Annotated in this window: 169 protein-coding genes and 6 tRNA genes; 107 read left to right on the top strand and 68 right to left on the bottom strand. The window is 59.8% G+C overall.

Annotated elements, in window-relative coordinates:
- Window positions 1-148: 148 nt before the first annotated feature.
- The 4 genes from DOM27_RS12900 to leuS all read right to left on the bottom strand — a co-directional run bounded on the left by DOM27_RS12900 (window position 149) and on the right by leuS (window position 5,686).
- Entirely contained in the window at window positions 149-1,234 is a 1,086-nt protein-coding gene (locus DOM27_RS12900; RefSeq protein ID WP_245392703.1) for a multidrug effflux MFS transporter, read from the bottom strand.
- Between the two features lie 221 nt (window positions 1,235-1,455).
- A complete protein-coding gene (gene holA, locus DOM27_RS12895; protein WP_110656351.1) occupies window positions 1,456-2,514 on the bottom strand; it encodes a DNA polymerase III subunit delta in 1,059 nt (352 codons plus the stop codon).
- Window positions 2,511-2,999, bottom strand: coding sequence for an LPS-assembly lipoprotein LptE (locus DOM27_RS12890; protein WP_110656350.1), 489 nt, complete (start codon window positions 2,997-2,999; stop codon window positions 2,511-2,513). Before DOM27_RS12890 ends, holA begins: the two co-directional genes overlap by 4 nt.
- Before the next feature lie 101 nt (window positions 3,000-3,100).
- Complete coding sequence (gene leuS, locus DOM27_RS12885; RefSeq protein WP_110656349.1) at window positions 3,101-5,686, bottom strand: leucine--tRNA ligase; 2,586 nt, start codon at window positions 5,684-5,686, stop codon at window positions 3,101-3,103.
- 226 nt (window positions 5,687-5,912) lie between these two features.
- On the opposite strand from leuS, the gene DOM27_RS12880 reads away from it, so the two are divergent.
- On the top strand, window positions 5,913-6,455 hold the full coding sequence (locus tag DOM27_RS12880; protein ID WP_110656348.1) for a zinc ribbon-containing protein: 543 nt from the start codon (window positions 5,913-5,915) through the stop codon (window positions 6,453-6,455).
- A 105-nt stretch (window positions 6,456-6,560) separates the two neighbouring features.
- On the opposite strand, the gene DOM27_RS12875 is transcribed toward DOM27_RS12880, so the two are convergent.
- The 7 genes from DOM27_RS12875 to miaB form a co-directional block, all read right to left on the bottom strand.
- Window positions 6,561-7,931 carry an MFS transporter gene (locus DOM27_RS12875; protein WP_110656347.1) on the bottom strand — a complete coding sequence of 457 codons (1,371 nt, stop codon included), beginning with the start codon at window positions 7,929-7,931 and terminating at the stop codon, window positions 6,561-6,563.
- A 128-nt stretch (window positions 7,932-8,059) separates the two neighbouring features.
- On the bottom strand, window positions 8,060-9,445 hold the full coding sequence (hglS, locus tag DOM27_RS12870; protein WP_110656346.1) for a 2-oxoadipate dioxygenase/decarboxylase HglS: 1,386 nt from the start codon (window positions 9,443-9,445) through the stop codon (window positions 8,060-8,062).
- Between the two features lie 186 nt (window positions 9,446-9,631).
- Entirely contained in the window at window positions 9,632-11,119 is a 1,488-nt protein-coding gene (lnt, locus tag DOM27_RS12865; protein ID WP_245392702.1) for an apolipoprotein N-acyltransferase, read from the bottom strand.
- Window positions 11,120-11,232: 113 nt separating this feature from the next.
- The gene (locus DOM27_RS12860) at window positions 11,233-12,126 is read right to left on the bottom strand and encodes a CorC family transporter (protein ID WP_110656345.1); all 894 of its coding nucleotides are present in this window, start codon (window positions 12,124-12,126) and stop codon (window positions 11,233-11,235) included.
- A 300-nt stretch (window positions 12,127-12,426) separates the two neighbouring features.
- Window positions 12,427-12,900, bottom strand: coding sequence for an rRNA maturation RNase YbeY (ybeY, locus tag DOM27_RS12855; RefSeq protein ID WP_110656344.1), 474 nt, complete (start codon window positions 12,898-12,900; stop codon window positions 12,427-12,429).
- Window positions 12,897-13,979: a PhoH family protein gene (locus tag DOM27_RS12850; protein ID WP_110656343.1), complete on the bottom strand. Its 1,083-nt coding sequence runs from the start codon at window positions 13,977-13,979 to the stop codon at window positions 12,897-12,899. The genes ybeY and DOM27_RS12850 overlap by 4 nt, the downstream gene beginning before the upstream one ends.
- Before the next feature lie 211 nt (window positions 13,980-14,190).
- Window positions 14,191-15,540, bottom strand: coding sequence for a tRNA (N6-isopentenyl adenosine(37)-C2)-methylthiotransferase MiaB (gene miaB / locus DOM27_RS12845; protein ID WP_110656342.1), 1,350 nt, complete (start codon window positions 15,538-15,540; stop codon window positions 14,191-14,193).
- Window positions 15,541-15,852: 312 nt separating this feature from the next.
- On the opposite strand from miaB, the gene DOM27_RS12840 reads away from it, so the two are divergent.
- The 3 genes from DOM27_RS12840 to DOM27_RS12830 all read left to right on the top strand — a co-directional run bounded on the left by DOM27_RS12840 (window position 15,853) and on the right by DOM27_RS12830 (window position 17,713).
- On the top strand, window positions 15,853-16,182 hold the full coding sequence (locus DOM27_RS12840) for a DUF1820 family protein (RefSeq protein WP_110656341.1): 330 nt from the start codon (window positions 15,853-15,855) through the stop codon (window positions 16,180-16,182).
- A 246-nt stretch (window positions 16,183-16,428) separates the two neighbouring features.
- Window positions 16,429-17,046, top strand: coding sequence for a TIGR04211 family SH3 domain-containing protein (locus DOM27_RS12835; protein ID WP_110656340.1), 618 nt, complete (start codon window positions 16,429-16,431; stop codon window positions 17,044-17,046).
- 19 nt (window positions 17,047-17,065) lie between these two features.
- On the top strand, window positions 17,066-17,713 hold the full coding sequence (locus DOM27_RS12830; protein WP_110656339.1) for a class I SAM-dependent methyltransferase: 648 nt from the start codon (window positions 17,066-17,068) through the stop codon (window positions 17,711-17,713).
- Window positions 17,714-17,827: 114 nt separating this feature from the next.
- Here the strand turns inward: DOM27_RS12830 and DOM27_RS12825 are convergent, their stop codons facing one another.
- The 7 genes from DOM27_RS12825 to ggt all read right to left on the bottom strand — a co-directional run bounded on the left by DOM27_RS12825 (window position 17,828) and on the right by ggt (window position 25,510).
- Window positions 17,828-18,421: a YajG family lipoprotein gene (locus DOM27_RS12825; protein WP_110656338.1), complete on the bottom strand. Its 594-nt coding sequence runs from the start codon at window positions 18,419-18,421 to the stop codon at window positions 17,828-17,830.
- 120 nt (window positions 18,422-18,541) lie between these two features.
- Window positions 18,542-19,657 carry a sulfate/molybdate ABC transporter ATP-binding protein gene (locus DOM27_RS12820; protein WP_110656337.1) on the bottom strand — a complete coding sequence of 372 codons (1,116 nt, stop codon included), beginning with the start codon at window positions 19,655-19,657 and terminating at the stop codon, window positions 18,542-18,544.
- Entirely contained in the window at window positions 19,654-20,481 is an 828-nt protein-coding gene (gene cysW / locus DOM27_RS12815; RefSeq protein ID WP_110656336.1) for a sulfate ABC transporter permease subunit CysW, read from the bottom strand. Before cysW ends, DOM27_RS12820 begins: the two co-directional genes overlap by 4 nt.
- Window positions 20,481-21,335, bottom strand: coding sequence for a sulfate/thiosulfate ABC transporter permease CysT (gene cysT, locus DOM27_RS12810; protein WP_110656335.1), 855 nt, complete (start codon window positions 21,333-21,335; stop codon window positions 20,481-20,483). The genes cysW and cysT overlap by 1 nt, the downstream gene beginning before the upstream one ends.
- On the bottom strand, window positions 21,332-22,360 hold the full coding sequence (gene cysP / locus DOM27_RS12805; RefSeq protein WP_110656334.1) for a thiosulfate ABC transporter substrate-binding protein CysP: 1,029 nt from the start codon (window positions 22,358-22,360) through the stop codon (window positions 21,332-21,334). The genes cysT and cysP overlap by 4 nt, the downstream gene beginning before the upstream one ends.
- 138 nt (window positions 22,361-22,498) lie before the next feature.
- Complete coding sequence (locus DOM27_RS12800) at window positions 22,499-23,692, bottom strand: MFS transporter (RefSeq protein ID WP_245392701.1); 1,194 nt, start codon at window positions 23,690-23,692, stop codon at window positions 22,499-22,501.
- 57 nt (window positions 23,693-23,749) lie between these two features.
- Window positions 23,750-25,510 carry a gamma-glutamyltransferase gene (gene ggt / locus DOM27_RS12795; RefSeq protein WP_110656333.1) on the bottom strand — a complete coding sequence of 587 codons (1,761 nt, stop codon included), beginning with the start codon at window positions 25,508-25,510 and terminating at the stop codon, window positions 23,750-23,752.
- Between the two features lie 150 nt (window positions 25,511-25,660).
- On the opposite strand from ggt, the gene rpe reads away from it, so the two are divergent.
- The 5 genes from rpe (at window position 25,661) to DOM27_RS12770 (ending at window position 31,610) form a co-directional block, all read left to right on the top strand.
- On the top strand, window positions 25,661-26,347 hold the full coding sequence (rpe, locus tag DOM27_RS12790; RefSeq protein WP_110656332.1) for a ribulose-phosphate 3-epimerase: 687 nt from the start codon (window positions 25,661-25,663) through the stop codon (window positions 26,345-26,347).
- A 4-nt stretch (window positions 26,348-26,351) separates the two neighbouring features.
- Window positions 26,352-26,696, top strand: coding sequence for a GIY-YIG nuclease family protein (locus tag DOM27_RS12785; protein ID WP_425353296.1), 345 nt, complete (start codon window positions 26,352-26,354; stop codon window positions 26,694-26,696).
- 45 nt (window positions 26,697-26,741) lie between these two features.
- Window positions 26,742-27,488: a ParA family protein gene (locus DOM27_RS12780; RefSeq protein ID WP_110656331.1), complete on the top strand. Its 747-nt coding sequence runs from the start codon at window positions 26,742-26,744 to the stop codon at window positions 27,486-27,488.
- Between the two features lie 76 nt (window positions 27,489-27,564).
- Window positions 27,565-29,295 carry a VRR-NUC domain-containing protein gene (locus tag DOM27_RS12775; protein WP_110656330.1) on the top strand — a complete coding sequence of 577 codons (1,731 nt, stop codon included), beginning with the start codon at window positions 27,565-27,567 and terminating at the stop codon, window positions 29,293-29,295.
- On the top strand, window positions 29,292-31,610 hold the full coding sequence (locus tag DOM27_RS12770) for an ATP-dependent DNA helicase (RefSeq protein ID WP_110656329.1): 2,319 nt from the start codon (window positions 29,292-29,294) through the stop codon (window positions 31,608-31,610). The genes DOM27_RS12775 and DOM27_RS12770 overlap by 4 nt, the downstream gene beginning before the upstream one ends.
- 328 nt (window positions 31,611-31,938) lie before the next feature.
- Here DOM27_RS12770 and DOM27_RS12765 read toward each other — a convergent pair whose 3' ends face one another.
- Both DOM27_RS12765 and DOM27_RS12760 read right to left on the bottom strand, forming a co-directional pair.
- On the bottom strand, window positions 31,939-33,591 hold the full coding sequence (locus tag DOM27_RS12765) for a dihydroxyacetone kinase subunit DhaK (RefSeq protein WP_110656328.1): 1,653 nt from the start codon (window positions 33,589-33,591) through the stop codon (window positions 31,939-31,941).
- 83 nt (window positions 33,592-33,674) lie between these two features.
- Window positions 33,675-34,973 (bottom strand): NAD(P)/FAD-dependent oxidoreductase, encoded by a 1,299-nt coding sequence (locus DOM27_RS12760; protein WP_110656327.1) that lies wholly within the window; start codon window positions 34,971-34,973, stop codon window positions 33,675-33,677.
- Window positions 34,974-35,325: 352 nt separating this feature from the next.
- Between DOM27_RS12760 and DOM27_RS12755 the strand changes: the two genes are divergently transcribed.
- The 3 genes from DOM27_RS12755 to DOM27_RS12745 all read left to right on the top strand — a co-directional run bounded on the left by DOM27_RS12755 (window position 35,326) and on the right by DOM27_RS12745 (window position 38,499).
- Complete coding sequence (locus DOM27_RS12755) at window positions 35,326-35,991, top strand: phosphoglycolate phosphatase (RefSeq protein WP_110656326.1); 666 nt, start codon at window positions 35,326-35,328, stop codon at window positions 35,989-35,991.
- Window positions 35,992-36,210: 219 nt separating this feature from the next.
- Entirely contained in the window at window positions 36,211-37,707 is a 1,497-nt protein-coding gene (trpE, locus tag DOM27_RS12750; protein ID WP_110656476.1) for an anthranilate synthase component I, read from the top strand.
- 78 nt (window positions 37,708-37,785) lie between these two features.
- Entirely contained in the window at window positions 37,786-38,499 is a 714-nt protein-coding gene (locus DOM27_RS12745; protein ID WP_110656325.1) for a TVP38/TMEM64 family protein, read from the top strand.
- 89 nt (window positions 38,500-38,588) lie between these two features.
- Here the strand turns inward: DOM27_RS12745 and argF are convergent, their stop codons facing one another.
- On the bottom strand, window positions 38,589-39,506 hold the full coding sequence (argF, locus tag DOM27_RS12740; protein WP_110656324.1) for an ornithine carbamoyltransferase: 918 nt from the start codon (window positions 39,504-39,506) through the stop codon (window positions 38,589-38,591).
- 410 nt (window positions 39,507-39,916) lie between these two features.
- Here argF and grxD point away from each other — a divergent pair, with 410 nt between their 5' ends.
- On the top strand, window positions 39,917-40,264 hold the full coding sequence (gene grxD / locus DOM27_RS12735; RefSeq protein ID WP_075561978.1) for a Grx4 family monothiol glutaredoxin: 348 nt from the start codon (window positions 39,917-39,919) through the stop codon (window positions 40,262-40,264).
- 114 nt (window positions 40,265-40,378) lie between these two features.
- Here the strand turns inward: grxD and rnt are convergent, their stop codons facing one another.
- Window positions 40,379-41,044, bottom strand: coding sequence for a ribonuclease T (gene rnt, locus DOM27_RS12730; protein ID WP_075561979.1), 666 nt, complete (start codon window positions 41,042-41,044; stop codon window positions 40,379-40,381).
- A 211-nt stretch (window positions 41,045-41,255) separates the two neighbouring features.
- Between rnt and DOM27_RS12725 the strand changes: the two genes are divergently transcribed.
- The 4 genes from DOM27_RS12725 (at window position 41,256) to DOM27_RS12710 (ending at window position 44,352) form a co-directional block, all read left to right on the top strand.
- Window positions 41,256-42,476, top strand: a complete 1,221-nt coding sequence (locus tag DOM27_RS12725) for an argininosuccinate synthase (RefSeq protein ID WP_075561980.1) — start codon at window positions 41,256-41,258, stop codon at window positions 42,474-42,476.
- A 69-nt stretch (window positions 42,477-42,545) separates the two neighbouring features.
- On the top strand, window positions 42,546-42,851 hold the full coding sequence (locus tag DOM27_RS12720; protein ID WP_110656323.1) for an HlyU family transcriptional regulator: 306 nt from the start codon (window positions 42,546-42,548) through the stop codon (window positions 42,849-42,851).
- A gap of 207 nt (window positions 42,852-43,058) precedes the next feature.
- A complete protein-coding gene (locus tag DOM27_RS12715; protein ID WP_110656322.1) occupies window positions 43,059-43,721 on the top strand; it encodes a glutathione S-transferase in 663 nt (220 codons plus the stop codon).
- Window positions 43,722-43,836: 115 nt separating this feature from the next.
- Window positions 43,837-44,352: a DUF1161 domain-containing protein gene (locus tag DOM27_RS12710; protein ID WP_110656321.1), complete on the top strand. Its 516-nt coding sequence runs from the start codon at window positions 43,837-43,839 to the stop codon at window positions 44,350-44,352.
- Between the two features lie 55 nt (window positions 44,353-44,407).
- On the opposite strand, the gene nth is transcribed toward DOM27_RS12710, so the two are convergent.
- Genes nth through DOM27_RS12695 form a run of 3 tightly spaced genes read right to left on the bottom strand, consistent with a single transcriptional unit; the run spans window position 44,408 to window position 47,502 of the window.
- Window positions 44,408-45,046, bottom strand: a complete 639-nt coding sequence (nth, locus tag DOM27_RS12705; RefSeq protein WP_110656320.1) for an endonuclease III — start codon at window positions 45,044-45,046, stop codon at window positions 44,408-44,410.
- Window positions 45,043-46,026, bottom strand: coding sequence for an RnfABCDGE type electron transport complex subunit B (locus DOM27_RS12700; protein ID WP_110656319.1), 984 nt, complete (start codon window positions 46,024-46,026; stop codon window positions 45,043-45,045). Before DOM27_RS12700 ends, nth begins: the two co-directional genes overlap by 4 nt.
- A 54-nt stretch (window positions 46,027-46,080) precedes the next feature.
- A complete protein-coding gene (locus tag DOM27_RS12695) occupies window positions 46,081-47,502 on the bottom strand; it encodes a sensor domain-containing diguanylate cyclase (RefSeq protein WP_188113717.1) in 1,422 nt (473 codons plus the stop codon).
- Here DOM27_RS12695 and DOM27_RS17975 point away from each other — a divergent pair.
- Window positions 47,497-47,664 (top strand): hypothetical protein, encoded by a 168-nt coding sequence (locus tag DOM27_RS17975; protein ID WP_188113716.1) that lies wholly within the window; start codon window positions 47,497-47,499, stop codon window positions 47,662-47,664. The genes DOM27_RS12695 and DOM27_RS17975 overlap by 6 nt on opposite strands.
- A gap of 266 nt (window positions 47,665-47,930) precedes the next feature.
- On the opposite strand, the gene metG is transcribed toward DOM27_RS17975, so the two are convergent.
- The gene (gene metG, locus DOM27_RS12690) at window positions 47,931-50,000 is read right to left on the bottom strand and encodes a methionine--tRNA ligase (RefSeq protein ID WP_110656317.1); all 2,070 of its coding nucleotides are present in this window, start codon (window positions 49,998-50,000) and stop codon (window positions 47,931-47,933) included.
- 256 nt (window positions 50,001-50,256) lie between these two features.
- Here metG and DOM27_RS12685 point away from each other — a divergent pair, with 256 nt between their 5' ends.
- From DOM27_RS12685 to DOM27_RS12675, 3 genes are all read left to right on the top strand, one after another.
- Complete coding sequence (locus DOM27_RS12685) at window positions 50,257-50,676, top strand: DoxX family protein (RefSeq protein WP_223162328.1); 420 nt, start codon at window positions 50,257-50,259, stop codon at window positions 50,674-50,676.
- A gap of 82 nt (window positions 50,677-50,758) precedes the next feature.
- Entirely contained in the window at window positions 50,759-51,688 is a 930-nt protein-coding gene (locus tag DOM27_RS12680; RefSeq protein ID WP_110656315.1) for an AEC family transporter, read from the top strand.
- Window positions 51,689-51,729: 41 nt separating this feature from the next.
- Window positions 51,730-54,129 carry a DNA polymerase II gene (locus DOM27_RS12675; RefSeq protein ID WP_223162327.1) on the top strand — a complete coding sequence of 800 codons (2,400 nt, stop codon included), beginning with the start codon at window positions 51,730-51,732 and terminating at the stop codon, window positions 54,127-54,129.
- A 47-nt stretch (window positions 54,130-54,176) separates the two neighbouring features.
- Here the strand turns inward: DOM27_RS12675 and thiI are convergent, their stop codons facing one another.
- Window positions 54,177-55,706 carry a tRNA uracil 4-sulfurtransferase ThiI gene (gene thiI, locus DOM27_RS12670; protein ID WP_245392700.1) on the bottom strand — a complete coding sequence of 510 codons (1,530 nt, stop codon included), beginning with the start codon at window positions 55,704-55,706 and terminating at the stop codon, window positions 54,177-54,179.
- 130 nt (window positions 55,707-55,836) lie between these two features.
- Here thiI and DOM27_RS12665 point away from each other — a divergent pair, with 130 nt between their 5' ends.
- The 6 genes from DOM27_RS12665 to dcd all read left to right on the top strand — a co-directional run bounded on the left by DOM27_RS12665 (window position 55,837) and on the right by dcd (window position 60,026).
- Window positions 55,837-56,106, top strand: a complete 270-nt coding sequence (locus DOM27_RS12665; RefSeq protein WP_110656312.1) for a hypothetical protein — start codon at window positions 55,837-55,839, stop codon at window positions 56,104-56,106.
- A gap of 241 nt (window positions 56,107-56,347) precedes the next feature.
- Window positions 56,348-57,076: a glutathione S-transferase gene (locus DOM27_RS12660; protein WP_110656311.1), complete on the top strand. Its 729-nt coding sequence runs from the start codon at window positions 56,348-56,350 to the stop codon at window positions 57,074-57,076.
- A gap of 125 nt (window positions 57,077-57,201) precedes the next feature.
- Entirely contained in the window at window positions 57,202-57,717 is a 516-nt protein-coding gene (gene luxS / locus DOM27_RS12655; protein ID WP_110656310.1) for an S-ribosylhomocysteine lyase, read from the top strand.
- Between the two features lie 149 nt (window positions 57,718-57,866).
- Window positions 57,867-58,328, top strand: a complete 462-nt coding sequence (locus tag DOM27_RS12650; RefSeq protein WP_110656309.1) for a tellurite resistance TerB family protein — start codon at window positions 57,867-57,869, stop codon at window positions 58,326-58,328.
- A gap of 107 nt (window positions 58,329-58,435) precedes the next feature.
- Window positions 58,436-59,236, top strand: coding sequence for an iron-sulfur cluster carrier protein ApbC (gene apbC / locus DOM27_RS12645; RefSeq protein WP_188113725.1), 801 nt, complete (start codon window positions 58,436-58,438; stop codon window positions 59,234-59,236).
- 223 nt (window positions 59,237-59,459) lie between these two features.
- Window positions 59,460-60,026: a dCTP deaminase gene (gene dcd, locus DOM27_RS12640; RefSeq protein ID WP_110656307.1), complete on the top strand. Its 567-nt coding sequence runs from the start codon at window positions 59,460-59,462 to the stop codon at window positions 60,024-60,026.
- Between the two features lie 137 nt (window positions 60,027-60,163).
- Here dcd and DOM27_RS12635 read toward each other — a convergent pair whose 3' ends face one another.
- From DOM27_RS12635 to purM, 3 genes are all read right to left on the bottom strand, one after another.
- Complete coding sequence (locus DOM27_RS12635) at window positions 60,164-61,252, bottom strand: aldo/keto reductase (RefSeq protein ID WP_110656306.1); 1,089 nt, start codon at window positions 61,250-61,252, stop codon at window positions 60,164-60,166.
- A 184-nt stretch (window positions 61,253-61,436) separates the two neighbouring features.
- Complete coding sequence (gene purN, locus DOM27_RS12630) at window positions 61,437-62,189, bottom strand: phosphoribosylglycinamide formyltransferase (protein ID WP_110656305.1); 753 nt, start codon at window positions 62,187-62,189, stop codon at window positions 61,437-61,439.
- Window positions 62,186-63,280, bottom strand: a complete 1,095-nt coding sequence (gene purM, locus DOM27_RS12625; protein WP_110656304.1) for a phosphoribosylformylglycinamidine cyclo-ligase — start codon at window positions 63,278-63,280, stop codon at window positions 62,186-62,188. Before purM ends, purN begins: the two co-directional genes overlap by 4 nt.
- 105 nt (window positions 63,281-63,385) lie before the next feature.
- On the opposite strand from purM, the gene DOM27_RS12620 reads away from it, so the two are divergent.
- Complete coding sequence (locus DOM27_RS12620) at window positions 63,386-64,483, top strand: AI-2E family transporter (protein ID WP_110656303.1); 1,098 nt, start codon at window positions 63,386-63,388, stop codon at window positions 64,481-64,483.
- A complete protein-coding gene (gene hda, locus DOM27_RS12615) occupies window positions 64,480-65,181 on the top strand; it encodes a DnaA regulatory inactivator Hda (protein ID WP_110656302.1) in 702 nt (233 codons plus the stop codon). The genes DOM27_RS12620 and hda overlap by 4 nt, the downstream gene beginning before the upstream one ends.
- Window positions 65,182-65,266: 85 nt before the next feature.
- On the opposite strand, the gene DOM27_RS12610 is transcribed toward hda, so the two are convergent.
- Entirely contained in the window at window positions 65,267-66,280 is a 1,014-nt protein-coding gene (locus tag DOM27_RS12610; RefSeq protein WP_110656301.1) for a LysR substrate-binding domain-containing protein, read from the bottom strand.
- A 187-nt stretch (window positions 66,281-66,467) separates the two neighbouring features.
- On the opposite strand from DOM27_RS12610, the gene DOM27_RS12605 reads away from it, so the two are divergent.
- The 6 genes from DOM27_RS12605 (at window position 66,468) to DOM27_RS12580 (ending at window position 75,172) form a co-directional block, all read left to right on the top strand.
- Entirely contained in the window at window positions 66,468-67,736 is a 1,269-nt protein-coding gene (locus tag DOM27_RS12605; RefSeq protein WP_245392699.1) for an aldose epimerase family protein, read from the top strand.
- Between the two features lie 279 nt (window positions 67,737-68,015).
- A complete protein-coding gene (locus DOM27_RS12600) occupies window positions 68,016-69,035 on the top strand; it encodes an arabinose ABC transporter substrate-binding protein (protein ID WP_110656300.1) in 1,020 nt (339 codons plus the stop codon).
- Window positions 69,036-69,083: 48 nt separating this feature from the next.
- A complete protein-coding gene (gene araG, locus DOM27_RS12595) occupies window positions 69,084-70,577 on the top strand; it encodes an L-arabinose ABC transporter ATP-binding protein AraG (RefSeq protein WP_110656299.1) in 1,494 nt (497 codons plus the stop codon).
- Window positions 70,578-70,658: 81 nt separating this feature from the next.
- Window positions 70,659-71,660 carry an L-arabinose ABC transporter permease AraH gene (gene araH / locus DOM27_RS12590; protein WP_110656298.1) on the top strand — a complete coding sequence of 334 codons (1,002 nt, stop codon included), beginning with the start codon at window positions 70,659-70,661 and terminating at the stop codon, window positions 71,658-71,660.
- Between the two features lie 222 nt (window positions 71,661-71,882).
- Window positions 71,883-73,283: a GntP family permease gene (locus DOM27_RS12585; protein ID WP_110656297.1), complete on the top strand. Its 1,401-nt coding sequence runs from the start codon at window positions 71,883-71,885 to the stop codon at window positions 73,281-73,283.
- 80 nt (window positions 73,284-73,363) lie between these two features.
- Window positions 73,364-75,172: an IlvD/Edd family dehydratase gene (locus DOM27_RS12580; protein ID WP_110656296.1), complete on the top strand. Its 1,809-nt coding sequence runs from the start codon at window positions 73,364-73,366 to the stop codon at window positions 75,170-75,172.
- A gap of 35 nt (window positions 75,173-75,207) precedes the next feature.
- Here DOM27_RS12580 and DOM27_RS12575 read toward each other — a convergent pair whose 3' ends face one another.
- Window positions 75,208-75,627, bottom strand: coding sequence for a secondary thiamine-phosphate synthase enzyme YjbQ (locus DOM27_RS12575; RefSeq protein ID WP_110656295.1), 420 nt, complete (start codon window positions 75,625-75,627; stop codon window positions 75,208-75,210).
- Window positions 75,628-75,815: 188 nt separating this feature from the next.
- Between DOM27_RS12575 and DOM27_RS12570 the strand changes: the two genes are divergently transcribed.
- Window positions 75,816-76,943, top strand: a complete 1,128-nt coding sequence (locus DOM27_RS12570) for a zinc-dependent alcohol dehydrogenase family protein (RefSeq protein WP_110656294.1) — start codon at window positions 75,816-75,818, stop codon at window positions 76,941-76,943.
- A gap of 114 nt (window positions 76,944-77,057) precedes the next feature.
- Window positions 77,058-78,437, top strand: coding sequence for a class II fumarate hydratase (locus tag DOM27_RS12565; RefSeq protein WP_110656293.1), 1,380 nt, complete (start codon window positions 77,058-77,060; stop codon window positions 78,435-78,437).
- A 105-nt stretch (window positions 78,438-78,542) separates the two neighbouring features.
- Here the strand turns inward: DOM27_RS12565 and DOM27_RS12560 are convergent, their stop codons facing one another.
- The 3 genes from DOM27_RS12560 to DOM27_RS12550 all read right to left on the bottom strand — a co-directional run bounded on the left by DOM27_RS12560 (window position 78,543) and on the right by DOM27_RS12550 (window position 82,270).
- On the bottom strand, window positions 78,543-79,619 hold the full coding sequence (locus tag DOM27_RS12560) for an endonuclease/exonuclease/phosphatase family protein (protein WP_110656292.1): 1,077 nt from the start codon (window positions 79,617-79,619) through the stop codon (window positions 78,543-78,545).
- A 135-nt stretch (window positions 79,620-79,754) separates the two neighbouring features.
- Entirely contained in the window at window positions 79,755-81,281 is a 1,527-nt protein-coding gene (gene glpD, locus DOM27_RS12555; RefSeq protein WP_110656291.1) for a glycerol-3-phosphate dehydrogenase, read from the bottom strand.
- A gap of 182 nt (window positions 81,282-81,463) precedes the next feature.
- The gene (locus DOM27_RS12550; RefSeq protein WP_110656290.1) at window positions 81,464-82,270 is read right to left on the bottom strand and encodes a DeoR/GlpR family transcriptional regulator; all 807 of its coding nucleotides are present in this window, start codon (window positions 82,268-82,270) and stop codon (window positions 81,464-81,466) included.
- 512 nt (window positions 82,271-82,782) lie between these two features.
- On the opposite strand from DOM27_RS12550, the gene DOM27_RS12545 reads away from it, so the two are divergent.
- The 9 genes from DOM27_RS12545 to DOM27_RS12505 all read left to right on the top strand — a co-directional run bounded on the left by DOM27_RS12545 (window position 82,783) and on the right by DOM27_RS12505 (window position 90,369).
- A tRNA-Val gene (locus tag DOM27_RS12545) sits at window positions 82,783-82,859 on the top strand.
- 27 nt (window positions 82,860-82,886) lie between these two features.
- Window positions 82,887-82,963: transfer RNA gene (locus tag DOM27_RS12540), tRNA-Val, on the top strand.
- Window positions 82,964-83,350: 387 nt separating this feature from the next.
- The gene (locus DOM27_RS12535) at window positions 83,351-84,448 is read left to right on the top strand and encodes an ABC transporter ATP-binding protein (RefSeq protein WP_110656289.1); all 1,098 of its coding nucleotides are present in this window, start codon (window positions 83,351-83,353) and stop codon (window positions 84,446-84,448) included.
- Window positions 84,449-84,459: 11 nt separating this feature from the next.
- On the top strand, window positions 84,460-85,572 hold the full coding sequence (locus DOM27_RS12530) for an ABC transporter ATP-binding protein (RefSeq protein ID WP_110656288.1): 1,113 nt from the start codon (window positions 84,460-84,462) through the stop codon (window positions 85,570-85,572).
- Window positions 85,559-86,422, top strand: a complete 864-nt coding sequence (locus DOM27_RS12525; RefSeq protein ID WP_110656287.1) for a carbohydrate ABC transporter permease — start codon at window positions 85,559-85,561, stop codon at window positions 86,420-86,422. Before DOM27_RS12530 ends, DOM27_RS12525 begins: the two co-directional genes overlap by 14 nt.
- Window positions 86,423-86,429: 7 nt before the next feature.
- A complete protein-coding gene (locus tag DOM27_RS12520; protein WP_110656286.1) occupies window positions 86,430-87,230 on the top strand; it encodes a carbohydrate ABC transporter permease in 801 nt (266 codons plus the stop codon).
- Window positions 87,231-87,258: 28 nt separating this feature from the next.
- Window positions 87,259-87,531, top strand: coding sequence for a DUF2160 domain-containing protein (locus DOM27_RS12515; RefSeq protein ID WP_110656285.1), 273 nt, complete (start codon window positions 87,259-87,261; stop codon window positions 87,529-87,531).
- A 147-nt stretch (window positions 87,532-87,678) separates the two neighbouring features.
- Window positions 87,679-89,355 (top strand): ABC transporter substrate-binding protein, encoded by a 1,677-nt coding sequence (locus DOM27_RS12510; RefSeq protein WP_223162343.1) that lies wholly within the window; start codon window positions 87,679-87,681, stop codon window positions 89,353-89,355.
- Window positions 89,356-89,535: 180 nt separating this feature from the next.
- Entirely contained in the window at window positions 89,536-90,369 is an 834-nt protein-coding gene (locus DOM27_RS12505) for an HDOD domain-containing protein (protein WP_157956766.1), read from the top strand.
- A 2-nt stretch (window positions 90,370-90,371) separates the two neighbouring features.
- Here the strand turns inward: DOM27_RS12505 and DOM27_RS12500 are convergent, their stop codons facing one another.
- The 5 genes from DOM27_RS12500 to rutR all read right to left on the bottom strand — a co-directional run bounded on the left by DOM27_RS12500 (window position 90,372) and on the right by rutR (window position 94,642).
- Window positions 90,372-90,839, bottom strand: coding sequence for a GAF domain-containing protein (locus tag DOM27_RS12500; protein ID WP_110656282.1), 468 nt, complete (start codon window positions 90,837-90,839; stop codon window positions 90,372-90,374).
- A gap of 156 nt (window positions 90,840-90,995) precedes the next feature.
- Entirely contained in the window at window positions 90,996-91,796 is an 801-nt protein-coding gene (locus DOM27_RS12495; protein ID WP_110656281.1) for a MetQ/NlpA family ABC transporter substrate-binding protein, read from the bottom strand.
- Between the two features lie 147 nt (window positions 91,797-91,943).
- Entirely contained in the window at window positions 91,944-92,597 is a 654-nt protein-coding gene (locus DOM27_RS12490; protein WP_110656280.1) for a methionine ABC transporter permease, read from the bottom strand.
- The gene (locus DOM27_RS12485; RefSeq protein ID WP_110656279.1) at window positions 92,578-93,621 is read right to left on the bottom strand and encodes a methionine ABC transporter ATP-binding protein; all 1,044 of its coding nucleotides are present in this window, start codon (window positions 93,619-93,621) and stop codon (window positions 92,578-92,580) included. The genes DOM27_RS12490 and DOM27_RS12485 overlap by 20 nt, the downstream gene beginning before the upstream one ends.
- 367 nt (window positions 93,622-93,988) lie before the next feature.
- Window positions 93,989-94,642 carry an HTH-type transcriptional regulator RutR gene (gene rutR / locus DOM27_RS12480; RefSeq protein WP_110656278.1) on the bottom strand — a complete coding sequence of 218 codons (654 nt, stop codon included), beginning with the start codon at window positions 94,640-94,642 and terminating at the stop codon, window positions 93,989-93,991.
- A gap of 383 nt (window positions 94,643-95,025) precedes the next feature.
- Between rutR and DOM27_RS12475 the strand changes: the two genes are divergently transcribed.
- The 11 genes from DOM27_RS12475 (at window position 95,026) to DOM27_RS12425 (ending at window position 102,398) form a co-directional block, all read left to right on the top strand.
- Complete coding sequence (locus DOM27_RS12475; protein ID WP_110656277.1) at window positions 95,026-95,634, top strand: riboflavin synthase subunit alpha; 609 nt, start codon at window positions 95,026-95,028, stop codon at window positions 95,632-95,634.
- A gap of 158 nt (window positions 95,635-95,792) precedes the next feature.
- Window positions 95,793-96,344: an adenine phosphoribosyltransferase gene (locus tag DOM27_RS12470; protein WP_110656276.1), complete on the top strand. Its 552-nt coding sequence runs from the start codon at window positions 95,793-95,795 to the stop codon at window positions 96,342-96,344.
- A gap of 85 nt (window positions 96,345-96,429) precedes the next feature.
- Window positions 96,430-96,918 (top strand): xanthine phosphoribosyltransferase, encoded by a 489-nt coding sequence (gene gpt / locus DOM27_RS12465; protein ID WP_110656275.1) that lies wholly within the window; start codon window positions 96,430-96,432, stop codon window positions 96,916-96,918.
- Window positions 96,919-96,936: 18 nt separating this feature from the next.
- A complete protein-coding gene (gene ung / locus DOM27_RS12460) occupies window positions 96,937-97,626 on the top strand; it encodes a uracil-DNA glycosylase (RefSeq protein WP_110656274.1) in 690 nt (229 codons plus the stop codon).
- Between the two features lie 57 nt (window positions 97,627-97,683).
- Window positions 97,684-98,313 carry a uracil phosphoribosyltransferase gene (upp, locus tag DOM27_RS12455; protein WP_110656273.1) on the top strand — a complete coding sequence of 210 codons (630 nt, stop codon included), beginning with the start codon at window positions 97,684-97,686 and terminating at the stop codon, window positions 98,311-98,313.
- Entirely contained in the window at window positions 98,310-98,939 is a 630-nt protein-coding gene (mobA, locus tag DOM27_RS12450) for a molybdenum cofactor guanylyltransferase MobA (protein WP_245392698.1), read from the top strand. The genes upp and mobA overlap by 4 nt, the downstream gene beginning before the upstream one ends.
- The gene (gene mobB, locus DOM27_RS12445; protein ID WP_110656272.1) at window positions 98,936-99,565 is read left to right on the top strand and encodes a molybdopterin-guanine dinucleotide biosynthesis protein B; all 630 of its coding nucleotides are present in this window, start codon (window positions 98,936-98,938) and stop codon (window positions 99,563-99,565) included. The genes mobA and mobB overlap by 4 nt, the downstream gene beginning before the upstream one ends.
- Window positions 99,566-99,704: 139 nt before the next feature.
- Complete coding sequence (gene moaC, locus DOM27_RS12440; RefSeq protein WP_110656271.1) at window positions 99,705-100,487, top strand: cyclic pyranopterin monophosphate synthase MoaC; 783 nt, start codon at window positions 99,705-99,707, stop codon at window positions 100,485-100,487.
- Window positions 100,488-100,502: 15 nt separating this feature from the next.
- A complete protein-coding gene (moaE, locus tag DOM27_RS12435) occupies window positions 100,503-100,961 on the top strand; it encodes a molybdopterin synthase catalytic subunit MoaE (protein ID WP_110656473.1) in 459 nt (152 codons plus the stop codon).
- Entirely contained in the window at window positions 100,958-101,947 is a 990-nt protein-coding gene (gene moaA / locus DOM27_RS12430) for a GTP 3',8-cyclase MoaA (RefSeq protein WP_110656270.1), read from the top strand. Before moaE ends, moaA begins: the two co-directional genes overlap by 4 nt.
- Window positions 101,948-102,107: 160 nt before the next feature.
- Window positions 102,108-102,398: an H-NS family histone-like protein gene (locus DOM27_RS12425; protein ID WP_110656269.1), complete on the top strand. Its 291-nt coding sequence runs from the start codon at window positions 102,108-102,110 to the stop codon at window positions 102,396-102,398.
- Window positions 102,399-102,535: 137 nt separating this feature from the next.
- On the opposite strand, the gene DOM27_RS12420 is transcribed toward DOM27_RS12425, so the two are convergent.
- On the bottom strand, window positions 102,536-104,224 hold the full coding sequence (locus tag DOM27_RS12420; protein ID WP_342588618.1) for a ribonuclease J: 1,689 nt from the start codon (window positions 104,222-104,224) through the stop codon (window positions 102,536-102,538).
- 373 nt (window positions 104,225-104,597) lie between these two features.
- Here DOM27_RS12420 and purU point away from each other — a divergent pair, with 373 nt between their 5' ends.
- On the top strand, window positions 104,598-105,446 hold the full coding sequence (purU, locus tag DOM27_RS12415) for a formyltetrahydrofolate deformylase (RefSeq protein WP_110656268.1): 849 nt from the start codon (window positions 104,598-104,600) through the stop codon (window positions 105,444-105,446).
- A 107-nt stretch (window positions 105,447-105,553) separates the two neighbouring features.
- On the opposite strand, the gene dinB is transcribed toward purU, so the two are convergent.
- Both dinB and lexA read right to left on the bottom strand, forming a co-directional pair.
- Window positions 105,554-106,624, bottom strand: coding sequence for a DNA polymerase IV (dinB, locus tag DOM27_RS12410; RefSeq protein ID WP_110656267.1), 1,071 nt, complete (start codon window positions 106,622-106,624; stop codon window positions 105,554-105,556).
- 15 nt (window positions 106,625-106,639) lie between these two features.
- Entirely contained in the window at window positions 106,640-107,287 is a 648-nt protein-coding gene (gene lexA / locus DOM27_RS12405; RefSeq protein WP_110656266.1) for a transcriptional repressor LexA, read from the bottom strand.
- Between the two features lie 322 nt (window positions 107,288-107,609).
- Here lexA and DOM27_RS12400 point away from each other — a divergent pair, with 322 nt between their 5' ends.
- From DOM27_RS12400 to DOM27_RS12390, 3 genes are all read left to right on the top strand, one after another.
- On the top strand, window positions 107,610-108,278 hold the full coding sequence (locus DOM27_RS12400) for a TetR/AcrR family transcriptional regulator (protein WP_110656265.1): 669 nt from the start codon (window positions 107,610-107,612) through the stop codon (window positions 108,276-108,278).
- 134 nt (window positions 108,279-108,412) lie between these two features.
- Complete coding sequence (nagZ, locus tag DOM27_RS12395; RefSeq protein WP_110656264.1) at window positions 108,413-109,429, top strand: beta-N-acetylhexosaminidase; 1,017 nt, start codon at window positions 108,413-108,415, stop codon at window positions 109,427-109,429.
- Window positions 109,430-109,506: 77 nt separating this feature from the next.
- Window positions 109,507-110,079 (top strand): hypoxanthine-guanine phosphoribosyltransferase, encoded by a 573-nt coding sequence (locus tag DOM27_RS12390; protein WP_110656263.1) that lies wholly within the window; start codon window positions 109,507-109,509, stop codon window positions 110,077-110,079.
- Window positions 110,080-110,164: 85 nt separating this feature from the next.
- Here DOM27_RS12390 and ppsR read toward each other — a convergent pair whose 3' ends face one another.
- The gene (ppsR, locus tag DOM27_RS12385; RefSeq protein WP_110656262.1) at window positions 110,165-110,998 is read right to left on the bottom strand and encodes a posphoenolpyruvate synthetase regulatory kinase/phosphorylase PpsR; all 834 of its coding nucleotides are present in this window, start codon (window positions 110,996-110,998) and stop codon (window positions 110,165-110,167) included.
- A 276-nt stretch (window positions 110,999-111,274) separates the two neighbouring features.
- Between ppsR and ppsA the strand changes: the two genes are divergently transcribed.
- Window positions 111,275-113,647 (top strand): phosphoenolpyruvate synthase, encoded by a 2,373-nt coding sequence (ppsA, locus tag DOM27_RS12380; RefSeq protein WP_110656261.1) that lies wholly within the window; start codon window positions 111,275-111,277, stop codon window positions 113,645-113,647.
- Window positions 113,648-113,739: 92 nt separating this feature from the next.
- Here ppsA and DOM27_RS12375 read toward each other — a convergent pair whose 3' ends face one another.
- The 3 genes from DOM27_RS12375 to acnB all read right to left on the bottom strand — a co-directional run bounded on the left by DOM27_RS12375 (window position 113,740) and on the right by acnB (window position 119,226).
- Window positions 113,740-115,554, bottom strand: coding sequence for a glycerophosphodiester phosphodiesterase (locus tag DOM27_RS12375; protein ID WP_110656260.1), 1,815 nt, complete (start codon window positions 115,552-115,554; stop codon window positions 113,740-113,742).
- A 201-nt stretch (window positions 115,555-115,755) separates the two neighbouring features.
- Window positions 115,756-116,349 carry an outer membrane beta-barrel protein gene (locus DOM27_RS12370; RefSeq protein ID WP_110656259.1) on the bottom strand — a complete coding sequence of 198 codons (594 nt, stop codon included), beginning with the start codon at window positions 116,347-116,349 and terminating at the stop codon, window positions 115,756-115,758.
- A 273-nt stretch (window positions 116,350-116,622) separates the two neighbouring features.
- The gene (gene acnB / locus DOM27_RS12365) at window positions 116,623-119,226 is read right to left on the bottom strand and encodes a bifunctional aconitate hydratase 2/2-methylisocitrate dehydratase (RefSeq protein WP_110656258.1); all 2,604 of its coding nucleotides are present in this window, start codon (window positions 119,224-119,226) and stop codon (window positions 116,623-116,625) included.
- A 487-nt stretch (window positions 119,227-119,713) separates the two neighbouring features.
- On the opposite strand from acnB, the gene DOM27_RS12360 reads away from it, so the two are divergent.
- A complete protein-coding gene (locus tag DOM27_RS12360; RefSeq protein ID WP_110656257.1) occupies window positions 119,714-120,358 on the top strand; it encodes a MiaE family protein in 645 nt (214 codons plus the stop codon).
- 209 nt (window positions 120,359-120,567) lie between these two features.
- Window positions 120,568-124,416, top strand: coding sequence for an ATP-binding protein (locus tag DOM27_RS12355; protein WP_342588617.1), 3,849 nt, complete (start codon window positions 120,568-120,570; stop codon window positions 124,414-124,416).
- 146 nt (window positions 124,417-124,562) lie between these two features.
- Here DOM27_RS12355 and DOM27_RS12350 read toward each other — a convergent pair whose 3' ends face one another.
- Window positions 124,563-125,285: a UDP-2,3-diacylglucosamine diphosphatase gene (locus tag DOM27_RS12350; RefSeq protein ID WP_110656255.1), complete on the bottom strand. Its 723-nt coding sequence runs from the start codon at window positions 125,283-125,285 to the stop codon at window positions 124,563-124,565.
- Between the two features lie 50 nt (window positions 125,286-125,335).
- Window positions 125,336-125,830 carry a peptidylprolyl isomerase gene (locus DOM27_RS12345; RefSeq protein WP_110656254.1) on the bottom strand — a complete coding sequence of 165 codons (495 nt, stop codon included), beginning with the start codon at window positions 125,828-125,830 and terminating at the stop codon, window positions 125,336-125,338.
- 196 nt (window positions 125,831-126,026) lie between these two features.
- On the opposite strand from DOM27_RS12345, the gene DOM27_RS12340 reads away from it, so the two are divergent.
- Window positions 126,027-127,769, top strand: coding sequence for a glutamine--tRNA ligase/YqeY domain fusion protein (locus DOM27_RS12340; protein WP_110656253.1), 1,743 nt, complete (start codon window positions 126,027-126,029; stop codon window positions 127,767-127,769).
- 21 nt (window positions 127,770-127,790) lie between these two features.
- Window positions 127,791-129,182 carry a cysteine--tRNA ligase gene (gene cysS, locus DOM27_RS12335; RefSeq protein ID WP_110656471.1) on the top strand — a complete coding sequence of 464 codons (1,392 nt, stop codon included), beginning with the start codon at window positions 127,791-127,793 and terminating at the stop codon, window positions 129,180-129,182.
- Between the two features lie 79 nt (window positions 129,183-129,261).
- Here the strand turns inward: cysS and mtnN are convergent, their stop codons facing one another.
- The gene (gene mtnN / locus DOM27_RS12330) at window positions 129,262-129,966 is read right to left on the bottom strand and encodes a 5'-methylthioadenosine/S-adenosylhomocysteine nucleosidase (protein ID WP_110656252.1); all 705 of its coding nucleotides are present in this window, start codon (window positions 129,964-129,966) and stop codon (window positions 129,262-129,264) included.
- 154 nt (window positions 129,967-130,120) lie between these two features.
- Entirely contained in the window at window positions 130,121-130,978 is an 858-nt protein-coding gene (gene folD, locus DOM27_RS12325) for a bifunctional methylenetetrahydrofolate dehydrogenase/methenyltetrahydrofolate cyclohydrolase FolD (protein ID WP_110656251.1), read from the bottom strand.
- A 246-nt stretch (window positions 130,979-131,224) separates the two neighbouring features.
- Here folD and DOM27_RS12320 point away from each other — a divergent pair.
- The 10 genes from DOM27_RS12320 to DOM27_RS12275 all read left to right on the top strand — a co-directional run bounded on the left by DOM27_RS12320 (window position 131,225) and on the right by DOM27_RS12275 (window position 140,530).
- Window positions 131,225-131,301 (top strand) — tRNA-Pro (locus DOM27_RS12320).
- A gap of 47 nt (window positions 131,302-131,348) precedes the next feature.
- Window positions 131,349-131,425, top strand: a tRNA-Arg gene (locus DOM27_RS12315).
- A gap of 46 nt (window positions 131,426-131,471) precedes the next feature.
- Window positions 131,472-131,546: transfer RNA gene (locus DOM27_RS12310), tRNA-His, on the top strand.
- Window positions 131,547-131,577: 31 nt separating this feature from the next.
- Window positions 131,578-131,652, top strand: a tRNA-His gene (locus DOM27_RS12305).
- A 318-nt stretch (window positions 131,653-131,970) separates the two neighbouring features.
- Window positions 131,971-133,326: a trigger factor gene (gene tig / locus DOM27_RS12300; RefSeq protein WP_110656250.1), complete on the top strand. Its 1,356-nt coding sequence runs from the start codon at window positions 131,971-131,973 to the stop codon at window positions 133,324-133,326.
- A gap of 85 nt (window positions 133,327-133,411) precedes the next feature.
- Window positions 133,412-134,032, top strand: a complete 621-nt coding sequence (gene clpP, locus DOM27_RS12295) for an ATP-dependent Clp endopeptidase proteolytic subunit ClpP (RefSeq protein ID WP_110656249.1) — start codon at window positions 133,412-133,414, stop codon at window positions 134,030-134,032.
- Between the two features lie 63 nt (window positions 134,033-134,095).
- The gene (clpX, locus tag DOM27_RS12290) at window positions 134,096-135,391 is read left to right on the top strand and encodes an ATP-dependent Clp protease ATP-binding subunit ClpX (RefSeq protein WP_110656248.1); all 1,296 of its coding nucleotides are present in this window, start codon (window positions 134,096-134,098) and stop codon (window positions 135,389-135,391) included.
- A gap of 214 nt (window positions 135,392-135,605) precedes the next feature.
- Window positions 135,606-138,008, top strand: a complete 2,403-nt coding sequence (gene lon / locus DOM27_RS12285) for an endopeptidase La (RefSeq protein WP_110656247.1) — start codon at window positions 135,606-135,608, stop codon at window positions 138,006-138,008.
- Between the two features lie 188 nt (window positions 138,009-138,196).
- A complete protein-coding gene (gene hupB, locus DOM27_RS12280; RefSeq protein ID WP_075562051.1) occupies window positions 138,197-138,469 on the top strand; it encodes a nucleoid-associated protein HU-beta in 273 nt (90 codons plus the stop codon).
- 237 nt (window positions 138,470-138,706) lie between these two features.
- Window positions 138,707-140,530, top strand: a complete 1,824-nt coding sequence (locus DOM27_RS12275; RefSeq protein ID WP_110656246.1) for a SurA N-terminal domain-containing protein — start codon at window positions 138,707-138,709, stop codon at window positions 140,528-140,530.
- Window positions 140,531-140,964: 434 nt separating this feature from the next.
- Here DOM27_RS12275 and DOM27_RS12270 read toward each other — a convergent pair whose 3' ends face one another.
- The 7 genes from DOM27_RS12270 to DOM27_RS12240 form a co-directional block, all read right to left on the bottom strand.
- Window positions 140,965-141,216: a YkgJ family cysteine cluster protein gene (locus tag DOM27_RS12270; protein WP_110656245.1), complete on the bottom strand. Its 252-nt coding sequence runs from the start codon at window positions 141,214-141,216 to the stop codon at window positions 140,965-140,967.
- Between the two features lie 102 nt (window positions 141,217-141,318).
- Window positions 141,319-142,173, bottom strand: a complete 855-nt coding sequence (locus DOM27_RS12265) for a 6-carboxytetrahydropterin synthase (RefSeq protein ID WP_110656244.1) — start codon at window positions 142,171-142,173, stop codon at window positions 141,319-141,321.
- Window positions 142,173-142,826, bottom strand: coding sequence for a 7-carboxy-7-deazaguanine synthase (queE, locus tag DOM27_RS12260; RefSeq protein WP_110656243.1), 654 nt, complete (start codon window positions 142,824-142,826; stop codon window positions 142,173-142,175). The genes DOM27_RS12265 and queE overlap by 1 nt, the downstream gene beginning before the upstream one ends.
- Window positions 142,827-142,996: 170 nt before the next feature.
- Window positions 142,997-143,686, bottom strand: coding sequence for a 7-cyano-7-deazaguanine synthase QueC (gene queC / locus DOM27_RS12255; protein WP_110656242.1), 690 nt, complete (start codon window positions 143,684-143,686; stop codon window positions 142,997-142,999).
- Window positions 143,687-143,761: 75 nt separating this feature from the next.
- Window positions 143,762-144,817, bottom strand: coding sequence for an asparaginase (locus DOM27_RS12250; protein WP_110656241.1), 1,056 nt, complete (start codon window positions 144,815-144,817; stop codon window positions 143,762-143,764).
- Window positions 144,818-144,824: 7 nt separating this feature from the next.
- Window positions 144,825-145,448, bottom strand: coding sequence for a CBS domain-containing protein (locus DOM27_RS12245; RefSeq protein ID WP_110656240.1), 624 nt, complete (start codon window positions 145,446-145,448; stop codon window positions 144,825-144,827).
- Window positions 145,449-145,526: 78 nt separating this feature from the next.
- The gene (locus DOM27_RS12240; protein WP_110656239.1) at window positions 145,527-146,027 is read right to left on the bottom strand and encodes a hypothetical protein; all 501 of its coding nucleotides are present in this window, start codon (window positions 146,025-146,027) and stop codon (window positions 145,527-145,529) included.
- 235 nt (window positions 146,028-146,262) lie between these two features.
- Here DOM27_RS12240 and fliD point away from each other — a divergent pair, with 235 nt between their 5' ends.
- The 19 genes from fliD (at window position 146,263) to flhA (ending at window position 166,644) form a co-directional block, all read left to right on the top strand.
- Complete coding sequence (fliD, locus tag DOM27_RS12235) at window positions 146,263-147,597, top strand: flagellar filament capping protein FliD (RefSeq protein WP_110656238.1); 1,335 nt, start codon at window positions 146,263-146,265, stop codon at window positions 147,595-147,597.
- 15 nt (window positions 147,598-147,612) lie between these two features.
- On the top strand, window positions 147,613-148,023 hold the full coding sequence (fliS, locus tag DOM27_RS12230; protein WP_110656237.1) for a flagellar export chaperone FliS: 411 nt from the start codon (window positions 147,613-147,615) through the stop codon (window positions 148,021-148,023).
- Window positions 148,024-148,027: 4 nt separating this feature from the next.
- Window positions 148,028-148,408 carry a flagellar protein FliT gene (fliT, locus tag DOM27_RS12225; protein WP_110656236.1) on the top strand — a complete coding sequence of 127 codons (381 nt, stop codon included), beginning with the start codon at window positions 148,028-148,030 and terminating at the stop codon, window positions 148,406-148,408.
- On the top strand, window positions 148,405-149,682 hold the full coding sequence (gene fliK / locus DOM27_RS12220; RefSeq protein WP_110656235.1) for a flagellar hook-length control protein FliK: 1,278 nt from the start codon (window positions 148,405-148,407) through the stop codon (window positions 149,680-149,682). Before fliT ends, fliK begins: the two co-directional genes overlap by 4 nt.
- A gap of 37 nt (window positions 149,683-149,719) precedes the next feature.
- Complete coding sequence (locus DOM27_RS12215; RefSeq protein ID WP_110656470.1) at window positions 149,720-149,971, top strand: EscU/YscU/HrcU family type III secretion system export apparatus switch protein; 252 nt, start codon at window positions 149,720-149,722, stop codon at window positions 149,969-149,971.
- Between the two features lie 323 nt (window positions 149,972-150,294).
- On the top strand, window positions 150,295-150,627 hold the full coding sequence (flhD, locus tag DOM27_RS12210; protein ID WP_110656234.1) for a flagellar transcriptional regulator FlhD: 333 nt from the start codon (window positions 150,295-150,297) through the stop codon (window positions 150,625-150,627).
- A 3-nt stretch (window positions 150,628-150,630) separates the two neighbouring features.
- The gene (gene flhC / locus DOM27_RS12205) at window positions 150,631-151,224 is read left to right on the top strand and encodes a flagellar transcriptional regulator FlhC (protein ID WP_110656233.1); all 594 of its coding nucleotides are present in this window, start codon (window positions 150,631-150,633) and stop codon (window positions 151,222-151,224) included.
- A 187-nt stretch (window positions 151,225-151,411) separates the two neighbouring features.
- Complete coding sequence (gene motA, locus DOM27_RS12200; protein WP_110656232.1) at window positions 151,412-152,299, top strand: flagellar motor stator protein MotA; 888 nt, start codon at window positions 151,412-151,414, stop codon at window positions 152,297-152,299.
- A complete protein-coding gene (motB, locus tag DOM27_RS12195; RefSeq protein ID WP_110656231.1) occupies window positions 152,296-153,216 on the top strand; it encodes a flagellar motor protein MotB in 921 nt (306 codons plus the stop codon). The genes motA and motB overlap by 4 nt, the downstream gene beginning before the upstream one ends.
- A 105-nt stretch (window positions 153,217-153,321) precedes the next feature.
- Complete coding sequence (gene cheA / locus DOM27_RS12190; protein ID WP_110656230.1) at window positions 153,322-155,430, top strand: chemotaxis protein CheA; 2,109 nt, start codon at window positions 153,322-153,324, stop codon at window positions 155,428-155,430.
- A 14-nt stretch (window positions 155,431-155,444) separates the two neighbouring features.
- Window positions 155,445-155,927, top strand: a complete 483-nt coding sequence (locus DOM27_RS12185; protein ID WP_245392697.1) for a chemotaxis protein CheW — start codon at window positions 155,445-155,447, stop codon at window positions 155,925-155,927.
- A gap of 223 nt (window positions 155,928-156,150) precedes the next feature.
- Window positions 156,151-157,782 carry a methyl-accepting chemotaxis protein gene (locus DOM27_RS12180; protein WP_245392696.1) on the top strand — a complete coding sequence of 544 codons (1,632 nt, stop codon included), beginning with the start codon at window positions 156,151-156,153 and terminating at the stop codon, window positions 157,780-157,782.
- Window positions 157,783-157,927: 145 nt separating this feature from the next.
- Window positions 157,928-160,078 carry a methyl-accepting chemotaxis protein gene (locus DOM27_RS18225; protein ID WP_280952142.1) on the top strand — a complete coding sequence of 717 codons (2,151 nt, stop codon included), beginning with the start codon at window positions 157,928-157,930 and terminating at the stop codon, window positions 160,076-160,078.
- A 14-nt stretch (window positions 160,079-160,092) separates the two neighbouring features.
- Window positions 160,093-160,989 (top strand): CheR family methyltransferase, encoded by an 897-nt coding sequence (locus DOM27_RS12170; RefSeq protein ID WP_110656227.1) that lies wholly within the window; start codon window positions 160,093-160,095, stop codon window positions 160,987-160,989.
- A 10-nt stretch (window positions 160,990-160,999) separates the two neighbouring features.
- A complete protein-coding gene (locus tag DOM27_RS12165) occupies window positions 161,000-162,070 on the top strand; it encodes a protein-glutamate methylesterase/protein-glutamine glutaminase (protein ID WP_110656226.1) in 1,071 nt (356 codons plus the stop codon).
- A gap of 76 nt (window positions 162,071-162,146) precedes the next feature.
- The gene (gene cheY, locus DOM27_RS12160; RefSeq protein ID WP_071230202.1) at window positions 162,147-162,536 is read left to right on the top strand and encodes a chemotaxis response regulator CheY; all 390 of its coding nucleotides are present in this window, start codon (window positions 162,147-162,149) and stop codon (window positions 162,534-162,536) included.
- Window positions 162,537-162,555: 19 nt separating this feature from the next.
- The gene (cheZ, locus tag DOM27_RS12155) at window positions 162,556-163,224 is read left to right on the top strand and encodes a protein phosphatase CheZ (RefSeq protein ID WP_110656225.1); all 669 of its coding nucleotides are present in this window, start codon (window positions 162,556-162,558) and stop codon (window positions 163,222-163,224) included.
- A 175-nt stretch (window positions 163,225-163,399) separates the two neighbouring features.
- Window positions 163,400-164,563, top strand: coding sequence for a flagellar biosynthesis protein FlhB (gene flhB / locus DOM27_RS12150; protein ID WP_110656224.1), 1,164 nt, complete (start codon window positions 163,400-163,402; stop codon window positions 164,561-164,563).
- Complete coding sequence (gene flhA, locus DOM27_RS12145) at window positions 164,560-166,644, top strand: flagellar biosynthesis protein FlhA (RefSeq protein ID WP_110656223.1); 2,085 nt, start codon at window positions 164,560-164,562, stop codon at window positions 166,642-166,644. The genes flhB and flhA overlap by 4 nt, the downstream gene beginning before the upstream one ends.
- 34 nt (window positions 166,645-166,678) lie before the next feature.
- Here the strand turns inward: flhA and DOM27_RS17970 are convergent, their stop codons facing one another.
- Window positions 166,679-166,825, bottom strand: a complete 147-nt coding sequence (locus DOM27_RS17970) for a hypothetical protein (RefSeq protein WP_188113715.1) — start codon at window positions 166,823-166,825, stop codon at window positions 166,679-166,681.
- Between the two features lie 70 nt (window positions 166,826-166,895).
- Here DOM27_RS17970 and DOM27_RS18290 point away from each other — a divergent pair, with 70 nt between their 5' ends.
- Window positions 166,896-167,225, top strand: coding sequence for a flagellar protein FlhE (locus DOM27_RS18290; RefSeq protein ID WP_425353295.1), 330 nt, complete (start codon window positions 166,896-166,898; stop codon window positions 167,223-167,225).
- 226 nt (window positions 167,226-167,451) lie between these two features.
- A complete protein-coding gene (locus tag DOM27_RS12135) occupies window positions 167,452-168,150 on the top strand; it encodes an RNA polymerase sigma factor FliA (RefSeq protein WP_110656221.1) in 699 nt (232 codons plus the stop codon).
- 37 nt (window positions 168,151-168,187) lie between these two features.
- On the opposite strand, the gene DOM27_RS12130 is transcribed toward DOM27_RS12135, so the two are convergent.
- The 3 genes from DOM27_RS12130 to DOM27_RS12120 are packed head-to-tail and all read right to left on the bottom strand — an operon-like array spanning window position 168,188 to window position 171,826.
- A complete protein-coding gene (locus DOM27_RS12130; RefSeq protein WP_110656220.1) occupies window positions 168,188-168,829 on the bottom strand; it encodes a PqiC family protein in 642 nt (213 codons plus the stop codon).
- Window positions 168,826-170,478, bottom strand: coding sequence for an intermembrane transport protein PqiB (gene pqiB / locus DOM27_RS12125; RefSeq protein ID WP_110656219.1), 1,653 nt, complete (start codon window positions 170,476-170,478; stop codon window positions 168,826-168,828). The genes DOM27_RS12130 and pqiB overlap by 4 nt, the downstream gene beginning before the upstream one ends.
- Window positions 170,471-171,826 (bottom strand): paraquat-inducible protein A, encoded by a 1,356-nt coding sequence (locus DOM27_RS12120; RefSeq protein WP_110656218.1) that lies wholly within the window; start codon window positions 171,824-171,826, stop codon window positions 170,471-170,473. The genes pqiB and DOM27_RS12120 overlap by 8 nt, the downstream gene beginning before the upstream one ends.
- 389 nt (window positions 171,827-172,215) lie before the next feature.
- Between DOM27_RS12120 and DOM27_RS12115 the strand changes: the two genes are divergently transcribed.
- A complete protein-coding gene (locus DOM27_RS12115; RefSeq protein ID WP_223162326.1) occupies window positions 172,216-173,184 on the top strand; it encodes a calcium/sodium antiporter in 969 nt (322 codons plus the stop codon).
- Window positions 173,185-173,187: 3 nt separating this feature from the next.
- Here DOM27_RS12115 and DOM27_RS12110 read toward each other — a convergent pair whose 3' ends face one another.
- Window positions 173,188-174,459 carry a multidrug effflux MFS transporter gene (locus DOM27_RS12110; protein WP_223162325.1) on the bottom strand — a complete coding sequence of 424 codons (1,272 nt, stop codon included), beginning with the start codon at window positions 174,457-174,459 and terminating at the stop codon, window positions 173,188-173,190.
- Between the two features lie 464 nt (window positions 174,460-174,923).
- Between DOM27_RS12110 and DOM27_RS12105 the strand changes: the two genes are divergently transcribed.
- The 7 genes from DOM27_RS12105 to DOM27_RS12075 all read left to right on the top strand — a co-directional run bounded on the left by DOM27_RS12105 (window position 174,924) and on the right by DOM27_RS12075 (window position 185,203).
- A complete protein-coding gene (locus DOM27_RS12105; RefSeq protein ID WP_110656216.1) occupies window positions 174,924-176,336 on the top strand; it encodes a cytochrome ubiquinol oxidase subunit I in 1,413 nt (470 codons plus the stop codon).
- A gap of 4 nt (window positions 176,337-176,340) precedes the next feature.
- The gene (gene cydB / locus DOM27_RS12100) at window positions 176,341-177,342 is read left to right on the top strand and encodes a cytochrome d ubiquinol oxidase subunit II (protein WP_110656215.1); all 1,002 of its coding nucleotides are present in this window, start codon (window positions 176,341-176,343) and stop codon (window positions 177,340-177,342) included.
- A gap of 143 nt (window positions 177,343-177,485) precedes the next feature.
- The gene (gene cydD / locus DOM27_RS12095; protein WP_110656214.1) at window positions 177,486-179,204 is read left to right on the top strand and encodes a thiol reductant ABC exporter subunit CydD; all 1,719 of its coding nucleotides are present in this window, start codon (window positions 177,486-177,488) and stop codon (window positions 179,202-179,204) included.
- Window positions 179,201-180,889 carry a thiol reductant ABC exporter subunit CydC gene (cydC, locus tag DOM27_RS12090; protein ID WP_110656213.1) on the top strand — a complete coding sequence of 563 codons (1,689 nt, stop codon included), beginning with the start codon at window positions 179,201-179,203 and terminating at the stop codon, window positions 180,887-180,889. The genes cydD and cydC overlap by 4 nt, the downstream gene beginning before the upstream one ends.
- A gap of 112 nt (window positions 180,890-181,001) precedes the next feature.
- Complete coding sequence (gene treF, locus DOM27_RS12085; RefSeq protein WP_110656212.1) at window positions 181,002-182,678, top strand: alpha,alpha-trehalase TreF; 1,677 nt, start codon at window positions 181,002-181,004, stop codon at window positions 182,676-182,678.
- Between the two features lie 93 nt (window positions 182,679-182,771).
- Window positions 182,772-183,950: an acyl-CoA dehydrogenase gene (locus DOM27_RS12080; RefSeq protein ID WP_110656211.1), complete on the top strand. Its 1,179-nt coding sequence runs from the start codon at window positions 182,772-182,774 to the stop codon at window positions 183,948-183,950.
- Window positions 183,947-185,203: a CaiB/BaiF CoA transferase family protein gene (locus tag DOM27_RS12075; RefSeq protein WP_110656210.1), complete on the top strand. Its 1,257-nt coding sequence runs from the start codon at window positions 183,947-183,949 to the stop codon at window positions 185,201-185,203. Before DOM27_RS12080 ends, DOM27_RS12075 begins: the two co-directional genes overlap by 4 nt.
- Before the next feature lie 40 nt (window positions 185,204-185,243).
- Here the strand turns inward: DOM27_RS12075 and csiR are convergent, their stop codons facing one another.
- A complete protein-coding gene (csiR, locus tag DOM27_RS12070; RefSeq protein WP_245392695.1) occupies window positions 185,244-185,915 on the bottom strand; it encodes a DNA-binding transcriptional regulator CsiR in 672 nt (223 codons plus the stop codon).
- 259 nt (window positions 185,916-186,174) lie between these two features.
- Between csiR and DOM27_RS12065 the strand changes: the two genes are divergently transcribed.
- Entirely contained in the window at window positions 186,175-186,738 is a 564-nt protein-coding gene (locus tag DOM27_RS12065; protein WP_110656208.1) for a fasciclin domain-containing protein, read from the top strand.
- A 179-nt stretch (window positions 186,739-186,917) separates the two neighbouring features.
- Window positions 186,918-188,126: an AGE family epimerase/isomerase gene (locus DOM27_RS12060; protein ID WP_110656207.1), complete on the top strand. Its 1,209-nt coding sequence runs from the start codon at window positions 186,918-186,920 to the stop codon at window positions 188,124-188,126.
- Here the strand turns inward: DOM27_RS12060 and DOM27_RS12055 are convergent.
- The 4 genes from DOM27_RS12055 to DOM27_RS12035 form a co-directional block, all read right to left on the bottom strand.
- A complete protein-coding gene (locus tag DOM27_RS12055) occupies window positions 188,115-190,115 on the bottom strand; it encodes a SulP family inorganic anion transporter (protein ID WP_110656206.1) in 2,001 nt (666 codons plus the stop codon). The two genes, DOM27_RS12060 and DOM27_RS12055, sit on opposite strands and share 12 nt — an antisense overlap.
- Before the next feature lie 190 nt (window positions 190,116-190,305).
- Window positions 190,306-191,259: an alpha/beta hydrolase gene (locus DOM27_RS12045; protein ID WP_245392694.1), complete on the bottom strand. Its 954-nt coding sequence runs from the start codon at window positions 191,257-191,259 to the stop codon at window positions 190,306-190,308.
- Window positions 191,260-191,384: 125 nt separating this feature from the next.
- Window positions 191,385-191,603, bottom strand: a complete 219-nt coding sequence (locus DOM27_RS12040) for a hypothetical protein (protein ID WP_157956764.1) — start codon at window positions 191,601-191,603, stop codon at window positions 191,385-191,387.
- Window positions 191,604-191,770: 167 nt separating this feature from the next.
- Window positions 191,771-192,841, bottom strand: coding sequence for a FliC/FljB family flagellin (locus DOM27_RS12035; protein ID WP_110656203.1), 1,071 nt, complete (start codon window positions 192,839-192,841; stop codon window positions 191,771-191,773).
- Window positions 192,842-192,910 lie beyond the last annotated feature (69 nt).

Genomic DNA, 192,910 nt, shown 5'->3' with positions numbered 1-192,910 from the left:
TCGCCTAGAGTTTTCACTCCCACTAGCTGGTCAACGAGCCGGGCGGCCCCAAGGGGCGCCCGGTTTTTTTGTGCCTTGACCAAGAGAGAATCGAAGCAGCAGCCGGCTAGCAAGATGGACGTAGAAAGAATGGCTCGATGAAAAGAGCTCAGTGGAAAAAAGGACGTGGCCTTAGCGCGCTCAGGATGACGCCCATGCAGACCAGCGAGTAAAGGAACATCGATGCAATGACCCAACCCAGGGTTTCCGGCAGCAGAGTCGATAGTGCACTCAGCGTACCGGCAATGCCGAACTGGCAGGCGCCCAGCAGAGACGCGGCGGTGCCGCCATGACGCTCGAAATACTCCATGAAGCATGCTTGATTATTGGGAACGACGGCACCCTGGGCGCCGATGGTCAGCATCATGGCCGGCAGAAATAGCCAGACCGATACATCCAGCCATGCCGCCAGCGACAGCATTAGGACACCGGTGAACTGCACGCATAGGCAGGTGATCAGAATTTGCCGCGAGGTGAACCGGTTGAGGACGGCGCGATTGGTCAGGTTGACCAGCAGCATGACCAGAATATTGGCGCCGAACATCAGTGAAAAGGCTCGCTCGGATTGATCGAAGTGGGCCTGATAAATGAATGAGGCATGGGTGATGAACAGCATCATGACCGAGAAGGCGAATGCCTGCAGGGCAATGAACGGCAGCGCGGCCCGAGTCGCCAGAACGAAACGGTAGCGGGTCAACAGCGAGGCTTCGTGAGGGTCAGTGGCCACCGGCTTGGCGTATCGCAGAACCGTGCGAGCCTGCATTGGAATCACGCCCAACGCATAGATGGCGAGAAACCAGAAGATGGCGTGCCAGTCGCCCAGCGCCAGCAGGGCGCTGCCGATACTGGGCGCGATGCCGGGAGCCACCACCATGATCAGCCCGATCATGCTGAAGAGCTTGGCGGCCTCGCGCCCCCTGACCTGGTCCCGGACCAGGGCCGGCACCAGCACCATGATCCAGCCGCCACCGAAAGCTTGTAGGGCGCGCAGCATCAGCAGCATATTCAGATCGTCGGTCTGCGTGATCGCGAGACAGGCCACGATGAAGATTCCCAGTCCGAAATACATGACGCGAGGCCGCCCGATCCGGTCCGATAGCGGTCCACCCACCAACTGTCCGATGGCGAGGCCGAAGATATAGACCGAAAGACTTCTCGATACCTCGCCGATGCCGACTCCCAGGTCATCGGCCATGGCCGGAAAGGTCGATCGACAACGGACCGAGGGCCATGGTGATGGCTAGCACCAGAGGCAGCGCAAAAGGGTATGAGCGAGACATGGAGACCTGCGAAGTAGGGTGTCAGTTGGTTGATGTAGTCAACCATATCGACGCGCTACGACAAGTTCAAATCCAGTCGTTCTGTTCGAGTTGACCGGCGCCTGCGATAGATGCGTCAGGAGACACGAATAGAGCGTCAGGCGGTGCGATAGGTGTAAGGCATTTCGGCCAGCATGCCGCGTCCCCCGGAAAGGGTCAGGGCAAGATCCTGCAGGCAGTCCCAGACGGGCAGTGCGACGGCGCCCTTGATGGCCAGATCAATGCGCTGAGAGAACATCAGCAGCTTGTGCAAGCGTCGCTGGGGTAGCCTCTTGAGCGCCTGTTGGTAGCCTGGGCGACGTTTTTCCGGAATCATCGGGCGCTGCGCCTTGCAGGCGTGTTCAAGGCTCTGACCCTGATCGAGATGCTGAAAGATCGAGAGGAGTATCCGCAGTTCGCGGGTCAGGGCCCACAGTATCACAGGCGCCTCGACGCCTTCCTGACGCAAGCCGCGAACGATACGGACGACTCGGTCGCGATCGCCTTTCAGGCAGGCATCCGAGAGTGTGAAGACATCATAACGGGCGCTGCTTTCCACCCCGTTGGCGATCGCTTCGACATCGAGACGGGCATTGGGTGGTAGCAGCAACGCCAGTTTCTGGAGTTCCTGATCGGCTGCCAGCAGATTGCCTTCGGTGCGCTCGCCAAGTAGGCGTGCCGCCTCCATGTCCATGCTGAAGCCATAGCGGTTGGCACGATCGCGCATCCAGAATCCCAGGCGCTGATGATCGACCGGCCAGACCGGAACGAACAATCCCAGTTTGTCGAGCGTCTTGAACCATTTGCTCGACTGCGACTTGCGGTCGAGACGTTGGCTCGACAGCAACAGTACATTGTCGCTGTCGCCAGCCTGCTCCGCATAGGCTTCGAGCGCCTTGCTCCCCTCCTGACCGGGTGACTGGCCGCCGAGTCGTACCTCGATCAACTTGCTCGAGGCGAACAGCGACAGGCTTGCAGCCGACTCCAGCAGCTGAGTCCACTGAAAGCCGGATTCGATGTGCATCACCTCGCGCTCTTCGATGCCGCGCTCGCGAGCCACGCGGCGCACGGCATCGCAGGCTTCCAGATGGATCAACGGTTCATCGCCGGCGACCAGCACCACCGGCGGTAGACGTTTCTTGAGAGATTCTTCCAGCTTGTCGGGGAAAACCTTCATGGCGTCTCGAGCGCGTCCAGTCGGTCGATCAGTTGTTCGGCGGCATCACGGCGCAGCTGCCTGACGGCATCGGTGCGAAGCTCTTCGCCAGAGTAGATGTCGTCGGTGGACAGCAGTACCGTCGTCGACACCTCCAGCTGCTGCTGGTTGAGCAGGTAGGCACTGTCCGATGCACGCTGAACGGAGAACGGCGCCGTCAGCGTGATTTCGGTCTCGCGGCTGCCGGAGTCGGAACGGGTCAGACGGGTCTCGCTGATCCGCTCGTCGCCAAGGTTGAGGCGCAAATCCGCCGAGTCGACGACGCGCGTGCCGGCACTTTCCAGCGAACGTCTGACTTCTTCGCTGAACGGCGAGATGTTGGCGCTCAGGCCGAGCTCGGAGAGACCCAGCGTGGGTTGATTTAGCCCCCGGAGCTGAAAGCCACAGCCGGCCAACGCGGTCAGTGACACCGCGAGTAGTCCGGTCAAAACGGTGCGACGAATCATGAAAAACTCCTTGTCACGAACGACACTGCCTCTGCAGTGCCGTGTGGGCCGAACGGTCGGCTAGCAACGGATGAGTTAGCGGCGGCTAAACTGGCAACGACTCAGTTGGCGACGATATTGACCAATTTTCCGGGAACGACGATCACCTTGCGCACGGTCTTGCCTTCGACATGGCGCTGCACGTTTTCTTCCGATAGCGCCATCGACTCCACCGTGGACTTGTCAGCTTCCGCCGGCACGTCGAGTCGAGCCCGCAGCTTGCCGTTGACCTGCACCACCAGTTCGACACTAGCCTTGATCAACGCCTCGGTATCCACTGACGGCCAAGTGGCATCGATGACCGGCGTCCGATGTCCCAGCACTTGCCACAATGCATGGCAGACGTGCGGCGTGATCGGCGAGAGCAGCAGCACGCATGCTTCGATGGCCTCGCGGCTGACGGCAAGCCCCTGGGGAGAGGTGTCGTCGAAACGCCCCAGCGCATTGGTCAGCTCCATTACCGCCGCGATCGCGGTATTGAACGTGGTACGACGACCAATATCGTCACCGGCCTTGGCGATGGTTTCGTGCGTCTTGCGCCGCAGGTCCTTCTGGGCATCGTTCAATGTATCAGGCGCGAAGGCGTTCGTATTGAGCGATGCGGGGGCGCCCGCGGCGAGATGATCCGAGACCAGCTTCCACAACCGCTTAAGAAAACGATGCGAGCCCTCGACGCCGGAATCCGACCACTCCAGGGACTGCTCCGGCGGGGCGGCAAACATCACGAACAGCCGCACCGTGTCGGCGCCAAAGCGATCGATCATCGCCTGGGGGTCGACACCGTTGTTTTTCGACTTCGACATCTTCTCGATGCCGCCCATCTTCACCGTCTGTCCATCCTCGATCAGCTTGGCGCTGGTCGGACGACCCTTGTCGTCGCGTTCGACCTCGACATCGGCCGGATTGAACCACTCCTTGCCACCGTTGGCTTGTTCGCGATAGAAGGTTTCGGCGATCACCATGCCTTGTGTCAGCAGCCGCTGAAACGGCTCGTCGCTCTGCACAAGACCTTCGTCACGCATCAGCTTGTGAAAGAAGCGGGCATAGAGCAGATGCAGGATCGCGTGTTCGATCCCGCCGATGTAGAGGTCCACCGGGAGCCAGTAGTTGGCGCGGTCGTCGAGCATCGCCTCCGGATTATCGGCGCAGCAGAAGCGGGCGTAATACCAGGAAGACTCCATGAAGGTGTCGAAGGTATCGGTTTCCCGCGTCCAACCGTCACCGAGATCGTAGAAGGACGGCATTTTCTTCAGCGGTGAGCCCGACGCATCGACTTCGACTTCCATTGGCAGCGCCACCGGCAGTTCGTCGTCGGTGAGTGGGACTGTCTGACCTGCCGGGCCGTACTTGACCGGAATCGGCGCGCCCCAGTAGCGCTGGCGGGCGACGCCCCAGTCGCGTAGCCGGTAATTGGTCTTGGTCTTGCCACGGCCCTCGGACTCGAGCTTGGCGGCGATCGCATCGAAAGCAGCTTCGAATTCGAGGCCGTCGAACTCATTGGAGTGAATCAGCTTGCCATGGTCGACGAAGGCGCCGGCGGACAGATCCGGTGCGTGGCCGTCAGTGGTGGCGATCACGGCTTGAATCGGCAACGCGTATTTCGTGGCGAACTCCCAGTCGCGCTGGTCATGCGCAGGCACGGCCATGACGGCGCCGGTGCCATACTCCATCAGCACGAAGTTGGCGACGAAGACCGGCACTTCGTCGCCCGTCAGCGGGTGAATGGCACGATAACCCGTATCGCGACCGCGCTTTTCCATGGTTGCCAGTTCGGCTTCGGAGTTGCCCCCTTGCTGACACTCGATGAGAAATTCGGCCATTGCCGGATCCCGTTCCGCTGCCTGCTTGGCCAAGGGGTGACCGGCGGCGACGGCAACGTAGGTGACGCCGAAAAGAGTATCGGGGCGGGTCGTATAGACGTCGAGACGATCAGCATGGTCTTTGACATCGAAGCTCAGCTCTACACCGCGAGACTTGCCGATCCAGTTGCGCTGCATGGTCTTGACCTGCTCGGGCCACTCGACCTTGTCGAGATCGGCCAGCAGTTCATCGGCGTAGTCGGTGATCTTGAGGAACCAAAGCGGAATTTCCTTGCGCTCGACGCGTGCGCCGGAACGCCAGCCGCGTCCATCGATGACCTGCTCGTTGGCAAGCACTGTCTGATCGACCGGGTCCCAGTTGACCGTCGACATCTTCTTGTAGACCACGCCTTTCTCGACCAACTTGGCGAAGAACCACTGCTCCCAGCGATAATAATCGACGTCGCAGGTCGCGAATTCACGGTTCCAGTCGTAGGCGAAACCCAGCGCCTGGAGCTGACCGCGCATATAGTCGATGTTCTGATAGGTCCACTTGCCAGGTGCCACGTTGTTCTTGATCGCAGCGTTCTCGGCGGGCATTCCGAAGGCGTCCCATCCCATCGGCTGCAGCACATTCTTGCCCTGCATCCGCTGGAAACGTGTTACCACGTCACCGATGGTGTAGTTGCGCACATGACCCATATGCAGCTTGCCGCTGGGATAGGGGAACATCGACAGGCAGTAAAACTTCTCGCGCGTCGTATCCTCGACGGCCTTGAAGCTCTGGTTCTGGTTCCAGTATTGCTGTGCGGCGTTTTCGATCGCTTGCGGGTTGTACTGTGCGTCCATCGGTTTGGTCAGGCACCTTGCGTTCAGCGTATGGGAGCGCCAGAGTCCCCGCAAAAAGCTATACTCATCACAGACGAAAAGAGCGGGGCCGGCTTGATTTTTCAGGGTAACAAGCATACCCCAGACCCGTTCCTGCAGGTAGGGTCTGGTAGTGGGGCGTATGCAATGAGCACCGTGGAATTCGCTCGGTAACGGAATTCCGTCAACGTTAGAAAAGGGGATAGCCATGGAAGAGCAACAGTCAAAACCCGAAGCGCGGTCTCGCCTAAGCGAGGCTTACGAGCGCATTCTGACTCGACTCAAGGACGGCGGCGGTGAACTCTCCTGGGAGAGCTTTCAGCATGAGCTCGACGAGGCGGTGGCCTTCGAGTCCGAGTTCGAGGAGTTCACCAAGGACGAGGCGGCGCTACTGCGCGCCTGGGTCGAGCGCGACATGCGCGATTTTCGGCAGTTCCTGGCCAAGGGCGGCGAGGGCATCGCGACCTGGCTGGGGATCGACCTCGATGTGCTCTCTCGGCGGGTCAGCGAGGCGCTGTTCTCGATTGCCGATCGCACCACCATCGACCGCGAACGCTTCGATGATGATCTGGAGGCGGCCCGTGCCGATTACACGGCCGGTGAAGTAGCCCTGCCGGGCCGTATGAGCTGCGTTCATTGTGGCGCCGGCCTGCTGCTCGATCAGGTGTCCCGGCTCGACGCCTGCCATGCCTGCGGGCACCGCTATTTCCAACGCGATTCCGGGATACCGCAGCCCGATTCCCAAGCCTGAGGCAGTCTCAGAAAGGCTTCCGACTGGCGGGCCTGCGCTCGCCAGTCGTGACGGCGTGGATCATATCTCGGCGACCCGCCTCGTGGTTGGTGAGCTCTTTACAGGTCAGGTCGCTGGCGGTACGACGGCGCTCGGGGCACCTTGCCATTCGGTTTCATCGGCATCCAGTGCACGATGGGACGACTCCGGCAGGCGTAGACCGCCCCACATGGCCAGGAGCGTGATCGCGATGAGGTAAATCGCCGGCGACAGATTGTTGCCGGTGCGCTCGATCAACCAGGTTGCAACCAACGGTGCTGTCCCGCCAAAGATCGTGTAAGAGACGTTGTAGCAGAGTGCCGAGGCGGTATAGCGCACCCGCGTCGGAAACTGCTCCGACAGCAGTACCGCCGTGACCACGCCGCAGATTACCGCGCCCACCGCCATCAGCATCGCGCCGATCAGTGATGCCCACCATTCGCCGCTCCCGGCCAGCGTATAGGCGGGAAAGACCGCCACGATCAGACACGTTCCCGCCGTCAGGATCGTCTTGCGACGTCCGACACGGTCGGCATATCGCCCGACGAACGGACATAGCGCCGCCGCGAAAATCAATGCGCCTAGGCTGGCCAGCAGCGCGGTGGTTCGCGACGCGTGACCCACGACCTGCATGTAGGTCGTGAAGTAGGTCGTGAACATGTAGAACGATAGCGCCGTGACCGAAATGAAAGCGCTCAGACTGACAATGGTCGCGCCGTGCGCTCGGACGGTTTCTTTCAATGGTGCCTGCGGCACGGCATGTTGTGCTTTCATGGCCTGGAAAGCGGGGGATTCGTCCAGTCGCAGACGCATGTAGAGCCCGATCAGCCCCAGCGGTGCGGCGACCAGAAACGGAATACGCCAGCCCCAGGCGTTCAGAGCCTCTTCGGACAGGATGGTGCTGATGACGAAAGTCAGCGCCGCCGCGGTGGCAAAAGCCAGAAAGGTGGAAACCGGCACGAAGCTGCCGTAGCGGGCCTTGCGGTGGGGCGGCGCGTGTTCCATCACGAAGGCACAGGCGCCGGCATACTCGCCGCCAGCGGAGAACCCCTGAATGCAACGGGCCAACGCCAGCGCCAGCGGGGCGAACAGGCCAACGCTGGCGTAGGTCGGCAGCACGCCGATCAGCGTCGTGGCCCCGGCCATCAGCAGCACGGTCACGGCAAGGATGCGCTTGCGCCCGATCCTGTCGCCCAGCATGCCGAAGAAAACGCCACCTAGCGGGCGTAACGCGAACGATACCGCGAACACCGCGAACGTCTGCAGCAACGCCAGCGAATCGTCGCCAGGCGGGAAGAAATGCTGCGAGATGATCACGGCCAGAAAGCCGTAGACGGCGAAGTCGAACCATTCGACGAAATTGCCGATTGCGGAGGCCGCGATCACCTTGTGCAGGGTGGTAAGGTCGACATCGGTCGAAATCGAAGCGGTCGCATTATTGTTGTTGACCGTGGCCATTGCCTGTCTCCATCGGGTCTCGAGAGGGAAGCTCTCAGCCTAGGGTGACAGGCGATGTTCTATCGGCATTCAGGCGACGAGAAGTGTTCTGGCTGCGACGGGCTTCGCGGGTCGGCGACGAAAAAGCGTCAATCCTCGATGCCGAGCTGCTGTTGCACTCGTTCCAGCGAGTCCTGCTGCAGACGTCCGTAGAGTTTGAATTCGTCGTGAACCGGCCGACCCAGCGCCAGCTCGAAGGCGCTCTGGTTGGATTCGCTGCGAGGCTCGCTGGCATGCGCCTGCTGCTGGGTGTCGCCGAGGTTCGACTGGAAGATGCCGGCGGCGCTCACCGGCAGAAAATCCTCGTAGGTGATCGGGGTGGCATCGACCCATCCCGTCCCCACCGCGTCGTCGAGGGAAGCCGGGGCCGACTCGCCGCTGGCCAGGCGCTCGCGCCCGCTCGCGCTGATCTGATAGCGAAAGTACGCCAGCGCTTCACGCCGCAGCGTTGCCGCGTCATCGGGGAAGGCAGCGAAGACTTCGCCCAGCTGGCGCTGATGGGCGAGATTGTCGGCGGCGGCTGGCGCGTGGCGGGACTGGGCCAGCAGCTCGTCATATCGCGCGCGTCCCTTGGGTGTCAGTGCGACACCGCGCTGTTCGATCTCGCCGAAACGCGCGGTGTGAGTGCCGCCTTCGGCATCGGGAAACCTCACCGGTTCTTCCAGGGCCTTGAAGCTGGTCTGGCGCAGCAAGATGGGCCACTGGCGCCGGGGCGGCCCCTCGATCACGGCCTTGGGCGTGATGCCATAGTCCGGCATCGCGGCCTGGGCGGCGTCGATATCCAGCGTTCGCGGGGTCAGATGGTTGATATGCGGACCGCGGAAGCAGACCACGTCCGCCACCAGTCGGTGGGCTGCGTGCAACGCATGATACGTGTCATGGTCGACCGTCGCGTCGCGGTGCCAGCGAAAGGTTTCCAGAATCTCGGTCACGAAACGCTCGGCCTGGTCACGATCGAAGCCGCCTTGACGCTCACCCAGTTCGATCAGTTCGCGTGCGCCCGGCGTGAAGATATCGCGCTCGGCAAGAATCGAGGCGGCCTGACGGCGCAAGGCGGCATCCTCGATCAATTCCAGGCGCAGCAGCGACGTGAAGACCCGAAAAGGGTTGCGCTGAAGCGAGCTTTCGTCGATGGGGCGGAAAGCCGTGGAGTGAACCGGTACGCCGGCCTCGGAAAGGTCGTAATAGCTTACGGGATACATCCCCATCAGCGCGAACACGCGTCTCAGCGTCGACAGCTCATCGGCGGTGCCGACGCGAATCGCCCCGTGACGCTCGACGCCCAGGCGCGAGGTCTCGTTCTGCGCGTCGAGCCGAGCGGCCAGCGCCGGATCCGAGTCGAGCGTCGTCTGATTGATATTGGCGACCAGTTCGAGCAGATCGCCGTACTGCGGCACTTCCTGGCGATACATGTCGGACATGGCTTGGGAAAAGGCGCTGCGGATATCGTCGGGGGAGACCTGAGACAGTGTCATGACACACTCGATGACCGGAAATGAAGAGTTCCATCCAACGCTATCGTTACGCGGGAGGCAAGCCTCGAATGCCGGCTCGGAACCAATCGATAAACGGGCGTCGCATATCCGGAAATGTGAAACATCGGTAGCTGCCGCCAGGCCCGACACTCGATGGTCGAAGGCGTGGCGGCGTACGGTAGGGCGTTACCTTGGCTGGCGGACTTTCCAAATCAGCGCTGGCGCCAGCAGCAGCAATGATAGCAACCACGCCGGCCAGCTACCGGTCCGGGTGAACGGTGTCACACCGGTCATCGGGACGATGTCGCCGACGACGCTGGCGGTTTCGAACTGTGGCGCTCGCTCTCGCAGGCGGCCCTGATCGTCGATGATGGCGGTCACGCCGTTGCTGGTGGCGCGAATGACATAGCGACCGTTCTCCAGGGCGCGGAGTCGTGCCATCTGCAGATGCTGTAATGGCCCGATCGAGCGACCGAACCAGGTATCGTTGGAAACCGTCAGCAGGACGTTGGCATCGCGTGCGCGCTCGGCTACCAAATCGGGGTAGACGATCTCGTAGCAGATGGCACTGCCGATGGCGATGCCATGGGTCAGGATCGGCAACTGGGAGTCGGCGCCGGCGGCGAAGTCGGACATCGGAAGGTCGAAGAAGTTGATGATGCCGCGCAGCAGAAAGTCCAGCGGCAGGAATTCGCCGAACGGCACCAGGTGGCTCTTGCGGTATTCGCCGCGGGTATCGCCGACGCCGGTGATGGCGTTGTAGTAACGCCCTTCGGCGTCACGCTGGACGACGCCGGTCAGCAGCGAGGTGTCGCTGGGAAGCGTCGACTGCAAGCGCGCCATGAACGGACGCGCCTGCTGTTCGAGCATGGGCAGTGCCGTCTCCGGCCATACGATGATGTCGACGTCGTCGGGTACCTGACGCGTCAGGCGAGTGTAGGTATTGACCGCGTCACGTTGGCCATCGGCGCTCCATTTGGCGAGCTGCGGCAGGTTACCCTGAAGCAACGCCACCCGAAGCGGGGCTGCGGCCGGTGTCGTCCAATGGGTAGGCAGCGCGAGGGGCACTAGCCAGAGCAGCGCGATAGGGGCAATGGCCCACCAGCGACGGCGGCAAAATTCGACCAGCAGCGTGCCGGTAAGCGCGACGATCAACGACAGCAGATAGACGCCGCCGATGGGCGCCCACGGGGATAGCGGTGAATCGACCTGGGCGCTGCCCAGCAGCAGCCAGGGAAAACCGGTGAAAGCCCAACTGCGGAAGGCTTCGCCTAGCACCCAGATTCCGGCGAAGCTGAGAAAGGCTAGTCGCGGCGAGGTAAAGCGACGGTAGAGACCGAAGACGAGCGCCGGGAACAGCGCCAGGGTGCCGACGAACAGCGCTGTCAGGAAGAGGGCTAGCGGTACTCCTGTGTAGCCATAGTCGTGAATCGAGACGTAGACCCAAGACGTGCCGCTGCCGAACAAAGCGATGCCGAATACCCAGCCACGCAGTGCGCTCTGGCCGACGCTCAGGCGGTGCTGACCTAGATACATGAGCGCGACCGCAACCGGCCCCAGCCACCAGAGATGGAAGGGCGCAAACGACAGCGTGGAGAACCCGCCGGCAATCAGCGCAGCGAGATAGCCCGGCCAGGGTCGGCGGGCGGACATCAACGGCTTGGCTTGCGGCATTTCAGGAGCACTCCTTGCGAAAAGTGCCCCTTATACCAAAGTTGCTTAGCGAATGCGTTAAGGGCTTTACCCGGAGCGGGTCAGGCACTTTCGGTCCATGGGCCTGGCGTCGCTCAGCTTTCGATACGCCGCGTCGGTTCGCTCTCGACCTCTGCCGGTACGGGTTTGGCCTGGAGCAGACGAATGCGACGGTTGTCGGCATTGAGGATGGTGAAGCGCCATTCGCCGAGATCGGTATGCTCGTTGCGGCCCGGAAGGTGGCCGAACCGCTGCATGATCAGTCCGCCGACGGTATCGAATTCCTCATCGGAAAACGCGGTATCGAAGTGCTCGTTGAAGTCCTCGATCGGCGTCAATGCGCGCACGGCATAGGTGCCGTCCCCCATGTCGCGGATGTCCTCTTCTTCGTCGGTATCATGTTCGTCTTCGATATCGCCGACGATTTGCTCGAGAATATCCTCGATCGTGACGATGCCAGCCGTACCGCCATATTCATCGACCACGATCGCCATATGATTATGCGTATCGCGGAACTCCTTGAGCAGGCTGTTGAGACGCTTTGACTCCGGAACGAACATGGCCGGGCGCAGCACATCGCGCAACTCGAATGCCTCGCGTTCCTGGGTATTACCCTTGAGCAGCGGCAGCAGATCCTTGACCAGCAGGATGCCGAGCACGTCATCCAGATTGTCATCGATGACCGGATAGCGCGAGTGCGCGGTTTCCAGAATGATCGGCAGGCAATCTTCTGGGCGCTGTGTCACGCTGATGGCGGTCACCTGGGAACGCGGGATCATCACCTCGCGTACCTGCTGATCGCTGATCTGGAAGGCGCCTTCGATGATCGTCAGGGCATCCTGATCGAGATTCAGCCGGGGGCCGGCCTCGCGCAGGAAGGTGAGCAGCTCTTCACGCGAGCTGGGCTCATCAAAATCGCTAGAGAAGGTACTGATCAGTTTTTCAAGCCAGGATCGACTGCTCTGGCTACTCGATCGGTCTTCGCTCATGACTGTGGTCTCTTGTCCTCGAATGACGCACGGAAGGGGAAAGGACTATCGATCCGTCGTATTGCCCGCGGGCGAGACGATGCCTTCGCGGCGCACTCGGAGGCGAGGCGCGGCGAATCGATGATCGATATCCAAAGGGGGCCAACCGCGATTCGGGGGCGGCTTGGCGGAGGCTCGTCAGGCGGTTCGGCCATCGGGCTTGGGGTCTCGCTTGATTCTTCCCAATGACCGCAGGAAGATCTCGTCGGTGTAGGCATGATACTGGATGTTGGCTTTCTAAGTCGGCGTCTAGGCATCGGGTTACGAATCGACGACGCGATACGGATCCGAGATGCCAAACTGGGTAAGTAGAGCTCTCTCGAGAGCTTCCATCTGCTCGGCTTCTTCGTCATCTATATGGTCATAGCCGAGCAAATGCAAGCAACCGTGTATTACCAGATGGGCGTAGTGATCACGGATTGCCTTGTGCTGTTCCTGCGCTTCATCCGCCACGATATCGTGGCAGATCACCAGGTCGCCGAGTAGGGGCAGCTCGAGTCCGGGAGGCGTCTCGAACGGAAATGACAGGACGTTGGTCGGCTTGTCCTTGCCGCGGTAATCACGGTTGAGCTGTTGGCTCTCGTCGCGTTCGACGATGCGAATCGTCAATTCGTGTCGAGGATCAGCTTCGTGCGTGAGTACCGTCTCGACCCAGGCTTCGAGATCTGCCTGCGTGGGAAGAGCGGCTTCGGCTTCGTCACCGATGGCGATCTGGCGATCGATCTCGGGGGTCATGAGTCGTCATGACCGCGTTGGCTCTCGGTATCGAGTCTTGCCAGGCGGCGATCTTCCCGGCGCTGACGCTGGGCGGCTTCTTCGGTTGCCTCGTGAATGTCGTAGGCCTCGATGATGCGCTGTACCAACGGGTGGCGGACGACATCCTTGGGGGCAAACTGGGTGATCCCGATCCCGGCCGTGTCCCGTAGTACTTCGAGCACGTGGATCAGGCCCGAACTCGACCCCCGCGGCAGGTCGACCTGGGTCGCGTCGCCGGTGATGACCGCTGTCGAGCCGAACCCGATTCGGGTCAGGAACATCTTCATCTGCTCGCGGGTGGTGTTCTGGCTCTCGTCGAGAATGATGAAGGCATTGTTGAGCGTGCGCCCGCGCATGTAAGCCAGCGGCGCGATCTCGATAATCTGGCGTTCGATCAGCTTGTTGACCTGTTCGAAGCCCAGCATCTCATAGAGGGCGTCGTAAAGCGGGCGCAGATAGGGATCGATCTTTTGCGCCAGGTCGCCGGGCAGGAAGCCGAGCTTCTCGCCGGCCTCGACCGCCGGACGTACCAGAAGAATGCGTCTGACTTCCTGACGATTGAGCGCCTCCACCGCTGCCGCCACTGCCAGATAAGTCTTGCCGGTACCGGCCGGGCCGATACCAAAGTTGATGTCGTGGCGGCGAATACTGGCGACGTAACCCTGCTGGTTGAAACCGCGCGGCTTGACCAATGTCCGCGGCGTACGAATGAGCAGGCCACCGCCTTCGATGTCGCCGACTTCTTCTTCCAGTGCTTCGACACCCGACTCCTGGAGATAGAGGTGCACCGTATCCGGCGTCAGCTCGTCGGCTTCGGTCTCGCGGTAGAGGTGCTCGAGAACATTCGCTGCCGCCTTGACCCCGGCATCGGGCCCGGCCATCTGGAAGACGTTACCGCGATTACGCAGCGTCACGCCCAGGCGCGCCTCGACCAGTTTCAGGTGTGCGTCACGCTGACCGCAGAGATTGGCCAGACGCATGGGGTCGTTGGGTTCGAGCGTCAAGGAGATAACGCGATTGTCGGACTGCTGGTCTTGAGTCAACGCGAAGAGGTCCATTGGTTTGGAATAAAGAGGTGATCGGGAACAATTGCTGCCAGCTTACTGCGGGGGTTCCTGCCGGGGCAATGCTCGAGGTTAACCTGCTGGAGTCATCGACGTTACGTCATTGAGCTGCGTCGAGGCAGAACAATGCGGAATCGGCCAACGGCATACCCGGTGCGGCTCGTGTCACCACACCTGGCATCCGCCTGTGAAGATCGAGACAGGATCAATGGCGCTCGCCGGAAACCAGCTCACCGCGCAGCGAATTGGGCAGCGCTTCGGTAATGCTGACATCGACGAAATAGCCGATCAGCGACGTCGGATCGTCGGCACGGAAATTGACCACACGGTTATTCTCGGTTCGGCCCGATAGCTGACCCGGATCTCTGGGCGAGAATCCGGTAACCAGAATCCGTTCCACGTTGCCGACCATGCGGCGGCTGATCTGGGCAGTCTGCTGGTTGAGCCGATCTTGCAGGATCGATAGCCGCTGCTTCTTCGTCTCCACCGTGGTTTCGTCCGGCAGGCTGGAAGCGGGCGTACCCGGACGCTTCGAATAGATGAAGCTGAAAGACGCATCGAAGCCGATGCGATGAATCAGATCCATGGTGTCTTCGAAATCGGCATCGGTCTCGCCAGGGAAACCGATGATGAAGTCCGAGGAAAAGCTGATGTCCGGGCGCAGGGCGCGGATGCGCTCCAGCTTTTCGATATACATGTCTCGACCATGGCCGCGCTTCATGGCTGCGAGAATACGATCCGAGCCCGACTGGACCGGCAGATGCAGGTGGCTGACCAGCTCCGGTATCTCGCCATAGGCTTCGATCAGGCTGTCGGAGAATTCGACCGGATGCGAGGTCGTAAAGCGGATACGGTCGATGCCATCTACCGCCGCTACGCAGGCGATCAACTCCGCCAGATCGATCTCGTCACCGGCGGCGTCAGGCCCGCGGTAGGCGTTGACGTTCTGGCCCAGCAGGTTGATCTCGCGAACGCCCTGGTCGGCCAGGTGCACGATTTCTTCCATCACCGATTCGAAGGGGCGCGACACTTCCTCGCCGCGAGTGTAGGGCACGACGCAGAAAGTGCAGTACTTGGAGCAGCCTTCCATCACCGACACGAACGCCGTGGCGCCGTCAGATTTCGGCTTCGGCAGATGATCGAATTTCTCGATCTCGGGAAACGTCACGTCCACCGTCTGGATTGGTGATGCACCTTTGTTCCGAGCGTCCAGCATGGTCGGCAGCCGATGCAGCGTCTGCGGGCCGAACACCATATCTACGTGAGGTGCACGCTTGCGAATGTTCTCGCCTTCCTGGCTGGCAACGCAGCCGCCGACGCCGATGATCAGATCCGGATTCGCGGCTTTCAGCTTCTTCCAGCGTCCGAGCTGGTGAAATACTTTTTCCTGCGCCTTCTCGCGAATCGAGCAGGTGTTGAGCAGAATGACGTCGGCATCACCCTCATTGTCGGTCATTTCCAGACGATGAGACTCACCGAGCAGATCCGCGATGCGGGCGGAGTCGTACTCGTTCATCTGACAGCCGTGAGTCTTGATGAAGAGCTTCTTCGTCATAGGTTGCGTTGCTGCGGCCATGCGCGCGTCACCGGTGCCCTGTCGTGGAGGAGAGTAGGAGAAACAAGACAGAAGCCGTGTTCGGAAAGAGAGCGTAAAAAGAGCATCTACCGACCAGGCATTCTCGAAAACGCGACATTATACGGCCGATAGCCCGATACAGCCAACCCGCGTCGCTCGCTTGGCGCCATGGCTGTGGTACCCTTGCGCCTATTTGCGACGCCACGCTGCTGATAGTCAAGGAACGAGAATGATAGTCTCGATCCGGTAACCGAAGTAGCGTGGCGACGATATCGAGAGAGCCGTTCATCTATGCCCAGCAAGCCGATCTATCGGGTAGTGTTTCACAATCAGGGTGAGGTGTGGGAACTCTACGCCAGAGAGATCTTTCAAAGCGATCTGTGGGGCTTCATTGAAGTCGAAGCGTTCGTGTTCGAGGATCAGTCCAAAGTGGTCGTCGATCCTGGCGCCGAGAAACTTAGACGTACCTTCGATGGGGTCAATCGCAGCTACATTCCCTACAGCGCTATCGTCCGCATCGACGAGGTGGATCGTGGGGGAGCGGCCAAGGCCGTCAAATTCGAAGGTAACGTAGCCGAGTTTCCACGCCCCATGGCTTGGCCGCCCCGGGATGATGGTTGAGACCACCGGGTTTGAAGTTTCAGAAAGGTTTTGAAAATAAGGGGTTGGTTAGATTTTCACCAATTTGTAGCAATGCCGAGACAGCCGGTGGATAGGCTCATCGCTGCGCAGGTTGTCCAAATGGTTATCCACAGAAAGTGTGGATGACTGATTCACCGTCTTGCAGGAAGCGGGGCGTGGTCTCATCGTCGCGTGAACCAGTCAATGTCCAACCGTTATCGATTAGCCACTTAAGATCACGACGATATGTTGAAAATTCGAAATGTAGTTCTGGGTTGTGCCTTGAGCGCGACCCTGTTTTCCGCTCCCGCCATCGCGCAGAACGGCCATTGGATCAGCGATTCATTGACCACGTTCGTGCGTAGCGGGCCAACCGACGGCTATCGCATCGTGGGTACGCTGACCAGCGGCGATCCGGTCACCGTGCTGCAGGCGCAGGGCGATTACACCCAGGTCCGAGGCCCCGACGGTGACGAAGTGTGGGTTCAGTCACAGTTCGTTCAGGATGAGCCCAGTGCCCAGCAGCAGCTACCAGCGTTGCAGAAGAAAGTCGATCAGTTGACCACGCGACTCGATGGTATCGATGACGAGTGGAACCGACGGGTGGCCGATATGCGCAACGAGCTGGAAAGCCGTGAGGCGCAGGCCGATGATCTACAGGCCACCAATAACCAGCTCAACGAGTCCTACTCTCAGGCCGAGAGCAAGATGCGCGAGATGCAGGCTCGCCTGGATACCCAGGAGGAAGATCTGCTGATGCGTTACTTCATGTATGGCGGCGGCGTCGCTGCCGCAGGTCTGATCGTCGGGCTGATCGTGCCGCATCTGCCGCGTCGTCGGCGCAAGCGCGATCGTTGGTTCTGAACTTCGTTGGCGACGTTTGATGACCGCAGCGGATTGGCTTGAACGCTGGCAGCAGGGGCGAATTGGCTTCCATCGCCAGGCGCCGCATTCAGCCCTCGAAGCGTATTGGGGGCGGCTCGAACTGGCATCCGATGCCAAAATTCTGGTGCCGTTGTGCGGCAAGAGTCGCGACATGCGGTGGCTGGTCGAGCGTGGCCATCCTGTGTTGGGGATCGAACTCTCGCCGTTGGCCGTCGAACAGTTCGTTGCGGAGAGCGATCAACCGGTGCTGCGTTATCGTCAGCCAGGGCCCGGGAAGTCAGAGTTCGACTGCACCCGCCAGGGCAGTGTCGAGCTGTGGTGTGGAGATTTCTTCCGCTTTCAGGTCGATCATGCCGCCGAGTTGGCAGGCTTTTACGATCGAGCCGCTCTCATTGCGTTACCGCTAGCGGCGAGGCAGCGCTACGCCCATCAGCTGGCACAGCTGTTGCTGCCCGATAGGCGAGGACTTTTGATTACCCTGATCCACGATGATCCTGAGCGAGGTCCGCCGTTCAGCGTGACGCACGAAGAAGTTGAATCGCTGATGTCTCCCAACTTCGAGCTGACGCTGGTTGATGTCTCAGAGGTGGACGACGGTCTGACCGAAAGCGTGTGGAAAATGGTGAGGCGAGGCCCGACGAGTTAGCGTTTCACCGTCACGCCAATCGGCGGCATGGATGTCGCACGGACCTCATAACAAAGAACCGCCTGCTNNTAGCAGGCGGTTCTTCATTGATGGCGAGGCGTTTCCGCCGAAAGATCAGCGTGCCAACAGATTGGCCAGCTGCTGATCGCGGAACGTCCGGTCGAGTGCGTTGCTCAACAGTTCGCTCACCATGCGGTTGTTGGTGTCCCAATCTGGCTTCATGGCGTAGCTCTGCGAGCGCTTGGCCGTGTAGCGGCCAGTATAGGTGTTGCCACCGTTGACGACGTCGGCCTGCATGATCGCCTGCAACTGAGAGGCGCCCAGCAGTGGTTGCTCGGCGGTGCCTCGAGCGTAATCCAGTTCGGTCAGCGTCAGTGTCAGCGAGGGGCCTTCACCGTTCTGGCTGGTCGGGTTGAACCCCATGCTGCGTAGGGCGTTTTCCGCTTGCGTGCGGATTTTGGGGATCACGTCGTTGGCTTCGACGGTGATCGTCGAGGTCGCCGATGCCGTGCCGGATCGTGTGCCGATGACGCTATTGTCGCGACCATCGACCACCTCGAGAGAGACGGACTGGCCATTGCCGGCGTGCGGGAACCCGCCGCTGACCTTGGGACTCACGGACAGAATCTGCGGGCTCTGCGCGCACGCCGTCAGCAGGCCGAGCAACAGCATTGTCGCCGTGCACTTGAGTGCAAACCATTGACGCATAACAGTGAACCTCTCGAATCATGGGAACGGACAGCGCCCATTATAGACACTGCCCGCAACTTTCCGTAACGCGAACGAGAGTCGAGCGGAAATTCGGGCAAGGAATCAAGCTGTCCGTGGTCACGAAACCGACAGTGGCGCCAGTGTCTGCGGACGCGTCGTGTCGAAGCGATGCAAGCGGCTAGGCTGCGCGTAAAGCCGTTTGCCGCGGGTGATCGCCAGACGCTCGAAGTCGGCGTGACTGATCGTCGCCAGCCAGGGTTCGCCCAGCCAATCGGCCTCCAGTTCGATGCGTACCTCGGCGCCTACCGGCACCACCGCAGTGACGCTGACCGGTAAGTGCGCACGCGGGCTAGGCTGCTCGTCCAGACGAATCTCGTGGGGGCGCAACAGCAGTTCCTGGCGGCCATTCTCGACGCCGGGCACCGCAACGCGAGCGTTGCCACACGTCAGCACTTCCTCTTCGATGTCACCTTCGAGCCGGTTGACGTCGCCTAGAAACTCGAACACGAAACGGTTGGCGGGCTGACGATAGAGCGTGTCCGGAGTTGCGATCTGTTCGACCCGGCCGTTGCTCATCACCACCACGCGATCCGATAGCTCCAGGGCTTCCTCCTGGTCGTGAGTCACGAACAGGCTGGTGAAATGGAGCTCTTCGTGGAGATGGCGCAACCAGCGGCGCAGTTCCTGACGGACCTTGGCATCCAGTGCGCCAAACGGCTCGTCGAGCAGGAGTACGTCGGGTTTGAGCGCCAGTGCGCGAGCCAGCGACACCCGCTGTTGCTGACCGCCGGAGAGTTGAGCGGGGAAACGCTCGGCGAAATCCTGAAGCCGGACCATTTCCAGTAGTTGCATCACGCGATTTCGGATTTCTCCGCTCGACGGCCGCTGAGCGCGCGGCATGGCGGTGAGGCCAAAAGCGACATTGTCGAACACGTTCATATGGCGAAACAGCGCATAATGCTGGAACACGAACCCGATACGCCGATCACGCACGTGAACGTGGGTCACGTCGCGCTCGCCAAAGTGGATCGAACCGCCGTCGGCCTGTTCCAGGCCTGCGACGATGCGTAGCAGCGTGGTCTTGCCGGAGCCGGAAGGCCCGAGCAGCCCGATCAGTTCGCCATCCTGAATATCGAGATCGATGGGTTCCAGTGCGCGGGTGCGGCCATCGTCCTTACGACCATGGCCCTTGTTGCCATAAGTCTTGTCGATCTGCGAGATGCGGATACTCATGTCGCGGTCTCCCGGCGCGCGGCGCGCCATTCGAGTGCGGCCTTGGCGGCCAACGTCAGTAGCGCCAACAGCGCCAGTAGCGAGGCGCTGGTGAAGGCGCCGACGGTGTTGTAATCCTGATAGAGCTGTTCGACCTGGAGCGGCAGGGTGTTGGTTTCGCCGCGAATCGCCCCGGCAACGACCGAGACGGCGCCGAACTCGCCGACGGCGCGGGCGTTGGTCAGAATCACACCGTAGAGCAGAGCGTGACGAATGTTGGGTAGCGTGACACGCCGGAAAATCGTCCAGCCGGAGGCGCCGAGCGTCACGGCGGCCTCTTCCTCGCGAGAGCCCTGAGCCTGCATCAGCGGAATCAACTCACGCGCGACGAACGGGCAGGTGACGAATAGCGTGACCAGCACGATACCTGGCCAGGCGAACATGATCTGGATGTCGTTGGCGTCGAGCCAGCCGCCAAGCCAGCCATTACGGCCGTAGAGCAACAGGTAGACCAGTCCGGCGACCACCGGCGAAACGGCAAATGGAATATCGATCAGCGTCTGCAGCAGGCGGCGGCCGGGAAACTCGAAACGGGTGACCAGCCAGGCCAGAAACACCCCGAAGACCAGATTGACCGGCACCGTGATCACGGCGACCAGCAGCGTCAGGCCGATGGCAGCAAGGGTGTAGGCGTCGCTCAGGTTCTGCCAGTAGACGTCGATACCGCTCATCAACGCCTGGGCGAAGATTGCCACCAAGGGCAGCAGCAGGAACAGCGCCGTCAGCGCCAGAGCGACGCCGATCAACAGCCGGCGGACGCGCGGTGCATCACCGATACGGATCATCAGCCGCGCCCTCCATGTAGCCGTTTGATGAACCGCCCCTGCCACAGATTGATCGCCAGTAACAGCAGCAGCGAAGTGGCCAGTACGATCGAAGCGACTGCCGACGCACCCGCATAGTCGTACTCCTGCAGCTTGACGAAGATCATCAGCGAGGTGATTTCGGTTTCGTAGGGTTTGCCGCCTGCGATGAAGATCACCGCGCCGAATTCGCCCAGCGAGCGCACGAAAGCGAGCCCGGTACCCGTTACCAGCGCCGGCCATAGGTAGGGCAAGATCACCCGATGAAACGCGAGGCCATCGCTGGCGCCGAGGGTCATCGCGGCTTCGTCCACTTCGGCCGGCAGATCTTCCAGCACCGGCTGCACGGTACGGACCACGAACGGGATGCTGGTAAAGGCCATCGCCAGCGCGATGCCGATCCAGGTGTAGGAAACCGAAATGCCCAGCGGCTCCAGCAGCCGGCCGATCCAGCCGTTACTGGAGTAGAGCGTTGCCAGCGTAATCCCGGCAACCGCCGTCGGCAGCGCGAACGGCAGATCCATCAGCGCGTCGACCAGCCGTTTGCCGGGGAATTCGTAGCGCACCAGCACCCATGCCATCAGCAGCCCGAAGACCGCATTGAACAGGGCGGCCACTGCCGCGGCGAGGAGCGTGACCGTGTAGCTCGCCAGCAGGCGCGGGTCGGTGATCAGAAACCAGTACTGCGACCAGCTCAACTGCGAAAGCTGCCCCACCAGGCTGGTCAAGGGCAGCAACAGAATCAGCGAGACGAAAGTCAGCGAGATGCCGAGCGAAAGGCCAAAACCCGGCAATACTCGTCGTTCGCGACGTCGCGTGAGGGCCTGAGCGATCATCGGCGCTGGAGTTGATCCAGTTCACCGCCGCTGGCGAAGTGCGTCTTCATCGCTTCCGGCCAGCTACCGAAGACATCTTCGACGCGCAGCAGTTCGGTTTGCGGGAAGCGGCCGCTGAATTCTTCGGCAACCTTCTCGTCATTGACACGGTAGTTGAAGCTGGCCAGGAGACGCTGAGCGTCCTCGGTGTAGAGATAATCGAGATAGCCCTTGGCCAGATCTTCGTTGCCGTTACGCTCAGCGTACTCGTCGACAACGGCCACCGGGAATTCGGCCAGGATGCTCACCGGCGGTACCACCACCTCGTAGTCGTCCTTGCCATACTCGTTGCGGATGTTGTTGACCTCGGACTCGAAGGTGATCAGCACGTCGCCGATATCGCGCTCGACGAAGGTGGTGGTCGCGCCGCGCCCGCCGGTATCGAACACCTCGACGTTGCCGAGGAACGTCTTCATGAAGTCTTCGATCTCGCTCTGGTCGCCGTCGAAGGTCTTGTCGGCATAGCCCCAGGCGGCCAGGTAGGTATAGCGCCCATTGCCCGAGGTTTTGGGATTGGGGAAGACGAGGGAGACGTCGTCGCGTGCCAGATCATCCCAGTTCTCGATGTGCTTGGGATTGCCCTTGCGCACCAGAAACGCGGTCGTGGAATAGTAGGGCGAAGCGTTGTTCGGATAGCGATCCTGCCAATCCTCGGCGACCAGACCCGCGTCGGCCAGCACGTTGACGTCGGTGACCTGGTTGAAGGTCACCACATCGGCGCGTAACCCCTGCATGATCGAGCGCGCCTGGGTCGACGAGCCGCCATGTGATTGCTTCACGCTGACGGTTTCGTCGTGCTGAGCCTGCCACCAGTCGATGAACTTCGGATTGACCGCGGCGAACAGCTCGCGGGCAATATCATAGGAGGAGTTGAGCAGCTCTCGCGGTTCGTCCTGCGCCTGGGCGGGTGACAGGGCACCCAGGGTCAAGGCCAGACCGACGGCGGAAGCGGCGAACAGCGAGCGAGGTTTGGAAAGCCCGAACATGTGTCAATTCCCTGCGGATTATTAGCGATACTGGCAAGGCTAAATAAACCCGTATGGAATGACAATTCGTTTTTATAGAACCTTTAATTATAATGTGGCGCGGTTATTCTCTAAGGCCTCGCCATGGACGAGTACTTCTCAGACGGAAGCCCCGTGATCCATGCGAGCAGGCTTACCGATCCGGTACAACCCGATCAGGCCCAGCAGCGGTCCGGGCAGCAGCCACCAGGCGATAGTTGCTTCCCATAAGGAGAGTGCCGGTACCAGCAGGCCGATCGAGATCGCTGAGATCGCAAAACCAATGGCATTCTGCAAAGTCAGCGCGCTGCCGACCAGCGTCGGTGGACACGCGTTGGTGGCAAGCGCCGAAAACTGCGGCGAATCGATCACGGCCAGCAAGCTCCATAACGCCAGGAAAGCGACCAGCACCGAGAACCCGATGTGGGGTGCCAGCCACGGATAAGCCAGGCAGCATAATGCCGAGCCCGTCAGGCCTGCAGCAGCGACTCGTCGGCTGCCGGTGTGTTGACTCAGCCAGCCGCCGAACCAGCAGCCGGGCGCGCCGACCGCGATCAGGGCGAACGAGGTCAGTGCCAGGGCTCGCGGGGAGAGCGCCGGATCCGCGGCGATCAGCAGCAGAGGAATGAGGGTCCAGAGCGTGTAGAGTTCCCACATGTGGCCAAAATAGGCACCAGCGGAACGACGAAAGTCGGCAATCCGAAAGGCGCCCAGCCCGGCTAGATGTGAAGGCGTGCCGGTGAATGCCCGAGCGCCAGTCGGCGCATCACCCAACCGCCAGACGGCGATACCGGCGATTAGCGCCAGCAGCGAGGCGAGCCAGAGCGTCAGCCGCCAGTTGACTCTCCAGTGCATCCCGGCCAGCAGATGGGGCATCGCGGTACCCAGGACCAGCATGCCAACCAGCCATGCCAGGCCCAGGCCGGTGCGATTCGGAGCCCAGCCCACCATCAGTTTCATACCGATGGGGTAGATGCCGGCGAGCGATAGCCCGGTCACCACGCGCAACCCGACCGCCGGCCACAATCCGCCGGCATACGGGAGCAAGGCATTGGAGATTGCGCCGATCAGGCAGGCCAAGGCAAATAGCCGGCTGGCCCGAGTACGATCGGCGAGACCGCTGAGACCCAGGGCGAGCGTGCCCAGCAGAAAGCCAATCTGCACCGCGCCGGTCAGCCAACCCAGGTCACCGGGTGCGAGTAGCCATAGACTCTGAAGATCGCCGATCACCGCGTTGGGCGTGAACCACAGCGCGGTGCCGAACCACTCGGCGATGGCAATGATGACAATCGGCATCGGTGTTCCCGTGCGCATGCGGCGTTCCTGGCCGCACCAAACTGATTAGACTCTGGCGTCGGATCAACGGCTCATTCAAAGCCCCATGGCGGATGAGGTCGACCTTCGCGGGTCGGCACCGCCGGTGAAGGTGCCATTGTCCTCGATCAGGATCGACTGGGCGGCGCCCATGGCTTCCTGCTGGCTGACAGTGTGTCCCATGGCTTCGAGCAGGGTGATGGTGTCCGGGCTGATACCGTCCTCGATGCGGATCTCGTCAGGCAGCCACTGATCGTGAATGCGTGGGGCACTGACCGCGCTCTGGATATTCATGTCGTGATCGATCACGTTCATTACCACCTGCAGCGTGGTGGTAATGATGCGGGAGCCGCCTGGGCTGCCGGTAACCAGGAAGTTCTTTCCATCCTTCTTGACGATGGTTGGGGTCATCGATGAAAGCATCCGCTTCTCGGGTTCGACCTTATTGGCCTCGCCGCCTATCAGACCGTAGGCGTTGGGTGTGCCGGGCTTGGCGGAGAAATCGTCCATCTCGTTGTTGAGCAGAAAGCCGGCGCCATCGACGACGATGCCCGAGCCGTAGCTGAAGTTGATGGTGTAGGTATTGGAAACCGCCAGGCCGCTATCGTCGGCGATCGAGAAGTGCGTGGTCTCGTTGGATTCATACGGCAGCGGATCACCGGCGGCGATGTCGCTGCTGGGAGTGGCACGATCGAGATCGATCTGCTGGCGCAATTCGTCGGCGTAGCTCTTCGAAGTGATGCCCTTCAGCGGCACGTCGACGAAATCGGTGTCGCCGAGATACTCGGCGCGATCGGCATAGGCGCGTTTCATCGCCTCGCTCATCACGTGGATCGTACGCGCCGAATTGAAGCCCATGGCGTGAATGTCGTAGCCCTCGAGAATGTTGAGCATCTGCACGATATGCGCGCCACCGGAGGAGGGTGGGCTCATGGCGTAGACGTCATAGCCTCGATAAGTACCGTGCACCGGCTCGCGAATCGTCGGCTGATAGTTGGCCAGATCGGCAGCCGTCATCAGGCCACCATGATTCTTCATCTCTGTGGCGATCAGTTGGGCGGTCTCGCCTTCGTAAAACTCGCGCGGGCCATGGGCAGCAATACGCTCGAGCGTCGCGGCGAGATCGGGTTGACGAAAACGCTCGCCGGCACGGTAGAGCGAACCGTCCTGCTTGTAGAACACCTTGCGGGTAGAGTCCCACTGCTTGAGCCGTTCCTGGGCGTCGTCCAGGCCCTCGGCAAAGCGCGGGGGAATGACGAAGCCTTCATCGGCCAGCTTGATGGCCGGGGCCAGCGCTTGCGCCAGCGTAAGCGTGCCGTACTTGTCCAGTGCCAAGGCCAGCCCGGCAACCGTGCCGGGCACGCCGGAGGCATTGTGGGTGTAACGCGAGAGCTCCGAGACCGCTTCACCCTGTTCATTCTGGAACATCGTTTCAAACGCCGCTGCCGGCGCTTTTTCGCGATAATCGATGGCAATGACCTTGTCGCTTTTTTCGTCCGAAATCAGCATGAAACCGCCGCCACCGATATTGCCCGATCGGGGCTGGGTCACGGCCAACGCGAATCCGGCGGTAACGGCGGCATCGACCGCATTGCCGCCGTCGGCGAGTACATCGTGAGAGATCTGCGAGGCCAGATAATGACTGGTCGCGACCATGGCGTGTTCACCGACTTCCGGATGGAAGCGTTCGCCCTCGAGGATCGCCGATTCGGCCTGCGCCGGGGTCGAAAACGTCGTCGAGAAAGCCGCCGAGAGGCAGAATAGCGAGAGAGCGATTGTCCGACGAGCGGGCACCGTGGCAGCAATGAAGCAGGACATGAAGCGTCCCCCATGAACGTTATTGTGATGTGGCCGAATCAAGCCGTATAGGCAATGCTTGGTGCAGTATAGGAATAGTCGGCGCCAAACGTCGCGGCACGTGCGTTAGAATAAGTGCCAATAGCTCGCCTGTTTAAGGATTGTTTGCTCATGCGTGATTTCAAGATTGCCCCCTCCATTCTTTCCGCTAACTTCGCCTGCCTGGGGCAGGAAGTCGAAGACGTGCTGGCCTCGGGGGCCGATATCATCCATTTCGATGTCATGGACAACCACTACGTGCCCAACCTGACGATGGGCCCGATGGTCTGCGAGGCGTTGCGCAAGCATGGCATCACCGCGCCGATCGATTGTCATCTGATGGTCAAGCCGGTGGATCGCCTGATCGGGGACTTCATCGATGCCGGCGCCAGCTACGTGACCTTCCATCCGGAGGCCTCGGAGCATATCGACCGCTCGCTGCAGCTCATTCGTAGTCACGGTTGCAAGGCGGGGCTGGTGTTCAATCCGGCGACGCCGCTATCTCATCTCGACTACGTCATGGACAAGGTCGACATGATCCTGATCATGAGCGTCAACCCCGGTTTCGGCGGCCAATCCTTCATCCCGGCCGCGCTGGACAAGCTGCGCGAGGCGCGTCGGCGCATCGATGCCAGCGGGTTGCCGATCCGGCTGGAAGTCGACGGCGGGGTCGGCCCGGATAATATCGGCGAGATCGCGCGAGCGGGCGCCGATACTTTCGTTGCCGGCTCGGCGATCTTCAAGGCGCGCAGCCTGGACGATGCGAATCGCTATGACGGTGTGATCGGCAAGATGCGTTCGGCTCTGGCCGCGAGCTGATCGAGTGTCGACGCCAGCCGAAGCGACGATGGTTGAAAATGCCGAGCCGCGTCAGTGGTATCTCTATCTGATCGAGATGGCGAGCGGCGCGCTCTACACCGGTATTACGACCGATGTCGCACGGCGGTTCGAGCAGCACCACCGCGGCAAAGGCGCGCGGGCATTGCGCGGCAAGGGCCCGCTGACCTTGCGTCACGCCCAGGTGGCCGGCAACCACAGTGATGCGCTAAAGCTCGAAGCCGCGATCAAACGGCTAAGCGCGGCCGGCAAGCGAGAGTGGATTGCGAAGCAACCAGTGTCATCGTCTTGTCATCAGATTGTCACCTCTCCGGCGCACCGGAGGCCGTAGAATTCCAGCCATTGTCCCAAGACGCCGACCGGGAAAGCGCACAACATGAAAGTGGTGGCTCTGCACAATCTCAAAGGCGGGGTCGGCAAGACGTCGGCGGCCGTCAATCTGGCCCGAGAGGCCAATCGCGACGGCTTGCCGGTGTTGCTGTGGGATCTCGACGCGCAGGGTGCTTCGACCTGGATACTGGGCAGCGAAACCGGCCTGAGTCACAAGGTCGGCAAGTTGCTGGCGGGCAAATCACCGCTGGGCGAACAGGTTCGGCACACGCCCTGGGAGCGATTCGATCTGCTGCCGGCCGATATGCGCCTGCGCGAGCTCGACCGCATCCTGGAAGACAAGGCCGACGGCGACAAGCATCTCAAGCGACTGATCGCTCCTTTCAGTGAGGAGTACGCGTTGATGATCCTGGACTGCCCGCCGGGGCTATCCACGCTGGCGGAGCAACTGATTCGCGCTGCCGATCGAATTCTGGTGCCGACCGTCCCCAGTCCGCTGTCGGTGCAGGCTTTCTCGCGCATGCTCGAACACCTCCAGCTCAAGAAACGCCAGCGTGAACGCGTGTCGCCGTTTTTCAATCTTGTCGATCGGCGGCGACGTCTGCATCGCGAATGGATTGGTTCGCCGCCGGAGTCGATGGGCTGCATGCTGCAGACCTGGATTCCCTACGCCAGCGATGTCGAGCGAATGAGCCTCGAAAACCGTCCGCTGGCGGATCTGGCGCCCCGCAGCCGTGCTAACCACGCCTATCGTCGTCTGTGGCAGGAGCTCAAGGCGAAGTTAGAGGAGTAACCCGCCGCAAGACTTCGAACGTTCGCCGCGTATCTGTATACTTACCCAGTATTTTGAGTCCTACGCTGGGGACGCTATGGCATTGCCGACGCTCGAAGATCCGCTTTATTACCTCGCCAACTTCCGCAAAGTGCTCGATTGGTTGACGTTGCGCTATGCGGATCTGTTGAGCGTCGAGGAATCGGCATTCATCACCGCTTTCGAACGCACGCCCCAAGTCTCTCAGGCGCTATTGGTGCGGATGGTGATGCGCAAGGGCGTCGATTTTCGCGCTAGCCGCCTGCTCTATGCCGAGATCGGTGACACTATCGAGGCCGCGGTGCCGTTGGTTGCTGCAGGTTGGGTCGAAGAGAGTGCGACGTTATCGATCGAGGCGCTGTTCGGGCTGGCCACCAAGCCGGAAATCGGTGCGGACATGAGCGCATGGCTTACGGACCTCGGTGTCGGCAGGAGCGCGGGAAAGGGTGCCTGGCTGGCGACGCTGCGGGCAGAAACGCCGGAGCCACGAACGCTGGCCGAGTGGCTACCGGCGTTGCAGGATCGTCACTATCGGCTGACGGTCGATGCGATGTGCGAACGCTTTCGGTTGATGTTTTTCGGCAATCTGCGGCAGCACTGGTCCGAGTTCGTGCTGGCGGAGCTGGGCGTCTATCGCTTCGAAAGCGTCGAACTGGAGGCGGCGTCGCGGGCATTTTCAAGGCGTGAGGAGCTGGAGGCTTATCATCACCTCCATGGCTGTCGAGAGCGGTTCGACGCCGACGAGCCGTTGGAAACGCTGCTGATCGATGTGCCGCGCGTCGCGTTCGATAACGATTGGCTGGAGCGTCGAAGAGGGCGACTGATCTACAAGCTGGCGTATCGCCTCGAGCGCCAAGGGGCGTTCGATCAGGCCCTGGAGCTTTACCGAGACAGCTCGGCACCGGAATCGCGACTCCGGCAAATTCGCGTGCTCGAAGCGCAGCAACTGACCGAAGCAGCGTTGGCCCTGGCCGAGCGCGCCGAGGCCGCGCCAGTCAGTGCGGCGGAGAGCCAGGTGATGGAACGCGTGTTGCCGCGGCTTAGACGCAAATTGGGCCAGATGCCGGCCCGGCGGACAGAGGCATCGGCGCCGCCGCGCCTCGATCTGGTATTGCCGCGTGCCTCGAGCGTGGAGCGGGCGGTGGCTCGGCATCTTTCTCGTGACGAGGCGCCGGTCTGCTATGTCGAGAACGTACTCGTCAACGGCCTGTTCGGGCTGCTCTGCTGGGAAGCGATCTTTGCGCCGCTGCCCGGCGCGTTCTTTCATCCATTTCATAGCGGGCCGGTGGATCTGTTCGAGGCGGATTTTCGGGCCCGACGTCGCGAACTCATCGACACCTGCCTGGCGGCGCTGGAACGGGGCGATTATGTGGAGATCATTCGCCGCCGCTATCGCGACAAGTGGGGGATCCAATCACCGTTCGTGTTTTGGGAAGCGCTCGACGAGGGCGTGCTCGAGCTGGCTCTGCAGTGCATTCCGGCTCACCATCTCAGGCTCTGGTTCGAGCGTCTGCTTGGCGATATCCGCGCCAATCGTGCCGGGATGCCGGATCTGATCCAGTTCTGGCCGGCGAGCGAGGGGCGCCCGCCTGAAGGGCAGGGACTCGGCGAGCCCGCTTATCGCATGATCGAAGTGAAAGGCCCCGGCGATCGTCTGCAGGACAATCAGAAGCGCTGGCTCGAGTTCTGCGCCGCTCACGACATGCCGATCAGCGTCTGCTATGTCACCTGGGAGTGTGAGAATACCGGAGTGAATAGCGAGGTTTCTGCTGCCGGAATGACGTCTTGAGCTATCGAATCGCCGTTCGAGCGCTGTGCGAGTTTGCCGCCAAAGCGGGCGATCTCGATCTGCGTTTCACGCCGTCGCCCTCGGCGCAGGAGGGCATCGCCGGCCATCAGCTCGTCGCCGAGCGTCGCGGCGAACACTACGAGCGCGAAGTCACGCTGAGTGGCAGCTATCACCACCTGGACGTGCGCGGTCGCGCTGATGGCTACGATCCACTCGCCAATCGGCTGGAGGAGGTCAAGACGCATCGTGGCGATCTTTCCCGCCAACCGGCCAATCAGCGCGCGCTGCATTGGGCACAGGCCAAGGTGTACGGACATCTGCTATGTACCGAGCGCGGACTGGATCAGTTGACGGTGACGCTGGTCTACCTTGACATCGTCAGCCAGCGTGAAACGCCGTTGAGCGAAAGCTGCTCGGCTGCCGAGCTTCGCGAGATATTCGAACACCATTGCCAGACGTTCCTGGCCTGGGCGCAGCAGGAACTCGCCCACCGGCGGCGGCGTGATCGAACGTTGCAAGCGCTCCGGTTTCCCTTTGCCGGATTTCGCGACGGCCAGCGGCCGCTGGCGGAGTCAGTCTACAAGGCGATTCATACCCAACGTTGGTTGATGCTGCAGGCGCCCACGGGTATCGGCAAAACGCTGGGTACGCTCTTCCCCATGCTCAAGGCGATGCCGGGCGAGCCGCTGGACAAGATCTTCTTTCTCACTGCCCGTAACACAGGGCAGCGGTTGGCCCTCGACGCGCTGCGTTCGTTGGGCGCCGGGCGTCGACACCTCGAGCATTCCGAACCGGATGAATTCGCGCAGGGCGATACCGAGGCAGTGCCTTTGCGCGTGCTGACACTGACCTCCCGCGACAAGAGCTGCGAAAATCCGGACAAGGCCTGTCATGGGGAGTCCTGTCCGCTGGCGGGGGGCTTTTACGATCGCCTGCCAGCAGCGCGGGCGGCCGCTGTCGAGCGTGGTTGGCTGGATCGTGCCGCCTTGAGAGACACCGCGCTCGCCCATGAAATCTGCCCCTACTATCTCGGTCAGGAAATGGCGCGCTGGGCCGATGTCGTCATCGGCGACGTCAACTACTGGTTCGATTTTCACGCCATGCTCTATGCCCTGAGCCAGCAGCAGCAATGGCGGGTCGGGTTGCTCGTCGACGAAGCCCACAATCTGGTCGAGCGCGGGCGTGGCATGTATAGCGCGGCGCTGGATCATGCGGCTTTTAGACGCCTGAAGCCGACCCTGCCGGGGCCGCTCAAGAGGCCGCTGGCGCGAGTGGCAGCAGCCTGGCAGACATTGGCCGACGAGAGCGAATCGGACTATCGCGTGCTCGAGACATTGCCGGGTAAACTGATCAATGCTCTGCAACAGGCCGTTTCACAAATCGTCGAATATCAGAGCGAGCAGCCGATCGCCCTGGACAGCGAGCTACAGCGATTCGCCTTCGATGCCCAGCACTTCTGTCGGGTCGCCGATGTCTTCGACGACCATTCGATCTGCGACGTCGAGCGTCAATCGCCTCGGGGTCGACAGCGTCGTGCCGGTGCCAAGATAACGCTACGCAATGTGGTGCCCGCGCCGTTTCTGACACCGCGATTCGCCGCTGCGCATGGTGGGACGCTGTTCTCCGCCACGCTAGGGCCCGAGGCCTATTACCGCGATCTGCTCGGCGTGCCAGACGCTGCGCCCTGGATGTCGCTGGACTCGCCGTTTAGGGATTCACAGCTCGAGGTTCGGATCGCGACGCAGCTATCGACCCGTTACCGTGATCGCGAAGCCTCGCTGTCGCCGCTGGCGGATCGCATCGCCGGCCAGTTTGACGCGCGGCGCGGCAACTATCTGGCCTTCTTCTCGAGTTTTGCCTATTTGGAGCAGGTTGCCAACCGTCTGGCCGAGCGGCATCCCGATTTGCCGATCTGGCGTCAGGCATCGAGGATGGACGATGCCGCCCGCGAGACTTTTCTGAAGCGCTTCGAAGCGGGCGGGCAAGGGGTCGGATTCGCGGTGCTGGGCGGTATCTTCGGCGAAGGTATCGATCTGCCCGGCGATCGCTTGATCGGGGCGTTCGTGGCGACACTCGGATTGCCACAGGTCAACCCGGTCAACGAGCAGATGCGAGCACGTCTGCAGGCGCTCTATGGCCAAGGCTACGATTACGCCTACTTCTTCCCCGGCATGCAAAAGGTGGTGCAGGCGGCCGGCCGGGTGATTCGCTCCGACACGGACCAGGGAGTGATCCACCTGCTCGACGACCGCTTCGCCCGCCGGGAGGCCCAGGCAATGCTGCCGGAGTGGTGGCCTCCAGCAACGTTGGATTGAGGCAGTGGGAAATGAGTCTGTGCGTATCCCGCGGCCACCATCCGGCGCTTATTCAGCATCACGCTGGATGGCTCGGACGCAGTCGGGTCTTGCGACATGGATGTCGCAAGAGGCGTGCCTGGACAGGGATGCCCGTGCACGCCGACCCGAAGCTGAGTTCGTGACATTCAGGGTTTTGTGATGCTGGGCGCCAAATAGGGGGGAGCGGGAGGGGGCGAGCGTTAAGCCCCCTCGCAGAGACGAGCACCAAGGTGGTCGATTACCAGACAGTGGTAGTCTCGCCTTTTTTGAATGAGCGATATCGACCCGGCGAGACGGCGTTAAGCCGCTATTGCTCTCTCGCCAATGCTTCGAACACTCTTGCCACAGCTTCGGCACCCGGGTCGACCACGCCCTTGAGGGCGCTCTCCGGCACGTAGGCGGAACGACCGGCGTTTGCGTGGGTCAGCGCGGCGGTGGCCTGAGCACCATCCCGAGCCGCCTGCGCGGCCTGAACGAGCGGTTCACCACGCCGCAGCGATTCGATGGCGGGCACCAGCGCGTCGAGCATGGTGCGGTCGCCGGGTTTGGCGCCACCGTAGGTCTGCATCTTGTCGACGCCGGCAGCGAGCGCTTCCTGAAGATTGCCGCGCTGATCCAGCGAGGCCGCCGCCGCGGTAAACAGAATCGATAGCAGGACGCCGCTGGAACCACCCATGTCCCGCGAAAGTAACTGGCCAATGCCGGCGAACAGATTGGGTAGCGCGGCAGTATTCAAATGCTTGGCCTGGAGCGCCTTGGCGATGGCATCGGCACCACTCTGCATGCTGGCGCCGGCATCGCCATCGCCGCTCTTGGCGTCCAGAGCATCGAGTTCTTCACGCGCCTGGCGCAGGACGTCGATGATTCGCTCGAGGGCAGCCGTCGTCGTGGCATTCTGCGGCGCGTCGTCGGCCAGTGCTTCGTGATCCTGATGGGTATCCGGCGAGAATGCCTTCGGCGCCTGCGTAGCCCGCAATCCAGGCCAGGCGGGGGCGGTCGTTGACGCCGACAGCGCGGTGACGACATCGTCGTCTGCCGGCAGCAGCGTGAGCGAAAAGCCATGCATGTCCAGCGACGTCATCAGTGGCGCCGGGCCAATCAGGTGTGCCACTTGCTCGATGCCCAACTGATGCAACAAGCTGGCGGCCAACACCCCCATTTCCTGAGTCGAGCAACTACCGAGATCGTTGAGCAGTGCGATCCAGGGCCCGGAAAGACGGCGGTCGGAGAGCGCGTTGCGCAGCGGCTCCAGCACCAGGGCCATGGCGTCGTCGGCACTCTTCGGGTCGACCTGACGTGTGCCGGCCTCGTTGTGAATGCCCAGGCCGAGTTGCGGGGAACGCTCGGCAGGATCCTGGCCCGGCTGCGCTGCGGCGCTGAGTGCCATACCCAGCGAGCCCATGCGTTGACACAACGCTTCCGCGCGCTTGCGAATCTCGTCGAGTGGGGTTGCCTGGCCGGCGAGGTAACCGCACAACTTGTGTACCAGCACGGTACCGGCGATACCTCGGGGCTGCGGTGCATCTTCGATGGCAACATCATCGGCGACGATGACCATGGCAACGTTCAGGCCTTCGCCACGCGCGCGTTCGGCCGCCAGACCGAAATTGAGGCGGTCGCCGGTATAGTTCTTGACCACCAGCAGGCAGCCGGCTTCACCACAGACTTCGCGGATCGCCGCCAGTACCGCGTCGACGCTGGGCGAGGCAAATAGACTGCCGGAGACGGCCCCGGTCAACATGCCTTCGCCGATATAGCCGGCGTGAGCGGGTTCGTGACCCGCGCCGCCGCCAGAAAGCACCGCAACCTGGCGCCGACCTTGATCCGCCTTGTCCCAATCGCGCCGAATCAGTATGCGTAGGCCGCTCTGCGGTTCGGCGACGCATAGCGGGGCGGTCGCTGCCGCCGTCTGCAGAATCTCGTCGACGACATCGCCGGGGGCGTTGTAGAAACGGTCCATGTTGTCTCTCCTGGTGTTGCGAATTCGAACGCGAACTGCCGATGACTGGGGGACGCGCTCGAGGGCATTAGGTGATCAACGTCTCAGTGTAGTTTCATCTTCGGGCGTATATAGCGGTTGAGTCCATCGACGACGACGGTCATGCCGGTCTTGAAGATGCCGTGAATCGCCATCTGATGCATGCGGTACAGAGACGCGTAGAACAGCTTCGCCAGCCGGCCCTCGATGAACAGGCTTCGCGCCGAAGCCCCGCGCATGAGACTACCGACTGCTTCGAAATGCGCCAGCGAGATCAGAGAACCGCGGTCGCGATAGACGAAAGGCTTGAGCGCTTTACCGTCCATTGCCGCACGCAGGTTGTGGTAGCAGTGGGTCGCCTGTTGGTGAGCGGCCTGGGCGCGGGGGGGCACCCGCTTGTCGTCGGGCTGCGGACAGGAGGCGCAATCGCCGAAGGCAAAGATGCGATCGTCATCGAGGCTCTGCAGTGTTTCGTGGACCTTGATCTGATGATTGCGCTCGGTAGTTAGCCCCAGTTGCGACAGAAATTCGGGCGCGCGAATGCCTGCGGCCCAGACGCTGAGATCCGTCTCCAGTGGCTCGCCGTCGGCGGTGATGAAGCCATTGGCGTTGGCTTCGGTGACTCGGGTATCGACATGAATCTTGACGCCGAGTCGCTCCAGCTCACCATGTACCGCGCGGCTGATCCGTTCGGGCAAGGCCGGCAGAATACGCGGTGCGGCCTCGATCAGATGAACTTCGAGCTTGCCGCTGTCCATGGCCGTGAAACCGTAGCTGTGCAGCATGCGTGACGCGCCGAACAGTTCCGCCGCCAGCTCGACCCCGGTCGCGCCAGCACCAACCAGCCCGACCGTCAGCTTGGGGTGCGTACGGCGCTCGGGGTCGCTGTAGCGCAAGAACGTATTGAGCATGTTGCGACGGAAATTTTCCGCCTGCTGCGGGCTATCGATGAAGTGACAGTGCCTGGCCACGCCGGGCGTACCGAAGTCATTGGAAACGCTGCCGACGGAGAGCACCAGATAGTCATACTCGAGCTGTCGCGCCGGGAGTATGACGGCGTCCTCGTGATCATGGATCGGCTCCAGAGTCACGGTGCGACTGTCGCGATCGATGGCGCTCAGGGTGCCGCGCTGGAAGCGATATCCGTGGCTCTTCGAATGCCCCTGGTAGGACACCTCATCGAGCCCGGAGTCGAGCGTGCCGGTGGCAATCTCGTGCAGCAGCGGTTTCCAGATGTGGGTCGGATTACGGTCTACGAGGACGATGTCGGCGCGCTGGGACTTGCCGAGCTTGCGACCCAGGCGGGTTGCCAGCTCGAGTCCACCCGCGCCGCCACCGACCACGACGATGCGTGATGTGGTCATGGGATGCTCCAATCAGAAAATCGGAAGGAAAGAAAACTCGGATACTCGAGGAAATCGGGGATTGACGAACCGGAGAGCGGTAACGTTGAAGGTCTGCAAAGCCAGTGCCTGGCGGCAAGCAGGCGCAGTGAGGGCCGAGTGATGACGACATCGGACTGTAAGACTGCGCGTTCACGGAAAAGAGCACCCGTCGATTCGACGAAAGATGGGCGATAGGATACGCCGATCACCGAGGGTTGGCATCCGTGCGTTGCGTAAACTTACGCCCATCGAAGGGGCCAATTCATTCCGCTCGCTGCAGTTCGTATTTTGCGTCGTCGGCCTTGATATTCCATCAACCAAGGATTTGCCCATGCATTCGTCGCTTCAGAATATCCGCCTGGTGGCTTTCGATCTCGACGGCACGCTGATCGACTCCGTCCCCGACCTGGCCGCGGCGGTAGACGCGATGCTTGTCGAGCGGGGCCTGCCGGCTGTGGGGGAAGCAAAGGTTCGGGATTGGGTAGGGAATGGCTCCCATACACTGGTCGAGCGTGCACTGGCCAGCGTTCTCGGACAAACGGCCGATGCGTCGGTCGTCGAAGCGAGCCACGACAGTTTTCTGCGTTATTATCATGCGGCGCCGTGCGAGCGGACCCGGCTGTTTCCGGGCGTGGTGGAGGCACTGGACGCGCTCGCCTCGCGGCAAATGATCGTGACCTTGATTACCAATAAACCCGTGGCCTTCATCGACCCGATTCTCGAGACGTTGGGCTTGCGCCACTACTTCAGCATGGCGTTGGGCGGCGATTCGCTGTCGGAGAAGAAGCCTCATCCGGCGCCGTTGCTGCACCTGGCGGCACATTTCGACATCGATCCTAGCCAATGCCTGATGGTGGGAGATTCCCGTCATGATGTGGAAGCGGGGAAACGCGCCGGCTTTCGTACACTGGCCGTTCCATACGGTTACAACCATGGCGAGCCGGTTTCCTCGAGCGGCCCGGATGGCGTGGTTGAATCGCTGGGGGAACTCGTTTAGGGTTTCCGAGTCGGCGCTACGGCGGTTGTGGCGCCGCTCTTGCATACCTCCCCGTTGTTTTCGTTTTCCCTTCGACCGAGCTTTGACATGCGACCGGATACCCAACGCTTTTTCAGCCCCAACGTGTTGATGCACCACGTGACGCGTTGGCGATGGTGATTGTCAGCCTACCTCTTGTTTGCCGATTGCTGATTTTCACTGCTGGAGCCCGGTCCCATGATGACCCCTGATCGCTTTGCCGAGCTGGCGCAAGCCGGCTATAACCGTATTCCGGTCACTCGCGAGGTGCTGGCGGATCTCGATACGCCGCTATCTACCTATCTCAAGCTCGCAGACGCTCCCTGGACGTTTCTGTTGGAATCCGTACAAGGGGGTGAAAAGTGGGGTCGCTACTCGATCATCGGCCTGCCTTGCCGGGAGCGCATCGAGGTGCGCGGCTTTACCATCCGCCATATCGTCAATGGCGAACAGCAAGGGGTGGCCGAAGTCGAGGATCCGTTGGCCTGGATCGAGCAGTTTCAGGCTCGTTTCAATGTGCCGCACCTGGATGATCAACCTCGCTTCGACGGCGGGCTGGTCGGCTATTTTGGCTACGATACCATCCGCTACATCGAACCTCGGCTGCGCTCTACGCTGGCTGCCGAGAAGCCTGATCCCATCGGCGTGCCGGATATTCTGCTGATGGTCTGCGACGACCTGGTGGTGTTCGACAACCTTTCCGGGCGTTTGCAGCTGTGGACGCATGCCGATCCAGAGGCGTCTCATGCCTACGAGAGCGCGCTCGATCGGCTCGAGACGCTGGAGTTGAAACTGCGCAGCGCTACTGTCAATACTCTGAGCCCAGGCACCGGGCGGACGGATGTCGCCGAAGACGATTTCCATGCCAGTTTCAGCGAGCAGGGTTACAAGGACGCGGTCGCGAAGATCAAGGAATACGTGCTGGCGGGGGACGTCATGCAGTGCGTGCCGTCCCAACGCATGTCGATCCCGTATCAGGCACCGCCGCTGGATCTCTACCGCGCGCTGCGCAGCCTCAATCCTTCACCCTACATGTTCTATCTGAATCTAGACGATCATCACGTGATTGGTTCCTCTCCGGAGATTCTGACCCGGCTGGAGGATGGCGAGGTCACCGTTCGTCCGATCGCGGGGACGCGTCCGCGCGGCGCGACGCCGGAGCAGGATAAGGCGCTGGAAGACGAACTGCTTGCCGATCCCAAGGAGATCGCCGAGCATCTGATGCTGATCGATCTGGGGCGTAACGATATTGGACGTATCAGTCAGGTGGGGACCGTCGAACTCACCGACAAGATGGCGATCGAGCGGTATTCCCACGTCATGCATATCGTCTCCAATGTGACCGGGAAACTGCGTGAGGGCATGTCGGCGATGGACGTGCTGCGGGCTACCTTTCCGGCGGGGACGCTCTCCGGTGCGCCCAAGATCCGGGCGATGGAGATTATCGACGAGCTCGAGCCGGTCAAACGCGGCGTTTATTCCGGTGCCGTGGGCTATCTCTCCTGGCACGGCAACATGGACATGGCGATCGCGATTCGTACCGCCGTTCTCAAGGATGGTGAGCTTCACGTGCAGGCGGGCGGCGGTATCGTTGCGGACTCCAACCCCGACGATGAGTGGAACGAGACGCTAAATAAGCGCCGCGCCCTGTTCCGTGCCGTAGCCATGGCGGAGAAAGGGCTCGACAACCTCGAGTGATGCGTCACATAGCGTCGCTCGAGTCGATCGGCGCATGCTGTCATCGATCCTTCATCAAGATCGGGTTCAATCGGGGGTATGCGACACGCGACCCCCGATGCCCGCCAGACTCACGCTATCTCGTCGCCACGGTATGTTCGCCGTTGGGGGCTAAAGGCGTTGCTGGTGCTGGTGCTGGTGCTGGTGCTCGGGCTCGCCGCGCCGGGCATAGGACTTTTCGCCTGGGGAGGCTTGTCTCTCGTGTCACTCCAGGCGCTGCAACCACTGCCGTTGCTATTCGCGATGGTGTTACTGCCTGCATTAGGCCTACCGATGACACCATTTTACGTCATTGCCGGGCTGCGCTTCGGCATTCCTCTCGGGCTGGCGTTTTCCGCTGTCGCGACACTGCTCAATCTCATGCTCTGCTATGCCATTGCGTGCGGACGCCTGAGGCCGCTCCTTCGCGATACCATCGAGCGGCGTTTTCCAACGCTGGCAGCTCTCGATCGGGCGCGAGGTGACGCTTGGCGTGTCACGTTGCTGATCAAACTCATTCCTGGCGTGCCGATGTTCATCAAACATTACGCGCTAGGGATCGCCGGTGTGCCTTTGTCGATTTACCTGGCCGTGGCGCTGATGACCACTGGCCCCTATGCCATTGCCTTCGTTGTACTCGGGAAGTCGGCACTGGAGGGCAATGTCGGCCGGATGCTCATCGCGGTTGCGCTGCTGGTGCTGATTGTCGTAACAGTGAAAATGGCAATGGGGCAACGAATGCGGCGAGGGAGATCGCGTCCCGCGGGGCCATGATGGAGGTCGGTAAGGGCAGGCGGGGAGGGTCGAACTGTGGGGTGGCGCCGCGATGCCAGATGGATCGCGGCGCTTTTTGTCCCGGATGATCAGTCGACCTGCCCCAGCAGCAGAAACTCGATCAGCGCCTTCTGGGCATGCAGCCGGTTGCCGGCTTCCTGCCACACCACTGCACGTGAGTCATCGAGTAGCGTGGTACTGATCTCTTCACCACGGTGCGCCGGCAGGCAATGCAGGAAGATGGCATCTTCCGAGGCCCGGTCGAGCAATGCTTCGGTGACCTGAAATCCGGCAAAGTCTCGTTCGCGCTTGGCCTGTTCCTCCTCCTGGCCCATCGACGCCCACACATCGGTCGTGATCAGATCGGCGCCGCTGGCCGCTTCCTGTGGATCCCGCAGAATCGTGACGTGATCCCCTGCGGCCGCGACAATATCGTCACGCGGATCGTAGCCCTCCGGGCAGCAGATCCGCAGTTGGAAGTCGAACCGGCGCGCAGCATTGATCCAGGAGTGGCACATGTTGTTGCCGTCGCCGATCCAGACCGCCGTCTTGCCCTTGATCGGGCCGCGGCACTCCGTCCAGGTCATGACATCGGCCAGCAGCTGGCAGGGGTGATAGTCATCGGTCAGCGCATTGATCACCGGCACCGAACTGGCGGCGGCGAAGGCTTCCAGCCCGGCATGCGAGAAAGTCCGGATCATTACCGCATCGACCATTTCCGAGAGCACCCGGGCGGTATCGCCGATCGGTTCCCCACGGCCAAGCTGAGTGTCGCGCGACGACAGAAACAGCGCGTGCCCGCCGAACTGTGCCATCGCGGTCTCGAACGAGACGCGAGTCCGGGTGGACGACTTCTCGAAAATCATCGCCAGGGTGCGATTGCTGAACGGCGTGTAAGTCGGGCCGTCGGCCTTCAGCTGATTCTTGATCGTGATCCCGCGCTGGATCAGGTAGGCCAGCTCGTCGGCGGAGAGATCCAGCAGGGTCAGAAAATGGCGTGCGCTCATGGGCGGCTTCCTGTCGTGGCTTGACGTTGAGACATTGGCTACAAGGCATGCGGCAATATCGAGGCGCGCCGCACGGCGAAATCGAGATCGTCGACCGCAATGGCGGGCTATCCACGGTAGGCGACTCGGAAACAATGAAAAAAGCGCCGCTTCCCAGGCGCCTGCAAAGGTGTCTGGCGAGACGGCGCCGTGATCGGCCGATGTTGCGTTTCTGCGGTCGTGGCCGATCCGCGCGAAAGCCGTTTATCCTAACCAGCCCCCAACGAGGGCGCAATGGCCCGGCGCGAGCCTGAATCGGCGGCAGGGGTGTTTTCAGTCGGTGTCATCAGTAGAATGGGAGTACGGTCATTCACACTCGCGTACACGCGAAGAGCCGGCATCGGCCCTCTCTTCCCGCTATAGGACGTCCCATGAGCGATACTATCGAAGCGATCAAGCAGCAGATCAACGACAACGCGATCCTGCTGTACATGAAAGGCTCGCCCCAGCTGCCGCAGTGCGGCTTCTCTGCTCAGGCGGTACAGGCGCTGATGGCCTGCGGCGAGAAGTTCGCCTTCGTCAATATTCTGGATAATCCGGATATTCGTACCGAGCTGCCAAAGTACGCCAGCTGGCCGACGTTCCCGCAACTATGGGTCGACGGTGAGCTGGTAGGCGGCTGCGACATCATCGTCGAGATGTATCAGAACGGTGAGCTGGAGCCGATGGTCAAGGCGGCTGCCGCAAAATCGGCCGAGGCTTCTCCCAGCGACAGCTGAGCCGTCCGTTCTGGCTTTGTCTCAAAGACGCCCCGTCATCGCACGGGGCGTTTTTTGTTTCGAAATGCACTCGTTTCGAAATTCAGTCGTTTCTAAATTCAGTCGTTTCGGAATTCAGAGCTCGTCGAGACCCTGTTCTTTCATCGCCAGATTCCAGCCGCCGAGATCCTTGAAGCGGTTGATGATGGCGCAGAAGAGTTCTGCAGTGCGCTCGGTATCGTAGCTCGCCGAATGGGCCGAGGAGTTGTCGAAATCGATACCGGCGGCCTGGCAGGCACGTGCCAGAACCGTCTGGCCGTACGCCAGCGCCGAAAGGGTGGCGGTGTCGAAGCTGGAAAACGGGTGGAACGGGTTGCGCTTGATGTTGCAGCGCTGGATCGCGGCGTTCAGGAACCCCTGGTCGAAGGAGGCGTTGTGGCCGACCAGGATGGCTCGCGTGCAGTCGTGGGATTTTATGGTCTTGCGAATCGGTTTGAAGATGCCGTCCAGGGCTTCGCGCTCGCTGACCGCAATTTGCTGGCGGAAGGCGCTGGAGAGATCGATTCCCGTAAAGTCCAGGGCGGACTGCTCGACGTTGGCACCCTCGAAGGGCTCGACATGGAAAGCGATAGTGTCCATCGGCAGCAGATTGCCTTGCTCGTCCATCGTCAGCGGCACGGCGGCGATCTCCAGCATGGCGTCCGTGGCTGAATTGAATCCGCCGGTTTCGATGTCTACCACCACCGGGAGATACCCGCGAAAACGCTGCGCCATCAGCTCCCTCATGCTGGCGTCCGACATGCAATGACTCCCGTTCCCTTGACGTAATGACGATGACGTGATGACGAAATCGCGATGATTAAACCGCGTAGAGTCTAGCAGTTTCGGCCATTGGCGTCCCAGCGGTTGGTGTTCGCGGCAGGCCCGGGGCGTTATAATCCAGCGTTTGTTCGGTCGCCGACCGCCGTATGCCACCGAAACCTTGTCCAACGAAACTCGAAGGAGCTGTCGCATGTCCGATATCAAGAAGGTCGTCCTCGCCTATTCCGGCGGCCTCGACACTTCCGTGATCGTGAAGTGGCTGCAGGAAACCTACGACTGCGAAGTGGTTACCTTCACGGCCGATATCGGCCAGGGCGAAGAAGTCGAGCCGGCCCGATCCAAGGCGCAGGCGCTCGGCGTCAAGGAAATCTACATCGAGGATCTGCGGGAAGAGTTCGTCCGCGACTACGTTTATCCGATGTTCCGCGCCAATACGATCTACGAGGGCGAGTACCTGCTCGGCACGTCGATCGCGCGCCCGCTGATCGCCAAGCGGCTGATCGAGATCGCCAACGAGACCGGTGCCGATGCGATCTCCCACGGCGCCACCGGCAAGGGCAACGATCAGGTGCGCTTCGAGCTGGGCGCCTACGCGCTGAAGCCGGGCGTCAAGGTCATCGCGCCGTGGCGTGAGTGGGATCTGACGTCGCGCGAGAAGCTGATGGCGTACTGCGAAGAGCATGACATCCCGGTCGATTTCTCCAAGAGCAAGAAGAAGTCGCCATACTCGATGGATGCCAACCTGCTGCATATCTCCTACGAGGGCGGCATTCTCGAAGATCCGTGGGCCGAAGCCGAAGAAGACATGTGGCGCTGGAGCGTCTCGCCGGAAGCCGCGCCGGACCAGCCGACCTATATCGAGCTGACCTACGAGAAAGGCGATGTCGTGGCGATCGACGGCGAGCCGCTCAAGCCTCACGAGGTTCTGGCGAAGCTGAATAAGGTGGGCGGCGACAACGGCATCGGCCGTCTCGACATCGTCGAGAACCGCTATGTCGGCATGAAGTCCCGCGGTTGCTACGAGACACCGGGCGGCACCATCCTGCTGCGCGCGCACCGGGCGATCGAATCGCTGACGCTCGACCGCGAAGCGGCGCATCTCAAGGACGAGCTGATGCCCAAGTACGCCAAGGTCATCTACAACGGCTACTGGTGGAGCCCGGAGCGCCGCATGCTGCAGGCGGCGATCGATGAAACCCAGGAATTCGTCAACGGCGTGGTGCGCCTGAAGCTCTACAAGGGCAATGCCATCGTGGTGGGGCGCCAATCCGAACAGTCGCTGTTCGACGAGTCGATCGCGACGTTCGAAGATGACGCTGGCGCCTACGATCAGAAAGACGCCGAAGGCTTCATCAAGCTCAACGCGCTGCGTCTGCGGATCGCCGCGGGCAAGGGTCGTTCCGCCAGTTGAAGCCGCCTGGTGGCTCCGGCCAACCATTGATGCCGACATTCGTGTCGGCAGGCATATCGGGAGCAAGGCATGTTGAAGAAACTGTTTTCCGGGTTATTGGGCGGCGGCGATGCCAAGCCTTCCACGCCGAAGGAAGAGCGGGAAGCGATCGAATACAAAGGGTTTCTGATTATTCCGGATCCACAGGATGCCGGTGGCCAGCACAGGGTCAGCGGTTGGATTCGCAAGCCCGTCGAGGGGGGCGCTAACCTGGAACGTCGCTTCGAACGCTCCGATGTCGTACCCGGAGAAGATGCTTGTGTCGAACTGACGATTGCCAAGAGTCAGCGTTATATTGACGATATCGGCGACGAGATGTTCGAGCAGGAGCATTGATGATAACCGGTTGATCTTGCCAACGGCGCCCTCGAGGCGCCGTTTTTGCGATTGGCGGCTTTGTCGATCGCTTCCTATGGTTAAGTCAGGCTCTAAAGCAAGGCGAGCTCTCAGATTGAGAACGCTCGTGAAATTGAATGATTCTCGATATCGGGGAAATCCCGGTGATTAAACGACAACCCGAATATTCGGCAAGGAAGCCCGCTCATGATCACGGTTCATCATCTCGAAAATTCGCGGTCGCAGCGCATTCTCTGGCTACTGGAAGAGCTGGAAGTCGAGTATCAAATACAGACCTACCGACGTGACCCCGCCACCATGCTGGCCCCGCCCGAACTGAAGCAAGTTCACCCTCTGGGTAAGGCGCCAGTGATCACCGATGATGCTCATACGGTAGCCGAGTCCGGCGCGATCATTGAATATCTCGTTGATCGTTATCACGGTGAAGCGCTGGTACCGCAAGCCGGTACGCCGGAACGCTTGCGCTACACCCACTGGCTTCACTATGCCGAGGGCTCGGCGATGCCGTTGCTGGTGATGCGGTTGGTCTTTTCGAAACTGGGCAAGCCACCGGTACCGGCCTTCATTCGCCCGGTCGGCAAATTGCTGGCCAACGGGGTTCGTCAGAAATTCCTCGACCCGCAACTGCGTCTTCACTGCGACTACTGGGAAAATGAATTGCATCAGCATGACTGGTTCGCAGGTGATCGGTTCACGGCGGCAGACATCCAGATGAGTTTCCCGTTGCTGGCAGCGGAAAGCCGTACCGATCTGTCCGGCTATCCCCATATTCAGAAAGTGTTGCGAAACATGCGTGAGCGCCCGGCCTATCAGCGGGCGATCGAAAAAGGTGGTGAATTTCAGCTGTGAAGCGTTCCGATCAAGGTAATGCCTGATCGGGGCAGCTCGTGTGGCTTGAGATCACTCATGCGGACGTTGTCGGGCTGACCGGCATGTCCGTGTTGCAATGAGCTGAGGAGTTTCTATGCAATTCTCTACCTGGAAAAAAGCCGCGATAGTTGCGGGTATCAGCACTGCAGGCCTGGTCTCGTCGTTGAGTTGGGCGCAGGCGCAGCCCGGGAACTCTCCGTTCGATCAGCAGCCGGAAACGCGTCTGGCTTGCGAGCGTCTGAAAGCGGAAATCGACAGCACGATCCGAAACAACGGCGCCCAGCACTTCTTGCTCGAGATCGTCGACAACGCCCAGGTAGATGATGGCGTAGTGAAGGAGGAGGAGCCTTTTGCCGGTGCCGAGGTGGTCGGCAGCTGTGACGGGGGCACGCGCAAGGTGGTGTACAGTCGCGATGGGGCGACCGAGATGAGCGCCGACGTAGCGCAAGGGGAGTCAGCGCCAGACGATGACGGTGCATCCGACAGCTCGGACGGCAGCAGCTTGCCGGAGACTGCACCTGCTGCGCCGGAATCCAGGGGAGAGAATGCCGTGCCCCTGCAGGATGATGCGGGAGACGATGCCGGTCAGGAACCGGAATCCAGCCCCTGACCTCGCGAGAATGGCTGCAAAGGCTTGATCGCCGTCCGTTGATTTATCGGTGCGGTCAGGCGATATCGATCTTGTCCGGGTATTCGCACAGGTCTTCGATCACGCAGCTGCCACAGCGCGGCTTGCGCGCCAGGCAAGTATAGCGGCCGTGGAGAATCAGCCAGTGATGGGCGTCCTTGAGGTACGCTTTGGGAACATGACGCAGCAGCTGTCGTTCCACTTCCAGCACGTTCTTCCCTTTGGCGATTCGGGTGCGGTTGGCGACGCGAAAGATATGCGTATCCACCGCCATGGTCAGCTCGCCGAACGCCGTATTCAAAATCACGTTGGCGGTCTTGCGACCAACGCCAGGAAGCGCTTCCAACCCTTCCCGCGTTTGCGGAATATCACCGCCGTATTGTGCCTCCAGAATATGGCAGGTCTTCATCAGATTTTCGGCCTTGGTGTTGTAAAGGCCAATGGTCTTGATATGTTGTTTCAGGCCTTCGATACCGAGATCGATGATCGCTCGAGGCGTATTAGCCACCGGGAACAGTTTCACGGTCGCCTTGTTGACCCCCACATCCGTTGCCTGCGCCGACAACAGCACCGCTGCCAACAGTTCGAACGGCGTCGACCAGTTCAGCTCGGTGGTCGGATTCGGGTTGTGCTCCTTGAGACGAGCGAAGATCTGTTCTCGTTTGGTCGCATTCATGAAGGGGTTCCATGGTCGTCGCCCGCAGATTGACTGGCCGTCGCCAGCAACCGTTCCGCCTCACATATTCTTTGCCGTGCCTGCATGGCGCCTTCCTGGTCGTTCTGGCGTTGATAATGGGCTAGCTCCTGACGTGCCTTGCGCACTGCCTGCTCGGCAGCAGCGATGGCGATGTGTCGGTGCTGAGAGTCTGCGCTGGGAGCGCCCACCAACTGCCCATCGATCATCTCGAGTTGCTGGCGCATGCCGGCGGCACGTTCGGCTAGTGCTGGCTGATCTGCCGCATCGGCCTTGTAGAGCTGCTTTTCCATACGCTTCAACCGAGCGCTAAGTGTCGCGCGGCTGGCCTTCAATGCGGTGGTGTCGACAGGTGTTGCGGGTTCGTCGGTAGACTCACCCAACGCAACCAGCGGCTGCTGTTTAACCTGATTGGCGGCGATGCGGCGCTCTCGCTTTAGACGTTTTTCCTCGACCTTGCGTGCCACGCGCTGTTGGCGATCCTCGAAGCGGCGGCGACCGTTATCGGCACGCCAGTCAAGATATCGCTGCCGTTCAGCGTCATTTTCGGCACGCGCCCACTGCGGGTGTTCCACGAGATCGATGCAGTCGACCGGACAGGGCGCGACGCACAGTTCGCATCCGGTGCATTCCGATTCGATCACCGTATGCATCTGCTTGGCGGCACCCAAAATGGCATCCACCGGGCAGGCCTGAATGCACTTGGTACAGCCGATACATTCGGCTTCGCGGATCACGGCCAGCAACGGCGTTTGTGGGGGTTCGATCAGTTCGAGCGGCGGTTGGCCGGTGAGTGCTGCTAGTCGATTACGGGTTTCTTCGCCGCCAGGCGGGCAGCGATTGATCGCCTCGCCATCGACGATCGCCTCAGCATAGGGGCGGCAGCCGTCGTGACCGCATTTGCCACACTGGGTCTGCGGCAATTCGGCATCGATGCGTTCAACGGTAATAGCGGCTGACATGAGGTTCCCGGAAAGGCGGGGCAAACGGCGGCTCCCGGTTCAAAGAGGTCGGCATTATAAACGCTCATCCGCATGGCTTCGAGAAGCCTTTCCGAGATCACTCGCGACCCGATTACGACCTTGCTGCTTGGCGCGGTAAAGCGCTGCATCGCATCGCGCCAACAGGATCGACGGAGAAAGCTCATCCGTTGTGCAGATCGCTGCGCCGACGCTGACCGTAATAATGCCTAGGGGGGCTTTATCATTTTGCAACGTCATTCGGGAAACGGCGATACAGAGGGCGTTTGCTAGCTTAATGATCGCTGTCGGCGATGTGCCGGGCAGAATGACGGCAAACTCTTCGCCACCGACGCGCGCCAGAAGCGATCGCTCGATCGCGTGGTGGCGTACGGTCTGCTGTAGACACTCGGCCAAACGGGTCAGGCACTGGTCACCTGCTGGATGGCCGAGGAAGTCGTTGTATCGCTTGAAGTAATCGATATCGAGCAGGATGCAGGCGACCGGTATGGGTGGCTGCGGTTCACTCATCAGCGCGGTCAGCTGCTCATCGAATAATCGACGATTGGCCAGCCCGGTCAAGTGGTCCGTCTGTGACAAGTTGAGTAACTGAGACGTTCGGTGCCGCTGATGCTGGATCAGATGCAGGAATTCACGAGACAGAGCGCCGATTTCATCCTGGCGATTCAGAAGCCGCTCGGGAGGTTCGGCATCCGCGTTGTCCTGCTTGACCTGTTGGGTAAATAGCGCGAGCTGTCGAAGCGGACGCAGCACCACGATCTCCAGCAGTAACAGAACGAAAACGATGACGGTCAATAACAACCCAGCCGTCCACCATTGCGCGTAGCGAACGGTAGCCATGCGCTCCAAAAAGGCATCACGTGTCAGATAGGTTCCCAATACCATGGGTTCGTCGTACCCATTGAGCGTTAAAATTTTCTCCACGTGAATGCGTCCATCGTCCGTGGGCGTTATCTGCAAACCGGACGGCGGCCCGGAAGATGGCACGGGCGAGATATCCACTTCACGGCCTGTCTGAGCGGCCATCTGCTCTCGCCACTTCCCGTCGAGAAGCTGGACCTGAATGAGCCAGCCTTGCATGGGGCCACTTTCGTCCGTTCGCAGGATGGGATGAATCGTGGCGTAGTAGGACTGATCTTGTTGATATTCAAGACGAGTGCTGGCGAGTGGTTGCGTCGAGTCGAGGAGTGGTTTTAGCCTGTCGGCGTAGGAGTTCGCCCAGCCGCAGGGACCTTCCTGATCAGGGCAGGAGCCGTATTGACCACTAGCCGGATCGATACCCGCGACCCAGCGAAGATGCTTTTGTCGATCAAAGAACAGCATGAACTGGTAATCGAGATCCTCGAACATGTTACGGCTGAAGTTCGAGTCGGCGTAATCGTCACCGCCACCCTGGATAAAGGCGTAGGTATCGTCCCACGTTGCCCAATCCTTTGCGGTCAACAATAGCGCATGCATCTCGGTTTCGATCGTGCGCTCGAGCCTGGCGAGTTCATTGGCCGACTGCGCGCGTTCCTCATCGATCATGGCGGGGTAGACGACGAGACTGCCGATCAGTACCAGGGCCAGCATCGCGGCGATCAACAAGGCCAGCAGACTCATCAGAAAGCGACCGCGTAACGTGAAAAAGGCTGATCTCATCAGATATATGACCCGTTCAGCACGCTGGCTGCAGTAAAAGCCCAAGGAACAAAGGCGTTCTAGAAGAGATAACGACGTCTCGAATATCGGCTTCGCTACGTCTCATCTTGAGTCTATCGCTGGGCTAGTCATGCATGTCGAGGCTCTGTCCAGGTCGGCACAGGCCCGACGAGACGCGGGATGCCTGCAAACGAGAACGCGTGACCGAGGCCACGCGCGTTCGTTCATTCATCGTTCGATGAGCATCAGGTGACGCGCTGCCCGGGTTTGGCGCCGCTGTCGGGAGAGAGCAGATAGATACCGTCTTCATCGCCGGCGGCCAGCACCATGCCCTCGGAAACGCCGAAGCGCATCTTGCGCGGAGCCAGATTGGCGACCATTACCGTCAATCGACCTTCGAGCGCTTCCGGCGCATAAGCCTTGCGGATGCCGGAGAACACGGTGCGTGTTTCGCCACCCAGATCCAGCGTCAGCTTGAGCAGCTTGTTGGAGCCTTCGACGTACTCAGCCTTCTCGATCTTCGCGATTCTCAGGTCGAGCTTGATGAAGTCATCGAAGGCGATCTCGTCGCTGATCGGCTCGTCGGCCAGAGGCGTGGTCTGCTGGTCGTCAGCGCTGGTCGTGGGTGCCTTGCCGGTCAATTTCTTTTCCTCCTCGAGCACTTCCTTGGAAGCTTCGATCATTGATTCGATCCGGTCGCTCTCGATGCGAGTCATCAGCGGTTTGAACTTGCCGATGACGTGGCCTTCCAGCACATGCTGGCGGCTCTCCCAGTCGAGGGTGTCGATTTGCAGGAAGATACGCGCCTGTTCGGCCATCGCCGGCACCACCGGTTGCAGATAGACCATCAGCGTGCGGAACAGATTGATGCCCACCGAGCAGATATCGATCACTTCCTGCTCGCGACCCTCTTCCTTCGCCAGCACCCAAGGCGCCTTGTCGGCGATATAGGTATTGGCTTCATCGGCCAGCTCCATCACCTTGCGCATGGCACGGCCGAACTCGCGGGCCTCGAAGTCGGCGGCGATATCGTCGCCGGCGTAGATGAATCTGGCGACCAGTTCCGGCTCCGCACAGGTCGCGGAGAGCTTGCCATCGGCCAGCTTCTTGATGAAGCCGGCACAGCGGCTGGCAATATTGACCACCTTGCCGACCAGGTCCGAGTTCACGCGGGCGGTGAAATCCTCGAGGTTGAGATCGAGATCGTCGACGCCGGAGGTCAGCTTGGCGGCGAAGTAGTAGCGCAGGTATTCCGGGTTCAAGTACTCGGCGTAGGTCTGCGCCTTGATGAAGGTGCCACGAGATTTGGACATTTTCGCGCCATTTACTGTCACGAAGCCGTGACAGTTGACCCCGGTCGGGGTGCGCAAGCCGGCGCCATCGAGCATGGCCGGCCAGAACAACGCGTGAAAATAGACGATATCCTTGCCGATGAAGTGATAGACCTCGGCGCTCGAATCCGCCTTCCAGTAGCTGTCGAAATCGATGCCTTGGCGATCGCACAGATTCTGGAAGCTCGCCAGATAGCCGATCGGCGCATCGAGCCAGACATAGAAATACTTGCCCGGCGCATCAGGGATCTCGAAGCCGAAGTAGGGCGCGTCTCGGGAGATATCCCATTCGTTGAGACCGGATTCAAACCATTCCTGCAGCTTGTTGGCGATCTGCGGCTGCACGCGACCGGAGCGGGTCCACTGTTTGAGGAACGCCTCGAAGTCGGGCAGCTTGAAGAAGTAGTGGGTCGAGGTGCGGACTTCCGGCGTGGCGCCGCTGATCGCCGAGACCGGATTGATCAGCTCGGCCGGCGTATAGGTCGCGCCGCACACTTCGCAGTTGTCGCCGTACTGATCTTCGCTTTTGCACTTCGGGCAGGTGCCCTTGATGAAGCGGTCGGCGAGAAACAGGCCCTTGACCGGATCGTACATCTGCTCGATATCGCGGGTGCTGATGTGGCCGGCATCGCGCAGCGCGGTATAGATGCGCTCGCTGTGGACGCGGTTCTCTTCCGAGTGAGTCGAGTGGTAGTTGTCGAAGGCGACGCCGAACCGGGCGAAATCCGCCTGGTGCTCTTCACTGACCTTGGCAATCAGCTGCTCGGAGGTAATGCCTTCCTGCTCGGCGCGCAGCATGATCGCGGTGCCGTGCGCGTCGTCGGCGCAGACGTAATGGCACTCGTGGCCGCGACTCTTCTGGAAACGCACCCAGATATCGGTCTGGATATATTCCAGCAGGTGGCCCAGATGGATCGAGCCGTTGGCATAGGGTAGCGCGCTGGTGACGAGGATCTGGCGCGAAAGCGAGGCGTTGTTCGACATGGCGACTGGAACATTCCCGTAACGAAACCCGAGGCGGCGCGGTATCAAAGGCCCCACGGGATGGATAGGCTGAAAACTTGGTCGACGATTGTAGCACTGATGGTGATGGCTTTGCGTGGAGGCAGCTTTGCTGCGAGCCAACCTTGGCTAGCAAGTGTAGAGCGTATCGAACGGGCAGATCCGGTCCTTTCTGTTCTATGCTGCGGCTATCGGTCCTTTCATCCCGTGTATGGGTTTTCTCTTTTGCACAAATAAGGTGGTTCCCATCGCTTCTCGACCTCATCGCTGGCGAACGGCCGGCCTATCCGTTGTCTTCCTGTGGTTCGCCATTGGTGGCATCGGCCATTTCGTGATGATGGATGCCTTTGCCTCGATCGTACCGCCGGGGCTGCCTTGGCCGCATGCGGCGGTGCTGATCAGCGGCTTCTTTGAGCTGCTGGGTGCCATCGGTATTTTGCTGCCACGCTTCCGTTCGCTGGCAGGGTGGGGGCTAGTGGTGCTGACGCTCTGCGTGACGCCGGCCAATGTCTACATGTGGCTGCACCCTGAACTATTCCCCAAGGTGCCGGAGTGGCTGCTGTTCTGGCGATTGCCGTTTCAGGTCGTTTTGCTGTTCTGCATCGTGGCTTCCACCCAGAGACGGTTGCCTGGTTGGCGCCGGCTCCGCCGCACCTGATGGAAACCGGCCTCGATCGCATTCGGGTGTTACAGTTAGCGGCCAAATCGTTACTGTAGTCTGCCGCGTAAGGAAACCCGGGATGGCCGAAATCGATCTCTCGCAGTCATTGTGGATGCTGCTTATTTTCGTGGCTCTAGGCTGGATGGCTGGGCGGCTCTTGAAAGTCGATCCGCGACCGATCGCGACACTGCTCGTCTATATCATTTCGCCACTGACCTTCTTCCAAGGCCTGACACAGGGCCAGCCCAGCGCCGACAAGCTCGTTCTGACGGGTAGTGTGTGGCTGTTGGCGACGTTCCTGTGCTTGATCGTCAATGTCGTGGCGGCACGCTTTTTTGCCGATCAGGAGCGGGCGCTGCTGGCCTTTTCGGCAGGGACGGGCAACACCGGCTATTTCGGATTTCCGATCGCGCTGGTACTGCTGCCACCGGAGGGGGTGACGCTCTATCTCTTCTGTATGCTGGGGATCTCTCTTTACGAGTTCACGGTCGGGTTCTATGTCAGCGCCCGCGGGCGTTTTTCGGTCAGGGACAGTCTCGTCAGGCTGGCGAAACTGCCGCTGATCTATGCGTTCCTGGCTGGCATGCTGATCAGCGCACTCGATTGGCACGTTCCCGAGGTCGCCGCAGAGGGGCTCGACTACTTCAAGTACTGCTTTACCGTTCTAGGCATGATGATCATCGGCATGACGCTGGGACGCCTCACGTGGCGGGCGTTCGACAGCCGCTTCGTGGCCGGCTGTGTGCTGGTACGTTTCGGCGTCTGGCCGCTGGCGACGCTGCTGATGGTGATTCTGCTACGTATGAGCGTAGGTATCTCGGATTCGCTGGTGCTGGCGTTTTTACTCATCGGCGCGGTACCGATGGCCGCCAACGTCGTGGTCATCGCCATGGAGCTGGAGATCCGGCCGGAGAAGGGCGCCATCGCCGTGCTGATAACGACGCTGGCCGCGCCCTTGTTGATACCGGTTTATCTTGGTTACGTACTGCCTTGGGTACTCACTTTCTGACGCGAGCGGGATGAGTGTCGACTACCGTGCCAGAGAATTTCGTGGAACAGACTTCTGTGGAACAGCAGGGCTTCATCTTGACCCGTCAATGGCAGGACACGCCGGCGGGAACCGACGTTTCGCTGTGGATCGCGACTGACGATGGACCGCGCCTGGTTCACCTGCCACCGCAGACCTCGGTGGCTTTCGTTCCGGTCGATCAGCGTGCGGCCCTCGAGCGCCTGATTCGACACGAGCGCGACGTCGAACTGCGCCAGCTCGAGCTGAAGGACTTCGATCATCGTCCGATGTTGGGTCTTTACTGCCGCCATCACCGTCAGTTGCTGAATCTGGAACGTCGTCTGGGTGAGGCCGGTATCGAACTCTTCGAAGCCGATATACGCCCGCCGGATCGGTATCTGATGGAGCGCTTCATTACCGCTCCAGTCATCGTCAGTGGCCGAGAGGCGGAAGACGGCATCATCATCGATGCTCAGTTAAGAGCGGCACCGGATTATCGTCCAGCGCTCAAGCTCTGCTCGCTGGATATCGAAACCAGCGAGCACGGCGAACTCTACTCGATAGGCCTGCACGGCTGCGGCCAGCGGATCGTCTATATGCTGGGCCCACCGGCGGGCGAGGGCGGCACGGCGGATCGCGAGAGCGATTTCGAGCTCGTCTATTGCGACTCGCGGGCCGATCTTCTGCACGCACTCAACGCCTGGGTCGCGCACTTCGATCCAGATGCGATCATCGGCTGGAGCGTGGTCCAGTTCGACTTACGCCAGTTGCAGCGTCACGCCGAACGCTTGAACGTGCCGCTGAGTCTTGGGCGAGGTGGCGCGCCCATGGAGTGGCGCGCTCAAGGCCGTGGTGCCAGCACATCTTCCAACCACCATTTCGTCACCATCCCCGGGCGTTTGGCGATCGATGGGATCGAAGCGCTGCGCTCCGCCACCTGGAGCTTTCCGTCATTCAGCCTGGAGAACGTCTCGCAGACCCTGCTCGGTGAAGGCAAGGCGATCGATAATCCTTACCAGCGCATGGCGGACATCAATCGTATGTTCGCCGAGGACAAACCCGCACTCGCCCGCTACAACCTCAAGGATTGCGAGCTGGTCACACGGATCTTCGAGCACACCGGGATCATGGACTTTCTGCTGGAACGGGCGAGCGTCACCGGGCTCTCGGCGGATCGTAGCGGCGGTTCGGTGGCGGCGTTCTCGCATCTCTATCTGCCGCGTATGCACCGTCTGGGGTTCGTCGCCCCGACACTGGGTGCCCGCGACGGCGAGGACAGTCCCGGTGGCTATGTGATGGACTCCCGTCCAGGTCTGTACGATTCGGTATTAGTGCTCGATTTCAAGAGTCTATACCCCTCGATCATCCGTTCGTTTCTGATCGATCCGGTCGGCCTGGCGGAAGGCCTGAGAACGCCGGACGATGTGGATTCGGTACCCGGATTTCTGGGCGCAAGATTCTCGCGCACCACGCATGCGCTGCCAGCGATCGTCGAACGGGTGTGGAAAGGGCGCGAAGCGGCCAAGCGGGAGGGCAATGCGCCGCTGGCCCAAGCGCTCAAGATCATCATGAACGCGTTCTACGGCGTGCTCGGCTCGCGCGGCTGCCGCTTCTTCGACCCGCGACTAGCGTCGTCGATCACCATGCGCGGCCACGAGATCATGCATCGCACGCGCGAGTTGATCGAGGGAGAAGGTTATACCGTTATCTATGGTGATACCGACTCCACATTCGTGTGGTTGGGCAGGGCGCATGGTGCAGAGGAAGCGAACGAAATCGGTCAGCGGCTGGTGGCGCTCGTCAATGCCTGGTGGCGCCAGCAGCTGCGAGGGACCTTCGATCTGGAAAGTGCGCTGGAACTACAGTTCGAGACGCACTTTACTCGTTTTCTGATGCCGACCATCCGCGGTACGGAAGAGGGCAGCAAGAAGCGTTACGCGGGAGTGGTGCGTGAGGCCGATGGCAGTGAAAGGTTGGTGTTCAAGGGGCTGGAATCCGTGCGTGGCGATTGGTCGCCGTTGGCTAAGACCTTCCAGCGCGAGCTCTACCGCCGGATTTTCGCTGGCGAGCCTTATCGCGACTATGTCTGCGAGATGGTTCGGCAGACGCTGGCGGGCGTGCATGACGACGATCTGGTCTATCGCAAGCGATTGCGGCGCAAGCTCGATGACTACCAGCGCAACGTGCCGCCTCATGTCCGCGCTGCGCGGCTGGCAGATGAGTTCAATCGCCAGATGAAACGCCCGCTGCAATATCAGAACGGCGGCTGGATTCGCTACGTGATCACCGTCGCCGGCCCCGAGCCGCTCGAGAATCGGCGCTCGACGATCGACTACGAGCATTACGTCAGCCGACAGCTGGCGCCCGTCGCCGACGGTATTCTGCCATTCATGGGAGATGATTTCGCGAGACTGACCGATCAGCAGCTGGGCCTGTTTTAAGCGCCTGTCCGTCAGCGCTTTCGGGCAGCTGTGCCGCCTGTGCTGTGCTAGTCGGGCGTGTAGACGCCGAAGTTGGCGTAGCCTCGATCCTTCAGATGGAGCGCCTGCATCTGACTCATGGTGCCCTGGGCGCAGTAGAGCAGATAGTGCCAGTCGTCGGGCAGGATTGTGGCGCGTTCGGTCAGCTCGAAATAGGGAATGGCCAAGGGCTCTTCACCGCTCGCTAGCGTCAGCGGATTGGCGGCTCGCTCGTCGGGATGGCGAATGTCGATTACCCTGACGCGATCTTGGCTTGGCGGACTCGACAACGCGGCGCGCTCTGCGGCATCACTACCACCCGCTGTCTCCCTTGCCAGCAGTTGATCGCTGCGCATGATACTCGCGCGCTTTATTGCCGCGTCCAGTACGCTTTCGTCGAACTCGGCCTCGGCTTCCTGCACCCGTGAGGGCTTGGGACGCGTACTGGGTTTGCGCGATATCGTTCCGCACACTTCCGGAAGGCCTTCGGCCAGATCCGCGGTACCGATGCGGCGAGCCTGCTCGATGATCGTCTGCTTGTCGCTGGCGATCAGTGGCCTCAAAATCGGGCGCTCGCTGGCAGCGTCGATCAGGCTCAGGTTGGTCAGGCTCTGACTGGACACCTGGGCCAGGGCGTCGCCCGTAATCAGCGCCGGCAGGCGGCGATGTCGTGCGATCCGGTTAGCGACGCGAATCATCATTCGCTTGAGGACGACCCCGGCCAGGCCTGCAGGCACGGTGCGCTGAATGGCATTCATGACACCGACGAACGGCACGCTGATGAAGTCGACGCGGTGGGAGGCGCCGTATCCCTGCCATAGGCGATCCACGATCTGACGCACCACCTGCTCCTGATCCGGCCCGCCGAGATCGAAGTAGAGAAAATGCGTCTTGAGGCCGCGGCGCATCATTTGCCATGCCGCCACCGGGGAGTCGTAGCCGCCGGAGATCAGCGCCAGTGCCTGGCCCTGGGTGCCCAGTGGATACCCTCCCAGCCCGTCCAAACGTTGGGTTATCAGTGTGAGCTGAGCGTCATGTAGCTCGAGGCGAACATCACACTCCGGTTGCTTGAGATCGACGCTTGCCGAGGGCACGGCCTCGAGAAGCGCGCTACCCAGGAAGCGCTCAAGGGTCTCCGAGCGAAACGTGTGTTGCCCCCGGCGCTTGACGCTGACGCGAAATCGGCGATTCGGCAACGCATCCCGCCACAGCGGAATCAGCCTGGCGGCGGTCTCCTCGAAAGAGAGCCATTCGTGAGTCTCGACGAGCTGGATTTCGTCAATACCCGGAATCCGTTGAAGCCGACATTCAAAGGCGGTCTTCGCGGCGTCGTCGAGCGGTCGACGCGGGCGGATCTCCAAGGCGTCCCACCGGTCACGAACCCGCACGCCAGGTGCGACGGAAGCCAGCGTATTGCGAATGTTGGTGCGCAGATATCTGACCATCTCCCGACGCACCGAGCGGGATTTGACGATCATTTCCGGGAACAGCTTGACGCGGTAACGCATAGAGAGGGAGTGGGTCGGCTCAAGGGCGGCGTAGGGTAACAATCCCGGCAAGCGACCGCCAATTGACAGCCCCGATTCGGGGGTGCTATTAAGCCGCTGCCGGCAATCGTGCCGGCGTTGCGCCAGAGCATCCGACCACCTCCGTGAGCGGTGTCAGGCGCTCTTCGAGGACTCATTCACGATGGCATTGCGCCGTATGCTGATGGCGTCTGGTTTGGTCGTAGCGATGGCGGGCTGCGCTTCCAACACCTTTGCGCCCAATTATCAGTCGAACAATACCGATATCCTGCGGATTGGCGGCGAGCGTCCCGATGCCGCCGCGCCCGCGGTGGAGGACCTGGGTTCGTTCTGCGTCCAGACCACACAGCAGTGGACCGATCAAGGCAGAACGCCGGACGATCAGCGGCTATGGGTGAAGAGCACGCTGCGCCAGGCCGTGGCGTGTCGGTAGGCCCTCATCGGTGACGAGCTTCTGACGCAGTGTTGATCGAGCCGAACCGGCCATTGCCGGTTTGGCTTTTTTCGCACTTTTTCGGCCGATCTGACGTTCGCAAACACGGCACCGGCTGATCGCAGGCCGACTCGTCGCCATCGCCGGCGGAGCTGCTACGCTGAGACGGGCATCAATCATCGAAACGAGCATCAAACAGGGTATCTCCAGGAAGAGTCTCATTAACCCTAGGGAGAGAGCGATGCAATATGAACTTTACTACTGGCCAGGCATTCCCGGACGCGGCGAATTCATCCGCCTGGCGCTAGAAGATGCCGGTGTCGAGTACGTTGATATCGGCAAGATCTCCGGGAACAAGGGCGGCGGGGCAGGCGCGGTCAGCGAATTTTTGCATGGTGGTGAAATCGGACGCCCGCACTTTGCGCCGCCAATGCTCAAGGCTGGCGATATCGTCGTATCTCATGTGGCCAACATTCTGCAGTTTCTGGGGCCGCGGCTGAACCTGGTGCCCGATGATGACGCTAGCCGCTACTGGGCCAACGGCTTGCAATTGACGCTTACCGACTTCGTGTCTGAAGTCCACGATACGCACCATCCCATCGGTTCATCGCTTTACTACGAAGATCAACGTGAAGAGGCGGCACGACGATCTGGCGTGTTCGTACAGGAGCGACTGCCCAAGTTCCTCCATTACTTCGAGCGCGTTCTGTCAACCAATGCCGGCAACGAGCCATTTCTCGTCGGCGACAGGCATAGCTACGTGGATCTGTCGTTGTTTCAGGTCGTCACTGGCCTCCGTTACGCCTTTCCCCGCGCCATGCAACGTCTGGAGCCGGAAGTGCCTGAAGTGGCGGCATTGGCCGACCGGGTCAGTCAGCGCGGTCGGCTCGCGGCCTACCTGACGTCGGATCGACGACTCGACTTTAATGAAGGCGGGATATTCCGGCACTATCCGGAACTTGACACCTGACAGCACCATGGTGAGTGCGCGATAAGGCCCACGAACCCCTGAATTTACCGCTTAGCGTGCTAAGATGGACACAAGCAGCGTGCTAAAGTGGGCTTACAGCCGGATACGTCAACAAGGAGGCAAGCATGCCATTACTCGATAGCTTCATGGTCGATCACACCAAGATGAATGCACCTGCGGTGCGTGTCGCCAAGCAGATGAAAACGCCGGCCGGTGACAACATAACCGTCTACGACCTGCGTTTTTGCATCCCCAACGAAGAGATTCTGTCCGAGCGCGGCATTCACACGCTCGAGCACCTGTTCGCCGGATTCATGCGTCAGCATCTCAACGGTGACGGTATCGAGATCATTGACATCTCGCCGATGGGTTGTCGTACCGGGTTCTACATGAGCCTGATCGGTCAGGTCGACGAACAGACCGTGGGTACTGCCTGGAAAGCGGCCATGGAAGACGTGCTTGGACTCACGGATCAGAAGTCGATCCCCGAGCTGAACGTCTACCAGTGCGGTACGGCCGAGATGCACTCGCTCGACGAAGCGCAGCAGATCGCTCGCAATGTCACCACGCGCGGGATCGGCGTCAACTCCAACAGCGAACTCAAGCTGACGCCGGAGTTCCTCGCCGCCCACGGCGCGTGATGCTCGGCCCATTCAGCCGGCGCTAGAGACTGGTCGCTCATCGAACCCGCAACCTCGGTTGCGGGTTTTCCGTTCTGGTGAACCTTTAGGGCATTCGGTGTCGAAACGTAACCCGTTCTATTGCCGTTTATCGCAGGGGGACTTATCCAATGCTCGATACCGTTCAACAATTTTTCCAACGTGTTCTGGCCGTGCCGGAATCGAATGACCCCGACGCCGTCACGCCACAGCTGGCGGTGGCGGCGTTGTTCAGTGAGGTGCTGCGCGCCGATTACGAGGTGGACCCTCAGGAACTGGCCACGCTGCGGCGAATTCTGATGTCTCATTTCTCGCTGGACGAGGCGGCCGCGGAGGAGTTGATTCAAGAGGCGCAGCAGCAGGTCGAGCAGGCGGTGGATCACTTCCAGTATGTTTCGCTGCTCAATGAACGTTACGACTACGATCAGCGAGTCGAGCTGATCGCTGCCATGTGGCGGCTGGCCTACGCCGATCACGAGCTCGCGGCGCTCGAGGAGCACCGCATTCGCCGTCTGGCCGATCTGCTATATGTGACTCATAGCGACTTCATCCGGACCAAACTGGTCGCGCAGGATGAGCTCAAGCGTCTCTGAGTGCCGCGGGTGTTTTTCATTTCCGACTGCCTTGCTAGGGTATTGGCGGCATGGCTCGTTATACTGACGGCTAGTCAGGTTTTGAACGTCGCAAGGAGTGATTCGTGATCGAGGGCATCAAACATATCGTCGCTGTCGCATCCGGCAAGGGTGGCGTAGGCAAGTCCACCGTCACCGCCAACCTGGCGCTGGCGATGGCGGCGGAAGGTTACCGCGTGGGCCTTCTCGACGCCGATATCTACGGTCCGAGTCAGGCGCGAATGCTGGGCCTGGCGGAGAACACACGGCCCGAAGTGATCGACGAGAAAAGCATGAAGCCGGTAATGGCGCACGGCATTCAGGCGATGTCGATGGCGTTCATGGTCGATATCAATCAGCCAATGGTGTGGCGTGGGCCGATGGTCTCCGGCGCTTTCCAGCAGTTACTCAACCAGACGCTGTGGGACGATCTCGATTTCCTGTTCATCGATATGCCGCCGGGCACCGGTGATATTCAGCTGACGCTGGCGCAGAAAGTGCCGGTCGACGGTGCGGTGATCGTCACGACGCCACAGGACATCGCATTGCTGGATGCACGCAAGGGCATCGAGATGTTTCGCAAGGTCAACGTGCCGGTGCTCGGTGTAGTTGAGAACATGAGCCTGCACATCTGCTCGAACTGCGGCCATAGCGAGCCGATCTTCGGCGCTGGAGGCGGTGAGCGCATCGCCGAGCAATACGATACGCAACTGTTGGGCCAGCTGCCCTTGCAGCTGTCGATACGTGAACAGGCCGACGGCGGCAAGCCTAGCGTCATCGCCGAGCCGGAAGGTGAGGTTGCCGCGACGTTTCGGGCCATGGCGCGGAACGTCGCCAGTGGTGTTGCCGAGCAGGATGCCGCGGGCCCTTCGATTTCATTCAGCGACTGACCTCGCCGGCGATCGCTCTCGTACGATAGGTCGGTCGGAACTGGCACGGGTAAGGCTCACTCGCCGTATCCTGGGCAGTGGTTCCTTTCCGGGGGCGTCGTTTCTTTTTTCTTTTCTTTAATGAAATCGGGCCGCTATCATGTCGCCCCAATCAGTTACTTCAGTTAAATCGGCCGATTCGTGACGTCACGATGACGGCAGTTTCTGTCTCAAGGACGCCTGCATGAGCATTAAATCCGACAAGTGGATTCGCCGGATGGCGGAGAACGAGGGCATGATCGAGCCGTTCGAGGCCGATCAGGTCCGCCACGTGAACAATCAGCGTGTGATCTCCTACGGTACATCCAGCTACGGATACGACGTGCGCTGTGCCGATGAGTTCAAGGTGTTCACCAATATCCATTCGGCGATTGTCGATCCCAAGGCGTTCGACGAGAAAAGCTTCGTCGATATCAAGGGCGATGCCTGCGTGATCCCGCCCAACTCGTTTGCCCTGGCGCGAACGGTGGAATATTTCCGCATTCCGCGCAGCGTACTGACGATCTGTCTGGGCAAGTCGACCTACGCGCGCTGCGGTATCATCGTCAACGTGACGCCGCTGGAGCCGGAATGGGAAGGCCACGTGACACTGGAGTTTTCCAACACGACCAATCTGCCGGCGCGTATCTACGCCAACGAAGGCGTCGCGCAGATGCTGTTTCTTGAGTCCGACGAGGTCTGTGACGTCTCCTACAAGGACCGCGGTGGCAAGTACATGGGCCAGCGCGGCGTAACGCTACCGCGCACCTGAAAGAACTACCTGCGTGACAATACTGCGTCAAAAACGGCCTTAAAATGCTCATTTACAAGCTCGTAAACTGCGCTTTTTCGGCCGTTTTTTCCTTGTCTTGCCTGCCTCGCTTACGTCCTTCGGTAGTTAGTTGATTATCATGAGGCCGAGCGGTCATCGTTACGGTTCCTGATGGTCTCGCCGAAGCCATCCAGAAACGGCTTTTCCGCCGGGTCGAGGCGGTCCATGCCGGACACGACGCGATGCCAGTAGGGATAGAGCGGTGCTGGCCGGGTCAGTTTCTCGAGGCGCTGGTGTTCCTCTTCGCTCAGTTCCAGGTCGGCGGCAGCCAGATTGTCGTGCAGGTGCTCCTCGGTGCGGGCTCCGACGATCAGCGAGGTGACCCCAGGCCGATCCTTCAACCAGGCCAGGCATACGCGCGGAATGGAACAGTCGTGGGCCTCGCCAATGGCGGCCAGTGCCTCGATGATGTCGTAGGCACGTTGCATATCGTGCACGTAGGGTTCCGGCCAGCCGTTGCCTTGACGGGTGTTCGGCGGGGTCTTCTGGCCCCGGCGCACCTTGCCCGTGAGGAAACCTTCGCCTAGCGGCCCCCAGATCAGCGAGCCAACATTCTGATCGATCGCCAGCGGCATCAGTTCGTACTCCGCCTCGCGAGATTCTGGCGTGTAGTAAATCTGCTGACTGATCGGCTTGATCATGTTGTGCGTCTCGGCCTTGCCGAGCGTCTTCATCATCTGCCAGCCGGTGTAATTTGACGTGCCCCAATAGCGCACCTTGCCGCTGGTCACCAGGTGATGCATGGATTCCAACGTTTCCTCGATAGGGGTGACGCCATCCCAGTTATGCAACTGGTAAAGATCTATATGATCGGTGCCCAGGCGCTTGAGACTGGCTTCGACGGCACGAATCAGATGATAACGCGAGGCGCCGGTAGCGTTGGGGTCGTCACCCAGCGGGCTTCGGCCCTTGGTGGCAAGAAGGATGTCGTTGCGTTTATTGCCCAGCGCCTTGCCGGTGATCTCCTCGGCCAGGCCGAGGGAGTAGAGATCGGCGGTATCAACCAGGTTGACGCCGGCTTCGTAAGCGATGTCAAGCAGCTTCTTAGCACCTTTGACGTCGACACTGGCGGCTTTTTCGAAGCCGTTGGCTCCTCCGAAGGGCACCGTGCCTAGAGTCAGCGTCGATACCATCAGTCCTGAATTGCCTAGCGGACGATAATCCATATCGCTTGTCCTCCTTGCTTAGTGAACAGTTGCCGACCGAAATCATTCGCCCGACGATGGGTAGGCGATTGCGTGATTTCAGTCTGGCAAAGATTACGGTCAGGGCAAGCGGAGGACTAGCGCCGGATCGACATCGACGGCCCTTGGCAGGGCCGTACGGGTCGCTGGCTCGACGATCTTTAGGTCAATCGTCGAGGTCTTCGTCCAGCTCTTCAGCGGCGTCGGCATGGGACATGCGTAGACCCGTTGCAGGCAGTGGCATGTTGTCCAGCGTCACCTGGCCATCGGGTGACAATTTGACGCGGCCTTCGAGGAACCAGCGCACGGCGATCGGATAAATCAGATGCTCGCGAGCATGGACCTTGTCGATCAATTCATCGATATCCTGATTTGGCTCGACGTTGACCACCGCCTGAATGACCACCGGTCCGCCGTCGAGTTCTTCGGTGACGAAGTGAACGCTGACGCCATGTTCCGAGACGTTGTCGGCCAGGGCACGTCGATGCGTGTCCAGGCCCTGGTAGGCGGGAAGCAGCGACGGGTGGACGTTGAGCATGCGACCTCGGTAATGGTCGACGAAGGCCGGCGTCAGGATGCGCATGAAACCGGCGAGCACCAGCAGGTCGGGTTCGTGGCGGTCGATGACTCTGATCAGTGCAGCATCGAAGGCCTCCCGTGAATCGTACTCACGATGCGGCAACGCGACCGCATCGACTCCGGCGTCCTTGGCTCGCTTGAGCCCGTAGGCATCGGCCTTGTTGGAAACCACGGCCACGATCTCTCCGCCGCCCAACTCCTCGTGTTCCTGCGCGTCGAGCAGCGCCTGCAGGTTGCTGCCGTTACCGGATATCAGCACCACCACCCGTGGCTTTTCGGCCGTCGCGGCCTCGAAGTCGTTCAGCGTATCGTGCTGCTGTGAAGGATAGTCATCGCTCATGCCGGGAGATTCTCCAGCTGGACGGATTCTTCATCGCCTTGACGCGTAACGATATCGCCCAGGCGATAGACGGTCTCGCCGGCGGTTTCGAGGTGTGCAATCGCCTGATCGGCCTGGTTGGCAGCGATCACCACCACCATGCCGATGCCGCAGTTGAGCACGCGGTACATCTCGCGCTCATCGACGTTGCCTTGCTGCTGCAGCCAATCGAACACGGCGGGGCGCTGCCAGCTGGTGACGTCGATGCGCGCCGCCAGATTGTCGGGCAGGACGCGGGGTACGTTTTCGAGCAGCCCGCCGCCGGTAATGTGGGAGAGCGCATGGACATCGACGGGGCTGGACTTGATCAGCGACAACAGCGGCTTGACGTAAATGCGCGTTGGCGACATCAGCAGGTCGGACAACGGCTTGCCGCCTAGGGTCTCGTCGAGTTTACCGCCACCAACCTCGAGAATCTTGCGAATCAACGAGTAGCCGTTGGAGTGCGGGCCGGACGAGGCCAGGCCCAGCAGCACGTCGCCTTCAGCGACCTTGCTGCCGTCGAGAATTTCCGATTTCTCGACCACGCCAACGCAAAAGCCCGCCAGGTCGTAGTCGCTTCCTTCGTACATGCCGGGCATCTCGGCGGTCTCGCCGCCGACCAGTGCGCAGCCGGCCTGACTGCAGCCCTCGCCGATGCCGGTCACCACGTCTGCGGCGATATCGACATCCAGTTTGCCGGTGGCGTAGTAGTCGAGAAACTGCAGCGGCTCGGCACCCGCAACGATCAGGTCGTTGACGCACATCGCGACCAGATCGATGCCGATGGTGTCGTGACGCCCCAGGTCCATCGCCAGCCGCAGCTTGGTGCCGACGCCATCGGTGCCGGATACCAGCACCGGCTGACGATAGCCGCTGGGAAGCTCGCACAGTGCCCCGAAACCGCCGAGCCCGCCCATGACTTCCGGTCGCGCGGTACGCTTGGCGACACCCTTGATTCTCTCGACCAGCGCATTGCCGGCGTCGATGTCGACACCCGCGTCACGATAGGTGAGGGAGCGGGGGCTTGGCGAACGGGGCGCGTTCGGGGTATCGGAAGAAGAGCGCGTCATGACAGGACCTTTCTCGCGGAGCCAATGATTAGGGATGATGTTCAGCGGGGCGCATTGTAGCATTGCCTTCATTGAAGGGGGCAGCCGAAGGCCAACGAGAACGCCATGACAAAATTGCAAATCTGGAGCGTGCTGGGTGTGGCATTGGCGGTCTGGCTGATGATTCTGCTGGAGCCCATTCTGATGCCGTTCTTCGTCAGCATGATTCTTGCCTATCTCGGTGATCCGGTAACCGACTGGCTAGAGGCGCGCGGCCTGTCGCGTCGCCTCGCGGTCAGTGTCGTGTTTCTGCTGCTGGGGATCGTCATCGTCGGGGGTATTCTGATCCTGATGCCGATACTGGGACGACAGATCGTGCAACTGATCGAGGCGCTGCCGAGCATGTTCAACTGGATGCAGGTCACGATCCTGCCGGAGCTTCAATCGTTGACGGGGATCGACTTCACCGCAGATTTCGATCAACTGCGTAACGCGTTGATGGCCAACTGGCGCGAAACCGGGTCCTACGCGGGGGCATTCCTGGCTAAGGCGTCCCGCTCGGGGCTCGCTTTTGCGGTGTGGGTGGGTAATCTCGCGCTGATTCCGGTGGTGACTTTCTATCTGCTGCTCGACTGGGACCGAATCAAAGGTTATCTCCGCGACATGCTGCCGCGGCATATCGAACCGCGTGTCACCTCGTTGACGACGGAGTGTGACGAGGTCCTATCGGCGTTCTTGCGTGGGCAGTTGCTGGTGATGCTGAGTCTCGGAGTGATCTACGCGGTCGGTTTGAGCGTGATCGGGCTGCATTTCGGCTTATTGATCGGTGTGATGGCCGGGCTTGCCAGCATCGTGCCGTATCTCGGGGTGATCGTCGGCGTCGTGACGGCTGCGGTAGTGGCATTTTTTCAGTTCGATACCTGGCTACCGCTGATCGGGGTGCTGGTCGTGTTCGGCATCGGTCAGATCGCCGAGAGCACGGTACTCCAACCCCTCCTGCTGGGCGACAAAATCGGTCTGCATCCGGTGGCGGTCATTTTCGCGGTACTCGCCGGTGGGCAGCTATTCGGGTTCACCGGTATTCTGTTGGCATTGCCGGTGGCGGCCGTGATCATGGTGCTGCTGCGCTACGTCTACAATCGCTACCGGGGCAGCCAGCTCTACGACCGCTCGCGAAGCGGCGAGCTTTCCGGGAACCAGAGTCAAGAGGATGGATCAGCATGAGTCCGGGGCCGTCTCAACTGCCACTTGGCATCGGGCTGCGCGATGACGCCACCTTCGCCAACTATCTGCCGGGTAACAACGCGTCGCTCGTGTCGCACCTGACCGGGCAACTGGAGGAGGGGGGCGAGCCGTTTCTCTATCTCTGGGGTGGTGAGGGCGTGGGCTGTAGTCATCTGCTACAGGCGGCTTGTCACAACGCGGATGCGCAAGGCAAGCGCGCGCTTTATCTACCACTGGAAACGCTGGGGCATTTTCCGCCGGATATTCTCGAGGAGCCGGAACGACTGGACCTGCTGGCGATCGACGATCTGCAACTCGTCGTCGGTCGCAAACGTTGGGAGGAAGCACTGTTTCACGGTTTCAATCGGCTGCGTGACGCCGGCAGGCGATTGGTGATCGCCGCTGACCGTTCTCCGCGGCAGCTAGAGGTCAAGCTGCCGGATCTGGCATCTCGCCTGAATTGGGGCATGGTATTCCACGCTCAACCGCTGGACGATACGCAGCGGCTGGCCGCGCTTCAGCTGCGGGCACAAGTCCGCGGTATGGAGCTGCCGCTGGAAGTGGGACGCTACATTCTGCATCGTGGACCGCGCCAGTTGGATCCGCTGTTCGACATTCTTGCCCGGCTCGACAGCGCGTCGTTGTCGGCCAAACGCAGGTTGACCATCCCGTTCGTCAAGCAGGCGCTGGAGTGGTAGGCGCGCGAGCTGTCTTCGCTGTTGGGATCTGGCAGGTCCGGGGCTTGGCCAGTTCAGGGACCGGCAAGTTTAGCGTCCCACGAGTCTAGAGAGTTATATCCTTGTAGGTGGATGATGCGGCTTCCTTGATCGTCGAATCGAGCGCTCGGCGCTCACGAATCATCTGATGCAGGATGCCCATCAATTTGGCGGCGCCTGGCGACATGCGCCGCTCGCGCAGGCTGATCAGGCCAAACGGTTGCACACTGAGCGCGTCCGTCGATGGCAGAATCACGAAGCGGGGCTGCGTGCAGAGTAGTTCGGCCACCTCCCGCGTCGTGACTGTTACCGAATCCGACTTGTCGACCATGGCCAGCGCCATGTATATGTCCGGCGTATTGATGATGCGCTGTGGCGGCGCCACCTTGTGATGCAGAAACAGGTGCTCTACGCGTTGGCGCATCAGCGCGCCCGAGGGCTGTAGTACCCATGGATAGTCCAGCATCGAGGTCAGATCGAACGTTTCCAGCGCCGCGAGTGGATGGCCCGCGCGGCATATGAAGCAGAGCGCCTCCTCCCCGATTTCCTCGAACACGAAATCGCCGGCCGGCATTCCGCCGGGAATTCGGGCAATGGCAAAATCGAACTCGCCGTCGCGCAGTCTCGGTACCAGATTGCGGCTGACGTCGACATCGATATTGACTTCCAGGTGAGGGCTCTCGCGGTGCACGCGTTCCACGGCACTGGCCAACAGTGTCACGGCGGGTGCCAGTACCGTACCGATTGATACCGTTCCCGCATTACCTTCGTTGAGCGCATTGATCTCCTCGCTGGCCTGTGCCAGCGAGGTCAGCATGCCGCGAGCGTGTCGAATCAGGCTTTCCCCATACCAGTTGGGCGTCACGCCACGAGAGTGGCGGTCGAATAGCGAGACTCCGAGCAGGTGCTCGAGGTCTCCTAGCAGCTTGGACGCTGCCGGCTGACTCATGCCCAGTTTGGACGCCGCCCGATGAAGATTGCGGCAGTCATCCAGGGCAACGAACAACTGAAGATGGCGCAACTTGAGCCTGACGCGAAGGAACCAGTCCGGTGCCAGAAGGTCGGTGGGTTGGGATCTCATGGCGTTATCTCTATCGAATATTCGACGTTTTTATGAGGCATGTCGTGCAGTTCCCGCATAGTCAGATCGGGGGCGGCGGTCTACGGTTTAAACGAGCGTCATTGGCGGCGATTAATCGGCTCTGACGTCGGGATAAGTGGAAATGATAACCAAAAACATTGAGCTAAACGAAAAACAGGAGCTTGCGATGACACGCCATGTCTTTTCTCTACCTCGCTGTCTCGGCGTCGGGCTGTTCGGATTGATGATCGGTCAGGCCTTTTTACAAGCGCAGGCGCAGACGATGCCAATGAACTCTCAGGCCTCCAGTGTCCTGCCACCGGGCATCGAGCGATCCGCCTTTGGTCAGCTGCCGGACGGACGCGAGGTCGATTGCTATCGCATCACCAACGACAATGGTCTCGAAATGCGAGTCATCAACTATGGCGGCATCATCGTGTCGTTGAAGACGCCCGACCGGCAGGGTCAATTGGATGACATCGTGCTGGGTTTCGATTCGCTCGACGATTATCTCTCCAATGCCTATCGCCAGGCCAACCCCTACTTTGGTGCCTTGATCGGCCGTTACGGCAATCGTATTGCCGGTGGCCGTTTCAGCCTCGATGGTGAGACCTATCGTCTGCCCACCAACGATGGGCCCAATACCCTGCATGGAGGCGACAAGGGGTTCAATCAGCGGCTGTGGCATGCCGAGCCGTTCTCGTCGAGTGAGGGCCGCGGTCTGGTCTTGACTTACACCAGCGAAGACGGCGAAGAAGGTTTCCCCGGACGACTCTCTACGCGGGTCAGCTACACGCTGACCAACGATAATGAGCTTTCCATCGACTATCGCGCGAAAACGTCCCGCGCGACGCCGGTCAATCTGACTCAGCACAGCTATTTCAATCTTCAGGGCGAAGGCCATGGCACCATTCTGAGCCATGAGTTGACGATCAACGCGAGCGGGTTCACTCCGGTCGGTCAAACATTGATCCCGACTGGCGAGATTGCCGACGTCAGTGGTACGCCGTTCGATTTCCGCCAGCCAACTGCCATCGGTGCGCGGATGGGGCAGAAGAATACCCAATTGGCCTATGGCAAGGGATACGATCATAACTTCGTGCTAAGCAAGAACCCCGGCGCGACCGGCCAGCTGGCGCTGGCAGCAAGAGTGGAAGAACCGCAAAGCGGCAGGGTTCTCGAGGTTGCGACCACCGAACCGGGGTTGCAGTTCTACTCGGGCAACTTCCTCGATGGCAGCTTGATGGGCAAGAGTGGCCGTGCTTATACGCATCGCTCCGGTCTGGCATTGGAAACGCAGCATTTCCCCGACTCCCCCAATCAGCCCAACTTTCCGTCAACGATATTGACGCCGGACGAGACATATCATTCCCGCACCGTCTATCGCTTCTCGACGACGCAGACAGCGCCCCATTCCCTCTCGACCCAGTCCCGTTACTCTCAGACCTCTTCGTAGTGAAGCAGTAGCCAAGCTCCATTTAGAGGTTTCCCAGGGCCGCCGTAATGGCGGCCTTGGCGACTATGAAACGTCTGTTTTAACCAAAGTCGTAAAACGACTTTAGTCGGGGCGGGGAGGCGCCTCAAGGGCTGGGTGTCCGCCTCCCGGTTATCTTTTTGATTTGCTGATAGCAAATGATATATCACTTTCTGCAAGGGTCGGTATTAGCCGGTTATTGACCAACTGCTTACTGTCATTTCAGCCGTGACGTGAAATGAGCTACCTAATAACAACCCAATGCCCCGTCGGGGCTGGAGGCCGCCAGTGATCCGCTTTCTAAAATCATCATTACTCGTACTCAGCGTGTCGAGCTTGGGCCTGGGCGTCGCGCCGCTTTACGCCCAGGACGACGTCAAGATCGGCTTCATCGTCAAGAAACCGGAGCAGGCGTGGTTCATCAATGAGCAGGACGCTGCAAGCGCACTCGGAAAGCAGAAAGGTTTCGAGGTCGTGCGTTTGTCGGGCGAAGACGGTCAGCAGGTGCTCAGTGCCATCGACAACCTGAACTCCCAGGGCGCTCAGGGATTCGTCATTTGCCCGCCAGACGTTCGTCTGGGGCCGGCGATCGCCAATCGTGCCAAGCAGTATGGGATGAAGGTCGTTACCGTCGATGACCAGTTCCTTGGCGCGGACGGCAAGCCGATGGATTCCGTGCCGCACCTGGGCATGTCGGGTTACAAGATCGGTCAACAGGTCGGTGAAACGATCGCCAAGGAGATGAAGGCTCGAGGTTGGGATCCGCAGAGCGTGGCGGCGTTGCGTATCAGCAATAACGAGCTCCCGACTGCCAAGGAGCGCACGGACGGTGCCACCGCTGCCCTGTTGGATGCCGGCTTCGTCAAGGACAATATCTTCGACGCTCCACAGCAGAATACCGACACCAGCAGCGCGTTCGCGGCGGCATCGCCGGTGTTGTCCAAAAATGGTGATTTTGAACACTGGGTCATCTATGCGCTCAATGAAGAGAGCGTGTTGGGAGGCGTTCGTGCCAGCGAGCAGTATGGACTGTCACCGGATCAGGTCATCGGCGTGGGTATCAACGGCTCTGGGGCAGCGTTTGCCGAGTTCTCGCGCGAGAAGGCGACCGGATTCTACGGCACGATTGCGGTCAGTTCGACCATGCATGGCCGTCAGAGCGCCGACAATCTCTACACCTGGATAACGGAAGACAAGCAGCCGCCTGCCAATACCCAGACCACGGGCACGCTGATGACGCGCGACAACTGGAAGCAGGTTCGCGAAGACCTGGGGCTTTGAGTTCGGCCAGGCGTGATAGCGGTTCTGTGAGGTGTTGAGGAGAACGGGATGACGGAACCTTATCTACGTATCGACGGGATTACCGTCGAGTTCCCCGGGGTTCGCGCGCTGGATGGCGTCAGCTTCTCGGCGCGAGGGGGCGAGGTCCATGCATTGATGGGCGAGAACGGGGCTGGCAAGTCGACGCTGTTGAAGGTGTTGAGCGGCGTCAACCGAGTCACCAGCGGTCGGCTATGGATCGGGGACGAACCGATCGTTTTCGCCAATTCCCGGGAGGCGCTGCGCCAGGGCGTGGCGATCATCTATCAGGAGCTGACGCTGTCGCCCAATCTCTCGGTGGCCGAAAATCTGCTGCTGGGACAGTTGCCGGTCAAATATGGCTTCCTCGATCGGCGCAGGCTGCGCGAGCGTGCAATGACGATTCTGGAAGAGCTGGGTGAGGGAGATATTCATCCTTCGACCAAGGTCCGGGACCTGTCGATCGGGCAGCAGCAGATGATCGAAATCGGGCGGGCGCTGCTGCGGGATGCCCGGATCATTGCCTTCGACGAACCCACCAGTTCGCTCTCGGTTCAGGAGGTCCGGCATCTCAAACGGATCGTCTCGCGGCTCCGCGGAGAGGGACGGGTGGTGCTTTATGTGACCCATCGCATGGAGGAAGTGTTCGAGATGTGCGATGCGGTAACCGTGTTTCGCGACGGCCGCCACATTCGCACCCACGACACTCTGGAGGGGATCGACCACGATATTCTCGTCAGCGAGATGGTGGGGCGGGAGATCGAGGACGTCTACGGCTATCGGTCACGCCAGCAGGGCGAGATGCTGATGCGACTCGAGGGGATCGAGGGGCGAGGCGTCAAGGCACCGATCAGCTTCGAGATACGTCGCGGCGAAGTGCTGGGGCTTTTCGGCCTGGTCGGCGCCGGACGCAGCGAGCTGATGCGCCTGGTCTGCGGCGTTGAGCGAGCCACCGCCGGCCAGGTCACCTTCGACAGCACGCCGCGTCGGTTCGGCTCTCCCCAGGCGGCGATTCGTGCCGGCATCGCGATGTGCCCGGAAGATCGCAAGTCACAAGGCATCTTTCCGGTGGCCAGTGTCTCGGACAACCTCAATATCAGCTGCCGCCGTTTCTTCAAGCGCTGGGGCGGGTTCCGCAACCCGCGACGGGAAACTCAGAATGCCGAGGATTATATCCGTCAGTTGCGGATTCGAACGCCAGGGCCGAAGACGCCGATCGCCAACCTGTCGGGAGGCAATCAGCAGAAGGTGATTCTGGCACGTTGGCTGGCTGAGGAGATCGATCTGTTCGTGATGGACGAGCCCACACGGGGCATCGATGTCGGCGCGCGCCGCGACATCTATTCGCTGCTCTACGATTTAGCCGAGCAAGGTAAAGGCGTCTTGATCATCTCCAGTGATTTGGCGGAGGTCAGTTCCATCTGTGATCGAATCGGCGTGATGCGAGACGGTGAGCTTATCGACATCGTATCCCGGGAGGCCGCGACGCCCGAGCGATTGCTGGGATTGGCCTTGCCGGCCTGACCTTCACTCCGACATTAAGTCCGGCATCAAGTCCGGTATCGACTGCCACAAGAGCCATGGATCGCGAGAGGATTCGGAATCATGAATGACAAAGTTGCCACGCCCACGGCAGTGCCGGCCGAAGAACGCCGGAGGCTTCCCAAGCCGCTGCGGACGCTGCTCGATACCTCCGGGTTGATTGCCGTTTTCATTCTACTGTTCATCGGTCTTTCCGTGCTGGTGCCATCGTTTCTGACCGAACGTAATATCGTTGGTCTGCTGCTATCGGTGACGCTGATCGGCACGATTGCCACCACCATGATGATGGTGCTGGCGTTGGGGGAGGTCGATCTGTCGGTAGCGTCGATCGTCGCGTTCTCTGGGGTAGTCGCTGCAATGGTCACTTCGACCAGCGGTAGCGTCACGATCGGCTTGCTGGTAGGCATTGCCGCTGGCGCCGCGGTGGGCGCCTTCAATGGCTTCGTGGTGGCTCGGTTCGGTATCAACTCGCTGATTGCGACATTGGCCGCGATGGAGTTCGTGCGCGGCCTGGCCTACATTACCTCCGGCGGCGATGCGGTGATGATTACCGTGCCGGGCTTCTTCGATCTCGGCAGTGCCTCGTTTCTCGGTTTGACGTTGCCGGTGTGGACGATGATCGTCTGCTTTCTGATATTCGGCGTCGTCCTCAACATGACGGCGTTCGGCCGTAATACGCTGGCGACCGGGGGCAATTCGGAGGCGGCCAGCCTTGCCGGCGTCAACGTCCGTCGGCTGAAGATCATGGTGTTCGCCCTCCAGGGCCTGGTGGCAGGAATTGCCGGGGTATTGCTTACCTCGCGCATGGGCCTTGGTGATCCCAACACGTCTCAAGGGCTCGAGCTGGCGGTGATTTCGGCCTGCGTACTGGGTGGCGTATCACTCTCCGGTGGTGTGGCATCGATTACCGGCGTGTTGGTCGGTGTGCTGATCATGGGTTGTGTACAGAACGCGATGGGGCTGCTCAACGTCCCCACTTTCTACCAATACCTGGTGCGCGGGGCGATTCTGCTGCTCGCGGTCATGTTCGATCGTTGGAAACAGACCCGTCGGGCCGGTGGCTGACAGGGCCGCCTAACAAAAACCTGCAACTTTGGTCGAGTCTGAAAAAACGCCTTGTATGACGAACACGTGTTCTCGCGCTCGGCGCGGCTCTTTTGATAATCATGTTGATATCAAATACATCGTCTATTGGCATTTCATGGTTATTGATTGGTGGCGCTAATGTGCCTGTAGCCCACGGCGAGCACGCCCAGCTGAAGCCGTGGCGGCCGTTAGGAGGACGCCATGCAAGACACTACACAAGCGGCAACCGGTCTCTCGACGTTGGGACTGATGGGTATTGCTGCCGCGGCTATCGCGATTCTATTGGTTTTGATCATTCGGGTGCGGCTGCATCCCTTTTTTGCCCTGGTGATCGTCAGTATCGGTACGGCACTGGCGACCGGGATCTCGGTTGCCGATCTACTGCCGACATTATTGGGCGGATTCGGCAAGACGCTAGGCAATGTGGCTCTGTTGATCGGCTTCGGGGCGGTGTTGGGGCGCCTGGTTGCTGTCTCGGGCGGGGCGCGTGTATTGGCCGATACATTGATTCACTTCTTCGGCAGCAAGCGAGCGCCATTGGGACTGTCGATCGCTTGTCTGCTGTTCGGTTTCCCGATTTTTCTGGATGCAGCCTTCGTGGTCATGCTGCCGGTGATCTACTCGGTGGCCCGCGAACTCAAGGCGTCGTTGCTGCTCTACGGTCTGCCGGCTGCAGGCGCGTTTCTGGTCATGCATGCCTTGATGCCGCCGCACCCTGGCCCCGTCGCGGCTGCGGTATTTCTGCACGCCGATATCGGCCAAGTGCTGTTCGTGGCGTTACTGGTGGGGCTACCGACTTGGTATGTGATGGGTTACCGGCTGTCACTGATGCTGGCAGGTCGGTCACCGTTCCAGCCGGTGCCGAACTTGATGGGGGGAGATAGCGAAGAAGTACCGCCCGAGAAACGCCCGGCGTTTGGCACTGTTCTGCTGGTGTTGCTGTTACCGCTGGTGTTGATCTTTCTCAATACAGGTCTATCGACGCTGGGCCAGAGCGGTGTGATCGATGGTGACAACCCGCTGGTGGCGGCGTTGATGGTGATCGGGGAGACGCCGATCGCATTGTTGATCAGCACTTGCATCGCCATGTGGCTTCTCGTCATTCGCCGCGGTGAGCGCGGGGCGATGGATTCCATCAACGAGATCGTCGAACAGGCATTGTCGCCCGTCTGCAGCATCATTTTGATCACCGGTGCTGGCGGCATGTTCGGCGGTGTGCTGACGGCCAGCGGTATCGGCGATGCGCTGGCGGACAGCCTGCAGGCGTTCGGGCTGCCGGTCATCCTGGCCGGGTACGTGATCGCGTCGGTGATCCGGGTGGCCCAGGGTTCGGCCACGGTCGCCGGAACCACGGCGGCCGGGATCATGGCGCCGGTGGTACTGGGAGATCCAACGCTTGCCGGATTACCGGCGGCATGTATCACCGTGGCGATCGTTGCCGGTGCCATCGGCTATTCCCACGTCAACGACTCCGGTTTCTGGCTGGTCGGGCGGTTTCTCGGTGTCGATACCAAGACCATGTTAAAGACATGGACCGTGATCTCCATTGGTATTTCGCTGATGGCGTTTGGCCTGGCGTGGCTGGTGTTTTCCCTGCTGTGATTGTTGATAGCTCCCTTTATCGACACCTTTTATGACTGCCGTGATTGCCACCGTACTGACGGTGGCCCGAGGAGAGAGAGATGAGTGATTCATCGGACAAGTCGCAAAAACCTGAGCCCCAAAAAGCCGGGCCTCAAGAATCTGAGCCCCAGAAAAAACGCCAGCTGCGTTCCGCCCAGTGGTTCGGTACCGCAGACAAGAACGGTTTCATGTATCGCAGCTGGATGAAGAACCAGGGCATTCCGGATCACGAGTTCCAGGGCAAGCCGATCATTGGTATCTGCAATACCTGGTCGGAGTTGACGCCTTGCAACGCGCACTTCCGCAAGCTCGCCGAACACGTCAAGAAGGGCGTGCTCGAGGCCGGTGGCTATCCGGTGGAATTCCCGGTGTTCTCTAACGGTGAGTCCAATCTACGTCCGACGGCGATGTTTACCCGCAATCTCGCCAGCATGGATGTCGAGGAAGCCATCCGCGGTAATCCGATGGATGCCGTGGTGCTGCTGGTCGGCTGTGACAAGACCACGCCGGCGCTGCTGATGGGGGCTGCGAGCTGTGATATTCCCACGCTCGTGGTGACCGGTGGACCGATGCTCAATGGAAAGCACGAGGGCAAGGATATCGGCTCGGGTACCGTGGTGTGGAAGCTCTCCGAAGAGGTCAAGGCCGGCAAGATATCGATCCATGACTTCATGGCTGCCGAGGCTGGCATGTCGCGCTCTGCCGGCACTTGTAACACCATGGGTACGGCATCGACCATGGCTTGCATGGCGGAGTCGCTGGGGGTTTCCCTGCCGCACAACGCGGCGATTCCGGCGGTGGATTCCCGTCGCTATGTCCTCGCGCACCTCTCCGGCAACCGAATCGTCGAGATGGTCGATGAAGATCTCAAACTGTCGAAAATTCTGACTCGCGAAGCGTTCGAAAATGCGATTCGCACCAACGCCGCTATCGGCGGCTCGACCAACGCGGTCATCCACCTGAAGGCGATCGCCGGGCGTATCGGTGTCGACCTGCCACTGGATGACTGGACTCGCGTTGGCCGGGGCACGCCGACCATCGTCGATCTGCAGCCTTCCGGGCGCTTCTTGATGGAAGAGTTCTATTATGCCGGCGGTCTGCCGGCCGTGCTGCGTCGGCTGGGTGAGGCCGATCGTTTGCCGCACAAGGATGCGTTGACCGCCAACGGCAGAACGATATGGGAAAACGTGCAGAACGCGCCGCACTACAATGACGAGGTGATTCGACCGCTGGATAACCCGCTGCGCGAAGATGGTGGCATCTGCATCCTGCGGGGCAACCTGGCGCCCAATGGTGCGGTTCTCAAGCCATCAGCCGCTAGCCCCGAGCTGATGAAACATCGTGGCCGGGCCGTGGTATTCGAGAATTTCGACGACTACAAGGCGCGGATCAACGATCCCGAACTCGAGGTCGAAGCCAACGATATTCTGGTATTGAAACACTGCGGACCCCGTGGCTATCACGGTATGGCCGAAGTCGGCAACATGGGTCTGCCGCCGAAAATCCTCGAGCAGGGGATCACCGACATGGTGCGGATCTCGGATGCCCGCATGAGTGGCACCGCCTATGGCACGGTGGTATTGCACGTGGCGCCGGAAGCGGCAGCCGGCGGTCCTTTGGCCGCGGTTCACAATGGCGACTGGATCTCGCTCGACTGCGGCAGCGGTTCGCTCGATCTGGAAGTCGATGATGCCGAGATCGCCCGGCGTCTGGCCGAGGTCGATCCGATGGCGGCATCGAACCAGATTGCCAGCACCGGTGGCTATCGACAGCTTTATATCGAGCGCGTGTTGCAGGCCGATGAGGGGTGCGACTTCGACTTCCTGCGTGGATGCCGGGGCGCCGAGGTACCGCGCCACTCTCACTGAGGTGACAGCGAGACGACGTCAGCCAGAGACGTTCGTCATTCGCCCATCAATGTGGCGGTGATCTTTCGGGCACCGCCGTTTTGGCGATGTTCCCCCAGCCAGATGCCTTGCCAGGTGCCGGTGAGAAGGCGGCCGTTGTCGATGGCAACGGTCAGCTCGGTGCCGAACAGGCTGGCTAACACGTGAGCTGGCATGTCGTCGGGGCCTTCGAGCGTGTGCCGCATACCGGACAGATTTTCGGGCGCCAGTTTGCTGGCGAACAGCTCCATGTCATGCCGGACGTCCGGGTCGGCGTTCTCGTTCAGGGTCAGCGAGGCCGAGGTGTGCATCAGCTGTAGATGCAAGAGACCGGTCTGGATGCGATATAGATCTGGAAGTGCTGTAAGGATGTCATCAGTGACAAGATGAAATCCGCGTGACCGTACTTTGAGCGAAAACTGGTGGCGCTGCCACATGATGATTGTCTCCTTCGTGAGCAGGACGTCAGACGATTCATCCTAGAGGATCGTGATAATCATGTCTTTTCATGGGGCTTCGAGTTTTAAAGACCAAAGTCGCAGTACCCGTAGCGGCGTTTGCGCTTAGGCTGATCGTTGCCGGGAAGTCGGGGCTCGCCCAAGCGTTTTGCAATCAGGAGGTGTTCGTGAAAATTCGTGCTGCCGTGATTCATGAAATGAAGAAGTCTCGCCCGTATCGGGAATCGCTGCCGATGTCGATCGAGGAGGTCGAACTGGATGGGCCGGGTCCGGGCGAGGTACTGGTCAAGATGCGCGCCGCCGGCCTATGTCATTCGGATCTGTCGACGATCAACGGGGATCGTCCTCGCCCCTTGCCCATGGTGCTGGGGCACGAAGCCGCTGGCGAGGTGGCGGAAGTCGGCGAGGGGGTTACCGATCTTGCCCCTGGCGATCATGTGGTGTTCTCGTTCGCACCCAGTTGCGGTGGCTGTATCTCCTGTCTGTCGGGCCGTGCGGCGCTGTGTCGTCCCGGTGCGGCGGCCAACGTCGCGGGTCATCTGCTGGGTGGCGGGATGCGCCTGCATAAGGGCGGAGAGAAGATCTATCACCACATCGGCGTTTCCGGGTTCGCCGAGTACGCTGTGGCCTCGCGCCGCTCCCTGACCAAGATCGATCCCGAATTACCGTTTCATATCGCGGCGCTGTTCGGATGTGCCGTGCTGACGGGCGTCGGTGCGCTCGTGCACACTGCGGGGCTAAGGCTGGGCCAGTCGGTGCTGGTCGTCGGACTCGGGGGCGTCGGTCTGGCGGCCGTGATGGGCGCCGTCGGCGGCGGTGCGCGCCAGGTCATCGCGGCGGATATCGCACCGGACAAACTGGAAACTGCCAAGGCAATGGGTGCCACGCACATCGTCAACAGTGGCGACCCGAATGCCGTCGAGCAGGTTCGCGATATCAGCGGCGGCGGTGTGGACATTGCAGCCGAGTTCGCGGGGGTCGCCAGCGCGCTGGAATTTGCCTACGAGTCGACAGGGCGAGGCGGCACGACCGTGACCTCCGGGCTGCCTCATCCCGACGTTAGATTCGCCGTGAGCCCGACGCGAATGGTGGCCGAGGAGCGCACCCTCAAGGGCTCCTATCTTGGCGGTCACGTGCCGTCGCTCGATGTGCCCGAGTACATTGCGCTTTATCAATCCGGTCGCCTGCCGGTGGACCGCTTGCTGACCCATCGTTTGAAATTGGACGAGATCAATCTCGGCTTCGATCGGCTGGCCAACGGGGAAGCGATTCGCCAGATCATCGATTTCGATTGAGTCTCGAATCAGGCAGGTTACGGGTCGGCTGCTAGTCTTGAAGGAGTCTCGAAGAGGTAGCCGACGTTTTGGCTACCTCTTTCGCATTTCACCCGTCATCGATAGGAGAAGGTCATGTCTCAGACACGAGTCGAGCGCGACAGCATGGGCGAGCTGGACGTCCCAGAAAGCGCGCTCTACGGTGCTCAAACGCAGCGTGCCGTCAATAATTTTCCCATCAGCGGCCGGCCGTTGCCGCCCGCTTTCATCGCTGCCGTGGCGCGCATCAAGCGAGTGGCCGCCGAGGTCAATCTGGAATTGGGCCTGCTCGATGAAGACCGCGCCAGGGCTATCGTCGCGGCGGCCGACGAGATCATCGCGGGCAAGCATTCGGGGCAATTTCCGATCGATGTCTTTCAGACGGGATCAGGTACCTCGACCAACATGAACGTCAACGAGGTGATCTCGCACCTCGCGAGTGGTGACGGACTCGAGGTGGGGCCTAACGATCACGTCAACATGGGCCAGTCGAGCAACGATGTGATCCCCACCGCCATTCATCTGGCGGCGGCGATCGAGGTCAACGAGCGCCTGTTGCCGGCTCTCGAGCATCTGCGTTCGACCATCGACGACAAGGCGGCTGCCGTCGATGACGTGGTCAAGACGGGGCGTACCCACTTGATGGATGCGATGCCGGTCCGGCTTAGTCAGGAACTGGGCGGCTGGTCCAGCCAGATCGGTCAGGCGGCCGAGCGCTTCGAGGATGGCTTGAAACGAATGACTCGCTTGGCCTTGGGGGGCACTGCGGTGGGGACGGGCGTCAATGCGCATCCCGATTTCGCGGTGAAAGTCGCCCAGGGTCTGGCCAACGACACGCATCTCGAATTTCGCCCCAACGACAGTTTCTTCGCCAGCTTGGCCTCCCAGGACGCGGCGGTGGAGCTTTCGGGCCATCTCAAGACCTATGCCGTTGCCGTGATGAAGATCGCCAACGACTTGCGCTGGATGAACTCCGGGCCTCTGGCTGGGCTGGGCGAGATCGAGCTCGAGGCGTTGCAGCCGGGAAGTTCGATCATGCCGGGCAAGGTGAATCCGGTCATTCCCGAGTCGGCTGCTCAGGTCGCCGCTCAAGTGATCGGCAACGATGCGGCGGTTACCGTGGGCGGACAGAGCGGGAACTTTCAGCTCAACGTTATGCTCCCGATGATCGCTCACAATGTGCTGGACTCCATCACCCTGCTCACTAACGTCAGTCGGCTGCTGGCGGATCGAGCCATTGCCACTTTCAAGGTTCGCCGTGACAACATCGAGGCGCCGCTGTCCAGGAATCCGATTCTGGTGACGGCACTCAACTCGGTGATTGGCTATAACGCCGCCGCGGCAGTGGCCAAGAAGGCCTATCAGGGGGGAAGACCGATTATCGAGGTGGCCGAAGAAGAGACCGACCTTTCCCGCCAGGAACTTGAGCGGTTGCTTGATCCGACCAAGCTGACCCAAGGCGGTATCCCGGAGTAAAGCCAGGCTTTTCTGCCGGATGGTTTTGTCGCTCCGCGACCCGAAAAAAAACGCCACCCGGTCGGGTGGCGTTTTGATTAGAGGCGTCTCGGGTCGAACGAGTTTCTACACCGGCGCCTCGCCTTGACGCTCCTGCGCTTCTTCGATGGTCTCCTCGGCATCTTCCCGTTCCTCGGTATCGGCGCTTTCGGGTTCATTTTCACCGGAGCGAGAGGGGTCATGAGAAAGCGTGACCAGAATCGGAAAATGATCGGATCCCACCTCAGACAGCCGCTGCATATGCACCAACGTGAAATGCTCTGTGACGAAGACATGGTCGAGAGGCCAGCGCAGCATCGGGTACTTGGCGTGAAAGGTGCTGTACTGCCCGCGGCCACGTCGCAGATCGAGCATGCCACTGATCTTGCAGAACAGTTTGGTCGTCGGCGACCACGCCACGTCATTGAGGTCCCCGGCCACGATGGTTGGCAGTTTTTTCTTGGCGATAGCTTCGCCGACCAACATCAGTTCGGCGTCCCGCCATAGCGATTCGTCGCTCTCCGATGGCGAAGGTGGACGTGGGTGCAGTGCGTGGAAACGGACGCGCTGGCCGCTGGCCAGTCTTACCCAGGTATGAATCGAGGGGATGTCATCCTGAATCAGCCACTTGACCTCGACATCCTCTAGCGGAACGCGAGAGTACAAGTGCATGCCATACAGGTTATCCAGTGGAATACGGACGGCTTCCGGCATCATCTCGCCAATGGCGGCATCCAGCTGATCGCCCCACCATTGATCGGACTCCAGCGTCAGCAGCATATCGGGCTGGTGCCGTTTGACATGGGCGATCAGCTTGTCGGCTTGCCGATTTGGCGTCAGCACGTTGGAAACGAGCAGTTTGAGCTCGCGATCCGGCTCGCTCGACTGGGCTTTGACGACCGTGCATCGAGCCAAGGGCGTCCAGGGATAGATCCGCGTCCACTGAATGCCGGCCGCAATCACACTGGCGGCCATGCCGGACCAGTGCCACCAGGTGCTGGGTTCGAATGCGAGTTGAGCCAGAGCCAGAACGGTAGCAACGATCGCGATCTGCAAAAGCGGAAAATCGAAGCTGCGAATAGTCCAGTGTCGGATCCTCAGGTAGGGCGCGAGAGTGATCAGTAAGACGAGGCAACCAAGACAGGTAAACAGGAGCTGCAGCAACGGGTCATTCCTTGTATCGGGATAGGGCACCTTGCCGAACCAAGAGTAGCAGAAACGAGTTCGCCCTACGTCGACGCCAGCGCTCGGCGATCCTCTACTTTTCGTGTTACGGCTGTATTTGGGAGACTTTGGACATCAGGAGACTCGAGATAGTGGAGTCGGCGTAACGATGGCAGGGAGCTGATCGAGGTAGCACTTCAGTGCCTGTTGGTCCTCACGGGACAAACGTAGCCCCAGCTTGCTGCGCCGCCACAAAATGTCCTCGCTGGTCCGTGCCCACTCATGTTCGATCAGATAGTCGACTTCGACGCGGGTGAGGCCCCCGCCAAAATTTTGTCCGAGAGCTTCCTGGCTCTTCTTGCCGCTCAGAAAACTCAGGCAAAGCGTGCCGTAGCTGGAAGCGAAGCGTTCGGCTCGCTCTCGACCGAGAAACGGATAGTCGCGCAACAGCTGCATGATAAAAGCCTCGCGCGAGTCGATGTCTCCTCCAGGAAGACGTGCCTCGGCCGTCCAGGGCTGGCCCATGTGAGGTAAAAGCGGTTCCAGCTTATGCAGAGCCGCTTCGGCAAGCTTTCGATAGGTGGTGATCTTGCCACCAAAAATCGACAGCATCGGCGCACCATTCTTGTCGAGATCCAGAGTGTAGTCGCGGGTCATGGCCGACGGATTTTCCGACTCGTCATCGCACAGCGGACGAACGCCTGCGTAGGTCGAGATCACGTCCTCACGACTGAGCTGCTTGACGAAATGCGCGTTGAGCACGTCGAGCAGATAGTCGATCTCTTCTTCGTTGACGCTGACCTGCGAAGGATCGCCCTGATAGCGACGGTCGGTGGTACCAATCAGGCTAAAACGCTGCTGATAAGGCAGCACGAATACGATACGTCCGTCCTGATTCTGCAGAATATAGGCGCGATCATCTTGATTGAGGCGCGGCACGATCAGATGACTGCCCTGAATCATTCGGATGCCGTAGCGTGAGTCACGTTTGGCGTTATCTTTGACGAAAGACTCCACCCATGGTCCGGCAGCGTTGACCAGAATCTTGGCACGGCACTCCTGACGTTCGCCGGTATCCCGATTCTCCAGATTGATCAGCCACCGACCATTCTCTTCCCGAGCCTGGGTGCAGCGTGTGCGTACCCGGATGTCCGCTCCTTGTTCCTGTGCCTGCAGGGCGTTCAGCACCACCAGCCGGGCATCATCTACCCAGCAGTCCGAGTATTCGAACCCTTTCTTGATTGATGGGACCAGCGGGCTTTCTGCGCCAAACCGAAGACTCTTGGCATTGGCCAAACTGTCACGATGGCTTAGATGGTCGTAGAGGAATAGTCCGGTACGAATCATCCAGCCGGGTCGCAGGTGGGGTTGATGCGGGAGGATGAAGCGCAGCGGCCAGACGATGTGCGGTGCCTTTCGCAACATCACCTCGCGCTCCTTTAGCGCCTCACGAACGAGACGGAACTCCCGGTGTTCGAGATAGCGCAGTCCCCCATGGATCAGCTTGCTGCTGGCTGAAGAGGTTGCGCTGGCCAGATCAGCCTGTTCGCACAACAGCACGGAAAGGCCTCGGCCAGCGGCATCGTTGGCAATTCCGGTGCCATTGATGCCGCCACCGACAACGATGAGATCGTAGACGTGATTCTCTGTCGCTGACGCCATGATGTCCCCCGGGAAGGTGATGAAATAGATATGTTCGGTTTCGAAAATAGATTAATCACTTCCGAACATCAATAGCGACGGGGTGCCGATGTAGACCAATTGGGGAGGACCGAATGCGAAGAGGCATGACTAATCACAAAAAAGCCGGCGCTGGGCCGGCTCCGTAGAAGAGTTCGACAGCATCAGCCGACTTTGGCGGTAACGGCTTCGATGTCGGCAGGCATCGAGGGATCCGCGACGTATAGCGAGACATCATGTTCTCGCATCAGCCGACGCAAAGCGTCCGGTGGCTGGCGGTCGGTGAAAAAGGCGTTGATCTGGCTGAGGTTGCCTTGGCGTACCACAGCATTGCGATGGAACTTCGAATGGTCAGCTGCCAAAAAGACTTTTCGAGAATTGCGCAAGATCGCCTGGGCAACGCGAACTTCCTGATAATCGAACTCCAGCAATGAACCATCGCCATCGATACCGCTGATGCCGATGATGCCGTAGTCCACCTTGAATTGGTTGATGAAGTCGATGGTGGCTTCGCCGATGATACCGCCGTCGCGGGAACGGACCTGACCGCCGGCGACGATGACGTTGAAGTCTGTCTTGTGCTGGAGAATGGCGGCCACGTTTAGGTTGTTGGTTATGACCTCCAGTCCGGTGTGATGGCATAGCGCTTCGGCGATGAACTCATTACTGGTGCCGATGTTGATGAACAGGGATGAGGAGTCGGGGATATGACTCGCGAGCATCTCGGCGATACGCCGTTTGGCATCCAGATTCAACGTTTTGCGTGTGTGATAGGCAGTGTTGACGGTACTCGACTCGAGCCCGACGCCACCGTGAACGCGCTTGACGACACCTTCCTCTGCCAATTGATTGAGGTCTCGGCGAACCGTCTGGGGTGTCACATCGAAGTCTCTCGCGAGCTGTTCGATCGATGCGTAGCCCTGACGCTTGACTAGCTCGACGATGGCTTCGTGACGCTCTTGCTGTGTCATGTTGATTCCCTGCCGCGGCCCGATGGCTATTCTTCGTATTGATGAAAGCAGTTTACCAAAGCCTAACGCCTTGCCGTTGCTCTGGTTTGGGGTAAAAAGGCCGATATGCGTTCGACCTTGGTCTAATTGTTGTAAATCGAACACGTGTTGTTGAAAAACGAAAAATAAAACCGCTTCAATGGCCTTGAAGCGAACTTTTTGACCGGGAGAGTGATTAAGGGCAGTGATACAGCGTTGCCGGAAAACGAGTAGGCCGCATTGAAAAGCCTCTAGGCCTTTTCCTCTCCGATAGCCTTCGTTTACCGGTTTGAAGGCGATGCTTCAGCGATTCGCGAAACACTGGCGGTGTACCGTGGTTCTGCCGCTCGAAAAGCTGGGTCGTCGCCTGAAAACGAATTGTGTCGGTGTGACAGGTAGTTGGCGTGCTTTTTTTTATTACTGGAGGGTTGCATTCCGCGCCTGCCCGGGTAGAATTCGCATCCGTTGTCACGGCGAGTTGCCGCAGCGTCTGCAGGACCGTAGCTCAGTTGGTTAGAGCGCCACGTTGACATCGTGGAGGTCAGCGGTTCAAATCCGCTCGGTCCTACCAATCAGATGAATTTGTGATAACGCCTACAGGACCATAGCTCAGTTGGTTAGAGCGCCACGTTGACATCGTGGAGGTCAGCGGTTCAAATCCGCTTGGTCCTACCAGATTCGAACCCCGAGCTACGCTTGGGGTTTTTTTATGTCCGTATTTTCACGCCCGACTCCGAGGCACGGCTGAAAGAACGCTTCAGCGTGCTCGCCGTTGCCATTCGATTTCTGCCGCGAATGTTGAATTGCGAACAATCGATAGCCGCTAAGCCTGCACTGTTGGCCTGCCTCATTCTCTTCAAGTCTTTTCGGGACTCTCTTCAAGGACCGTCGCGTGTAGGACATTAGTGGTTGAGACTAAGGTTGCAGCTATTTTAAAGGCAATAAAAACAGGTAAATAGAGAATCGTTTTTATAGTCGCCGCTTTATCCTTTTTTCGTCGTATAGCTTTATAAAACGAGTGTTCTAGGATGCTCGGAAGAGAAAACGGGAACGGCGCCACTCATGTCATTACAACTCGACAACGTCACACTGTCGGTACGAGGCGAGACCTACATCGATAATGCCAGCCTGACGCTAGAGCCGGGGTCATTCAACGTGTTGCTGGGCCATACGCTGGCAGGCAAGACGACATTGATGCGGTTGATGGCCGGACTGGATAAGCCGGATCGAGGGGTGGTCCGCCTCGGTGGCCGGGACATGACCCAGGTACCGGTTCGCCAACGCAATGTGTCGATGGTTTATCAGCAGTTCATCAACTACCCCACGCTGACGGTGTTCGACAATATCGCTTCGCCGTTGAAGCAAGCCAAGGTTGCACGTCAGGAGATAGCTCGCCGAGTCGAGGAAACTGCTGCGATGCTGGGTATTCAGCATCTTCTGGGGCGTTACCCTCAAGCCCTTTCCGGAGGACAGCAACAGCGCACGGCGATGGCCCGGGCTCTGGTCAAGGACGCGGATCTGGTCCTGTTCGATGAACCGCTGGTCAACCTCGACTACAAGCTGCGCGAGGCGCTGCGGGTGGAAATGCGCAAGCTATTCGAGTCACGCAACACCATAGCGGTGTATGCCACTACCGAATCGGCCGAGGCCCTGGCGCTGGGCGGCACGACCACGCTCTTGCATCAAGGGCGCATCGTTCAGAGCGGCGCCAGCGGTGAAGTCTACCGCCATCCTTGCAACAGGGAAGCTGCGAGCCTTTTCGGCGAGCCGCCGATCAACCTGCTTCCGATGTCGATCCAGGGAGAAGAGTGCCGCGTCGCCGGTTCGCGTCAGCCTTTGCCCGAGGCGTGGCGTTCGCTGCCGGCGGGCGAATATCAGGTCGGCATTCGGCCGCATCACTGGTCTCTCCAGCCTGTCCCGGAGCCAGCCTTTCGGTTGCCAGTCGTGGTTCGGGTGGCAGAGATCAGCGGTTCCGAGACGTTTCTGCATCTGTCACACGATCAAATCGATCTGGTTGCGCACCTGATCGGTATTCACGAATTCGGGGTCGATCAGGCATTGGAGATACAGGTGGCGTGTCGCCAGCTGTTCGTGTTCGAGCCGGGTGGCGAGCTGTTGCTAGCGCCGTATTCCCTGCGTCCAGCGCTTGCGAGCGTTTGAGGAGACCAGACATGGCGGAAATTCGCCTGGAGCAGTTGGCGCATAGCTACCATAGCGCTCCTTCGGAACCTGCCGACTACGCCCTACGGCGAATGGAACACGTGTGGGAGCAGGGCGGGGCTTATGCATTGCTGGGCCCCTCCGGCTGTGGCAAGAGTACGTTGCTCAACATTATTTCCGGGTTGTTGACGCCCTCTGAGGGTCGCGTGCTTTACGACGGCAAATCGGTCAACGACCTCACCCCGCAGCAGCGCAATATCGCCCAGGTTTTTCAGTTTCCGGTGGTCTACGACACCATGACCGTCTTCCAAAATCTGGCGTTTCCCCTGCGCAATCAGGGGCATTCCCGCGAGCGTATCGATCTTCGGGTGCGGGAGGTGGCCGAGGCGCTGGAGATCGAGCCGTTATTGAACCGCAAGGCGCAGAATCTGACGGCGGATGAAAAGCAGAAGGTGTCGATGGGACGGGGCCTGGTCCGTGACGATGTAGCGGCCATTCTGTTCGACGAGCCGCTGACAGTGATTGATCCGCAACTCAAGTGGCGGCTGCGGCGAAAGCTCAAGGAAATTCACCAACGATTCAATGTGACGATGGTCTACGTCACCCACGACCAGCTCGAAGCGTCCACATTCGCAGACAAGATTGCGGTGATGTACCAGGGCCAGATCGTCCAGTTCGGCACGCCGAGGGAGCTGTTCGAGAATCCGCAACATACGTTCGTGGGTTACTTCATCGGCAGCCCCGGCATGAACTTTCTCGATATCAGTCTGGGAACCTCCGGTGTCGAATTCGAGGGCCGTGCATTGGCTGTTGCCGACACGATCGTAACGCAACTGCGTCAGGTGAAAGCCGAGCGTCTGCAGATCGGCATCCGTCCGGAGTTCGTGCAGCTCGTGACGCCCGAGAACGCAATCCTGCATGGGCACGTCGACCTGATTCAGGACCAGGGTACCTTCAAGATCGTCGATGTGTGTCTCGATACGCCGTCGGCACGGGTGATCAAAGTGCGAATCGGCGAAGAGCAAGTCGTGCCGGAAGGAAGAGTCGGGCTGTCTTTCCCCGCGGCTTGGCAGCGTTTCTACGTCGATGATCGGCTGGTGGAGGGAACGCATGAAAACCTATAACAACAAGGCGTGGTGGCTGGTGCTACCGGTTTTCGCGCTCGTCGCCTTCAGCGCCATCATTCCGATGATGACGGTCGTCAACTATTCGATACAGGACATCTTCGACCCGAATACGCGCTATTTCGTGGGCACCGAGTGGTATCGAGAGATTCTTGCCGACCCCAGATTGCTGGACTCGCTGTTGCGACAGTTCGTCTATTCCCTCTGCGTCCTTGTCATCGAAGTGCCGTTGGGCATCATCGTCGCGCTATCGATGCCGCGGCGGGGCTTGGGGGTGCCGGTGAGTTTGATCCTGCTGTCATTGCCGCTGCTGGTGCCATGGAACGTGGTTGGCACTATCTGGCAGATCATCGGGCGGGAGGACATTGGCCTCTATGGCTGGATCCTCAATAGCATAGGGCTCGATTACAACTACGCCTCCAATCCTCGGGACGCTTGGGCGACCGTGCTGATCATGGATGTCTGGCACTGGACGTCGCTGGTGGCACTGCTGTGCTACTCCGGGCTGCGTTCGATCCCCGATGTCTACTATCAGGCGGCGCGAATCGACCGCGCTTCCCACTGGGCGGTCTTCCGGTTCATTCAGTTGCCGAAGCTCAAGAACGTGCTGTTGATCGCGGTCATGTTGCGCTTCATGGACAGCTTCATGATCTATACGGAGCCGTTCGTACTCACCGGCGGCGGACCGGGTACGGCAACCACCTTCCTCAGCCAGACGTTGACCCAGATGGCGCTGGGGCAGTTCGACCTGGGCCGAGCGGCGGCATTCTCGCTGATTTATTTCCTGATCATCTTGCTGGTGACCTGGGTGTTCTACACCGCCATGACCCATAACGACGACAAGGGATGACGCCATCATGAGAGTACGCAAGAGTCTGGTGATGCTGGTCTATCTACTGTTCGTGCTGGTGCCGATCTACTGGCTCGTCAACATGTCGTTCAAGTCGAATCGGGAAATTCTCGGCGGGCTCACGCTTTGGCCAACCACGCCCACGCTCGACAACTACCGGGTCATCTTCACCGAGCCGACCTGGTACACGAGCTATCTCAATTCGCTCAGCTACGTGTCGATGAACATGGTGATCTCGCTGATGGTCGCATTACCGGCAGCCTACGCGTTCTCGCGTTATCGCTTCCTGGGCGATAAGCACATGTTCTTCTGGCTGTTGACCAATCGAATGGCCCCGCCGGCGGTATTTCTGCTGCCGTTCTTCCAGCTCTATTCCGCAGTAGGCCTGTTCGATACCCCGATCGCGGTAGCGCTGGCGCACTGCCTGTTCAATGTGCCGTTGGCGGTCTGGATTCTCGAGGGGTTCATGTCATCGGTGCCGAAGGAGATCGACGAGACGGCCTATATCGACGGCTATACCTTTCCCAAGTTCTTCGTTCGTATCTTTCTGCCGATGATCCGACCGGGCATCGGCGTCACGGCTTTTTTCTGCTTCATGTTCTCGTGGGTCGAGCTGCTGCTGGCGCGGACTCTGACTTCGGTCGACGCCAAGCCGATCGTATCGCAGATGACCCGCACGGTATCGGCCTCTGGCATCGACTGGGGCGTGCTGGCAGCAGCAGGCGTGGTTGCACTGTTGCCCGGTATCGCAGTGATCTACTTCGTGCGTAATCACGTGGCCAAGGGCTTCGCCCTGGGGCGCGTCTGATCCGATTTGTCAGAAAGGGGAGACAGCCATGGGTTGGATGGCCTGGACACTGCCAACGGCACTGTTCTTTGTGGGGATCGCGTTGCTGCTAGTCGCGATGACCGTCTGGCAGACCGTATCGCCGGGACACGAACGCAAGGGGTTTCTGCCGCTGACGACCTCACGCGGCGACCGGCTGTTCATTGGCTTGCTGGCATCGGCTTATGGGCATCTGCTGTTGCTGGCTTTAACCGACTGGCCGCTCTGGATCGCCACGGGGGTCTGCGTGGTAGGAATGGTCATCATCATGAAATGGGGGTAATGCACTGACCAGGGATCATCGATCATCACCGGATAGCGCCACGACAGGATAACAACGAGGGTTAACGCTATGTTCGATATCAAGCATGCCAGATCGCCTCGCCGCACGCCGTTGAGCGTCGGAATCGGGTTCAGCCTCGCGGGTCTGATGGCTGTCTCGGGGACCGCGATCGCCGATCAATACCAGGATGCCGCCCAGCGCTGGCTGGGCGACGAGTTCACCACATCGACGCTCACACCCGAGCAGCAGATGTCGGAAATGCAGTGGTTCATCGATGCCGCCAAGCCATTTCGGGGCATGCAGATCAACGTTGTCTCGGAAACGCTCACGACGCACAAATACGAATCCGAGGTACTGGCTCGCGCCTTCAGCGAAATTACCGGCATCCAGTTGAAACATGACCTGTTGCAAGAGGGCGATGTGATCGAAAAACTCCAGACGCAGATGCAGTCTGGACGCAACATCTACGATGCCTACGTCAATGATTCCGATCTGATCGGAACGCATTTTCGGTACGGTAAGGTAGTGCCGATCTCCGACATGATCGAGGGTGAGGGGGCTGAGGTTACTTCGCCGACGCTGGATCTCGATGATTTCATCGGGTTGTCTTTCACCACGGGTCCCGATGGCAAAGTCTATCAGTTGCCCGATCAGCAGTTCGCCAACCTTTACTGGTTCCGCGCCGACTGGTTCGACGACCCTGATCTCAAGGCGCGCTTCAAGAAAAAGTATGGCTACGAACTGGGCGTCCCGGTGAACTGGTCGGCTTATGAGGACATCGCCGACTTCTTTACCAACGACGTCCACGACATCGATGGTCAGCGTGTCTATGGACATATGGATTACGGCAAGAAGGATCCCTCGCTGGGCTGGCGATTTACCGATGCCTGGTTCTCCATGGCCGGGGCCGGTGACAAGGGCATACCCAATGGGCTGCCGGTCGACGAGTGGGGGATTCGGGTCGAAGATTGTCATCCGGTCGGCTCGAACGTGACACGCGGCGGGGCGACCAATGGTCCGGCTGCGGTGTTTGCGACCCAAAAGTACATCGACTGGCTGCACGCCTATGCGCCACCAGAGGCCCAGGGCATGACGTTCTCGGAAGCGGGGCCGGTACCGGCACAGGGGAACGTGGCACAGCAGATCTTCTGGTATACCGCTTTCACCGCCGATATGACCCAGAAAGGCCTGCCGGTGGTCAACGAGGATGGCACGCCCAAGTGGCGAATGGCGCCCTCGCCGGTCGGGCCCTACTGGGAGGATGGCATGAAGAAGGGATATCAGGATGTCGGATCCTGGACCTTCATGAAGTCGACGCCAGAGAAGAATCGCCTCGCCGCATGGCTCTACGCGCAGTTCGTGACTTCTAAGACGGTCTCCCTGCACAAGACGCTGGTGGGGCTGACGCCGATTCGCGAGTCCGACATCCAGTCGGAGGCAATGACCGAAGCCGCGCCGAAACTGGGTGGCCTGGTCGAGTTCTATCGTAGCCCGGCGCGACTGCAATGGTCGCCGACCGGCACCAATGTGCCGGACTATCCCAAGCTTGCGCAGCTATGGTGGCAGTATATTTCCCAGGCGGTCAGTGGCGAGACAAGTGCACAGCAGGCGTTGGATGGGCTGGCCGATGCTCAGGATCGGATCATGGAGCGTCTGGAGCGCGCCGACGTCCAGCCACAGTGCGGACCGAAACTGAACGAACCCCGCGATGCGCAGTATTGGCTGGATCAGCCCGGCGCGCCCAAGCCAAAGCTCGACAACGAGAAGCCACAAGGCAAGACCGTTCCGTATGACGAGATGGTCGAGTCCTGGCAGAAGAGCTGAGAGAAATACCCGCGTCCAGCGCTGCACATAGGCTTTCATGTCGCCAGGGCGGCGACTTTCCCGCCGGATAGCCGGCGGGATTTTTTTGTTCGTCGGTTTGCCAAGAGCCGTGCTTCTGAACTGGATCCCACGACTTTTGGTAGAGCGGTCGATAACATGGGGGTAAAGCAGGAGTCGACCATGCCAATGAATTCACTTTTCGAACATATTCACCAGTTACCTAGTGTACCCGCCGTGGTCATCGAGCTGATCGCCAGTCTGGATAACGACAAGATCAGTGTCCATCGAGTTTCGGCCACCATTCGTAAAGATCCCAGTCTCAGTCTGAAACTGCTGCGTTCTGCCAACTCCGTGCGCTATGGCGTGGGTCGAAACGTGGCAACGATCGACGATGCCTTGCTGCTGCTGGGTTTTGATCGCGTGCGCACGCTTGTGATCGCCTCGGGCATGGTCGGTATGCTCAAGGAGGTGCCCGGTCTCGATCGCCAGGCGTTCTGGCGTGAGTCGTTCATGGTTGCCAATCTCAGTCGCACGATCGTGCGTCATAGCCAGTTGGAAGATCTAGCACCGGAAACCGCGTTTACCTGTGGCATTCTGCATCACGTGGGCTCGGCGCTAATGCATATCGCGCATCCAGACACCATGCAGCGAATCGATGCGTTGGTGGGTCAGGGTGCCCCGCGGGTCGAGCTGGAAGCCAACCAGTTCGGCTACACGTTCAGTGAAGTGGGTGCCGAGCTGGGGCGTCTCTGGCGCTTTCCGCAGACGATCTGCAATGCGCTGACGTATCAGGGCAAGCCGCTGGCGTCCATGCCATTCTCGGCGTACGCCGCCGCCGTCCACCTGGCGATTGGTCTCTACCAGAATATCGTCAGTGGCCGGCGCGAAGAGCATGCGCTGGGTGAGATGCCAAAAGAAGTCCGTCGACCGCTGGCGCTGGATCTGCTCTCGCTTTATGAAGATATCCTGCAGACCATGCGTTCGGACGACGAGCTAGGCATCTTTCTGGACTGAGGCTATGGCTCGGCCGAGCTCAGATCGCTGGCGGCAATGAACACGGCACACAAGCGCTCGATACCCGCCTGATCCGCTCTCGTGAATCGAGCCGGCACGGGGCTATCGATATCCAGCACGCCCCATACCCTGTCATCGACAACGATGGGCACCACCAGTTCTGAACGCGACGCGGCATCACAGGCAATGTGATCCGGCACCTCGTGCACGTCGTCGATGCGCTGCGTCTCGCGCGAGCGTGCTGCGGCACCGCAAACGCCTGAGGAAAACGGGATCGGGTTGCAGGCGGGCTGGCCCTGGAAAGGGCCCAAAATCAGCGTCTCTGGCTGCCGCTGAAGATAGAAACCGACCCAGTTCAGATCGCCAAGCGTCTGCGTAAGAAAGGCACTGGTCTGAGCCGCATTGGTCAGCCAGTCGCGAGTATCGAGCAGGGCCTTTAACTGACGTTCGAGGAAGCCGTAATCTGTCATCGTAGGTGTCCCCTCGTAATGATGAGTCTGGTAAGGCAGGCTCGGAAAGACAAGCCAGAAAGGTAAGCCAGAAAGGTAAGTTAGAAAAGACCAGCCAGAAACCAAAACCAGCGCCGGGGGCGCTGGTTTCGTGATTGCTGAGGACATCAGCAAGACTTACTTCCAGCCGGGAACGGCGCCGCCCTTGAACAGCTCCTGAGCTTTATCGGCAACGGCATCGGATTGGTAAGCCTTGACCAGCTCCTGAATCGCTTTGCGATCCTGGTCGCCACCCCGTACGACGATCAGATTGACATAGGGTGAGTCCGGGCCTTCCTTGACCAGTGCGTCATCCAGCGTCAGACCCGCGGGCTGCGTGAAGGTGCTGTTGATGAAGGCCATGTCCACGTCCTGCAGCACGCGTGGCATCTGGGCGGCCTCTATCTCCTTGAACGTGTAGCCGTGCGGGTTCTCGGTGATATCGATCGGCGTCGCTTCCAGATTTTCGGAGTCGTCGAGCGTGATCAGGCCCTGCTTGTCCAGCAGGATCAGCGAGCGACCTTCGTTGGTCGGATCGTTGGGTACGGCGATGGTGGCACCGTCGGGGAGATCCTCGATGCTGTCGTACTTGGCGGAGTAGGCGCCGATCGGATAGACGAACGTCTTGCCGGCAACAGCGAAATCATAGCCGCGATCGTTGACCATCGAGCGCATGTACGGCTCGTGCTGATAGGCGTTGGCATCCAGGCTGCCGTCGGCGAGTGCAGCATTGGGCGTGACGTAGTCGGTGAACTCGATGATCTCGACATCCAGGCCGTACTTGTCCTTGGCCACCTCTTTGGCTACCTGCATCACGTCGGTCTCCGGACCGGCCATGGTACCCACTTTGATGGTGTCCTCGGCGGCCTGCGCGGTGCCGGCTACCAGTCCCAGGCTTAGCGCAGCGGCGCTCAGCGTTCGCGTCAGTGAAATCGGCATTGGCGGGATTCTCCCTGATGGTGTTGCTATCGATGATTGAGGATGACGCTCTTGTCGGCGTCTGGTGACCGCTGGAATATAACGGAATAACAGCCGTCACGGTAATTCATTCTGGTTATGAATCTAATCCGCGTGGATCGGTCGTTTTTACTTGTGATCGCTTTTGCGCACCAGATAATCCCCCAGGCTCTGGAATACCTGCACCATGACCACGAGCACGACCACGGTGATCAGCATCACGGTCGGGTTGAAGCGGTTGTAGCCATAGCGGATGCCCAGATCACCGAGCCCGCCGCCACCCACGGCACCTGCCATGGCGGAGTAGCTCACCAGGGCGACGATGGTGATCGTCAGGCCGTTGATGATGCCGCCGCGTGCTTCCGGAAGCAGAACTTTCATGATGATTTGCATGGGCGTCGCCCCCATCGACTGAGCGGCTTCGACCAGGCCTGGAGACACCTCGTTCAGGGCGCCCTCGACCAGGCGAGCGACAAAGGGAATCGCGGCGATCGTCAGCGGTACCGCGGCGGCGTTGGTGCCGATGGAGCTACCGACGATCATGCGGGTGAACGGAATGATCGCTACCAGCAGGATGATGAACGGCACGGAGCGGCCGACGTTGGTGACGATGCCGAGGATGGTATTGACGATCGGCTGGGCCAGGATCTGGCGTGGTCGCGTCACGTAGAGCAATACCCCGAGCGGTACGCCGATCAGCGCGGATAGAATGCCGGCCACCGCGACCATGTAAAGCGTCTCGAGCGTGGATTGCCAGACGAGATCAATCAGTGCGCTGGACATGACCCATTACCTCCACGTGTAGATCAAAGGACTCGAGCGTAGCCAGTGCCTGGCGAGTCTGTGTCGGGCTACCCATCAGTTCGGCGATCATCAGCCCTAACGTGCGGCCCTGAATGGATTCGACCTTGGCTTGAAGGATGCTGACATCGATGCCGTGTTCTCGGGCCAGCTTCGAGATCAGCGGGGTAGCCACGCTGTCGCCGGAGAACGTCAGCCGCACCACCGGATGCGTGTTCGTTCCCGCTTCCGGCTCGAGACGCTCGATCAGGGCCTGCGGGGCTTCCAGCTTGAGAAAGTCATTCAGAAACTCTCGGCCCAGTTGCGTACCGGGTGCCGTGAAGAAGTCGCCGACGTCCGCGTCTTCGACCAGACGACCATCGGATATCAGCCCCACCCGATGGCAGATGGTTTTCACCACTTCCATCTCGTGGGTAATCAGCAGGATGGTCAGCCCCAGTTGTTGGTTGATCTCCTGCAGCAGCGTCAGGATCGACGCGGTGGTCTGTGGGTCGAGCGCGGAAGTCGCTTCGTCACACAGCAGCACCTTGGGGCGGCTAGCCAAGGCCCGGGCGATCGCCACGCGCTGTTTCTGACCGCCGGATAGCTGCGCCGGATATTGTGTCGTCTTGTCGGCCAGGCCGGTCATCTCGAGTAGCGGAGTGACACGCTCGCGGATAGTCTGGCGCGACTGGCCCATCAGTTCGAGCGGTAGGGCGACATTGTCGTAGACGGTACGATTGGTCAGCAGATTGAAGTGCTGGAAGATCATCCCGCACTGGTGGCGGGCCTGACGCAGGGCAGCGGCGTCCATGACGGTCAGCTCCTGGCCGTCGATGCTGACGCGACCGGCGGTCGGACGTTCGAGCAGATTGACGCAGCGGATCAGGGTCGATTTGCCGGCGCCGGAAAGGCCAATGACGCCGTGAATCGTGCCTTTCGGTACCTGCAGGTCGATATCTTTCAGCGCCTGCACGGCACCTGGCCCGCTACCGTAGGTTTTGGAGACATTGTCCAGTGAGATCATTAGGCGTGTCGAAAGCGTCTGTCTGGGAGTCGGATAAGCGGGGCATGATCTATCGCGCCAATAGAGGGGCCATTGGCGTCAGCTCCGCGTCGATGAGCGCGCTAGTATACGGATCTCGGTGGGTCGGAGCGACCGGAGCTTGAATGCTGGCATGGCGAAGGGCAGCACGTTATCGTCATGACAGGGGGCTTGCTTGCTCGAGCCAAAGGGAGGGCGCTTGACGCTGCGCTGTCCACACAGCGCTCTTAACAACGTCCGCTCAACAAATCCCTCTCGATTCGGCCCTTCATAACCCACTCGTTTCGTTCCGCCGAGGGGGCTATTGCAACCGACCATGATGTCATCGAAAGCCGTTTCAGCTCTCTTCCTACCGTGACAGCAAACCGCCCAGCACGATGCGCTGAATATTGTCGACCGTGGCTTCGAAGAAATCGGGGTCGGACAGCGTCTTGCCGGAAATCGCGTCAATCTGCACGGCGAAATCGGCGTAATGCTGCGTGGCACCCCACAGCAGGTAGATCAGATGATGAGGGTCGACGGGCAGCAGACTGCCGTGAGCGATCCATCCTTCGATGACCTTCGATTTTTCCTCCACCAGCGCGCGCAGATCGTGCTGTAGCTCTTCCTTCAGCAGTGGCGCGCCCTGGATCATTTCCAGGCAGAAGAGTCGCGACGACTGCTCGTGATCCCGCGACAGTTCGACCTTGATGCGAATGTAGTGACGGATGGCCGCTTCCGGAGTCTGATTGGCGTCGATGGCGCGTATCGGTTCCAGCCAGGTATTCAGAATCTGCTGCAACACCGAGATGTAAAGTTTTTCCTTGGATGGAAAGTAATAGAGCAGATTGGTCTTGGAGACGCCGGCCTGATCGGCGATGGCGTCCAGGCTGGCGCCGCGCAGGCCAAACTGCGAGAACAACGATAGCGCCGCGTCACGAATGCGTCGTTTGCGCGCTTCGCTGGCAGCGGCCCGGCCCGGAGTGGAAATGGCGGGGGAGGCGGAGGGCGTGGTTGGCGTCATGGGCGTCCTGGCTGACAAATCCCTGAATGGCTTGCCGATCCTCCACCCCAAGGCGTCGAACCAGGTCCATTACAGGTCGGTAACATTCGCCTCACTTTACCACGCCGGTTCGAAGCTGACGCCATCGACCCAGGTCAGGAACCAGACGGCTAGATCCCGCAGCCACAACACGGGACACACCCTTTTAGCGACACTGTCCGGTTGACCGGCGCGCCCGCATCGGGAACAAATCGGCGCGATGAATTGCGGGCAATTTCAGGATCGGGTAACGAAGACGTCAGTTTTCTGGCAGGCGTGGGCTGCGTGCTAGAATTCGAATCTGTATTGGCCGTCGAGAGTGTGCTCTCGGCGGTTCGCAAACCGTTCGGGTCAGGGAGAGGTTCATGTTTACCGGGATCGTGCAGGATGTGGGCACCGTGGTGGCGATCGAGGAACGTGAGCAGTTGCACACGCATGTGGTATCGATGGCGCCGGCAATGCGCGAAGGTTTGGCGCTGGGGGCGTCGGTATCCCACAACGGCTGCTGTCTGACGGTGACGTCGATCGAAGGGGAAAACGTCTGTTTTGACCTGATGCGTGAAACGTTGCGGCTGACCAATCTGGGTGATCTCGTCGCGGGAGATCGGGTAAATCTAGAACGGGCCGCGCGTTTCGGTGACGAGATCGGCGGGCACTCCATGTCCGGCCATATCATAGGTATGGCCAAGCTGGTAGAGATCGACGAAGCGCCCAACAACCGGCGGCTGTGGTTCGAATTGCCGACGAGTCTCGCCCGCTTCGTGTTCGATAAGGGCTACATCGGCATCGATGGCATCAGCCTGACGGTCGGGGCGGTCGAAGCCGGGCGTTTTTGTGTCAACTTGATTCCGGAGACACTGGCCAGGACAACGATCGGAGAGCGCATGCCTGGGGATCGGGTCAATCTCGAGATCGACCCGCAGACGCAGGCGATCGTCGAGACCGTGGAGCGCGTGATGGCGTCTCGCAGTTGACCGACGAGGACGTGGCCACGATAGGGTTACAGGACAGGGTCGCCACGGCTCGCGCCGCGGCGCCCGCTTGGGTAACATATGCGCCTTTGCGCCAAGAATCACCGTCCCACGACTGACTGTTTTCGGCGCGCCGTGTTCGGCCAATGGAGCATCCCCCGATGAGTAGCAGTATCTATGGCGACTATATCAAGTCGGTCATTCGCACCGTGCCCGACTGGCCGCAGCCCGGCGTCAATTTTCGCGACATTACACCACTGCTCCAAAACAGCGCTGCGTTTCGCAAGCTGATCGATAGCTTCGTGCATCGCTATCAAGAGCTCGAGGTCGATGCCATCGCCGCCATCGATGCGCGCGGATTCATAGTTGGTGCGCCACTGGCCTATGAATTGGGCTGTAGCTTCGTGCCGGTTCGCAAGAAGGGTAAGCTCCCATTTCGAACCATCAGCGAGACCTACACGCTGGAGTACGGAGAATCGACGGTCGAACTCCATGCCGATGCGTTTCGCGAGCATGATCGTATCGTGCTGATCGACGATATCATCGCGACAGGCGGGACCATGCTGGCGGCGGCATCGCTGATCCAACGCAGTGGTGGCCATATCGTCGAAACGGCGACCATTCTCGATCTGCCGGAGCTGGGTGGCTCGACCAAGATTCGCGAGGCCGGCTATAGCGTCTTCGCGGTTTGCAGCTTCACCGAAGACGAATAGGCTTCTCGGCGAGACACGCTTAGAGAAACCGTGAAAGGCCGCCGCCATTGTCCAATGGCGGCCCGATCAACAGGTTGGACCCGCCATGACCCTCAATCGTTATCAGCACCATTTCACCGTTTCCTGGGATCAGCTTCATCGTGATGTTCGGGCGCTTTGCCACCAGCTCATCGAACGCGATTTCCAGGGTATCGTGGCGATTACGCGGGGCGGGTTGATTCCGGCCGCACTGATCGCCCGCGAACTCGATATCCGTCTGATCGATACGGTCTGTATCAAGAGCTACGATGAACAGTCGCAGGGCAAGCTGGATGTTATGAAGGGCGTCGATCATGAAGGTGATGGCTGGCTGCTGGTCGATGACCTGGTGGATACCGGCAAGACCGCGCGCGCAGTGCGCGAGATGCTGCCCAAGGCGCATTTCGTCACCATCTACGCCAAGCCCGAAGGGCGGCCGCTGGTCGATCAGTACCTGACCGAGGTGGCTCAGGACTGCTGGATCGAGTTTCCTTGGGATCTGGGGCACGCCTACGTCGAGCCGCTGGTGAATCAGGTTCGCTCGCCAAAACCCTGACCGATGTGGAGCGAGTTCATGTCTCATTCACCGTTACCCGATAGCTGGAATGCCTACCTCGGAGAGGAGTTCAGTGCGCCTTACATGCAGTCGCTGCGAGCCTTTCTTGCCGAGGAAAAAGTGGCACACAAAGTCATCTATCCCCATTCTTCTCACTGGTTTCGCGCCTTCGAGCTTACCCCGATCGAGCGCGTGAAGGTGGTGATACTCGGTCAGGATCCCTATCACGGGCCGAATCAGGCCCACGGGCTCTGCTTTTCTGTGCGCCCCGGGGTCCCGACGCCGCCTTCGCTGCAGAATATCTACAAGGAGCTGGCCACGGACGTTGCTACTACGCCGGTCAACCATGGCTTCCTCGAGAGCTGGGCCGAGCAGGGCGTAATGCTGCTGAACAGCGTTTTGACGGTGGAGCAGGGCAATGCCGGCTCTCACCGCAATCGTGGCTGGGAAACTTTCACCGATCGCGCCATCCAGGTCATCAACGAGCGTTGCGACGGCGTCGTGTTTCTGCTGTGGGGCAGTTATGCCCAGAAGAAGGCGAGCTTCGTCGATCGCAGCAAGCATCTGGTACTGCACGCGCCGCACCCCTCACCGCTTTCGGCGCATCGGGGATTCTTCGGCACGCGCCATTTCTCGCAGGCCAACGCCTTTCTCGACGAACGAAACCTAGACCCCATCGACTGGCAATTACCCGCCAGCGTCGCCTGACTCTGGCTCCTCGCGTACAATATCGGCGTTTCCTCCATTATGACGAAGGCGCCGATCATGAGTGTGCATCCCATCTCCCATCCCCTGGTCAAACACAAGCTCGGACTGATGCGGGCGGCCGATATCAGCACCAAGAGCTTTCGTGAACTGGCTTGCGAAGTGGCCAAGCTGCTGACTTACGAAGCGACCCAGAACCTGGAGATGGAGCCGGCGACGATCGAAGGCTGGGACGGCTCGCCGATCGATGTCGAGCAAATCAAGGGCAAGAAAGTCACCATCGTGCCGATTCTACGTGCGGGTCTGGGCATGCTCGATGGCGTCACCGACCTGATTCCCAGTGCGCGTATTAGCGTCGTGGGACTCTATCGTAACGAAGAGACGCTGGAGCCGGTGCCCTATTTCGAGAAGTTTGTCAGCGACCTGGACGAGCGTCTGGCGATTGTCATCGACCCGATGCTGGCGACGGGCGGCTCGATGGTGGCGACGCTGGACATGCTCAAGCAGCGAGGCTGTCAGCAGATCAAGGTGATCGTGCTCGTGGCGGCGCCGGAAGGGATCGAGCGAGTGCAGCAGGCGTATCCGGACATCGAGATTTATACCGCCGCCATCGATGAACGGCTAGACGAGAACGGCTACATCGTCCCGGGATTGGGTGACGCCGGCGACAAGATCTTCGGCACGCGGTGATCGATCGCGCCGATGTTACCGGGGTGCTGCTCGCCGGCGGTCGAGGGCAGCGCATGGGCGGTGTCGACAAGGGCTGGTTGACTCTGGAAGGGGAGCCGCTGGTCGAACGAGCGCTACGCCGGGTGGCGCCCCAGGTCGATCGGATCGTCATCAGTGCCAACCGCCACGTCGACGATTATCGGCGTCTGGGTCATGCGGTCGTTACCGACTCGCTACCTGACTATCCCGGTCCGCTTGCCGGCTTGCTGAGTGCCTTGCCGATCGTCTCTACGCCTTGGGTCCTGCTGACGCCGGTGGATATGCCTTGGTTGCCGTTTGACCTGGTGCCTCGGCTTTCGAGTGCGATCGGCGAGGCGGATATCGTCGCTGCCCATGACGGCCAGCGGACTCAGCCGCTGGTCGCATTGATCCGCAGTTCGCTGTACGAGGATCTGGCAAGATGGGTGACGGAAGGCGGTAGCAAAGTCATCAGTTGGTACGGTCGCCATCGTTGGTGTCAGGTCGAATTTTCCAATCGGGAAGCGCAGTTCGCCAATCTCAACACCCCGCAGGAGCACAATTGGGCGGACCAAGGCGGCGGAGCGTCATCCGATTCACCAAGCTGCGATGCAGAGACACGCCGATGAATGGGCCGGACGACGTCAACGTCGAGATCGATGCCTCGTCCGATGAGGGCACGCTTGCCGCTGGTGCGATTCCGTTGCTCGGCATCGCGGCCTGGAGTGGCACCGGCAAGACGACACTGCTGGAAGCTTTGCTGCCGCGCCTGCGCGAGCGAGGTTGGCCGGCGGCTGTCATCAAGCACGCCCACCATGAATTCGACATCGACCAGCCCGGCAAGGACAGTCATCGTTTGCGCGAGGCCGGTGCGGCGCCGATGGTCGTGGCTTCCGGTCGGCGCTTCGCTCTGATGATGGAGACGCCCGGTCAGCCGGAACCCGATCTACCGTTGCTGGTGGCACAGGTCTCGGCCTTGAACCCCGCGTTGATTCTTGTCGAGGGTTTCAAGACATGGCCGATTCCTAAACTGGAACTGCATCGGGGTGATCACGATCAACCGCTGCTGGCCGAGCACGACTCATGGGTCGAGGCGGTGGCTTGCAAACTTGAAGAGGTGCCAGCGGAAACCCTGGCGCGGCTGCCGGCGAAGGTGGCTCGTCTTGAACTGGACGATCTCGAGTCAATTCTAGACTGGGTCGTCGCCTGGGCGGCCCGGCAGCGGCTTGGCCGAATTCGAAAGCCATTGCTCTAGTTTCGGCATCTCGATCATGATGACCATCGCCTCCCCTGTCGCCATTCTGAATTTATGCCGAGTGAATGACAGGCATTAACATGCTAGTCACACTACACTGACCGTTTGATCTAATGATTTGAAGCGAGGCCAATTCCGCATGACGCTCACGCATCTTAACGCCCGAGGCGAAGCGCATATGGTCGATGTTGCCGATAAGCAGGAGACGCGACGGGAAGCGCGCGCCTGCGGCGCGATCCATATGCAGGCCTCGACACTGGCGTTGCTGGCCGAAGGCGGGCTGCCCAAGGGAGATGTTCTGGCGACCGCCAGAATTGCCGGCATTCAGGCCGCCAAGCGGACCCATGAATTGATTCCCCTCTGCCATGCATTGGCGCTATCGAAAGTCAGTGTCGAATTCACCCTGGATGCGTCAAGCAACTGCGTGCATGTAGAGGCATTCTGTCGCCTCAATGGACGTACCGGCGTTGAAATGGAGGCGCTGACGGCCGTCTCCGTCGCGTGCCTGACGCTTTACGACATGTGCAAGGCGGTCGATAGGGGCATGACCATCGACGGAGTGTGTCTGGAAGAAAAGCGAGGTGGACGTTCCGGCAACTGGTCACGCGAGTCCGGGAGTGAATCAGACGACACTTCAGCGCGCAAAGTGGACACGTCATCCGTCGAAAATGCCGTCACGATTCATTTTCTGGCGGAGCTTCGGGAGCGATTAGCCATTGCCGAATTGACACTGGATTGGGCGCAGATCCCGTCCCAAGATATTGCGGGCGTCAAGCTGGGGTTGATCGACCGGGATCCCAAGTTCAAGGCGCTGCTGGATCAACGTGTCCTTTGCGCGCTCAATCAGGCCATGAGTCAGGATGGCGCTGCGATAGCGCCGGGAGACGAGATCGCTTTCTTTCCGCCGGTTACCGGTGGCTGAACGGGAGAGCTTATGATGATAGTCGCAAGAGTCCAGCCGGCTGCTTTCGACATTGGCGTTGAGCAGTGCGCTCTGACCGATGGCCGTACCGATATTGGCGCGGTCGTCAGTTTCACCGGGTGGGTGCGGGATTTCAACGAACGTCCCGACGTGACGGCGCTGACCCTGGAGCACTTCCCGGGGATGACCGAGGCGGCACTCCATGCGATCGCACAGGAAGCCAGTGCACGCTGGCCGCTTCAGGGCGTCACTATCATTCATCGCGTTGGACGCCTGGAGCCGGGAGAGGCAATCGTTCTGGCCATGGCCGCCAGCGCGCACCGTCACGCGGCGTTCGAGGCATGCGACTTCATCATGGACACTTTGAAAACGCGGGCCCCTTTCTGGAAAAAAGAGCACACCGAAAGTGGCTCATATTGGGTCTCGGAACGGCAAAGCGATCGCGACGCTGCGGATCGCTGGGAGCACTCATGACCGCTTTGATCGACAAATTCTCGCGTCAGGTCCGATATGTTCGAATTTCCGTCACCGACCGATGTGATTTTCGCTGTGTTTACTGCATGAGCGAAGAGATGACCTTCCTGCCGCGAGCACAAATTCTGACGTTGGAAGAACTGCATCAGGTGGCGCGTGCGTTCACAGAACTGGGCGTGGAAAAGATACGACTCACCGGCGGTGAGCCCTTGGTGCGCAAGGGGATTGATGATCTGGTGACGGATATCGGAAGTCTGCCGGGGCTGAAAGACTTCGCGATGACCACCAATGGGGCAAGCTTGCCCCGTTATGCCAGGGCACTGAAACAGGGCGGCATGGACCGGCTCAATATCAGTCTGGATTCTCTTGATCCCGAACGCTTCAGGCGGCTGACGCGTTCGGGAGATCTGACCAAGGTCATAGCGGGTATTCACGCCGCGCAGGATGCCGGCTTCGAGCGTATCAAGCTCAATGCGGTCATTCTGCGCGGCCGCAATGACGATGAGGTATTGGACCTGGTCGATTTCGCCCGCGACGAGCAGTTGGATATCAGTTTTATCGAAGAAATGCCGTTGGGAGATGTTTCGGATCACTCGCGTGGAGAAACTTTCTATTCGAGTGATGATGTACAGACGCGCATCGAGTCTCGCTATGCACTCATGCCGTCGCCGGAAACGACGATGGGACCATCGCGCTATTTCCGCATGGCTGATAGCCAGAGTCGAGTCGGCTTCATTTCTCCTCACAGCCACAACTTTTGCAGCACGTGCAATCGCGTCCGCGTCACGGTCGAGGGGAGGTTATTACTCTGCTTGGGTAACGAACATTCGGTGGATCTACGCGACACATTGCGTCGCTATCCAGGGCAACTGGAGCCACTCAAGGAGCAGATTATCGAGGCGATGGACTTGAAGCCGGAGCGCCATCACTTTTCCACGGATGGGGACGTGCAAGTCGTTCGCTTCATGAATATGACCGGTGGCTAAGAGGGTTGATCTTTAACCCCGAAAGATATTTTTCTCCAAAAGGCACGCCCAATAGGCGTGCCTTTTTTGATTTAATTTCTTGCCAAAAGGGGCGGTGAGAATATACTTTCATCAAAACACCCGGCGTAATGTCGTGTCCAAATCTAGCAAGGAGAGGACGATGTCCACCGAGTCTCTGGAACGCATCGCTCGCAATAAGAACGTTGCTCGCGCCGCTGCCCGTCAACTGAGCATGGAACAGTTACATAAACTGTCGGAAGTTATTGTCGAAGTGATCGAACAGAAGCAGGAAGAAGATCACGAGCGTCTGAAGGAAGAAGCCGATAAACAGAAAAAGTTGGCTGAAATTCGCGAGGCGATGAATAACGCTGGTTTGTCGATGGATGACTTGGTGGGAGAGCAGCCGCGAAAGCGTCGTGGCCGTCCACCGAAGAATGCCAACAAGGGCTGAACCGCAACCTGATAGCAGAAGACACGTCCGATATTGTCGTCGCGGTATTGCTGTCCCAAGGCAGGTTGAGTCGGCGCTGCCGACTGATGAAAAGCGCGTCTGTTATTAAACAGCCGCGCTTTTTTGTCTCGAGAGGGTTAGTGAGAGGGAATCGAGCGAACTTCATATTCCGGCTGAGGATCCGCCGGCATCAATTGCAGGTGAATCTCCGGCAGTGCCGGCAGACGTTGGTGCAGCCACTCGCGTAGCGGTCCAAAGAGCTGTTGGCGCAATTGTAATAGGGTCTCGGCGGGAATCATGTCAATTCGGTCGTCGAGCCAGTCGGCCAGCGCATCTTCGTCCAGAGGCAGCACGACTTCGCTATCCCACAATAGCCGACCAATGCGGGTCCAACCCGTCTCGGTCGGCAGAACGTTGAGCGCGATCGATAGTGTCAGAGCATGCTGGCGCGCTGAAACGGGAGGCGTTTGACCGCCGGGTCGTGCGCGTGAAGCAATCAACTGAGGCCGCAAATGATGTTGGGCTCTCGATACCAGAGTCTCGGCTTCCAACGCTAGCACGGTGCCGTTTTTGACCAAATGTGGCACATGAATGCCGAGTGCCGTGGCCAGTTCGCGATGAGCTTCCTGGTGTGAAGCTTCGCCATGTACCGGCAGCAGCATTTTGGGACGCAACCAGGCATAGAGTTGGCGCAATTCTTCTCGAGCCGGGTGCCCGGAGGCGTGAAGCGCGGGATCGGTATGTTCGTCATGAACGTTGACGCCGATTCGCTTGAAACCGGCTTTGAGACGACCGATGAGTCGCTCGTTGCCAGGAATGGCGCGAGCCGAAAAGATGACGTCATCTTCTGGCTGCAAATCGACGGCGGAATGTCGGCCCTGAGCCATCCGTGACAACGCCGAGCGCGGTTCTCCCTGACTCCCGGTCGCAATGATCAGAACTTCCTCGGGAAGCAGATAGCCCAGATCATGGGCCGGAACACGAGGTGGAAAATCGTCCAGGTAGCCGAGCTGCAGCGCGATCGCCACCATGCGTTCCATCGAGCGGCCCAGCAATGCAACCCGACGACCACTGCGTTCCGCAATCTTCCCCAACGCCTTGATCCGCGCGATGTTGCTGGCGAAACAGCTGACAATGACGCGGCCGCGGCAGTCCTGGATGACTGCCTCCAGCGCGCTGGCCGCCTCCGTCTCGCTACGTGAATGTCCTTCGACATCGGCGTTGGTCGAATCGGCCACGACGAGGTCGACCGGTGCCAATGCCTCGAACTGGGCAGCAGACAGCGGGGCACCGATGAGGGGGCGTTCATCCAGCTTCCAGTCGCCAGTGTGGAGCACGCGACAGCGTGGCGTGACGATGGATAACGCGCAACTCTCCGGTATTGAGTGCGTCACCGGCAGGAAGGTCAACTCGAACGGGCCGACGGCGACGCTAGCGCCAGGCTGAATCGGCGTGAGAGCGTCAGTCTTGAGACCCTGCTCGATAAATTTGGTGCGCAGCATTTCGATGGCGAATGGCGTGGCATAGACAGGGCAGTTCCAGCGCGGCCAGATCCAGGCGAGGGCGCCCAGGTGGTCCTCATGTCCATGGGTGATGAAAACCGCCGACGGCACCATGGCATTGGCGGCCAGATGTTCGACATCGGGAATCTGCAACGGTTGATCCGGCAGATCTTGGCGAATCATCATGCCGCAGTCGACTGCGATCCAGTTGCCATCATAACCGTAGAGTGACAGATTCATGCCGATTTCACCGCAGCCACCCAGAGGATGGAACAGTAACGGTGGAAAAGAGCGGGGGCGGATCTGCGCGCGCGGACGAAACATCGGCATCCTTAAAGGGGAAATCTGGTTTCACTATAAGTCATGCCTCTTGACCCGCTCAAACCCGCGTTGCGCTGGCCGACGCAGAGGGATGGGGTACAATGCGGACCGGACGGGGTGGCGAGGCACTCGCAGGTACGACACAATTTGGCGCCTGGGTCGGGATGGCGCATTCTGCACCACATCGGAAAAGGAGGTGTCCTCGTTCCGTCGAACGTTATGCCCGGCGCTGACGAGCGTTCGCTGGCTGCCAAACCCGATCACGCCGAATGGGCCCGCTGTGGCGTCGAGCCCTGGCCCGTCACGTCTTTTTTCAAGTTACCCAGATTCGACTGACCCAGATTCGAGTCATCCAGCAAAGAGTAGCGCGAGAGTTATGCCGCACCATTATCGTCTGATTGTCTCATGCCCCGACCGTGTCGGCATCGTCGCACGCGTGGCGGGATTCATAGCGGCACAGAATGGTTCGATCATCGAAGCCAGCCAACACTCCGACCTGGACGTCGGGCGTTTCTTCATGCGTTACGATATTCAATCGGATACGTTGAGCGCGGAGGACTTTCGAGAGGCGTTCGCCTCCATCGCCGAGGCGTTCGAGATGACATGGCGGCTCAGCGATTCCGCCCGGCGCCAGCGCGTAGTGATCATGGTGTCGCGGGAATCGCACTGCCTGGTCGACCTGCTCTACCGCTGGTCAGTCGGGGAGCTGGGCTGCGATATTCCCTGTGTGATCTCCAATCATGAAGAGTTGCGCTCGTTGGTGGCTTGGTACGGGATTGCGTTTCATCATGTGCCGGTGGACTCCAGTGACAAGGCTCCCGCCTTTGCCGAGACCGAACGTCTGATCGAAGCGGCACAAGCCGACAGCGTGGTGCTCGCTCGATACATGCAGATCCTGCCGCCTGATGTCTGCCAGCGTTATGTCGGGCGGGTCATTAATATCCATCACAGTTTCTTGCCGTCCTTCGCCGGGGCAAAGCCCTATCATCAGGCGTTCGAACGCGGCGTGAAACTGATCGGGGCTACCTGCCACTACGTGACCGAGGATCTGGACGCGGGGCCGATCATCGAGCAAGACATCCAGCGCGTTTCGCACTGTCATACGCCTCAGGATCTGGTGCGTTTGGGGCGCGACGTGGAAAAAGCCGTGCTGGCTCGCGGCTTACGCTGGCATCTGCAGGATCGAGTGCTCATTCAGGGTAACAAGACGGTAGTCTTTTCCTGACGTGGATATCGCCGAATCCGATAGCTACCTGAAATGTCTTTCACTGACCGGTAGCAAAGCTTGGCGAGAGCCCGGGAGTGGCCACGAAGCATGATCGCCGACAACGCTCAGGCAGGGTTCAGCGGGTCGGTATCTTCGAACAGCAATAGCTGACGTTGGTCCTGTTCCGGGCTCAGACGCACGCCGACGCCCAAAAGTCTGACCGGCCTTTCCCCGCGGTGCCAGGCGCTCTCCAACAGTTCATGAAATCGCGCGTTGATGATACCGCTCGCGCCAGTCTCCTGGGTCGTGCTGGCGAAGTCGTTGAAGCGCACTTTGATGAACTGCTTGTTGATGGCGGGATCACCATGGCGCGCCAGCCGTTGATGCAGCTTTTCGATCAGTGGCGCCAACGAGTGGTGACAGCTGGCCAGGTCGGGGAGGTCACGATCATAGGTCGTCTCGACGCTGACCGACTTGCGTTCCCGTGAGACGTTGACCGGACGCTCATCGATGCCGTGGGCCAGTTCATGGAGTCGCTGCCCGAACTTGCCGAACTGGTCCAGTAGCCGGTCCAAAGGTTGGGCGCGCAGATCGGCGCAGTTGACGATGCCCAGCGAGTCGAGCTTGGATGCCGTCGCCGGGCCGACACCGTGAAGTTTCTTGACCGGCAGGTCGGTGATGAACGACTCCGTCTGATCCGGCGGAATCACGAACAGACCGTCGGGCTTATCCCAGTCGCTGGCGATCTTGGCAAGAAACTTGTTGGGCGCAACACCGACCGAAATGACGATGCCTGTCCTCGCCAACGCCTCCTGCTTCAGCCACTGGGCCATCCAGGTAGCACTGCCTTGAAATCGCATGACGTCGGTGACGTCGAGATAAGCCTCGTCGAGGGACAATGGCTCGACCCAGGGCGTCAGCTCATGAAAGATAGCCTGAATCTGCTGCGAGACTTCTCGATACTTGTTGAAGTCCGGCGGCATCATTTTCAATTGAGGACACAGCCGTAAGGCTCTGGCCGTTGGCATGGCCGAATGTACGCCGTACTTTCGAGCAGGATAGTTGCAGGTCGCCACGACGCCACGGCGATCGGCGCTGCCACCGATCGCCAGAGGAACGTCTCTCAGCGCGGGGTCGTCGCGCATTTCGACGGCGGCATAGAAACAGTCGCAGTCGGCGTGCAGAATCTTGCGCATGGCGCTAGACCGTGATCAATGAAGGCCGACGCCGTTGCCGCCACGGATGACGCCGACGCCAAGCCCTTCAATTTCCAGATGCTGATGCTTGAGGTCGATCACGATCGGCTCGAAGTCAGGATTCTCAGCGATCAGCGTGACGCGACTTCCTTCGCGCTGAAAACGTTTGACCGTGACATCGTCCTCGAGCCTTGCGACAACGATCTGGCCGTTGCGAATCTGCTGAGTGCGATGAACGGCGAGCAAGTCACCGTCAAAAATGCCCGCCTCTTTCATGGACAGGCCGCGGACACGCAGTAAATAGTCGGCGGCAGGTGAGAAGTAGTCGGCCGGTAACGGGCAATAGCGATCGATATGCTCGGTGGCGAGCATCGGACTACCGGCGGCTACGCTACCGATGATCGGAAGGCCCGAGGGTTGGGCATCGGCGGGTTCGGAGTCGCTGGTGCCTACCGGGAGGCGAATACCGCGAGACGTCCCCGGGATCATTCGAATCACGCCCTTGCGATCCAGTGCTCGCAGATGCTCCTCGGCGGCGTTGGGGGAGCGGAAACCCAGCGCGCGAGCGATTTCGGCTCGCGTCGGCGGATAGCCGAATTCGCTCATCGTCTTGACGATGAAATCATAGACATTCTGCTGCCGCGCGGTGAGTGGTCTCGCCATTGTTCTCTCCCATCCCCGTGTCGATAGTCGGTCAGGCGTGTTTGGGCCTGTTTGAATAGCCAGGCATATCCGGGTCTGTTCGGATAGCGAGGCACGGTGAGGCCTGCTCGAACAGCTAGCGTGTCTGGTACTGGTAAACGGCCAGGCGTGTTCATGTATACAGCCTGGAATTGTATCCAGTCATGCGCGATGAGGGAAGCGCCTTTGCCGTTGATGACCGGACTCGACGGTGGTCTGACCGAATGCCCGATTGTGCGGGCTGTCCCTGAGTGATTAGAATCATGGCCGTCCTAAGTCGTTGTTCTCAGGCGCGAGGTATGACATGGCTCAATCCGATACCGTTACTCGTATTCTCGATACGGCGGAGATCCTTTTTGCCGAAAAGGGTTTCGCCGAAACCTCGCTGCGCAATATCACCACGCGGGCCAAGGTCAATCTCGCCGCGGTGAACTACCATTTCGGATCGAAGAAATCACTGATCCAGGCGGTCTTCGCGCGTTATCTCGATCCGTTCGCCGCGCGTTTGAATACGGCTCTCGACGTCCTGGAGTCCCGCTATCAGGGGAAGCAGGTGCCGCTCGAAATACTGCTCGAGCAACTCGCTACCAGCGTTCTTGAGGTCCCTGCCGAGCGCAATAGCCTCAAGATATTCATGAAGTTGCTCGGGCTGGCCTATACCCAGGCTCAAGGGCATCTGAGGCGTTATATTCAAGAACACTACGGTGAGACCTTTCATCGCTTCGTCGAATGCCTGCGCCTGGCAACGCCGGATTTGCCGGACGTCGAGCGATTCTGGCGTCTGCACTTCATGCTGGGTACGGTGGTATTCACCTTGTCGGGGTTGGATGCGCTGCGTGATATCGCCGACAACGAGTATCAGGACCACATGACGGTACGCGAGCTGATTCGTCACCTGCAGCCGGTGGTGGTGGCCGGCATGCGAGCGCCGCTTCCTGCAGCGCTGGCAGAGCGCGCGCCGATGACCGATTGACGCGCCAGGTGTGCGATAGGGTGATGAGCTGGGGGTGAGGCGATAGGGTGGGCGATAGGTTGCGTCACCCTGCCTCTGTCATGCTCCCGCGGTGTCGTCTAGAATCGGTCGCTCAATGGTCTCAGGTGTTTGCTATGACTCAACCTCTCGGTCCGGTCATGCTGGATGTCGAAGGCACTCAGCTACGTGACGAAGAGCGGCAATTGATCTCGCGTGCGGAGGTCGGTGGCGTGCTGCTGTTTGCCAGGAATACACCGGACGTGGCCACGACGCAGGCGCTGATCAGCCAGATTCGAGAATGTCGCCCCGATATTCTGGTGGCCATCGATCAGGAGGGTGGACGGGTACAGCGCTTGAAGAATGGCGTGACGCAGATACCGCCCATGGCGATGCTGGGCCGCCTGTTCGCCGATTCTCCCGAAGCGGCGCTGACGCTGACGCAGGACACGGGGTGGCTGCTGGGAATGGAGATGGCAGCCTGCGGGTTCGATCTCACCTTTGCCCCGGTCCTCGACCTCGACGACGACCAGTCCCCGGCTATCGGGTCGCGCAGCTTCTCACCGGACCCCGAAGTGGTGAGTACGCTGGCCGGCGCTTTTGTCGATGGATTGCATGAGTCGGGCCTGGTAGCGATCGGCAAGCATTTTCCCGGCCACGGTGGGGCCCGTCAGGATTCCCACTTCAAGGTCGCCGAAGACCCGCGGCCGCTGGCGGCGCTGCGAGAGCACGACCTTATCCCCTTCGCCAGGCTGGCCGGCAAGCTCGACGGGATCATGCCGGCGCATGTCATCTATTCTGCCTTCGATGATCGGCCCGCAGGCTTTTCCCCCAGTTGGCTAGGCATGTTGCGTGAAGAGCTGGGGTTCAAAGGCGCCATCTTTTCGGATGACTTGACGATGGCGGCGGCGCACGCCGCAGGCGCTCCCGGAGAGCGTGCCGAGGCGGCCTGGAGCGCCGGTTGCGACATGGCGGTGATCTGCAATGCGCCCGCTGATGCTCGCGAAGTCGTGGCCGCCTGCGAAGGGCGTCAGGCCCAGCGCATTGCCAAGCTGCGGTATGCCCGTGCCCGACCCAGCCTGGAGTCACTGGCGGCCATCTCCCGCTGGCGGCGGACCCACGCCCGTCTCAAAGCGCTCAACGAATCCGAGTGACCCAGGGCGAATGCCGATATTTTTCACGGTGGCGGCGTATGGGTCGCCGCCGCGCTTTTCATGGTGAATGGTAAATAATGACTCACTCTCCTCCGATTGATGCTCTGAGTTCGATGCAGGATGTGATGGATAATGCGGACTGCTTGATCGATCAGGCTCAGGTCGAGCAGGCGCTGGATCGCATGGCTGCCGACATTACCCGGGAATTAGGCGAAAAACTTCCGGTCTTCTACTGCGTCATGAATGGCGGACTGATTACCACAGGCCATCTTCTGACTCGGCTCGGCTTTCCTCTGGAGGTCGATTATCTTCATGCCACGCGATATCGGGGCGGCATACGGGGGGGCGAGCTATTCTGGCGCGTTTCGCCGGAGGTACCCATGGCCGGTCGTCACGTGGTCATCGTCGATGACATCCTCGATGAAGGGGCGACGCTCGCGGCAATACTCGACTACTGCCGGCAGGCTGGCGCTGCCAGCATCTCGACGGCGGTACTGGTCGATAAACGTCACGATCGCAAGACCACGCCGGACCTCAAGGCCGACTACTGTGGACTGGAAGTGGTGGACCGCTACGTGTTTGGCTTCGGCATGGACTACAAGGGTTACTGGCGCAACGCGCCGGGGATCTTCGCTCCTAAGGGCTTATGACTGACGATGGGCTTGTGATGTGTCGCTCGATAGCGCCGCGTTAGGTGGTGCAGTCAGTCATGATGAAGTTTCTCCTTCAGCCCGCTCAACGCGGGCTGAAGCGTCTTTGCAGTCCAGATTCGTTGATCATCCGGGTGGAGATCTCCTCGATCGAGAAGCGAGTCGTGTCGATATAGGAAATATGGTGTCGGCGGTAGAGCGCTTCGGCCTGCCCGATTTCCTGCATACATTGGTCCATCGAGCAGTAGCGACTGTCGGGCCGGCGCTCGGTGCGAATGGCCGCTAGCCGGCGAGCGTCGATGGTCAGCCCGAACAGCTTGTGGCGGTATTGAGCCAACGATGGCGGCAGATTGAGAATTCCGTTTTCGTCCAGATCATCCTCGGTCAGCGGATAGTTAGCTGCTCGAATGCCGAACTGCAGCGCCAGATAGAGCGAGGTCGGCGTCTTGCCGCAACGGGAGACACCGATCAGGATGACATCCGCCTCCTGGTACTGATGCGTCCTCGCCCCATCGTCGTTATCGAGAGCGAAGTTGACCGCCTCGATCCGATGCATATAGACGTCGTCACGACCGATCGCGTGGGTACGGCCGACGGTATAGGTGGAGTGCGTTTCCAGTTCTTCCTCCAGCGGTGCGAGAAAGGTAGAAAAAATGTCGACCTTGAACGCCGATGCCTCGGCAACGATGTTGCGGATCGCCTGATCGACAATGGTATCGATGACGATTGGACGAATGCCGTCGCGTTCGGCGGTCGCTTCGATGATGCCGACCAGCGAGCGCGCCTTGTCGAGCGTGTCGATGTAGGGCTTGGTGACCTGGATGAATTCGGTGTTTTCGAACTGCGAAAGCAGGCTGCGGCCGAGAGTTTCCGCCGTAATACCGGTGCCGTCGGAAATGAAGAAAGCGGTGCGGGGCATGGCGTTCGTCCAAATGTGTCGGTTTCCCATTGTCGGCTGAAAATCCCCACGTGGGCAACTCGTTGCCGTCGAGCGACGGCGACTACAGAAAACTTCGAAATCTCCCGATTCCTGTAGAAATACTCCAAACTCTACGCCCTTAAACTTCTGGCTAAGCCCATGGTCGCCTGTTAGCTTCTGGCTCCATCAAGGTGCAGCGGAATGCGCCATGTTTAATGAGCCTTGTTCAGTGAACAGCGATGAGCAGCGGCCAGTTGAGATGACCAGGAGATGACTTTGGAACCTTTCATTATCACTTTCGAGCAACTGGGAATGTCCGACGTCGAACGCGTCGGTGGCAAGAACGCCTCACTCGGGGAGATGATTTCCAACCTGGCGGATGCTGGCGTCACTGTGCCGGGCGGCTTTGCCACCACGGCCCATGCCTATCGTGAGTTTCTCGCCCATGATGGGTTGAACGACCGAATCAACGCCGAGCTTTCCCGTCTCGACGTCGACGATACCGAAATGTTGGCCAAGGTGGGCGAGAAAGTCCGTCAATGGGTGATCGATACCCCATTGCCGCCTGCCTTTGAACGCGCGTTGGCTGACGCCTACCAGACGCTGCAAGCCAAGCACCCCAATCTCAAGGTGGCGGTGCGGTCGTCGGCGACCGCCGAAGATCTGCCTGACGCTTCGTTCGCCGGTCAGCAGGAAACCTTCCTCAATATCGATGGCTTCGACAACGTCAAACGCGCGGTCCACGAGGTCTTCGCTTCACTGTTCAATGATCGTGCCATCTCCTATCGGGTGCACCGCGGCTATGCCCACGAGAACGTCGCATTGTCGGCTGGAATCCAGAAGATGGTGCGTTCAGAGACGGCGGCAGCGGGGGTGATGTTCACGCTCGATACCGAGTCCGGCTATCGCGACGCGGTGTTCGTCACTGGCGCCTGGGGTCTGGGCGAAACGGTGGTTCAGGGCGCGGTCAACCCTGACGAGTTCTACGTTCACAAGCAGACGCTTGCCGCCGGCAGGCCGGCCGTGCTGCGTCGCACGTTGGGCTCCAAGCGGCTCAAGATGGTCTATACGGACGATACGGCCGCGGGACGATCGGTCAAGACCGTTGACGTTGCGCATGCGGATCGGCAGCGTTTCTGCCTGAGCGATGACGATGTCATGGAGCTGGCGCGCCAGGCCGTGACCATCGAACAGCACTACGGCCGTGCGATGGACATCGAATGGGCTCGGGACGGCGACGACGGCAAGCTTTACATCGTCCAGGCGCGCCCGGAAACGGTGGTATCCAATCAGCAAGTTGGCACGCTGGAACGTTTCACGCTCAAGAGCAAAAGCCGTGTGCTGGTCGAGGGCCGTGCCATCGGTCAACGCATTGGCCAGGGCAAGGTCAAGCTGGTGGGATCGCCGGAAGAGATGCATAAGGTGCAGCCTGGCGACGTGCTGGTGACCGACATGACCGATCCCGACTGGGAGCCGATCATGAAGCGCGCGTCCGCTATTGTCACCAATCGTGGTGGACGCACCTGTCACGCGGCGATCATTGCCCGCGAGCTTGGTATTCCGGCAGTGGTCGGCTGTGGCGATGCCACCGAGCTGTTGCAAGACGACGTCGAAGTGACGGTGTCGTGCGCCGAGGGCGATGCCGGCCACGTCTATCAAGGCAAGCTCGAGTACGATTGTCAGACCACCAGCGTCGATGGCATGCCGGACATTCCGTTCAAGATCATGATGAACGTGGGCAACCCGGACCGGGCTTTCGCTTTCGCGGGGCTGCCCAATGAAGGTATCGGGCTGGCGCGGCTCGAATTCATCATCAATCGCATGATCGGCGTTCACCCCCGTGCGCTGATGGATTACGACAAGCTTTCCAGCGATCTGCAACAGACCATCGACTTGCGGATCGCGGGATATGCCGATCCGGTCAGCTTCTATGTCGATCGGCTCGTCGAGGGGATTTCGACGCTGGCGGCGGCGTTCTATCCCAAGCGTGTGATCGTGCGGCTGTCCGACTTCAAATCCAACGAATACGAGAATCTCATCGGAGGCAAGCTTTACGAGCCGGGCGAAGAAAATCCGATGCTGGGTTTCCGCGGCGCGTCACGCTATATCTCGGATGACTTCCGGGCCTGTTTCGAGCTGGAGTGCCGGGCGTTGAAGCGCGTTCGCGACGAGATGGGGCTGAACAACGTCGAGATCATGGTGCCGTTCGTGCGCACGCCCGCCGAGGGCAAGGCGGTCGTCGACCTGCTCGAGGCCAACGGGCTGAAGCGGGGCGAGGAGGGGCTGAAGATCATCATGATGTGCGAGCTGCCCTCAAACGCGCTGTTGGCGGATGAGTTTCTCGAGTATTTCGACGGCTTCTCCATCGGCTCCAACGATCTGACCCAATTGACGCTGGGACTGGATCGCGATTCAGCCATCATCGCGCATCTATTCGACGAGCGGGATCCGGCCGTCAAGAAGCTCCTGTCGATGGCGATTCAGGCCTGTAAGGCGCAGGGCAAGTACGTGGGCATCTGCGGTCAGGGTCCGTCTGACCATCCAGAACTGGCGAAGTGGCTGATGGAGCAAGGGATTGATTCCGTTTCATTGAACCCGGACGCGGTGCTCGAAACATGGTTCATGCTGGCGGGCGAAACACTGGGCTGATTCGTCGATCGGCTTCTCCGCCGAGCCGGCGCGATACACTCGCGCTGGCTTTTCTTTTTCTGTTGGGTCGATATTTCGATGACGCCGATAACTCAGGTACGAAGCCAGTTGCGCAGTTTGACCAGCAGCAGTTCGCCGTCCGACATCTCGCGTCGCTCCGCGAGAATGGTGGTCAAGGCGTCGGGCCGGTCGGTAATGATGTTGTCAACGCCCATGTCGAGATAGCGTGACATGTCGCCGATGCCGTTGACTGTCCACACCGCGACGCCCCGACCTGTGCCGTGGATCGTCCGTAAAAGGTTCGGCGTTGCCTGGGTGTGGCGTAGACCGATGATGTCGGCATCGGTGGTATTGAGCGCGCCGGGCAGCACGAACTGCATGAACAGCGCGGTGTGCATGTCTGGCTCGATCGCTTTGACCCTTTCGATGACATCCGGCGAAAGCGAGGCGATGACGGCATGCTCGCTCATGTGGCTGGCCTTCAACTGCGTGATGACCTTGCGCGTTAGTTCCTCGGCGGTGCCGGGAGCCGGCTTGAGTTCGACATAGAGGCCGATGCGGTCCTGAGCATTGTCGAGCACCTGCTGGAAGGTGGGAATGCGCTCGCCGACGAAGGCGTCGCCGAAGTAGGAGCCCACATCGACCTGTTCGATCTCCTCGAGCGTCATGTCGCTGATGTTGCGATCGACGCCGGTCAGACGGCTCAGGTTGTTGTCGTGCGAGACGATCACCTGACCATCGCCGCTCAGGCGCACATCCAGCTCGAGATAGTCCGCCCCGTCGACGATCGCCTGGTTCATTGATGCCAGGGTGTTCTCCGGCGCGACCAACGAGCTGCCGCGATGTGCAGTGATGGTGACGTGGTCGTTGATCTCGAATCCGTGCAATATCCAGCCCGCCTGGCCGAGCGCGAAAGCCAGCAGCAGAATTTCTGCGCCCCAGGCGATGACCCCGGTCCGCTGGGGCGTGGCAGCGGGACGAAATACCGTCGCTCGACCGGTGGCGCGATGGTATAGCGTGATCACCAGCATGCTGTTGGCCGCGATTCCCAGGAAGGTGAGCGCGATCGTGGCCACGATATAGAAAGCCATATAGGCCAGCATGGCGGGCACAAGCACGCTGTTGCGTTCGGGCAGGTGGCCGAGCAGAACGCCGCCAAGGGTGTTGAACCCTACGCTGAAGACGATCGGGATGGCGGCCACGACCAGCGCGATGCCGACCACCAGTAGCGCCATCCGTAGACGTCGTCCTTGCGTCAGTGCACGGCTGCGTTTCAACGCGGCGATAGGTTTCAGACCGTCCAGCATCATGGCAGGCAGTGCCAGAAACCAGCGGAAGTATAGGGCGGCGCTAAGCAGCACCAAGACCAGAAATAGGGGGACGGCGACGGCCAGAAATTCCCACAGTGCCGGCGGCTTGAGATGAATCAGGATGTAGGGTTCGATATCGCCGAGCATGGCGCCGTACAAATGGGCCAGGCCGATGGCGAAGGGTGCGGCAAGTAACAGATGGCTGCCGACCTGCAGGGACGTCAGTGCCACCAGCGCCGGAAAGCGTCTTATTACATGCCAGAGTGACCCCATGGCTACCCGATAGCGGTTACCAGCCTGGCTCGAGACGACCAGCATCATGCCGGCCTGTTGCAGGAAGATCACCAGAAAGCTGAGCACGATTGCCGTCAGCAGCCAGATCAAGCCCCAGGGAGAAAGAGCCACGTCCGCAATCTGATTGTTGCTGAGTACCGGCCGACCGATGCGCTGAAGAAGGCCAGACAGCGTATTGGCCGTCAGCGGCACCCAGACCGCCGATGCCAGCAACGTGAAGAAAAGATGGAAAGCGACCAGCGAGCGTAGATGGGCGCGGATCTGGCGGGCGATGTCTTGAATCAGCGAGCGGGGAGCTAACATAGCGTCGAGGCGGCGTTCCTTCCTGGATCGATAGGGCTCGGCGGTGGTGGCGGCGAGGGAAAATGTATCTGTAGTGTTGTCGTCAAACCGTCATCTTTGCAAGTCCGTGTGACGACGTACGAAAAGGCCGCCCATGGGCGGCCGGAAGATGACCTGAAAGGAAGGGCGAGAACACGTCCTCAAAGAATTTTCTGGGATTCGTCAGAACTGCCAGCCCACGGAGGCGGTGTAGGTATCAACCTTGAAATCGCTGTCGAAGTCGTAGCGTTCGTATTCGGTGCGTAGCAGCAGGTGTTGATAGCGGTACTGAACGCCCGCGCCGTAAACTGGATCGATGCCGTCGTTATCGTCAAGGTCGGACGTGGCACTCAGATTGCCTCGGGCTTCGGTTTCCCACTTGGCCATTCCCGCCTTGGCGAAGAACTCGAAACCGGCGCCAACCGGGAGTTTGCCCATCAGACTCAGGCCGTAGGCCTTGCTTTTGAGATCGACGACGTTGCCGCCGCGGATCAGGTTGGGTTTGCCCAGATCGGTATAGAAGGCTTCTGTGGCGAAATAGGGGTTATATTCGTAGCCGACGAAAGCCTTGTAAACGCTGTCGTCGTCGTCGACACCATAGTTCTCGCCCTCGGCGCCGGCAAATTTGCCGACGTCGCTATCGCTACTCTGTACCTTGCCGTAGCCACCGCCGATCCCGAGGTAGAGCCCATCGGCGTTGGCCGCTTGCGCGGTCGGCGCCATCAGCAGTAATGGGGAAAGCGCCATCGGTATGGCGAGCCAGGTATTGATTTTCATCGTGGTTCTCCCTTGAATGAGTCCGGATAAGCGTCCGTGACCTTGGGCCAATGCAGCGTTTCGAGTGGCCATGCGATGATCTTCGACGCTGGCGAACAGCGTTTGATGACTCGCTCAGACTTTATGATTAGGTCTGATAAGACGCAAGCGATCTCTAATGAAGGTGATATCCGGTAGCGGCAAAGTCGATTGTCATGGCGTAAAAAAACGCCCCGCAATGGCGGGGCGTTTCGGTAACCTCTTCATGAAGCTGCGAGCATCGGAAGAGACGTATCAGGCTTCCAGGGCGACCGGAATGACCGTCGCGGCCGCTTTCTGGAAATCCTCTATCTCATGGAAGTTCATGTAGCGGTAGATTTCTCCCGCCATGGCATTGAACTCACCCATGGTAGCTTTGTATTCCTCGACCGTGGGCAGGCGGCCTTCGACGGCTGCAATCGCCGCGAGCTCTGCCGAAGCCAGATAGACATCGGCACCGTCGCCCAGACGGTTGGGGAAGTTACGTGTGGAAGTGGACACAACGGTCGATTTCGGCGCCACACGGGCCTGGTTGCCCATGCATAGTGAACAACCGGGCATTTCCATGCGCGCGCCCGCTTTTCCGTAGATGCCGTAGTAGCCTTCCTCGGTCAACTGATGTTGGTCCATCTTGGTCGGCGGCGCAAGCCAAAGACGCGTTTTCAGGCTGCCGGCGGGCTGCTTCTCGAGCAATTTGCCGGCGGCGCGGAAGTGGCCGATGTTGGTCATGCAGGAGCCGATGAAGACTTCGTCGATCTTCTGACCCGCGACTTCGGAGAGCAGGCGGGCATCATCCGGATCGTTCGGTGCACACAGTACCGGCTGGTCGATCTCGGCCAGATCGATCTCGATAATGGTGGCATATTCGGCGTCGGCGTCGGCGCGCATCAGGCTCGGGTTCGCCAGCCAGGCCTCCATCGCTTCGATGCGGCGCTCCAGCGTGCGGCGATCGCCGTAGCCTGCGCTGATCATCCACTTCAACAGAGTGACGTTGGAGTTCAGATACTCGGTGACGCGTTCTTCGCCCAGCGTGATGGTGCAACCGGCGGCACTGCGCTCGGCGGAGGCGTCGGAGAGTTCGAACGCCTGTTCGGCGGTGAGATCCTCGAGGCCCTCGATCTCCAGAATACGGCCGGAGAAGATGTTCTTCTTGCCGGACTTGGCGACGGTCAGGTGGCCCTGCTGAATCGCGTAGTAGGGGATCGCGTGAACCAGGTCACGCAAGGTGATGCCCGGCTGACGTTCGCCCTTGAAGCGGACCAGCACTGATTCCGGCATGTCCAGCGGCATGACACCGGTGGCGGCGGCGAAAGCGACCAGACCGGAACCGGCCGGGAACGAGATGCCCATCGGGAAGCGGGTGTGCGAGTCACCGCCGGTACCGACCGTGTCCGGCAGCAGCATGCGGTTGAGCCAGGAGTGAATGATGCCGTCGCCGGGACGCAGCGAGACACCGCCACGATTCATGATGAAGTCGGGAAGAGTGTGGTGGGTCTCGACGTCGACCGGCTTGGGGTAGGCGGCGGTGTGGCAAAATGATTGCATCACCAGGTCGGCCTGGAAGCCGAGACACGCCAGATCCTTGAGCTCGTCGCGGGTCATCGGCCCGGTGGTGTCCTGAGAGCCAACGGTCGTCATTTTCGGCTCGCAGTACATGCCAGGGCGCACGCCATCCATACCGCAGGCCTTGCCGACCATCTTCTGCGCGAGGGTGAAGCCTTTGCCGGTATCGACCGGCTGCTCCGGCAGGCGGAAGATGTCCGATGCCGGCAGGCCTAGTTCGTTGCGCGCTTTTTCGGTGAGACCGCGACCGATGATCAGCGGAATACGGCCGCCAGCACGCACTTCATCGAGGATGACCTGGGTCTTGAGTTCGAAGGTGGAGACCACTTCGTCGCTGTCGTGACGAGTCACCTTGCCTTCGTAGGGATAAACGTCGATGACGTCACCCATGTTCAGTTGCTCGACGTCCATCTCGATCGGTAGGGCGCCGGCATCTTCCATGGTGTTGAAAAAGATAGGCGCGATCTTGCCGCCGAAGCAGAAGCCACCGGCACGCTTGTTGGGCACGTGGGGAATGTCGTCACCGAAGAACCACAGTACCGAGTTGGTGGCGGACTTTCGTGAAGAGCCCGTGCCTACCACGTCACCGACGTAGGCGACCGGAAACCCTTTGGCCTTGACCGCATCGATCTGTGTCATGGGGCCCTTGGAGCCGGCGATTTCAGGCTCGATGCCGTCGCGCGGATTCTTGAGCATGGCGTTGGCGTGCAGCGGGATATCTGGGCGTGACCAGGCATCCGGTGCCGGAGAGAGATCGTCGGTATTGGTTTCGCCCGGCACCTTGAATACCGCGATGCTGATCTTTTCGGGCAGGGCCGGCTTGGCCATGAACCATTCGGCTGCGGCCCAGGATTCCAGCACGCCCTGCGCAACGCCGTTGCCATTCTTGGCGCGTTCGGCGACGTCGTGAAAGGCGTCAAACATCAATAAGGTGTGCTTGAGCTGCTCACCGACTTCCTGAGCCAGCTCGCTGTCATCGAGCAACTCGACCAGTGTGGCAATATTGTAGCCGCCCTGCATGGTACCCAGCAGCTTGACCGCGTGAATCTTGTCGATCAGCGGAGAGCTGGCATCGCCCTTGGCGATAGCCGTCAGGAAGCCCGCTTTGACATAGGCAGCTTCATCGACGCCCGGCGGCACGCGATCGGTAATTAGTTCGAGGAGAAACACCTCTTCGCCGGCCGGCGGCTGCTTCAACAGCTCGACCAGTTGGGCGGCCATTTCGGCGTTCAACGGCTTCGGTGGCACGCCTTCCAGGGCGCGCTCCTCGACATGTTGGCGGTAAGCTTCAAGCACGGGGAGATCCTCATCGAGTGTTGGAGCCCGCATGAGCGATACGGTATAGGCGCCACTACACGGAACCTACTGGTCGCCCTTCGTTCGGCGGAGACAGTTCGGTTGCCTTGAGATAGTTCGGCTGCCATGGACCGGCTGCGGTGGGCGCTGCGGAGTCTACGTTAAACTGTCGACAATGTTAAGAAGCCTCCCATCAACGCGCTTGTCTTCGGTAGTAAATGGCACCAATGTCTGACAAATGGGTATCGCAGTCTGCCGGGACAGGCGCTACCATGGCCCAGATATGTCGAGTCCACTGTGATTCAACGCACGAGCGGAGCATCCCGTCGCGGCCGAGTCACCCTGCGCCGAGGATATCGACAAGGGCCGCTGGCTGCTCGACGCTTTGCTTTCTCGATGTCTCACGAATGACTCGGATGTTGCTCGTAACTCTTTCTACAGCCGATCGACAGTCCGTCGATGCTGAACGCCAATGACTATCGGACGAATGACTGCCAATACCGAACCCCAGACCGACGACCTGCTACCTGCCGAACTGCTGGCGTTTCTGCCATGTGATACACCGCAGCGCTGGATAGAGGCCGCGCTGGAGAATCCCGCGCTGCTGCTGATCGATCACGCGCAGTGTGAGAAAAAAGCCGCGTCGACAGCGATGAGCCTGATGTTTCGTTACGTCGATCGGCCTGAGCTATTGACCAAGATGTCGCAGCTAGCGCGTGAGGAGCTTCTTCATTTCGAGCAAGTGGTTGGGTTGATGCAGGAGCGAGGCATCGACTACTCGCATATCCAGGCCTCGCGTTACGCCGAAGGACTGCGAGAACATGTGGCCCGCGAAGAGCCGCAACGCTTGATCGACATCCTGATCGTCGGTGCCTTCATCGAAGCCCGCTCGTGTGAACGCTTCGCCCGTCTGATTCCCCACCTCGACGACTCGCTGGCCAGATTTTATCGCTCTCTGGTGCGTTCGGAAGGTCGTCACTTCGAAGATTATCTCGGTCTGGCCGAACGCTATGCCGACAAAGCGTTCGTCGCGGAACGCGTCGCACGGTTCGCGGCCCATGAACAGGCGCTGATCGAAGGCGAAGACGCCATGTTCCGCTTCCACAGTGGCGTGCCGGCCGCGGCGGAATGAGAAATCTGGTGCCGATCGACGATTGCGCTGTAATCGGTGGCGTCTCGATCGGAAGCCTTGATCGAGAGAAACCGCCGAACGGGCGCTTCGTCGATATGCAACGGGCGACTCCCTCTTCCATCGGATAACGGATGACAATGAACCCAGGTCGAGCCATAACAACAATCTCGCTCTTCGGACATTTTAGTTACCAGCGAGACGCACAGATCTTGACGCAGTTCAGTTATGACAAGGTCAAGGCGTTGCTGGTCTACCTGCTGATGCAGGACACACCGGTCAGTCGTGCTGCGCTGGCGGAGATGCTGTGGCCGGATCAGGGCGTCAAGTCGGGGCGAACCAATCTTCGCCACGCCTTGCACTGTCTGCGTCATAGCCTGGATGATCTCGCCGAGGCTTCGCTGTCCGTCACCCGTCAGACGATTACCTTCGAACTTCCGCTCGGGGTGGCGTGGGATCTGCGTGAAGCCGAGCAGTTACTGCAACGACCGCCGGCGGTCGAGACGCTGGAGCAATTGCTCGATTATTACCGCGGTGATCTGCTGGCGGAGTTGCATTTGGGGCATTGTGTCGCGTTTCAACAGTGGTTGGTGCGCACTCGGGGTGAGTGGCGCCAGCGTCTGATCGAATACGCCGAGCGAGTTCTCGAAGCCTCCGCCGCGCTACCGGAGGCGCTGCTGCGCACGCTGATTCACCGGATTCCCGACTATGGACCCTTTCACGAGCGGTTGGTGAGACAGCTTGCCGAGCACGGCCAGTTCGCTGCGGCCCGGGAGCAGTTCAACGCGTTTCTCCAGCATCTGGCGCTATCAGGGCAGCAACCCGAACCCGGCTTTCTACAGCTTGCACGGTTCTGGTCGGAGGTGCCGGCTCGTGGGCTGGGCGGCGTCGACTGGCCGAATCCGGTCAGCGGGCTTTCCTCCCCGGGTGCCGCGGGGGAGCAACAGGGCGTCTTCTGCTATGCGGCGGATGATATCGACTACCGTCAAATCACGGTTATGGCGATTGCGCTACGCCCGGAAGAGACCGGAAACGATCTCGGCCGGGCATTGGCTTGTCTAAAGGCGCAACAGCAGCTGTTTTCCTGGCTGGAGACGCAGTGTCGACATCTTGGCGGCTTCTGGCAGGCTGCCGTGGGCAGCGGGATCGGGCTTGCCTGTTTCGGGACTCACGGTCCGACCCATCAACTGGCTGAGTTGGTTGCGCTGTTCGAGCACTGTCGACAAGGGTTGTCCCGCGAACTCGAGAACGTGTGGGACGGTGGCGATTCGCCACCTCGCTTCACGCTGACCGCCGGCCTGGACAGCGGGCGGGTGATCTGGCTGCCGGAGCGCCAATCGATCGACCCCTTCGGTGATGTGACGCAGGTGGCGCTGGCAATGATGGCGGCTGCTCAGCGTAGCGAACTGGTCATCTCACTGAATGCCAGCCAGCATCTGCCGCCGGCTTTCGACCTCCAGTCTCGGCTTTCACCGCGTTTGATCAGCAGTGATGGACGGGTTCAGCGTCGCGGCTTAGTGCTCGGCGCGGGAGTGGCAGCGGGGCGCGAGACACTGCCGCCCAATCTGCTGGGCCGCGAGGGGGAGTTGCGTCAACTGCGGGACGCGCTGGCTCGGGTGTCGCTGGGGCTTCGGCAGAGCGTGCTGGTGCTGGGCGATACCGGTATCGGCAAGTCCGCGCTGATGATCCATTTTCGGGAATATCTCCAGCACGAGGACGCCGCAGTGTTCTGGCGTCCGACCACGCGACTTTCCAGCCAGACCTCCTACGGCCTGATTCACTCACTACTGAGATGGTATCTCGAGCAGGAGCCGAACCATGAAGTATTGGGCGCGTTGATCGATCGCACCCGAACGCTCGAGAAGATCGGCGACGAACGTCGCCAGCTAGTGATCGACGTACTGGCACGAGAGCCCCTGGCACGCGAGGACGCCGATGAGGCGGTGGAGCTGGTCACCCAGTTGATCCAGGCAATGATTCTCGAAATGACGGCGTCCCGTCGGCCGCTGGTCATCATCGTCGATGATCTCCAATGGCTGGACGAGCCCTCGCTCAAGGTAATACAGAATCTTCAGGCCAGACTGCCGATCCATACCGCCTCCATGCTGGTCGCCTCGCATCAGAACCGGGAGGTGCCTTCGGTCAGATTGAACTGGGATCAGCAGGTGATACTGGGACGCCTCGATACCCGCCAGTCCTCGGATATGTTGGACTATCTGGCTCGTCGTCACCGGCTCAAGCTCGGGCCGCGGCTGCGAGAACAGCTGATCGAGCGCTGCGAGGGCGTTCCGCTTTATCTGCAGGAGATCTGCCGACGCCTCGAGATCGATCGCCGTGAAGGTCGCCGGCTGGATGTCGATAGCCTTCCCAGCGGCCTGCTGGGATTGCTGGCGAGTCGGATCGATCAGCTGCAGGGCAGTCGCCAGGTTGCGCACATGGCGGCGACGTTCGGACGCCAGTTCGAGGCCGGCATGCTGCGCGAGTGTCTCGAGGCCGATGATGCTGCATTCAAGGTGGCGATGGAGCAGATGCGGCGGCTGGAGATCATCGAACCCTGTGAAACCTATCCGTACGACTTTCAGTTTACCCATCCACTACTGCAGGAAGCGGCCTATCTTTCCTGCCCACAGGATGTGCGTCTGGTGCTGCATCAGCGGGTCGTCGAACTGATCGAGTCCCGTTATCCCGCCTGGATCAGCCGTCACCCCGGTGATTTTGCCGAACATCTGCGCCGCAGTGGCGATTCGGCCCGAGCCGCACGCTATTTCGAAATGGCGGCGAGAGGAGCGCTCAAGGTCAGTGCCAATCGCACCGCACTAAAAATGGCGGAATCGGGTCTGGCCTGTCTGGGAACCTCCGCCGCCGATGGCGCCGAGCGTCAGGTCAGCTTGCTGACGGTGAAAGGGCAGGCGTGCTATGCGCTGGAGGGACACGGTTCGCCGACGGCACAGGAGAGCTTCCTGCAGGCGCAGAAGTTATGGCAGGGCGCGGCACTGGACGAGGAAGAAGCCGACGATCAGGCGTTCCTGGTGACCTGGGGTCTATGGGTCGGGGCAAGCCAGCGCCACGCCAACCAGGAGGCGGAGTCACTGGCCATGCAGCTGCGCGAGTTGGCGCAGCGGATCGACGATCCCCGCTATCAACGGCTGGCACTTTACGCCCGTGCCCACGGTGAATACTGGAGCGGCCAGGTCGCACTCGCCTACGAGCATCTCGACCAGATCGATCCGCTCAATCAGCCGATGGTGCTGGAATGGCTACCGTATTCCGATCATCCGCAGGTGGCGGCGGCCTGTTACCAGAGCTGGGCGTTGTGTCTGCGCGGAGATTACCGCCGCGCGGAACAGCAGATGGAAGCCGCCATTCGGCTGGCCGAATCCGTGCGTCATCCAGGGTCGTTGGCCATGGCGCTGATCTTTGCCGCGTCGCTCTATCGGCAGCTGGGCCATATCCACCTGGCGACCGAGCGCGGGCGCCGCGCCCATGAGATGACACGCACCGCGGATCTTCAGCGCTGGCACTTGGAGGCCGAATGCGTGCTGGGATGGGGTCAGTCGTTGGCCGGGGAGGCCCAGGGCTTCCAGCGAATCGAGGCCAGTGTGCTCCAGTTGAGTGAGTTGACCGGTCGCGAGCCTTGTCAGCGCCCGTTCCTCTGGTATGGAGATGCCTGCCTGGCCCTCAACGATGTGGCCCGCGCGGTGGCCTACCTCGAGCCCTGTCTACGTCAGGCAAGATCGCGGCGTTCACTGATGATGCCGCAGATAGCGCTGCAGATGGCTCGTGCCAAGCATCGCATGGGTAACGATCTTTCAGAGGTGGCCGAACTGATTGAAGAGGCGAGAAGCTGGGCCATCGATGCAGGCAGCCCTCATATGGAGCTGAAGAGTCTCGAGATGTGGCTATCTCTGATCGACCCGGCGGATACGGACAAGCAACGTGCGCTGCGCTATCGGCTGGGTGAGGTGGCGCTATCCGATGCGCCGGTACTGATCCGCTGGCGAACGCTTCTTGATAATGTCAGTGCCTCGAGCCGAACACTGGACTACCAGCTGTCCCCATGACTCGCCGTCCGTATTTATGATTCCCGCCGGGTACCGACGCGGAGAATGACCCTGAGAAAGTCACAAGGCGCCTTGAGTGACGCCTGAAAAAACGCCCGGCTCGAAGTCTTGAGTCGGGCGTCTCTGTCTGGCGGTGTGTGCGGATGCTAAAGGGAAAATGATTCCAGCGTCAGCACCTCGTCTTCCACCCTTAGTTGCCAGCCCTTGTCGGGGCGCCAGTCGCCAAGCACGTAGCGTTTCGCTGGTTTGCCGTCGACGCTGAGGTCGTGGACCGCCGGGCGATGAGTATGACCATGGATCAAGACCTTCACGTCGTGACGCTGCATGATCTCGACGACCGCCTCGGGGGTGACATCCATGATGTCTTCCGCCTTGTTGGTATTGGCCTCGCCGGATTGCTCTCGCATCTTGCCGGCCAGCGCCAGGCGTTCGTCGACCGGCATCGCCAGAATCTGTGCCTGCCAGGCCGGATTCCGCGCCTGCCGGCGAAAGGCCATATAGCCTTCGTCGCGAGTACAGAGACTGTCACCATGCATCAAAAGCACTCGCTGCCCGTCCAACTCTACCTCCATGGGGTCTTCCAGCAGGGCGCAGCCGCTGTCGGCGGCAAACGATTCGCCGATCAGAAAATCCCGGTTGCCATGCATGAACGCCAGTCGGGTACCCGCCTCCGAGCAAGCTTTTAGTTCGTCGATGATCTGCTGTTCGAAGTCGCCGCGATAATCATCGCCGATCCAGGCTTCGAACAGGTCGCCGAGAATGGTCAGCGAAGAGGCTTCTCGCGCCGGGCCGCGTAGATAATCGATGAAACCCTTGGCGATATCCGGCTGCGAAGGATGAAGATGGAGATCGGCGATCAGCAGTTGCATACGGCGATTCTTTCCTGTCGTTGGGCGGTCGGCATCGAGTGAACGGGCAGTCAGGATTTGACTTCGGCGCGTTCGAGGATGACGTCTTCCGTGGGTACGTCACTGTGCATGCCGCGGCGTCCTGTGGCGACCTGGCGGATGTTGTCGATCACGTCCATGCCCTCGACCACGCGGCCGAATACGCAGTAGCCCCAGCCTTGAAGACTTTTGTCTCGGTGGTTGAGAAAGTCGTTGTCGGAAACGTTGACGAAGAACTGGGCACTGGCGGAGTGCGGATCCTGCGTCCGGGCCATGGCCACCGTGCCTTTCTGGTTAGTCAGACCGTTGTCGGCTTCGTTGTCGATCGTTGCCCGGGTGGGCTTCTGCTCGAAGTCCGTGTCGAAGCCACCGCCCTGAACCATGAAACCGTCGATCACACGGTGGAACAGCGTGCCGTTGTAATGGCCTTCCTTGACGTACTGCTCGAAGTTGGCAGCGGTCTTGGGGGCCTTGTCAAAATCGAGTTCTAGCGTGATGGCGCCGTGATTGGTATGCAAAACGATCATCGAAAATCCTGAGCGATTCGAGCGATGGAAAGGTGGCGGCCGGCTTGCCGCCGGCTGCGCGCGTCGCGCTATAATAGCGGTTTTGGGGCGGCGGGAGAAACCGCTGTCCGCGCGTGTTAACCTGCCGTTAAAAGGGTGCTGCCAAAAGGCAGCGCCGTTGGCCGAACATTCGAATTACAGAGGTTGCCTGCATTCCATGAGCGTCGAAAGCAACACGAACGCCAAGCGCGACGACGGTGGTATCGAAAGCCATAACGCCGGTGTCGACAGCCAGCACGGGGCTCCGAATTTCCTGCGTAACCAGATTCGGAACGAGATCGAGTCGGGCCAGGCCACGACGATCGTGACTCGCTTTCCGCCGGAACCCAACGGGTATCTTCATATTGGCCACGCCAAGTCGATCTGGGTCAATTTTGGCTTGGCCGAGCAATTTGGTGGCCGCTGCCACCTACGGTTCGACGACACCAATCCTGCCAAGGAAGAGCAGGCCTACATCGATGCCATCCAGGAAGACATTCATTGGCTTGGCTACGAATGGAGCGGAGCGGTGCGCTTTGCTTCCGACTATTTCGACCAGCTCTACGCCTGGGCTCAGCATCTGGTGCGTGAGGGCAATGCGTATGTCGACGATCTGTCGCCGGACGAGATCCGAGAGTATCGCGGCACACTGACCGAGCCGGGTCGTCCTAGTCCTTATCGCGATCGCAGCGTCGACGAGAATCTCGACCTGCTAGAGCGCATGCGTCTGGGCGAGTTCGAGGAGGGTGCCAAGGTTCTGCGTGCCAAGATCGACATGGCCGCACCCAACATCAATCTGCGCGACCCGATTCTCTATCGCATTCGTCATGCGACACACCATCAGACCGGTGATGCCTGGAAGATTTATCCTTCCTATGACTTCACCCATGGCCAGTCCGACGCCATCGAGGGCATCACTCACTCGCTGTGCACGCTGGAGTTCGAGGATCATCGCCCGCTCTACGAATGGTTTCTGGCACAGTTGCCGGTGCCGGCCAAGCCTCGCCAGACCGAGTTTGCACGGATGAACGTCAACTACACGGTGACTTCCAAGCGCAAGCTGAAGCTGCTGGTCGACCAGAACGTGGTCGACGGGTGGGACGACCCTCGCATGCCGACCGTTTCCGGGTTGCGTCGGCGGGGCTATACGCCGGCATCGCTACGCAAATTCTGCGACATGACCGGGGTCAGCCGAGCAGCCAATGTCGTCGATATCGCCATGCTGCATTTCGCCATCCGTTCGGACCTCGAAGAGAATGCGCCGCGCGCGATGTGCGTGCTCAATCCGCTGAAAGTCGTGTTGACCAATTTGACGACGGATCACGAGGAGGTTTTCGAGGTGGCGGGGCATCCGGCGCGTGAGGACATGGGCACTCGCCGGATGCCGCTGACCCGGGAAGTCTGGATCGATCGCGACGATTTCATGGAAGAGCCGCCGAAGAAGTTCTTTCGTCTGGCACCGGGCAAGGAAGTGCGCCTGCGTAACGGCTACGTCATCCGCTGTGACGAGGTGATCAAGGGCGACGATGGCGAAGTCGAGGCTCTCCACTGCAGTGTCGACTTCGATACGCTGGGTAAGAATCCGGAAGGGCGAAAGGTCAAGGGCGTCATTCACTGGGTCAGCGCTGAATACGGCGTGCCGGTAGAGGTGCGTCTTTATGACAACCTGTTCCTGGACGAAGCGCCGGACCGCGATAAAGACGCCGATTTCCTCGAGCACCTCAACCCCGATTCTCTGGTGACGGTGGAAGGCATCGCCGAGCCGGCGCTGGCCGACGTCGAGCCCGAGGCGCGCTATCAATTCGAACGCGTTGGCTACTTCTGTGCCGATCGTCACGCCTGCCGCGATGGCAAGCTGGTGTTCAATCGCACGGTGGGGCTCAAGGATAGCTGGGCCAAGATTCAGAAGAAGCAGGGCTAAGGTAACGAGAGCATGAGCGCGCTGGAAATCTACAATACGTTGACGCGGCGCAAGTCGACGCTGGAACCGATCGAGCCCGGCAAGGTGAGAATGTACGTCTGCGGAATGACGGTCTACGACTACTGCCACCTGGGCCATGCCCGCGTGATGGTGGCATTCGACGTGATCACGCGATGGCTACGCCAGACCGGGCTGGATGTGACCTACGTCCGTAACATCACCGATATCGACGACAAAATCCTGAAACGTGCCGAAGAAAATGGCGAGTCGATTTCGGCGTTGACCGAGCGCATGATCGCAGCGATGCACGAGGACGAGGCGCGACTGGGCGTGCTACGTCCGGATGCGGAGCCGCGGGCTACCGGCCATATTCCGCAGATCGTGGCGATGATCGAGCGCTTGATCGACAGCGGCTATGCCTACGCTGCCGTCAACGGCGATGTCTATTATCGCGTCCGTCGGTTTACCGGCTACGGCAAGCTCAATAATCGTAATCTCGACGATATGCGGGCAGGGGCACGTGTCGATGTCGACGAACACAAGGAGGACCCGCTCGATTTCGTGCTGTGGAAATCGGCCAAGTCCGGCGAGGCCAGTTGGCCGTCGCCCTGGGGTGAAGGTCGTCCTGGCTGGCACATCGAGTGCTCGGCGATGTCGACCTGCTGCCTAGGCGATACTTTCGATATTCATGGCGGCGGGCCGGATCTGACGTTCCCGCACCACGAAAACGAGATCGCACAGAGCGAGGCGGCGACCGGCAAGCCCTATGTCAACGTCTGGATGCATGCCGGCGCGGTGCGCGTGAATCACGAGAAGATGTCCAAGTCTCTCGGCAACTTCTTTACCATCCGAGAGGTGCTGGAAGTTCATGACCCGGAGGTGGTGCGATATCTACTGGTTGCGAGTCATTACCGGAGCCCGATCAACTATGCACCAGAGTCGTTGAGCGAGGCGCGCAAATCGCTCGAACGCTTCTATCATGCTCTCGACGGTCTCGAGTTGGTTCATGGTGACGTCGAGGGCATCTACGCCGAGCGATTCTCGGCCGCGATGAGCGATGATTTCAACACGCCGGAAGCGCTGTCGGTGCTGTTCGATCTGGCGCGTGAAATCAATCGGCTACGCGCCGCGGAACCGGTTCATGCCGGGGCGCTGGGTCAGGAGTTGAAGCGGCTGGCAAGCGTGCTGGGCTTGCTCGAGCGCGCGCCGGCCGAATTCCTTAAGGCCGGTGCAGACGAGCTTTCCTTGAGCGCAGAAGAGGTCGAAGCGCGGATAGAGGCGAGAGCGGCTGCCAAGAATGCTCGCGATTTCGCTGAAGCCGATCGGATCCGTGACGAGCTCGCGGCATTGGGTATCGTGCTCAAGGACTCCCGTGAGGGGACCCGCTGGAGTTTCGACTCGCCGCAAGCGTGATCATACGATCTTGTCGAAATCGATTGTCGACAACGAAGAACCCNNGGGTTCTTCGTCGTAATGCATGGTTCGGCTGCGGTTACTTTCCGGCCAGCCTGGCGATAATAGCATCGACCATCTCGGCCGAGTGCGTCGCCGCTTTTTCCAGAAACGATTCGAAGGAGAGATCGGAGTGCTTTCCGGCGATATCGGATAGCGCTCGGATGACCACGAACGGACACCCGAATAGATGACAAGTCTGGGCGATGGCGGCCGCCTCCATTTCCACGGCCAGCATCTGCGGGAATTGGGCGCGTGTGGTATCGACCCGCGCTGGGTCGGCCATGAAACTGTCGCCGGTACAGATCAGTCCTTCGTGGACCCGCAGGTTGCCGAGGCTTTCGATACAGGCGCGGGCGGCTTCGATTAAGTCTGGGTCAGCGGCAAAGGCTGACGGCATCCCGGGAACCTGACCCATGTCGTAGCCGAACGCCGTCACATCGACGTCGTGGTGGCGAACTTCGCTTGAGATGACCACGTCGCCGACTTCCATGGCCGCGCCGAAGCCGCCAGCAGAGCCGGTATTGATGATGGCATCGGGACGATAGTGCGTCATCAGTTGGGTGGTACCGACCGCGGCATTGACTTTTCCGATACCCGATTGCAGCAGCACGATCCGAAGGCCGTGGCGATCCCCGCAGTGAAAGGTGCCGCCGGGATGGTGCTCGGTGCGCGCGTGGTCGAGTTGGGATGCGAGCAGGGCGACTTCCTGCTCCATGGCGCCGATGATGCCGAGAGTCTGCATACAATAGTCCGTTGAAAGGGTCTGTTAAAAGAGTCCGTTGAAGGCTTTCACTGAATGGATTCATTGGGCGAATCCGTTGAATCGGTGCAGCGTTGGGCGCCAGCGGCGAACCCGTTCGGACCCTTGACGCCACCTGAACTCCTGCTGCCAAAAGTTATTGTGCGTCGTGGATTTCGGCCGCCTGCAACGTGTTCTGGAGTAGCGTGGCGACGGTCATCGGGCCGACGCCGCCGGGTACGGGAGTGATCCAGCTGGCACGGTCGGCGGCGGTGGCAAAGTCGACGTCTCCGACGAGAGTTCCATCCTGCTGACGATTGATACCCACATCGATCACGATAGCGCCAGGTTTGATCCAGTTGCCGTCGATCAGGCCGGGCTTGCCAGTGGCGACGACCAGAAGATCGGCCTGACGGACCTTTTGCTCCAGCCTTTGGGTAAAGCGGTGGCAGATCGTCGTGGTGCAGCCGGCCAGCAATAGCTCGAGCGCCATGGGACGGCCGACGATATTGGACGCGCCTACGATAGTGGCATCGAGCCCGCGCAGCGGAATCCGGCTATGTTCCAGCAGCGTGATGATGCCCTTGGGTGTGCATGGTCGCAGAAGCGGCAATCGCTGCGCCAGACGGCCCAGATTGTAGGGATGAAAGCCGTCGACGTCTTTGTCAGGCCGAATGCGCTCGAGCAACGGATTGGCGTCTAGATGATCCGGCAAAGGCAGTTGCAGCAGGATGCCATCGACGTCCTGATCATGGTTCAGACGATCGATCAGCGCCTCCAGTTCCGCTTGCGTCGTGGTTGTCTCGAGCCGATGGCTATACGAGAGGATGCCGGCATTCTCGCAGGCTCGGTGCTTGTGGCTGACGTAAACCTCTGAGGCCGGATCATGTCCAATCAGAATGACGGCCAGTCCAGGGCGACGGAGCCCGCGTTGGGTTCGATGCTCCACGTCGGCTTTTACCTGACTGCGGATAGCGCCGGCAATGCCCTTGCCATCGATCAACTGAGCGGTCATCGACTTTCCTTTCTGAGTCTTTGAGGTGCTGGCGGGTGGCCAACGAAGAGGGCGATTTTCTCATGCCCAGCGTTGCAGTCAACGCGCCGCGAACCCTAAGTGCGAAAGCAGACCGGTTTCTGCATTCGAACCAGTGTCTTAATCCCTGTCCCGTGCACGTAAAGGCTTGACCTAACAGAAATGATCCGTAGAATACGCAGCGCATCGAAGGGCTCGTAGAGTCATCGGGCGCAAAAAGCAGCATGACGGGGTATAGCGCAGTCTGGTAGCGCGCCTGCTTTGGGAGCAGGATGTCGGGGGTTCGAATCCCTCTACCCCGACCATCATGTCGACAGCATTGCGCCGGTGGAAATGCAGCCGGTATTGGAATGCGCCTATAGCTCAATCGGATAGAGCAACGGCCTTCTAAGCCGTAGGTTGCAGGTTCGAGTCCTGCTGGGCGCGCCACTTCTTAGGTGAAATCGGTGTTCCCGGTCGATGTCGTATCGGTATGGTGGGTGTAGCTCAGTGGTAGAGCCCCGGATTGTGGCTCCGGTGGTCGTGGGTTCGATCCCCATCATCCACCCCATTGCCGATCGCTGCTTTAGATTCTCGAAATGGTGGGTGTAGCTCAGTGGTAGAGCCCCGGATTGTGGCTCCGGTGGTCGTGGGTTCGATCCCCATCATCCACCCCATTTCTCGCGTGTCGCTCTTTCCTGCGCTCTTGGTCCTCGATCGGCTTTTTCAGCCTCGGTCCTGGCGTTTTCGTTTTATCGCCGTTTTCCTCCTTTGACTAGCGCTATAGAATGCTCGGTTCTGTATCATTGATCGGGTAGTTTTCGCTCCCATGGCGATTTTTGCATCGTCAGGCTTGTATTTCGCCCCCTTTAGCACCATTTATCCCGCTAGTCCGCTTGCCAGTGGGCATGGGGATTCATAAAATCGCTCCCTGTTTAAAAATGACAGTTTTTGAGTGGCAATCACAGAACGCCCCCGTCGGTAGAGGATCATCTATGCAAGTTTCCGTTGAGACGACATCCCAGATCGAACGTCGCATCACTGTTCAGGTTCCGGCAGCCGAGGTTGATGAAGCCGTTGCCACGCGCCTGCAAGACACCGCCAAGCGCGTTCGTCTGAATGGCTTTCGTCAAGGGAAGATCCCGATGGCGGTCGTGCGTCAGCGCTACGGTAAAGACGTGCGCAACGAAGTCGTCAGCGAGCTCATGCGTCAGCACTACGTGCGGGCGATCACTGAGCAGAGCCTGAATCCGGCCGGCTATCCGTCGATCGAGCCGACGGTCGATCAGACCGGCAAGGATCTGGAATTCGTCGCGACACTCGAGATCTACCCCGAGATCGAGCTGAACAGCATCGAGGGTACGGCCATCGAACGTCCGCAGGCGGACATTACAGAAGCCGATATCGATACCATGATCGAGACGCTGCGCGGTCAGCATGCAGCATTTCAACCGGTCGAGCGTGGCGCCGAAAATGGTGACCAGGTCAAGATCGACTTCCAGGGCTATCTCGGCGACGAGCCGTTCGAAGGTGGTTCAGCCGAGGGCCACGAGCTCGAGCTGGGCTCCAACCGGTTCATTCCGGGTTTCGAAGAGCAGCTGGTGGGCGCCAAGGCGGGTGAAGAAAAAAGCATCAGCGTGACTTTCCCCGACGACTATCAAGCCGAGCACCTGGCAGGCCAGGAAGCGACCTTCAAGGTGACCGTACACGAAGTCTCTGCCAAGGCGCTGCCGGAAGTCGATGCCGAGTTCATCAAGGAATTCGGTGTGGAAGACGGCGATGCCGACAAGTTCCGTGCCGAGGTCAAGAAGAACATGGAGCGCGAGGTCAAGCAGGCGGCCCAGAATCGCGTCAAGCAGCAGGCTCTCGACGCGCTCCAGAAGGCCAATGACGTCACCGTGCCGCAGTCGCTGATCCAGCAGGAGACCGACGGGCTCAAGCGGCAGGCAGCGCAGCAGTTCGGCCTTGGCGAAGACTTCGATGTCAGCCAGCTGCCGAACGAGTTGTTTGCTGACCAGGCCCAGACGCGTGTCAAGGTCGGGCTGCTGTTGGCCGAAGTCATCAAGCAGCACGAAATCGATGCCAGTGACGACGAGATTCGTGCTCGCGCCGAAGAGCTCGCGACTCAGTATCAGCAGCCCGAGCAGGTCATCGAGCAGTACATGCAAAATGATGAGCTCAAGGGCCAGATCAAGTCAGCTGTGCTCGAAGACAAGGCCGTTGACAAGCTTCTCGAGCAAGCCCAGGTTAACGACGTCAGCATGAGCTACGAGCAAGTGCTGCAGGCCGCACAGCAATCCGAAGAAGCCGCCGAAGAAGACGAGGCTGAGGAAAGCGATTCCAAGGCATGATCGGTGCTTGGTAAGCGAAGCAACCCGGCGCAGGCCGGGTTGCGAGTCGATGGGCCTGACAATCACCAGATGTAAGGAAATCGCGATGCACAACGAGTTCGACATCCGTAATGCCGGTGGCCTGGTCCCGATGGTGGTGGAGCAGAGCGCGCGCGGTGAGCGGTCTTACGATATCTATTCGCGTCTGCTCAAAGAACGCGTCATCTTTCTGGTCGGCCCAGTCGAAGACTACACGGCGAACCTGATCGTGGCGCAGCTACTGTTCCTGGAGTCCGAAAATCCGGACAAGGACATTCATCTTTATATCAATTCGCCGGGTGGTTCGGTAACGGCGGGCATGTCCATCTATGACACGATGCAGTTCATCAAGCCGGATGTGTCCACCGTTTGTATCGGCCAGGCCGCCAGTATGGGTGCGCTGTTGCTGACCGGTGGCGCCAAGGATAAGCGTTTCTGCTTGCCGAATTCGCGCATGATGATCCATCAGCCGCTCGGGGGTTATCAGGGGCAGGCGACGGATATAGAAATCCATACCCGTGAAATTCTGACCATTCGGCAGAAGCTGAATCGCATTCTGGCAGACCACACTGGCCAGGATATCGATAAGATCGCTCAGGACACCGACCGTGATAATTTCATGGACGGGGGTCAGGCCGTCGAATATGGCTTGATCGACGCCATGCTGGATAAGCGCCCGGTATCCTGATAGCGTTTGAGTCAAGGTTTCACACGACGGCGCGCGGCGCCGTCGTCCTGACGAGGTACACGAATGGCCGACGGTAAAGGCAAAGACGACAACGGCAAGCTGCTGTACTGCTCGTTCTGTGGCAAGAACCAGAATGAGGTTCGCAAGCTCATCGCGGGTCCGTCTGTCTACATCTGTGACGAGTGTGTCGATCTCTGCAACGACATCATTCGCGAGGAGGTTCTGGAAGCCGACGCCGAGAGCGATGAGGACCGTCTTCCCGTACCCCGAGAGATTCGTAACACGCTCGACGACTATGTGATTGGCCAGGATCGCGCCAAGATGGTGCTATCCGTTGCGGTCTATAATCACTACAAGCGTCTACGCGGTAGCAGTAAAAGTGATATCGAGCTGGGCAAGTCGAACATCTTGCTGATTGGTCCAACCGGTAGCGGTAAGACACTGCTGGCGGAGACCTTGGCACGGTTGCTGAATGTACCGTTCACGATCGCCGATGCGACCACGCTCACTGAAGCCGGTTACGTCGGTGAAGACGTCGAGAATATCATCCAGAAACTGTTGCAGAAGTGTGATTACGACGTCGAAAAGGCGCAGCGCGGGATTGTGTACATCGACGAGATCGACAAGATCTCACGCAAGTCGGACAATCCTTCCATCACTCGTGATGTTTCCGGTGAAGGCGTGCAGCAGGCACTGCTCAAGTTGATCGAAGGTACGACAGCCTCCGTTCCACCGCAGGGCGGCCGCAAGCATCCGCAGCAGGAATTCCTGCAAGTGGACACCGGCAATATCCTGTTCATCGTCGGCGGCGCCTTTGCCGGCTTGGACAAGGTGATTCGGGATCGCGCCGAGAAGGGTGGCATTGGGTTTAACGCCTCCGTCAAGAGCAAAGAGAGCAATAAGGGTGTCGGCGATATCCTCGCTGGCGTGGAGCCCGAGGATCTCGTCAAGTTCGGGCTGATTCCCGAGTTCGTCGGCCGCCTACCGGTGATCGCGACGTTGACCGAATTGACCGAGGATGCGCTGGTTCAGATTCTGACCGAGCCCAAGAATTCCTTGGTCAAGCAGTATGCTCACCTGTTCGAGATGGAAGACGTCGCTCTCGACTTCCGTGAAGAAGCCTTGCGGGCCGTCGCTCACAAGGCCATGGAACGCAAGACCGGTGCGCGTGGATTGCGTTCGATCCTGGAGTCAGTGCTTCTCGAGACCATGTACGATGTGCCTTCGCTCGACGGCGTAAGTAAGGTAGTGATCGATAGCTCAGTGATTTCCGGTGACAGCGAACCGTTGCTGATCTACTCCAAGCAGGAAGACGAGCCCAAGCAGGAAGAGAGTCGGGTTGCCAATAAGGACGGGTAATACTGTTCGTAAAGGCATCTGCCTAGCGAGGGGGCCTTATGGCCCCCTTTCTTTTATGAGTTCGATCTTTTATGAGCCCTGCCTCTTATCGGTCCCTTATAAGCTCGGTGGTTTGCAGGGTGCGACTTGCATCTGAGCGCTGGCGCCCCCACGTACTTCTCATATTGCCGCTCTGGTGGCTCATCCATCCTAAGTTAGTCGAGGAATTGCTGTAATGGCGAAGAGCTCTGACCAGACACTCAAGCTTCCGCTCTTGCCGCTGCGTGACGTGGTGGTCTATCCGCAGATGGTCATCCCGTTATTCGTAGGGCGCGAGAAGTCGATCCGCGCGTTGGAAACGGCGATGGAGCACGACAAGCGCGTGCTGCTGGTCGCTCAGCGCGAAGCGGCCCATGACGATCCCGGTGTCGACGATCTTTTCAGCATCGGTACGGTCGCCGACATCATGCAGTTGCTCAAATTGCCCGACGGTACCGTTAAGGTATTGATCGAAGGGAGCTTTCGAGCGGATATCCAGCAAGTGCTGGAAGATGAAGATGGCTTCATCAGCGCGCAAGCTGTAGCCCGCGATAGCGAGCCGTTGAGCGAGCGCGAGCAGGAGTCGTTGGTTCGCGTGCTGCTTAACCAGTTCGAACAGTACGTCAAGTTGTCCAAGAAAGTCCCCAGCGAGGTACTCTCCTCGTTGCAGGAGATCGAGGATCCGAGCCGACTCGTCGATACGATCTGTGCGCACCTGTCGTTGAAGATCGGCGACAAGCAGGAGTTGCTCGAGATGGATCGCGTTCGCGATCGTGTCGAGCATCTGATGACACTGATTGAGTCCGAAATCGATCTGCTGCAAGTCGAGAAGCGCATCCGTTCGCGGGTCAAGGACCAGATGGAGAAGTCTCAGCGCGAGTACTATCTCAACGAGCAGATGAAGGCCATCCAGAAAGAGATGGGCGAACTCGAGAACGTTCCCAACGAGGCAGAAAAATACGAGCAGCGCATTCAGGAAGCTGGAATGCCCCAGGAGGCTGTCGACAAGGCCAATCAGGAGCTCGGTAAGCTCAAGATGATGTCGCCGACTTCTGCCGAAGCGACGGTGGTGCGCTCCTACCTGGACTGGGTGCTCTCCGTGCCTTGGAAAAAGCGGACGCGGGTAAAGCACGACCTTCCGCATGCCGCCAAGGTGCTCGACGAAGATCATCATGGCCTGGAAGAGGTCAAGGAACGGATCCTCGAGTATCTTGCCGTTCAGAAGCGGGTCAAGAAGCTCAAGGGGCCGGTGCTATGCCTTGTCGGCCCTCCCGGTGTCGGCAAGACGTCGCTCGGCCAGTCAATCGCCCGCGCGACGAATCGGCGATACGTTCGTCTGGCCTTGGGTGGCGTGCGTGACGAATCCGAAATTCGCGGCCATCGGCGCACCTACATCGGTTCTCTACCTGGCAAGTTGATTCAGCGCATGAGCAAGGCCGGCGTGCGCAATCCGCTGTTCCTCCTCGATGAAGTCGATAAGATCGGCATGGACCACCGGGGCGATCCTTCCTCGGCGCTGCTCGAAGTGCTGGATCCCGAGCAGAACGACAAGTTCAACGATCATTATCTCGAGCTTGATTACGACCTGTCTGACGTGATGTTCATCTGCACCGCCAACTCGATGAATATCCCGGGACCCTTGCTGGATCGAATGGAAGTCATTCGCCTTCCCGGTTATACCGAGGACGAGAAGCTCGCCATTGCCAAGCGCTATCTGATTCCAAAGCAGATCAAGGCCAATGGTTTGAAGGACGGCGAGCTGGCATTCGGTGACGAGTCTATCCTCGAGCTGATCCGTTACTATTCCCGAGAAGCCGGGGTGCGCGAACTCGAGCGACAGATCGCGAAGGTAAGCCGCAAGGTACTTCGCGAACGTCTCGAAGCGGAGAAGGGCCAGGGTGCGCAGACCGGGGTAACTCTCTCCGCGGATGATATCGAGCGCTACGCGGGCGTTCGACGCTACAGTTATGGTCTAGCGGACCAGGAGCACCAGGTCGGCCGCGTTACCGGACTGGCGTGGACTTCGGTAGGTGGCGAGTTGCTATACATCGAGTCCGTGGTGACCCCTGGCAAGGGACGAGTCAACAAGACTGGCTCGTTGGGCGATGTCATGAAGGAGTCTGTCAGTGCCGCGCATACCGTGGTGCGCGCGCGCGCGCGCCAGTTCGGTATCGACCCTGAGCGCTTCGAGAAAGAAGATCTGCATATTCACGTTCCCGAAGGGGCGACCCCTAAGGATGGGCCGAGTGCCGGCGTGGGAATGGTCACGGCAATGGTTTCGGCCTATACCGGACGTGCGGTGCGTTGTGACGTCGCGATGACGGGTGAAGTCAATCTGCGCGGCGAGGTCATGCCAATCGGCGGGCTCAAGGAGAAATTGCTGGCTGCACGGCGCGGTGGTATAAAGACCGTACTCATACCGGAAGAGAATCGTCGGGACCTCAAAGAGGTGCCTGACAATATCAAGAATGCATTGGACATTCGTTCGGTTAAGTGGATTGATGATGTGTTGTCAACGGCCTTGATGAATCCTATCGACGACGATGACAAGATCGCTGAAGATGTAGCTTCTTCGCAAACCAATGTCAGCACACATTGATTTTGTCGATGCGCAAATTTCATGCGTCAGGCCCGATATGACGCGGTTTTTCTGACGATCTTGATTGACAGTGGAATCTCGGCATTGCTATAAAATGCCCACCTGTTTTGATAGTGATCGGAACGTGATCGCGTTTCCGATTGCGCATCGATGTCCTGCTAATTTCGTATATAGTCAAGGGGTGAAGCGTGAATAAATCCGAGCTGATTGAAGCCATTGCTGCGTCTGCCGATATTCCCAAGGCGGCTGCCACGCGTGCACTCGACGCGATGATTGAGTCCGTGTCCGACAGCCTGAAGAAGGGCGATTCCGTAGCATTGGTAGGGTTCGGGACTTTTGCGGTCAAGGAGCGTGCAGCGCGTACCGGCCGTAACCCGCAGACTGGCAAGCCGATCGACATCAGCGCTGCCAAAGTGCCGAGCTTCAAGGCAGGCAAGGCGCTCAAAGACGCGGTGAACTAAGTTTCGCTCCGTCGCGCGGGTCGACATTCCGGTCGCCGCGGCAGGTTCAAGCCTCCCGGTTGATGGAAGCCCGCAAACATAAGCGCATCGCCTCAGCGATGCGCTTTTTTATTGTCGTACTGCAAGGGCGGGGCCTTTGCAGCATGGATCATCAATGTCGTGTGCGTGGGTGCGCCATCGTGGCAAGACGGTGTACGATACGCGCGCAATATTGGGTAATCGACATGCGAGGACAGCATGCTGCAACGAATTCGTGAGGGCTCCCAGGGGTGGGTGGCAAAAGTCATCGTCGGGGCCATCATCGTGACTTTCGCGCTTTTTGGCGCGGAATCTCTGGTCAGCTACTTCTCTTCCGGAAGTAACGATGTGGCGACCGTCAATGGCGAGTCCATCAGTCGTCAGGCGGTGGAAACGCAGGTCCAGCGAGGCATTCGTTCAGGACAGGTTCCACCCGAGCAGGAGCGACAGTTTCGCGGTCAGGTACTCGATCAGCTGATTCGCCAGCGTACGCTGGATCAATATGCCAGCGAAGGCGGCCTTCATATCTCGGAAGGCCAACTTGATCGATTGATCGTGTCGCTGCCCGAGTTTCAGGATCAGGACGGTCGTTTCTCCGACGAGTTGTTCACCAACCGTCTGGCTCAGGCCGGCTATACACCTTCCTCATTTCGCCGTGAGCTGCGCGCCGACACCTTGAGGCGCCAGGTTCAGCAGGGGTTAGCCGCATCGACATTCATGCTGCCGGCAGAGAAACAGCGTCTGGCCGCGTTGCAACAGCAACAGCGGACCTTCCGTTATGCCCAGCTGACGCCAGCGGATCTCTCGCAACCCGTGGCGCCTAGCGATGCCGACCTGCAGCAATACTATGATCAACATCAGCAGGATTATCGTCGGCCCGAGCAGGTCAAGGTCAACTATCTCGTGCTGAACCAGGAAGACGTCGCCAAGGATGTCGATGTTACCGGTGACCAGTTGCAGCAGGCCTACGACAAGGCTCGCGCGGAAGCGCCGCGCGACGTGTCTCATATTCTGGTGACTTTCGGTGATGATCGTACTGAACAGGAGGCTCGCGACCGCTTGGCCGAGGTGACGGCGAAGCTCGATAAGGGCGAAGATTTTGCCGCTCTGGCGCGTGAATACTCTGACGATCAATCATCGGCCGACAAGGGTGGTGACCTTGGCGCCATTCAGAAAGGATTTTTCGGGGACGAGTTCGACGATGCGGCGTTTTCGCTCGATCCGGGTCAGGTGTCTAAAGTCGTGCAGACCCAGTACGGGCTTCATCTGATCAAGGTCACTGGCGTCGATATTCCATCGTTCGAGGAAGACCGCGAGGCGCTGACACAGCAGGTCAAGCTCGAGCAGTCTCAGTCATTGTTCAACGAGCGAGTCCAGAAGCTCACTGACGATGCTTACGAGGCGGATGATCTTTCGACCGTCGCCAGTGACCTGGGCTTGAAGGTTCAGACCAGCGATTGGTTTTCCCAGGATGCCGGTGGTGAAGGCGTGCTCGCCAACCCGGACGCCGCCGCCGCTGCATTCTCTTCCGACGTCAAGGAAGACGGCTATAATAGTGACGTGATCGAGACGGATACCCAGCAGCGTGTCGTGCTGCACGTCCTGGATCATCGCGATGCCAGCACGTTACCGCTCGACGCGGTGAGGGATCAGGTCATGGCTGCGGTCAAATCCCAGCAGACTCAGCAGGCGCTCAAGGCGCTCGCGACCGAGGCGGTAGAGTCGTTGCGCGATGGCAAGAGCGTATCGGACCTGGACTGGCAGCAGGCCGACGCTGTGACCCGGGATGCCGATAGCGTGCCGGAAGCCATTCGTCAGGAGGCGTTCCGTCTTCCGCATCCGCAGGCCGATAACATGGTCTGGGGCCAAGTCGATAGTCAGAACGGCGTGGCTATCGTCGGTGTCGAATTGGTCCAGGCTGGGGATGCCAGCGCCGACGATGCGGACTTTGCGACTCGACTGGCTCAGCGTCTTCAAGCGCAGATCGTCATCCAGGGGCTAAGTCAAACGCTACAGGACGAAGCCGATATCGAGCGGAACTGAAGTCTTGGTAGATTGATGTACCCATAAGGCCGCACGCGCCCCAATAAGGCGAGTGCGGCCTTGCTTCATCCCTGGCGACCTTTCTGGCTAAACGGTATCCCAACCGTAAGTCGGGAGGATTCTTCAACGGCTGTTATCCGCTATTTTGCATCCACGGCAATTCCACAGGGACTGCCGCAGCAGTTGGCGTTACGCGGAAGGAAGGCTTCATCGTCGCCGAGCAATGGAATCACTGTCAGACGTTTTTCGAGCATGCGCGCGCCGCGTATCGAGAGCGCGAGACGGTTCATTACTGGGAAACCGTCATCGAGATCCTGGGCCGCATGTCCGAAGCTTTCTTGAAGTTTTTCTCGGGAGAGTGTGAGCCCTGGTGCTGGTTCGCCTTTCCTCGCGCGGAGGTGAATCGATGAGACAGCGGTAGCCCTGACGTGCGTCTAGCGGGTGGCGCGCTCCCATTGCGTCAACACGGTCAGCGCCTGCTCACGGTTATCGAGGCATAGTTCGGGATCATAATCGAAGCGCTGGCAGACATCGGGTCGTCGTGGATCGCCGAACAGACGGCACAGGTTGCTGCCGTCTAGTTGAACGCAGCGAACCCCGGCAGGTTTTCCTTCTGCCATGCCGGGTATCGGCGAAGTGATCGAGGGCGCAATACAACAGGCGCCACAGCCAGCGCGGCAGCTCATTTAGGTCTCCTTTTCAGGGTGAGGCTGGCGCGGTCTAGCCTCACCCATTTCAGTTTCATCGTTGGCAGCTTCGCTAATGGCGACTGACTTATTCTGGCCAGTCTAGCCAACAACGGGCGTTCCTCGGCTTTCTGCTAGCGCGCCCTTGTCGATCCCTTCGAATGCCTGCACGCGGATATGTGCGCCAGTGGACAGCGCGATCTGCTGGGCGAGCCAGGTCGCAATGTTCTCGACGGTGGTTGGCGCGGAGAGGGTGTGGCAGCGCTCCTTCGGCAGATGAAGCTGGAATTGCCCCTGCGCGGAGCGATATCGTACTCGCATGATATCGTCCTTGCGCCGAGGATTGACGATGTCGGCCTCGTCGACGAGATAGCCATTGTCCAGACGCTGAGCCCAGACCATTTCGAGCTCGGAGTCGCGCTGGCCGTCCCGCCAGATTCTGAGGTGGGAGCGATGCCCATGGGCGATTCGCTGGCAGTTGCCCTTGTGATGCTTGAGGCCATGGCTGTAACTATAGATGGCGCCATCGACGAGCTCCTCGCGAAGACGAACGCGGATTGCTTCGACACGCGGTGGCGGGCGTTTGCTGAGTTCGCTGCTGAGATGCGCTCCCAGACGTTCCGCGGTTACTTCGCCCCAGGGAAATAGCGTGAAGCCCTGGCGGGGCGCACGTAACTCGAAGGGAAATGGAAGTTCGGCAGCCATGTGCAGTCCTTCGCTGCATTCCTCGATCTTGACACCCGCGGCCTGGGTCGGCACGAGCAGGGTATGATCCAGTCCACCATCCAGACGTGACTTGATCCATGGCTTGACCTCGCCAAAGTCGAACAGCATGCCATCCTCGCCCAGCTCGCCGTCGAGTTCGACGTCGACGTGCCAGCTGGCACCGCTCAGGCCCCGCTGAGGAGACCAGATCGATGCATCGATATTGGTTAGATTATTGACGAACAGGGTCATCAATCGATCCCCGCGATCTTGTGAGTCTGCAGTGATAGTCGCCACTGTGGATGGTGCATACAGTAATCGACGGTGGCTTCCATCGGGCTTCCATCGGTAACGATGGCGCCGGGGGCGAGGTCCATCGGCTGCAGAAAGAAGTGAGTGAAATTCAGCTCGACAAAGGTCTGGGGATCAACGCCCGCTTGCGGGTGGACCAGTTTCAACTCGTCCCCTTGCGTCTGACGCAGGGCATTGTCGCGCTTGGGGCTGACGCAGATCCAGTCGATGCCTGCCGGAGCCGGGAGTGTGCCATTGGTCTCGACGGCGATTTCGAAGCCTCTGGCGTGCATTGCTTCGATCAATGTCTTATCCAGCTGCAACAGCGGCTCACCGCCGGTGAAGACTACATAGCGTCGATGCCTGCCCGATGCGGTCATCGGCCACAGCCGTTCGAGATGCGACGCTAGAGTCGCGGCATCGGCGAATTGGCCGCCGTTCTGGCCGTCGGTTCCGACGAAGTCGGTATCGCAGAAGGTGCACTGGCTACCGGCGCGATCTCGTTCCCGGCCAGACCATAAGTTGCAGCCTGTGAATCGGCAGAAGACGCTGGCCCGACCGGCCTGAGCGCCTTCCCCTTGCAAGGTGTAGAAGGCTTCTTTGACGCTGTACATGCATGATTCCGTGCTGGATCGATCCAGGGTTCGGTTTTCCCGGCTCTGATTCGCCGGGCTGTGACTTGCCCGTCGTTGACTTGGCAGATTGATTTACTGGAACAGAGCCTGGTTTATCGTCGTGTGAGCATTCCGCTTCGGGTCACCAACGCATGCCGAAAAGCTTGCTGTCAGCGCGAGACGTAGGGAATCGGGTCAATCATTCCCAACTGGGCGAAAGCATTGAGGCGTTCCCGGCAGCTGCCGCATTCACCGCATGCCATTTCTTGCCCCAGATAGCAGGTCCAGGTGTCGGCGTAGTCGAGACCCATCTCGACGCCGTCGGCAAGAATCTGGGCTTTATCGCTATGCAAGTAGGGCGCTTCGATCTTGACCGCCTCGAAATTGGCGATCGCGGCGACATCGTTCATGCGATCGACGAATGCCGGCCGACAGTCGGGGTAAAGAACGTGATCGCCACCGTGAGCGCCGTAAAAGCAGATCGGCGCGTCGATATTGACCGCATAGCCGATCGCCAGCGAGAGGAGAATCATGTTGCGATTGGGTACGACGGTATCGGCCAGGTTGTCTTCGGCGTAGTCCGCTTTCGGCATGGCCCGTTCGCTATCGGTCAACGCCGAGTTGCCGATCAACTGATGAATGGCTCGAATATCGACGACTCGATGCGAGAGGCCGAGGTTGGTGCAGACACGTCGCGCGACGTCGAGTTCGCGAGCGTGGCGCTGCCCATAGTGAAACGACAATGCGTGAACGTCGTAACCACCGCGGATGGCGCGATGTAGTACCGTGTAGGAATCCATCCCGCCGGAATAGATCACGACGACCGGTGTGGAAGCGCTGGATGAAGTCGAGGTTGTCATGCGGGTAACCTGTGGCGTGCAAACGGTCTGGAGCCTGCAAAGGGTCCAAGGTGGTCACTGATTCGTGTAGTTCGCTTACGGAGTGAAGAACCCTCGCTCGCCGACGAGAGAGGTTAGTAGTCTATGTCTCAGATCCTCTCGAGACAGATCTCGGCCAAGCAGGTGGGTGAGTTTGCTGTGAGCGGCCTCGGGGGTCATGTCATCGCCGGATAGAATGTCGATCTCCTTGAGCGTCTGACCGGTTGCGTAGGCACCGGGGTTGATGCCCCCGACAGGGCATTGGCTGACGGCAACCATGACCTTGCCCTCGGCACTCGCGCGAGCCAGGACGCCGAGCAAGGCGTCATCTTCTGGCAGATTGCCGCTTCCCCAGCACTCGATGACGACACCGCGAAGAGAATCATCTTCCAGCCATCGAGCCACGTCCTGAGCTCGAATGCCGGGCCACAAAGCCAGTCGAATGACGACAGGGGGGCGGCCGGAGTCCAGCTCGAAACGTGGCGCGCCGCGCGCTGGCCAACAGCGTGGGGTGTAGATGATCGGACAGTGGTCCACCATTTCACCCAGCAGTGGCCAGTTCGGGCTTTCGAACCCCAACGCGTCCTGAGTGTACCATTTTCTCGCTCGGCATCCCCGCAGCAGGTGGCCTCCGAAGCTCACGCACACTTCTCTCACGGCGGTCTGTGCCGCAAAAGCCAGCGAGGCTTCCAGGTTGGTGATGGCGTCGCTGTCGTCTGACTCCAGCGGCTTCTGGGAGCCCGTCACGATGACCGGCTTGGTCAAGCCTTGCAGCTGAAAGGCCAGGCTGGAAGCGCACCACGCCAGAGTGTCGGTACCGTGGATCACCACGAAACCGGCGTGGTCCTGATAGCGCTCGGCAATCAGCGCCGCCAGCGTTGCCCAGTCTTCAGGCGTGGCACTGCTGGAATCGATCGGAGCGGGCGATTCCCAGACGACGTAGTCGGGAAGCTCGCTTCGCCGACCGGGCGGTAGCGCCGATAGCGCCGCCGCCATTCGGGTGCCGAAATCGCCAGCGGCCACCAGACCCCGGTCGCTATTGCGCATCCCGATTGTGCCACCGGTGTAGATCACCAGAATGGAAGATGGTGAGTCTCTTGTCGCGACACTCATGACAGCATCAGAGGTCGTGGCCGAGGATGACATGACAGATCGACGAGAATGTCCGGGCCTCTGGCAGATGGTTCAGATTGACGCCCAGCGCGCGGCTGATATTGGACGCCGAAATGATGCCGCGAATCTGTGAGGCGCCACTACCGTCGGGTTCGGTGATCAGAACGTGCTGGTCACCCGACGTCTTGAGCGTCTCGACCAGATCGCCCACGCTGGCATGCGAAATTTTGGCGTAGGACAGTGAATGCAACTCGCTACGTGGCGTCTGGATCATCTCGGCGGTGACCTCGTCGCGGCCGATCTGGTGTTTCTGCATGGCCAATGTGATGCGGCGGCCTCCAATCAGCTCGTGGGCATTGATCACGCCAGTAAAGGTGGTGCTGGCGTTGATCAGCATCAGTAGACCGACGCCAGCCTGCTTCATGGTCTCCCGCGCTTGCTCAATCGTGCTGCCGGTGGGCAGAGTGTAGGGATGGCTGACACTGAAGTCGGTAACCAGCATGGTGGCAGAGCTTTCCAGGGTCACGGACTGTGTCTTGGCCACCGGTTGCACAATGCCGCTGACGCCGTCCAGATTTTCCAGCGGCAGCGCCGAAAAATGGACTTTGGAAGGGTGAGGTGTATTGGCCATCGAAAAATCTCCCAGGGTCGAATCAAAAGCGTTTGCCGATCGGAATCCGCAAGCCGGAGCCGGTTTCCGAGCGGGCCGTTACAGGTACTGGTGCAGATCGCCGCGGACGCTGTCCAGGAAGGTAATGAAGCGCGTGTCTCGTTCATCGTCGTGGCGATCGGTGCGACAGCCCAGTGTCATACTTTTCTGGACCAGCAATTCGTCGTAAATATCCAGTGTGATTTTCTTCGGGATTTCCGGGGAGGGTGTGATTTCACCCTCTTCCAGTGTGAAGGATTCGAACAGCGTGGCTCGAATGCGGGTGGTGCCGCCTTCCGCGAGGACGCGACGCACGAACAACCAGCCCTCGCAGGCTAGATTGTCGCCATTCTCGCGCTGGCGCTGAAACAGGGCGCGGTAGCTGGCGCCTTCCTTGGCACCACGGTCGGCCATGCTGCGGTAGGCTTCGGTGACACGTGATGCCATCGCCCCGGTTTCCGCTAGTTTGCGTAGAGCGGCCTGATGTTCGCGGCTCAACTGTTCCTGGCGCTGAAAACGCTGCCACAAGCGATAATTGGCCTGCAGGGAGGTTGCGTCCATGTCTTCTCCAGAGAGTAGCGAAATTGTGGGTGGCCTATGATCGCTTATCCGGTGGCTCCCTGACCACCCAAGGTTGGTGTTTCCCGGGATTGGGGAGGGCGAAAAAGAAGATCAGCCATTGCTAAAGTTTCTCCGGTAACAGCCGATCAGGAAACTGAGGCATTAAAGTGCGCCTAATCGGCGCCTGTCGTCGTGATCGTCGTGTTACAAAGTGCGCCAGGCATAGAGAGGTTACATGGCTACTATATCGTCGCTGGGAATCGGTTCCGGGCTGGATTTGAGCGGATTGCTCGATGACTTGGAAGATGCGGAAAAACAGAAGCTCACGCCGATCGTCGCTCAGCAGCAGAGCTACAAGACCAAGTTATCCGCCTTCGGCTCGCTCGAGAGCTCCTTGACCGCGTTGCGTGATGCCGCGAACAAGTTGAGCGATCCCGAGACCTTTGCGGCTGTCACCAGTTCGATGACAGGCGATGCCGTTACGGCCACTACCACGGGTGATGCGGTCGCGGGGCGTTATCAGGTCTCGGTGTCGAGCCTTGCGCAGGCTCAGTCATTGGCTTCGGCAGGTCTGGGTGCAGAGAAAACCGAGGCGTTGGGGAAAACCGGCACTTTGGGAATTAGCGTTGGTGAGGGTGCCAGAATCGACATCGTCATTGGGAGTGACGACTCGCTGGAAGATATCCGGGACTCGATCAATAAGGCGGATACCGGCGCGACCGCTTCGATTGTCTTCAATGGCTCTGAATACCAGCTGACGCTCACGTCCGAAGAAACGGGAACGCAGTCGGCGATTGAAGTGAGCGATGGTGACGGCCTATTCGGATTCAATGAAACTGTATCCGCCCAAGATGCCAAGCTGGAAGTCAATGGCATTTCGATCACCAGCCAATCCAACACGGTCGAAGGCGCGCTCGAGGGCGTCACGTTCAACCTGACTTCGATCACGGAGGGGGCGGAAACGCTCAGCGTGTCCAAGGACACGGCGTCGATGACCAAGGCGGTCAAGGCCTTCGTCACAGCCTATAACAGCTTTCAGAGTACGTCCGACAGTCTTACCTCCTACGACTCAGAATCAGAATCCGCCGGTGTGCTGCTGGGCAACTCGACCATGCGCAGCATCGAATCCCGTCTGCGTGGTGCGCTCGGTTATAGCGATGGTGACGGCGCGCTGTCGATGTTGTCGGATCTGGGCATCGAGCGACAGCTCGACGGCACGCTGAAAGTCGATGACGACAAGCTGAATGCGGCAATTTCAACCGACAGTGACGCGGTCAGCCAGTTTTTTGCCGGCGTCGATGGGAAAGGCGGTATGTCCGCCAGTATCGATGACACCATGGGCGGCATTCTCGACGATGGAGGCTTGTTGCAGATTGCCACTGATGGTATCGATTCCACGCTGGAGCGATTGAGTGACCGATACGCCCGGACCCAGGAATCTATCGATGCCACGGTTGCCCGTTATCGAACGCAATTCGCCAGTCTGGACTCTCTGGTTTCTCAGATGAACTCCACCAGTGATTATCTGACCCAACAGTTCGACGCCTTGAGCGCGCAAACCAAACAGTAATAGGTCTCAACGATGATGAATTCACGACGGGGCGCAGGCGCGTACGCGCGGGTTGGGGTTGAATCGGCGGTCATGTCCGCCGACCCCCACCAGCTGATCGTCATGCTTTTCGATGGTGTCCAGGCGTCTATCGCCAGTGCCCGTCTGCACATGCAGGACGGTAATCGAGCGGCCAAGGGCGTGGCTATCTCCAAAGCGATCGACATCGTCAACAATGGTCTGGCCGCGGCGCTGGACCATGAGAAAGGCGGTGATATCGCCGATAATCTGGGTCAGCTCTACGACTACGTTGCTCGGCTGCTGCTACAGGCCAATTTGCGTGACGATATGGCGGCTCTGGATCAGGCCGCGTCACTTCTCGAAAACATTGGCTCCGGTTGGCGTGGACTTCGGCACGTGCCAACTGACATGGTCGGGGGAGTGTAATCGAATGACATCAGCCTCGTCGGTCATCGAGCAATACCGTCAATTGCTTGAGGTGTCGAGCCAGATGCTGGGCTTGGCGCGGGAGCAGGAGTGGGAATCACTGGTTCAGTGCGAGGCTGGATACGTGGTGTCTCTGCAGCGAGTGAGATCTCTGGATGACGTGCAGCCGTTGGTCGATTCGGAGCGTGACCAGAAATTCGGCCTGCTCGAGCAGATTCTGACGCAGGACGCCGAGACTCGGCGTTTGCTGGAATCTCGGCGCGAAGAGTTGAGTCATCTCATCGGGAGCTCTCGCCGGCAGCAGGCGCTGGGACAGGCGTATCAGGCGGGGCGTGGCAGCATTGCATCACGACTGCGCGCAGTATCGACCGACGAGCGCACGTGAGCGGCATTACGCCGATAATCGACACCCTGTTGCATCAGGTTCTCGGCAAGAGAGTCGATACGCCGGTCATCAAGGACCAGCCATTGCCGGTATCGGCTGCGACATCCTCGGATGCGATTCAGCCGGCTCGTAGCGATTCCCGGCTACACCAGCAGGGCGGGGAGCGGGTCGTGGCTACTTCCGCTGCGGCCGGCCGAGAGACTCCCTCTACGCCAGCTCCGCTTCCCAGCCAAGCCGGCCTCTCTTCATCGCAACTGCACTTGAGCCCGACGGCAATGAAGATTGCCGATCTACTTTCCCGCTTTCCCGCTACTCAGACAGCATCGGTTCGGCCTCTCGGCTCGCTTCTGCTCCAGCCCGCGGACGGCGCTGATTCACTGGCCTCGGCCCTATCTCAAAGTGTGCGCGAGAGCGGCGCTTTCTACGAATCTCACCTGCAACGCTGGATGTCGGGTCAATATCCCCGGTCTGCACTGATGCGCGAGCCCCAGGCCTGGTTGAGTCTGACTTTTCGCCCTTTCACGCCGACATCGATGTTGTCCACGCCAGTGCCATTCACATTCATGTCGGGGCCGCTGGCTTCGGGGCTGACCGGTAGCCACGGTCGGGCTTCGTTGCATCATGGCCTACCCGGCTCGACGCATAGCCCTTTGAAGACGAATGCCGTCGCTGGCTCGACCTCCACCACGCCCAACCTTGGTGAGAGCACGGGTACAAGAGTCGCCGGGGATGTGGGATCACGCCTGTCCCAGTCCTTTTCAGCAGCAGGTTTCCTCGGAGAAGGTTCGTCTTTGTCGGGCGGCGCATCGGACACAACGGCGTCACAAGCCATGTCTCGTGCGCACCAGCTGTCGCAGCAATCCTCGGATGCATTGCAGACAATAGTGAGGCACCAGTTGGAACTGATCGTGACGCCCAACCTGCGCTGGGAAGGGCAACTTTGGCCAGGGGTTCCTATGACTCTGCTCTTGTCGGAGTTGCCCCGCGACCCGGCTTTCGACGATGACGTCGAGGCCGACGATCGCTTGCCATGGCAGGGTGAGGAAAGCCATGGCGAGTGGCGTGCAGAGGTTCAGATTCGGTTGCCCACACTGGGAGTTGTCGATATCACTTTTCGAGCGCGACAGGCGACTGCGCTACACGTGGAGATCGATCCTGCCGAAGCATCAACTCGGGACCGTGTCCAGCGGGAGATTGATTCTTTGCGCGAACGTCTGACCACGCTGGGAATGCAGGCAGAGATAGCGTTGGGAGCGAATCATCGTGAACGATAGCGACAGAACCGCGGATGCCCGACGACGTGCCGTCGCCATGGCGTACAGCGGCGAGCGTACGGATGCCCCTAGGGTCGTTGCCAAAGGTTACGGCAATCTGGCCGATCGCATCATCGAGCTCGGGCATCAGGAAGGCATTTTCGTGCATGACTCACCCGAACTGGTTGCACTGCTAATGCAGGTCGATCTTGATACGCGTATCCCGGAGTCGCTTTATCAAGTCATAGCAGAATTGCTGGTATGGATCGGCCAGATCGACCATTCGGCAGGTGGAGAGCATCGGGTTTAGCGTTGATTTCTGATCGTAAAATTCAACGTATTTGTTATTCAATGTGTTCTGTAGGCTTATTTGTTTTCAATGGTAGCAGCGTCTTCGGAACTCTGTTTCGAAATATTTCTTATAAGATCAATCAGTTAAACTGATATGCGATGAAAGAGATCTTCGCTGTCTCGTTACTCATCTATAAATTTGGTAACAAAGCTTGCTTTTTTTCATCAAAAAGTCGCAAACTAGCTACATCATAAAGAACTGATGTAGCTACCTTGGTGGCTGTGACGACCGGAGCTTTCAATCAATGGAAGCCAATAACACCATACGCAGGGAATCGAACAATGGCCCCGAACAGTCTCCTGGACGACATTCAAGATCTCAATCTTTCCTATCTGCTTCTGGTTCAGCGCTTGCTGAACGAGGATCGTGAATCGGCGATGTTTCGACTTGATATGAATGCCGACCTCGCAGATACCATTATTCGTTTGTCGATTAAACAGTTGACCCAACTTTCGCGGGCTAATCAGTTGCTTTGTAATCTGCGATTCACGGACGCAGAGCAGCTCAATCTTCTGATTCACAATCCGCGAGCCCAGGGGCTCGAACAGACCCATGCCTCATTGTTGATGGCCGGCGCGGGTCGCGTTAAGTTTTCCACTCGGCAGGGGAGCTGATCCATGGCGGACAAGAGCCTCGTTGCGGAAATGCTTCAGGTACAGTTGGCCATCGAGCTGATCGAGTTGGGCGCACGGCTGCAGGTTCTCGAGACCGAGACGGACCTGAGTCGCGGGCGTTTGATCAAGCTATATAAAGAAGTCAGAGGCATGTCTCCACCGAAAGGTATGCTGCCGTTTTCTGCTGACTGGTTCATTACCTGGCTACCCAATATTCATTCATCGCTGTTCTACAATGTCTATCGCCGCCTCAGTGAGGAGTTGGGTTGCAAGCGGATGCCTGCGTTCGTCAAGGCCTATCGTCTGTATCTCGAGCAGGTTGAACTTGATGGGGTGGAGCCCACGCTGGGCTTGACGCGCGCATGGACGCTGGTGCGGTTTTTTGAGAGCGATCTTCTACAGTTTTCTCGCTGCAAGACTTGTAAGGGCGATTTCGTGGCACACGCACACAGCCCGTCACACGACTACGTCTGTGGCATCTGTCAGCCGCCGTCACGTGCTGGGAAGACCCGCAAGGCCAAGGCAATGTCGAAGTCATCGCCAGTGCCAATGTTCGTCCCGATAGAGATATCGCTGGCGGATCGCTTGGCCGTCTAGGTTGAGCGTGTCACCGTGAAGCGGGCCAATGGGCCCGCTTTTTTCGTATGGATTCCTCGTTGATGCCCACCAGGCGACGTCGTTTTCGACGGATCATGCTTTTCTTATATTTCTACCCTCAAGAGCAACGCTTCGGCTGCCGATACAGTTATCACGTTCGCCACGCACTGTATTCGGGAGCATTTCCGTGCTGATTCTATTGGGCTACATCATCGTCTTGGGTAGTGTGTTCGGTGGCTACGCCTCCATTGGCGGGCATCTTGGTGCTCTGGTACAGCCGGCCGAGTTCGTCATGATCGTCGGTGCCGCACTGGGAGCGTTCGTGTGCGCCAACAACGGCAAGGCGATCAAGGCCACCTTGCGGTCTTTTTCCAAGCTCAAACGCACCAAGCGCTACAACAAGATGATGTACATGGAGCTGATGGCGCTTCAGTACCGGCTTCTGACCAAGGCGCGTCGTGATGGCATGCTCGCCATTGAACGTGATATCGACTCGCCGCAGGACAGCGCGATCTTCGCGGATTATCCGAAGATACTCTCGGATCCGATGATCATGGCGTTCATGACCGATTACCTGCGCCTGATGGTCAGCGGCAATATGGATCCGTTCGAAATCGATGCGCTAATGGAGCACGAAATCGAAACTTTTCAGCATGAAGCAGAGCTTCCCGCGCACTCGCTGTCGGCCGTCGGCGACGGTCTTCCCGCCTTCGGTATCGTGGCCGCGGTCATGGGGGTCGTGCATGCGCTGGGTGCAGCAGATCAGGGTGCCGGTGTCATGGGGCAGATGATCGCGCAGGCGTTGGTCGGCACTTTCGTCGGCATTCTGTTGGCTTACGGTTTCGTGACACCCGTGGCGCATCACATCAATCTTCAGGTAGGCGAAGCGACCAAAATGCTGCAATGCATTCGCGTAACGCTGCTGGCCAGTCTCAATGGCTTGGCACCGCAGCTGGCGGTCGAATTCGGCCGCAAGGCGCTGTTCACCGCAGTTAGGCCGTCGTTCAGCGAGCTCGAGGAACATGTTCGCTCCAGCGGTCAGACATTGCGCAGCACGGGGACGGATGGGTCATGAGTAGCGGTGGTGAGCGACGCCCGCTTGTCATCAAGCGCAAGCGGGTCCAGGCAGCGGCGCATCATGGTGGGTCCTGGAAGATCGCCTACGCCGATTTCATGACCGCGCTCATGGCACTCTTTCTAGTTCTCTGGATTCTTTCCACGGCCACCCCGAGCCAGTTGGAGCATATCGCCGAGTACTTCCGAACGCCATTGGCGGTAGCTTTGACGGGCGGCGACAAGTCAACGGCGAGCACCAGTGCCATACCTGGGGGGGGCGACAATCCCACCAAGACCGATGGTGAAGTGCGACGTGTGAATGTGCAGGAGCAGACGCGTTCGAGTGACGAACAGCGCAACTTGCGCAATCTGCGCGATCGTCTGCAGAGCGTGATCCAGAGCGATCCGCAGCTCAGGGAGCTGAGTTCGCAGCTGCGGATGGATTTCTCGCCAGAGGGATTACGCGTGCAGATCGTCGACAGCGACAAGCGGCCGATGTTCGAACTCGGTAGCGATCGTCTCGAGCCCTACATGCAGAAGATCCTGAGTCGAATCGCCCCCGTGCTCAACGAAATGCCCAATCCCATCAGTATTAGTGGTCACACCGATGATCTTCCTTATGCCGGTGGGGAAAAGGGATACAGTAACTGGGAACTGTCCGCCGATCGCGCCAATGCCTCGCGACGTGAGCTGATTGCGGCAGGCTTGGCGCCTGACAAGCTATTGAGAGTCGCCGGCATGGGATCGCGTATTACCCTGCCGAATACGCTCCCCAGCGACGATGTGAACCGCCGGATCAGTATCGTGGTGCTGGATAACCGGGCGGCTAAGGCGATCGAGCAGCAGGAGAAAACGCCGCTGCCTTCCGATTTCGCGACGCCCTTGGCGGATAACGTCGGCAGTAGTGATCCGGGCGGTGACGGTGGCAAGGTTTGAGATAGCATTAGTGACGGTAACGGTGGCAGTGCGGCCGGACCGAATTCTGCGGGTTGATGAAAACGCGTTCACGCCCTTTTGGCAGGGCTTCTATGGCAGGTGCTCATGGACATTTCTGATTTTTACGACACTTTCTTTGAAGAAGCCGAAGAGCTGCTGGCAGATATGGAGCGCCTGCTGCTGGATCTCGATGTCGACGATCCCGATGTCGAGGAGCTCAATGCGATCTTTCGCGCGGCGCACTCCATCAAGGGAGGCGCGGGCACCTTTGGGTTCACCGTCTTGCAGGAAACGACCCACCTGCTCGAGAACTTGCTGGACCATACCCGGCGTGGCGAGCTCACTTTACGACGGGATATCGTCGACACGTTTCTGGAAACCAAAGATATGCTTCATGACCAGTTGAATGCCTATCGCAACGGCAGCGAGCCCGATGCCGAGGCGTTCGAACGGATCTCCCGCGTCCTGCAGCAGATGGCGTTGGATGAGCTTGGCCAAGGAGACGCAGCGCCGGCAGTGGCGGCTGCTGCGGAGCCGAAGCCCTCGGCGGAATTACCCGCTGTGTCAGAACATGACCAGGAAGGTGGCGATGCTGGCAAGAATAGTACCCGACGACTGGCTATCACCCTGACGGGAGTCAATGACAAGGACCGTGATCTGCTGGTCGACGAACTCGAGCATTTCGGCACGATCGTCTCACAGTCGGGTGATGCGGCTCGGTATCAGGTGCTCCTGGATAGTACCGAATCACAGGGCGACATAGAAGCAGTTCTCTGTTTCATCATCGAACCGGAACAGCTGTCGATCCATGCCGATGAGGTCCCTGCGGCCGAGGGTGGCGCCGGTGAAGCGGCGGCAACGGAATCGAAGCCCGTTGAAGCTCCCGCGCGCGAGATACCTGAGGAACAGAAGCCCGGCCAGGCGACCGCCAAGGCTGAAGCTGCGCCGGCTCGGGCTGCAGCCAAGTCTGGCGGCAAAAGCGCGAAAGGCGGTGAGTCCAATACCATTCGTGTGCCGGTCGACAAGGTCGATCAGATCATCAACCTGGTCGGTGAGCTGATCATTACCCAGTCGATGCTCGAGCAGACGGCCAGTGATCTGGACATCGTTTCTCATGGGCCGCTGGTCAACGGTATGAACCTCCTGCAGCGCAACGCTCGCGATCTGCAGGAGTCGGTGATGTCGATTCGCATGATGCCGATGGATTATGTGTTCAGCCGCTTTCCTCGGTTGGTGCGCGATCTGGCTGCCAAGCTGGGCAAGGACGTCGAGCTCATCACCGAGGGCAAGTCCACCGAGCTCGACAAGAGCCTGATCGAGCGCATCATCGACCCCTTGACCCACCTCGTACGCAACAGCCTGGATCATGGTCTGGAATCCCCGGAAAAGCGCGAAGCCTCCGGCAAATCGCCGACCGGCCATCTCACCCTGTCTGCTCAGCACCAGGGGGGGAATATTCTGATTGAAGTGATCGACGATGGCGCCGGGCTCAATCGGGAAAAGATTCTGGCCAAGGCCAGGTCGAGTGGTCTCGCCGTCACCGACGCGATGAGCGACGACGACGTCTGGCAACTGATCTTCGCCCCCGGTTTTTCGACCGCCGAACAGGTCAGTGACGTTTCCGGGCGTGGCGTCGGCATGGACGTCGTCAAGCGAAATATCCAGGCCATGGGAGGGCATGTCGAGATCCTGAGCAAAACTGGTCAGGGAACGACAACCCGGATCGTGTTGCCGCTCACGTTGGCGATTCTGGATGGCATGTCGATTCGCTGTGGTGGCGAAACTTTCCTGCTGCCGCTCAACGCGGTGCTCGAATCGTTGCAGCCGCAGCCCGACGATATTTACTCGATGGCGGGCGACGATCAACTGCTCAAGGTACGCGATGAATATCTGCCGATCATTGCGCTACATCATGCCCTGGACGTGGCCAATGCCAAGACCGAATTGACCGAGGCCATCACTGTCATCGTCCAGGGCGAGGGGCGCCGCTATGCTTTGCTGGTCGATGACCTGGTCGGCCAGCAGCAGGTCGTGGTCAAGAACCTCGAAACCAATTATCGCAAAGTGCCGGGTATTTCCGCAGCCACTATCCTGGGCGACGGTAGCGTTGCCCTGATTCTCGATATCGCCGACCTTCATCGCCTCGATCGACGCAAATCGCAGCAGCGCCACGAGACGAAACGTCAAAACCTACAAGAGGTATCGCTAGTATGAGTACGCAAGCGAGCATGAACGCTGTCGTTAACGACGCCGCGAGCCGCGAATATCTGGTCTTCTCCTTGGGCGATGAGGAGTATGCGGTCGATATCCTCAAGGTGCAGGAGATTCGCGGTTACGAGAACGTCACCCGGATCGCCAACGTGCCGGATTTCATCAAGGGGGTCACCAATCTACGCGGGGTTATCGTTCCCATCATCGACCTGAGGCTCAAGTTCCATCTCGACAAGGTCGAATATGACGGTCAGACGGTGGTGATCGTGGTCAATGTCGATGACCGCATCGTGGGTATCGTCGTGGATGGTGTCTCGGACGTTATGAGTCTGGCACCGGATCAGATCAAGCCGGCGCCGGAGTTCGGGGTTACGCTATCGTCGGATTATCTGAGCGGTATCGGCAGCCTGGAGGACCGCATGCTGGTGCTGGTCGATATTGAAAAGCTTCTGACCCACGAAGAGATGCAGCTCGTCGAGCGAACCGCCGAAAGCGCCTGATCTATCCGTCGTTGAATGAATCAGCAACAATAAAAGACATCAACCGCAGCCCTGGGCTGCGGTTTTTTTATGCCTGACATGGAGTCATTTACTTTCGAGACTTTGGTCTAATAAAGATAAAGCTGATCCCCGTTAAGCCGATAACTCTTCTATCGCGCTAATACCATCAGCTTCGCCATAGGGGCAGGCGTGGTGACGATCAAAGAATCCAGGTGAAGATGCCATGCTGAATTTTCGAGAGTGGACGATGCGTCGCAAGTTATGGGCCACGTTGGGGTTGATGTGGGTCGGTTTGATCATGGTGGCGGGGTGGTCGCTCTACTCCATGCGGGAGAATTTGGTGGAGCAGCGTGTCCAGAGCCTCCAGTACTTCATCGGAAGTGCCAAGCAGTTGGTCGACAACTACGTCAGTCAGTCGGAAAACGGCGAATTGACCGAAGCGGATGCCAAGCAGCAGGCGCGCAACGCCCTTGCCCATCTGGGATTCGGTGCCGACGGTTATATCTTCGTGTTCGATTCCAACCTCGAGATCGTCGAACATCCGCGACGTGCGGTGGGCGATAGCATGCGGGACTATCAGGATCCCGACGGCGTCTATCTCTATCGCGAAATGTTCGCGGCCGCCCAGCAACCCGATGGTGGTCTCGTCCCCTACGCCTCGCGTCGTAGCGATGGCGATGAGACTTACGACAAGCTCAGCTACGTCATGCGCGTGCCGCAGTGGGACTGGCAGATTGCCACGGGCGTCTACGTCGATGACATCGACGCTGTATTGGCAGACGGCGCCGCTGTCTATCTGGCGCTTATCGCCGCGATCGGCGGTTTGCTATCACTGATCGTCGCCTGGGTCATCCGCAATGTTCTTGGACGGCTGGGTGGTGACCCCGGACATGCTCGCAAGAGTATCCAGAAGATCGCTGAGGGCGATTTCTCCCAGGCGCTGGTTCTCAAGGCGAAGGACACAGACAGTCTGCTGTTCACGATCGAAAGCATGCGCCAGCGACTATCTCGGACATTCGCCGACGTTCGTGCCAGCGCCGAATGGGTCAATGTCGGTGCCGGCCAGATTGCCAGCGGTAATCAGGATCTGGCAGTGCGCACCGACCAGCAGTCCGCTGCCATCGTCGAAACGGCGTCCAGCATGGAGCAGTTGACCCAGACTGTTCGCCACAATGCCGATAACGCTGAAACGGCCACTCGGGCCGCGTCTCAGACGCGTCAACGCGCGCAACAGGGTGGCGAGATGATGCGGGACATCGAGACCACGATGGCACAAATCCAGGATGGCTCGCGCCAGATGGCGGAAATCGTCGACATGATCGACAACATCGCCTTCCAGACCAACATCTTGGCACTGAACGCCTCTGTAGAAGCGGCACGCGCCGGTTCGGCCGGCCGCGGGTTCGCGGTTGTCGCTGAAGAGGTTCGCAACCTGGCCAGTCGTAGCGCAGAGGCGTCCCGAGACATTCGCCGGCTGATCACCGGTTCGGGCGAACAGGTGAACAGCGGTGCCACGCTGATCGAGCAGGCGGGCCGCGCCATGGAAGAGATCGTTTCCTCGGTGACCAGTGTCAGCGGCCTGATGGAAGAGATCGCCAATGCCTCGCGGGAACAGCGTAGTGGTATCGAGCAGGTCAATCAGGCGATCACGGAGCTCGATCAGGTCACCAGTCAGAATGCCGCCCTGGTACAGCAGACGGCAAACGCTTCGCAGTCGCTGGTGAGTCAGGCGCAGAAGCTCGAGTCGACGCTGGAGCATTATCGCGTGGCCGATACGGAAGTCAGTGATACCAGCCTGACCCAGTGGAGCCCCGGCCGAGAGACGACAAGGCCGCGCCGGGAGCTGCCGGCGTGATCGGCCGCATTCTACGAAGCTCAAGAGTGAGATTGGCCGGCCGATAACAAGCGCAATGATGACGTCAGATCTGCCCCACGCTTTGGGGCAGATCGTGAGTGGGCATAACAACACCAGGGATGCTGCGATGCGAAACAATCAACCTGTGACTGACCAGGAATTCGCGATAGGTGAGTCGGATTACCTCATTTCGCGAACCGATCTGAAAGGCAGGATTACCTATGCCAACCCGGCTTTCGTCAAGGTTAGTGGTTTTAGCCGGGAAGAGCTGATTGGCGCCCCTCACAACCTCATACGTCATCCGGATATGCCGCCGGCGGCTTTCGCGGATCTCTGGAAGACGTTGGAGAAGGGTGAGAACTGGACGGGGGTGATCAAGAACCGGCGCAAGGATGGATCGCATTATTGGGTCCAATCGACGGTTACCCCGATTGTCGAAGACGGCAAGGTTGCCGGCTACACCTCGGTGCGAGTCAAGGTTGCCGACAAGCCACGCCAGTTGGCGGAAAAACACTACCCACGGCTGTTGGCGGGCCGCAAGCGGGGAGTCAAGCTCGACCATGGCGAGCTGAAACCACGGGGACTGTTCCCGGCAATTCGGCGTCTCAGCTTACGTTCGCTGAAAGGCCGCCTGATTTCGATGATGGTCCTGGCATTGGTCGTGCTGGCCGGTAGCGGCGGCGTATCGATGTATGCGATGCATGCGGATGGTCAGCGTCTGCAGCAGCTGACCACCAATGGATTGGAAGACCTGGCGCGACTCCAGAAAATCGATCAACTGATGTCGAAGGGGCGAGATCTGGTCGCCAAGCCGGTCAGCAACCCGATGGCGGCCGATCTGGCACCGGTCAACGAGCAAGTCGATGCACTCATCGCCGAGCTGAATGGTACCTGGGATGCCTTTTACCAAGGACGCCCTGTCAATCAAACTGCGGCGGCTGATACCTTTGCCACTGATCTTCAGCAGTACCGTGATGAAGGTTTGAAGGGGGTGATGGAGGCGCTCAATGGAGGGGACTTCTATCAATCCTACGTGGCGTACAACGACGTCCTGCAAGCCAACAGCGACAAGATCAGTAGCGATCTGAATGCGCTGGTCGAAGCAAAGCGTGAGAGTGGGGCCACCATGGCGGCGAATGCTGCCGAATCCCAGCGTATCACGATGATCTTCCTGATCTCGCTGCTCGGAGCCGGCACCATCCTGCTGATTATCGTGGGCCTGACGACCATACGCGCAACGCTCAAGCCGGTTCGTGAAGCCTTGGACTTCGCGCTGCAGATCGCCTCGGGCAATCTGGGCGCGACGCTGAAGCAGCGTGGTAATGACGAAGTGGGGCGGCTGATCGGGGCACTCAACAGCATGCGTCAGAGCCTGGGCACGATCGTCGGCGACGTCAACTCGAACGTGGCGGTAGTGGCTCCTGCGACGCGGGATATCGCCAGCGGCAATGAGGATCTCTCCTCGCGGACCGAACAGCAGGCCGCGTCGCTCGCCGAGACCGCCAGCAGCATGGAGCAGATGACCGCGACCGTGAAGCAGAACGCTGACAACGCCCGCCAAGCCAGTCAGTTGGCCGATGGCGCTACTGACACGGTACGTCGCAGTGGTGAAGTGATGGGGCAGGTCGTGGGTACGATGGGGCGCATTACCGACAGCTCGCGCAAGGTCGCGGATATCGTCGGAGTCATCGATTCGATCGCGTTCCAGACCAATATCCTGGCGTTGAATGCTTCCGTCGAGGCGGCCAGAGCCGGCGAGCAGGGCCGTGGGTTTGCGGTGGTTGCCGGTGAAGTCCGCAATCTGGCCAGCCGCAGCGCCGATGCCGCGAAGGAAATTCGCAACCTCATTGACAGCTCGACTCAGGAAGTCGGTCACGGTGCCGACCTGGTCCGTCAAGCCGAAGGGTCGATCGAGGAAGTCGTCAACGCAGTGACTCGCGTCAACGACATCATCAGCGAAATTTCCGCCGCCTCCGAAGAGCAGACCAGTGGCATTCAGCAGATCAGCCAAGCGGTCGCGCAGATGGACGAAGTAACACAACAGAACGCCGAACGCGTGCAGACCACAGCGTCTTCAGCGGCCGAATTGCGCGCCAGCGTCACTCATCTGGCGACGTCCATTGCCGTTTTTCGCCTGGCGGGTAGCGGTGAAGAGCGGGTAGTCCTTGACGAGAATAGGACACCGCGCGAACCAGTAGCCACACATCAGCATCAGTCGACGAACAAGCCTGCTGCGTTGCCCGCGAGCAGCCGTCGTGCGGTGACGGATGACAACGAGGAGTGGGAGGCATTTTGAAACCCGAGGCAGCCATGTTCTCCGGTCCGGGGCCTAGTGATGGCAGCAATGATAATGCCATGCGCTTTACCCGGGACCTCGATTTTAACGCGCGGGACTTCGAGCGTGTCCGGGATTTGATCTATCGCCGTGCCGGTATCGTCATGGCGGAGAACAAGCGCGAGATGGTGTATAGCCGGCTAGCCAAGCGTTTGCGGCTGCATGGCATGAATCGCTTCGGTGATTATCTGGACCGATTGGAGGCGCGTGCCGAGTCCGAAGAGTGGGAAGCTTTTACCAACGCGCTGACCACCAACCTGACGGCGTTCTTTCGCGAGGCCCACCATTTTCCGGTGCTGGCAGAGGAAATTCGCCGGCGGGGCACCGGCATCAAGATCTGGTGTGCGGGGGCTTCAACCGGAGAAGAGCCTTATTCCCTGGCGATGACGGTGAGGGAGGCATTGGGGCCCGCGGCATCGCAGGTGAAAATCCTGGCGACCGATATCGATACCGAGGCATTGAATACCGCTCGCGCGGGTGTCTATTCGTTGGAGTCGGTGGAAAAGCTCGGCGACGGTCGCTGCCGGCAATTCTTCCAGCGTGGCAGCGGCACTCGCGCGGGGAAGGCGCGGGTGCGTCCAGAGCTGGCCGCGATGATCGATTTCCGTCAGCTCAATCTGGTCACCGGTGCGTGGTCGATCAATGGCCCCTTCGACATCATTTTCTGTCGCAATGTCATGATCTATTTCGATAAAGAGACGCAGACGGAAATATTGCGCCGTTTTGCTTCCCAGATGAAGCCGGATGGCCTGCTGTTTGCCGGGCACTCGGAGAATTTTTCCTTCTTGAGTCAGGCTTTTCGGTTGAGAGGTCAGACCGTTTATACATTGGCATCACCCTCGTCTCGGGCGATGCCGGACGCCTCACGCTAGGGAGCGAGCGGTGAAACCGACGATCAAAGTGCTCTGTGTCGATGACTCGGCGCTCATTCGCGACTTGATGACCAAGATCATCGATGCCCAGCCCGACATGACCGTGGTGGCCACGGCACCGGATCCGCTGGTGGCCCGTGACCTGATCAAGCAGCATAACCCCGACGTATTGACGCTGGATGTCGAGATGCCGCGAATGGACGGATTGGATTTTCTTGAGCGGTTGATGCGGCTGCGTCCGATGCCGGTGCTAATGGTTTCTTCCCTGACTCGGCGCGGTTCCGAAATCACGCTGCGGGCGCTGGAGCTTGGAGCGGTGGATTTTGTGGCCAAGCCGGAAGTCGGGATCCGCGAGGGCATGCTGGAATATGCCGGCTTGATCGCCGACAAAATTCGCGCCGCCGCGCAGTCTCGCCCAAAACCGCGTCAACAGCCTCGAACGGCGACGCCGGCGGTGCCGCAGCAAACGCTCAAGGCGCCGATTCTGTCCAGCGAAAAGATCATCATCATCGGTGCATCGACGGGGGGGACCGAAGCGATTCGCCATGTCATCGAGCCGTTACCGGCGAACAGCCCTGCGATCCTGATCACACAGCATATGCCGGGAGGTTTCACGCGTTCTTTTGCGGAACGACTCGACCGACTCTGCCGTGTCACCGTCAAGGAAGCGGAAGCGGGAGAGCGGGTGTTGCCCGGGCATGTGTATATCGCGCCTGGCGACTGGCACATGCGTCTTGCGCGCTCGGGAGCCAATTACGTGATCGCGCTCGACGAGGGGCCGCCGGTGAACCGCCATCGACCCTCGGTCGATGTGTTGTTTGAGTCCGCAGCCACTTGCGCGGGCCGCAATGCGCTGGGTGTCATTCTCACAGGCATGGGCCGTGACGGTGCCGCCGGTCTATTGAAAATGCGCGAGGCTGGGGCGCATACCGTGGCCCAGGATGAAGCGAGCTGCGTGGTATTCGGCATGCCCAAGGAGGCGATCGCACTCGGCGGGGCAACCGAGGTGATTGCGCTTCCCGATATCGCCGGACACCTGGTGCAGCAGATGCACGTGGCAGGGCGCGCGCAGCGCGTTTAGACCGAACGTATAAAGTGAACGGGCATGCTGCCGATAATCACGGCATGCCCGCCTAACGATTCGAAGAGGAAACACGATGGCTGACAAGAACATGAGCATTTTGGTGGTGGATGATTTTCCGACAATGCGTCGGATCGTCCGCAGCCTGCTCAAGGAGCTCGGGTTCGAGAATGTTGAAGAGGCCGAAGATGGTCAGGAAGCGCTGACCAAGCTGCGAGCCGGTGGGTTCGAGTTCGTGGTCTCCGACTGGAACATGCCCAATCTCGATGGTTTGGAGATGCTCAAGGAGATCCGTCAGGACCCCAAGCTCTCTTCGCTACCGGTGCTGATGGTAACGGCTGAGGCCAAGAAAGAGAATATCATCGCGGCTGCCCAGGCAGGGGCCAACGGGTATGTGGTCAAACCGTTCACCGCTGCCACGCTCGAAGAAAAGCTCAACAAAATTTTCGAAAAATTGGGCAAGTAACGCCTTAGGAGGGTAGATCATGAGTGTTGCCAACCCTCAGGCCAGCGTGGCGGAAAGTGTGGCTCCCGACGACCTGATTCGACGGATCGGCCATTTGACACGCATGCTGCGCGAGAACATGCGCGAGCTGGGCCTCGATAAGGAAGTGGAGAAGGCGGCGCAGGCGATTCCCGATGCCCGCGACCGGCTCAGCTACGTCGCGTCCATGACTGAGCAGGCGGCAGAACGCGCTCTGAACGCCATCGACCACGCCCAGCCGTTGCAGAATGCACTCGAGCGCGATGCGATCTCCCTCGACAAGCGTTGGGATTCGTGGTTTGCCGAGCCCAAGGCGCTGGATGAGGCCAAGACGCTGGTCAAGGATACTCGCGCCTATCTTCAGGACGTGCCCAAGCAGACCAGCGCCACCAACGCGCAACTGCTCGAGATCATGATGGCTCAGGATTTTCAGGATCTCACCGGTCAGGTCATCAAGAAGATGATGGAAGTGATCCACGAGATAGAGCAGCAGCTGGTTCAGGTATTGATCGACAATGCGCCGGAGGGTGCCGAACGTCGGGAACAGCTGAATCTAGCGTCCGCGCAGCCCAACTCGTTGCTCAATGGACCGCAGATCAATCCGCAGGCCACTGATGTCGTCAGCAACCAGGATCAGGTCGATGATCTGCTCGATAGTCTAGGGTTCTGATAACGACGACTCTGGCTCACGCGCGTTTGTGCGCATCCTACCCCCCGAAATAGCAGGGTCTTCCTCCTGCTATTTCTCCCTTTGCCAAGACCTCTATCCCAGCAGAATAGCGCCCACGGTTTAATGTCGCCCAGAGAGGCGGCGCTGTTGGCGATGATTGTGGTGGAGCGCGCGCTTGGCCGAGCAAAACGATAGTGATCAGGAAAAGACCGAACCGGCGACGCCCAGGCGAATTGAAAAAGCGCGTGAGGAGGGACAGGTGGCACGCTCACGTGAGCTCGCGACCTTCCTGTTGCTAGTCAGCGGTGTCATGGGTCTTTGGTTCATGGGCAACAATCTCTATGACGAGCTATCGGTCGTCATGGAGCAGGCGTTCCTGTTCGATCATGGGCTGGCGTTCGACACCTCCCGCATGCTGAGCCATGTCTGGCTGCTGGGGCAGAATACCCTGTTCGCGCTATTGCCGTTGTTCCTGCTGTTTACGGTTGCCGCGATTTTGGGGCCGACGATGCTGGGTGGCTGGCTGTTATCGGCTAAATCGCTTCAACCCCAGTTGAGTAAGCTCAATCCGTTCAAGGGTTTGAAGCGGATGTTCTCTAGCCAGGCGCTGGCGGAGCTGGGTAAGGCCATCGCTAAATCGGTACTGGTGGGGGGCGTAGCCGTGGTCTATCTATGGGCGCAGCGCGGTACGCTGCTCGGCCTGATGGAAATGCCGATTCAGCAAGCCCTGGCCACGGCGATGCGCCTGGCGGCGATCGGATGTGCGCTGATCGTGACCTCGATGATCTTCGTCATTCTGATCGACGTGCCATATCAGATCTGGAGCCACAACAAGAAGCTTCGCATGAGTCGCGAAGACATCCGCCAGGAGCACAAGGAGTCGGAAGGCGATCCGCACGTGAAAGGGCGTATTCGCTCTCAGCAGCAGGCGATGGCCAGACGGCGAATGATGAGTAAAGTGCCGACCGCTGACGTGATCGTCACTAACCCGACCCATTACGCGGTGGCCCTGAGTTACCAGCAGGACTCGATGGCGGCACCGACGGTCATTGCCAAGGGGGCCGATCAGGTCGCCGCCAGAATCCGGGAGCTTGGCGATGATAACCGCGTGCCGCGCTTGGAAGCACCGCCGTTGGCGCGCGCGCTCTACCATCATGTCGATCTGGAGCAGGAAATTCCAGGCGATCTCTACACCGCGGTGGCCGAAGTCCTGGCTTGGGCGTTCCGGCTCAAGCAGGTAGAAAACGAAGGCGGTGACATGCCGCCGACGCCACGGGATCTTTCCGTGCCGTCGGCGTTCGACGATACCGCACCAGATTCATCCAAGGAGAGTGAATGAACGCGCTCACTCAGTGGTTCGGTCAGCGCAAATGGCCGGGCGAAACGCAATACAAGGTGCTCGCTGGCCCAGTCCTGATCATCATGATTCTGTCGATGATGATCTTGCCGCTGCCGCCATTCGCGCTCGATCTGTTCTTCACTTTCAATATTGCGCTGTCGATCATGGTGCTGCTGGTCAGCATGTTCACCGAGAAGCCGCTCGATTTTGCGGCGTTTCCGGCGGTGCTGCTGTTCTCGACCCTGTTGAGACTGTCGCTGAACGTAGCGTCTACACGTGTTGTGCTGATGGAAGGGCACCAGGGCGGTGACGCTGCCGGCAAGGTGATCGAAGCGTTCGGCGAGTTTTTGATCGGTGGCAACTTCGCCGTGGGCCTGGTGGTATTCCTGATTCTTGTCGTCATCAACTTCATGGTCATCACCAAGGGCGCCGGACGAATCGCCGAAGTGGGCGCACGTTTCACCCTGGATTCCATGCCGGGCAAGCAGATGGCGATCGACGCCGACCTCAATGCTGGCCTGATTGGTGAGGAAGATGCTCGCCGCCGCCGCACAGAGATCAATCAGGAGTCAGAGTTCTATGGCTCCATGGACGGTGCCAGCAAGTTTGTTCGCGGCGATGCGATGGCCGGGTTGTTGATCATGGTGATCAACCTTATCGGCGGTTTGATAATCGGTGTCGCTCAACACGGTCTGCCGTTTGGCGAGGCGGTGAAAACTTATACCTTGCTGACGGTCGGAGACGGCTTGGTCGCACAGATTCCGGCGCTGGTGATTTCGACGGCTGCCGGGGTCACGGTGTCGCGGGTCAACACCGATCAGGACGTCGGCCAGCAGCTGCTGAGTCAGCTCTTCAACAACCCGCGCGTCATGTATCTTGCCGCGGGCGTGATGGGGCTGCTCGGCATGATACCGGGCATGCCCAACGTGGTGTTTCTGCTGTTTGCCGTCATTCTGGCGGGGCTAGGCTGGTGGACATCTCGGCGCGAACAGGAGCAGGCCGTCCGCGCGGTGGAGGAGAAGGCACCGCCGACCGTGCAGGAGACTCCGGAGGCGAGCTGGGACGATGTACAACTGGTCGATACGCTGGGGCTAGAGGTTGGGCACCGTCTTATCCCCTTGGTAGATCAGCGTCAAAAGGGTGAGTTGCTGGGACGGATCAAGAGCGTTCGCAAGAAGTTCGCCCAGGACGTCGGCTTTCTGCCGTCGGTGGTGCATATCCGCGACAATCTCGAACTGAGCCCCAACGCTTACGTGATCACTTTGAAAGGCGTCGAAGTCGGCCGTGCCGAGGCATTTCCGGGCAAGTGGCTGGCGATCGATCCGGGCCAGGTTTCGGGGGCTATCGACGGCACCAAAACCCAGGACCCGGCGTTCGGTCTGACCGCCTACTGGATCGATACGGCGCAGCGGGAGCGTGCGCAGATCTATGGCTACACCGTCGTCGATGCCAGCACCGTGGTTGCGACCCATCTCAACCATCTGCTGCACGAAAACGCCGGCGACATGCTGGGCCGCGCCGAGGTACAACAGCTGCTGGACAAGGTCGCCGAACATCAGAAATCGCTGGTAGAAGACGTGGTGCCCAAGCTGCTGCCGCTGACCTCGCTACAGCGTATTCTCCAGAATCTGCTGGCCGAGGACGTGCCGATCCGCGACATGCACACGATTCTCGATGTTCTGGCGGAATACGCCCCGCAGCAGTCGGATGCCAATGAACTCACTGCCTTGGTGCGCGTGGCGTTGGGTCGAGCGATAACGCAGCAGTGGTTCCCGGGGCGCGAGCCGATGCATGTAATGAGCCTCGAACCCAGGCTGGAGCAGGTGCTCACCCAGGCGCTCAACAACGGCGGCGCACTCGAACCCGGGCTGGCGAACACACTGGTGCAGCAGACCGCGGCGGCGGTGGAGCGTCAACAGAGTCGTGACGAACCCACCGTACTGGTCGTGCAGCATGGATTACGGGCATTACTGGCGCGTTTTCTGCGCCGCCAGATCAAGTCACTGGTGGTGCTTTCTCAAGCTGAAATTCCCGATGATCGCAATCTGCGAGTCACCACGACCATCGGTACCGCGTCGTGATCGGGCGGCGTGTTCCAGCTTCGCCTTCGAGCGCTCAAACGGCAGCATCGAGCTCTCTCGTCAGAAGGGGCTGCAGCCGTTTGCGCTGCGTCGGTAAGCGGTTCACGACCTGGCCCTTCACTTTTTTACCTTTTCCCGTCTCGCCGATCACGATCTCTACCTTCAATGCTTTCCCTTTCATCGTCCTGGCACTGATTGCCGCACTCTTTGTCGGATGGGGGGCGCCGGCTTGGGCGGCCCAGGGTTCATGGGTGGGAACAATCCCGCGTCAGACGGTGGTCGTCTCGGAGCGACCCTTGGAAAGTGAGCCGACACAGCCGCTGGCCTCGATGGGCGATGCTGAAATCATGCGAGTTCGCTGGGCGTTCCGGATCAGCGCGCCGGCACCAGGGCTCAGGATTTGGCTGTGTCAGGCGCAGTTGTGCCAATCGTTGGCTCGAAATCATGGCGAGACCCAGCGTTTTTCGGGTCGCTCCGCGGCTGGTCCATTTCGACTGCGGTTTCAGTGGCCGCCCGGTGAACATCGCGGCGACAGGCGGGTGATATCCGACGTTCAATTGATCGTCGACTATCGTCAGTAAAATAGTCGCGGAGCCAAATGAGCCGAGCTATATGCACCGGGCTATATGCGCGGGGCTATTTTCGCCGAACTATGGACAGTGGAAATGGCAGTAAAGCGCCGTTCAAACAGTTGAAATAGCCGCCGGAAGACGGGCAGTTTGCAGTCTCGGATCGGCGTTCACACGGCATAATGAAGATCTGAGTCATGCGTTCCATGACCGTAGGTGTTTTGCACGAGGCCATTCGATGTATACCGCACAGGGCAAAATCAATCAGACGGCATTGATTGAGCAGTACATGCCGATGGTAAGGCGCCATGCGCTTTCCCTCCAGGTGCGCCTACCTGCCAGCGTGGAGCTCGATGATCTCATCCAGGCCGGTATGCTAGGTTTGCTGGATGCCCTGGGGCGCTATGACGACTCGCATGGCGCCAGCTTCTCGACCTATGCCAATCAGCGGATTCGGGGAGCGATGATCGATGAGCTACGTAGCCGGGACTGGATGCCACGCAGCGTGCGGCGAAGCGCACGGGCACTGGACCAGGCCGTGCGTCGGCTGGAGCAGCAGTTGGGCAGGGCGCCGGATGAACGGGAAATCGCGCGTGAGATGGGTATCTCGAGTGACGAGTACCATCGGCTGCTGACGGATTCCAATAACGGTTTTCTGTTGGCTTATGACGAGAGCGAAACTGAAAATGGTGTCGCATCGGTCGCTGAAACCAGCACGCCGTCACCGCTTGCGTCACTTCTCGATGCGGACAATCGCGCCAATGTGATGGCGGCAATCGATGCCCTGCCGGAGCGCGAGAAACTGCTGCTCGGACTTTATTATCAGGAAGAGCTCAATCTCAAGGAAATTGGCGCCGTGCTCGGGGTCAGTGAATCCCGTGTCTGCCAACTTCACAGCCAGGCGGTAGCACGTCTGCGAAGCCGGCTGAATCCTTGAAAGCCGGCTGAATTCTCGAAGCCCTTCTGGAACCCCGCTATTTAGTGGCTGCCGGCGTCATTGCAGATGTTCGGATTTCCTCGGCCACCTGTTTCGCCACCGTTTCCCATACGGCTCCCAGGCTGCGCACCAGTGCTGGATAGCCGTCGTCACTCAAGGGTTGCGTGATGTCGAAGTGCTTCTGGGCCAGCAGGTGGCGGCCGTCATGCAACTGCCACTCCCCCGAGGCCACGGCCTGACCGTCGTAGCGTCCCTGGAACTGATCCACGCTCAGCGTCAGCCGCTGCGCATCAGGACCGCTCTGCGCCGAGCTCAGCACAGTCACGCCGGGCAGATCGTTCGCCAGCGACTGGCGCAAACGCCGCGTCAACTGGTGACTCAGAGCTTCGGCCCACAAATTCTGGTTGGCCGCAGCGAGCTCGATATCGCTGGTCTGCATCACGATTCCTTCCTGATCGAGATAACTGGCGACCTCGACCGGGCTCACGGCCAATTGTCGAGCCGACGGTTTTGATCTCGCTTCTGACGCCACCGACGAATGCGGGTCATTGGCCTCTGGCAGGGTGAAGCGATTCGTCGGCGTCGATTGCGCGGCACAGCCCGCCATCGCAACGGCGGACAGGATCAACAGGGCAGTAGCGCCGAATCGGCGACAGCGAATCAGAGAGGTCGTCATCATTGGGGGGCCCTCGGCACTGGGTCGGTTTGAACTTCGCGGTCGAAAATCAGCGCGTTAGGCTTCTCGCTCAGGGTTTTGGCTACCGGCTGTAGATCCCTCATCAGTGTCTCCAGCTGCTTGAGCGTGTCATTCAACTGACGATAACCGGAAGAGCCGGACGAGAAGCCGTTCAGCGTACCCTGCAGTTCCTTCAGCGTATCGTTGATGTTTCCCGGCAGCTGCTGAGTGGCAGGATCGGAGACGATGCCGTTGACCGACTCGGCGATCTGACGAACCTGCTCGAGCGTCTGTTGCGAGGTCTGCATGGTCTGGTCCAAGCGGTCGAGAATGGGCTCGACCTTCAAGTCATTGAGCTTGTCGAGCAGATTCGAGACCTTCTGTTCGATCTGTGCAAAGCCGCCGGAAACGGTCGGGAATACCGGTTTGCCATCGAACTTCATCGCTTCGTAGGCAGGGGCATCCTCGTTGAAGTTGAGATCGACGAACAGCGCTCCCGTCAGCAGGTTGCCCGCCTTGAGCGTGGCGCGCAGGCCGTACTCCGAAAACATGGTCTCGAAGCGATCACGCACCTCCTGGTCGTCGACATCGTCATTGACGTCCTGATTACTGTCCAGGCGCTGCGGCTCGATCCGGATCAGCACCGGGATCGCAAACTGCGTCAACGAGTCGGGCTGGGGGGCAGTGAAGTGCCAGGGCACGCTGACCACGGTACCTACCCGAACGCCGCGGTATTCCACCGGTGCCCCGCGACTGAGACCGCGCACCGTGTCATCCACCAGCAGCGCATATTCGATGTACTGATCGTAGGTACCTTCGCGCGCGCTCTCTTCGTTGTTGTAGAGCGTATAGGTTGCGTCCTGCTTGGCGGCATCGCCACGGTTGACGTCTTCCGGCACGCCAAAGGTAACGCCACCACTGATCAGCGTCTCGAACGAATCCAGGTTGACGTTGACGCCTTCGGAATCGAGCTGAACGTCGATGCCCGAAGAGCTCCAGAAGCGAGTGGTATCGGTGACCAGGCTATCGTAGGGCGCCTGGATAAAGATGCGATGGCGCATCTCACGTTTTTCGGGGTCGAAATCGGTGCTCTCGACGCGGCCGACCGTGTAACCCTGATACGTGATCGGGTCACCTGCGCTGAGCGAATTACCTACCTGGCTGACCAGGTTGATACGCAGGCCCGGTGCGTCGGGCGGGGCGACCGGCGGTTGTTCCAGTACATCGAAGCTATCCTGAGCCTCGTCACTCTTGCCTGGCGCAAGCTGGATGTATGCGCCCGAGAGAACGGTGTTCAGGCCGCTGATTCCCTCGCGGCCGATACGCGGCTTGACTACCCAAAAACGTGTCTCGGTGTTGAGCATTCGTCCCGCATCGTTGGACATGCGGGCCGTAACCACGGTGTGCGACAGATCGTCAGATAGCCGCACGGCTTCCACGTGTCCGACTTGGACGTTACGTGTCTTGATCAGCGTCTTGCCGGCCTCGATGCCTTCGGCGTTATCCATATTCAAGGTAATCAACGGCCCACGGCTGGAGATATTGTCCCAGACCATCCAGGCGCCGATCAGCGCGGCCAACAGGGGCACTATCCAGATCGGTGAAAGCCGCGACTGCGACACTCGTTTGGCGCGTTGCATCGAATCAGGCATCGTCGGCTTCCTTGACAGGCGAATAGGGGGATTGTCGCTTGAGCGCGGCGGGCATGTGAGGCTGCATGTTGCGCGCGTCCCAGATCAAGCGAGGATCGAAGCTGTTGGCGGCGAGCATGGTGATGACCACGACTGCGGAAAACGCCAGCGCTGCCGGCCCTGGTGTGATCGACAGCAACGAGCCGGCATGCACCAACGAGACCAGGATGGCGACCACGAAGACATCGATCATCGACCAGCGGCCGATCAGCTCGGTGATTCGATAGAGTGTCTGGCGCTTGTGCTTGAACCGGGGCTCGCCGCTGCGCTTGACCGTGATGCACAGCCAAGCCAGGGCAAGCACCTTGCCGATCGGCACCACGACGCTGGCGGTAAAGATGATCAGGGCGATGGGCCAGTCGCCGTGGCCGAGGAAGATCAGCACGCCGCCGACGATAGTCGAGGGAGTGGAGTCACCTAGCGAGGTCGTGGTCATGATCGGATAGAGATTGGCAGGTATATAGCACACCGTCGCTGCGATCAGCAGCGCCCACGTCTTCTGCAGGCTATGCGGACTACGAAAGCGTAGCGGCTCGCCACAGCGTTGGCAGCGACCGCGTCCGAAGTGGTTGAGCCGAGTGACCAGGCCGCAAGTCGAACAGCCGGTAAGAGCCTGCTCGGCGGCCGGCTGGCCGGGACGACAGCCCTCCGGCGCCAGCGGCTCTCCTGCCAGTGAGAACCACATCCAGTCGGAGTCGATCGAACGCGTAGTCAGCAGCAACAGTAGTGCATAGACGCAGAAGGACCAGAACGAAGGCCCCAGATCGACTGACGCCATGCCTGCGATCTTGATCAGGCTGACTAGCGCACCGACGACAAAGACATCGGCCATCATCCATGGCCCCAGGTGTGAAAGCGCCCGAGCGATACGATAGCTTCGAGGCAGTGGCCTGCGTTGCAGTAAACCGAAGTGCAGCCAGATGACGGCCAGCAGATAAAAGACGGGTAGCACGATGATGGTCAGCAGCACCAGAATGCCGACGAAGGGTTCGTGCAGCGCTACCAGGCTGGCCGAAGTATCCGTCAATTGGATGGTGTTGCTGACACCGCGTGACTCGAAACTGATGAACGGAAAGGAGAGCGCCGCCAACAGAGCGATCAATGCGCTGATCGCAAAAGCGAGGCTGCGTTCGGCCGGCCGAAAGTGACGATGGCTCAAAGTGTGGTCGCAGCGCGGGCAACTGGCACGTTGGCCGGGTCGCAAGGGCGGTAGCGCGACCAGCAGGTCACATTCATGGCAGGCGCGAAGACGGCGTCGCGTGCGCCTGGGCGTCAGGAAAGTCGCCTTCTCGGTGCCATTATCATTCATGCCTGGTGCCAAATCAGTACCTAGTGCAGGACGGGGTCGTAGGGAATGACGCAGTCTGTATCGCTCAGGTTACACGCTAACATACACTCCTGCATGTTTAGTGTTGAAATCACCGGAGCGCTGAGACCTTCCAAGCCTTCATTGTCGCGGAAATGCCCGATAGTTCAGCCGCTTGCAAACTACGGTAGACGCCATGGTAGGACACTATAGTAGGTGAAGAGACCTTTGCCGAAGAAGTACAATCCGCTTTTTCGATGATCCTTTCAGCTAATGCCGCGAGAAACACTTTCTTCGGTTAGCCTGTTCGTGATGACAGGTGGCCGGCATGGTGATGTCAGGCTGGCAAGCCCTCAAGTCAACCTTCGTAGTGAACCTAAGGAGATCCTAACGTGTGGATGGCGTTAGCGGCCATTGTGCTTGGTCTTGTCGTACTCGTCTGGAGTGCCGATCGTTTCGTGGATGGCGCTGCAGCCACCGCTCGTCATCTGGGACTGCCACCGCTGTTGATCGGTATGTTGGTGATCGGTTTCGGAACTTCCGCTCCCGAGCTGACGGTCTCGGCGCTGGCGGCCGTTCAGGGCAATCCAGGCGTGGCGCTGGGTAATGCCTATGGCTCGAACATCACCAATATCGCCTTGATTGTGGGTGTAGTGGCATTGATCAGCCCATTGGCCGTGCATTCCCAGGTCATTCGTCAGGAACTTCCCGTGCTCGGCGTGATGACACTGATTTCACTGTGGTGCCTTCACGATGGCGTCATTTCCCGAAGCGATGCGATCGTCCTGCTAATGCTGTTGTTCGGGTTTCTGGGTTACAGCATCTGGCGTTCGCAGCGTCCGGATAAGGATGCGCTAAAGACCGACATGGAATCGGAGGCCGTGGCGCAATCCATGTCGCTCAAGCGAGGCGTCATCTGGACCTTGATCGGGTTGGTTCTGCTGATCGTCAGCTCGCGCTTTCTGGTCTGGGGCGCGGTAACGATTGCCGAAGCCTTTGGCGTCAGCGACCTGGTGATTGGGTTGACCGTGGTTGCCATCGGTACGTCGTTACCGGAGCTGGCCTCTTCCATCAGTGCAGTGCGCAAGAATCAACACGATCTGGTGCTGGGCAACGTGGTCGGCTCCAACCTGTTCAATACGCTGGCGGTAGTCGGGCTCGCCGGCGTTATTCACCCTATCGAGGTCGACCCGGCTGTTGTGGTTCGGGATTGGCCAGTGATGGCCGCGCTGACCATGGCGCTGCTGGTATTTGGTATCGGTATCAAGGGGCAGGGCCGCATCAATCGGCTGGAAGGAGGAGTGCTGCTGGCCAGTTTCATTGGCTATACGACCTGGTTGGTAATGGGTGTCGTCCTATGAGCTTCACCGGACGCTGGAGGCCGTCTGACAGTCGGAACCCTTGAGGTCGAAATGCAGCGCCGTTCGCAATGCAATCTGGCCGATGACGGCAGCCGTAGCCAGTACGATGGCCGTCGCCAGGGCCGGATTGTCGCCCAGACCGGCTAGAGCGGTACATATCGCGCCGATCGCCATCTGGGCAAATCCGTAAAGTCCTGCCGCCGAGCCCACGACCTTGGGATTGATACCGACCGCGAGGGTGAGCGCCGTCGGCCCAGTCATGCCCACGCCGAACGTAAACAGCAGTACTGACGCCTCGAGGGTGACCACGGAAGCCCAGCCGCACAGCACGATGACCAGCATCGAGATCCCGCCGGTCAGACTCAATAGGCTCGCCGAGAGCATCAGCCGGACCATGCCGATACGGTGGATGGTGCGATTGGTCACCAGGTTGCCCAACGAAATGCTCAGGATCAGCGCCGAGAGATAAAACGCGACGTGGCTGACCGGTTTGCCCAACTGTTCGACGAAGATGAACGGGGCCGAGGCGACGAAGGCGAACATCGCCGTGGTGACGCAGCCGCCGCCGATCGCGTAGCCGATGAAAGCGGGGGAGCGCACTAGCGTGCCGTATTCATGCGCCAGACGGGGAACATTGACACGGCCGGTGGCCTGTGCGGTTTCCGGCATCAGTCGCCACACGAACAGGAGGTTTCCCACGCCCATCAGGCAGAGCGTCAGCAGCACCGTGCGCCAGCCCAACGTGGCTGTCAGCAGAGTCCCGATCAGCGGGGCCATGGCCGGGCCGATGGCAACGACCAGATTGAGAACCGCCAGACGCTGTACTGCGCGATCCGGCGCTGCCGTATCACGAATCATGGCGCGTCCGAGCGCTAGCCCCGCGCAGCCCCCGAACGCCTGAAAGAACCTTGCCGTGATCAGCATCTCGACACTTTGCGCCTGCCATGCCACCACGCCCGCGACGCTATAGATCGCCATTCCCAGCATCAATGCCGGGCGTCGTCCCAGCGCATCCGAAAGTGGCCCGTAGAACAACTGGCCGATGGCCAGACCGAGGATGTAGAGACTGATCGTCAACTGCATTTCGGCGTTGTCGGCATGCAGGGATTCGCCTGCAATAGGCAGCGCGGGGACGAAAATATGCATGGCCAGCGTGCCGGCCAGCGTGATCAGTACCAGCATCCATAGCGCAGGAACTGCGGACGCCGACGTGGCTTGCGTTGCCGGCGTGGACTCGGACGTGGATTTCGGCGCCGAAGTGGCAGGGTCGGTCACTTAGTGCCTCGTGAAAAGGGGTTATCGGGTAAGCCCATAGCGTGGTAGCCATTAGGACCTTACGCGATTTGGCTTTGTATGACTATTTGGCCAAAGCCTTGCTGACGAGGACATCTTGGAACAGGAAGAGGGAAATACACAGATTGGAGCCTGGCTGAGGCTGGCAAATTGTCGCAGGTATGAATGCCCCTGTGCGCCGAAGAAGCTTTTTAAAAGGCCTGTAAACCTGTCTAAAACCCGCGTCATTGGCGACTTTCGATACTATTGCCTAGGGTGTCTAGAGGTGAGAAAAATAGCGCTCGACTTTTGAGTGCGACATTGGGACACGGCGGCCGACAGTAGCGCGTTCCCTATGATATCGGATGTCGGTGGCTGCAACGGCCATCGACGGGCACATAACGAGGAAACATCTGCCGTCGGGGCATGAGGGAACCGCTGCCCTGAACGCTTGCGAGGAGTTAGCCATGGCATTAGATCCGATCCTGCTATCACGATTGCAGTTCGCTTTCGTGGTCACCTTCCATGCCATCTTCCCGGTTTTCACGATCGGGTTGGCGTCCTACGTAGCCTTGCTACAGGGGCTATTCGTCGCCACGGGCAATACGGTATGGGACCGTCTGGGGCTTTTCTGGACCAAGATCTTTGCCGTCGTATTTGGCATGGGCGTCGTTTCCGGCATCGTCATGGCATTCCAGTTCGGCACCAACTGGAGCAATTTCTCTCAATTCGCCTCGAACTTCATCGGACCCATGTTGAGTTACGAGGTTATCACTGCGTTCTTCCTCGAGGCGGGCTTCCTCGGCGTGCTGTTGTTCGGGCGCCATCGTGTTTCGCCATCGGTGCATTTTTTCGCTGCGCTGATGGTCGCGATAGGCACCTTTATCTCGGCATTCTGGATTCTGGCGACCAACAGCTGGATGCAGACGCCACAGGGCTATGAAATCCGCGAGGGGGTGGTGCATGTCACGTCCTGGGTGGAAGCCATTTTCAACCCGTCCTTCCCGTATCGCTTCGCACACATGGCGCTGGCGGCGTTTCTGACGGGAGGCTTCGTGGTTTGCGGCGTCAGTGCCTGGTTCCTGCTGCGGCGGCGTGATGTGGAAGCGCACAAACGAGCGCTCTCCATGACCATGTGGCTACTCCTGATTCTGGCGCCGCTGCAGGCTTTCGTGGGCGACGAGCACGGTCTCAATACGTTGGAACACCAGCCGATGAAAATCGCGGCCATGGAAGGTAACTGGGAGACCCAGTCCAACGTACCGTTGCTGCTGTTTGCGCTGCCGGATCGCGATCTTCAGGCCAATCGTGTCGAGATCGGTATCCCCAACGGCGCGAGTCTGATCCTGCGTCACGATGTCGACGGCGTGGTGCCGGGACTCAAGGAGATCCCCGTCGAACAGCAGCAGCCAGTGTGGATCGTTTTCTACAGTTTCCGCGTGATGGTCGCACTGGGGTTGCTGATGATTGCTTGCGCCGTGACCGGACTGGTCCTGCGTCGCGGTGGAAAGCTATACACCCGGCGTTGGTTCCTGCACGTGTTGCAGATCATGAGCATCTCGCCTTTCCTGGCGGTCACTGCGGGCTGGTTCGTGACCGAAATCGGTCGCTCGCCGTGGTTGGTCTATGGCGTGCTCTCCTACGCCGATGCGGTAACGCCTTCGCTGACCGGGGGCATGGTGCTGGCGACCCTCATCGGCTACGTCGCGGTTTACGCGGTGATCTTCTGGGCCGGCGTCTACTACTTGTTCAAGGTCGTGCGTCAGGGTTTGGATGCACTCGGCGAGGGCGAGGAGGTCCACGACTCCGATCGCCCCATGCGACCGCTGTCCGCCACCCACGTGCCGTTCGATGTCACCACCGCTTCATCCAGGAGTTAAGCCCATGGAAATGTACGATCTGTCGCTGATCTGGGCCGTCATCATCGCCTTCGGCGTGATCATGTATGTACTGATGGACGGATTCGACCTGGGGTTGGGGATTCTGTTTCCGTTCGCCCCGGACGAGGACGCCCGCGACGTAATGATGAACTCCGTCGCACCGGTGTGGGACGGCAACGAAACGTGGCTGGTGCTGGGCGGTGCCGGACTCATCGCGGCTTTCCCGTTGGTCTATACCATCCTGCTGCCGGCGCTCTATCTGGGGGTATTTCTGATGCTGGCAGGATTGATCTTCCGCGGGGTGGCGTTCGAGTTTCGCTTCAAGTCCAAGCGAACGCGCGGCTGGTGGAATGCCGCCTTCGCTGGTGGCTCGTTCGTCGCGGCATTTGCGCAGGGCTGCGTGGTGGGTGCCTATATCCAGGGTTTCGAGACCGCTGATCGCGTCTATACCGGCGGCGCATTCGACTGGCTGACCCCGTTTTCTGTCCTCACCGGCATCGGGTTGGTCGTGGGTTATTCCTTGCTGGGCGCCACTTGGCTGGTACTGAAATCGGAAGGTCATGTGCGCGAATGGGCGCGGGGCTTGATTCCTAAGCTACTGGTCGCCGTGTTGGCGGTATTCGTCGTCGTCAGTTTATGGACGCCGTGGATCGATCCGGGCGTGTTCGAGCGCTGGTTCGATCACCTGCAAGTGATCTGGCTGCTCCCTTTCGCCGCGCTGCTGTGTGCCGTGGGGATTTACGCGGCGACCCGACGCCGGCGTGAAGGGCTGGCGTTCCTGCTCACGCTGGGCCTGTTCATTTTTACCTATCTGGGACTGCTGGTCAGCCGCTGGCCATACGTCATTCCGCCGGATTACACGCTCTGGGATGCCGCGTCCGCGCCGGAATCCCAGTTCTTCATCCTGATCGGGGTGCTGTTCGTGGTGCCGATCATACTGACCTATACCGCCTGGTCCTATTGGGTCTTCCGCGGCAAGGTTCGCGTGGGTGAGGGCTACCATTGAGCGCCGCAAGGCGATTCCCGAAGGCATCACGCACGAGTGCTTCACGCCAGAGCTCTTCAAGCCAGAGCTCTTCAAGCCAGAGCTCTTCAAGCCAGAGCTCTTCAAGCCAGAGCTCGCCACGTTCGAGTGCTTCTCGAACGTGGTTGAAACGGCAGGCGGGCGATATTCGGCCCTGGTATCGCGGAGCCGTCGGCTGCGGCTTGCTGGCGGGTATTGCCACGTTGATCCAAATGGGCGCATTGGCCTGGCTCGTCGACCAAGCGGTGTCGAGCCAGGCGGCACTCGGCGAGGTGAGTGTCGGCATCGTGACGATCGTGGTCGCCATTGTCGTTCGTTCTCTGGCGCAGTGGGGGCAGGAAGTTTGCGGTCAAGAGTGCGGCCTGCGGGTCAAGCAGCAGGTGCGGGCACGGTTGCTGGCACGCTTGCAGCAGTTGGGGCCGGTACGCCTGGCTTCGCGTCATAGCGCGGGTCTCGCCAGCCAGTTGGTGGATCAGGTCGAGTCGCTTGAAGGCTACTATTCGCGCTTTCTTCCCCAGATGGTGCTGGCAGCGCTGATTCCTCTGATCTATCTCATCGTTGTGTTCTGGTTAAACTGGCTGGCAGCGATCTGGCTGCTGATCGCGGCCCCGTTGATTCCGCTGTTCATGGCGTTGATCGGGATGGGCGCCCAGCGCCTCAACGAGGCACAGTTTCAGGCCGTCACTCGGCTCTCCGGGCATTTCCTCGATCGTGTGCGCGGCATCACGACACTTCAGCTCTTCGGGCTGGCCGAGCGCAGCGTCGAAGAAGTCAGCGAGGTCGCCCATGACTATCGTCGGCGTAGCCTCAAGACACTGCGGGTGGCTTTTCTGTCATCGGCGGTGCTCGAGTTCTTCGCTGCGGTATCGGTGGCCGTCGTTGCTATCTACATCGGTTTGGGTCTACTGGGCTACATCCAATACGGGCCGGCCGAGCAGCTCGATCTGTTCAGCGGGCTGTTCATTCTGTTGCTGGCGCCGGAGTTCTTCCAGCCGCTACGTACGCTGTCGCAGCATTATCACGATCGCGCCTCGGCCTTGGGCGCCGCCGAGGGTCTGGTCACATTGCTCGAACCGGACGTGGACGACCCAGACGTGGACGATCCAGGCGCGGATGAGGCGAATGTCGTGGCCGACGACGAGCGTCCCGATAAGGCGGAGAGCGATGTGGCCGAGCTTGTCCCGGGGGCTGTACGCCTGGTAACCGTCGAGCTTCGTCACGCCGGACGCGAGCGAATCCTCGGGCCTCTCTCGATCCGTGTCGATGCAGGTGAGGTGCTCGCGTTTATCGGCCCCTCCGGCAGTGGTAAATCCAGCCTGTTGCAGATGATCGCCGGATTCATCGCGCCGAGTGCGGGGGCGGTGCAGGTACAGCGATATCCCGCCATTGCCTGGCTCGACCAGAGGCCGCTGATCATTCAGGGCACGCTGGCCGAAAACCTGCGGGTGGTCGCGCCGTGCGCAAGCGACGAACAATTGCGAAGCGCATTGAGACAGGCGGGGCTTGGCCAATGGTTGGCTTCGGCACCGGCGGGCCTCGATACACCGCTGGGTGAGCGCGGCGTCGGCCTTTCCGGTGGTGAAGGGCAGCGTCTGGCGCTGGCGCGGGTGTTTCTCTCACCGGCCAAGCTGGTGTTGCTGGACGAGCCCACGGCAGCGCTGGACCCTGAGACCGAACGCGACGTGATTGCCGGGCTAACGCGTTTGGCGGCGAGTGGACGCACCTTGATCATCGCCACGCATCATCCGGCCATCATGGCGATGGCCGACCGCGTTTACGCGATCGAAGCAGGGCGACTGTCGCGGGTCGAACGTCCGATTTCGTCCCGGGAGGTGCACTCATGAAGGCGCTGATGGCTCTGCGACCCTGGCTTGGCGTGCTGGCCGAGCGTCGAGGGCGCCTATTGCTCGGTGCAATGCTGATGCTGGCCACGCTGCTCAGCGCGTTGGGGTTGCTGTCGCTCTCCGGCTGGTTCATTACCGCGACCGCGGTCGCCGCCCTCAGCGCCTCCGGTTATCTGGATGTGTTCACGCCGGGAAGCGGCATTCGCTTCTTCGCGGTCTCGCGGACCGCCAGCCGCTATCTGGAGCGGCTCTACAATCACGACACGATATTACGGCTGTTGGCTGATCTTCGCGGCCGCGTGTTCGCGGGGTTGGTCTCCCTGGATGCGCGAACGTTGTCGCGGGCTCGAGCCTCGCAGTGGCTCAACCGACTGACGGCGGACATCGATACCCTCGATAACCTCTATCTACGGCTGATGGCGCCACCACTGGTAGCGCTGATCAGTGTCGTGGCCTTTGCCGCCTTCGCTGCTGTCTTTTTGCCTATCGCCGGGCTCATGTTGTTTGCCATCCTGCTGCCGCTGGGACTGATCGCCACGGCCGGCTGTGCCTGGTGGGGGTGGCGAGCCAGCCATCGTCGGGTCGATCGCCAGGAACGGCTACGCGTGCGGGCGATCGAGCAGGTCGAGGGTCTTGCCGAGCTGAGCGCGTATCAGGCACTGGAGGCTCATCGCGAGCTCTGGCGTCGGGAAGAACAGTCGCTACTCGGGGACCAGCGCCAACTTGGCCGGCGTACCGCGACGGGCAATCTCGTTGTGACCCTGGGTATTCAACTGGCGACCTTGGCGGTGCTGTTGTTGGGGCTGACGGCATTGCGCGAGGGGAACGTGAGTGGCCCGGTGATGGTGATGCTGGCGCTGGGAACCCTGGCGGTGAGCGAAGGATTGGGCAATCTGCCGATGGCGTTCACGCAGCTGGGCGCGACGGTGAGAACGGCCGAGCGGCTCAACGCGCAGGCCGAATTGAAGACACCGATGACCGGCACGTCCGTGAAAGACGAGCCACTGATTTCGAGCGGGGCCGCGCCGTCGCTGGTCTACCAGGACGTCGATGTTGCCCACGGTGAACAAGTCGTGTTCAGTGGTCTCAATCTCTCCATCGATCCTGGCCAGCGCATCGGCATCATCGGCGCCTCGGGCATCGGCAAGTCGACGCTGGCCCAACTGGCGGTCAGAGCCTTCGATCCCGAGGGCGGGCATGTCGAATTCAATCACCAGGATCTTGCCGGGCTTGCTCCTGACTCACTGAGAGCGAGAATTGGCTATCTCACTCAGCGCAGCGAACTGTTTCATGACACGCTGGCTGCCAACCTGCGCATGGGCGATCCGGATGCGAGTGACGCCGAGCTATGGAAGGTGCTTGCGCAGGTCGAACTCAAAAGCTGGGCGGAGACGCTGCCGGAAGGATTGGCGACCTGGGTCGGCGAGCAGGGGCGCCAGCTCTCCGGCGGACAGGCCAGGCGCGTTGCCCTGGCAAGAGTGATGCTGCGCAACTCGCCGCTGGTGATTCTCGATGAACCACTGAGCGGTCTCGACGCAGACACCGCAACGGCGCTCAAGGTAACGTTGGATGCCTGGCTGGCTGGCCGTACCGCGCTGCTGCTGGGGCATGACCGTCAAGCGCTGCCGGTCTGCGATCACTGCTGGCGGCTGGTGCCTGGGGTTTCCGGTGGTAAGTTGGTGTGATGCTGTCGCCTGGCGTCAAGATGGACTCGTTCAGTGCATCAACCAGGCGATCGAGCCTGCTGAACTCTCCAGAGAAAACCGTCCAGAGAGAGTCATCCAGAGGAGCTATCGAATGAAGCCGAACGCTCAGCCATGCGATCAGGTGAGGGATGATCTTGCTACTTTCACTGCCGATACTCAGGCTCAGGTTACCCATGTCGCACCCGCCGATACGCTGACGCCCGCTGAGCGCTATGCAGAGCTTTTTGTCGACGTGCAATGTTGCCGAGTTTTCGCTGACAGCAAGACCTTTGTCGACTGCGTGCCGCGCCAGTCACCCGAGACAATTCTTGCTGCCTACCGCGCGTGTAAGGATACATCGGGATTCGACCTCGCCGCGTTCGTGCACGACCATTTCATTCACGAGGACGTGCCGACCAACGATTACGTTTCGCCGCCAGATCAGTCGTTGGTGGTCCATATCGATGGCCTGTGGGACGTGCTCACGCGACATCCACATCAGCATCCCCAATACTCCTCGCTGCTGCCGCTGCCCTATGCCTACGTGGTGCCGGGTGGGCGCTTCGGCGAGCTATATTACTGGGATTCGTATTTCACCATGCTCGGCCTTGCCGAGAGCGGCCGCCCACATCTGCTGCGAGCCATGGGCGACAATTTCGCCTATCTGATCGACACCTACGGGCATGTGCCCAATGGCAACCGCACCTACTACCTCAGTCGTTCACAGCCGCCGGTATTCGCGCTGATGATCGATCTATTCGAGCATCACGGGGTCAGGAATGCGCGTGATTACTTGCCGCAGTTACGGAAGGAATATGCCTATTGGATGGCGGGTGCCGAGACGCTGAGTTGCGGTGAAGCGCACCGTCACTGTGTCCGCCTGAGCGACGGCACATTGCTCAATCGCTATTGGGACGATCGCGACACGCCGCGGGAGGAAGCCTATCTCGAGGATGTACAAACGGCGCAACAGACGACACGGCCGGCACAAGAGGTGTATCGCGACCTGCGCGCCGGTGCCGCCTCGGGATGGGATTTCAGCTCGCGTTGGCTCGACGATGTTCAGCAGCTGTCGAGCATCCGCACCACCGCGTTATTGCCTATCGATCTCAACAGTTTCATGTTCAAGCTCGAAGCGCAGATTGCGCGATTGAGCGTGGCGAGCGGAGATACCGAGACCGCCGAGCGTTTCCAGCAGAAGATGGACGCCCGCCGGGACGCAATCAACCGGCTGATGTGGAACGAGCGCGTTGGCGCTTTTTTCGATTTCGATTGGCAGCGTGATGAGCTCCGCACGGCATTGAGCGCAGCGACAGTGGCTCCGCTGTATGTCGGCCTTGCCAGTCACGAGCAGGCGCACCGCATCGCCGATGTGATCCGGGCACGGCTGCTTGACGCTGGAGGGATCGCCACGACTGAGGTTCACAGCGGTCAACAATGGGACCGTCCCAACGGCTGGGCACCGCTGCAATGGTTGGCGATGCGTGGGCTCGCCCGTAATGGCGAAATGACCCTGGCGCGGGATATCGCCCATCGTTGGCTGATGACTGTCGGCAATCTCTATGAGAGCGAAAGCAAACTGGTCGAGAAATATATATTGACCCCAACTCAGACGGGTGCGGCCGGCGGCGGCGGTGGGGAATATCCGCTCCAGGATGGTTTCGGTTGGACGAATGGCGTGACGCGTCAACTACTGCACGAAGATCCTCAGCACGCCGCGCATCGAAAGCTGGCCGGGGAAAAACCAACACCTTCGGAATCATCTCTGTGCGAAAAGTCGCGCGAGTAAAATGTAGACATTTTGCCAATAGTGTCGACATTATTGACAGCGTTACTCTGGTCGTTCTTACGAACCGCATCGACGATGCCAGGAGCCCAAACCATGTCCGGCTTTCAATGGGACGATCCCTTCCTGTTCGACCAGCAGCTCAGCGACGAAGAGCGCCAGATTCAACAGCTGGCACGCGATTATTGCCAGGAGCGTCTGCAGCCACGGGTGTTGGAGGCCTTCGAGAAGGACAACTTCGATCGCGAGATTCTGCGCGAGATGGGCGGACTGGGTTTGCTGGGGGCGACGGTTTCCGAGCAATACGGCGGCGCGGGCGCCAACCACGTTGCCTACGGTCTGATCGCGCGGGAAGTCGAACGGGTCGATTCCGGCTATCGGTCCGCCATGAGCGTGCAGTCCTCGCTGGTGATGTACCCCATCGAGGCCTATGGCACCGAGGCGCAGAAGCAGCGTTATCTGCCCGAGCTGGCCAGCGGCGAGATGGTGGGCTGCTTCGGCCTGACCGAGCCCAACGCGGGCTCCGACCCCGGCAGCATGCAGACTCGGGCGAAAAAGGTCGATGGCGGTTATCGCTTGAGCGGCCAGAAGATGTGGATCACCAACAGTCCGATTGCCGATGTCGCCGTGGTCTGGGCCAAGTCAGACGCTCACGAAGGTAAGATCAAGGGCTTCCTGGTCGAGCGCGGCGCCGAGGGGTTCTCGACGCCGACCATTCAGGCCAAGGCGTCGTTGCGGGCTTCGGTGACCGGCGAAATCGTGCTGGATGACGTCTTCGTGACGGAAGACGCCCTGCTGCCGGGCGCCTCCGGCCTCGGCGGCCCGTTCGGTTGCCTCAACAAGGCTCGCTACGGCATCAGTTGGGGCACCATGGGTGCGGCGGAGTTCTGTTGGCATGCCGCGCGGCAATACACGTTGGATCGTCAGCAGTTCGGGCGACCGCTCGCCGCCACGCAGCTGGTTCAGGTCAAACTGGCTGACATGCAGACCGAAATTGCCCTGGGCCTACAGGCCTGCTTGCGCGTCGGGCGTCTGCTCGACGGTGGTCAGGCCACGCCGGAAATGATCTCGCTGATCAAACGCAACCACTGCGGCAAGGCGCTCGATATCGCCCGTGTATCGCGTGACATGCACGGCGGCAACGGGGTCTCGCTGGAGTTCGGCGTGATCCGCCATATGATCAACCTGGAGACGGTCAACACCTACGAGGGCACGCACGATGTCCACGCCTTGATTCTGGGCCGCGCCCAGACCGGCATCCAGGCGTTCGGATGAGTGCGACGGGTGAGACCTCTCGGCCACTGGCGGGGCTCAAGGTGCTCGATCTTTCACGGGTACTGGCCGGCCCCTGGTGCACGCAGCAGTTGGCGGATCTTGGCGCCGAGGTAATCAAGATCGAAAGGCCGGGACGCGGCGACGATACTCGTGCCTGGGGCCCGCCGTGGCTCGAGGGCGCCGGCATCGGTGCGGGTTCGGGTCACGAAACGAAAGAGTCCGCCTATTTCCTCAGCGCCAATCGCGGCAAGCGTTCGGTCGCCATCGATCTCTCCACCGAGGCAGGGCAACACCTGGTTCGACAGCTGGTGCTGAAGGCCGATGTCGTGATCGAGAATTTCAAGGTCGGCGGACTGGCCGCCTACGGGCTCGATTGCGCCAGCCTCAAACCGCTCAAACCGGATCTGATCTACTGCTCGATCACCGGCTTCGGCCAGGATGGTCCTTATGCTGGCCGAGCGGGTTACGATTTCCTGATTCAGGGGATGGGTGGGCTCATGAGCCTGACCGGCGAACCCGATGACCGCGGTGGTGAGCCGATGAAGACAGGCGTGGCGATTACCGACATTTTTACCGGGCTCTACGCGGCCAACGCGATTCTCGCCGCACTGCGCCGTCGGGACGCGACCGGCGAGGGCGGCTACATCGATATGGCGCTGCTGGATGTTCAGGTCGGCGTGCTCGCCAACCAGGCGCTCAATTATCTGACCAGCGGACAAACGCCACAGCGCATGGGCAACGCCCATCCCAACATCGTGCCATACCAGGCTTTTGCCGCATCGGACGGACATCTCATCGTCACGGTGGGCAACGACAGCCAGTTTCGACGTCTATGCGAAGCGCTCGGCGAGGCCGAATGGGGAGTCGATCCGCGTTTCGCCACCAACGCGCAGCGGGTTGCCCATCGTGAATGTCTGATTGCGCTATTGAGCGAACGGCTGATCCTACGGTCACGCGACGAATGGCTTTTGTTGCTGGAAGCCTACGGCGTGCCTTGCGGCCCCATCAATACGCTTGATCAGGTTTTCGACGACCCGCAGGTGCGTCATCGCGAGATGGCCGTGGAGCGCATCACTGGCGATGGTCGCAGCGCCACGCTGGTGGGGAACCCGATCACGCTGGACGGCCAGCGGATGACCTCTCGAAAGCCGCCACCCCGCCTGGGCGAACACACGCAGCGCGTGCTGCAGGAGTGGCTGGCGCTTGACGCCGAAGCGATGGCCGCTTTACGCCTCGATGGCGCGATTCCGTGATCGGGAAGTCGATGCCAGCCTCCAGGGCTTCTTGGAAAACCTAGATCCAGTCCTGTTCCTGTAGCCGCTCTCGGATGATCGGCACCGGCGTCATCAGGTGTTCGCGCATCAACTGGCTGGCGGCTCGAGCGTCGCGAGCCAGGATCGTATCGAGCAGTGCCTGATGTTCGCGCTGCTTGTCGGCGAGCGCCTGTTCGGAAAAGACGGTCTGTCGGAGCCAGAGGTGGCGATAACGTTGAGCCTGATCGAATAGCGCAGCACGCGATTGCAGCAACGGCTGGCAGTGACAGCCGGCGACCATGGCATCGTGTAGTGCCTGGTGTCGTGTATCCCAACGCTCGAGCATCTCTTCACCATCCTGAACCCTGTCGACCTTGCCCAGGGTATGGGCGCGAGCGAGAACCGCCGCCTCCCACTCGTCATCGCCGCGTTCGATGGCAAGTCGAATCAGCAGACTTTCGAGTTCAGCCCGAGCGTCGTAGATGGCGTCGAGCTCGGCGATCGACATCGATGCGACACGGTAGCCCCTCTGGCTGATACCGGTGACCAGATGCTCGCCGATCAACCGAGTCAGCGCTTCGCGCAGTGGACCCACGCCACATCCGTAGCGGCTCTTGAGCTGGCTCATCAACAACTTTTCACCGGGTACATAGATCCCGCGGATGATGTCGCGCTTGAGCTTCGGATAGGCGTCGATCACTTGATTGGGCATGGATGAACTGGGAGACATGGAATTGGTTTGAGTTCGTCGGAGTAGTCAATGGGTTACAGCGTTCGATGACATGATTATACGCACTAATCTTTCGAAAATAATGTGATGCATTCCGTTGTCGACGTCTCGTGTTTTCTGCCGTGACGGTTTCGTTTGTCTAGACTTTTGTCTACGAATTTTTATGCATCTGCTTTGATGAACCCCGCGTAGAAGCTACTGAGGTCTCAATACTGAGATCATTAATGCTGGGAGTGATAATATGAATAAGCGCTTTCTGTTTCGTGGGTTGATGGTCGCCGCTACGATGTTAATGACAACAATGGCGTGGGCAAATCATGGTCCGACGGATGTCGGAGGGGCAATGATGTCCCCGAACAAGACGATCGTCGAAAACGCGATGAATTCGGCAGATCACGAGACCTTGGTCGGCGCGGTCAAGGCCGCAGGCCTGGTCGAGACTCTGCAGGGCCCTGGCCCATTCACGGTGTTCGCACCCGTCGACAGCGCGTTCAATGAACTACCGACCGGCACCGTCCCCACGCTGTTGGATCCCGCCAACGTCGATAAACTTCGTGCGGTACTGACCTACCATGTGATTTCCGGAAATATGACCCATGCCGATCTCGAGAAAGCGGTCATGCAGGGTGGCGGTATGACCACGCTAACCACCGTGAATGGTGCAACGCTTACCGTCAAGCAGAATGGGAACAACCTGGTTCTGGTCGATCAGGCTGGACGAATGGCTAATATCAGCGTCTACGATGTGGCGCAGTCCAATGGTGTCATTCACGTCATTGACAAGGTGCTTTTACCCCACAAATAATAGGGATTTTGTTTCTTCAGAGATACGGAAAATCGCGTCAGTGCATCGCACATGGCGTGATTTTTCATGGGTGAATCACGGAAAATAATATCAATTCGACATCATCTTCTTTAGGTGTATTGTCTTGAGTTGCCGTTCAACGCATGATCTCGCTCAACAGGTTGTAACGCGAGGCTGTCATGCCACTGACCACGCCGCACCAGATAGAGCAGCACATCGCCAGGACCATGGCGTTCTATCACCCGCGCTGCATCGACCCTCAAGCGGGGTTCTATCACTACTTCACCGATGATGGGCATCTCTACAACCGTCATCATCGGCATCTCGTCTCCAGTGCCGGCTATGTCATCATCTACGCGCGTTGGGCGCTCCATACCGGTGCGCCCGAAGCGCTGAAATGGGCGCGGCACGGGCTGAAATTCATTGAGGAGAGGCACTATCAGTCCCGCACCCAGGGCTACGCCTGGACGTTGGAAAACGGCAAGCCTGACGACACCACCCATCGCTGTTACGGTTTGGCTTCGGTACTACTGGCATATGCCACGGCCCTGAAAGCGGGAGTCACCGAAGCCCGAGCCGGGCTCGATCGTGTGCATGACTTACAGACCAAACGCTTTTTCGAGCCACATTGGCAGCTGTACGCCGATGAGGCGGATGCACACTGGCAGTTGAATGGCTACCGCGGACAAAACACCAATCTGCGCAGTTGCGAAGCGTTGATTGCAGCCTCCGAGGCCACCGGCGATGCCGCCTTTCTGGACCGGGCACTCAACATCGCCCGAGCGCTGTGGCATAAGTTCGCGCCCATGGGCGATGGCTGGCTCTGGGAGCACTATGATCGCGACTGGCATATCGACTTCGACTATCACCGCGACCAGCCCGATGACCTGTTTCGGCCCTGGGGCTTTCAGATCGGGCACCAGATCGCCTGGGCCAAACTGATGGTCGTGCTGGCGCGACATCGTCCAATGGAAAGCTGGCTGATTTCCAAGGCCAAGCGGCTGTTCATCGAGGCGGCCGATAAGGGCTGGGACGGCCGCTATGGAGGGCTGGTATGCGGCGTGGACTTCGATCGCCGATTTCTCAATCGTGACAAGGTGTACTGGGTGCAGGCCGAGGGCCTGGTCGCCGCCGCGATGCTCGGCGACTTGACCGGCGAGGCGCGGTACTGGCGCTGGTACGACAAGATCGCCAACTACTGTTGGCAGCACATGATCGATCACCGGCATGGCGCCTGGTATCGGATTCTGACCCCGGACAATCGCCGCTATTCCAGAGAGAAAAGCCCGGCTCCCAAGACCGACTGCCACACGTTGGGCGCCTGCTACGATATTCTGCCGATCATGCAGCGCCAGCACGGCGAGCTCCTGCCAGCGTCAACGGTCTGAAGGCTGGGCGGGCTTGTCTAATCCGGATGGAGCAGGCTCATGGGTTTCGGCCGATTGCCTGTCCGAGCCTTCGGTATCGGCTTCACTGGTTTCCCCAGCCAAAGCCTCATTTGAAGCTTCCGTTGAACACTCATTTGAAACTTCCGTCGACGACTCTTTCGAAGCCTCCGTCGAGGTTTCGGACGACGCCTCTTTCGAAGCCAAAAGCGCTGCTCGTTCGTCGTCGAGCCGATGCCGAATATCGGTCCAGGCCGCGAAGGTGCTGAGATAAGCCTCACCTGTCAGATGGTCCAGGAAATCGCTCTTGCTGAGCTGGTCCATGACAGGTCCCTTCACCTCGGCCAGATGCAGGGCGACCTGTGAATCTTTCAGGCGGGAGTTGATCGCCTCCAGACTCTCCAGCGCCGAGGCGTCGATCAGGTTGACGGCCGAGCAGATCAACACCAGATGTTTCATGTTGTCGCGGTCGGCCAACATTCCGTAGACGGTATCCTCGAGATAGCGGGCGTTAGCGAAGTAGAGGCTTTCATCGACACGCAGCAGGGCGATTTCGTCATCGACCTCCGCTTCATGGCGTTGGATGTTGCGAAAATGCTCGGTACCCGCAAGGCGGCCGACTTCCGCCGTATGCGGCCGGCTGGTGCGATAGAGATAGAGCGCCAGTGACACGCCGACCCCAGCCATGACACCGGCCTCCACGCCTTCGATAAACGTCAGCAGGATCGTGATCAGCATCGCTGCGAAGTCGCTGCGCGAGTAATGCCAGGTCCGTCTGAGGCCGGGCAGATCGACCAGCGTCATGGCGGAAACGATGATGCTGGCGGCCAATGTGGCGATCGGCAAGTAGGCAATCAGTGAGGTCAGAAACAGGATCACCAGCCCCACGCCCAGCGCGGCGAACGCACCGGCGGCCGGTGTGCGGGCGCCGGCATCGAAGTTGATCACCGTACGCGACAGACTACCCGTCACCGGCATGCCGGAGGTGAATGCCGCCGCTAGGTTGGCGGCGCCCAACCCGACCAGCTCCTGATCCGGAGAGATGCGCTCCCGGCGGCGTGCGGCCAGCATCTGCGCCAGCGAGACAGACTCAATAAACCCGACCACGCTGATCAGAAATGCGGGTAGCAGCAGGTCGCGCAACAATCCCGGCTCGAACGACGGCAGGCTCAGCGGCGGCAGATGCGCGGGAATATCGCCGACCACGTTCACGCCCTGTGCGGGAAGATTCATTGCCCAGGAGACCAGCGTGGTGATGGCGACGGCAATGACCGGCCCCAGGCGCACGATGAAGGTCGCGGTACCGGCGCTCAGCCCCATCTTTCGCAATACGGGACCCGCGCGGCGCATCAGCAGCAGAAACACCAGCGCGGAGACGCCGAGCACCAATGTCGGCCAGTGCAGTGCGTTCAGATGGGTCAGCAGATGAGTAAGCTGATCGATCAACGTGAAACCCGAACCGCCGATACCGATCAGGCTGGCGAACTGACTGGCGGCAATCAATACGCCCGAGGCCGTGAGCAGCCCGGAAACGACCGGATGGCTGAGAAAGTTGGCGAAGAACCCCAGTCTCAACAGCCCCATCACCGCGAGAATCAAACCTGACAGCATGGCAAGGGTCACGGCGGCCTGACTGTAGGCCGCCGTGCCACTGGCAAATAGGGGAGAGAGCGCAGCGGCCGTCATCAACGACACGATCGCCATCGGCCCCACGGCTAGCGTGCGGCTGGTGCCAAAAATCGAGTAGAGAATCAGCGGCAGCATGCTGGCATAGAGGCCGGTGATCGCCGGTAGTCCGGCCAGAATGGCGTAGGCCAGGGCCTGGGGGATCACCATCAGCGTGACGATGACGGACGCGACCAGATCTTCACTGAGAAGGTGGCGATTGTAGTAGGGCGCCCAACTGGTGATCGGGAAATAGCGTGCCAGACGGGCACGGAAGTGGATCTGCTCTCGCGAGTCGTTTCCCGTCAGCCGGCGCCACAGATTCATCGTCTCGTCAGGCTCCTGGTAATAAGCTTATCGTTGAATAGGATATCGAGGCGCTCGATGGTGCGCGACCTCGGCAGCGGGTGCAAGTCGCTTAGCGACCTGGACCCTGTTTCTAGCGCCTCCATCGATAGATTGGGCCCCATCCCAGGATGCGGAGCCACAATCGATGCCAGCGTCAATTGCGGCGTGATCATTGCCCGGCGGCGTCCGGGTCTGGCATTTCTCGCGCCAGGAAGTCCAGCGCCGCCGATTCCGCGCTGCCGCGAAACAAAAACGTGGTGATATGCCCGCGGCCGTTCATCCAGAGCAGCTCGACATGATTGCCATCATTCTCGAGTGCCTGCATGAATTTCTCGGCCTGTTCGGGCGGCACCAGGTCATCCCAGTTGCCATGGAATAGAAAGAAGGGTGGTGCGTCACGGTGAACGTGAAAGATCGGCGATGCCTCGGCGTAGGCGGTCGGGCGCTCGGCCTCGGTGCCGTTCATCAACTGGATCAACAGGCGTCCGCTATCCCAAAGGCGTAAATCGGCGGGCGTACCTCCGGATATTACCGCCGCGAGACCGGTATCTTCACCGCCATAGGGCGAATCCAGTTTGCTGTCTGTACCGGCTACCAGTGCCAGCAAACTGACCATGTGTGCACCGGATGAGTAGCCAAAACCCGCGATCCGTTTGGAATCGACACGCCACTCGTTCGCGTGGTCGTTGATCCAGTGTCGCGCCACCTGCAGGTCATTCAACTGTGCCGGAAACCGGTACTCCGGCGCGAACCGATAGCTTACGTTAATCACCACGTAGCCGCGTTTGACGAACCGCTCGGCAATTGGCGTCATATCATCCCGCGTGCGGCCTTCCCAACCGCCACCGTGAACCATCATCACCGCCGGCCGTCGCGCTTCTCCGTGAGTTTCCGGTAGATAGACATCTGCCTGCAGGGGCTGGGGCCAATCGGGTGGCGTGTAGGTCTGATCCTCGACGACACGATAATCGAGATCGTAGGGCTGTCGTGCTGATCCAGATAAATCGCCGTTGGGCGCGTTGACGTAAGTGGTGCAGCCAGTCAGGGCCAGCGGCAGTAGCAAGGTGAACAAGAGGCAGCGAGTTTTTGTCGCCAGTCTCGTCATTGAGAAATGCTTGGGCATCAGCCACGTCCTTGCAAAGGTTAAGTGGACTTAGCGTAAGAGGTGCGGGGAGGGTTTGCGAATACGAGATGCGCTGGGCTTGGATGATCGGCGGGTCCTAGCGGCGCCGAGTGCCGGAAAAGTCTTCAACCAGCCGCCATCTGACTTTCCAGCGTATCGAGCATCTCCCGCGTATAAGCCCGCTGCGATGTCACGGCACGCTGATACAATTCATGAAGATTGTGGTACTCCGCCGACATCGTTTGGTCCGCCTCTTCGGCCTCGAATCTCGCCATCAAATTCTTGGCGTCATCGATCACCTGCTGCAGTTCTTCCAGAACGAGTTCGTAATCTTCTATTGTCATTGCGGCCAACCGGGTAAACGCCATGTTTGACGCATTAGATCACGTTGAGTCGTGGGTCAGTAAGCCAAGGAGGAAGACGTTGTAGTGGTTTATTGGCGACTAGGTTTAGATAAAAAAAAGCCGGCTTTCGCCGGCTTTTTAATACTACTTCAACTGCGTGTTGCGAATTACTGCAGCAGAGACAGAACGCCCTGCGGAACCTGGTTGGCCTGGGCCAGAACCGAAGTGCCGGCCTGCTGCAGGATCTGCGCGCGAGTCATGTTGGAGACTTCGACCGCGTAGTCGGCATCTTCGATGCGCGACTTGGCAGCGGAGATGTTAGTAGAAGTCGTGCTCAGGTTGTCGATGGCAGATTCGAAACGGTTCTGAACCGCACCGAGGTCAGAGCGCATGCCGTCGACGCTGCTAAGAGCAGAATCCAAGTCCGCGAGGGGAGACAGGCCAGCAGCAGATGCAGTGGCTGCATCAATTTCTGTGGTGTCATCGAAAGTAACTCCGACAGTTGCATCGTCATCAGTTACCGTAGCTACTGCAGCAGAGTAGGTTTTGCCGTCTGATGTCTGGACATAATAAGCATCATCTTTGCCTTTAAGAACGGTCAGTCCATCAGTAGATCCACTCCCGTTATTTGTGAAATCAAAGGTGGCATCGGCAGCGGCTGTACCATTACCGTCGTTTAAGCCTCCAGCCGACACTGATTTCGCGAGGTTGCTAACGTCAAAACTGCCCAGGCCAAGTGAGGCGGAATCCATTTTCTGTAGTGAAATGGAGATTGTCTGATTGTCGTCTGCACCAACCTGGATCGCGATGGAGGTTTTCGAACCATCAAGGACTTTGGTGCCATTGAAATCTGTCTGAGCAGAGACGCGATCAATTTCGTTTAGACGAGCATCGATTTCGTCCTGGATGGAGCTCAGGTCGCTGTCAGAGTTGGTACCGTTCTGGGCCTGCACAGTCAGTTCACGCACGCGCTGCAGGTTGTCGTTGATCTGGTCCAGCGCGCCTTCAGTGGTCTGTGCCAACGAGATACCGTCGTTGGCGTTACGGCTGGCCTGGCTCAGGCCGGTGACCTGAGAGGTCATGCGGTTGGCGATGGCCTGACCGGCAGCATCGTCCTTGGCGCTGTTGATGCGCAGGCCGGAAGAGAGACGCTCCATGGCGGTGGACAGATCGTTCTGAGACTTGTTCAGGTTGTTCTGACCGATCATCGAGGTGATGTTGGTATTGATAACTGCCATTGTCGTGATTCCTTATCTCGGTTAAGAGGGCGCTTCTCAAAAGAGACCGCAACCTTAGGCCTGATCCGC

The organism is Salinicola halimionae, assembly GCF_003206065.1.
Lineage (GTDB): Bacteria > Pseudomonadota > Gammaproteobacteria > Pseudomonadales > Halomonadaceae > Salinicola > Salinicola halimionae.
The sequence above is the reverse complement of the archived record's forward strand: the minus strand, read 5'-3'. Positions and strand labels throughout refer to the sequence as shown.

Bases quoted from the DNA above. Each gene is read 5' to 3' on its own strand.
- DOM27_RS12755 (WP_110656326.1), top strand. From the start codon at position 35,326: ATGCATTCGTCGCTTCAGAATATCCGCCTGGTGGCTTTCGATCTCGAC.
- DOM27_RS12830 (WP_110656339.1), top strand. From the start codon at position 17,066: ATGACCGCAGCGGATTGGCTTGAACGCTGGCAGCAGGGGCGAATTGGC.
- DOM27_RS12245 (WP_110656240.1), bottom strand. From the start codon at position 145,448: ATGGCCAATACACCTCACCCTTCCAAAGTCCATTTTTCGGCGCTGCCG.
- DOM27_RS12765 (WP_110656328.1), bottom strand. From the start codon at position 33,591: ATGGACCGTTTCTACAACGCCCCCGGCGATGTCGTCGACGAGATTCTG.
- flhD (WP_110656234.1), top strand. From the start codon at position 150,295: ATGGCCCCGAACAGTCTCCTGGACGACATTCAAGATCTCAATCTTTCC.
- hda (WP_110656302.1), top strand. From the start codon at position 64,480: ATGAGTCCGGGGCCGTCTCAACTGCCACTTGGCATCGGGCTGCGCGAT.
- DOM27_RS12270 (WP_110656245.1), bottom strand. From the start codon at position 141,216: ATGAGCTGCCGCGCTGGCTGTGGCGCCTGTTGTATTGCGCCCTCGATC.
- fliT (WP_110656236.1), top strand. From the start codon at position 148,028: ATGACATCAGCCTCGTCGGTCATCGAGCAATACCGTCAATTGCTTGAG.
- DOM27_RS12575 (WP_110656295.1), bottom strand. From the start codon at position 75,627: ATGTGGCAGCGCCACCAGTTTTCGCTCAAAGTACGGTCACGCGGATTT.
- DOM27_RS12500 (WP_110656282.1), bottom strand. From the start codon at position 90,839: ATGACAGATTACGGCTTCCTCGAACGTCAGTTAAAGGCCCTGCTCGAT.
- lon (WP_110656247.1), top strand. From the start codon at position 135,606: ATGGCGAAGAGCTCTGACCAGACACTCAAGCTTCCGCTCTTGCCGCTG.
- DOM27_RS12470 (WP_110656276.1), top strand. From the start codon at position 95,793: ATGAGTAGCAGTATCTATGGCGACTATATCAAGTCGGTCATTCGCACC.
- DOM27_RS12900 (WP_245392703.1), bottom strand. From the start codon at position 1,234: ATGGCCGATGACCTGGGAGTCGGCATCGGCGAGGTATCGAGAAGTCTT.
- queE (WP_110656243.1), bottom strand. From the start codon at position 142,826: ATGTACAGCGTCAAAGAAGCCTTCTACACCTTGCAAGGGGAAGGCGCT.
- DOM27_RS12840 (WP_110656341.1), top strand. From the start codon at position 15,853: ATGCCCAGCAAGCCGATCTATCGGGTAGTGTTTCACAATCAGGGTGAG.
- DOM27_RS12760 (WP_110656327.1), bottom strand. From the start codon at position 34,973: ATGACCACATCACGCATCGTCGTGGTCGGTGGCGGCGCGGGTGGACTC.
- DOM27_RS12665 (WP_110656312.1), top strand. From the start codon at position 55,837: ATGGCATTGCGCCGTATGCTGATGGCGTCTGGTTTGGTCGTAGCGATG.
- DOM27_RS12780 (WP_110656331.1), top strand. From the start codon at position 26,742: ATGAAAGTGGTGGCTCTGCACAATCTCAAAGGCGGGGTCGGCAAGACG.
- DOM27_RS12580 (WP_110656296.1), top strand. From the start codon at position 73,364: ATGAGTGATTCATCGGACAAGTCGCAAAAACCTGAGCCCCAAAAAGCC.
- DOM27_RS12515 (WP_110656285.1), top strand. From the start codon at position 87,259: ATGGGTTGGATGGCCTGGACACTGCCAACGGCACTGTTCTTTGTGGGG.
- trpE (WP_110656476.1), top strand. From the start codon at position 36,211: ATGACCCCTGATCGCTTTGCCGAGCTGGCGCAAGCCGGCTATAACCGT.
- araG (WP_110656299.1), top strand. From the start codon at position 69,084: ATGACGGAACCTTATCTACGTATCGACGGGATTACCGTCGAGTTCCCC.
- clpX (WP_110656248.1), top strand. From the start codon at position 134,096: ATGGCCGACGGTAAAGGCAAAGACGACAACGGCAAGCTGCTGTACTGC.
- folD (WP_110656251.1), bottom strand. From the start codon at position 130,978: ATGACCGCTCAGTTGATCGATGGCAAGGGCATTGCCGGCGCTATCCGC.
- DOM27_RS12825 (WP_110656338.1), bottom strand. From the start codon at position 18,421: ATGCGTCAATGGTTTGCACTCAAGTGCACGGCGACAATGCTGTTGCTC.
- DOM27_RS12585 (WP_110656297.1), top strand. From the start codon at position 71,883: ATGCAAGACACTACACAAGCGGCAACCGGTCTCTCGACGTTGGGACTG.
- DOM27_RS12725 (WP_075561980.1), top strand. From the start codon at position 41,256: ATGTCCGATATCAAGAAGGTCGTCCTCGCCTATTCCGGCGGCCTCGAC.
- DOM27_RS12060 (WP_110656207.1), top strand. From the start codon at position 186,918: ATGCCACTGACCACGCCGCACCAGATAGAGCAGCACATCGCCAGGACC.
- DOM27_RS12035 (WP_110656203.1), bottom strand. From the start codon at position 192,841: ATGGCAGTTATCAATACCAACATCACCTCGATGATCGGTCAGAACAAC.
- mobB (WP_110656272.1), top strand. From the start codon at position 98,936: ATGAATGGGCCGGACGACGTCAACGTCGAGATCGATGCCTCGTCCGAT.
- DOM27_RS12650 (WP_110656309.1), top strand. From the start codon at position 57,867: ATGCTCGATACCGTTCAACAATTTTTCCAACGTGTTCTGGCCGTGCCG.
- DOM27_RS17975 (WP_188113716.1), top strand. From the start codon at position 47,497: ATGCATCTCGGTTTCGATCGTGCGCTCGAGCCTGGCGAGTTCATTGGC.
- DOM27_RS12520 (WP_110656286.1), top strand. From the start codon at position 86,430: ATGAGAGTACGCAAGAGTCTGGTGATGCTGGTCTATCTACTGTTCGTG.
- cheA (WP_110656230.1), top strand. From the start codon at position 153,322: ATGGACATTTCTGATTTTTACGACACTTTCTTTGAAGAAGCCGAAGAG.
- DOM27_RS12880 (WP_110656348.1), top strand. From the start codon at position 5,913: ATGGAAGAGCAACAGTCAAAACCCGAAGCGCGGTCTCGCCTAAGCGAG.
- argF (WP_110656324.1), bottom strand. From the start codon at position 39,506: ATGAGCGCACGCCATTTTCTGACCCTGCTGGATCTCTCCGCCGACGAG.
- moaA (WP_110656270.1), top strand. From the start codon at position 100,958: ATGACCGCTTTGATCGACAAATTCTCGCGTCAGGTCCGATATGTTCGA.
- DOM27_RS12420 (WP_342588618.1), bottom strand. From the start codon at position 104,224: ATGTTTCGTCCGCGCGCGCAGATCCGCCCCCGCTCTTTTCCACCGTTA.
- ppsR (WP_110656262.1), bottom strand. From the start codon at position 110,998: ATGCCCCGCACCGCTTTCTTCATTTCCGACGGCACCGGTATTACGGCG.
- DOM27_RS12345 (WP_110656254.1), bottom strand. From the start codon at position 125,830: ATGATCGTTTTGCATACCAATCACGGCGCCATCACGCTAGAACTCGAT.
- DOM27_RS12605 (WP_245392699.1), top strand. From the start codon at position 66,468: ATGACACGCCATGTCTTTTCTCTACCTCGCTGTCTCGGCGTCGGGCTG.
- glpD (WP_110656291.1), bottom strand. From the start codon at position 81,281: ATGGCGTCAGCGACAGAGAATCACGTCTACGATCTCATCGTTGTCGGT.
- DOM27_RS12835 (WP_110656340.1), top strand. From the start codon at position 16,429: ATGTTGAAAATTCGAAATGTAGTTCTGGGTTGTGCCTTGAGCGCGACC.
- purM (WP_110656304.1), bottom strand. From the start codon at position 63,280: ATGACGCGCTCTTCTTCCGATACCCCGAACGCGCCCCGTTCGCCAAGC.
- DOM27_RS12400 (WP_110656265.1), top strand. From the start codon at position 107,610: ATGGCTCAATCCGATACCGTTACTCGTATTCTCGATACGGCGGAGATC.
- csiR (WP_245392695.1), bottom strand. From the start codon at position 185,915: ATGCCCAATCAAGTGATCGACGCCTATCCGAAGCTCAAGCGCGACATC.
- DOM27_RS12490 (WP_110656280.1), bottom strand. From the start codon at position 92,597: ATGTCCAGCGCACTGATTGATCTCGTCTGGCAATCCACGCTCGAGACG.
- DOM27_RS12170 (WP_110656227.1), top strand. From the start codon at position 160,093: ATGTTCTCCGGTCCGGGGCCTAGTGATGGCAGCAATGATAATGCCATG.
- ybeY (WP_110656344.1), bottom strand. From the start codon at position 12,900: ATGACCCCCGAGATCGATCGCCAGATCGCCATCGGTGACGAAGCCGAA.
- DOM27_RS12600 (WP_110656300.1), top strand. From the start codon at position 68,016: ATGCCCCGTCGGGGCTGGAGGCCGCCAGTGATCCGCTTTCTAAAATCA.
- DOM27_RS12475 (WP_110656277.1), top strand. From the start codon at position 95,026: ATGTTTACCGGGATCGTGCAGGATGTGGGCACCGTGGTGGCGATCGAG.
- motB (WP_110656231.1), top strand. From the start codon at position 152,296: ATGAGTAGCGGTGGTGAGCGACGCCCGCTTGTCATCAAGCGCAAGCGG.
- DOM27_RS12860 (WP_110656345.1), bottom strand. From the start codon at position 12,126: ATGAGCGAAGACCGATCGAGTAGCCAGAGCAGTCGATCCTGGCTTGAA.
- moaE (WP_110656473.1), top strand. From the start codon at position 100,503: ATGATAGTCGCAAGAGTCCAGCCGGCTGCTTTCGACATTGGCGTTGAG.
- DOM27_RS12040 (WP_157956764.1), bottom strand. From the start codon at position 191,603: ATGACAATAGAAGATTACGAACTCGTTCTGGAAGAACTGCAGCAGGTG.
- DOM27_RS12530 (WP_110656288.1), top strand. From the start codon at position 84,460: ATGGCGGAAATTCGCCTGGAGCAGTTGGCGCATAGCTACCATAGCGCT.
- DOM27_RS12875 (WP_110656347.1), bottom strand. From the start codon at position 7,931: ATGGCCACGGTCAACAACAATAATGCGACCGCTTCGATTTCGACCGAT.
- flhA (WP_110656223.1), top strand. From the start codon at position 164,560: ATGAACGCGCTCACTCAGTGGTTCGGTCAGCGCAAATGGCCGGGCGAA.
- fliD (WP_110656238.1), top strand. From the start codon at position 146,263: ATGGCTACTATATCGTCGCTGGGAATCGGTTCCGGGCTGGATTTGAGC.
- cysT (WP_110656335.1), bottom strand. From the start codon at position 21,335: ATGATCGCTCAGGCCCTCACGCGACGTCGCGAACGACGAGTATTGCCG.
- dinB (WP_110656267.1), bottom strand. From the start codon at position 106,624: ATGCGCAAGATTCTGCACGCCGACTGCGACTGTTTCTATGCCGCCGTC.
- DOM27_RS12525 (WP_110656287.1), top strand. From the start codon at position 85,559: ATGAAAACCTATAACAACAAGGCGTGGTGGCTGGTGCTACCGGTTTTC.
- DOM27_RS12800 (WP_245392701.1), bottom strand. From the start codon at position 23,692: ATGCGCACGGGAACACCGATGCCGATTGTCATCATTGCCATCGCCGAG.
- DOM27_RS12375 (WP_110656260.1), bottom strand. From the start codon at position 115,554: ATGTTAGCTCCCCGCTCGCTGATTCAAGACATCGCCCGCCAGATCCGC.
- DOM27_RS17970 (WP_188113715.1), bottom strand. From the start codon at position 166,825: ATGAAAGGGAAAGCATTGAAGGTAGAGATCGTGATCGGCGAGACGGGA.
- holA (WP_110656351.1), bottom strand. From the start codon at position 2,514: ATGAAGGTTTTCCCCGACAAGCTGGAAGAATCTCTCAAGAAACGTCTA.
- DOM27_RS12080 (WP_110656211.1), top strand. From the start codon at position 182,772: ATGTCCGGCTTTCAATGGGACGATCCCTTCCTGTTCGACCAGCAGCTC.
- purU (WP_110656268.1), top strand. From the start codon at position 104,598: ATGCCGCACCATTATCGTCTGATTGTCTCATGCCCCGACCGTGTCGGC.
- DOM27_RS12130 (WP_110656220.1), bottom strand. From the start codon at position 168,829: ATGATGACGACCTCTCTGATTCGCTGTCGCCGATTCGGCGCTACTGCC.
- luxS (WP_110656310.1), top strand. From the start codon at position 57,202: ATGCCATTACTCGATAGCTTCATGGTCGATCACACCAAGATGAATGCA.
- gpt (WP_110656275.1), top strand. From the start codon at position 96,430: ATGACCCTCAATCGTTATCAGCACCATTTCACCGTTTCCTGGGATCAG.
- DOM27_RS12265 (WP_110656244.1), bottom strand. From the start codon at position 142,173: ATGACCCTGTTCGTCAATAATCTAACCAATATCGATGCATCGATCTGG.
- DOM27_RS12215 (WP_110656470.1), top strand. From the start codon at position 149,720: ATGGCGTACAGCGGCGAGCGTACGGATGCCCCTAGGGTCGTTGCCAAA.
- araH (WP_110656298.1), top strand. From the start codon at position 70,659: ATGAATGACAAAGTTGCCACGCCCACGGCAGTGCCGGCCGAAGAACGC.
- DOM27_RS12550 (WP_110656290.1), bottom strand. From the start codon at position 82,270: ATGACACAGCAAGAGCGTCACGAAGCCATCGTCGAGCTAGTCAAGCGT.
- DOM27_RS12680 (WP_110656315.1), top strand. From the start codon at position 50,759: ATGGCCGAAATCGATCTCTCGCAGTCATTGTGGATGCTGCTTATTTTC.
- DOM27_RS12495 (WP_110656281.1), bottom strand. From the start codon at position 91,796: ATGCCGATTTCACTGACGCGAACGCTGAGCGCCGCTGCGCTAAGCCTG.
- DOM27_RS12565 (WP_110656293.1), top strand. From the start codon at position 77,058: ATGTCTCAGACACGAGTCGAGCGCGACAGCATGGGCGAGCTGGACGTC.
- clpP (WP_110656249.1), top strand. From the start codon at position 133,412: ATGCACAACGAGTTCGACATCCGTAATGCCGGTGGCCTGGTCCCGATG.
- DOM27_RS12390 (WP_110656263.1), top strand. From the start codon at position 109,507: ATGACTCACTCTCCTCCGATTGATGCTCTGAGTTCGATGCAGGATGTG.
- metG (WP_110656317.1), bottom strand. From the start codon at position 50,000: ATGTCGAACAACGCCTCGCTTTCGCGCCAGATCCTCGTCACCAGCGCG.
- DOM27_RS12340 (WP_110656253.1), top strand. From the start codon at position 126,027: ATGAGCGTCGAAAGCAACACGAACGCCAAGCGCGACGACGGTGGTATC.
- pqiB (WP_110656219.1), bottom strand. From the start codon at position 170,478: ATGCCTGATTCGATGCAACGCGCCAAACGAGTGTCGCAGTCGCGGCTT.
- DOM27_RS12135 (WP_110656221.1), top strand. From the start codon at position 167,452: ATGTATACCGCACAGGGCAAAATCAATCAGACGGCATTGATTGAGCAG.
- DOM27_RS12715 (WP_110656322.1), top strand. From the start codon at position 43,059: ATGATCACGGTTCATCATCTCGAAAATTCGCGGTCGCAGCGCATTCTC.
- DOM27_RS12045 (WP_245392694.1), bottom strand. From the start codon at position 191,259: ATGCCCAAGCATTTCTCAATGACGAGACTGGCGACAAAAACTCGCTGC.
- DOM27_RS12635 (WP_110656306.1), bottom strand. From the start codon at position 61,252: ATGGATTATCGTCCGCTAGGCAATTCAGGACTGATGGTATCGACGCTG.
- DOM27_RS12720 (WP_110656323.1), top strand. From the start codon at position 42,546: ATGTTGAAGAAACTGTTTTCCGGGTTATTGGGCGGCGGCGATGCCAAG.
- mtnN (WP_110656252.1), bottom strand. From the start codon at position 129,966: ATGCAGACTCTCGGCATCATCGGCGCCATGGAGCAGGAAGTCGCCCTG.
- moaC (WP_110656271.1), top strand. From the start codon at position 99,705: ATGACGCTCACGCATCTTAACGCCCGAGGCGAAGCGCATATGGTCGAT.
- DOM27_RS12820 (WP_110656337.1), bottom strand. From the start codon at position 19,657: ATGAGTATCCGCATCTCGCAGATCGACAAGACTTATGGCAACAAGGGC.
- hglS (WP_110656346.1), bottom strand. From the start codon at position 9,445: ATGACACTGTCTCAGGTCTCCCCCGACGATATCCGCAGCGCCTTTTCC.
- DOM27_RS12240 (WP_110656239.1), bottom strand. From the start codon at position 146,027: ATGGACGCAACCTCCCTGCAGGCCAATTATCGCTTGTGGCAGCGTTTT.
- cheZ (WP_110656225.1), top strand. From the start codon at position 162,556: ATGAGTGTTGCCAACCCTCAGGCCAGCGTGGCGGAAAGTGTGGCTCCC.
- rnt (WP_075561979.1), bottom strand. From the start codon at position 41,044: ATGTCGGACGCCAGCATGAGGGAGCTGATGGCGCAGCGTTTTCGCGGG.
- grxD (WP_075561978.1), top strand. From the start codon at position 39,917: ATGAGCGATACTATCGAAGCGATCAAGCAGCAGATCAACGACAACGCG.
- DOM27_RS12105 (WP_110656216.1), top strand. From the start codon at position 174,924: ATGGCATTAGATCCGATCCTGCTATCACGATTGCAGTTCGCTTTCGTG.
- DOM27_RS12695 (WP_188113717.1), bottom strand. From the start codon at position 47,502: ATGCATGCGCTATTGTTGACCGCAAAGGATTGGGCAACGTGGGACGAT.
- nagZ (WP_110656264.1), top strand. From the start codon at position 108,413: ATGACTCAACCTCTCGGTCCGGTCATGCTGGATGTCGAAGGCACTCAG.
- miaB (WP_110656342.1), bottom strand. From the start codon at position 15,540: ATGACGAAGAAGCTCTTCATCAAGACTCACGGCTGTCAGATGAACGAG.
- cheY (WP_071230202.1), top strand. From the start codon at position 162,147: ATGGCTGACAAGAACATGAGCATTTTGGTGGTGGATGATTTTCCGACA.
- DOM27_RS12510 (WP_223162343.1), top strand. From the start codon at position 87,679: ATGGCTGTCTCGGGGACCGCGATCGCCGATCAATACCAGGATGCCGCC.
- ung (WP_110656274.1), top strand. From the start codon at position 96,937: ATGTCTCATTCACCGTTACCCGATAGCTGGAATGCCTACCTCGGAGAG.
- DOM27_RS12120 (WP_110656218.1), bottom strand. From the start codon at position 171,826: ATGAATGATAATGGCACCGAGAAGGCGACTTTCCTGACGCCCAGGCGC.
- leuS (WP_110656349.1), bottom strand. From the start codon at position 5,686: ATGGACGCACAGTACAACCCGCAAGCGATCGAAAACGCCGCACAGCAA.
- DOM27_RS12505 (WP_157956766.1), top strand. From the start codon at position 89,536: ATGCCAATGAATTCACTTTTCGAACATATTCACCAGTTACCTAGTGTA.
- rutR (WP_110656278.1), bottom strand. From the start codon at position 94,642: ATGACGCCAACCACGCCCTCCGCCTCCCCCGCCATTTCCACTCCGGGC.
- DOM27_RS12370 (WP_110656259.1), bottom strand. From the start codon at position 116,349: ATGAAAATCAATACCTGGCTCGCCATACCGATGGCGCTTTCCCCATTA.
- queC (WP_110656242.1), bottom strand. From the start codon at position 143,686: ATGACAACCTCGACTTCATCCAGCGCTTCCACACCGGTCGTCGTGATC.
- DOM27_RS12425 (WP_110656269.1), top strand. From the start codon at position 102,108: ATGTCCACCGAGTCTCTGGAACGCATCGCTCGCAATAAGAACGTTGCT.
- DOM27_RS12535 (WP_110656289.1), top strand. From the start codon at position 83,351: ATGTCATTACAACTCGACAACGTCACACTGTCGGTACGAGGCGAGACC.
- DOM27_RS12890 (WP_110656350.1), bottom strand. From the start codon at position 2,999: ATGATTCGTCGCACCGTTTTGACCGGACTACTCGCGGTGTCACTGACC.
- purN (WP_110656305.1), bottom strand. From the start codon at position 62,189: ATGAGCGATGACTATCCTTCACAGCAGCACGATACGCTGAACGACTTC.
- cydB (WP_110656215.1), top strand. From the start codon at position 176,341: ATGGAAATGTACGATCTGTCGCTGATCTGGGCCGTCATCATCGCCTTC.
- DOM27_RS12660 (WP_110656311.1), top strand. From the start codon at position 56,348: ATGCAATATGAACTTTACTACTGGCCAGGCATTCCCGGACGCGGCGAA.
- lexA (WP_110656266.1), bottom strand. From the start codon at position 107,287: ATGGCGAGACCACTCACCGCGCGGCAGCAGAATGTCTATGATTTCATC.
- DOM27_RS12610 (WP_110656301.1), bottom strand. From the start codon at position 66,280: ATGAGATCCCAACCCACCGACCTTCTGGCACCGGACTGGTTCCTTCGC.
- DOM27_RS12180 (WP_245392696.1), top strand. From the start codon at position 156,151: ATGCTGAATTTTCGAGAGTGGACGATGCGTCGCAAGTTATGGGCCACG.
- DOM27_RS12850 (WP_110656343.1), bottom strand. From the start codon at position 13,979: ATGGACCTCTTCGCGTTGACTCAAGACCAGCAGTCCGACAATCGCGTT.
- DOM27_RS12275 (WP_110656246.1), top strand. From the start codon at position 138,707: ATGCTGCAACGAATTCGTGAGGGCTCCCAGGGGTGGGTGGCAAAAGTC.
- lnt (WP_245392702.1), bottom strand. From the start codon at position 11,119: ATGCCGCAAGCCAAGCCGTTGATGTCCGCCCGCCGACCCTGGCCGGGC.
- cydC (WP_110656213.1), top strand. From the start codon at position 179,201: ATGAAGGCGCTGATGGCTCTGCGACCCTGGCTTGGCGTGCTGGCCGAG.
- nth (WP_110656320.1), bottom strand. From the start codon at position 45,046: ATGAATGCGACCAAACGAGAACAGATCTTCGCTCGTCTCAAGGAGCAC.
- rpe (WP_110656332.1), top strand. From the start codon at position 25,661: ATGCGTGATTTCAAGATTGCCCCCTCCATTCTTTCCGCTAACTTCGCC.
- flhC (WP_110656233.1), top strand. From the start codon at position 150,631: ATGGCGGACAAGAGCCTCGTTGCGGAAATGCTTCAGGTACAGTTGGCC.
- DOM27_RS12620 (WP_110656303.1), top strand. From the start codon at position 63,386: ATGACAAAATTGCAAATCTGGAGCGTGCTGGGTGTGGCATTGGCGGTC.
- DOM27_RS12075 (WP_110656210.1), top strand. From the start codon at position 183,947: ATGAGTGCGACGGGTGAGACCTCTCGGCCACTGGCGGGGCTCAAGGTG.
- DOM27_RS12250 (WP_110656241.1), bottom strand. From the start codon at position 144,817: ATGAGTGTCGCGACAAGAGACTCACCATCTTCCATTCTGGTGATCTAC.
- upp (WP_110656273.1), top strand. From the start codon at position 97,684: ATGAGTGTGCATCCCATCTCCCATCCCCTGGTCAAACACAAGCTCGGA.
- DOM27_RS12775 (WP_110656330.1), top strand. From the start codon at position 27,565: ATGGCATTGCCGACGCTCGAAGATCCGCTTTATTACCTCGCCAACTTC.
- DOM27_RS12700 (WP_110656319.1), bottom strand. From the start codon at position 46,026: ATGTCAGCCGCTATTACCGTTGAACGCATCGATGCCGAATTGCCGCAG.
- DOM27_RS12710 (WP_110656321.1), top strand. From the start codon at position 43,837: ATGCAATTCTCTACCTGGAAAAAAGCCGCGATAGTTGCGGGTATCAGC.
- treF (WP_110656212.1), top strand. From the start codon at position 181,002: ATGAAGCCGAACGCTCAGCCATGCGATCAGGTGAGGGATGATCTTGCT.
- cysP (WP_110656334.1), bottom strand. From the start codon at position 22,360: ATGTTCGGGCTTTCCAAACCTCGCTCGCTGTTCGCCGCTTCCGCCGTC.
- DOM27_RS12185 (WP_245392697.1), top strand. From the start codon at position 155,445: ATGAACGCTGTCGTTAACGACGCCGCGAGCCGCGAATATCTGGTCTTC.
- DOM27_RS12360 (WP_110656257.1), top strand. From the start codon at position 119,714: ATGACTGCCAATACCGAACCCCAGACCGACGACCTGCTACCTGCCGAA.
- DOM27_RS12055 (WP_110656206.1), bottom strand. From the start codon at position 190,115: ATGAATCTGTGGCGCCGGCTGACGGGAAACGACTCGCGAGAGCAGATC.
- DOM27_RS12065 (WP_110656208.1), top strand. From the start codon at position 186,175: ATGAATAAGCGCTTTCTGTTTCGTGGGTTGATGGTCGCCGCTACGATG.
- fliS (WP_110656237.1), top strand. From the start codon at position 147,613: ATGAATTCACGACGGGGCGCAGGCGCGTACGCGCGGGTTGGGGTTGAA.
- DOM27_RS12485 (WP_110656279.1), bottom strand. From the start codon at position 93,621: ATGATCTCACTGGACAATGTCTCCAAAACCTACGGTAGCGGGCCAGGT.
- cysW (WP_110656336.1), bottom strand. From the start codon at position 20,481: ATGATCCGTATCGGTGATGCACCGCGCGTCCGCCGGCTGTTGATCGGC.
- DOM27_RS12745 (WP_110656325.1), top strand. From the start codon at position 37,786: ATGCGACACGCGACCCCCGATGCCCGCCAGACTCACGCTATCTCGTCG.
- DOM27_RS12350 (WP_110656255.1), bottom strand. From the start codon at position 125,285: ATGCAACTGCTGATCGCCGATCTCCATCTTCATCCTTCGCAGCCGGAT.
- tig (WP_110656250.1), top strand. From the start codon at position 131,971: ATGCAAGTTTCCGTTGAGACGACATCCCAGATCGAACGTCGCATCACT.
- dcd (WP_110656307.1), top strand. From the start codon at position 59,460: ATGAGCATTAAATCCGACAAGTGGATTCGCCGGATGGCGGAGAACGAG.
- ggt (WP_110656333.1), bottom strand. From the start codon at position 25,510: ATGTCCTGCTTCATTGCTGCCACGGTGCCCGCTCGTCGGACAATCGCT.